This is a genomic window from Mesorhizobium sp. M1348, assembly GCF_040317925.1.
GTDB lineage: Bacteria > Pseudomonadota > Alphaproteobacteria > Rhizobiales > Rhizobiaceae > Mesorhizobium.
The window spans coordinates 113416-297847 of the sequence record NZ_JAMYLH010000007.1 but is presented as its reverse complement, the minus strand read 5'-3'; the positions used below and the strand labels follow the sequence as shown (position 1 = coordinate 297847).

The following is a 184432-nucleotide window of genomic DNA, read 5'->3' as shown; positions in this document are numbered from 1 at the left end:
GAGTAGGGGAGTAGGGGAGTAGGGGAGTAGGGGAGTAGGGGAGTAGGGGAGTAGGGGAGTAGGGGAGCTAGTCGGGTGACAGTTTGCGGATTAGAAGGCGAAGAAGCTTCCCAACGCTTTCGGTACTCGCCAACAATGAAGCCGCGGTCGCCTTCGGCGCGATGCCGGTACGCTCGGCGATCAGAAGCTGAGTTTCCAATTCCTTCAATGATCCTTGAGCGATACGCAGAAATTGTTGATAGAAACCTCGGATCTCTCTGCCATATCCCTCCGCAATGTTCGACGGCACCGAGCTTGCAGCGCGCCGCACTTGGCTGGTCAGTCTATAAAGTTCTTCCTTGGGCCATGATTTCATCGCGCCGTAAACGGCCACAGCAAGGTCCATTGCCTGCTGCCAGACTATCAAATCCTTGTAGGAACCTGTTTTCTCAGCCATTCGTCCCTACTCCCCTACTCCCCTACTCCCCTACTCCCCTACTCCCCTACTAGACATTCAGCAGCAAATACTCCCTCTCCCACGGGCTGATCACTTCCATGAAGGTTTCGAATTCCGCTCGCTTGATCGCCGCATAGGTGGCGGCAAATGACTTGCCGAGCAGCGCGCAGAGTTCCTCGTCTGCCTCGAACAGGTCGACGGCTTCGAGCAGGCTGCGCGGCAGGTCGATCTGGTCCTCGTTGGCGGTCGTCAGAACCGGCGGCTCGGCCTGGATCTTGTTGGTCATGCCGATCAGCCCGCAGGCGAGCGATGCCGCCATCGCCAGATAGGGATTGGCGTCAGAGGACGGGATGCGGTTTTCGACGCGCCGCGCCGCCGGGTCGGAGCGGGGCACGCGGAAGGCCGTGGTGCGGTTGTCGTAGCCCCATTTGTTATTGACCGGCGCCGAGGCCGACTGCGTAAGCCGCCGGTAGGAATTGACATACGGCGCAAACATCACCAGCGCGTTCGGCACATGTTTCTGCATGCCGCCGATGAAGTGGAAGAAGGCGTCGGTCTCCGAGCCGTCCTCCGCCGAAAAGACGTTCTTGCCGGTCTTCTTGTCGATGATCGACTGATGAATATGCATGGCCGAACCGGGCTGCCCCTGGATCGGCTTGGCCATGAACGTGGCGTAGATTTCGTGCTTGAGCGCCGCTTCGCGGATGGTGCGCTTGAACATGAACACCTGGTCGGCGAGCTCGATCGGATCGCCGTGACGCAGATTGATTTCGAGCTGGCCGGCGCCCTCCTCGTGGATCAGCGTGTCGATCTCCAGGCCCTGGCTTTCGGAGAAATGGTAGATGTCGTCGATCAGTTCGTCGAATTCGTTGACCCCGGCGATCGAATAGCCGGCACCGCCGCCGATCGGCCGCCCGGAGCGCCCGACAGGCGGGGTGAGCGGGTAGTCCGGATCGGGGTTCTTGCGCACCAGATAGAACTCGATCTCGGGCGCCACGACCGGTCTCAGCCCACGCTTGTCATAGGCGGCAAGCACGCGCTTCAGCACGTTGCGCGGCGTGAACTCGACCGAGCGGCCGTCCTGGTGGACGAGGTCGCAGATAACCGCCGCGGTAGGGTCCTCCTCCCACGGCACCACCGTCAGCGTCGAGAGGTCAGGCATCAGCTTGAGGTCGCCGTCGTCCTCCGGATAGTGGAAGCCGTTGCCGTCCTCCGGATAGCCGCCGGAAATCGTTGTCATGAACACCGCCGAAGGCAGCGCTAGCGAGGTGTTGGAGGTGAACTTCTTCGATGGCATCATCTTGCCGCGCGCAACCCCGGCCTGGTCGGGTGTGATGCATTCGATATCTTCGATGCCGCGCCATTCCAGCCAGGCGCTGACTTCCTTCCAGTTCTTGACGCCACGTTGGTTTTTCACGAAGGCAGGCGTGCGGGCGCGTCCTCCGCGGCTCGACGGACGGACTTCCTTTTTTGCAGGCGGCATCAATCACCAGATTTGTTGCAGATTGTGGAGTATAGCCGTTGCCGACGACGAAAGGGAAGGGGAGCCGGTTGGCGTGCGCCTCGATAACCGGGGGAACACAACGACTTCCGGATAAAAGCCTTCTGGTCTAGGGTCGGCCTCCCGCAACGCTGCAATTAATGGGCCGCATGCAACGCAGCCGCAAACTGACGACGATCGGCTTCGACGCCGATGACACGCTGTGGCAGAACGAACAGTTCTTCCGCATGACAGAGAAGCGCTTTGCCGCACTGCTCGCCGATCACGCCGAGGAGGACCGGATTTCAGCAAGATTGCTGGAGGCCGAGAAGCGCAACCTCGCGGTCTACGGCTTCGGCATCAAGGGGTTCACGCTGTCGATGATCGAGACGGCGATCGAGGTCACCAACGGCCAGGTGCTGGCCCCGACTATCGCCGAAATTCTCGCCGCGGGCCGCGAGATGCTCAGCCATCCGATCGAGCCGCTTCCGCATGCGCGCGAAACCGTGGAAAAGCTGGCCGGCGCCTACCGCCTGGTGCTGATCACCAAGGGCGACCTGTTCGACCAGGAACGCAAGCTGGCGCAATCCGGCCTGGGCGAGCTGTTTGATGCCGTCGAGATCGTCAGCGACAAGAGCGCGGCCACCTATAGGCGCATCTTCAGCCGCCACGGCGACGGCCCGGAAATGGGCATGATGGTCGGCAACTCGCTCAAATCGGACGTCGTGCCGGCCATCGAAGCCGGCAGTTGGGGCGTCCACGTTCCGCATGAGCTGACCTGGGTGCTGGAACATGTCGAGCCGCCGGTCTCGGCACCACGCTTTCGCCAGATAGCCAATCTCGGTGAACTGCCGGGCTTGATCGATCGTGTCGGCGAGATTGATTGATCAGGTCTGCAGCCGAGGCATCGCGGTAGGCGTCAATCGCGGCCAATTCCGATCAGCCGATCGATCACCGGCTGCAGCCTTTCGGTGGTGATCGGCTTGACAACCACTGCATCGATGACGCTGGACAGGCCAAGACTCTCCGGAGTGCCGGTCTTGACTGAAAGCAGGATCACCGACGGAAGCGATCTGCCTGACGCTCTTCGCAGTGCATCGATACCCGACAGCAAGGCGTCGCAGTCCCCGTTCTCCGCTCCGCCATCGAGAACGACAGTCCCGGGAATCAGCGCGTGCAAGGCTTTTGCCGCGGTTTCGGGAGTTTCCGAGATCGGTTTGAGGCCGGACCGCTCCACGATCTTTGAAACCACGACGCGGTTGATCGGTGATTTTCCGACCACCAGCACCCGCGAGAAATCCGGGAGCATCCGCGTCTCCACGTGCCGGCTAACGAAAGCCAGCTGTTTTGCAGTCTCGATATCGCGATTCGCTGGGCACATGGCGGGGTAGGCCGTTGTTCATTGTTTCAATGCAGGGTTGAAACTCGAGAGGTAATTGGCGTGAGATCACTGCTCATGTCAAGCTCAAATGGCATATCAGGAGAATATCGCAAGAAACATTAAAATTAAAATTAAGTGCTTTTCTTTGCCGCCTCTCGAGGGAGAAGTCGCCACCACAACCGGGCAGGCTTCAGCGAAAATTTGCCTTTGCAGCGCGAACGCATCAACTCGCCGCCATAGCCGGATTGACGTAAGGTTGGATGAAGGCGCGACTAGTCTGTCGCGAGCTTGTCGTATCGCCTCGCCCGACTATCCTTCCTCGTTGGCTGAGCACGTCTCTTTGAGCGACGGGAGATGATAATGGAACTCGTGACTCACAAGAAATTCAAAAACGGCCGGTTGATGCCATGGGGAAAGGGTACGGTCGTTAGCGGCGCAAAGGGGTTTGTCTACCTTTCCGGAAACACCGCGACGGCCGAGGACTACGATCCGATCGGCAAAAGCGGCGGCGGCGCCGTCGGTGATGCGGCCGCGCAGTGGCGCGCAATTCTCACCAACATCAAATCAGATCTGGAGGAGCTTGGCAGTGCGCTCGAGCATCTCATCAGGCTGACCTTCTTCGTTAAGGGGCCATTTCCCGATGGCGGGGTGCTGAGCTCGCCCAATTTTCGCCTGGACGTCTTGGACGACTTCTTTGCCGTGCACTGCCCGAAGCACTGCAGCTACAACAACCCGCCGCCCTCGGAAGTTATTGGGGTTGCAGCACTTGCGCAGCCTGATCTTGTCATTGAAATCGTTGCACTAGCAGCTCTGCCGGACTAGGCAGAGCCGCGGCCTGCGAGGTGCGATAGCATGCGTTCAAAAGCGGCGCGGTGCTATCGAGTTCATCAGTCGTGGCTCCGCTGCGTGACGATGACCGGGATCAGCAGATCGCCCCAGTTGCCGTCGCCGCCATGGTGCCGTGCCGAGCGCACCAGTTCGACCGAGACGCCGGCCTCGACCGCCTTCATCACCGACTGATTGAGCCTGTGCAGGTCGTTCGCCAGCATGCGGATGGTCGCCTGCTGGTCGACATTCATGCTGGTGGCCTGCTCTTCGGCCCGTTCCTTGACGCGGCTTATCGATGCCATTGGTCTTCTCCCTGTGTTGCCATGTCTGTTGTGTTGCCATGCCCGTTTGGGCGTTCCCTCTGTTTGTCTGCTATTCCGCCGCCGGCCTGAACTGGGCGTGCTCGGTCGATCCATGCATGGCCGTGGTCGAAGATTGGCCACCGGTGATCGCCATCGAGACGGCGTCGAAATAGCCGGTGCCGACCTCGCGCTGGTGCTTGGTGGCGGTGTAGCCATTGGCTTCCGCGGCGAATTCCGCCTCCTGCAGTTCCGAATAGGCTGCCATCTGCCGCTCCTTGTAGCCGCGGGCGAGCTCGAACATGCCGAAATTGAGCTGGTGGAAACCGGCCAGCGTAATGAACTGGAACTTGTAACCCATGGCGCCGAGTTCCTTCTGGAACTTCGCAATCGTCGCGTCGTCGAGATTCTTCTTCCAGTTGAAAGACGGCGAGCAATTATAGGCAAGCAGCTTGCCCGGATGGTGCTTGCGCACACCCTCGGCAAACGTCCTGGCCTGCGCCAGATCGGGCTTGGAAGTCTCGCACCAGATCAGGTCCGCATAGGGCGCATAGGCGACGGCGCGGGCGATGCAGGGCTCGATGCCGTTGCTGACATGGTAGAAGCCCTCCGCCGTGCGGCCGGCGCCATAATCGACGAAGGGCCGGTCGCGTTCGTCGATGTCGGAGGTCAAGAGCTTTGCCGCCTCCGCGTCGGTGCGCGCCACGACCAGCGTCGGCGTGCCCATGACGTCGGCGGCAAGCCGCGCCGCGTTGAGGTTGCGGATGTGTGCGGCGGTCGGGATCAGCACCTTGCCGCCGAGATGGCCGCATTTCTTCTCCGAAGCCAGCTGGTCCTCGTAATGTACGCCGGCCGCACCCGCCTCGATGAACGCCTTCATGATCTCGAAAGCGTTGAGCGGCCCGCCGAAGCCGGCTTCCGCATCGGCGACGATCGGCGCGAACCAGGTGTCGACCGACAGCCCCTTGCCTTCGGAAGTTTCGATCTGGTCGGCCCGCTGTAAGGTGCGGTTTATGCGCTTGACCAGTTCGGGCGCGGCATTTGCGGGATAGAGCGACTGGTCCGGGTACATGGCGGAAGCGGTATTGGCATCGGCGGCGACCTGCCATCCCGACAGATAGATCGCTTTCAGCCCGGCCCGCACCTGCTGCATCGCCTGGTTGCCCGACATGGCACCCAGCGCGTTGACGAAATCCTCTTCATGAATGAGCTGCCACAGCCGGTTCGCGCCCATTTCGGCGAGGCTCTGCCGAATCTGCACCGAGCCGCGCAGCCGTTTCACGTCCTCTGGCGAATACGGCCGTTCGATGCCATCAAAGCGACCTTGCGGCGCCGACGGGACAAGATTGTAAAAGTCGGTCATTGGTCACTCCAGGCTGGCTTTAATGCCGGTTTCGGGAACGCCGTACAGGGGAATATGTGCGCCGTATGTGTGACATCATTTACATGTCGGCACCTAGGCAAGCGAGACAAACTCCGAAATTGCTCATGAAATAAGAGAAAACCTGTGTTGTGTTTGACTGATGGGAGATGTAAATTTGTCATGATTGTAAACGCCAGCCATGCCATCAGCGAATGTAAATTCTTGTCAAGGACAGTCGATTGGCCGATCATAAAATCTTTGCCGGGCCGCGCATTCGTCGCATCCGCAACGCCAAGGGCCTGACCCAGACAGCGATGGCCGCAGGGCTCGGCATCTCGCCGTCCTATCTCAATCTCATCGAGCGCAACCAGCGGCCGCTGACGGTGCAACTGATCTTGAGGCTGGCATCCGTCTACAAGGTCGACCCACACGAATTGCAGGGCGAGGCGAGGGGGTCGGTCGCCGATTTGAAGGAAGTGTTTTCAGATCCGTTGCTGGCCGGCGAATTGCCGGGCGATCAGGAACTCATCGAGCTTGCCGAGGCGGCGCCAAACGCTTCCGCCGCTGTCATAAAGCTGTTTCGCGCCTATCGCGAGCAGGCCGAGCGATTATCGGATCTCAACGAACTGCTCGCGCGCGAGGGCAAAGCCACCGCACTCTCCGGCGCCCGGCTGCCGATCGACCAAGTGCATGAGATTTTCGAACGCCGGCCGAACCATTTTACCGCGCTCGAAGAGGAAGCCGAGGCATTCACGTCGGTGCTCGATCCCGGCGACGATCTGTTCAGTGCGTTGAAGGCCTGGCTGCGGCGTGAATTCGGCATCGTCGTCAAGGTACTGCCGGTCGCCACCATGCCCAACTGGCGCCGTCGCTATGACCGTCACTCGCAGCGCCTGTTCCTGTCCGAGCGCCTGTCGCCATTCGATCAGCTGCGCGAGGTGGCTATGGAGGCCTGCCTGATCCGCATGAGCGTCGCTGTCGCTGCCGAGATCCAGGCGCTGAAGCTGGCCACGGACGAAGCCCGCCGGCTGGCACGTTTCGAGCTCGGCCGCTATGCCGCGCACGCTCTGATGATGCCCTACCAGCCTTTTCACGCCGCCGCGGTCCGTGCCCGCTATGACATCGACATGTTGCGGTCGCGCTTCGGCGTCTCCTTCGAGCAGGCGGCGAACCGGCTGACCACGCTGCAGCGGCCAGGTGCGTCGGGCGTGCCGTTCTTCATGCTCGAGGTCGACAGTGCCGGCAATCGGTTCCGCAAGGCGGGCAGCCACGGCTTTCCGCAAAGCCGCTTCGGCGGCGGCTGTCCGAAGCTGCCGGTCCACGCCGCCTTCGCCCAGCCCGGCCAGATCCTGGTCGAGGCCGTGGAAATGCCCGATGGTGCGGCGTTTCTTTGCATCGCCCGCACGCTCGAAGGCCCGCAGGGCTCGTTTGCCGAGCGACCGCGGCGCACGGCGCTGCTGCTCAGCTGCGACATCGGCTTTCGCGACGAGGTCGTCTATGGAGCGGCATTGCCGGGGCCGGCCGCCATCGGCAAGGCCGGACAGAGCGCCGCTGTGCTGGCGACGCCGATAGGCCCTGCCTGCCGGCTGTGCGAACGCATCGGCTGCCTCGCCCGCGCCGAGCCACCCGTGACACGTCCGCTCGGCCTCGACGAAATGGTGACCGGACTGTCGGCGTTCGATTTTCAGTGACGGTGCCGAAGAAACCTGGCCGTCTTGCCACAATCACCGCCCTTTGGTGGATCACGCCCGGGCCCCGACTTTGCACTACGCGAATGGGGCACATCTTTGTCGTCCGTTGCGCATCGTGCGGCGCCGAAATGTTCGACAGTCCTAATCATGACCGACATATCATCACCGCAGATCGCCGTTTCGCCTCCGCGAAATGAGGAGCGTATCGGTTTCCTGCTGGTGTTCCTGTCGGCGCTGATGTGGAGCCTCGGCGGCACCATTGCCCGTTTCATCGATGCCACCGACAGCTGGACGGCGGTGTTCTGGCGTTCGGTCTGGGCCGCCGCCTTCCTGCTCTGTTTCATGGTCTGGCGCGACAGCTGGCATGGCACGCTGAAGCTGTTTCGCGACATGGGCCTGGCTGGCCTTGCGGTGGCATTCTGCTTCGCCACGGCCTCGACCTCTTTCGTCGTGGCGCTTGCTTATACTACCGTCGCCAACATCCTCCTGATGCAGGCCGGCGTGCCGCTTCTGGCAGCGCTGTTTGCCTGGGCGCTGTTTCGCGAACGGGTGGCCTTGGCGACCTGGCTGGCGATTGCCGCAGTCATTGCAGGCGTCGCCATCATGGTCTCGGAATCGCTCGATGGCGCTGTGTCGCCGATCGGCGACGGGCTGGCGCTGCTCATCGCCGTCATGTTCTCGATCGCCACCGTCATCACGCGCCGCTTTGCCCATGTGCGCATGACCCCGGCGACCTGCCTCGGCACGATGCTGGCCGCGGCCTTCGCGGCATCGCAGGCGTCGGCCCTCGGCGTTTCCAGCCACGATATGGGCTTCCTCTTTGCCTTTGGCGTGATCAATCTGGGGCTCGGCCTCGCCTTCTTCGCCACCGGCGCCCGGCTCGTTCCGGCGGCCGTCGCGGCGCTGCTCGGCACGTTCGAACCGATCCTTGGCCCGATCTGGGTCTGGCTCATCCATTCCGAGGTGCCGTCGGCGCGTACCATCGTCGGCGGTGCGGTCGTCGTCACCGCGCTGCTCGTCCACATCGGGCTCGAATTCAAGCGCCAGACGCGGCCCGCGCGAGCGGGCGTCACCGGTGTGCCATCGCCTAATTGATGCAGCGCACGCGTCAAAGCGAGATGAACCATTGACAATGTCGCAGCCGCACGGGCAGGCTGCGATCACGGCAACAACAAGACAGGCTTATCTTGCCAAGTCTCCATGCCGGCCGCATCGAGGCCGGACAACATCGTCGTCTCCCTGCCCGCGCCGTAGCGAAAGCTTCCGACGGCGCCGGAACACCACCAACGCCACGCCAGGTCTTCATTGTCGCCTCGTCGCTGAACAATAGTAGCGCCGGCAATTCGCGCTTGTCGCCTGCCTGCAAGCCCAATACCCTGAAGCAAATGCCCAGCCGCGCGGACGCCGCGACGTGCTGGCGATGGAACACTCATCAAAGGAGAATAGCATGATCCGCAAAGCGCTCTGGCTTTCGGCGACTTCGGCGTTTCTGGCAGCTTTTAGCTTGGGCGCGCATGCCGAGGATCGCGTCGTCAACGTGTTCAACTGGTCGGACTATATCGACAGTTCGATCATCGACGACTTCACCAAGGAAACCGGCATCAAGGTCGTCTACGACACTTTCGATTCCAACGAGATACTGGAAACGAAACTGCTCGCCGGCGGCAGCGGCTATGACGTTGTCGTGCCCAGCGGCAATTTCCTTGCACGCCAGATCCAGGCGGGTGTGTTCCAGAAGCTCGACAAATCGAAACTGCCGAATATTTCCAACATGTGGGATGTTATTTCGGAGCGGACCAAAGAATACGACCCCGGTAACGAATATTCTGTCAACTATATGTGGGGAACGGTCGGAATTGGCTACAACATCAAGAAAGTGCAGGCGGCACTTGGCTCCGACAAGATCGACAGCTGGGACGTGTTCTTCAATCCCGAAAGCCTGGCCAAATTGAAGGACTGCGGCGTCTATGTGCTGGACTCGCCGGCGGACATGATACCGGCTGCATTGAAATATCTCGGTCTTGACCCGAACAGCACGTCTGCCGACGATATTGCCAAGGCCGAGGAGGCTCTGCTCAAGGTCCGGCCCTATATCCGCAAGTTCCACTCTTCCGAATACATCAACGCCCTGGCCAACGGCGACATCTGCCTGGCGGTCGGCTTCTCGGGCGACATCTTCCAGGCGCGCGACCGCGCCGATGAAGCCAAGCAGGGTGTCGAAATCGGCTACTCCGTGCCGAAGGAAGGGGCGCAGATATGGTTTGATCAGATGGCGATACCGGCCGATGCACCGCACGTCGCCGAGGCACACGAATTCCTCAACTACATGATGAAACCGGAAGTGATCGCCAAGTCGTCGAATGCCGTTCTGTACGCCAACGGCAACAAGGCTTCGCAGCAGTTCATCGACAAGGGGATCCTGGAAGATCCGGCGATCTATCCGGACGCTGCCACCTTGCAGAAGCTCTACACCGTCTCGCCCTACGATCCCAAGACCCAGCGCATCATCACCCGCACCTGGACCAAGATCGTCACCGGCCAATAGCAATCTGACCAGGCCCCGGCAGCCATTGCCGGGGCCGCTTTCTCATGGGGCAAGCAGCAGGACGGAGTGGGACATGAAATCGCTTGGCAGCATCCGCAGGGATTTCGCGCCATGGAACGATCCGAACGCCAAGCCATACATCCAGTTCGACAACGTCACCAAGAAATTCGGTGAGTTCACTGCGGTCAACAATCTGTCGCTGACCATTTTCGAACGCGAATTCTTTGCCTTGCTCGGAGCCTCAGGCTGCGGGAAATCGACGCTGCTCAGGATGCTCGCCGGCTTCGAGGAGCCGACCGCCGGCCGCATCCTGCTCGATGGCCAGGATCTGCGCGGCATTCCGCCCTACCGGCGGCCGGTCAACATGATGTTCCAGTCCTACGCCTTGTTTCCGCATATGACGGTCGAGAACAACATCGCGTTCGGCCTCAAGCAGGAAGGCATGGCCAAGGCCGATATCGACAGGCGAGTCGCCGAGATGCTGAAACTGGTCAAGCTCGAGCAGTTCGCCAAGCGCAAGCCGCACCAATTGTCGGGCGGCCAGCGCCAGCGCGTCGCGCTCGCCCGCTCGGTCGCCAAGCGGCCGAAAGTCCTGCTGCTCGACGAGCCGCTTGGTGCGCTGGACAAGAAGCTGCGCGAGGAAACCCAGTTCGAGCTGATGGATTTGCAGCAGAACCTCGGCCTCACCTTCGTCGTCGTCACTCATGATCAGGAAGAGGCGATGACGATGGCTGACCGCATCGCCATCATCGACAAGGGCGAGGTGATGCAGGTGGCGACGCCGGCCGAGGTCTACGAGGCGCCGGGTTCCCGCTTCGTCGCCGGCTTCGTCGGCAATGTGAATATGTTCGACGGCAAAATCGCGGCTGGCGAGGCTGGCAGCGCAAGCATCGATGCCGGCAACGGCATCACCATCCGGACCGAAAATGCCGGCAGTGCGGCCGCCGGAACATCCGTCACCTTCGCCATCAGGCCGGAGAAGATCAAGGTGTCCTCCACGAAACCGGCCGGTGTCGTCAACGCCATCGAGGGCGAGGTCTACGACATAGCCTATCTCGGCGACATGACCGTCTATCACGTCAGGCTGGATGACGGTCAGGTGGTGCGGGCGAGCACCATGAATGCGGCACGCCTCACCGAGGACCCGCTGACCTGGAACGACCGCGCCTGGGTTTCTTTCCGCCCCGACGCCGGCGTCGTTCTGACACGGTAGGGACTGATCATGTCCGCTGTCACCGCCGCAACAAGCTCTCCGGCAAGCGCTGCCGGCAAATCCGCCTTGGTCAGGCTGGGAGCGGCCTTCGTTAGCCGGCTCGTCATCATCATCCCCTATCTCTGGCTGCTGTTCTTCTTTCTCGTCCCCTTCATCATCGTCTTCAAGATTTCGCTGTCGCAGACGGCGATCGCCATGCCGCCCTACACGCCGGTGCTCGATTTCAGCGGCGGCATTTCCGGGGTTATTTCGGAATTCGGCGCACTCAATTTCGACAACTATACCTGGCTGACGCAGGACGCGCTCTACTTCAACGCCTATGTGACGAGCGTCATCGTCGCCGCCGTCTCGACGGTCCTGACATTGCTGATCGGCTATCCCATAGCCTATGGCATGGCGCGCGCTCCGGCGACGATCCGCCCGACCTTGCTGATGCTGGTGATCCTGCCGTTCTGGACCTCGTTCCTGATCCGTGTCTATGCCTGGATCGGCATCCTCAAGCCCGAGGGCCTGCTCAACCAGCTGCTGCTCGCAACCGGCATCATCAGCCAGCCGCTGATCATCCTCAACACCTATACGGCGATCTTCATCGGCATCGTTTACTCCTATCTGCCGTTCATGGTGCTGCCGCTCTATTCGTCCTTGGAGAAAATGGACCATACGCTGATCGAGGCGGCCAAGGATCTCGGCTGCCCGCCGACCAGCGCCTTCTGGAAGATCACCTTTCCGCTGTCGCTGCCCGGCGTCATCGCCGGCTGCCTGCTGGTGTTCATTCCCGCCGTCGGCGAGTTCGTCATTCCCGACCTGCTCGGCGGCTCGCAGACACTGATGATCGGCAGGACGCTGTGGAACGAGTTCTTCGCCAACCGTGACTGGCCGGTGTCGTCCGCCGTCGCCGTGATCTTGCTGCTGCTGCTGATCGTGCCGATCATGCTCTTCCAGCGAGCCCAGGCGCGCGCCCAGGAGCAGGACCAATGAATGCGACCTGGAGCCGCTTCAACATCATTTCGATCGTGCTCGGCTTTGCCTTTCTTTACCTGCCGATCGTCCTGCTCGTCGTGTTCTCTTTCAACGAGTCGAAGCTGGTCACCGTCTGGGGCGGCTTCTCGACAAGATGGTACGTCTCGCTGTTCCACAACCGGGGTCTGATGGACGCCACCTGGGTGACGGCCCGGGTCGGCGTCATCTCGGCAACCGTGGCGACCGTGCTCGGCACGCTGGCGGCGCTCACCTTGACACGCTACACGCGCTTTCGCGGCCGGCTGCTGTTTTCCGGCATGGTGTTTGCGCCGCTGGTCATGCCTGAAGTCATCACCGGCCTGTCGCTGCTGCTGCTCTTCGTCGCCGTCGGCCTCGACCGCGGCTTTCTGACGGTGACGCTTGCCCACACAACGCTAACCATGTGCTTCGTTGCGGTAGTGGTTCAGTCGCGCCTGATCACTTTCGATCGTTCGCTGGAAGAGGCCGCGATGGACCTCGGTGCGCCACCGGTGAAGACCTTCTTCCAGATCACGCTGCCGGTTATCATGCCGGCTATCGTCTCCGGCTGGATGCTGGCCTTCACGCTGTCGCTCGACGATCTGGTTATTGCCAGCTTCACCTCGGGGCCTGGCGCCACGACGCTGCCGATGAAGATCTACAGCCAGGTTCGCCTTGGCGTGACGCCGGAAATCAACGCGGCCTGCACCATCTTGATCGCGGTCGTCGCAGTTGGCGTGATCATCGCTTCGCTCGCAAACAAACGGCGCGAGGTGCAGCGCCAGCGCGACGAGCGGGCCGCGCAGCGAGGTTGAAGGGCTCGCTACTCTCCCGAGACGCCGCGGCTTATCGGCGAGATGAACGGCGTGCTCCACGTGCCGCCGACGAAGAACGACGACTGCTTGGGCGCCTGGCCGTTCGTCTGCGTGGCAGCCTGGCTCGGCTGGACGATGCCGCCGGACAGTGCCAGCCCGCGTCCGGCATAGGATGCGATGCCGGAAAGCCAGATCTTGTATTGCGCGGAATTCACCTCGGCCTTGTCGATGCGCGCCACGCCGTTCGAAATGCTCGCCTTGAGCTCGGCCCCGTCGATCGGCAGCGTTCCGTCCGAGACGTCGTCCAGCGCGAAGAATCCGCCCTGTTCGGTGTGCTTGAGGAACGCCGGCAGGTTAAGCCGGCTCAGCGCACCCGCGCCGAACGTCGCGGACAGCGAGCCATTGGCGTTTTCGAAAATGGAGTCCCAGGTTCTGCCAGGCCCCTTGAGGATGACCGAAACGGTTCCAGTGCCGATCGGCACCAGCCGCGTCATCCCGGCCGCGGTGCCGAAAGCGCCGCCGTCGATATCGGAAGCGAGCAGCCGGATCTCGACTTCGGTGCCGGCGGGCTTGCGGTCGAAACGGACGCTGCTCTGGACGTTGCCGCCAAAGGCGGATGCATCCGAGATGTCGAAGACGGCAAGGCCGTTCTTGACCTGGGCGGTGGCGGCGACGTCGGCAAGCTGGATGGCGCCGGCCGTGGCATGCGCCGCCGACAGTCTGAGATCGAGATTGATCCGGTCGGCGAAGCTCGTATCGATTTCGCCCGGACCGGTGCCGCCGGCGGATGGCACCGGGGTAAAGGCGGAGAGAAACGATCTGAGGTCGAGCGTATCGAAAGCAAGTGTGCCGGAGATCACCGGCAGTGCCTCGCCGTAGGTGAAGTCCAGCGCGCCCATTCCGGGATTGTTGTCGAGGGTCAGGGCTGTGTTTTCGAATTTGATGCGCCCGGCCGTCGCCGTGATCTTGCTTGAAACCGAGATCGAGCCGATTGCGGCACCGGGCGCGATGCCGGCCTGCGACCATTCGAGCACGCGTCGGAGCGAAGGTGCGGCGAATTTTGCCTGGCCGTCGAAATAGCCGTTTTCCGACATGCTGGCGCGGCCGTCGAACGAAAAACTGGCCGGTGCCGCCTTGAAGGAAAACGTGACCGGTGCTGTGCCGCCACCAAACAGCACAAGCGGGTTCGGCGATGCGGCGTCGATGGCAACGCTTTCGCCGCGCCATATCCCGGTCGCCGACAGCGTCGCATTGCTGTTCATCGCGGCCCAGTTCGCCTGGCCGCTCAGGCTGCTCAGTATCTCCTGGTCCTTGCCGCCGATGGCAGCCACTACGCGGCCGTCCCTGAACTCGACTGTGCCGAACGGATCTGTCGGCAGGTTGCCGAGATCCGGCTTGGCGGGATTTGTGTTGATCACCGCGCGGGCAGCATCGATCGAACGCGTAATGCGCCCGCCGGTGGGAATCGCTGGCAGGAAAAACCCGCTCGCGGTACGCTGGACCCTGATCGTCGGTCGCACCAGCCGCGCTGTCGAAAACACCACGTCGCCCCGCAGCGCCGCCATGGCCGAGAGGTCGACCTCGACCCGTTCGGCCTCGACCACGGGCGGCGCATCCGTCTCCGTCCATTGCGACAGCGTCACGTCGCTCAGGATCGCCCGGAAATTCGGCCAGACCTCGATGCGCGGCGCGCCGTCGATGGTGACCCGGAAACCACTCCACGCGCTCATTTCCCACGCGATACGGTCGCGTACGATGCGAGTCGAGGCGATCAACGGCAAGGCTGCGACAACCAGCGCGATGACGATGACGGCTGCGCCGATCGCCCATATTCCGCGTCGGATCAAAGGTGATGGCATATCGCCCCGTATGCTTCCATTCCGACAAAATCGCCCGACGGGTGTAACCGACGGCTGACGCATTTCAAGTCTTTATGGCCCGGCGATGGCATTTGCGCACACCCTGACCGGCGCGGTCCAACAAAATCTTGCCCTGCTGCATCGCGATATGCATAAGCGATGCAGCCTGCGGAGGAACAATGATGGCTGACGACGCACCGCTCTGGATCCCGACGCAAGAGCAGATCGAAGCGGCGCCGATGACCGCCTTCATGAACGCCGCGGCGAGCATGGCCGGCAAGGCTTTCTCCTCCTATACCGACCTGCATCGCTGGTCGATTGATGATCGCGAGACCTTCTGGAGCCTGGTCTGGGACTTTTGTGGCATCGTCGGCGACAAGGGCGAACGCGTGCTGGTCGATGGCGACAAGATGCCCGGCGCGACCTTCTTTCCTGAGGCAAAGCTGAACTTCGCCGAGAATCTGCTGAAGAAAACCGGGCTTGGCGACGCAATCGTCTTTCGCGGCGAGGACAAGGTCGAGCGGCGGCTGTCCTGGAACGAGCTGCATGCGCTGACCTCGCGCCTGCAGCAGCTTTTCCTGTCGCTCAAGGTGAAGAAGGGCGACCGCATCGCCGCGATGATGCCCAACATGCCGGAAACGGTTGCTGCGATGCTGGCTGCCGCCTCGATCGGCGCCGTCTGGTCGTCCTGCTCCCCAGATTTCGGTGAGCAGGGTGTTCTCGACCGGTTCGGCCAGATCGAGCCTGTCATATTCATCGCGCCGGACGGCTACTGGTACAATGGCAAGGCGATCGAAGTCGCCGACAAGATCGCGGCCGTGGCGGGCAAGCTCGCCACCGTCCGCAAAGTCCTCATTGTCGACTATCTCGGCACCTCGCTCGACGTCGCGGCGACCATCGGCAAGGCGGCTTCGCTGGAAGAGGCGCTGTCACCCTTTGGCGCCAGGCCTGTCAGCTACGAGAGGCTGCCGTGTTCGCATCCGCTGTACATCCTGTTTTCGTCGGGCACGACCGGCATTCCCAAATGCATTGTCCATTCGGCCGGCGGAACGCTGATCCAGCATGTCAAGGAAGAACGGCTGCATGCCGGCCTGCTCGACGGCGACCGCTTCTTCTACTTCACCACCTGCGGCTGGATGATGTGGAACTGGCTGGTGTCGGGCCTGGTATCGGGCGCCACCTTGCTGCTCTACGACGGCTCGCCCTTCTACCCGGACGGCAATGCGCTGTTCGACTTCGCCGATGCCGAAAAGATGACGTATTTCGGCACCTCGGCCAAATTCATCGATTCCGTGCGCAAGGCCGGCCTGAAGCCGATCCGCACGCATGATCTTTCCAGCGTGCGCACCATCTCCTCGACCGGCTCGCCGCTATCGCCGGAAGATTTCCGTTTCGTCTATGAGGGCATCAAGAAAGACGTGCATCTCGCCTCGATCTCCGGCGGCACCGATATCGTCTCCTGCTTCGTGCTCGGCGTGCCGATCGAACCGGTATGGACCGGCGAGATACAGGGGCCCGGCCTCGGCCTTGCCGTCGATGTCTGGGACGATGACGGCCGGCCGCTCCGCCAGGAGAAGGGCGAGCTCGTCTGCACCAAGGCGTTTCCGGCGATGCCGATCGGCTTCTGGAACGACCCTGACGGCAGGAAATACAAAGCCGCCTATTTCGAACGTTTCGACAATGTCTGGTGCCACGGTGATTTCGCCGAATGGACTGTCCATGGTGGCCTGATCATCCATGGCCGTTCCGACGCCACACTCAATCCGGGCGGTGTCAGGATCGGCACAGCGGAGATCTACAATCAGGTCGAGCAAATGCCGGAAATCCTCGAAGCACTATGCATCGGCCAGGATTTCGACAATGACGTTCGTGTCGTGCTGTTCGTGCGGCTGGCGGCCGGCGTCGAGCTCGATGCCGAGCTGGAAAAACGCATCCGCGCGAAAATCCGCACCGGGGCGAGCCCGCGCCACGTGCCGGCCAAGATCGTCGCCGTCAGCGATATTCCGCGAACCAAATCGGGCAAGATCACCGAGCTCGCGGTACGCGACATGGTGCATGGCCGCGCCATCAAGAACAAGGAAGCGCTCGCCAATCCTGAAGCGCTCGAGCTGTTCCGCAACCTGCCGCAGCTTGCCGACTGACCCCGGGGTCCAAGGTGGAGCCCGTCTTGAGGTCTCCGGTATCGTTAACGAATTGTCTCTTCGGAATTTACCTAGATTTCATGAGTGGTACACATTGGTAAATTTTCCGGCGTGGCGGTAAGGATTTGTTAAGGCCCGGCATCGATAGTCGTGTGTAACTTGAGGGAGAAATCCCGTTCCTCTTAGCCCCGAGAGGATCTGATTCGCTCAAGCCCCGTTGTGACAGCAATTCCAATTTCTCAAGGCGTCCTGTTGGACGCCTTTTTTCTTTGCGCAACCATAGCTAACCGGCGAGCACGCGGGTCGAGGGAAAGGCGACTTCGACCAAGGTTCCCTCGCCGGGCGTCGAGTTGATGGTGAACCGGGCACGGTTCGCTTCGACCATCGCCTTGGTCAGCGGCAGCCCGAGACCGGTGCCGTCGCCGCGGCCGCGCTTCAGTGCATTGATCTGCTTGAACGGCTTCAGCGCCTGCTCGATCTCGGACTGGCTCATGCCGATGCCGGTATCGCGCACGCGCATGACGACATCGCCGGAGATCTCGTAGGCCGTCGACACGATCACTTGGCCGCCGGCCTGCGTGTAGCGGACGGCGTTCGACAGGATGTTGAGCGCGATCTGCCGCACGCTGCGCAGATCGGCCACCACTTCCGGCAGCCGCGAGGCGAAGCTGGAGCGGATGATGACGCGTTCCCGGTTGGCTTGCGGCTGCATCATCGCCACGGTTTCGGCCAGTGTGTCGTTGAGCGACACCGCCTCATAGGCCATCTCCTGCTGGCCGGCCTCGATTTTCGAAATGTCGAGCAGGTCGTTGACCAGATCGAGCACGTGGTTGCCCGAACGGTTGATGTCGCGCAGATAGTCGCGATAGCGGTCATTGGCCACCGGCCCGAATTTCTCGTCGACCATCAGCTCGGAAAAGCCGATGATGGCGTTGAGCGGTGTGCGGATCTCGTGGCTGATGCGGGCCAGAAAATCGGTCTTCTGCGACGAGGCGCGTTCGGCGACCGCGCGCGCCTGGGTCAGGTCCTCTTCGGCCCGCTTCCACTGGGTGATGTCGCGCACCACCGCGCAGAAGCCGCTGTCGTTGGGCAGCCTGCCGATGGTCATGAACAGCGGAATGAAGCGCCCCTGCGCCTCGCGTCCGATCACCTCGCGGCCATCGTTCATCACGCTTGCAACGCCGGGCTCCGACAACCCCTCGAGATAGTCGCGCGCCGCGCGCTGGCTTTCGATCGCAAACAGCGAGACGAACGGTTTGCCGGTCACCTCGTCGCTGTCGAAGCCGAACAGCGCTTCCGCCGGACCGCTAATTGAACGGATCGTTCCGTTACGGCCGATCAGCACGACGCCGTCGGTGGCGGTGTCGATGATGGTGCGCATTTCGGCAATGCGTGCCTTGAGCTCGGAAACATCCGGCTGCGTTTGGTCGTCGGCGGCGCCATGTGGAATGGCTGCTACTTCGTCGTCGCCGGAACGGCGTACGACCAGCATCAGCGCCTTGCCGTTTCCCCAGGGGACGGAGCGTAAAATCGCGTCGATCGGAAACTCCTGACCGTCGCGCGTCTTCAGCCGCAGAGCGCGGTCGCCGCCGTCGGAACTGCCGTCGTCCGCATAAGGGTCGGCAAACAGGGCGCCGAGCCCGCCGGCCTCGTCCAGGGCATTGAGCGTTGCATAGCCGGTCAAGCCGAGGAATTCGTCGTTCGCGTAATGCAGTTGGTCGCCGGAATGGATAAGCACTGGCACTGGCAGCTTGCCGAGGATCGAGGTATCGGGCCCCTTGTTGTCCTCTCCGGCAAACGCCGACGGCACGAAGCCGTCGAGTTTGAGCGGCGGTGCCTGCGGCCGCTCGATGGGCGGCACCTGGCCGGCAACGTCGGCTGCGGCTGCGCTGTCCTCGGACCAATCCTCGCTGTCCTCGGCGTCACGGAAATCTTCGGCCGTCATGCTGTCGTCGTCGCCATCCTGCGGCGTTTCGGCGACGATCGTTCGACGGTTCGTGTTGGGCTCAACGCCTTCCTGCGCTTCATCGCTGGGTTCGCGGTCGGCATAGTCGAGCAGCGATCCGGAAACAGGAAGTGTGACGGGTTCGCCGGCTTGCGCCTCTGCTACCGCATCATCGGGCTGCTCGCCGTCGAGCCGGGCAAGATCCTTCTGGTCCTCGGCATCGGCCTCGGGCGGTTCGGCGGCAGCCGCCCCGCTTTCCAGACCTTGTGCCGGCATCTCACCCTTGTCCGTCGGGCCGGCTTCTTTCAGCTTTGGCTCGTCGGCCTTGCCGGCTGCCTCCACTTTGGTCGCAACCGGCTTCGGCCTTCCGGCGCTGGGCTGTTCTTCGGCCGGGGTGTTGTCCTTCTTGAGACGCTCGCCAATCTCGCGAAACGCGCTGCGTTCCAGCGTCGACAGGCCCTTGTCGTTGGCCGGCTGCCGGTGCTCGGCCAGCCGGATCACCTTGTCGGCAAAGCGCCGCTCGGGCTTTGGCACGATGGTCAATGCCGGCACTTCGCCCCTGAACGGATCGGCGGGTTTCGGTGTCTCGGGGAGAGGTTCAACGGCTTTCGGCTCGATGGTCTCGGCAGGCTTCTCCTCGGCGACAAGGGCCTTGCCGACGGCATTGGGATCGACCACCGCATCGCCGCTCCTTGCCACGCCGAAACCGCGAAAACCTTCGAAAACGCGGCTGCGGCTGTAAACCGGGAGCGCCGCCAGATCGACGGGTATCTTCAGATCGGTGCCGGCGACCGGCCACAGCACGGAGCGGCCGGACCAAGTGTCGCGCCGTTCGAGCAGGCCGGCAATCTCGCCAGAAGCATCGAGGCCATAGGCGGCCGAAACATCCTCGAACCGGCGTCCGATCACGTCAGCGGCAGGCTTGCCGACGAGCTCGGCAAATTCCGGCGACAGGGCGCTGAACCGGCCCTCCGCGTCGGTACGCCAGACGAAACGCATGGGCGCGGCGGTGCGATCGATCACCGAAGCGCGGCGTTCGGCCGGTGAGGCGGCTTTGGTGGCTTTTGCGGCGCTTTCCGGCGAAGCATCCGCGCCGGCCTGCGAAGCGTCCGGGCTGGTCTCGACTTTGCCGGACGCAGCTGCCCCGGGCGGGACCTGCGCGTCGTCGCCGGCATTGAAGTACCAATGGTCATGCTGCGTTGGCGCTTCGCCAGCCGTGTGCTGATCGTCAGCCGCGTCGGCAGGTTCGTGCTCCGCCGATGCGGAGGTGCCTTCCATCGCTGCAAGGTTGATCTCCGCCGCGCCGGTGCTGGCGATTGGCTGCTCGTTGTCCTGATCCGTTGGCTGGGGAAGATCGCCATCGCTCGGCGCCGCTGCTGCCTCGCTGCTGCTTTCCGCGCCAACGCGCTCGGCGACAGGAGCCTCGCCCTCAAGCCGGTCCTCGTCGATCACCACCAGCAGGTGCCGCTCGTCCGTCAGCCGGGCAAGGCCCGCCGGATAGGAGCTGGATCCACCCGGAACCAGGCGCTTGACGATGCGGTCGCTCTCGTTCGCCACGTCGGCGACAAGTGCGGCCAGCGTCTCAGGCCGGATGCCGAGCGCCGAAAAGCCGTCCGATGCGGCGTCGATATTGCCCTTGGCGTCGACAAAGGCGATGTAGTGGCCATCTTCGGTAAAGCCACTGATGGCGCGATCGGCGATCTCGGCCGCACTGCGCGAGCCGGTCTGCGCCGCCGGCAGCGCCAGCATGATTGCTTCCTCGCCATCGGGCATGGTCACCGCGCTGGCCAGGAAGCCAACCGCGCGGCTGGTCAGGCCGGTCGCCAGCCGGACGGTGATGGCACGGTCGCGGCCGATCTGCGGAAAACCGCTGGTCGCCATGATCTGGCGCCTGGCGATCAGCGGCAATCCTGCCGAGGCGCCGATGATCGCGCCGATGTCGGGATAGCCGAATACCGCTGCGCCGGGACCGTTGGCCCAGATCACCTGCTCGAGATCTGCCGACAGAATGGCGATCGCGTCGCCTGCGGCGAAGCGCAGGCGGACGGCGTCGAGCACGGCGACATCGAGGAAGGAGTAGTTTTCAGCCGGCATGCGCTTGGCGACCCTCACAGAGCGGGCAATTTGCGGTTAACGCTTTGTTAATAAAAGCCGACGGCGCGAAGGTCCACAAGTCATAGCGTGCAACCAACGGAATCTCTAGGCGCGTGGTTAACGCCACGAACAAATAATTATGGTGCGATGCAACAAACATGTTGCAATGCACAAAATTTGCCTTTATATTGCCATGATAGATGAACGAGACGGCTTTCTGTCAAAGCCGCTGCGCTGAAAAGGATGGAAAATGTCCAGGACCAAGACTGACACGATCGAAAACGTTGAATTCCCGAGCTTCGACGCTTCCAAGGCCACCGACCAGATTCGCGCCTTCGCCGAAAAGGGCGTCGAGCAGTCGAAAGAGGCCTATGCCAAGCTGAAGACCGGCGCCGAGGAGACCCAGAAAGCTCTGGAGTCGACCTACGAGACCGCCAAAACCGTTTCCAGCGAGCTGTCGCTCAAGACCATCGCCGCCCTGCGCGCCAATGCCGAAGCCGGCTTCTCGCATTTCGAGGCCCTGATCGGCGCCAAGTCGCTGTCGGAAGTCGTCGAGTTGCAGACCGCTTTCCTGCGCAAGCGCGTCGAAATGACCGTCGAGCAGGCCAAGGACTTCCAGGCGGTTGCTGCCAAGGCGGCCGAGGACGTATCCAAGCCGATCAAGACCGCCTTCGAGAAGGCCGTGAAAGAAATTAAGATCGCCTAATATTTGCACACAGTTTGATGATGCATCAAAAGGTCGCATTTCGTCAGACAAATAGATGTGCGATATAGTGGTCTAAGTGAATACCCGGCGGGTGGAACCTCCTCCCTCTGCTCACCGGGATAACCAGCCAGCACCTCCTCCCGCTGGCTCGTAACAGGAAAAGGCCGGCACCTCCTCCCGCCGGCCTTTTCTTTGTCCGGCGAAAAATGACGCGATGCCGGAGCGATCTTTTGCTTTGCCAAAAGCCTTGAATTAAACTCCGATAGCCCGTATGGACGCATCGCCGAACGACAGAGCGGGAACGTTCCGTCTGGATCTCGCTCGGGCAAGCGTGCCGTTGTAGCTCAGATGGTTAGAGCGCCGGATTGTGGATCCGGAGGTCGCTGGTTCGATCCCAGCCAACGGTACCATTCAGCTTTCAGCCAGGTTTCTGACCAATAGCGCCAAGCGATCTCTACGACCCTGGCGCGGTCACCTGCGATCCCGCCTGACGCGCACCGCGCAGGTGATCCACGAGGGCTCTCAGCTTCGGCGCGATATTCCGTCGGCTGGGAAAATAAAGATAGAAGCCCGCAAACGGCGGAAAATAGCCGTCGAGGATTTGCACGAGCTCGCCGCGGTCGATCCAGGGGCGGAATGTGTCCGCCATGCCGAACGTGATCCCGGCGCCAGCAACGGCCAGCCGGATCATCAGCCACATGTCGTTGGTGGTGATCTCGGGCGCAACCGCCACGTCGAACTCGCGCCCGTCCTCGCCAAACTCCCACCGATAGGGCGAAACTCCCGGCGCCGGCCGCCAGCCGATACAGCGATGAGCCACAAGCTCGCGCGGATGGGCGGGTGCTCCGAACTTTTCGAGATAGCGCGGGGCGCAGACGGCCATCTGTCGCTGATCGCCCGATACCGGCACTGCAATCATATCCTGCTCGATCACTTCGCCGAGCCTCACTCCCGCATCATAGCCTTCGGCAACGATGTCGAATTCCTCGTCGGTGACGACAATATCCAGATGCACCTCGGGAAACCTTTCTGCAAAGGACGCCAGCAACGGTCCCGACAGAAAGGCCTCTGCGATCGACGAAACCGCGATCCGCAGGCGGCCGCGCGGGCTGTCCAGAAATTCCGTGGTGGCTTCGACTGCCGCGTTCACATCGGCTATCGCCGGTGCGACGCTCGCCAGCAGGCTCTCGCCCGCTTCGGTCAGGTTAACGCTGCGTGTCGTGCGCTGCAGCAATGCGATGCCAAGGCGCTGTTCAAGCCTGAGGATGCTCTGGCTGACCGCTGAGCGCGTCACGCCCAGCCGGTCTGCCGCAGCGCGAAAATTACGTTCCTCGGCCACGGCGACGAAGACGGCAATTGCATTGAGATCGATGTCCATTGGTTAGCCATATTTACCACGGAGGTTAACAGCGGGCGGGTTATCGCGACAATGCCATGGCTCTATCTCTGTCGCAACGGCAAGAAGGCTTGATCCTCCTGATCCAAGCCGAAGCCGGCCGACAAAGGAGATATCCCATGACATCACTCCCTTCCTCCTGGGACCTGGATGGAAAAGTCGCCCTCGTGACGGGCGCGGCACGCGGCATCGGTCGCTGCGCGGCGGAACTGCTGCGGGCGCGGGGCGCCCGGATCGTGGCAAGCGATCTCAGCGACAGCGTACGCGAATTGGAAGCCGAGGATGTGGCGACCCTGGTCGGCGATGTCGCCGACGAGGATCTGGCCAGACGCTCGGTCGAACTCGCCGCGAAGCGCTTCGGACGACTGGACATCGTCGTGAACAATGCCGGTCGCACGCTCAACAAGCGTCTGACTGAGACCTCGATCGACGACTATGACCGCATCCTGCAGATCAATGCGCGCGGCAGCTTTGTCACCGCCCGGGCAGCGGTGGAACTGATGGCTGCCGGCGGTGGCGGCGCGATCGTCAATGTCTCGTCGATCTCGGCCGTCGCGGCCTTCGAGACGCAGGCGGCCTATGCCTCCTCCAAGGCGGCTGTCGCACAACTGACCAAGGTGATCGCGATCGAATACGGGCGCATGGGCATTCGCTGCAACGCCGTTGCGCCTGGCGTGATCGAAACCGACATCATGGAAGGTGTGGTGGAGAATGGCCGGGAGATGCTGCGCAGCTTCGGCGATGCGCATCCGATCGGCCGGATCGGCCAGCCGCACGAAGTCGCCGAGGCGATCGCCTTTCTTGCCTCGCCGGCGTCCAGCTTCATCACCGGGGCCTTGCTTCTGGTCGATGGCGGCTACACCGCCCAGTGACCCCAAATAAGGCTGACGCACCGCGGGAGCTCACCAGGCGCCACCCTTCACATCGTGAAAATAATCGCAAAAACCAAAAGGATCATCTCGATGACCATGAACAAAGTTGTTCTGATCACCGGTGCCTCCAGCGGCATCGGAGCTGGCATTGCCCGCGAGCTTGGCGCGGCAGGTGCGAAGCTGATGCTCGGCGCACGCCGCACCGACCGCCTCGAAGCGCTCGCGGCCGAAATCGCGGCGGCTGGTGGAACGGTTCGCGTGCGAGCGCTCGACGTCACCAGGAGGGAGGACGTCGCAGCATTCGCCGATGCCGCCCGGGCCGAATGGGGCCAGGTCGATGTCATCGTCAACAATGCGGGCGTCATGCCGCTGTCGGCCATGGCAGCCATGAAGGTCGACGAGTGGGAGCTGATGGTGGACGTCAACGTCAAGGGCGTTCTGTACGGCATCGCGGCGGTCCTGCCTGAGATGACGGCACGTGGCTCCGGGCATATTATCAATATCGGTTCCATTGGCGCACTGGCCGTCTCGCCCACGGCTGCCGTTTATTGCGCAACGAAATACGCTGTCCGCGCGATTTCCGATGGGCTCCGCCAGGAGAGTGACGATATCCGCGTAACCTGCATTCATCCTGGCGTGGTGGAAAGCGAGCTGGCGAACACGATCTCCGACGAAGCCGCTGCTGCCGCCATGAAAACCTGGCGTGCTATTGCCCTGCAACCCGATGCCATTGCCAGGGCAGTGCGCTACGCAATCGAACAGCCCGACGACGTCGACGTCAACGAGATCGTCGTGCGTCCGACAAAGGCGGCGCATTGGTGCGATCCACTTTGACCGCAGTGCTTACGGGTATTGCCCTTGCGGTAGCTCCAACCGGCCTGCCCCTTCCCCCAAACTCCAATCCCTGCAGAGGAACCAATGACGCACCAAGATCATCCCTATGTCGGAATGTGGGTCACCGAGGATCGCCATATCAGACACGAACTCCTGCCGAACGGCCGTTATGACGAGGCGCGCGGTGACCGCGAGAGCGCCTACCGGGGACGCTATGAAGTACAGGGCAACCACATAGAATACTGGGACGATACGGGTTTTACCGCAGATGGTGAGTTCGTCGAAGGCGTCCTTTATCATGCCGGCATGATCCTTTATCGCCAGCGGTAGAGAGCCATCCTGAGACAAGCACTTCAGAGTTCCACAAGACGCTACTGCATGCCTTGCATGAGGCGCTCGGCAGTTTGCACTGCAAGGTCCGTCACACCACATATTTCCCAGCAAGCGCGGCGGAAAGAAGCAGGACCGCGAGCAGAGTCGACATTGCAAATGGTTGTCACTATACAGCGGCGGCTTTGACGGCTCGCCTTTACGTCGTGCCAGCGAGAGCGCGGTAAATATTGTGACATCTATTGTGATCTAAAACGGCTTGAAAACCGAAAAAAAGCAAATAGAAACAATAGCGCGGGTCGAACGAGTTTCCTCGAGAGAATCAGTCCTCAAGAACTAGAACGTGCTCCTTGAACCCTCCATTTCCTTCAGCTCTGTGGACCTCGGACAAGTTCGGCTTGCCGGGCGAAGCCGACTCGGCTCGAATGGCAGCACGCATCTTTTCGAAGATGCCGACGTTTATGATTACCAACCGGCATAGCCGCTAGGGAAACAGCAGTATGAGTGAACACGCGATCGAGTTCCTGCGCGGGTGGATTGGCGAAAAAGTCCACTGCCAGCCCTCGCCAGCCAGGATCGAGAAGCAGGCCGAGACCCTCGCCAGGGAATGTGCGGCCAAGGCCGCCGAAGCCGGCATACCCCTGGAGGATATTCAGGAAGAGGTCGGCGACATTCAGGAGCTCATTGCTTCGAGGCTCGAAGAGGCGGCCGAGGCCGAGCAGGACGAGCGGAACTCGAACAAGCCTGCCGGCTGACGGATCGCCCCGGCAAAACCTGCCGGGCCAACATTGCCTGTCTGATGCAGTTGCGCGGTCTCATCGCCGCGCAGCTTTGCCAAATCTCTCCTTAAGCCACCCTTTCGGCAATGCTGGCACGAAATTGCCGTCGCGCCCGGTCATGTCTTCATTGGCGACCAGAGCATTGAGGATTGCTTCCTCCACGCTCTGAACGACGGCGTCGAAGAACGGGTTGATGTCGGCATCCGGTATATAGCCGGCGCTGACCAGCTTGCCGGCCGCGCCGCGCGCGGCATCGGCATTGGCCGTGCTGAAGGCCAGAAAAATATCGCCGGATGAATCGTATCCATAGCCGCCGGTCAGCGCGACGCCGAGCGGCACGCGTTTCGCCAGCCGTTTCATCTGATGCGGCATGAACGGCGCATCGGTGGCCACGATCGCGATGATCGAGCTCTTTTCCGCTCGCGGCGTGTTGTCCCGGATCGCCGGTTCGGCGAGTTCTGCTCCGGCCCTGATGCCACGGATCACGAGGTTTCGCCGTGCACCGAAATTCGACTGGACGAAGCAGCCGATCGTGAAGCGCGCTCCGTTCCAGTCGACGCTGCGCGAGGATGTGCCGGACCCTGCCTTGAAGCCGAAGGTGATCATGCCGGTGCCGCCGCCGACGCTACCCTCTTCGATCGGCCCGGTTTCAGCCGTTTCGAGCGCGGAAAACACGTGCTCGAAGCTCACATGATGGCCGTTGATATCGTTGAGGAAGCCGTCGTAAGTCTCGCCCGCCACCGGCAGCGCCCAGGCGCTGTCGAGCGATTGCGGCAGCACCATCTGCATCCAGCGCAACGTTGCGTCGCGGCTGACGCCGCAGGAATGCGTGTTGGTGATGGTGATGGGAAGGTTGAACGCTCCGAGCTCCTCTATCAGATGCGAGCCGGTCAGTTCGCCATTGCCATTGGCGCTGAACACGCCGGCAAACGCAGGGACGGCCAACTCGTCTCTGGGCCGTGGCAGGATCGCGGTCACGCCGGTGCGTACCGGACCCTTGCCGACGACGAGCGGCCCGTCCCCTGAGATCAGCGTGGTATAGCCGACCGTCACGCCGGGCACATCGGTGATGGCATTGAAGCGGCTTGGCGTGCCATCGAATGGGATCGCGAAGGCGCGGGCGCGCAGTTTGCCCGAGGGCGTCGCAAGATGCGGGTCGGTCATTTTTTCCTCAGAAAAGCGAACCTTGGCCGCCCGGCGCCTTGAGCTTGGCCGCGGGCTTGGCAACCGTCTTCGGCCGCGCCGTGCCACTGATGGCGACTGCATCGGCGGTGCCGTCGGCGAACTCCAGCGAAAGCGCCATCCCCGACACAACTTCTGCCGCGTGCTTGACCACGGCGCCGTCCACATCCTTGACCAGCGCGAAGCCTCGCGCCAGCACGGCCTTGTGCGAGAGCGTCGCCAGCAGCCGGTCGGCCTGCGTCAGTTTTCCACGCAGGCGGTCCAGCCGTCTTGAAATCGCCTGGTCCTGCCGCCGTGTCAGTGCCAGCAGGGCATCGCCTTGCAGTTTCTGCCGTCTGGCGATCGGCGCCGGTGAGAGTCTCGCGGCCGTGCGCGAAAACCGCGCCCGACGCTCGCGCACGATGGCGAAGAATGCCGCTTGCGCACGGGCGAGGTCGCGACGGGTCAGTGTGCGCGCCTCGTTCATGCGCCGCGACAAGGTGGCCGGCGTCAGCCGCTGCCCCAGAAGCCTGCCCCGCTTGCGCTCGACGCTGACCGACAGCGCCCGGCCGAGCCGGCTCGTCGCCTCGTCGAAGCGCCGCCGCGGCAGCGCCAGCAACTGGTCGGGCGAGGGCAGTGCCCGGGCTGCCGCGCGTGCCGCCTGCCGCTTGCGTTCGAAATTGCGCGACAGTGCGGTCTTCAACCGCGCGCCAAGGCCGGCAAGCGTCGCTTCGAGGTCGACCTTGACCGGCACGGCGATCTCGGCGGCGCCTGTCGGCGTCGGCGCCCGCACATCCGCCGCCAGATCGATCAGCGTCCAGTCGGTCTCGTGGCCGACGGCGGAAATCACCGGAATGCCCGATGCGGCGACGGCCCGGGCGAGCGCTTCGTCGTTGAAGCCCCACAGGTCCTCCAGGCTCCCGCCGCCGCGCGCCACGATCAACAGATCGGGCCGCGCGATGGCGCCGTCCCATGGCAGTGCGTTGAAGCCGTTGACGGCAGCAGTCACTTCCGCACCCGCCGTCTCGCCCTGCACCCGCACCGGCCAGACGAGCACGTGCAGCGGAAACCGGTCCTTGATGCGGTGGATGATGTCGCGGATGACGGCGCCTGTCGGCGAGGTGACCACGCCGATGACGCACGGCATGAACGGCAGCCGGCGCTTGCGCGCCGCATCGAACAGGCCTTCAGCCTGCAGCCGGCGCTTGCGCTCTTCCAGCAGCGCCATCAGCGCACCGGCACCGGCCGGCTCGAGATTGTCGATAACGATCTGGTAATTGGATTTTCCGGGATAGGTGGTGAGCCTGCCGGTGGCGATCACCTCCATGCCTTCCTCTGGACGGAATTTCAGCCGGCTCATCGTGGTCTTCCACACCACGGCGTCGAGCCGCGCGCGATCGTCCTTCAGGCAGAAATAGGCATGGCCGGAGGAATGCGGTCCGCGATAGCCGGAAATCTCGCCGCGCACCCGTACATTGCCGAAGACGTCCTCGACCGTACGCTTCAGCGCGCCGGAAATCTCGCTCACCGTATATTCGGTGGCGTTGGTGCGTGATTCGGATGCTGCGTCGCTCATCGGCCGATTGGGGGACGGTTGTTGCCCGCCGTCAAGGCGGCCGTGTTCGATGTACGCCCCAATTGCGCGATCCCTCACCAGCCCGGCAGGATCTGGTTCGGCTTGGTCCGCTTCATCTTGGCGAAGGCGAGGGCGGCGAAATCGAACGTGCCGGTCTCCTCGCCGAGCGGCACGGAAATATTGTCGAGGCTCTCCGAAATGTGGCGCGCGAGCGCATCGACGATCTCCGGCCGCGAGGTCTGGCCGCGCATGATGCCGATACGGCAATCGGGCAGGGCGCCGAAACCGTCGGCCTCGCCCAGCACCCGCATGCCGGGCCGCAGCGCGCATTCCGGCAGCACCGAGATCGCCAGGCCGGAAAGCACCGCCGCGGCGATGACGGTAGCCGAGAAGCTGGTGAACAGGATGCGGTAGTCGCGGTTCTGCTGGTCGAGCACGTCGGCGGCGGCCCGCCGCCAGATGCAGTTCGGCCGGCCGAAGGCCATCGGCAGGATCGGTTGTTCATGCGTCGCATGGTTGGCCGAGGTGACCCACAGCAGCGGTTCGCGCCGCACCACTTCCGACTGGCCGCGCGCGTCGTTGTGCGTCACCAGCGCCAGGTCGAGATTGCCGCGCTTGATGTGTTCGACCAGTCCCGGCGTCGGTTCGCAGATAACGGTCAGTTCGACATGCGGGTTGGAACGGGCAAACCGCGCCATGATCTCTGGCAGGAAGCGATCGGCATAATCGTCCGGCGTGCCGATGCGGATGGTGCCTTCGAGCCGGCGGTCGTCGAAGGCGGCCAGTGTTTCCTTGTTGAGATAGAGCAGCCGCCTTGCGTAGGAGAGCAGTCTGTCGCCTTCCTCGGTCAGCCTGTTGGTGCGGCCGTCTTTTTCGAACAGCGGCTTGCCGATCCGTTCCTCCAGCCGCCGCATCTGCATCGACACCGCAGACTGGGTCCGATGCACCGCTTCCGCCGCGCGGGTAAAGCTGCCGGTGTCGACAATCGAGATGAAGGTCTGCAACTGATCGAGATCGAGCGGCGCTTTCATCGGCCTAATCCATCATTGATGCTGATGCTAAAGATTAGAAACATTCGTTGGATTAATCAATCGCGCCGTGGCAAATTCGCATTGTCCACATGAAGGCATGTGAATCGAAGCCGGAACGGCCGCTGTCGCCAGCGCCCGATCGACCGGTTTCGCCCGTTCGAATGTGAAGGAGACCGACATGGCTACGTTTGATTTCGCTACCGAGACCTCGCGCATCACCTCGCGTCCGGCCGTTGCGACGCGCGTGGCCAATGCCGCTGCCAATGTTTACCGCGCCTGGAAAAACCGCCGCGCCTTTTATCGCCTCGGCGAGATGTCGGATGCCGAGCTCGCCGACATCGGCCTGACCCGCGCCGACCTGCACGTCGCTGTCGGTGTACCCTTTGGCCGCGATCCGACCGAGAGGCTTCGCGTTATCGCGGTCGAGCGCGCCGAAACGATCGAGGATCTTGCCCGCAAGGTGGCCTGATCGCGTGGTTTCGCCGTTCGGGCGCATTGAACCCTTTTGAGGCACGACGCCACCAAGTTACGCAGGCTCCCCACTCCCTGCCGGATCCCCCCGGCCAGCCTGCGCGCTGCCCGGTCCTCCCAGGACCGGGCTTTCTTTTTGGGCGGCACTGACAGAGCCCCATCGCGATTTTTATCGGGATGGAACAGGTTCTACCGCCGGCCCATGCCCTGCTTGAACTGGTCGAAGATCGACTCCATGCCTTTCTGGTAGTCGTCGCGCTGCTGGGCGCCCGTCTCGAACATCTTGCCGAACAGGTCGTCGAACGGATTTCTCGGCCTGCCGCTCGGATTGGCCTGCGGCTGCGGCGCCTGGGGCTGCTGGGGCGCCTGACGCGGCTGCGGCTGCGGTTGTTGTGCGCCACCGCCGAACATGTCCTGCAGCACCTTGCCGAGCGGATTGTCACCATAAGGGTTCTGTGTCTGCCGAGGCTGGTTCTGCGGCTGTTGCGCACCGCCGAACATGTCCTGCAACACCTTGCCGAGCGGGTTGTCGCCGTAAGGGCTCTGCGTCTGTTGCGGCGCCTGGCTGCCGCCGCCCGCCTGCCGCATCATCTGCTCGATGAGCTCGCCGAGCGGATTGCCGCCACCGCCTGCCGCATGCATCTGCCCGCCTAGCTGGTTGGTGGTCTGCTTGAACAATCCGCCCATCATCATCGAGGCGATTGCCGGCAGCATCTGCTGCAGGACCTGCTGGCTGACGCCGCTCGCCTGCGCGGCCTGGCTGGCGACTGCGCGCGACAGGTCCTTCGAGCCGAACAAATGCCCCAGAATGCCGTTGCCTTCATCGAGGCCCTGCGGCGAGAAGGCCCGGCTTGCATCCTCGAAATATTTGGCATGCTGCCCGCTGGCCATCGCCGTCATGAAGGAGCCGAGTCCATAAGGGTCCGCCGTGTTGCGCTTCAGCCCCTGCGAAAAGGCCGGCAGAAGCGCCGCGACCGCCGCCTGCGTCTGCTGCTGCGAAAGCCCGAACTGCTGGGCCAGCGCCTGCATGCCGTTGCCGTTCTGGGCCTGCGCCAGAATATCGAACAAGGAAGGCATTGTTTTCTCCTCCGGGAAAATCCTCGTTGGAGAAGCCTAGTTCGTTTCCATCACTGATTGAAGCAAATTTGCCGGACCATCGGCCAAGCGGATAGCGAAGCGTTAATACGCGTATTCCATGAACACCGGCTCGATCGAGCCGCCCCAGCGTGTGTGGTAGGCCGAGAGCATCTCTTCGGCGCTGGTGGTGCCGCGCGCGACGACCTCGTCGAGCGTGTTGAGGAACGAGGTCTCGTCGTAGCCGTCGCGGTTCTTGCGGCCGCGGTTCTTCAGTCCCATGCGCGAGATGATGAGCACGTCGCGGGCGATCTCGCGCAACGTCGTGTTGCGGAAGGGCGCCGAAATGCCCTGTTCCGGCACTGCGTTGCGCATTGCCAGCACTTCGTCATAGCTCCAGCTCGAAGTCAGCGCCTCGGCCGCGTCGAGCGCCGCCGCGTCATAGAGCAGCCCGACCCAGAAGGCCGGCAGCGCGCAGATACGCCGCCACGGCCCGCCATCGGCGCCGCGCATTTCGAGAAAGCGCTTCAGCCGCACGTCCGGAAACAGCGTCGACAGATGGTTCGCCCAGTCGCCCATCGTCGGCAGCCCGTCCGGCAATTCGTTGCGGGCAGCACCTGCCATGAACTGGCGGAAGGTGACGTGCGTCATGTCGTGGTACTGGCCGTCGCGGATGACGAAATACATCGGCACGTCGAGCGCCCATTCGACATAATCGGCAAAGCCGAAATCGGGCGAGAAGCAGAAGTCGAGCAGGCCGGAGCGCTGATTGTCGGTGTCGCGCCAGATCTCGCCGCGCCAGCTCTGCAAGCCGTTCGGCCGGCTTTCGGTGAAGGGCGAGTTGGCAAACAGCGCCGTCGACAGTGGCTGCAGCTTCAGCGACACCTGCATCTTGCGGCGCATGTCGGCCTCGCTCTCGAAGTCGAGGTTCACCTGGATCGTGCAGGTCCGGTACATCATGTCGAGGCCTTTGGTGCCGACCTTGGGCATGTAGCGGGTCATGATCTCGTAGCGCGATTTCGGCATCTTCGGCGTCTCGGCCAGCGACCATTTCGGGCTGCCACCAAGGCCGAGAAAACGAATGCCCATCGGTTCGGCGATCTCGCGCACCTGCGCCAGATGCGCATTGCCTTCGCGGCAGGTCTGGTGGATCGTCTCCAGCGGCGCGCCGGACAGCTCGAACTGGCCGCCTGGCTCCAGCGAGATCGCGCCCTGGCCGGTCGGCTCGACCAGGCCGATGATGCGGCCGGCATCCATGATCGGGTCCCAGCCGAGTTTGTTCTGCATGCCTTCGAGGATGGCGCGGATGCCGCGCTCGCCGCCATAGGGCACCGGCGCATTGCCGTCGACATAGAATGGGAATTTCTCGTGCTCGGTGCCGATCCGCCATTTGTCGCGCGGCTTGTTGCCTTCGGCCAGGTGTTCGACAAGTTCGTCGACGCCTTCTATCGGCCGGAAATCGGTAGTATCGCGCGCCATAATAGCCCTCCGCACATGACCCCGAAAACCGGCTTCGATTTTCGGAAAGGATCAGGTGCCCAATCAATATGCTACAGCGTCCTTTGCGCGCCCGAAAGGACGCGCGCCCACCGCCGGCGCTAGATGGACGAAATGTCAGTAGCCGATCAAGCGAAAAATCCTGAGCCAGAGGGTAACTGGAATTGATCACCAATCGCCGATTGTCGCCTGGATCAGCGCCAGTGCCGCCACCGCCGCCGTATCCGCCCTCAGGATGCGCGGCCCGAGCGGAATGGCGGTAACGAAGGGCTGGGCTCTCAACATCCTGCGTTCCTCGTCGGAAAAGCCGCCCTCCGGCCCGACCAGCAGACCGAGCTTGTTCTCCCGCACCGCCTGCAATGCGGGCAGGGGATTATTGGTCGATGCGTCCTCATCGCAGAAGATCAGCCGCCGCTCTCGGTCCCAGTTGCTGAGCAGGCGCTCGAATTTTTCCGCCTCGCGCAGCTCCGGCACCGCCAATATGCCGCATTGTTCGGCCGCCTCGACGACATTGGCGCGCAGGCGCTCGATGCCGGGTTTTGCCACTTGCGTATGCTGGGTGATGACCGGCTGCAGGATGCCGGCGCCCATCTCCACCGCCTTTTGCACGAGGTAGTCGAGCCGTCCTTGCTTCAGCGGCGCGAAGCAATAGATGAGATCGGGCAGCCGCGGCTGCGGCCGCTGCAGCTCCAGCACCTTCAGGCGTACAGCTTTCTTCGACTTCGTGGCGATCGCCGCCGACCATTCGCCGTCGCGACCGTTGAAGACCAGAAGCTCGGCGCCTTCGCCGAGCCGCAGCACATGCGAGAGATAATGGCTCTGCTGCGGGCCGATGTCGAACTCGGTATCCGGTCCAAGCCCGTCTGGCACGAACAGCCGCTGCATCTTGTAATTGGCGCGCATCGTCGAGGAATGGTCGAGGCTGTCCCCGGCGTCAAGTCTCCGCTGTGGCGTGCCAGACAGGTTTGTAGCCCTGCCTTAGCACCGAAACAGTTGTCGCCGGCGTGAGCAGGCGGATTGGACTGTCGGTAAAACCGCCGAATCCCACCGGTTCGCCATAGCCGCCGAAACTCCAGGGCAGCGCGGCGCCGTCAAACAGGGCGTACGCCCTGTTTCCCGACGAGATCATCGTGCCGTCCGGCAAGTCCGCAAGCGCCTCCGGTTTCAGTCTCGGCGCCGGTCCGCCCGATGCCAGGCGCTCCTTGTGCAGGCGCTTGTCGAGTTGCGGCGCGCGTGGCTCGGCAATGCCGAAGGCGTCGCCGAAGCGCTGGACAAAATCCCTGGCCCGCTCGCGCCGGCAGAAGAAGCAGGGCCGGTGCCCGGCGGCAAGTGCCGTCACCTCGTCGAGGAAAAACAGCTCGGTCCAGCCGGCCTTGCCGCCAGCCCGGTTGCGCCCCATCGGCTCGCGCCGCACGTCGCCGTATTCGCAGACGCAGATGATCCAGGCTTGCAGCGCCCAGCGCTTCTTCAACAGCGTTCTGGTCTCGGGGTCGTGAATGATGCCGCGATTGCCCATGAACAGGCCGCGCTCCGGCACGGCATGGATGGCGCCGAACGGATCGACCCGGTTTTGTAGTGGCATAGGCATTCCCTGTTGGCTGCAATGCTGGCGCCATGATATCGCTCGCTGCATCAATTTCATGTCAGCAGGTTTCGATGCGGGTCTTGGTTGTCCAGAACTTCGACAATGAGGGCCTTGGTCAGATCGGCGCGGCGCTTGTCGAGGCGGGCGCCGATATCGACCTGCGCCGGCCCTATCGCGGCGACGCGCTGCCGCAAGATAGCGGCGAGCATCACGCCATGGTGGTGCTCGGCGGCGCCCAGAATGCGCTGGACGACGAGCTCTGCCCTTATTTCCCGGGTCTGCTCGATCTGACGCGCGACTTTGGCGAGAGGGATCGCTCGGTGCTCGGCATCTGCCTTGGCAGCCAGTTGGTAGCGCGCGCCTTTGGCGGCGAGAACCAGATAGGCGGTGCCTCGGAATTCGGCTGGCACGAGGTCGCGCTTACCGCGGCGGCGCAGGCCGATCCGGTGCTCGCCGCCTTGCCTGAAAAATTCCCGATCTTCCAATGGCACGACGACACCTTTGTCTTGCCCGAGACTGCCGTGCGGCTGGCCGGCAACGCCGTCGCCGCGAACCAGGCGTTCCGCATCGGCCGCGCCGTCTACGGCTTCCAGTTCCATTTCGAGGCCGATCGGCCGATGGTTCGCGACTGGAGCACGTCCTTCGCGCCGCTGATCGCCGAGCGGCATCCTGAATGGGCGGGCCGGCTCGACGATGAAATGGCCCGCAACGGACCGCAAGCCGATGCCGCCGGCCTGGCCATCGCCCGCGCCTGGGTGGCGATGATCGGTAGCTTCTCAGTTTGAAACTGCGTCGCCCGTCCACTCCCATGTGACAGGAGCCCAAGGTTGGGCGGCAGCCCAGTTCTTCACGTCATCGATCGAAAGATGCTCCCCAGAAAAGAAGGGAGTGCATGCGTACAGAAAGCCGTCCTTTGTCTCTGGGATTGGAATGCTCTCGTCGTACTCGCCTGTGAGTTCCCCGTCTTCAGCAAAACGAGAAGACGAGTCGCGAGCAGGAAAGGCGTAGATCTCGACGCGATAAGGGATCAGGCCGTCGTAGTACCACGTACCTCTCGCGACGATCTTAAGCTCACTCATTCGAAAGGCGCGCTTTTTGTAGGGGCACGTGGGCCGGGCTTCGACGCAACGGCGCCATCATCTCAGACCTGAGACAATACCCGGCGATCTGACGGCTGTCAGCGCCGACGTTGCATATTTGGCACGCGGCGGCAAATCCGCCGGGGAAAACGCGTTTCATCCTTGGCCTGTGTCTGTCCGCCAGCCTAAAAGGCGCCCGCTCTGCATCTTGCGTGCAACCGCGATGAACCTTGTGACCCGCGCGACACACCGCCGATACAGAACATGCCTAGAAGCGCGAAACCGTCAGACATTTGCGACGTGTTTTGCGTTTCAACGCATTCGTAACCCGCTCGTGCATAGATGCAGGAAGCTCAACAAGAGATGACGTCCGTGAAAGCAGCCTTTTTGTCCTTTGTCATGTTGTCGGCTATCGTCTTGTGCGGCCTCGGCATTTATTCCGCCGACGCGGCCAACGACCACAATGCCGTCGACGGCTACGGCGTCACCGCCGCGCTTCGCTAGGCTCCACGCCGCAGCCTCGGCTGAATATCAACAACCTCCCTAAGCCGGCTCACCCGTGACTGTCAGGATATGCTTGTCCGCGCCGTCCACCACGAGCGCGGTGAGGTTGCCCGACTGCCAGGCGAGTGTGTCGACATTGACGCGGTTGCCGGTGATCTCGGCCTTGGGCACCGGCGTATGGCCGTGCACCACGATCTTCGGATGAAGACCGGTGTGATCGTGGAAGACCTCGCGGATCCAGATCAGGTCTTGCCGGCTCTGGCTTGCCAGCGCAACGCCGGGCCGGATGCCGGCATGGCAGAAGAAGAAGTCGCCGAATGTCACTGAAAAGGTCAGCGAGCGCAGGAATTCGACATGGTTCTGCGGCACCGCCTCGACCAGTGCGGCGTGCCCTTGCCGCAGTGCCGCATCGGCGCGGCCAAACCAGGCGCTGCCCCCACCGAGTGACACGCCATAGGATAGCGCCGTCTGGATGCCGCCATAGCGCATGAACAGCCCGTCCGGGTCGGGGACATCGAGAAAATCGAGGAAGCCGAGATCATGATTTCCGGCCAGCATCAGGTGACGCGGATCGCGTCTTTGCGCGTCGATCAGGAAATCGATGACGCCCCTGGAGTCCGGGCCCCGGTCGACATAGTCGCCGAGATGGATCACGCGCCAATCGACCGACGGCCTTTGACTGAGCTCCGCCTCGATCCGCCGGTGCATGGCGGTCAGCAGGTCGAGCCGGCCGTGCACATCCCCGATCGCGTAAAGGCGCATGCCTTGCGGTCCGCGCGCCTCGTAGAAACTGATGCCGGGCTCCGTCAATGCCTGCGTCGCCTCCGTGATCATGCCGTCACGGGACTTTAGCGCCGAAGCTGATCCTTGCCCATGTCGGTGACCAGGCGCTTTCCGCACAGTGCCAGCGTTATGTCCATCTCCTTGCGGATGATTTCCAACGTCTTGGTAACCCCTTCCTTGCCGAGTGCGCCGAGGCCGTACAGGAAAGGCCGGCCGATATAGGTGCCCTTGGCGCCGAGGCACAGCGCCTTCAGCACGTCCTGGCCGGAGCGGATGCCGCCGTCCATATGCACCTCGATCGTGTCGCCGACGGCGTCGGCGATCTCTTCGAGTGCCATGATCGACGACGAGGCGCCGTCGAGCTGGCGGCCGCCATGGTTGGATACGATGATCGCGTCGGCACCCGTTCTGGCCGCCATCAGCGCATCTTCCTTGTCGAGAATGCCTTTCAGGATCAGCTTGCCGCCCCAGCGCTCCTTGATCCAGGCGACATCCTTCCACGACAGATGCGGATCGAACTGCTCCTTCGTCCACGACGACAGCGAGGCGAGGTCGCCGACGCCCTTGGCATGGCCGACGATGTTGCGGAAGCTCCGTCGCTTTGTCCCGGCCATGCCGACACACCAGCGCGGCCTTGTTGCCATCTGCCAGATGTGCTTCGGCGTCATTCGCGGCGGCGCCGAAAGCCCGTTGCGGATATCCTTGTGGCGCTGACCGAGGATCTGCAGGTCGAGCGTCAGCACCAGCGCCGAACATTTCGCCGCTTTTGCGCGGTCGATCAAATCGAAGACGAAGTCCTTGTCGCGCAGCACATAGAGCTGGAACCAGAACGGCTTCCTGGTCACCGACGCGACATCCTCGATCGAGCAGATGCTCATTGTCGACAGCGTGAACGGCACACCGAATTCTTCCGCCGCCTGCGCCGCCAGCATCTCGCCGTCCGGATGCTGCATGCCGGTCATGCCGGTCGGCGCCAGCGCCACCGGCATCGTCACCTTCTCGCCGATCATGGTTGATTCCAGCGAGCGGTTGTCCATGTCGACAAGCACGCGCTGGCGAAACTTGATCTTCTGGAAATCCTCTTCGTTGGCGCGGTAGGTGCTTTCGGTCCAGGCGCCGGAATCGGCGTAGTCGAAGAACATCTTCGGCACGCGGCGGCGCGCCAGGTCCTTGAGGTCGGCGATGGTGAGAATGCTGCTCATGGATCTTTTTCCGCTGGTTCTTCGCTGGTCGTCGTTGAATTTTCTGGCCGGTGCCTACGGCTGTTTTCTTGCCGCCTCGCCGTCACCGGACTCGGAGCGCTGCCTGAGCCTCAGCCGCGACACGCGTTGCCAGTCGCCGCTGCGCTCGGCCTCCGCCATCGACCGTTCGACATAGGAGATGTGGTCCATCGCCGCCTGCCGCGCCGCGGCCGGATCGCCGGCCTTAACCGCCGTGTAGATTGCCCGGTGCTGCGAAAGCAGCGCCTCGCGCGCGCCCGGCATGCTGAACACCAGCCGCCGGTTCTGAAACACGCCTTCCGACAGCAGCCGATAACAGGAGCGCAGCGTGTGCAGCAGGATGATGTTGTGCGCGCATTCGCAGATCGCGTGATGGAACTCGACGTCGATTTCCGCCTCGTCGTCGAAATTGCCGGTCCGGTGCGCCTCGTCCATGCGCGCCATGATGCGGTCGAGCAGCGCCAGATCGTCCGATGTGGCGCGCCGCGCCGCATACTCCGCCGCGACCGCCTCGATCTCGCGGCGGTACTCCAGATAGTCGGTCATCGCCTTGCGATGCATCGAGATCAGGTCGGTCACCGGCTTGGTGAACAGCTGGCCGATGACGTCGGCGACATGGGTGCCGCCGCCTGGCCGTGTCGTCAACAGCCCGCGCCCTTCCAAGGCCTTCAAGGCATCGCGCAGGATCGGCCGCGACACCTCGAACTGGCGCGCCAGCTCGCGCTCGCCCGGCAGCCGGTCGCCGGTGCGCAGGACGCCTTCGAGGATCAGGCTCTCGATCTGCTGCACCACCTCGTCGGCGGTGCACGAATGCTCGATCCGGGAGAAAATGTCGCTCAAACGGAATGCCTGGGGGTTGAACCGATGTCGCGCAAGATAAAGCCAGCGTCGCCAACTGGTCAAATTATTTATCCAATTCGCCCCGGGGCCGGGTCGGTTTCACAGCTGCGGCTTCATATCACCTTCAGCTAAACTGGCTGTTTGCGTCCTCTGGAGATTGCCTCTAGAGCAATTCCAGGAATAGTGTGAAACGGTTTTCCGTCCGGAATTGCGCAGAATCAAAGAGATAGAGCGGTTCGGCGTTTCCGTGAAACGATGAACCGCTCTAGAGGGACATCATTGCCAAAGGGCTCAGAGAAGCCTGGGGGACCAGCCGTGCCAGACGCCGACCCGTCCAACCTCGAATTCCAGCTGCGCGCCAAAGCCGTGGGCGGCAGCGTCATGGGCTTTCCGGCGCATGAAGGTCGCCCCGGCGCGCTTGGCGAGGTCCACGCCCGGCCGCACCCGCTGGTCGACAAGCCGCGCGTGCTGGTGCAACTTTCCTTCATGACCGAAGCTGGATCCGGCGTCGATCAGGCCGTGCTTTCCGAATTGTCGCGACGCCTCGGCATCGCCGCGCCCGACCCTCACGCCCGCCACCACGCGATGAAATGGGGCAAAGGCTCGCTGCGCTGGGAACGGCACACGGAGTTCTCGACCTATCTCTGGGAAGGCCCGCTCGCCGAAAACGGCAGGGGGCAAGAAGACACACCCTTCGGCAACGGGTTTTCGCCGCCGGGCACGGTGATTTCCGGCATCAGGCTGGAAATCCGCAAATGGACGCCGGCGAACGAAAAACTGATCGCCGGCTTCGACCCGACCAGCCTGTGCTACTCGCTGGTCGAGCGCGGCAACGCAGCCATCGTCACCGATTTCCGTCAGGATGGCGACGGCTTGACCCGCATGCTGGTGCTCGACCGCGGCCTGACGCCGGCGCGCACCGGGGCACTGTCGCAGCGGCTGATCGACATCGAAACTTACCGCACGCTGGCCATGCTCGGCCTGCCACTGGCGCTGACGCTTTCGGGGCGTGCTCGCCGCATCGAGGACAGGCTGGCCCAGACCACGCTGGAAATGAAGGTCGCCGAGACCCGGGACAGCCAGACGCTACTTGCCGACTTGACCGAACTGGCCGCCGAGCTGGAGGCCGATGCCGCCTCCAGCCTCTACCGCTTCGGCGCCAGCCGCGCCTATGACGGCATCGTCCGCGAACGGCTGGAGGCGCTCGAGGAAGAGGCGGTGCCCGGCTACGACACCTGGGGTGGTTTTCTGCAGCGCCGCGTCGCGCCGGCGATGCGTACCTGCCGTTCGGTCGAGGAGCGTCAGGCCAACCTGTCGACGAAGCTCACCCGTGCCACCACGCTGCTGCGCACCTGGGTCGACGTCGAGGTCGAGAAGCAGAACCGCGATCTTTTGGCATCGATGAACAATCGCGCCCGCCTGCAATTGCGTCTGCAGCAGACGGTGGAGGGGCTCTCGGTCGCCGCCGTTTCCTATTATGTCGTCGGCCTCATCGGCTACGTCGCCAAGGGCGCCTCGATCTTCGGCCATGCCTTCGCGCCGGAAATGGTCACCGCCGCCTCGGTGCCGCTCGCCGTCGTGCTCGTCTGGTGGGGCGTGCGCCGTGTCCGCCGCATGCACTCCGAACCCGGCAAGCAGCCGGGCGAGTAGTGTCGGGCGCAGCGGCAGATTGCCGCTGCGGAAGGCTGTGCCGGCCATAGCCTCTCATCCCGGCCAAAGCGGCATTTGCAACCGGCGGCCGTCGCTGGTAAAAGATTTTTACCAGTCGATCGAAGGAGGCTGTCGATGTCCGGCCTTGCCATGCCGAAACCAGACGACGCCACGATGCGCCGGCGCGACGAGATCGTCGCCGATATGCGCATCATCGTGCCGGGCGAGGGCGTCGTCGATGCCGCCAATGCAATGCGGGCCTTCGAGAGCGACGGGCTCACCGCCTACCGGCAATTGCCGCTGGTCGTTGTACTGCCGCAAACCGTGGCGCAGGTCTCGCGCGTGCTGAAATATTGCAGCGACCGCAATGTCCGCGTCGTGCCGCGCGGCTCCGGCACCTCGCTCTCCGGCGGCGCGCTGCCGCTGGAGGACGCGGTGCTGCTGGTGATGAGCCGCTTCAATCGCATCCTCGAGATCGATTTTCAGAACCGCATCGTCGTCGCCCAGCCCGGCGTTACCAATCTCGGCATCACCACCGCCGTCGAGCAGGAGGGCTTCTATTACGCCCCCGATCCATCCTCCCAGATCGCCTGCTCGATCGGCGGCAATGTCGCGGAAAATTCCGGCGGCGTGCACTGCCTGAAATACGGTCTCACCGCCAACAATGTGCTCGGCATCGAGATGGTGCTGATGAATGGCGAGGTGGTCCGCCTCGGCGGCAGCCATCTCGACGCGGAAGGCTACGACCTGCTCGGCGTCATGACCGGCTCCGAAGGACTGCTCGGTGTCGTCACCGAGGTCACCGTGCGCATCCTGAAGAAGCCGGAGACGGCGCGGGCGCTGCTGATCGGCTTTCCGACCAGCGAGCAGGCCGGCCAATGCGTCGCCGACATCATCGGCGCCGGCATCATCCCGGGCGGCATGGAGATGATGGACCGCCCGGCCATCCACGCCGCCGAGGATTTCGTCCAGGCCGGCTATCCCCTGGATGTCGAGGCGCTGCTGATCGTCGAACTGGATGGGCCGGGTGTCGAGGTCGACCATCTAATCGGCCTGGTCGAAGCCATTGCCTACAGGAACGGCTCGACCACATGCCGCACGTCGCAGTCGGAGCAGGAGCGGCTGAGTTTCTGGGCCGGCCGCAAGGCAGCCTTCCCGGCGGTCGGCCGCATCTCGCCCGACTATTACTGCATGGACGGCACCATACCGCGCAAGGAACTGCCGCGCGTCCTCGCCGGCATGCGCGAACTGTCGCAGAAATACGGGCTCGGCGTCGCCAATGTCTTCCACGCCGGCGACGGCAATCTGCACCCGCTGATCCTCTATGACGCCAATGTGCCGGGCGAACTCGACAAGGCGGAAAGCTTCGGCGCCGACATATTGCGGCTCTGCGTCAAGGTCGGCGGCGTGCTGACCGGCGAGCACGGGGTCGGCGTCGAGAAGCGCGACCTGATGCCGGAAATGTTCAACCAGATCGACCTCGACCAGCAGATGCGCGTCAAATGCGCCTTCGACCCCAACCACCTGCTCAACCCGGGCAAGGTATTTCCGCAGCTGAGGCGATGCGCCGAACTCGGGCGGATGCACGTGCATCGCGGGCAACTGGCGTTCCCGGACATTCCGAGGTTTTGATCGGGATGTTGGCGCTTGAACACCCCCCTCTGTCCTGCCGGACATCTCCCCCTCAAGGGGGGAGATCGGATGTCACTTCGGCTTTCGCCAATCTTCAAAAAAGAGCTCCGTCCGCAAGGCTGCCAATCTCCCCCCTAGAGGGGGAGATGTCCGGCAGGACAGAGGGGGGCGCGAAGGAACGCGGCGTATCGCCATGACCACCTTCACCCCCTCAACCGCCGCGGAAACCCTCTCCACCATCGCTTGGGCAGCCGCGGAAGACTCGCCGCTCGAAATCATCGGCCATGGTTCCAAGCGCGGCATCGGCCGGCCGCAGCAGGGCGAGCATACGCTCGACCTTTCCAAACTCTCCGGCGTCACGCTCTATGAGCCGGCCGAGCTGGTGCTGTCGGCGAAAGCCGGCACGCCGCTGGCAGAGATCGAAAGCCTGCTTGCCGAAAACGGCCAGCAACTGGCCTTCGAGCCGATGGACTACGGCCCGCTGCTCGGCGGTGAGGCAGCGCGAGGCACGATCGGCGGCGCACTCGCCGCGAACCTTTCCGGCCCGCGGCGGCTGAAGGCCGGGGCTGCGCGCGACCATATCCTCGGCATAGCGGCCGTTTCCGGGCGCGGCGAGGCCTTCAAGTCGGGCGGCCGCGTGGTCAAGAATGTCACCGGCTATGATCTCTCCAAGCTGATGGCCAACAGCTGGGGCACGCTGGCGGTGCTCACCGACGTCACCTTCAAGGTGCTGCCTTCAGCCGAGACAGAGGCCACGCTCGCAATCCGCGGCCTGCTCGACGATCATGCCGCCGCCGCCATGGCGCTGGCGCTGGGCACGAGCGCGGAAGTGTCGAGTGCGGCCCATCTTCCCGAACGGGTCGCCGCGCGCGTCGCCGGTGGCAGTCTCGGCACAGATGCGGCGACGCTGCTGCGCATCGAGGGTTTCGGCCCATCGGTCGCCTACCGCATCGCCGCGCTGAAAGACCTGCTGAAAAACGCCGGGCCGCTGCAGGAGATTTCCGGTTCGGTCTCGTATTCGGTCTGGCGCGATATCCGCGACTGCGCGCCGTTCGCCGACGGCAGCGAAAGGCCGGTGTGGCGCGTCTCGATGGCGCCGTCGCAGGGCCACCGTATGGTGCTGGCGCTGCGCATGCAGGCCGCGGTCGATGCCCTCTACGATTGGCAGGGCGGGCTGATCTGGCTGCGCATGCAGCAGGACGATCCCGAGGCCGGCCTGTTGCGCGGCTTGATCAAAAAACATGGCGGCGGCCATGCGACGCTGGTGCGTGCCGCCCCTGCGCACCGCGCTGCGATACCGGTGTTCGAACCGCAAGCGCCGCAACTGGCAGCACTGTCGGCGCGGCTGAAGGCCGAATTCGACCCGAAGAACATCCTCAATCCCGGGCGTATGGCGCCGGGCGCAGGCTCTGCTACTCTCGCCCCGGCAACCGAGGGAGAAGCACAATGAGCGATCCAGGTCAAAACGGTACGTCACGCCAGACCGACCGCTGGCTGGAGCCCGGTCCGACCAATGCGCTGGTCATCTACATCCTCTATCTCGCCGGCCTAGCCATCGGCGTCAGCGGCATTGTCGGCATCGTCCTGGCCTATATCAATCGCGGCAAGGCCGGCGGCTTCGTCGAGAGCCATTACACATTCCTGATCCGCACCTTCTGGATCGGCCTGCTCTATGCGCTGATCTCGGCGCTGCTGATGATCGTGGTCATTGGTGTCGTGCTGATGGTTGCCGTTGCCGTCTGGTTCATCGCCCGCTGCATTCTCGGCCTGCAGGCGCTGCAGCGCGGCGAGCCGGTCAAGAACCCGGAAAGCTGGTTCCTCGGGCTATGAGCATGATCCCAAAAAGTGGGTACCGGTTTTTGGAAAAGATCATGCTCAAACGGTAAGGATTCGTTTACGTGCAGACCTCCTTTTCGCTTGCCCAGCTCGCCGATCCGCATGTCGCGGAATCGGAGAAGATCCTGCGCAAATGCGTGCATTGCGGCTTCTGTACCGCCACCTGCCCGACCTATGTGACGCTCGGCAACGAACTGGATTCACCGCGCGGCCGGATCTACCTGATCAAGGACATGCTGGAAAACGGCCGTCCGGCAGACAAGGAGATCGTCACCCATATCGACCGCTGCCTGTCCTGCCTTGCCTGCATGACCACCTGCCCGTCGGGCGTCAATTACATGCATCTGGTCGACCACGCCCGCGCCCATATCGAGGAGACCTACAAGCGTCCGCTGGCCGATCGTCTGACGCGCGCCATGCTGGCCTTCGTGCTGCCTTATCCCTCGCGTTTTCGCGCGGCGCTCAAGCTGGCGAAGCTCGGCCAGCCATTCGCCGGCCTGTTTGAGAAAATCCAGGCCTTGAGGCCTCTGGGCGCCATGCTGAGGCTCGCACCGGCGTCGGTCCCGGCAGGCTCGCCGATGGCCTCGCCGGCCGTCCATGCCGGGCAGGGAGCGAAGAAAAATGGCCGCGTCGCCATCCTCACCGGCTGCGCGCAATCCGTGCTCGATCCTGGCATCAACGAAACTGCGATTTCGCTGCTGACCCGGCTTGGCGTCGAGGTCGTGGTGCCCCAGGGCGAGGGCTGCTGCGGCGCGCTGGTGCATCACATGGGACGCGAGGACGCTGCCTTGGCCTCCGCCCGGCGGAACGTCGACGCCTGGACGCGCGCGATCGAGCAAGGCGGGCTCGACGCGATAATCATTACTGCCTCCGGGTGCGGCACCACCATCAAGGATTACGGCTTCCTGCTGCGCCTCGATCCGGCCTATGTCGACAAGGCGGCGCGCGTCTCGGCGCTGGCCAGGGACATCACCGAATATCTGGCAGGCCTCGACCTGCCGGAGCCGGTGCGCAAGCCGGGCACGGTCGTCGCCTATCATTCCGCCTGCTCGATGCAGCACGGCCAGAAGATCACCCGCCAGCCGAAGGAGCTTCTGGCTAGAGCTGGCTTCGTCGTGCGCGAGCCGCGCGAAGGGCATTTGTGCTGCGGGTCCGCCGGCACCTACAACATCCTGCAGCCCGGGATTTCGGCGACGCTGCGCGACCGCAAGGTCAGGAATATCGAAGCGACCGGTGCTGAAATCGTCGCCACCGGCAATATCGGCTGCATCACCCAGATCGCCTCGGCTGCGAAGATGCCGGTGGTGCACACGATAAAACTGCTCGACTGGGCTTATGGTGGGCCGAAGCCCGAAGGCGTTCGCGAAGAGAGGGCAGTCGTCACGGCCAAGTGATCCGCCAGTCGCCTACTCTGCCGCCAGTCTGTCCGCCGTGCCGTAGGTCGCCTGGTAGCGTGCCCGCTGCCGGCTGAGCGCCACCATCGTGTTGCGCAGCAGGATCGCCACGGTGATCGGGCCGACGCCGCCCGGCACCGGCGTGATCCAAGACGCGACATGCTTGACGCTCTCGGTATCGACGTCGCCGACGATGCGGCTTTCGCCGTCCGGCCCGATCTCCGAATTGATGCCGATATCGATTACGGCGGCGCCTGGCTTGACCATGTCGGCCTTGATCAGCCGCGGCTTGCCGACGGCGACGAACAGCGCGTCGGCGCGGCGTGCGTGTGCCGCCACCGAACGCGTCATGTGGTGACAGACGGTCACCGTCGCGCCTTCGCTCATCAAAAGGAAAGCGATCGGCTTGCCGACGATCTCTGAATGGCCAACGACCACCACTTCGAGCCCCTTGAGGTCGAGGCCGGTTTCCCTGAGCAGTTCGACCGAAGCGGCCGCGGTGCAGGGCGCCAGGTCGAGCTGGTTATAGACGATGTTGCCGATCGAGGCCGGATGCATGCCCTCGACATCCTTGAGCGGATGCACCGCCGCCTGCAGCGTCTTGATCGGGATGTGCACCGGTACCGGACGCTGGATGATGATGCCGGTGACGCGCGGGTCGGCGTTCAGGCCGTGGATCGCCGCTTCGAGTTCGCCGGCGGTGATGTCGGCGCGAAAACGCCTTTCCTCGAAGCCGATGCCGGCAAGCCCCGCCTTGGCGCGCTGGTTGCGGACATAGACGTCGACCGCCGCGGTGTCGCCGACGGTGATCGACACCAGCTTGGGCGGAAAGCCTTCGGCCGTGGCGATTGCCGCGTCCTCGCGCACGCCGGCGATGATGCGTTGGGCAACCGGGCCGCCCCTGAGATAGCGGCTGTCGTCGGAGAGGGTCATCGGGATAGGGCCTTTGTCTGGAACTTTAGCCGCCACATAGCAAAGCAACCGCGAAAAGGCAGCGCGAAAAACGAACCGCTATGCCGGTCGCGCGACGTGCCGGCGAAATCTTCCCGGCAATTCTTGCTGGCGTTGGCGGAAACAAAAAGGGCAGCACGGCTTGCCGCGCTGCCCTTTCGTGACTGGCCGTATCCCCACACGGCCCGTCCCCCGTTATTCATTCATCTGGCCTCAGAAAGCCAAAGCGAATGTCTTTCTAGACCAGATGATTCGCTGCGGCAACTATATCACCACCACCGTTGTTCCGATATTCACGCGTTCGTAAAGATCGACCACGTCCTCGTTGCGCATGCGGATGCAGCCCGACGACACCGCGCCGCCGATCGTCCAGGGCTGGTTGGTGCCGTGGATGCGGTACTCGGTCGAGCCGAGATAGAGCGCGCGCGCGCCGAGCGGGTTTTCCATGCCGCCGGCGAGATAGGTCGGCAGATAACGGCCCTTGGCGGCTTCGCGGGCGATCATCACCGTCGGCGGCCGCCAGTCCGGCCAGACCCGCTTGTTGGTGATCTTGTGGGTGCCGGACCATTCGAAGCCCGGCTTGCCGGTGCCGACGCCATAGCGCCGCGCCTTGCCGTTCTTCTCGACCAGATAGAGGAAATTCTCTCGCGTATCGATGACGATCGTGCCCGGCTTCTGCGGGCCGTCATACGCGACCTCCTGCGGTAGATAGATAGGGTCGATCTGCGGCCGCATCACCATGCGCTTGGCCGGTGCCTGCAGCGCTGCGGTGCGCAGCTGATCCGGTTCCGCCAGCCGCCGGTAGCGCCGTTGCGGCTGCACTTCTTGCCGGCTCTGCCGCACGATGCCCGGCGCATGGCCGAGCTGCAGCACCCAGGGCGCCGAAAGGTCGGGGCTGACCACCACCGGCGGCCTCTCGGCATAGCGGTCGTTGGCATTGGCGGCGCCGGCCGCAAGCACGGCGGCGGCGCCGAACAGTGGGAACAAGAATATCTTCATCGCAACGCACCTTGATCGTCGAACATGCCGGGGTGCAAAGCCTCCCCGATTTCGCCGACATTGGGCGCGAAGCGGCAACCGAAACATGAATCGGAATGCGTAAAATGCCGATCTGTCAGTAAAGCTTTTGGTGTGGTTACCGCCGGGTTCAGGAATCTGGTAAAGCCGCGGTAAAGGCCGCGTCAAAACGCGTTAACGTCAAGACACGAACGGAATTCCGCCATGGACGAAAAGACAGGTCTGCTTGCCGGTGCCGACGGCATCGCCCGCTGCTTCTGGCACGGCAACCTGCCGGATTATCTGCACTACCACGATCACGAATGGGGCCGGCCGGTCGCCGACGACCGCCGGCTGTTCGAAAAGATCTGCCTCGAAGGCTTTCAGTCGGGCCTGTCCTGGCTGACCATATTGCGCAAGCGCGACAATTTCCGCGAGGCGTTTGCCGGCTTCGATGTCGACAAGATCGCCGCCTTCACCGATGAAGACGTCGAGCGCCTGGTCGGCAATGCCGGCATCATCCGCCACCGCGGCAAGATCGTCTCGACCATCAACAACGCCAAGCGCGCCCGCGAACTCATCGACGAGGCCGGCTCGCTGGCCGCCTGGTTCTGGAAGTTCGAGCCCGGACCGGACGAGCGGCCCGAGATCGTCGACCTCGCCCATCTGCGCGCCAATCCGACGACGGCGGTTTCGGTCCGCATTTCGAAGGAGCTGAAGAAGCGCGGCTGGAGCTTTGTCGGCCCGACCACCGTCTACGCCTTCATGCAGGCGATGGGGCTGGTCAACGACCATCTCGAGGGCTGCGTCTGCCGCGAGCCGGTCGAGGCGGAGCGGAAAGCGTTCAAGCGGCCGAAGTAGCGGCTCAGGCGCCGCCGGCGCCGGCCAGGAAAAATCCGGCGAGGATGGCCGCCAGCGCGGCGAACACCGGATAAATCACCAGCAGGCCGGTCATCAGCACGTCGCGCATGGTCGGCCCGCTGCGCTGTTGCGCCGCGATCTCGAACGGTCCGGCGATTTGCTTCGTCTTCGGCGCATAACCATCGGCCGGCCGCAGCCGGACCGAGACGTCGCGTGCGCCGCTATCGATGATGTCGAACTTCTGTAGCGTGGCCATAGCCCCGAACCCCGTGTTTCGGCGCGCTTATCGGCCCGGATTGTGTCGGCACGATGCCGCGCGCATGGCGCAATTGTTTCAGCTTCTTTTTCTTGCCTCCTCACGCAAGGGGAGCAGGGAGAAGCGCAAACCCTTGCCTTCTCCGGGCTGCATCGGTAGGACACGCCGACCCGAAATAAGTCACCAATTGCTTAGCAAAGTACCCATCCCATGGCCGACAAATCCGAAAAGATGAAAGCGCGGCTGCCGCGCGGCTTTGTCGACCGCGGCGCCGACGATCTGCGCGCTGTCGAGAAGATGATGGCGACGATCCGCTCGGTCTTCGAGCTCTACGGTTTCGAGCCGGTCGACCAGCCGCTGATCGAATACACCGATGCGCTGGGTAAGTTTCTGCCCGACCAGGACCGGCCGAACGAGGGCGTGTTCTCGTTCCAGGACGACGACGACCAGTGGCTGTCGCTGCGCTACGACCTGACCGCGCCGATGGCGCGCTTTGTCGCCGAGAATTTCGAGCGTCTGCCGAAACCCTATCGCAGCTATCGCTCCGGCTGGGTGTTCCGCAACGAAAAGCCCGGTCCTGGCCGCTTCCGCCAGTTCATGCAGTTCGACGCCGACACGGTCGGCACGCCGGGCGTCGCCGCCGACGCCGAGATGGCGATGATGATGGCCGATGTGATGGAGGCGCTCGGCATCAAGCGCGGCGACTACGTCGTCCGCGTCAACAACCGAAAAGTGCTCGATGGCGTGCTGGAGGCGATCGGCCTCGGCGGCGACGAGAATATCGGCCGCCGGCTGACCGTGCTGCGGGCGATCGACAAGCTGGACAAGCTTGGCGTCGCGGGCGTGCGCCTGCTTCTGGGCGCCGGGCGCAAGGACGAGAGTGGTGATTTCACCAAGGGCGCCGGGCTGGACAATACGCAAATCGACGTTGTCATCAGCTATTTCACAGTCATGGCGCAGCACGATCCCGAAAAAATTGTCCAGACACTGGGATCCATCAACCCCGGTCTCAGCAATCTTATCGAGGAAAGGAAACTCGAACATCTGGGCATCACGAACGCCTCGTTTGTCGAGGGCCTTGCAGAGTTGGAGCAGATAAGAACCATGGTCGCACAAAGCGGCTACGGTGAGGATCGCATCCGCATCGACCCCTCTGTCGTGCGTGGCCTCGAATATTACACCGGCCCGGTCTATGAGGCCGAGCTGCTGGCCGAGATCCCCAACGAGGACGGGCAGATCGTGCGCTTCGGCTCGGTTGGCGGCGGCGGTCGCTATGACGGTCTGGTCTCGCGCTTCCGTGGCGAGCCGGTGCCGGCGACCGGTTTTTCCATCGGCGTCTCCCGCCTGATGACGGCGCTGAAGAACCTCGGCAAGCTCGATACTTCCGATGTCATCGCGCCGGTCGTCGTGCTGACCATGGACAAGGACACGGAAAGCCTCGGCCGCTACCAGAAGATGGTGGCCGAGCTGCGCGCCGCCGGCATCCGCTCGGAAATGTATCTCGGCGGCGCCGGCATGAAGGCGCAGCTGAAATATGCCGACCGCCGCGGCAGCCCGGTCGCCATCATCCAGGGCGGCGACGAGCGCGCCAAGGGCGAGCTGCAGATCAAGGACCTGATCGAGGGCGCGAAGATGTCGGCCGAGATCGCCGACAACGCCGAATGGCGCGCCGCACGACCGGCGCAGGTGACGGTGGCGGAAGGCGAGCTGGTCGCCGAGGTGAAGAAGATACTGGCGGCGCAGGCGGCCGACCGGGCGAAAGGTGGCGCGTGAGCACCCCCCTCTGGCCTGCCGGCCATCTCCCCCTCAAGGGGGGAGATCAATCTCGCCGCCGCCGTCGCCAAGTTTTCAAAACAGCAAGCGATGCGCCGACCGCGAAGCTGCCAATCTCCCCCCTTGAGGGGGAGATGCCAAGTAGTGGCAAAGAGGGCAGGCCAGAGGGGGGTGCCTCGCGCCCCACATCCCCATGACCTCCCGCTATCCCGCCATCGCATCCGACATCGCGACGCTCTTCGCCGCGCGCAACACTCATGCGGTCGAAGTCGCTGTGCTGCAGCCGGCCGATCCGTTCCTCGACATGGCCGGCGAGGATTTGCGGCGCCGAATTTTTCTCACCGAAAGCGAGACCGGGCAGACGCTTTGCCTGCGGCCGGAATTCACCATTCCGGTCTGCCTCGACCACATTGCCAGCCAGGCCGGCACGCCGCGCCGCTACTCCTATCTCGGCGAGGTGTTTCGCCAGCGCCGCGAGGGCGGCAACGAGTTCTTCCAGGCCGGCATCGAGGACCTCGGCGACCGCGACACGGCCGCCGCCGACGCGCGCTCGCTGGCCGATGCGCATGCGCTGCTTTCGCTGGTGCTGCCCGGCCGGGAGCTGGCGGTGACGCTCGGCGACCAGACCATTTTCGAGGCGGTGCTGGCAGCGCTTGGCCTGCCGCGCGGCTGGCGCATGCGGCTGGCCCGCGCCTTCGGCTCGGCGCCGATGCTCGAGGCTGCCCTTGCCGACCTCGCCAATCCGCCGCGCAACAGCCAGCTCGCCGGCCCGGTCGCCGCCCTTGTCCTCGACGGCGATCTGGAAGCTCTTTCGGCGCATATCGCCGGCGGCATGGAACAGGCCGGCCTGTCGGCAACAGCCGGGCGTTCGCCGTCCGAGATTGCGCGGCGCCTGATCGAGAAGGCCGAGCTGCGCAGCGTGCGGCTGTCGAACGAGGCATTTGCGGCGCTGAAGGGGTTTCTGGCGATCGACGTGCCGCTCGATAGCGCCGCCCCGGCGCTAGAAACTTTCGCGGCCGATGCCGGGCTTTCGCTGGGGGCTGCGCTGGAGAATTTTTCTGCCCGCGCCGCGGCGATCGAAAGCCTCGGCCTGCCGATGTCTGAAATCCGCTACGACGCCGCCTTCGGCCGTCCGCTCGATTACTACACCGGCCTCGTCTTCGAGATCGCGGCGCAGGACGGCGACCGGCCGCTGGCCGGCGGTGGCCGCTACGACCGGCTGCTGACGCTGCTCGGCGCAAAAACGCCGATCCCCGGCGTCGGCTTTTCCGTCTGGCTCGACCGCATCGAGGCGCTGCGGGAGACGGCGCCATGATCACGCTGGCGATCCCGTCGAAAGGCCGGCTCAAGGAGCAGGCGCTGGAGGTGCTGGCCAAGGCGGGGCTTGCCGTCAGCCTGCCTGGCGACGAGCGCAAATACCGCGCCCGCATCGATGGCCTGGACGGCGTCGAGGTGGCGTTCCTGTCGGCCTCCGAGATTGCCGGCGAGATCGGCCAGGGCTCGGTCGATCTCGGCATCACCGGCGAGGATTTGCTGCGCGAAAACCTCGCCGATTGCGAGGCGCGCGCCGAAATCATCGCCCGCCTCGGTTTCGGCAATGCCGATGTCGTCGTCGCCGTGCCCGACATCTGGCTCGACGTCGACACGATGGCCGACCTCGACGACGTCGCCGCCGATTTTCGCCAGCGCCATGGCCGGCGACTCAGGATCGCCACCAAATACTGGCGCCTGACCCAGCAGTTCTTTTCGCAAAAGCATGGCATCCAGGTCTACCGCATCGTCGAAAGCCTCGGCGCCACCGAAGGCGCGCCGGCTGCGGGATTGGCCGACATCGTCGTCGACATCACCACGTCAGGCTCGACCCTGCGCGCCAACCATCTGAAAGTGCTGGCCGATGGGGTGATCCTGCGCTCGCAGGCCTGCCTCGTGGCGTCGCGGAAGATGCGCGCCGCGGCCGACGAGGCGGTGTTGCGGGATGTTGCGGCCAGGATGGCGTCGCGGCCAATCTCCCCCCTTGAGGGGGAGATGTCGCCGTAGGCGACAGAGGGGGTCGGTTCGCCTTGACGCGACTCCCTTAACGACAGAACAGGCTGGTGCTCCACGCGAGACGACCCCCTCTGGCCTGCCCTCTTTTGGCACCACTTGGCATCTCCCCCTCAAGGAGGGAGATGAGCAGCTTGGCCGCTGGTGCCTGAAGCGATTTCCCTATAACACAGCAATTTTGTTCTTGCTTTGTGCCGGCAGCTATGCTACTAATCCCGCTATGGTGCCAATTGGCCCCGAAGACCCGCCCGCCGAGGCGGGTTTTTTGTTTTCGGCCCTGACAGGCGAGTTCCAACCCCAGCCCTACCATCGACGGGATTTCCACCACCCCGCCGGGCTGATAGGCTCGGCCTGTCTGCGGAGGACACGGCGATGCCGATCAATCTCGACGAGTTGAAGAATGCCGCCAGCCTGCGCGGCAAGGGCGAGGGTGGCTCGTTCATTGCGCCGGTCGACGGCACCGCGCATGTCTCCGGTGACCGCAGCGTGCCGCTCCTCAACCTGACGATCCCGGCGCTGTTTGCCGACACCGTCGGCAAATACGGCACGCTCGATGCCGCCGTCTTCGTCGAGCAGGACAAGCGCTTTACCTGGGAGGAACTGTCGGACACGGTCGATGCGCTGGCCGCCGGCTTCCTGGTGCTCGGCCTCGAGAAAGGCGATCGCGTCGGCATCTGGTCGCCGAACCGCTGGGAATGGCTGGTGACGCAATTCGCCACCGCCCGCATCGGCCTGATCCTGGTCAACATCAACCCGGCCTACCGGCTGGTCGAACTGGAATATGCCTTGAACAGGGTCGGCTGCAAGGCGCTGGTCACCGCCGCCAAATTCAGGAGTTCCGACTATCTCGGCATGATCGAGACGCTGGCGCCGGAGATTGCCAAGGCCACCCCGGGCAAGCTCGAAGCCAACAGACTGCCGGCGCTGAAGATCGTCATCCGCATGGACGAGGAGAGTTCGCCGGGCATGTTCAACTTCGCCGACGTGCTGGCGATGGCCGGGCGCGACGAACATGACAGGCTCGACCGCATCACCGACGGGCTGAAACCGGACGACGCCATCAACATCCAGTTCACCAGCGGCACGACCGGCGCGCCGAAGGGCGCGACGCTGACCCACAACAACATCGTCAACAACGGCAATTTCGTCACTTCGGCAATCAGGCTCACCGTCGACGACCTGCTGTGCATCCCGGTGCCGCTCTACCATTGCTTCGGCATGTCGATGGGTACGATGGGCTGCGTCACCAAGGGCGCGACCATGGTTTTCCCGAGCGAGGGTTTCGATGCCGGCGCCACGCTGAAAGCGGTGGCAACGGAACGCTGCACCGCGCTCTACGGCGTACCGACCATGTTCGTCGGCCTGCTCGATCATCCGGAGTTCGCCTCCTTCGATCTCACCAGCCTGCGCACCGGCATTATGGCCGGCTCGCCATGCCCGATCGAGGTGATGAAAAAGGTGGTGTCGCTGATGCATATGGCCGAGGTGACCATCGCCTATGGCATGACCGAAACCAGCCCGGTGTCGTTCCAGAGCAGCGTCGACGATCCCCTGGAAAAGCGCGTTTCGACCGTCGGCCGCGTCCATCCGCATGTCGAGGTCAAGGCCATCGACGCCGAAGGCGCCACCGTCGCGGTCGGTGCGCCGGGCGAGCTCTGCACGCGCGGCTACTCCGTGATGAAGGGCTATTGGGACGACGAGCAGAAGACCCGCGAGGCCATCGACGCCGACGGCTGGATGCACACCGGCGACCTCGCCACCATCGATGCCGAGGGCTATTGCAACATCGTCGGTCGGGTCAAGGACATGGTCATCCGCGGCGGCGAGAACGTCTATCCGCGCGAGGTCGAGGAGTTCCTCTATCGCCACCCCAAGGTCAAGGAGGTGCAGGTGTTCGGCATTCCTGACCCGAAATATGGCGAGGAGCTGTGCGCCTGGATCGTGCTGAAGCCCGGCCAGATCACCACGGAGCAGGAGATCAAGGCCTTCTGCGCCGGCCAGATCGCCCATTTCAAAATCCCGCGCTACATCCGCTTCCGCACCGAATTGCCGATGACGGTGACCGGCAAGCCGCAGAAATTCCTGATGCGCCAGGCGATGATCGATGAACTGGGACTGGTGACGCAGAAGACGGCGTGAAAGACTTGCGTCTACGCGTGACGGAGGCGTTGTTTGGGCAACATATTGAGGGGGTGTTCCATGCGGATTGGGTTAAGCGTGCTTTTCCTGGCAACTCAGCTGGCAGCCACCGCGGCGCTGGCGCAGACGGCGGCCGAGCGTGAGGCCTGCCAGGCAGATTACCAAAAGTTGTGCAAGGGCGTGTTGCCGGGCGGTGGCCGCGTCGTCAAATGCCTGGCCGGTCACATGAGCGAGCTGACGCCCGAATGCAAGAAGGTCGTCAAGGCCAACACGCCCGGCTAGCGCGCGAGCTTCCCTGCGGGTGGAACGCAAAAAGGTGACAATGAGTGGTTTCGCAAGATCGGCGGTTTCCTACGGCATGCCGTTGGCCGCCCTGGCGATGGCTGTCGCGGTCAGGGCCAGCGGGGTGTCGGTGGACGAAGGGTCGCTGGGCACCAGGATATTCATCGGCGCGCTGTCGAGCGCGATCATGTTCATCACCATTTTCGTCGTGCTCGACCACGCCGAGGCGGTGGCCAGGCGGGTAGGCGAGCCGTACGGCACGCTGGTGCTGACCATCGCCGTGACGGCAATCGAAGTGTCGATCATCGTTTCCATCATGCTGCACGGCGCCAACAACCCGACGCTTGCCCGCGAATCCGTCTTCTCGACGGTGATGATCACCTCAACCGGCGTTGTCGGCATGTGTCTCACGCTTGGCGGCTGGCGTCATCGCAAGCAGGCGATCGTCCGCCAAGGAACCAGCGCCTATCTGGCGGTGCTGGTCGCGCTGAGCGTCATGACGCTCATTCTGCCGACCTACACGCGAACCACCGATCCCGGCACGTTCTCGGCGGCGCAACTCGGCTTCGTCAGCGTCCTTTCCGTGCTGCTCTATGCCGGCTTTCTGTTCGCGCAGACTGTCCGCCACCGCGACGATTTTATCGACGCACAAGCGCATGGCGCAGCAGCGCGAACCGACGCCCACGAAAGCATCGCCGCCGGCGTTGTTCTCCTGCTGATCGGGCTGATCGGCATCGTCATGCTGGCCGAGCAGGTCGCCGCCAGCGTCGAAGACGCGCTCGTCGCCTACCAGGTGCCCCAGGCCGACGCCATTGTCGGCGCAATGATCGCCGGGCTGGTCTTGATGCCGGAAGCGATTTCGGCGGTTCGCGCCGCCCTCAGCAACGAGCTGCAGCGCGGCCTGAACGTCGCGATGGGTTCGGCCTGCGCCACGATCGGCCTGACAATACCGGGCATCGCCGCCGCCAGCCTGCTGACCGGAAGAGGGCTGACCTTGGGGCTGCCGGCGACCGACACGGTGCTGTTGGTTCTGGCGCTTTTTATCTGCAATGTGAGCTTTAGTACGGAGAGAACGACGTTCCTGACCGGGCTGGTGCATCTGGTGGTGTTTTGCACGTATGTGTTTTTGATTTTTGTGCCGTGAGAGTGCTGGGTGCGAATAGGTAGGAAAACTGCTTGAACGTCTCAATAGGGCCGAAAGCGGACTTGCGGCTTCGAGGCTCGGAAGGCCAGAAGCGGACCTTCATGCCCTGCGTGCGTCGACGTGAACTGTGACCCGTCATTCGCTCGCGCCGATTGTAGCCCGAAAGTAGACCTTCCGATCACCTGTATCTCCGAGATCCTGCTTTGGCGTTCAAAAGGACATCCCGTGGGTCAAAGCGGCCGAAAACGCGCTGTCGCGGAAGGCGTCCGAGAACCGAGTCTTTCTCAGCCGCCGTAAAGATAGTTCGGAAGCCAGAGCGCCATGCCGGGCCAGATATACATGAGGATCATGCAGAGGATGACGATCAGCATGTAAGGCATCATGCCTGCGAATATCTGGTTGAGGGTGACGTGCGGTGGGGAAACGCCCTTGAGATAGAACGCCGACATCGCTACCGGGGGTGACAAGAACGCCGCTTGCAAATTCACGAAGACGAGAACCCCCCAGAGGATCGGGTCGATGTTGAAGTGCTTCAACATCGGCAGGAAGATCGGCACGAAGATGATGATGATTTCGGTCCATTCGAGCGGCCAACCGAGAATGAATATGATCGCTTGAGACAGGATCATGAACTGCACGGGCGACAAGTCGAGCGACAGCACCCATTGCTCGAGAAGTGCCTGGCCGCCGAGGATCGCAAAAACGGCGGAGAACAGCGCCGAGCCGACAAAGAGCCAGCAAACCATGGCTGTGGTCTTCGCCGTCAGGAACACTGCTTCCTTGATGCGCTTCCAGTCGAGCGTTCGGGCCTGGAACGCCAGCAGAAAGGCACCAGCGGCGCCGACTGCCGCGGACTCGGTCGCCGTCGTGATTCCGAATAGGATGACGCCGAGCACGACGACGGTAAGTATGCCCAGCGGCATGACCGACGAGACCAGGAGCTTCAGGATCTCGAGCCGTTCGGCGGTCATGTTCCGGTAGTAGCGGACGAGCACCACCGCGGCGAGTGCCGCGATGATGCCGAAGGTGACGTAGAAGCTGGTTGCCGGCCCTGCATCCACCGCGGGTGCGCCGAGTTCCTCCACCGCCGGAGCACCGAGCTGCTCCAATCCGGCTGGAGCTTCGACGTCGGCCGATGCTTGCGGATAGATGACGACATACCACCACACCAGCAAGAGGGTGAGTACTATCAAGGCGAAGGGCACCAGCGCAGCGCAGAAATTCTTGAACAGCTTCCAATATGTGAGGCGTCCGCTCTCCGTCTCGAGCGCCGTCGCCTTGGACGGCGAGAACAATGCGGAAAGAAGTCCAACAAGCATGTTGCGCGAGTAAACTGTCTGAAAGCTTCGCATCCACGCCGGCACCGGAACCCTTGTTTGATCCTCCGGCAAAGGCGGGGCGATCTTCGGATTGATTATCGCCCAGCCAAGAATGTAGACGAGATAAAGGAAAGCGAGGAAAAAACCGGGGAACATCGCCGCGGCATAGAGCTTCACGATGGACTGGCCTGCAACCGCCGCATAGACGATGATCATGACCGAGGGCGGGATCAGGATGCCCAGCGTGCCGCCCGCGGTGATCACGCCGGAAGCGAGCTTCACATCGTATCCGGCGCGCAGCATCGGATTGAAGGCAATCACCCCCATCAGGACCACAACGGCGCCGACGAGGCCACTGGCGATGCCCCAGAAGGTGCAGACGATAAGCGTAGCAATGGCCAGCGACGCCGGTACCCGTCGGAACGAAAGCTGGATGCTGTAGAACATCTTGTCGACCAGCGCCCCGCGTTCCATCACATATCCCATGAGCACGAAAAGCGGGATGGAGATCAGGACGTCATTGGTCATTGCCCCATAAGTGCGCTCGACCATCAGATCGAAGACGCGGTTGTCGATCCAGTGCTCCGCCGGGTTGTAGAACGCATAGAACCCGAAAAACATGCCAAGGCCCATCAGCGTGAAGGCTGTCGGGAAACCCATGACGATGACGACCACGATGAGCATGAGCATCGTGAGTCCGAGGGCTGGATCGCTCAACTCTGCAGGTCTCCACCCATTCCGCGCTGGCGTGCTTCCTCGTCTATCTTTTGTGCGCGCTCGATGGCGGTCTTGCGCGTCCCTTCATCCACATATTCGCTGAGCGCGAGCTGTCCCTCCACGACGTCGATCTCTGCAACGTCCTTGCGCCGGCTGGGCCATTGCCCAGTCCTGAGACAGACGATGCAGCGCACGATTTCGGCCACGCCCTGGAGCATCACCAGGGCGCCGGCCAGCGGAATGACCGATTTGAATTGGTAGATCGGCGGACCCTCCGCTGTCACGGTCGAATGCTCCCCGATCCGCCATGAAATCGCGGCATAGTCGTAGCCTGCATAGACGAGGGCCGCGATCCCCGGCAGGAAGAAAACCACGTACAGCAAAAGATCGAGCGCGGCTTGGATCCGGGGTCGCATCGAGCTGTAGAGAAAGTCGCCGCGCACATGGGCATTCTGCGCCAGCGCATAGGCTCCGGCGAGCATGAACAGCGAGCCGTACAACATGTTGCTGGCGTCGAATATCCACGCCGTGGGCATGTTCAGGATGTAGCGCTTGAAGACCTCGGCGCAGACCAGCGTCATCAGCCCGATGATCAGCCACGCCGCGGCCTTGCCGACCCACGCGCTGATTGCATCGACTGTATTCAGGAACTGCTGGACGTTCATGCGAGGCAGCCGGATGGCCAGAGTGTTGGCCAGAGTGAGTGTCGGTAAGAAGGCAAGGCACCGTTCGGTCATGGCCCCGATGGTGCCTTGCCGGCTCAAACTGTGCTTCAGATATTCTTTGCTGCCCCGCCACGTCCGAAGTAATGATCGAAGGCCAGGCGGCGGCTGACGACTACGTCCTGTTCCCATTGTGTTGTCCGCCGGGCAAAGGCGATCTGCGACTCAAGGACCTCCCTGAACAGCGGGTTTTCAGCCGCCTTCTTCTTCACGACCTCGTCATAGACCTCCAGCTGTCGCTTGAGGATTGCTTCCGGTGTCTTGTAGAATTTGACCTTGTCCTGCGTCTGCATCTCCAAATAGTCTTTCGAATAACGGTCGATCGCCTTCCAGGCCATGTCCTGCGAGGCTGCCTCGACCGCATTGGTGATGATTGCCTTCATCTGATCGGGCAGGGCGTCGTATTTCGCCTTGTTGAACAGGACCTCGAACTGCTCCGCATTCTGGTGATAGCTCTGCAGCATGCAGACCTTGGACACGTCCGGAAAACCAAGCACCCGATCGGACGAGGCGTTGTTGAACTCGGCCGCGTCGAGCAGGCCGCGATCCAATGCCGCAACGATTTCACCGCCAGGTAGCGCGTTGACGGCCGCACCCAGGCCGGTGAAGACGTCAATCGAGATGCCAACGGTACGGAACTTGAGGCCTTGGATGTCTTCGACCTTGGAAACCGGTTTCTTGAACCAGCCGAGCGGCTGTGTCGGCATCGGTCCATAGGGGAAGGAAACCACATTGGCGCCTATGGAATCATAGAGCTTTGCAAGGAGCTCCTTCCCGCCACCGTATTTGTGCCAGGCCAGCAGCATGTTGGCGTCCATGGCAAAGCCCGGGCCGGATCCCCAGAGCGCTAGCGCCGTCTGCTTTCCGTAGTGGTAGACGAGCACGCCGTGGCCGCCATCAAGCGTTCCTTGCGACACCGCGTCAAGCAGGCCGAACGCAGGCACCACGGCGCCCGCCGGCAGCACCTCGATCTTGAGGTCGCCGCCCGTCATGTCGTTGACTTTCTTGGCGAAATCAAGCGCGAATTCGTGAAAGATATCCTTGGAAGGCCATGTGCTCTGCCAGCGCATGCTGACCGGCCCTTGCGCCTTGACGACGCTTGGCGCAGCAACGATCGCCGCAGCTGCCACGGCCGCCTCGCCAAGGAACTTGCGGCGCGACCTCATATTGGTCTGGATACTTGCTTTGGTCATCGGTTCCTCCCGAAGGTGTTGGCTTTTCAAGCCCACGTCCGACAATACTTCTCAACGACGGCCCAGCAAAAATTGCAGCGCGCGTCCCATCGCCTAAACTAGTGCGGTTCTTTCTTAAGGACAGGTGGGGGTATTTTCCCAAGCAATGGGCGAGTAGCAGTTACGCATCGCGCCATTGAATGACCGCTCTTGCGAAGGATACAAAGGTCCGCATTCGGGCGCATTGCCGCCCGGCAGCATGGGGGCCGAATTCGGAAGGTCGGTTTATGGCGTCCGAAAAAAGAGAGCGGACGTTCGGCGTGGCGCGACCAAGGTCTTAAGCTAACCCAATAACAGCCAAGGGGCGCGATAGACACCACGCCTGAGGGCCCAAACAATCCGCACGATTTCCTTGCTCGTCAGCACATTGCCAATGGCCAAGAACGCTGTCAGCCTAGCCTTGCCGCCATCTCGCGGCCGATGTGGTCGGCTACTCCAGGCTCATGGATCTCGACGAGAGCGGACCCTGTCGACTTTCAAGGCGCATCGCCACGAACTGGTGTACGCCAAGATCGCTGAGCATCAGGGCAGGATAGTCAAGCTGACCGGCGACGGCTTACTGGTCGAGTTCCCGAGCGTGCTAATGCGGGGGCCTGCGCCGTCGAAATCCAGCACAAGATGCACGAGCGTAACGCAGAAGTGCCGTCCGACAGGCCCATTGAATTCCGCATCGGCATCAAGGCAGCCGATCCTGCTCTGCGGTCCAAGTGTTCTTACCCATCGTGCAGCGCGATCCCATGCGACCAGCCAAGGAAACTGGCAACAAGTTATGCGATGTCGAAACAGCGCGCCAGCATGTTTGCGCTATCTAGAAAGGGCCATTGGCTTGTCGACACTGCTGGAGCCGTAGTTAGCTTACGCCATTGCCTTTGGAAACGGCCCCCTTGCCGTGCCGCCTAGTCTGGCAAGCCCGCCCGACGCCAGCCATCGACAAAGGGCTGCGCAGCACTCATGCTCCTAAAGGGCAAGTTCGCTGTCAGTTCACCGATCGTCCAACCTGGATTGCCCGTAAGAAATAGGCGGGCTTCCTCTTGTGCCTCAGGCAAGCGGCCGGCAAGAGCAAGCGCGGCAATCAGGTTCACCCTTGAACCGGTCCCATATGTTTCCTCCAGGCTCAAGGTCGCAACAGCTTTTTCGTAGTGACCGGTGGAAATCTGCGCCATTCCCACGATCCAGAAGTACCAACCAGGTGGACGAGGATTTAGTCGGAACGCCTCTTCACAAGCTGTCAGCGCCGCTTGCGGCTTGCCCAAGTAGATTTGAAGCTCCCCAATCCATGCTACCGCATCTGCATTGTTGGGATTTATCCGTATGGCAGCATCGAATTGGAATTTTGCTTCATCCCAATTGCGCTCAAAAAGCTGAACGCAGCCCAGGATCCTGCGAACGTTGGAATCGCCGGGATCGATTTCCATGGCTCGTTGCGCGTGCATCAGAGCATTTGCGCGATCGGGTATCTGTGGTTCTCCCCAATCAACCCAGCCAAATAACAGCACAAGGGCAAGATTGCTGTGCGCTTCACAATAGTTTGGTTCAAGCGAAACGGCGCGTTCCAAAGCTGAACGCGCGTCGCTGTTGTCTGATCTGGACATGGTCCATTTCTCCCGTGACCTAACACAAAGGTCATAGGCTTCTAGATTTGATGGCCTAGAACGGGCAGAAATATTCTTCGCACCAATCTTGCCGGAGATCGCTTCAACAACGCGGCGCGTGACCTCGTCCTGAACTTCAAAGATGTCGACAATTTCGCGGTCGAAGCGCTCGGCCCACACATGATTGCCGCCTTCGGCCGCGTTGATCAGCTGCACATTGACGCGCAAACGCTTGACGGACCGCCTCGCGCTGCCCTCGAGGAGATATTTGACGCCCAGATCGCGAGCGATCTGACGGACGTCGGTGGGCTTGCCTTTGTAGGCAAAGGTGGAGTTGCGGGCGATGACGAAGAAGCCGGGCACATTCGACAGATCGGTAATGATGTCCTCCGTCAGCCCGTCAGTGAAGAACTCCTGTTCGGCGTCGCCACTCATGTTGACAAAGGGCAGCACGGCAATCGAAGGCATGTCGGGCAGCGCGAGCTGCGGCGAAGGCTTGTCCGGCACGAGGGCCTCCGCCGATGCCGCGGGTCTGGCCTTCGCGGGAATGCCGACCTGTAGCGAATAAACCCGGACCGGCTCGGCGATGTTCTTGAGCTGAACCGCACCGCGATCGTTGATCGCGATATCGAGCCTTGATTTAACCTGCCAATAGGCTTGCTCGGAAAGACAGATATTGCCAGGTTCGCAGATTCCTTCTAGGCGCGCGGCGATATTGACGCCATCGCCCATCAGGTCGCCATCGCGTTCTTGCACGACGTCGCCCAAGTGAATGCCGATCCGGAACTCGATGCGGCGATCATCCGGCACCCCGGCATTGCGCTCAAGCATGGCGTTCTGCACTTCCAGCGCGCAGCGCACTGCTTCCACAACGCTGCTGAACTCGACAAGGCTCCCGTCGCCTGTGCGCTTGACGACGCGGCCACGATGAACGGCGATGGTGGGGTCGATGAGATCGCTGCGCAGCGCCCGCAGCCGTGCCAAGATGCGATCCTCATCCGCGCCGGCTAGCCGGCTGTAGCCGACCGCATCCGAGACCAGGATCGCTGCAATTTTGCGGGTCTCACTCATGTGATGCTCCTCCCTCCAGTCTGACACTACTGCCGACCAGGCACGCTGTCTCAACATAGAGCGGTTAGGCCAAAGGAAGATAGCTCCGAGCCATTGGTCGGATGGTCTGCTTAGGATCTACTCCCGTCGTTCGAGGCAAAATGTCGGGCGCATAGCTGCCTGTGGCCTGTCCATTGGCGATGTCCGCTTTTGTTGAATGGACGGGACCGCAGGAATGACTGCCATGCGGCGCAAAGCAGCCATTCAGGATTTGCCGGATCTTGTTGCGGAGCCGCCGTGGCGCAGATCGCAGATCTCTGCCGTCAACGGAACTGACCGCCACGCAACCGGTTAATCCGCATGAAGCTCGCCACCATACCCAAGGTCACCCCATGAGCATCCTGCAAACCACCAAGAAAGCCGTCGAGCAGGTCACCGGTGTCGCCAGGCCGGGCAGGCGAGAGGTCGCCGATCTGGTCAGACCGCGCAAACCGAACGAATTTCGTTTTGGGGATGATGGCCTCGTGCCCAATCATCCGTCCTGGCCGCTTGTCGTCTATCGCGGCGCCGTCAAGCTGCCCGAGGAATTCGATCCGGCGGCGGTCATGGAGGCGCTTTTCGACGCAAATGGCTGGGGCGATAGTTGGCGCAATGGCATCTACGACTACGTCCACTACCATTCGCGGATACACGAGGTGCTGGGCGTTGCGCGCGGCACGGCCAAGGTCCGCTTTGGCGGCAGCAAGGGGCGAACGCTGTCGCTGAAGGCCGGCGACGTCGCGGTGCTTCCGGCCGGCACCGGGCACCAGCGTCTTTCCGCGTCCGACGATTTTCTGGTCGTCGGCGCCTATCCTCCTTCCGGCACCTATGACCTGTGCACGACCGCCGCCGATCATGCCAGGGCGGTGGTGACGATCCCCAGGATAGGCCGCCCGCGCAAGGACCCTGTCTATGGGAGCAAAGGCCCATTGCTCGCCGCCTGGGAAAGGGACTGAAGTCGTCCCTTTCGAAGGGGCTGCGGGTTGGCTTCGGGGCTCAAACCGAACCTTTGACCAACACCTCCGGCGCCACCGCCGAAGGAGGCCGCCTTGTAGATGGAAAAGCGGATCGTGCCGCTGTCGGTGTGCGCAGGCTGGCAAATCAGGCTTGGCGCTATATTATTGCAGTGACCCTGCCCGATGCATCGAGACGACAACTGACTTGCGCCTGCCGGACTTCGATGCCGCCTTTTCTTGCATAGTCTATTCGCACCTCGATCGGCGCCGTGAGTGCACCCCGACGTTGATCCAACGCGCCTGCGCTTGCCGCGTGGACACGGACGGCCCCAAGCGGCATCGCAGCGGCCATGATCGCCGCGCGGCAGGCTCGCACGATCACAATCGGCGTACCGGGTTTCGCTGTCAGTGGTCCCGGAGATACAAAGGGATATCCCTTGGTGGAGTCACCGTCACCGGCTTTGGAAGGCCTGAGGACGGGTGGCAGGACGATGGATTGCCCAGCGGTCTTGGCAGAGGAAGGGGCTGTCACTGCAGTCGAACTGTCGGGTGCGGTAGCCGCTTCGTTTTCGGCGGACGGATCGTCGCCCACAGTGGCACTTGTGCTTGTATCACCAACGTTGCCGCTGGCACTAACGCCTGCGTCGACTGATCCGTCATCCGCACCGACCGAAGCTCCAACATTTGCCCCGCCTACGCCGTCGACGCTCGTGCCCGCCCCCACAGATACGCCTTGCGAACCGGCGCTCACTCCAGCACCGACCCCGACACCGCCCGCCCCACCGCCCACACCTGCTTCAAGAGCTGAGGCAGGTCCAATTGTGATCCCGATTGTCAACGCGGCTGCGACATACTTCTTCATTGTCGTCTCCCTGCGGCATCCATTTCGCTCCCTAGTCTTCACTGGCGCGGCTCGAGCTTTTTGATGGCCGTGTTGGAAGCAATGCTGCAGGAAGAGGTATGGTTGCCAGCAGAGCAGTTTGCGGCGGCTTTTGGACCTTCACTTTCTGTTTTTCCGGCAAGCCCGGTTTACGGGCTGGTTGGGCGCCCGAACGCGATAACCTACTTGCAAGTGCGGGGGTACGTGCTTTCGGCGCGCGCTCCACAGCCGCAGTGCGACGCTTACCCTTGACAATATCAATTGCCTCACGCGCTGCACTGAGGCTGCGGGCTAGACCGATATCCCTTTCACGCTCTTGGTCCAGCGCGGCACTCAATTCTACCGAGTTCTGCTTTAAAGCATCGCGTTCCTGGCGAACAATATCGAGGTCACGTACAGCTGAATCTGCTCGTTCGCGTCCCCGTTCGAGTGTTTCTCGAGCCTGCTTTAGAGCGGCCTCGGCCACCTGTCGGTCCCTTATGGCGTTCGCCTGCTCGACGGCTGCCAGATTTACGCCTTTCTTAAGAGCATCGATAGTTTGGCGAGCCGTCGTAAGTTCTTGTTCCAAGAGCTCAACCTTGTGCCGCTCGTCATCAAGCGTTCGCTTCGCAGCAAGCTGAGAGGCTTCCATAGAGGGGTGCGCTCCAAGCGCGGCAGCCTTCTCGCTGTTCCAGAGACTGGCTTCGGCCCTGTAGCTTTCGATAACGCGCTGCGCCGTCTCCAGATCGAGCGCGAGCGCTTCGTCTGTTCGCTGCTGCTCATTTAGGGCTTGTGCTTGCTGAGCCACCGTGTCTGCCAGTACGTGTGCCTGGGCGCTTAGCTCACGTGCGCCGCGCTGCATAACGTCTAGCTCCGCTCGTGCTGCGGCCAATTCGCGGCGTAAAGCCTCCTCATGCTCGCCGAGCGGCGTTTGCGCGCCCTTCTTGAGTGCCTGTGTTTCGCTGAGCACCAGCTCTCTAGATTTATGGGATCCGAGCGCGTTCGGTTGTGGCTTGCCCGGTTCTTTGCCGACCTCGGTGTGTTTGGAAACCACGACCGACGAGCTGTCGTTAGCTGTGGCAACCGCTGACGCTTCGGGCGCCAACTGACCATTTGCCGGAGATGCCAACAGCAGAACGAAGCATAACGGAATGAGGGATGGCATGGCGTTGCACCTCATGCCGCGTATCTCGTGAAGTAAAATCAAGGGCCGTCGTTTAATAAAGGTGAAGTCACAGCGGAGACATTTTGACTTGGTACTCTGCGCATGATTCATCACTGAACCTCACCGATCGCGGCCCTCACCGCTATTGTATTCTCCACTTACTGCACGCCGCGGCGCCCTGGATGCCGCATCAAAAAGATCAATGCTGGTGAAGCACCCTCGGCAACGCCAAAGCACGGGAATAGCGCGCAAAGGCTGTTTCCTATTTCCTTGGTTGTCATCATTCGAACAAACGGAACTTTCGGCTTTCGGGATGACCATCTTCCCTACCCAACGGCTGTGATGCGGCGCAAAGCAGCCATTCAGGTCTGCGAAGGTCGACTTCGGGTCAACACCAAACTTCCGCTGGATGGTACGGCGTACCTCACCCAGCCAGTACCGCCGCCTCCAACCCGCGGATGATGTTCGCCGGCTCGATACATTCATCGTGCCGGACCTTGGTGTGGAGCCGCATGGCGGCTTGCTCGCAGCCTGGAGCAAGGATTGAAGCCGTTCCATTCGAAGGGGCTTGGCTTGCGGGTCCGCTTCGGGGCTAACCGACCCAACATCCGCCGCTCAAGCCGCCAGCACCGCCGCATCCAACCTGCGAATGATCTTCGCCAGTTCCACGCATTCGTCGTGGCGCACCTTGTTGCGCCGCCAGGCGAGGCAGATCGTGCGTTGCGGCATTGGTTCCTGGAACGGCACGATCTTCAAATCGGGGATAGTGCTGGCCGGCCCGGCCGCCATTTCCGGGATAAGCGTGACGCCGAGCCCATGCGCCACCATCTGTAAGAGCGTCGTCAGGCTGGTCGCGCCGTAGCTTGCCATCGCCACCGGACGCACGCTGCCGCAGACGGCGAGCGCCTGTTCGCGCAGGCAATGGCCTTCCTCCAGCAGCATCAGCCGCTCCAGCGCCGGGCTTTCCGGCGGCACCGGCGGTGAGGCGAAGGCGGGGTCGCCGGCCGGCACGGCCAGGAAGAACCGGTCGGAGAAAAGTTCCTCGGTGACCAGGCCTGGGTAATCGAGCGGCAGTGCAGCGACGAAGGCGTCGAGCTTTCCCGAACTGGTGTCCTCGACCAGCGACGCGGTCACCGCCTCGCGCAATTCGAGCTGCAAGGCCGGGAAATGCCGTTTCAGCTCCGGCAGCACATGCGGCAGCAGATAGGGCGCCACCGTCGGGATGATGCCGAGCCGGAAGCGGCCCTCCAGCGCCGGGCGGCCGCGCCGGGCGGTGGCCTCGACGTCGCGCACGTCGGCAAGAATGCGCTCGATGCGCGGCAGCAGGACCTGCGCCTCGTCGGTCATCCGCACCGCCTTGCCGCCGCGCTCGAACAACCGGCAATTGAGCCGCAGCTCCATCTCGGCGATCTGCGATGACAGCGCCGGCTGGCTGACGCCGGCGAGTTTTGCCGCGCGGCCGAAATGCAGCGTCTGCGCCAGCGCTTCGAAATAATGCATCTGCCGGACGGTCAAGCCGATCATAAGGAAAACCTATCAGAATAAACAGCAAAGGCAATTTGTCTTTATCGGCCGGGCAGGCTAGTCTGGAACCATTCCAGAATGGCGCGGCCGCTGGCCCAGCCCGGAAAATCAACAAATCGCAGAAAATCAACAAAATCGGAGGCAAAGATGGACGCGAAAACCGACGACAACAGCGCCGGCAAATGCCCGGTCCCACATGGATCGGCCAGGAGGAGCAACCGTGACTGGTGGCCGAACCAGCTTGACCTCGGTGTCCTCCACCAGCAGTCGAACCTCTCGGACCCGATGGACGAGGACTTCGACTATGCCAAGGAATTCAAGAGCCTCGATCTCGATGCGGTGATCAGGGATCTGCACCAGGTGATGACCGATTCGCAGGATTGGTGGCCGGCCGATTTCGGCCATTACGGCCCGCTCTTCATCCGCATGGCCTGGCACAGCGCCGGCACCTATCGTATCGGCGATGGCCGTGGCGGCGCCGGCGCCGGCCAGCAGCGTTTCGCGCCGCTCAACAGCTGGCCGGACAACGCCAATCTCGACAAGGCGCGCCGGCTGCTGTGGCCGATCAAGCAGAAATACGGCAGGAAAATCTCCTGGGCCGACCTGTTGATCCTCGCCGGCAACGTCGCGCTGGAATCGATGGGCTTCAAGACGTTCGGCTTCGCCGGCGGCCGCGCCGATGTCTGGGAGCCCGAGCAGGACGTCGACTGGGGGTCGGAAACCAAGTGGCTCGCCGACGAGCGCTATTCCGGCGACCGCGAACTTCACGGCCATCTCGGCGCCGTGCAGATGGGGCTGATCTACGTCAACCCGGAAGGGCCGAACGGCACGCCCGATCCATTGGCCGCGGCACGCGACATCCGCGAAACCTTCGCGCGCATGGCCATGAACGACGAGGAAACCGTGGCGCTGATCGCCGGCGGCCACACCTTCGGCAAGACCCACGGCGCTGGCGATGCATCGCTGGTCGGGGCGGAGCCGGAAGGCGCCGGCATCGAGGCGCAGGGCCTCGGCTGGTCGAGCAAATATGCCACCGGCATTGCCGGCGACGCCATCACCTCGGGCCTCGAGGTGACCTGGACCACGACGCCGACGAAATGGAGCAACAACTTCTTCGACAATCTGTTCAACTACGAATGGGAGCTGACCAAGAGCCCGGCCGGCGCCCATCAGTGGACGCCGAAGGGCGGCGCCGGTGCAGGCACCGTGCCGGACGCGCACGATCCGTCGAAGCGCCGCGCGCCGGCGATGCTGACCACCGACCTCGCGCTGCGCGTCGACCCGGCCTACGAGAAGATCTCGCGGCGGTTCCATCAGAATCCGGATCAGCTCGCGGACGCGTTTGCCCGCGCCTGGTTCAAGCTGACCCACCGCGACATGGGTCCGGCCGTCCGCTATCTCGGCCCGCTCGTGCCGAAGGAAGAGCTGATCTGGCAGGATCCGATACCGGCAGTCGACCACGAGCTGGTCAACGAGCAGGATATCGCCTCGCTGAAGGCGAAGATCCTGGCCTCCGGCCTGTCCGTGTCCGAACTGGTCTCGACCGCCTGGGCCTCGGCCTCGACTTTCCGCGGCTCCGACAAGCGCGGCGGCGCCAACGGCGCCCGCATCCGCCTGGCGCCGCAGAAGGATTGGGAGGTCAACCAGCCGGCGCAGCTGGCCAAGGTGCTAGAAAAGCTTGAAGGCATCCAGAAGGAGTTCAATGCTTCGCAGTCCGGCGGCAAGAAGGTCTCGCTTGCCGACCTCATCGTTCTCGGCGGCGTCGCCGCGGTCGAGAAGGCAGCCAAAGACGGCGGCCATGACGTCAAGGTGCCGTTCACGCCGGGCCGCATGGACGCCTCGCAGGAACAGACGGATGTCCAGTCCTTCGCCGCGCTCGAGCCGAAAGTCGATGGCTTCCGCAATTATGTCAGGGGCAAGCCGCCGATGTCGGTCGAGGCCATGCTGGTCGACCGGGCACAGCTGCTGACCTTGACGGCGCCGGAGATGACGGTGCTCGTCGGCGGCTTACGGGTGCTCGGCGCCGACACCGGCAACTCGAAGCACGGGGTGTTCACCGACAGGCCGGGCACCTTGACCAACGATTTCTTCGTCAACCTGCTCTCCATGAACACGGTCTGGGATCCGGCCGCCGGCTCCGATGAAGTCTACGAAGCACGCGACCGCAAGACCAGGGCGGTCAAGTGGACCGGCACCCGCGCGGACCTGATCTTCGGCTCGCACGCACAGTTGCGTGCGCTTGCCGAGGTCTACGGATCGGCCGACGCGGGGCAGAAGTTCGTCAGGGATTTCGTCGCCGCCTGGACCAAGGTGATGAACGCCGACCGTTTTGACCTTGCGGCCTGATCCGGGCACACGAACTTCTCGACGCAACAAAAAAGGCGCGGGCCTCGACCCGCGCCTTTTTCGTTGGGCTTCCGAAAAGTCAGTCCTTCTCGAAGATACCGGCCTTGGCGACCACGCCGGCAATGGCGCCGCCGATCAACGGCGCGACGATGAACAGCCACAGCTGGCCGATCGCCGCAGTTCCCGAAAACAGCGCCGGGCCGATCGAACGGGCCGGGTTGAGCGATGTGCCGGTCACCGGAATGATGGCGAAGTGCAGGCCGGCCAGCGTCAGGCCGATGACCAGGCCGGCAAAGGCCGTGGTGTGCTTGGCGTTGGTGACGCCGAGGATCACCGTGACGAAGGTGAAGGTTCCGATCAGCTCCCACAGGAAGGCCGAGCTGACGCCCCATTTCGTCACGTCCCAGCCATTGGCGCCGATGCCGCCGGTGTGGCCGCCGACCTGTCCGGAGACGATGATCCACAGTGCCAGCGACGCGATGATGGCGCCGATGATCTGCGCGATCCAGTAGGGAATGACGTCCCTGGCCGGCATCCGCCCGGCAAGAAACACGCCGAGCGTCACCGCCGGATTGAGGTGCGCGCCCGAAATCGGGCCGATCGCATAGGCCGCCGCAATGAGGCCGATGCCGAACGCCAGACCGATACCTTCCTGGCCAAGCGGCAGCGCGCCGCCGAAGCCGCCCGTCACCACCGAAGCCGTGCCGATGAACACCAATAGAAACGTGCCTAGAACTTCCGCCAGATAAGTCTTCATTGCCCTCTCCTCGTATCGACCCGCGGCTCCGCCTTTTTCTGCGACGCGAATCACCGCGCAAAGAGTATTCGCAACCGCAAAAGTTGCAAAGCAGAGCAGTTGCACCAGTCGGCGTGCTTGCGCGCGCCAAACAAGCACATTAGAGACTTGTTATATATTGATCGAATTATTTGGTTCCGCATGCCGACGCCCGCTTGGTGGCGGCGGCTCGCGATGCACCAACCCACATTCGTCACCCCCTTGCATGGATTGTCTCGCCGTCGGGGAAACAGAACTGTTTCAATCAGGACACGAAAAGCTCTAAGAGCAGGGCCGGAATTAGTTTGCTGAGTAATGGAAGACGACAATGAGACTGGGCGGGCGGCTGGCGGCAGCCATCGAAGTGCTTGACGACATTGGCCGGCGCCACCGGCCGGTGGCCGATGCGCTGAAGGACTGGGGCCTGTCGCACCGCTTCGCCGGTGGCGGCGACCGCGCTGCGATCGGCAACATCGTCTATGACGCGCTGCGCCGCAAGCGCTCCGCTGGCTGGCTCTTGGGCGAGGATACGCCGCGCGCCATCGGCTTCGGCGCGCTGCTGCTCGAATGGGGCCAGACGGCGCAGTCGCTGAACCAGGCGCTCGAGGGCGACAAGTTCGCGCCGCCGCTGCTTACCGCCGACGAACTGACAACGCTTGCGGCTCGCCGGCTTGCCGATGCGCCGCCGGCTGTCAGGGCAGACATCGCCGACTGGTGCATGCCGCTGTTCGAACGGGCGTTCGGCACGGCCTGGGTGGAAGAGGGTGCCGCGCTTGGCACTCGCCCGCCGCTCGACCTCAGGGTCAACACGCTGAAGGCCGATCGTGGCAAGGTGTTGGCGGAATTGGCGGAGACCGGCGCCAAGCCCGCCCGGATCGCGCCGCACGGTATCCGCATCCGGCCGATCGAAGGCGATGGCAGGCACCCGAACGTGCAGGCCGAGCCGGCCTTCCAGAAAGGCTGGTTCGAAGTTCAGGACGAGGGTTCGCAGATTGCGGCCGAACTGGCCGGCGCCGAACCTGGCATGCAGCTGCTCGACTTTTGCGCCGGCGCCGGCGGCAAGACGCTGGCGCTGTCTGCGGCGATGGACAATCGCGGCCAGATCTTCGCCCACGATGCCGAGAAGGCAAGGCTGGCGCCGATCTTCGACCGCATCCGCCGCTCGGAAAACCGCAATGTGCAGATCGTCACCAAGCCGGCGGAGCTCGCGCCGCTCGGCAAGCATATGGACATCGTCCTGATCGATGCGCCCTGCACCGGCAGCGGCACGTGGCGGCGCCGGCCGGATGCCAAATGGCGGCTGACGCAAAGGCAGCTCGACGCCCGCAAGGGCGAGCAGGAGACGATCCTCGATGCCGCCAGGGACTTCGTCAAACCCGGCGGCCTGCTGGTCTACATCACCTGTTCGGTGTTCGACGAGGAAAATGGCGACCAGGTTTCGGCGTTCCGGGACCGCCATCCCGGCTTTGTCCCGGTCGATCACCGCCAGCTTTGGGACAGCCGTTTTGCGGGCCACGAAGCGGCAGTGCGTATTGGCGCTGCGGGCGGCATTTCGCTGTCGCCGTTGCTGAGCGGCACCGACGGCTTTTACTTCTGCGCGCTGCGCCGCGCCGGCTGAACCTTTGCCATCGATACGGGGCCGGGTCGAATGCTGCAGTGCAGCATTTGCGATTGCCTGCCGCCCACCCCTCTGCGATAAATGCCTTTGCAATAAGATTTGTCGGAGAAACGAAGGTCGACGGCCATGGCAGCAAAGATCGTTCCTGCTCCCGATTATGAGGACCGCGTCAGGACGTCCTTTGCGCGCCAGAACGCGATGATGACCATTGGCGCCGAGCTGACGCTGGTGACGCCCGGCATCATCGAGATCGAAATGCCCTATTCTGCGGCACTGACCCAGCAGCACGGCTTTCTCCATGCCGGCGTCATTTCGACGGCTCTCGACTCGGCCTGCGGCTATGCAGCATTCTCGCTGATGCCGGAAAATTCCGGCGTGCTGACCATCGAGTTCAAGGTCAATCTGCTGGCGCCCGGCCGGGGCGAGCGCTTCCTGTTCCGCGGCTCGGTGACCAAGCCCGGCCGCACCATCATCGTCGCCGACGGCCAGGCCTATGCGTTCGCCACCGACGGCGAGGCCAAGCTGATCGCCACGATGACCGGAACGATGATGACGGTGCTCGGCCGCGACGGTATCGAGGGGTGAGGAGCGGTCCGCGCAGCGGACGAAAAGCCCCTAAATGGGCTTTTCGAGCGACGAACGCCCGGAGCCATAGCGAAGGGCCGGGGGCCGGTGAGGGCACGTCGCCCTTCTTACCTTCCGGCTCCGGTGGTAGGGCCAGAAAGGAGTAGATCGTCGTGACCGGTAAAATGTCTCGCCTGTCCGGCAGGTCCGTTCTTTTCGTCATGGCGGCCGAGGCCGAGTACGGTCCACACCTGCAACGGCTGTTCACGCCGCTGCTGACCGGCGTCGGGCCGGTCGAGGCCGGTGTCGTGCTCGGCGCGGAACTGTCCCGGCGGGCGGCCGAAAACGCGCTGCCGGATCTCGTCGTGTCGCTCGGTTCGGCGGGCAGCCGGACGCTGGAGCAGACGGAGATCTACCAGGCCGTTTCAGTCGCCTACCGCGATATGGACGCTTCGCCCCTGGGGTTCGAGAAAGGCGCCACGCCGTTTCTCGACCTGCCTGTCAGCGTGCCGCTGCCGTTCAGCATACCAGGCATCAGGCCGGCGACGCTGTCGACCGGGGCGGCAATAGTCACCGGCGCCGCCTACGACGCGATCGCCGCTGACATGGTCGACATGGAAACCTTCGCCTGCCTGCGCGCCTGCCAGCTGTTCGACGTGCCGCTTATCGGCCTGCGCGGCATTTCCGACGGCGCGGCCGATCTGAGACACGTTGGCGACTGGACCGAATATCTGCACGTCATCGACGAGAAGCTGGCCGGGGCGGTGCAACTGCTGGAACAGGCGATCGCCTCCGGCGCGATCGACTTCAAGGTTGTTGGGGCGGCAGGTTCTTAGCGTTGCCGAACAGCACGCCGATCATCCTGAAGCGAACGGCGTTGTCGCGATTGACGTAAGTGACTGACCCGGGCTCATGATCGAGAGTCCAGCGTCCGGTCGCGCCGGTGTCCCAGTCGGCGACATAACCGTCATCGAGCATCCGCCAGCGCCCGCTTCGCGCCTCGCCATCGTCGAGCAGCATGTGCGCGGCACCCTCTCTTTCAAAATAGACGTAAGCCTCCTTGCCGTTTCGTTCCAACACATGGGTCATGCCCGGAATGAGCATTGCAAGGGTTTCCTTCCGAAGTGCTGCCATGATTTCCTCCTGAATTGAAGTCGCCGATTGCCTTGACCGGCGTCGCCACTTAGAGTGAACTAGTAGTCAAGATGCTTGACTATCTATCGGGCGAGAAGAATTTGGTCAAGAGCCTTGACGAAAAACCCGAAGCGCTGCCGGATCACATAGGTTGGCGGCTGTGGCAGGCGAGCCGCGCCTGGCAGACCGAGTTCGCCGCGGCGATGCGCGCTGCCGGCCATCACTGGTTCACCGAAGCGCGTGCCGGCCTGCTTGGACACATCCCGCGCGGTGGCATGCGCCAGTCGGCGCTGATCGAGCGCTCGGCGATCTCAAAACAGGCGGTTCAGCAATTGCTCGATGGCTTGGAGACGGAAGGTGTGTTGCAGCGTCTCCCCGATCCGCAAGACGGCCGCGGCAAGTTTGTGCGCTACACGCGCAAGGGGCTGGACGCCCTGCGCGATGGCGATCGCATCAAGCTGCAGATCGAACGGAGCTATGTTGCCCGCCTCGGCCATGAGCGTTTCGCGGCACTGATGGGCGCCTTGCGGTCACTCGATACAACGCAAACTGATGCATTGGACAAAGCCTCTGGCGTTCAGGATGACGCACCGGAATCGAAGTGACAGCGCGACCTCGCAGCCCATTGCGCCGACTCGTTTCTTTCTCTAAACGCTCGCCATGAAAACAGCCAATCATCCCGACACCGTCCTGATTGTCGATTTCGGCAGCCAGTTCACCCAGCTGATCGCCCGCCGCATCCGCGAGGCCGGCGTCTTTTCCGAGATCGTGCCCTTCCAGTCGGCCGAGGCGGCGTTCAAGCGCATCAACCCGAAGGCGGTGATCCTGTCCGGCGGCCCGGCCTCGACCAGCGACATCGGCAGCCCGCGCGCCCCGCAGATCGTCTTCGATGCCGGCGTGCCGGTGCTCGGCATCTGCTACGGCCAGATGGCGATGTGCGTGCAGATGGGCGGCGTCGCCGAAAGCTCCGACCATCGCGAATTCGGCCGCGCCTTCGTCGAGATCGCCAAGGACAGCCCGCTGTTTGAGGGCCTGTGGGCGCCCGGCCAGCGCCACCAAGTGTGGATGAGCCATGGCGACCGCGTCATCACCCTGCCGAAGGGGTTCGAGGTGCTCGGAAAATCGGAGGGCTCGCCCTTCGCCATCTTCGGCAATGTCGAGCGCAAGATGTACGGCCTCATGTTCCACCCCGAAGTCGTGCATACGCCGGACGGCGCCAGGCTGCTCCGCAACTTCGTCCACAACATCGCCGGCATCGAAGGCGACTGGACGATGCGCGCCTACCGCGAGCACGCGGTCGAGACGATCCGCAAACAGGTCGGCAAGGGCAAGGTGATCTGCGCGCTGTCGGGCGGCGTCGATTCCTCGGTCGCGGCCCTGCTGATCCACGAGGCGGTCGGCGACCAGCTCACCTGCATCCTCGTCGACCACGGGCTGATGCGCAAGGACGAGGCGGCCGGCGTGGTTGAGATGTTTCGCCAGCACTATAATCTGCCGCTGATCCTGGTCGATGCCTCGGACCGGTTCATCTCGGCATTGGAGGGCGAGGCCGACCCCGAGAGGAAGCGCAAGACCATCGGCCGGCTGTTCATCGAAGTGTTCGAGGAGGAGGCCGAGAAGCTCGGCGGCGCCGATTTCCTGGCGCAAGGCACCCTCTATCCCGACGTCATCGAAAGCGTCTCTTTCACCGGCGGACCGTCGGTGACCATCAAGTCGCACCACAATGTCGGCGGCTTGCCCGAACGCATGAACATGCAGCTGGTCGAGCCGTTGCGCGAATTGTTCAAGGACGAGGTGAGGGCGCTCGGCAAGGAGCTCGGCCTGCCCGACAGCTTCATCGGCCGGCATCCGTTCCCCGGTCCCGGTCTCGCCATCCGCTGCCCGGGCGGCATTACCCGCGAAAAGCTGGAGATCCTGCGCGAGGCTGACGCCATCTATCTCGACGAAATCCGCAAGGCCGGCCTCTACGATGCCATCTGGCAGGCCTTCGCCGTGCTGCTGCCGGTGCAGACCGTCGGCGTGATGGGCGACGGCCGCACCTACGAATTCGTCTGCGCGCTGCGTGCCGTCACCTCGGTAGATGGCATGACCGCGGATTTCTACCACTACGACATGGCATTCCTCGGAGCAGCCGCCACCCGCATCATTAACGAGGTGCGCGGCATCAACCGCGTCGTCTACGACGTGACGAGCAAACCGCCGGGCACGATCGAGTGGGAGTGAAGGGAAGCGGCGGCAGTAGGGTGTCTCCGCAGCGATTTTCGCTGCCGCGCAGTTGCCGTTCCAGTCCGGATCTCACTCCCGGCGGGCGTATAGAACATAAGATAACGCCGTTATTCATCGAAGAGCGTCCGTTCGTTCGCCGCGTCGTATTTGCGGAGGTCGCCTCTCATCCGGTCCCGCCACCGCTCCACGAATGTCAGAGTTTCGGGCGCATGAAGATGAGCAGTGAGGGATGCTTGATCTCTCCACCGCTCTGCGACGAGCAGACGCCCGGCGGCACGACCATCCACGGCAACAGCGTAGAACAGGCCCCCGTCACGCTGCTTGGCACTGTGCGCAAGCGCCTCGATATCGGTGACGAACTCGGCCATCGCGGATGGTTCGACGTGGACATATCCGGTCACGATAAGCATCGTTTTTTCCCCTGAGCCTTCCCCATCCTTTCGATCATGCAACGGTCAGGACGATCTTGCCCTGGATGTTCCCGCGAGCGGCGCGCTCGTGTGCTCTTGCCGCCTCGGCGAGGGGGAACGTGCTGTCGATGACGATGCGGACGGTGCCATCGTCCAGCAGGCGAGAGGCTTGCGCTAGTTGTGCGCCATTCGAACGGACCTGCGTGGTCGAAACCGTGATACCACGCGTTTCGGCTTCGTCGTGGCCGGTAAAGCCAAGCGGGTACACCGGTAGCAGGGCACCACCCCGCTTCAAGGTGCGGAGGAAGCGGCCGGTGTCCGGACCGCCCACGGCATCAAGGACGAGATCAACATCGCGCACGACCTCGTCGGCCGACGTTCTGGTGTAATCGATGAATTGATCGATGCCGAGGTCGCCCATCAGACCCCGATTCTTGCCCGATGCCACGGCAATGACACGCGCACCCTTCCATTTTGCGAGTTGCACGGCCAAGTGCCCGACGCCACCTCCGGCGCCGTTGACGAGAACCGTCTTGCCCTCAAGGGGCACCGGCACATGCGTGAACGATTGGAACGGGTTGGGTTCGTCGTGACCCAACTCGATCAGGAACTGCCAGGCGGTAAGCAGCGACATGGGCGCGCCGGCCGCACGGACATGATCGATGTTGGCTGGTTTCCGCGCCAGCTGCGAAGCTGGCACGCTGACATACTCGGCATAGGCTTTGCTGCCTTCCATGACATGCTCTGGGAAACGCACCATGGCGTAGACTTCGTCGCCGACGCCAACGCCCCGCACGTCGCTGGCGACAGCCTCGACAACGCCCGACATGTCCGATCCGAGGATCAGCGGAAAGGCGGGATAAGGTTGCCACTCCGGAGGGAGCGACCGGTAGCCATCCCGCAGATACCAGTCCGGCGGATTGAGGCCGACGGCGTGGACCCGGACCAGAACCTCACCCGGCGTCGCAGCGGGGCGGGGCGCATTCTCGTAGCGCAACAAGTCTGGACCGCCGAACTCGTGCAGACGGACTGCTTTCATCACATCGCTCATCATCACTCCGTTAGGTGTGCCAAGGTTGAAACGTGATGTAGTCAAATCGTACAAGATTGATAATTATGCTCGAATTCGCTTTAGTAATTCCATGAGGGAACAAATAGCACTTGAAAGGCTAACGGGGCTGATCGCCTTTGCCCGTGTCGGGTCGATGGGCAGCTTCACCGCGGCCGCCCGATCCTTGTCGATTTCGCCCTCAGCTATCAGCAAAAGCATCCAGCGGCTGGAGCAGAACCTGGGCATATCCCTCATTACCCGCACGACCCGCTCGCTGACCCTCACACCAGAAGGGCGCGACCTGCATGAGCGCGCGCTTAGGCTGCTGCGCGAAGCAGAGGAGATCGAGCAGCTGGCGACGATGGCGCGCTCGGAACCGTCAGGCACTCTGCGGATCGCCACCTCACTGCCGATCGGCATCCATATGATCGCACCCACGCTGCCGAGTTTTCGCCGGCTGCACCCCAAGGTCGCAGTCGACCTTCGCTTGAGCGACCAGTTCGTCGATATCATTGAAGAGCGAATCGACATTGCGGTGCGGATCGGCGATCTCGCTGACTCGCGGCTGTTGTCGCGCCAGTTCGCACCGCATTGGCTCTGCTGCTTCGCGTCGCCAGCCTATCTGGCCGCACGGGGCACTCCTTCGCATCCGGACGAACTGGAAGGACACGACACTGTGACCCTGCGCTATCAAAGCAGCGGCCAAGTGTTGCGCTGGCCTTTCCGTGTCGGCGATCGCGAAATCGAAATCATGCCTCCATCCGGCATTGTCGTGGACGCCAGCGAAGCGCTGATCGCAACGCTGGTTGCAGGCGGCGGCATCGGCATCAGCGCAAACTTCATCGCGGCGCCCCATGTCGCGCGCAGCGAATTGGTGCCGGTGCTTTCCAACCATGCGGTCGAGCGGCACAATATCACGGCGGTCTGGCCGGAAAGCCGGCGCGCCAATCCCGCTGTGCGCGCCTTCCTCGACCTGTTGCAGGGTGTGTCGAGAAACAGGTGAAGGTCACGGCCAGCATTCGGCCTGAAGACGCCGGGCAGGAGAAACTCAAGGGACGCTCAGCCGCTGGTGTCGACCGTCCGCTGGTCGGCGCCATTGGCGCCATAACCGTCTCGGCAGCTACGCGACGAAGCGGACCACGCCGCCATCCACCCGCAAAGCCGCGCCGGTTGTCGCCGAAGCCTGCTCCGAGCATGCGTAGATGATCATGTTGGCCACCTCATCGGTGGTCGCGAAGCGTTGGATGAGGGTGGTCGGACGCATCGCCTTCAAGAAGCCCTGTTCGGCCTCCTGCTGAGTGATTCCGTTTGCGTCAGCCTGCTTCGCCATGAAGTCGCCCAGGATCTCAGAGCGGGTAGGTCCCGGCAGGACGGCGTTGATTGTGACACCCGTGCCCGCGACCGCCTCGGCGAGCCCGCGCGACACCGCGAGTTGAGCGGTCTTGGTCATGCCGTAGTCGAGCATTTCCTTGGGGATGTTGACTGCGGACTCGCTACTCACAAACACGACGCGGCCCCAGCCTTTCGCCACCATCCGCGGCAGGTAATGACGGGTCACGCGCACGCCACTCATTACGTTCAACTGGAAGAGGCTAAGCCAGTCCTCGTCGGGGATCTTCGCGATGTCCTCGACGCCACTGTAGCTCCGGATGTGAGCCGTACCAACATTGTTCACAAGGATATCGGCGTCCGGCGCCTGCGCGATCAAGGCCTCGGCACCCTCCGCTGTCGCAAGATCGGCGGCGATGCCCGAGATGTCGCTTCCGGGAAAGGCCTGCCGCATCTGCCGCACCGCCTCGTCGACCCGGGTATTCCCACGGCCGTTGACGACGACCGATGCACCGGCACGGGCCAACCCCTCCGCCGTCGCGCGGCCGATACCGGCGGTGGATCCGGTGACAATCGCCTTGCGGCCCCTGAGTTCAATATTCATATCATTTATCTCCAATGGTAGGTGGGTGATCATCCGCCGATCCAGGTTGGAAGCGCCCGTCGTCTGTTGAGTACAGACAATATTCGGACGAAGGCAGGCCCAGTACTGTTCGGTCGAAAGCGTTGCGGCCCAAGCAACGGGCCAGGCCTCAAGACAAGCGCATCAAGTTGCCTTGCTTACCACTTCCGCCTCCGCAGCGCGGGCGAGGCTTTCGACCCATTCCTGGTGATAGCGGTAGAGTGCACCGGGATGCTTGCGCCCGAGTTCCTCAAGGAACCAAGGGCCCTGCTGCGTTTCTTCGGTCAGCACATGGCAGCCATCGACCGTAGGAGTGATGACCCAGCCGTGGTACGCGCTCGAGCCGGTCTCGTCGCCATCGACGGTCGTCGTCCACGCGAGCCTGCGGAAGGGTTCACACTCCGTCACGACCAGACTCATCGGAAAGCCAACCGTCACCCGGCTGTATCTGGTTTCAAGCGCCAGTTCCGGCTTGCCGGTCAGGATCTTGACCTGATCTTCGGCGGGAAAGTAGCTCGACCAATTCTCGGCATCGACGAGCAGCTTCCAGACCACTTCAGGCGGCGCCTTCACGTCAATGTCGTTGAGTGCGTAGATGGCCGACGTTTTCGGATCATATCGCTCGGGCCAAATCACATGGTCATACATCGATTACTGCTCCTTCTTGAACAAATCCTGGAAGATGAGCTGGCCCCAAGCGCGGCCGCGTGCGTGCACCAGCGCGCCACCCTCGTTGAGCTTTCCCAGCTTGACGGGTGCGAACCCGAGTTGTTTGGCCAAGGCCGCCACGGGAGCGATCGCGTCCTCGTCGTCGCTCGACAGAAAAACGACCCGGTGCCCGCCCTCGACGATCGGATCGGCAGCCAGGGTGGCCGCAACCAGGTGATTGAAACCTTTCACGAATTTGGCGCCGGTGAACGCCTTCGCGACGAAGGCGGAGGACGGGAGACCATCCAGCTCTTCAGGGACTGGAAACGCGTTCATCGCGTCGATGACCGTCTTGCCTTTCCAGCTCGGCAGGACCTTCGCAACCTCGCGATGCTGCCCGAACGGGACCGCCAAGATGATTGTGTCGGCCTCGAGTGCATCCCGCAGCGACTTGGCGATGACCGTGGGTCCAATCGCCCGAGCCTGCGGCGCCAACGCCTCGGGCGGCCGGCGGCTCGCGACGGTCACGTCGATGTTTTTACGGGCGAAGGCGTGGGCGAGGGCCTGGCCTATCTTACCGAATCCTACAATAGCGTAGCTCATAAAACTTCTCCGATCCGTATTGGTCTTGATTCCCCGGCCTTCAACGGCGCTGGGTTATCCGTTCTGCTGTGTGGCGTCCTTTGCGTAGACGTCCCGTCGTGAACGACTTCAGCGCGGCCGGGCCGACCATTCAGCGGGGAAGTCGTTCCACCATGGACACGCTAGTTCCCGCCGATCAGCCGCTTCCCGCGATCCGCCGCGATTTCAGATGGCCGAGAAGCCTCCGTCGACAGACAACTCCAGCCCATTCACGAAGCTCGAATCGTCTGAAGCAAGAAACAGCGCGGCCGCCGCAATTTCCTCAGGACGACCCATCTTTCCCCGCGGGATCAGGGATTCGAACATCTGCTTCGCCTCCTCGGTGAGAACTTGGTCCTGCATCGGTGTGGCGATCGGCCCCGGGTGCAGCACGTTCACCCGGATATTCCTGCCCTTGAGTTCGTTGAGCCACCCGCGTGCGAATGCGTGCAGCGCCGCCTTGCTCGCCGCATACACGCTGTAGCCAGGAAAACCTTTGATCGAAGCAACTGACCCGGTCATGAAGATCGATCCGCCATCGTTGAACAGCGGCAACGCCTTCTGAACCGTAAACAGCGTGCCGCGCGTATTCAGGCCGAAGGTCGCATCGAAATGCTGCTCGGTAATCTCGCCCAGTGGGACGGCTTCGCCCGTGCCGGCGCTCGCGTACAGGACGTCGATCTTGCCCTTTTCGCGCTTGACTGCATCGAACAGGCGGTCGAGGTCGTCGAGATTGGACGCATCGCTGCGCACGCCGGTCACGTTCCGGCCGATCAGCTTGACGGCCTCGTCCAGCGCCTCCTGTCTCCGGCCCGTGATGAAAACATAGGCGCCTTCTTCAACGAACCGCTTGGCGCTCGCCAACGCCATGCCGCTCGATCCACCTGTGATGACTGCAACCTTACCCTCAAGCTTTCCCATAACTTCTCCTTTCGTGGTGTCGGGACAGCATCTGCCTCCGAGAACCTCGAAATGGGTCCGCCGGCGTCCGTTGTTGAGTGCGGAAGCGCGCACATCGGTGGTGCAAAATCGATCCGGCTGGACGACTGACGCCAGCCGCGACGATCGGTGTCCGCCGTTCGGAATTGGGCCGCGCTCGTCGACATAAGCTATGATGACCGCCCTTACTGCTGTACGATGCGTTAGATACGGGCTTTGGAAGGCGCACCGCGCGGTGCCGGATTGCACCATGATCGACTGGGATGACATTCGCTACTTTCTTGCGGTGGCGCGCGGAGGCTCAGTGCGGGCTGCCGCCGAGGGCCTCGGAGTGTATCACTCGACCGCGCTGCGACGCATCGCACAGCTCGAGGAACGCCTCGGGGCGCAGATGTTCGAAAAGCTGCCTTCGGGCTACCGCCTGACGGCTGCGGGCGAGGAGGTCCTCGAGCTCGCGAACCAGATGGAAGCGTCGTCGCACCAGCTGGAGACGCGCGTCTTCGGGCGCGACCAGAGCGTGCGCGGGCTTCTGCGGGTGACGCTGGCACCGCCCCTCGCGACACACCTGCTCATGCCGGACTTCGCCGATTTCGCGCGTCTGCATCCGGACATCGAGATGGAAATCTTGTCGTCCGGCGAGCTGGCAAATCTGACCAACCGAGAGGCCGACGTGGCGATCCGCGTCGTCTACGACCGCAAAACCCTGCCGCTCAATCTTCACGGCCTGAAGGGACCGGAGCTGTTCGGCGGCGTCTACATGTCTCGCGATCGACTAGCCGCGTGGCGTGCGGGTGCGCCTGATCCCATCCGGTGGATCGTCATTAGCATTCATGGAATTCCGGATTGGGCCAGCGAGGGTGAGGTTCGTACCACGGGGGTTCCGTTCAGGACCACGGACGGCGAGGCGCAGATCGTTGCAGTACGGCAAGGGCTCGGGATGACGACACTGCCGTGCTTCGTCGGAGATGCCGACCCCCTACTGGTGAGGGTGCCGGGCACCGACCTGCACATGTACGGAACGCTCTGGCTTCTCACACAGGGGGAGACACGCAAGACGAAGCGCGTGCGGCTCTTCACGGAGTTCGTATCCCGCAGGCTCGCCGCGTACGCTCCGCTTCTCGCGGGGCTGTCCATATCGCGCGACTGACGCCCGGCAGGTCGCCGGCGGCGCTTGCCGTAATCCGGTCGGAAGCCGAGCTGCGATCGCTTGAAGCGGCGTCGTTCAATCCGCGAATGTTGCGCCGTATCGCAACCGGCGCGAGGGCCACACTACTGACGGCGACGGACTTCACCATCGCTGACGGTCTTTTTGGCAGGCTGGAGACGCCGCCTTTGCGGAGAACTCCGAGGAAAATAGACCAACCGATATCGATAGTCTTTGAAACCGAGCAAATCGCGGATCGCCGAAATTCTCCTTTGAATTCAAGAGCGAGAATTTCTGACGGATCCGGGATACGGTTCTTCGTCATCAGCGGAAAGATTTTTGTCGATGGATCAATGTGTTATGATGCTTCAGAACAATCGAGTGGGAATGATTCAGGCCCGTCTGAACGTATCCGAAAATGCGTTATGGTACGCCACAATATTTTTTTCGTCTTAACGGTCGAAGATAGAAGAGTATCCCTGCCACGGGCGATGCGCGGAAAGCCGAGTTGGTGTCGCAGCTTTCCTACTCCGGTGTGCTAGCTTTTTTTCTGCGCCGAATAGTGTGCGACTGCGCGACGGCCATTTTCAACTCGGGTGTGATCTCCAACGGCGCATTCTCTGCCCCATGTGGGTTCTGTAGCCCCTGGACCTGGACCGTTGGAAATGGAAGTTCGATGCCCTGCTCCTTGAAGACTTGGCGGAGGCGTACATAGAATTTGCGTTTCATACCGAAGGCGCCTCCCGGTCTGGTTGTGGCCTTGACCCTCAATACGATGCCGTACTCGCCGAACTCCTGTACGCCCTGCATCTTGATCGGGTCGAGCACCCAGTGTTTGAACTCGGGATCTTCCGCCAGTTCTAGCCCGATCCGCTTGATCAGCTTGCGAGCGAAGTCGATATCGGTGTCATAGCCAACGGTGATGTTGAATTTGTCGATAACCCAGTCACGGCTCTGGTTCTGGACTGCCCCGAGTTCACCGAAAGGTACCGTGAACAGCGGACCACGATGGTGGCGCAGCTTCACCGAGCGCAGCGAAAAGCTTTCCACAGTACCCTTGTAATTGCCCGATGAAATGTATTCGCCAACACGAAACGCATCATCGAGCAGAAAAAACACGCCTGAAATGACGTCCTTGACGATGGTTTGTGCCCCAAAGCCCACGGCGACGCCGACGACGCCGGCGCCGGCGATCAATGGGCCGATCTGGATACCCAGCGAGGCGAGCATCATAAGCACCGCCATCACGATGATCGATGCGAGCAGAATATTCTGGAGGATCGGCAAGAGCGTGTGCAGCCGCGCCTGCTGCGGATCGAGGATCGGGACGTCCTCGTCGCTGATCACAGGGTGCGGTGTTTCGATGCCCAGCTTTCGTTCGATCAAAGCTTTGATGATCGACCAGCCGAAATCGGCTGCGAGGGCAATGACCACGACATTGATCAAGCCGCGCAATATGAACGTCGTCGTCGTATCGCTGTCCCGCATGGATTGCATGTCCAGACCCCAGACACGTGCGAGAAAGTAAGCCGCCACCAGGATGTAAATCATTCGGATTCCGCGATCGATGACAGCGATCGTCACCGCCGGGATCGTAGGCCGGCCCACATCTTCCGAACCTGGCCGCAGAACGAAATTAACCCCGCGCTGCGTCATCACGATCGCCAAAGGCAGGAAGAATGCGGCGAAGGTAAACCAGAAGTATGTATAAAGGCCGGCGATGCGCTGCAGGAACAGGACGACGAAATAAGCAGTCAATAGCCATGTCGCTTCCGTGTGACCGATGTGGCGTGCACCGTCTCGCTGCGTTCTTGGCCGAAGCCAAATGGCGAGCAGCAGGAGCAACAGCAGCACGAAATCGGCGCCCAGTGACAGGACCATCATTCCGTCCTGATCGATGCCGAGACCTGGCAAGAGGATAAACGCGGCGCCGAAGAAGGCGAAGACGCCGACGATCCGAGGTAGCCAATAGGACCAATGGTCAGCCGCTTCGTTGGTGATCGGCAAAGCACGAACCTCGACGGCGTTCTCGACGTTCATGAAGGAAGGGACGAGCATGGCCATGACGTACATGCGCACACCCCATGTAACGACCGCCGCCATCAGAAATGTCAGTACAATCTCGCGGATAAGCATTGGCCAATCGAACAACATGAACGCGCCGGCGCTGCCCAGTGCGAAAGAGACGATCAGCATGCTGGAATAAAGCGCGCGCCCCCCAATCTTCTTGGCTCGCCCAACGGGCGTATCCTTCGGTTGCGCGATAATCCAAAGACGAAATGGACGGGTGAACTTGTACGTTGCCCAAGTGAGTGCCAGGCCGGCAGCGATGAACATCGCAATCAGCACAAATACGCCGGCAGACCCCTTGCTGGACATATCCTCCATCGTCTCTGCCCGAACGCGCGCGAACTGGCTTGGCAGCAAGGGCAAAGTTCGCACGATTCTTTCGATATGATGCCTGATCCGATCGAGCGTCGAGGATGCCATCGTATTCATCTGGCCGGGTGCGGCGACGGCGTCGGACGATGCGTCGGCCGGCGAAGCTCCTGCCTCGGCAGGCGCTCCCGTTGACCCGGCGTCCTGATTTCGCTGTTCGGCCACCCAGGCCTTCACTGACGGATCGTCGAGAAGCTCGAATAGCTGTTTGACCCTTTCAGGCGGGACCGTCGCCGGCGCCTGCGCCTGTGCCGGACCGGCCAACAAGAGGGCGATACCAAAGACGAGCGGCCTGGCAATCAGGACAAACATCGCAATCAGATGTCGGAGACGTCGTGCCGGGCGCGCCAGATTCCTGGCTTCCAATCGTCGAATCATAAGTGGCATCGTGCTGTAACCTTCAGGTCAAATCGGCAAGCAACGACATCTATGTCCGCCGTTGCTCCTACCTTGGAGAAACCGATGTGGTGGTGCAAGACGTCATCGTTCCGAGCTAGACCTTGCGCCGGGTACTTGGCGGTGTTTATTCAGCCGCCGGGGGCAGGGCATTCCGACCTCGGCCCAGGCCTCCGGCCGTTCTATGAACTGGGCATCGGTCGCTCGGTGGTCGATTGCTTCGCGCACCGCTGCGGACATTCGAAACCATGATGTTGCTTGAGATGCAACGCGCTCCAGGGTCGGCACTGCCATGCGGCAAATCAGGCCGGGAGCCGCCACATTCGCACACGACCTGTACCACGCAATTCCGTTTCCGCGAGTGGATCGCAAGCAAAATTTGGTCCAAGCAGTTGATGAGTTGCATCCGAAATACGGATTTCATCGGGCTCCGCGGACGTTTGGATACGTGCGGCGAGATTAACGGTGTCACCCCATAGGTCATAGGCAAACCGCCTTTTGCCTATAACGCCCGCCACAATTGGTCCTGAGTGAATTCCAATTCTGAGTCTTATCGGTTCTCCTGCGAAGCGTTCGAGCTTAACCGCCTTCCGCAGTTCAAGTGCATAGTGCGCAAGGGCTTCCGCATGATCGGATCGCGCGGCGGGCAGGCCAGCGACCACCATCACACAATCGCCGATTGTCTTGATCTTTTCGCAGCCGTATCGCTCCGAGAGCAGATCCGCCGCCTTGAAGAAGTAATTTAAAATAGCGAGCGTCGTCACGGCTCCGACGCTCCGCGCTCTTTCCGTAAAACCGACGATGTCGGCAAAAAGCACACTCACCTCTGCGTAGTTGTCTGCAATTTCTTCGTGCGCTTTTAGCCGCTCCGCGATAGACGCCGGAAGAATGTTGAGGAGCAGGGCTTCGGCGCGCTGGTATTCACGCGACAATCCCTCTTGGCTCGCCCTCAACGCCTCGTTCATCGATTGTAATTTCTCGTTGAGTTGACGCTCCCTCTCTTGCAGGAGCGTCATTTCATAAGCCTTCTGTTGAAGTCGCTGCCTATTGTCGCGTTCGGCAGTGGCGTCAAGAAAGAGCAGCCACACGCAGGCATTGTCAGCAAAAAGATGGAGGTCCGCGACACGCCCGCTGGGCAGTTCGACCATGGCCATATGATATGGAAGCTCCGGGCAGGGCAGCAAACCTTCCATGAATTCAAGCTGCTCGGCAACAGGCTTACCAATGCGAACTGATGAGAGTCCGTAATGTTTGACGCTGCCGCCCTTCGCAGCTATGCGAAGCTGGGCGTCGATTTTCAGATATGCGACGGAGCGCTCGTTGTAGAAGAAATCGTAAATCCAGCTTCTGACTTCTCTTGGCAATTCATGCATGGTCTATTTTGCGACCATCGAAGCAAGCTGACGAAACGCATCATCAACATGTTCACCAGAAAGCGCACTCGTTAGATAGATTTGCCATCCAAGTTGCCTCAGTTCGTTAATTTCACTATCCGATATTGCCCACCGATCGGCCAGATCGGATTTATTGAGCAGCAATACAAACGGCATAGCGCCGAATTCAGCCTCGGCCCGCTCGCGCAACGTGAGCGCCACGGCAAGAGTGGCGGCGCGCGTTCCATCGACGACAAGCACGAGCCCGCTGGCACCTCGCACATAGCTGACGCGGAATGAGCCGATATCGTCTTCGCCGGCCAAATCCCACAAAATCAGATCCACGGTCTTGTCCGGGAATGCGACACTCTTCTTGTCGATTTTCACTCCCACCGTGGTCAAGTAGGTTTCTGAAAAGATGCTTTGCACAAACCTGCGAACCAGACTCGTCTTTCCGACAGCGAACCCGCCCAACATGCAGATCTTCTTTTGCAATATCCTGGGCTCCGCCCTAGTGGAAGTTTACCGTAACCGAAACTCTGCGATTGGCCGAGCTCCCGGTTCGGCTATTTTCAGTCTCCGCTGGCTCAAAGGTGCCGGCGCCGCGAACCAAGAGCAATTCCGGATCGACGCCGCGCTTCTTGAGAAGCGCACGAACTGTTTCCGCGCGCGCGGCGCTGATCGACAATTTGGCCGTTTCACGGCCCGTCTCGTCCGAATGGCCGGTCAACATGAACTGTGCTGTTACGCCTGCCTTGCGGGCGTCCTTGGCCAATTGCTTCAACTGATTCGCCAATTTGTCGAGAACCGGCAGTTGCTCTGGTCCCGGTACAGCCTTGCCAGAATCGAAGAAAATGTCGACCGCTTGAATAGCCTCCCTCAAATGAGTGAGTTCCGGAGGGGTCAACTCACGCAGCTCGGAGATTTCTAGAGAGAGTCCGTCCGCGGACAGCTGTTGGGCGGCGAGCCGCGCCCGATCTATCCAGGCGGCAGGAGCCTCACCCTGGGCAACGATGCGATCCTTGATGATCATAAGCCGAACCGATTTCGGCGGAGCCAGCGACGCCACCAGCCGCTTCAGCACGAACTTCGGATCAAGGCTCTGATAGAATTGCCACTGCGAGTGAACGCGAGCAGGATCGACCCCTGTTCCGGACAGCAGAGCCTGCGGGTCGGCGGCCTGCGGGTCTCTCAGGCCGGAAATATAGAAATGTCCGCCCCTCGCCGTTTGTTGGGCGACGATGATTCCCGCTTGGGCCTCCAGTCGCGACACATAAGTCTGCCAGTGCTCCGCCGCGCGTGCTTCGGGGCTCACATCACGAACTCTGGAGATGTCGAATTCCGGTCCGCCTGCCGAAAGCTGTCGGGCCGCTGCGCGTGCGCGATCTATCCAGGTGTCGGGAGCCTCACCCTCGGCAACGATGCGATCCTCGACGATCGAAAGTCGTACTGAATCCGGGGGAACCAGCGACACCATCAGCCGCTTCAACACGAACTTCGGATCAAGGCTCTGATAGAATTGCCACTGCGAATGAACGCGGGCGGGATCGACCTGCGTTCCGGCCAACAGCGACTGCGGGTCGGCGGCAAGCGGGTCTCTCAGGCCGGAAATATAGAAATGTCCGCTCCTCGCCGTTTGTTGGGCGACGATGATTCCCGGTTGGGCCTCCAGTCGCGACACATAAGCCTGCCAGTGCTCCGCCGCGCGTGCTTCGGGGCTCACATCACGAACCCTGGAGATATCGAATTCCGGTCCGCCTGCCGAAAGCTGTCGGGCCGCTGCGCGTGCGCGATCTATCCAGGTGTCGGGAGCCTCACCCTCGGCAACGATGCGATGATTGACGATCGAAAGTCGTACTGAATCCGGCGGAACCAGCGACGCCGTTAGCCGTTTCAACACGAACTCCGGATCAAGACTCTGATAGAATTGCCACTGCGAATGAACGCGGGCGGGATCGACCTGCATTCCGGCCAACAGCGACTGCGGGTCGGCGGCAAGCGGGTCTCTCAGGCCGGCAATATAGAATTGGCCATCGCGCACGTTTTGTTCGGCAACGATGATGCCCTGCTGGCTCCCCAGTCGCGACACATAGGCCTGCCAGCGCTCCGCCGCGCGTGCTTCGGGACTCACATCACGAACCCTGGAGATATCGAATTCCGGTCCGCCTGCCGAAAGTTGTTGGGCCGCTGCGCGCGCCCGATCTATCCAGGTGTCGGGAGCCTCCCCCTCGGCAACGATGCGATCATCGACGATCGAAAGTCGTACTGAATCCGGCGGAGCCAGCGACGCCGTTAGCCGCTTCAACACGAACTCCGGCTCAAGACTCTGATAGAATTGCCAGCGTGAATGAACGCGGGCGGGATCGACCTGCGTTCCGGCCAACAGCGACTGCGGGTCGGCGGCAAGCGGGTCTCTCAGGCCGGCAATATAGAATTGGCCATCACGCAACTTTTGTTCGGCAACGATGATGCCCGGCTGGGTCCCCAGTCGCGACACATACGCCTGCCAGCGCTGCCCGGATTGCCAGGAAAGAAAGAACCAACCGCCTGCGGGAATCAAAACCAGCAGGACTGCAGCCAAGACCAGCCAGGGAAATCCTTGGTTTGATTCCTCCTGCTTCAGTTCAACGCAGGTCTGCAACTGCGACTCTACGCCGGCCAACTGCGAACTGTCGCCGTCAAACTGCTCTAGAGCCTGTGAGTATTCATCATGGATGCGAAGCAATACATCGCGAATTATTTCATGTAATTCCTCGGGCGGATTTCCCCGGATCACCGCAACCAAGGTCGCAAACGGTCCAACTTCCGACCAGAGACGAAGCTCCCCGAAACGGATCGTGTCCAGGCCGCTCTGTTCTTTCTCGTTAAATGAGTCTTTTACAAAATCTTGAATTGCACTAAGCATAGAAGAAATGAGTTGAGGATCTTCGCTAGTTGCATTATCAGCGGTTACATGCGCTATCAAAAGCCCGGAATTGCGATTGATGAGAAAAACATGTTCTACACGATAGACAAGAGAATGCTTAAGAACAACTTCTGAGAAGCTTGCACCAGTTCTCCAAGCTTCAAGCCTCCACTTGAGCCCATGCCAGGTAAATATATGTCTTAAAGTTTCATTCAGCGATTGAAAGGTTTGGTCGATCTTTTCGCCGATCGACTTGCGAATAGCCGGCAGAAACACCGGGTACAATATATCCGTAAGCGTACGCGGGCTCTTCTGGATGGACCGTTGCACGGCCCTCTCGACAGCTGGCGCAAGGGCCTCTCCGAGTTGCGCATGAGGCGCACGTGCGGCTGCACTGGGGAGAACACCCCCAACTGCAGCCGCAAGCTGCTCGGGTTCGTCGAGCAGATGCGTAACTCGTGAAAGCTCCGAAATTTCGCGGCCGACCAGCAACTGGCGAAGCTTTTCCATGCGAGGATCGGCGGTTGGGATTCCGTCGAGACGCGCACGATAGTCCGGATCAACGTTCCGGGCAATTTCGATCAAAAGGCGAGCCAGAGCCTCGCGATCAATCTCTGTATCGTTCGAAGCTGCTCGTTGAGGAAGGCTGATTGGGTCGACAGTCGACGTCAAGTTCCGATCAACTCACTTTCCACGTACGCTCCGAGTTGTTCTTGCTGCCTGCGGGATCCTGATTTAGACATTTTGCAACCTCGACAAACAGGCCAGCCAAAAGATTTCGGTCGGTCTTGACATTGCCAAGATCGGAAAACATTTTCTCCATCAGCATCTGAATGCTTTCATTCTTTTGCTTGATTTCCTCACGCAGCAAATGATCGTTTCGATTTATCCGGTCCGCAACTTCCCGCTCAAGCTCGCTCAACTGATCCGACAACGCGCGCACCTGCTTTTCGAGCGCCTGATTTTGCTCCCGAAGATTCCGATCAATCTCCTTGTCGGCGTCGGCTCGCGCGTCTTTTTCGTTCCGCAATTGCGCCGCAAGCGAGTCGACCTGCTTCTTTGCATTTGACTCGTACATTTCAAGATTGCGCTTGGCCTCGGATTCGACATCCTTGAAGCGCTGCAAGACCCGTTCTTCAAGCTTGGAAAAGCGGCGGTCATAGTCCTGCATCTGGTTGCCGAACAGCAGATCACGTATCTTGTCGACACCTACAGCGTCGCCGGAGGCCCCGCTCTCGCGAGCCTGGCCCGCCATGAAGGTCAGCCCGCTTCCGTCTGCATTACTTATCAGATTTGCGTCCGCTTTATTTGCCGAAGAAGCGGTACTCGAAGATTCCTTGGCCATCCCATGCCCCTTCTTTTGAACATTGTCACAGCGCTAATTTAGCAACTGATAAACATGTCAGCAAAATAGCCGACCCGCAAGCCGGAATCTTCTCGGCTTAAGTCGGTTCGTGCGTCCCCATTCGGGTAGATTTCGACATGCGGCTCGATCCTGATCAGCTTGCGCTCCCGTCTTCGCCCGCGATCATCTTTTTGCAGATGAAATGCGCGAAAGGAAATGTCCCGGCGTATCGACCTCAGCTCTAAGCTGTCGGGCATGCGCGCTTGCCATTCGGCCTGTCTTCAAGTCTTTTTTGCCTGCCTCTAATTCGCCCCGATCTTGACAGGGCAGTGCTGCCAGCCGATGCCGTCATCCGGTTTTGACATTTCGCCGACTCTTGCCGAAGAAAACGAAAGCTCGATGATCCAGGATGCTACCGCAAGGCGGTGTGGTACCGATGTTCAATGCCGAGCAAACCGTCGGCGCAACGCTTGCCGGCATCCGCCGGCAGACCTACCAGATACTAGATATAGTCTTGATGGACGATGGGTCGACGGGCTGATCGGCGTCGATTGTGACGGCCTATGCCGAGAAAGATCAACGCATCTTGTTCTACCTTCGAACCGGGCGCGGGTGAGACGGCGTGGCGCATGATCCCTTGGTTTCAATCGTGGTTCCTGCGCACAACGCGGAGGTAACGCTGGCGCGCGCACTTGATTGCCTTCTCGATCAGGAAATAGTGGATTGGGAGGCGATCATCGTCGACGACGCCTCCACGGACCGCACCCCCGCGATCATCGCCGGTTATGTAGAGCACGATGCCCGATTTCGGACGTTGGGGTCTTGCGCGCATAGCCCCGCCGGCGCGCGCAATCGCGGGATTTCGACAGCGCGCGGCCGCTGGCTAATGTTTCTGGATGCGGACGATTGGGTGGACGCCAGCTTTCTTGCGAAAATGCTGGCCGCATTGAAAACCGCTCCCGATGCAGTGGCCGCCTATTGCGGTTCCCGGCGCGTGATGCCCGATGGCGAACTCACCCCGTCGAGCATCGCAACGGAGGTCGCGATCCAGCCCTTCGAAACATTCGCCCGCCGGTGTGCCATTCGCACTCACGCGATGCTGGTCGACCGGGAGACAATTGTCGAGTTGGGCGGTTTCGATGTGTCGCTGCGCACCTGCGAGGACTGGGATCTGTGGCAGCGCCTCGCACGTCTGGGCAAAAATTGGGTGATGGTCGACGAGCCGCTCGCCTTCTATCGGACCAGCCCCAACGCGCTCTCCCGCAATTCGATGCAGATGCTGGTAGATGCGGAAATCGTGATCGCCCGCGGCTTTTCTCCTGATCCCAGGGTCAAACACCCGGCATCGGCTCACGCCAATGGAGCGATCGAGGCGAACGGCGGCACCGCTTCCGAAGCACTCGCGTGGTTCGCGTTGTGGAACGCCGCATCGGATTGCGGCTGCGGCTCGCGCTCGATCAACCCGCAGTCCCTGCGCGCGCTCCCGCCAGGACGGAAGTGGGCGCGTGAGATCGCCAAGGTGGCCATCGATGGCCTTATGGCAGGAAGCCTGTCGGTGCCAGCGCAATTGGCTGCCAGGTGGGACAGGTTCGGCGGCTCCCTCACCGAGTTGATCATCGAACTCGGCAAGGTCTGGGACAATCCCGTCGCGGCTCGCCGCGTCCAGTATCACCTTGAGCAAATGCTTCTCGACGTCGACGATCTTGCCGCGCCGCGCAGGCTCGCGCGGACACTTGGAATTCGTGTCGACGCGCGAAATCCGACCTCGATCGAAGTGCCGGAAGGAATCGATCAAATCTATGCCTATCTGATGATGGATGGCCAGATCGAGGCTCTCGTGCAGTTCGGCGTACTCGGGAAAGTGACAAGGCGTCATTGGATTGAATTGATCCTGAATTTCGTGCCCCCTGAGCGGCTTATGCACAGTGCCGCGCGGCTTGCGAGGCGATCGCCTGTACATGCACCGCAAAAGGGCGCCGGTGCCGACAAGTCAAACATGTTTGCAGCCGAGGCATTGTTGTCCATAGCGGGACGCCGGTCCGATCGGGACAGCCACTTCGGCAAACTCGCGGGATTGGCCGCGGAAGCGGAGGCGCTGGTTCGGTCGAGCGCCGAAACTAAAGAGCCTTTTGCAGCGCCGCGCCGTGCACGGGCCGCGGATGGGCACGACAATGATCGCACGTCTTTCTGGAATCGCCATTTCGCGACCGAGGATCCCTGGAACTACGGTTCGCCCTATGAGCAGGAAAAATATGAGCGGCAGCTCGAAATTCTGCCTGCCGGTCCCATCGGACGGGCGCTTGAGCTGGCCTGCGCGGAGGGCCACTTCACGCGGCAGCTGGCGCCGCGCGTGGGCCATTTGACCGCAACTGACATCTCCGCCGTAGCCGTCGGGCGGGCGCGCGCGCGATGCAGCGATCAGCCGAATGTTGAGTTCGGCGTACTGGATTTTTCTGCGGACACTCTGCCGGGCGAGATGGATCTGATCGTCTGTTCGGAAGTGCTCTACTACCTGGATGATCTCGCCGAGTTGCGGCGCATCGCCAAAAAACTCGTTGAGGCGTTGGCGCCTGGCGGCAGTTTCATCAGCGCACACGCATTCGTGCTACGTGACAATGTTGAAAGGACGGGCTTCGACTGGAACACATTCGGTGCACGAGCGATCTCAGAGACGCTGGCAGCGACCGACGGCCTCGTCCTCGAGCAATCGATCCAGACCGAGCTCTACCGCATTGACCGCTTCCGCCGCCTGTCACCAGGCGACGTGGCGACGGAACCGATGATAGATCATGTGCCAATCCGCGCACCCGTCGAAATCGGGGTCGCGCGAAATATCGTCTGGGGCGGGGCGCGGGCCTTGCGCCGCGACGTCGCACGTAGCGAGCGGCGACAGCGTATCCCTGTCCTCATGTATCACAGCGTCTCCGATGAAGGTCCGGCCGCGCTCGCCCGTTTTCGGCTCACGCCCGCCGCATTCGCCAGCCAAATGGCATGGCTGCGCGCCAATGGCTTTCACGCGATTAGGTCTGAGCAGCTGGAATGGTTCATCGCCAACCGTCAGCCTTTCGTTGGCCGCCCAGTGCTCATCACGTTCGATGACGGCTTCCAGAACTTTGCCGACCATGCCTGGCCGACCTTGCGCGCGAACGACCTGACCGCGGAAGTGTTCCTGGTGACGGACTTGGTGGGTGAAAGTGCACAGTGGGACGCCTACAGCGGCCCGCCGACGCAGCTTATGGACGCCGGGACGGTGCGACGCCTCGCGGGCGAAGGTGCGTTCTTCGGAAGCCATCTGGCGACGCATCGCGCGATCGATGGTCTGTCGAGCTCTGACTTGGCCGCCGAGCTCCTGCGCTCTCGTATGTTCATCGAACGGTGGACCGGTCGGCCAACCACGGCGTTCGCGGCACCCTTCTCTGTCACCGACCGACGGCTTGGCAGGCTGGCCAAGGAGTGCGGCTATCGAATCGGCTTCGGCGGCAGACACGGGCCGGCGGACCTCGATTGCGATCCCATCGACCTTCCGCGCATCGAGATTCGCGGAGATCGCTCGCTCGATGACTTTGTTGCCATTGTCGAGGCAGTGCTCGCATGAACGGTGAACTTGTCAGTGTCTAGATTTGTAACAAATTGGTTCCGCTTTTTATTCGGTGTCCCGCCCGTTTATCTCGTTTCGCAAGTCTATTGGGCGACTTGAGATATGGCTGACATCAGCTCCTGTGGGCTTGGCGCCCCAAACATGTATCGCCCGCCCTCTGGAACCTCCGTGAAGCTCCAGCGGACGATCCCCTGCCGGTCCAGTAGGAACTGACCGACCAGTTGTCCGTGTCCCGTTGCCATCATCTGCTCGTCGGCTTCGGTCAGTTCGTAATGGTCCCTCTTGTTGAGGATTTCGCTGGCCGCAATAGGATCCATAGGACCGGGCAACTCGCCTGGTATGTCGACCCGCATATCCATTGCCGCTGCCATCGAGACCTTGTACGGCCAATTCGTCTCGTTTTGGGTGAATTCGAGATTGGGCAGTCCAAAAGCACGATGTGAAGCGCGTTCAGGGTCGGAGGCCGCAAGCAGATTCGGCATCGGATGGTAGCGGAAATAGAGACGCGCCCGCTCGATCGGCGTGTTGACCACCGTCAGGCTCCCCACGCCCTTTTCGCGCAGCTCCGGATCAAGCCGCGCCTGGGCGGCGATATGGCGCCGGCAAAACGCACAATGCAGACCTCGAAACAGGCCGACCAGCACCGGTTTTTGGCCGCGAAAGTCGTCAAGCGCGATCTTGCCTTCCTGGGTAATGGCGTCGAGTACGATGTTTGGCGCACGGTCGCCCGGTTGAAGCGGCACCAAGTCACTACGCGCGGACATTTCCAACCTCCAACCCCGGCTAGTCGAGAAAAGGCAGCACCACAAGCGCTTCCGGGTCGAGCCCGTGCTGGGCGCATATACCCTGCGCCAGGGAAAAGTAGCGTTCGGCTTCGGCCAGATTGTCGAGGTCGAGATTAAGCGTTGCAAGACCATCATAGCACGGAAACAGCAGTTGGGGTTCGCCCGTTTCGCGGGCTACGTCCAGTGCTTCGTGGAACAACCCAACCGCCAGGTCCGGACGGCCGTTGCACTGGTGGATCTGCCCAAGCACGATCAACGGCACCGGCAGGTGCTCGCGCTGGTCGAGCGCCCGGTCGATCTCGATGGCCTTCTCGGCAGCAGGCACGCCCTCCGTTGGACAGCGATCCGTGAAAGTACAACAAGCGACCGCCAGATTGGCGAGGAGGCGCGCCTGGAAACCCAAATCACCAATACGGCGCGCCACTTCAAGACCGCGCCGACAGACCTCCATCGCCTGTGCCGGATCGATGGTCGTGTAAAGCACGCCGAGATTGGTGTAGCCGCGGCAGGCCGCGCCCAGTAGACCAGCGGCTTCGGCCAATTCAATGCTACGCTCAACCTGACGCACGGCCTCACGGTTTCGCCCAAGGCGAGCCAGCGCGACAGCCTTGGTATTGAGTGCCTCGGCGGTCACAAGAGTGGCATCACGCCCTACCTCGGAGACATGCTCCGTTGTCAGAGTGCGTACGCAATCCAGCGCCGCGTCTGCCCATTTTGCCGCGAGAGCGTGATCTCCGCTACGGAACGCCTGTCGGCCACGCTCTTGCCACAGATGCGCCTGCTCGATCGGGGCATCCGCTCCATCGAGGAGCGCTGCCGCCTCAGCATAGCGGGGTTCTGCCTTGTCCCGCTTGCCGACGTCCCAGAGCAGCCGACCGATCTTACGCAAAACTCGCGCCGACGCGACGCGATTGGCTGACTCGCGGTATGCCTGCAACACCGTCTCGTAGTGGTGGTGCGCGATCTCGCGGCGGCCCGCCGGGCCGCTCAAATCGGCAATGCGCTCTGCAATTGCCAGTTTGAGCGGTGTTTGCCCGATCGCGTCCAATGCAGTCAGTGCTCGCTCGTAGAAACGAAGGGCGTCGTCGTTGGCGTATATCATGCGAGCGCGATCGCCTGCCGCCTGCAGGTAGTGCGCGCCCTTCTCCCGCTCGGCGCTCAGTGCGAAATGATGACCGAGTACGGTCAAATCCTCGAGCCGTTCCGGCTTGTCGCCGTACAGTTGCTCCAAGGCAGCACCGACCCGCCCGTGGATGTCGGTCCGGCGTTGCAGGAGCAGATTCTGGTAGATCACGTCCTGCAGCAATGTTTGCGTAAAGCGGTAGCTTTGCGACGAGACCGAGCCTGATCCGGCAACTTCCTCGATGATTTCCGCATCGCAAAGCAGTTCGCAGCCGGCTTCAAGCCGGGCGGGGTCGGCTGTCACGGTTTTCAGAAATGTGGCGTCGAAGCGCGGGCCGATTACCGCAGCTTCCTGTGCCAACCGGCGCACCTCTTGGGGCAGCCGGTCGACGCGAGCAAGCAACATTGCCTGGATAGTGGCGGGAATGCCGGTTGCGACTTCGCCTGCCACAGTCCGCCATCGCTGGCCCTCTCGCATCAATACACCGCGATCGATAAGGCCGCGAACGATCTCCTCTACAAAAAGGGGGTTGCCGCCCGCGCGCTCGAGGATCTGGTCGAGAAGCCCTCCTGCGGAGTTTACCCAGCTCTCGCCGAAAAGCGCCGCCAGCAGGCTGCGTCCGTCATCACTGTTGAGCGGCGGAAGCCTGAGCGCTGTGTGACTGACCCGACTTGAGTCGAGCTGGTCGTTGGCCGGCGCCGGACGATGCGTGACCAGCAACATCAACCGCGTGCGTTCCAACCGGTCCATCACGAAACGTAGTGCCTCAAGCGAGACGGCGTCGGCCCAGTGCAGGTCTTCGACGACAATCAACAGCGGCGACAACGCAAGCCGTCGTTCGATGATTGTGCGGACTGCGTAGAGAATTTGCCGCCGCAGCTGCTCGGGTTCGACATGCTGCAAGGTGGCATCGGGGTCGCCAAGGCCAAGCACATGGTAGAGCAAAGGCATCAGCCGCTTCGCCTCCTCGCCCTGCAGGCCGAGATCGGTAAGCAAGCCTGCGAGCTTCCCCCGCATTTCGTCCCCATTGTCGTTTTGCATCATCCCGGCAGCGCTGCGCACCACTGCGCCCAAGGCGCCAAAAGATTGTTCGCCCAGCGGTGAGCACGTGGCCTGCCGCACGGCGACGTTGCGAAAACGATCCTCGTCGCCGACGCGGGCGACGAACTCCTTCACCAGCCGCGATTTCCCGATGCCGGCTTCTCCGACGAGGCGGACAAGTTGGGCCGAGCCGCCGCACGCCTGGTCAAGGCTCGCCAGCATTCTATTGAGCTCCGCACCACGACCTATTAGCGGCGCACTGAGGCCGAGCGCCTCGAGCCCACGCGCTGCACGCGGCACCGCTAGCGGTGCGTCCAGTCGATGGACGAGCACACTGCCAGCCTTGCCGCGAAGCACGACATCACCCATCGACTCGTAAGAGAAGGCATGCCGGGTCAGCCTGTGAGTGAGCTCGCCTACCAGCACCTCACCCGGTGCGGCCAGCGATTGCAGGCGTTGCGCCGTATTCACTGTGTCGCCGGTCACCGAATAGGATTTGGCGGTGCCGATGCCCAATCCGCCAGTAACGACCGGACCAGTGTTTATGCCGATGTGGAGTAACAGAGGCGAGCCGGAGTGGGAGGTGCTTTCGCCGAGCCGCGCCGTCCGGGCGATCATGTCGAGAGCGGCGTGAAGCGCACGTTCCGGATCGTCCTCATGCGCGACCGGCGCACCGAACAAAGCCAGCAGCGCATCGCCGATGAATTTGTCGACGAAACCACCAAAGTTTCGCACGGCCGACGTCAATTCCTTGAACAGTTTGTTCTGCAGCGCTTGCATGACCTCGGGGTCGAGCTGCTCGCTGAGTGTCGTGAAGCCGCAAAGGTCGGCGAACAGCACCGTTACCGTCCGGCGATCGGCGTCAGAGACGGGATGCAGCCCTTCTTCGCTTTCGATGTTCGGAAGCAGCGACGGAGTTCGAGAAGGCGGCACAATGGTCCGGCTTGGTGTCGGAGCAGGCCGTTCGACGGCTTTTGCGGACGCACCGACGCTTGCCCCACATTTCGGACAGAACTCGAAATCAGGTGCGCAGGGATAGCCGCAACTGGCGCATGGCACGGGCTGGCGCCTGCCACACCTCGGACAGAAGGCGTAACCACCCTCAATCTCGAAACCGCAGCCCGAGCAGTCCATCGAACAAGACCTCACTAGTGGCCGTGACGGCGTGATCTCGCCCGCACTTCACGGCCAGGCTATTCACAAGGATGCACCGATAGCCGTCGACGGGCAAGCGGCAGCGCAAACGGGCATCGAGCGATTCGTGCGGGTCCTGCGGCAGAGCGCTGCGGGCAGGCATTGTTGAAGGCGCAATAGTTGTCGGATCCGCGAACGCCGCCGAGACAGCCGCGCTTGCCGATGGGGCTGTCGGCTCTGACGGGATTGGCGTAAGCTACAGTTAAGGGGGTGCACACATGCACCGCATCATTGCCATGGCGATCTTAGTTCTCGCGGCCGCGTTCAGCTCCGCGCGGGCGGAGGTGCTGATTGGGGTTTCATCTGCGATGACGGGACGGCTCGCCTGGTTCGGCGAGCAGGCGCAGCGTGGCGCCGAGATGGCCGTGGCCGACATCAATGCGACGGGTGGCGTACTCGGCCAGCAGATGAGGCTCATCACGGCCGACGACTTCTGTGATCCCGAGCAAGCGGTCGCCGCAGCCCAGAAACTGGTGGGTGATGGTGTGGTGCTCGTCGTCGGGCACTACTGCTCTGGAGCCTCGATCCCAGCATCGAAGGTGTACGAGGCGGCGGGCGTTTTGCAGATTTCACCAGGATCAACCAATCCGCTGTTGACTGAACAAGGCCGCGCCAACGTTTTTCGAGTCATTGGTCGCGACGACACGCAGGGGATCGTGGCCGGCAACTACCTGGCCGAGCATTGGAGCAACAGCAAGATTGCGATCCTTCATGACGGCACCACTTATGGAAAGGGTCTTGCTGACGAGACTCGAAAACAGCTGAACAAGCGCGGCGTAGTCGAAGCGATCTACGAGGAATACACACCCGCGAAGAACGACTATTCGGCCGAGATCGCTGCGCTAGAGGCTGCGAACATCGCCGTGGCATATGTCGGCGGATATCATGCCGAGGTCGCACTCATGGTTCGCGCTGCGCGCGACCGCGGCTACACGGTTCAGCTAGTCTCAGGCGATGGCATGGCGACCGAGGAATTTGCTTTGATCGCCGGCCCCGCGGCTGAGGGTACCCTCTTCACGTTCCCCGCGGACGCTCGCCGGAATCCCGAAGCCGCCTCGGTCGTCGAGCGGTTCCGGGCTGAAAACTTCGAGCCCGCAGGCTACACGCTGCTCAGTTACGCCGCCGTCCAGGCCTGGTCGCAGGCAGTGGACAAGGCCGGCTCACTAGAGCTCCAAGCCGTGATAGCGGCGCTGCGCGGCAATCAATTTGATACTGTGTTGGGCCGTATCGACTTTGACAACAAGGGCGATCTCACGAGCCAAAACTGGGTATGGTACGTCTGGCGAGGTGGAGAGTACGTGCCGGTCGAATAAGGACCGCCGATGCCGTCGCCGCTTGAGACAGCTGATGGAGATCGAGTTAGCTGGACCGTTCAGAGCTATGTGTCGCCGTTATGCTTGAACGCTTCGGCATACGTGGCCGTCTGTTGCTCGCTTTTTTCGGCATCAGCACCTTCGCCGTACTCGCGACAGCGGCCGCTCTCTATGCCTTCCTCCAGGTAGGAGAGGTCGTCGACCGCATCACCAAGGATCGGGTACCGTTGGCGCTCGCGTCCCTCCAGCTGTCGCGCCAGGCAGAGCGGGTAGCCGCCTCTGCGCCCGCCGTACTTACTTCGACCAGCAAAGCTCAGCACGGCGAGGTTTCCGCTGCGGTCGGGGTCGAGATGACGCGCCTCGAGGAACTGCTTGCCGCACTCAAAGGTGCCACGCTTAGCACGGCGGTGGTGGCTGAGATCGAGGCTGCAGTTCTTGGTCTGCGGCGCAACCTCAACGCCCTCGACGACCTTGTTGTCGCCCGCCTCACAGTGGTGGCGCGCAAAGAAGAACTGTTACGCCGCTTGTCGGCTACGACAAATGCAAGCCAGCGTCTTGTGGCGCCCGGTATCCTCGTGATGAATTCCAAGCTCCAGCAATGGCAGGCGGTTACAGCCGACACGTCGCTCGCGCCGGATCGCGGTGCGGCGGCGGCGGCCGACCTGGTCCAGGCAATTGCGGCCTACATTCCGCAGCAGAAAGCGCAGCAGGAGATATCGGCGGTCAATGACGTGCTGGTCAAGACGACGGACGCGCCAACGCCAGACGATCTGACGTTGATCCTGTTTCCGCTGCGCCGGTCGCTCGCCGTTCTCGACACGGTTTCCACCGAGATCGACGAGAGGCTGCGAACCCGTTTCCAACAGCGGGTCGGCGAGTTCAAGGCATTGATCGACGGCGGGAACAGCATCCCGAAGGCGCGCAAGGACGAGCTAGCAGTGCTCGCAGAGGGCGAAAAGCTTCTGGCCGAAAACAATCGGCTGTCGCGCAGTCTCACCGCTGCCGTCGATCGCCTGGTCGCCGCGGCAGACCGCGAGATCACCGCGTCCGGTCTCGAAGCCGCGACGGTCCAGCGCTACGGTACCGGAGTTGTCCTTGGCTCCGCCTTTCTCACCCTCTTGAGTTCCGTTCTGGTTGTCTGGCTCTATGTCGACCGTAGCCTTCTCGCCCGTCTGGGAGAGGTGAGCCAAAGCATGTTCGCAATCGCCGGCGGCGATCTTCGTGCGCCGCTGCCTGCCGCGGGCCGCGACGAGATCGGCCGGATGGCCGAAGCGCTTAGGCTCTTCCGGGACACCGCAGTCGAGGTCGAGGAAAAGAACCTGCGCGATGTCGCTGAGGCGCGCCAACGGCTCATCGATGCGATCGAGAGTATCTCCGAGGGATTCGCGCTGTACGACGGGGAGGACCGGCTTGTCCTCAGCAATAGCCGCTACCGCGAACTGCTCTACAGCGACCTTGCGATCGAACTGATGCCCGGCACGACATTCGAGCACATTATTCGCCGATCCGCTGAGCGCGGCTACATCAAGGATGCCGAGGGGCGGCTCGAGGAATGGGTCGCCGAGCGGCTCTCCCGGCACCGCAACCCAGGCGAACCGTGGGTGCAGCGGCGAGGCGACGGGCGATGGATCATGATAAGCGAGCGGCGGATCACCGCCGGCGGCACGGTCGCGGTCTATTCGGACATCACTGAGCTGAAGCAACGAGAGGAGAACCTCGCAGAGAAATCCACGGCTCTCGAGGCGCTTTCCAACAAGCTGGCCAAATACCTGGCGCCGCAAGTGTACAGCTCGATATTCGCCGGCCGCCAAGACGTTAGAATCGCCAGCCAGCGGAAGAAACTGACAATATGCTTCTCCGATATCGCCGGCTTTACCGAGACCACTGACAAAATGGAATCCGAGGATCTCACCCAGCTCCTCAATCACTATCTGACGGAAATGTCGAAAATTGCTTCGGATCACGGCGCGACGATCGACAAATATGTCGGCGACGCGATCCTGATGTTTTTCGGCGACCCTGAGACGCGCGGCGTCAAGGAGGACGCGCTGGCGTGTGTGCAGATGGCTCTCACCATGCAAAAGCGGATGAGCGAACTTGCCGAAATCTGGCGTGACATTGGAATTGAGACACCGCTGCGCTGCCGCATCGGCATCCATACCGACTACTGCACTGTCGGTAACTTCGGCAGCGAGGACCGGATGGATTACACGATAATCGGCGGCGCCGTGAATCTCGCCTCGCGCCTGGAACAGGAGGCGCCACCGGGGACCGTCCTCATTTCCTACGAGACGTTTGCGCAAGTGAAGAACACGATCGACTGTGAGGAGATGGGGCATGTCCAGGTCAAGGGGATCGCCTATCCCGTCGCCACCTACCGCGTCATCGATCTAAAGGCCAATCTAGCCGGCGCTTGTCGCGCCGTTCGAACCGAGCTGCCGCACTTCAGGCTGGAACTTGAACCGGAGCTGATGTCCCCTGACGAGCGTGGCGATGCCGCCACTGCACTTCGAGACGCGCTGGATCGGCTTTGTCACAAGCCCGGGTAGTAGGGCTTGGTCCACAATGACCCTCCCAATGGACGCAAGAAGTGGGATGTGGGACGCCGCTCATTGGCGCTATCGATGCGAAGGCCGCAGAACGGTCGCGGTCAGTCTTCGAACTCAGGCGGAACGTCCGCATCGGAGCCGAGACTTAACATTCACGGCATCACTGGCAAGGTCCGGATATGGCGCAAGTTGCCCGTTCTGGGGCGCCGCCTTAAACGGCAAAGTTTGACCCAGAGCGGCCGCTCGGCGCGACAGTGTCGTACGTCCGAAAGCGTGATAGAGCTGTCGTTGCCGATTTCGAACTCGTGGTGGACGGGTTCCGCAAGGCCGGTGTCGTGCAATGACAGGTGAGGCTATGTCAGGTCAGGCCTTGAACTGCAGACAGCTCGCAGGCAGGCATCAGCGTCAAGGAAGCGGCCGGATCAGACGCCAGAGGCTCACCGATAAATCGCCGTCGCTTGCGGTTGCGCACCAGAAAATCAACCTGAAGTAAGGCTCAGGTCGCCTTGATCTCTGCCCGGCCGATCTTGCGCCATCGGGCGTTTTCGCGAAGCAGTTTCAGGTCGTCGGTCGTCTCGGCAAATGTCCGCAAACGGTATTGTCGGAGCAGGTCCGGGAAGAGCGCCCCTTCCGGCAGGCTGGCAAGCTGCTCGCGGACCGAGATCTTTTCATCGATGACCCGCATGCCCCAGGCATTTTCCCGAACCTGCAGCTCCGCGGCCAGATCGCGCTCTTCCGGCGCGTTTTCGTCTAGCACAGCCAGAAGGATCGAGTGGAAAAGTGCTACATAGCCAATCTGTCTCAGGCCGCCCACAACCCGCACGCGCGGCAATATGGCAAGGACGAGGAATGTCAGGAACAAGTTCGGCAGCAGCACGCCGTCCAGCAGCGCCTGCTTGAGATGCGGCCGCTCGAACGGGATGGAAAGACCTTGCGGCCTGTCGGGCTCGATCAGGTGCCCGTTCTCGAGAACGAGCTTGCGCACGCGCTCCTCGCGGATGCCCCAGAAATAGTCCGTAGCATTGGGCAGGAATCTGCCAAATGGGCTCGATGCGGCCTCTTGCAGGGCATGTTCGAGACGCTGGCGTCTTGCGGGTTCAAGGAGCAGCCTGGAAAGAAGGCCGCCGTCATATTCTAGATGCCGCGCCATGGCAGCCGCGGCGGCCCGATCATCGATGAAAACCGGCAGGGCCATGCCGGCACGATCCCAATTGGCGACCAGATCCTCGTTGAGGGCTGTCAGCGCATCGGCGGCGGTTTCAAACACCTTGTCCTGGCTGGCAAGCAGTGTGCCCAGCCAGCGGCTGGCATCCGTTTCATCGCCCACCGCTTCGAGCGCGCGCTTGTTGAGGGAGACGGGACCGGCCACGCAGGCGCTTTTACGGCACAGTTTGTGGCGCCCCATGCCAAACAGGTTGACCTTGTCGTCGCCGACATCGAGCCATCCCGGCCCCTCCCGGCCAACTGTCTCCATGGTCATCGTCGTTCCCATGAAGCCGACGAAGGCCGACAGCCCGTTTTCGACCGCGCCGAGCCAGGCAAGCAGGAGGGCATCGAAGGTGATCCGGTCCATCAGAAGCAGGCAGTGCAGGCCGGACTGAATCACCGGTCTGTGCTCGAACTCGTCGAGGGCTTTGCCGATCTCCTCAGGCTGCATGATCCTACCGAGGCGCTGATGCAGGACTTCGCGCAGGATCGAGCGGGCAGCGATCGCCGGGCCGGATGCAGGCCTTGCCACCGGCCGCCACAGATGGCGGGCGTAGTCGGAAATCGGTGCATTCCAGTTCTGCTCGATGTCGCGCACGACCTCCGGGCAGAGCAGCGACAGCACAGCCAGAATTTCCGCCGGAGGCGTAGGGCTTGGGTCAAAGACGGCGGTCATTGGTCCCGTCTAGCCGCTTGCGGTGCAAACGCCAAGCGAGACCAGACTTGCCCGATGCGGCCGGCCCACACATAGATCGTCAACTCGATTAAGATGGTGTGAGACGAAATGGCCGTATCCTACGCAGTTCTCCATGAGCAATCACCTGTTCGCTGACCAGGCACGAATTGTCAGATTGGCTAAACAGCTAAGGCAAACAGCTGATCTTAGAACCGCAGCCGGGCCATGCTCAGGAGGTCGTGGTACTGCCCGTCGGTAAAGCCGGCCTTCACATGCCGGCCTTCGATCTCAAAGCCGTGGCTTTTGTAGAGACGGAGGGCCGGTTCGTTGTCGGCATAGACGGTCAATTCGACCCGCTTCAGGGCGCGCCAGTTGTCGGCTACGTCAAGCAGCGCGCTAAGTATGGCAGACCCGATACCTTTGCCGACAAAGGCATCGTCAAGGCCGATATTGATCTCGCCGATGTGCGAACGGCGCGGCGAACCCTGCACGACCAGGCTGCCATGGCCGACGACCTTGCCGTCCAGCTCGGCAACGATCCAGGTGGTTTCCTGGCCGGACTTGGCGATGCGCCGCGCCACCTGCTCCACCATCTCGAAAGGCATCCTGAGAGTGCCCCAGCGGAAGCCCGGCATGTTGAAGATAGCGCAAAGCGCCTCCGCATCGCTTGGCCGGACGGACCGGAGCAGCGGCTGGATTTTCTCGGAGGGTGGCGAGGTCGTGCTGGTCATGGCGTTCCCGGCGAAGGCAATCGGCCCGGTACGATGCACCGGACGTCACCTGAAAATCCAGCCGTCTCTGCAACCTATGATGCCGATTGCGAGCTAAAATACCGGGAGGCGGTGTAGAGTTTGAAGACGCCGCTGATGCCGATCCAGCCGAAAAGGGCGAGCCAGCACAATGTCCCGGTCGCCGTCCAGTCGATGCGGTGCACCGCAGCGTCGGTGATGACCACGCCGAGGATGGCAAGCAGGCCAACCAGAAACTGCGCCAACCCGAGCACCAGCAGTTCCTCGCGCGGGGCGCTTCTCCAGACGAGATATGTACCGCCCGCACCGGTGAGGAAGATGGCGCTGTAGACCTGAGCGTGGAAGGCATCGATCGGCCATGGCCAGATGCCACTGAATGTCAGGGGAAACAGCAACAGGCCGACGCCATACAGCCCAAGGATCGCGGATTCCGCCGGCATGTAGCCGCGCCATGCGGGATTCAAGGTCACGCCTTTTGCAGAAGGACGGGCCCTGGCCCGCCACAGGAACAGCCCGGATACCGCGACGGAAGCAAGATAGACCAAAAACCACAGCCAGGGCGCTTTGCGTTCGAAGTTGAAATAGCCGAGATTGATGAACGAAGCCACCGACACGATGACGGTGAAGATGAAGGCCATGACGAGCACGAGCCTGCCGGGCGACCAGCGATTCCAGACCAGCAGTGCCGCCATCACGACCATTTCGGCGGTGTAGAAGCCGCCGAGGAAGCGCGCATTGAACGGCGTGACGGCCCAAGGCCAGCCCGGTTTGACCAGAACAGGCACGAAAAACAGGCCGGCGCCTACGATCAGGACGATGATGACCACCACAGAGAAAAGGCGCAGGGCCGCGGGAAATGGCGGGTTGTCGGATGTCGGCATGGGAGAAAATCCCAAAGATGAATGCTCCATGGAGCATCATAGTGCTGCTTGCGGCCGGTTAAAATCCGCCGAATGGAATTGAACGGTCACCAGGCTTAGCCATTCGAATGGCCGTACGGTCCGTTTCGAAGTAAGATGGAGCAGTCGGACCAAAGACCGGTCGGGTCAAAACGCCTCGGGGCGCATTTTCCGGAGCCTGCACGATGAACGAAGCTCAGGATCTGTTCTCGCTTCTGCGACAATCGGCCGATGTCGATCCACAGGCGATCGACGCGATCAAGCGAACCATCGCGGAGGGCGAGGACCGCGAACTTTGCCGCATCAATGCGCCAGCCTTCGCCAGCAAGCATGGCCTCGACGAGGAACGCGCCATAAGCGCCTTTCTCCATGCGGCACGGGTGGGCATCTTCGACATTTCCTGGAATGTTCTGTGCCCCGGCTGTGGCGGCGTGCTCGACACCAACGCCACGCTGAAAACCCTGCAGAAGGACGAATACACCTGCGCGCTGTGCTCCGAGGGCTATTCGCCGACCCTCGACGAGATGGTCGAGGTGACATTCACCGTCAGTCCCCGCGTGCGCAGGATTGCCGCCCACAATCCACACGAACTGCCGTTGGTGGAATATTTCCGCCAGATCTACTGGGCGTCCGGCGTCGATCTGCCGGAAGAGGATTTCGCGAAAAAGATAGAAGCGTTCTCGCTGGAGGATATCGAGCTTGCCCCCGGTGAAAAGGCGGTTCTGCCCATACAGCTTCCGTCTGAATTCATCATCGTCTTCGAGCCGGTCACCCATTCAGCGCAGTTCATCGACGGGAAGGGCGAACCAACAAAGGAGCGCCGGAGCCTCTCTTTGGTCTTCGATCGCGACCATGTCCAGAACCAGACGCTGGAGATGCAACCCGGCCCGTTGCGCATTTCGCTGGAGAACAGGACCGACACCCGCGTGCTGCCGACGGTCTTCATCGCCGGCCAGGTATTGCATGATTTCCTGGGTAAACGCCGGCCCTTCCTGACCGCCAAGCGCCTGCTCACCAACCAGACGTTCCGCGATCTCTATCGCACGGATACGCTCGACATCAATCAGCGCCTGAAAATCACCAGCCTGACCTTCCTGTTCACCGATCTGCGCGGATCGACCGAGCTTTACGAGCGGGTGGGCGACCTTTCAGCCTTCGATCTCGTGCGCGAGCATTTCCAGGTTCTGCACGAGATCGTCGCGGCGGAGGCAGGCGCCGTGGTGAAGACGATCGGTGATGCGGTGATGGCGACCTTCGCGACGCCTGATCGTGCGATTGCTGCGGCCCTCAGGATGCGCGATGCCATGCGTACGCTCAACGACAAGAGCGGGCGCGAGGATCTGCTGCTCAAGATCGGAGTCCATGCCGGCCCCTGCATCGCCGTATCTATGAACGAGCGACAGGACTATTTCGGCCAGACGGTCAACATTGCTTCGCGGGTCCAGAACCTTGCCAACGCACAGGCGATCTTCGCCACTCGGGCGGTGGTCGACGACAATCTCACCGCCGATCTGTTGCGCAGGAACGCGCTGACGCCCGTGCCCCACGATGTCTCGCTGCGCGGCATTGAGCGGGAGATAGCAGTCTATACGATCCCCTGAAGACTTGGCCCCTGAAGATTTGGGTCGTCTCGGCCCCTCACACGCGCCTACAGATAAAATAACGATCGGCGGGCACCGAAGGGGGCAGCGGGAGGCGTTGCAACTGCGGGTGATCGAGCGGCATGCCGCTGACCGCGATGCCGCCGACGCGAAGCAGGCGCGCGGTCAGATCGGGAAGCCAGGTAAGGGTCACTGCATCGCGATCTTCATAGCCAGTGCCGATGTCGGCATGAACAAGAGCGGCGTCGATGCCAATGAACCTGCTCGCGGTCTCGCGTATTTCGCCGAGCACGAGGTTTTCAGCTTCAGGAATTGAGCTGGCGTGTGCGGCAAGTGCGCGGTCGAACGCTACGATCCGGCGCCCGGGCAGGCGCTCCCGCAGATGGTGGAACGTCCGGCCATTGCCGAGGCCGAGCTCGAGCACGGGTCCCTCCATCTTCGCCACCTCGGCGCAGACATGATCGAGTATGTCGCGCTGTGCGGTCATCCTCCGGATGAAACTGTCGAGGCGACTCATGTGCGATTGTATGTCCTGAACCAGTCCACGAAATCAAATGCCCCCGACCAGAGCGTTTCGCGGCTGAAACCGGAGGCCGACGTGTTAAACCCCGATCGAGTCTTGCCGCGTGTAGAGGCGAACGATGAACACTGCAACAAGCGAACAGGCTGCCGACAAGGATCGTACCGGGTGGAGTCGGCGGCACTGGCGCGGCGGAATAGCGATGTCACTTGTACGGGTCCGCGGCGTCCCGCAAGCCGTCGCCGAGGAAGTTGAACGCCAAGATGACGAGAACGACGGGGAGCATCGGCAAAAGCAGCCATGGATAGAACGCGATCACGCTGACGCTGCGCGCCTCGGTGAGCAGGATGCCCCAGCTGGTTATCGGTGCCCTCAGGCCGAGCCCGAGGAAGCTCAGCGCCGTCTCGCCCAGGATCATGCCGGGTATGGAGATCGTCGCCGTCGCGATCAGATGCGACATGAAGCCGGGAATGAGATGCCGCCCGATGATGCGGCTGCTTCTGGCGCCCATCAACTGCGCGGCCAGAACGTAATCCTCCTCGCGCAAGGCTAGAAGCTTTGAACGCACGGCCCGCGCCAGTCCGGTCCAGTCGAGCAGCCCGAGGATGACGGTGATGCCGAAATAGATCAGGATCGGACTCCAGGTTATCGGCATGATCGCCGCCAGAGCCAGCCATAGCGGAATGCTGGGGATCGATTGCAGAACTTCGATTATCCGTTGAACGATCAGGTCGAAGATACCGCCGTGATAGCCGGCCAGTCCGCCGATGACAATGCCGAGCAGGAAGCTGAAACTGATGCCGACGAGGCCGATTGTCAGTGAAATGCGTGCGCCATAGATGATGCGCGAGAGCACATCGCGCCCCAGCCTGTCAGTGCCGGCTAGAAAGAGCTGGCCGTTTTCGGCGGGGCAGACAAAATGCCTGTCACCTTCGATCAGGCCCCAGAACCGGTAACTGTCGCCCTTGCAGAAGAAACGGATCCGCTGAACATCATCCTGTCTCTCGATGTAGTTCCGCTTGAGCGTGTCCATATCCAGCCTCATCTGGCGGCCATAGACGAACGGCCCGACGAACTGGCCGTTGTGGAACAGGTGCACCCGCTGCGGCGGCGAATAGATGTAGTCCATGTTGCGCGTGTGCAGATCGTAGGGCGCCAGGAACTCGCAGATCAGTATCCCGAAATAGAGCGCTGCCAGGAATATGCCGGATACAAGGGCAAGCCGGTGCCGACGGAATTTCCACCACATCAGCCGCAACTGCGACGCCTGAAAGACCTTCTCCTGCTCCGGCGTCATCGCCTCGACGGACTGCAGGTCAAAGGGCTCGATGGAAACGTAGTGTTGCAGTGGGGCACCCGGAGCGGGCAGCGGCGATTGCGTGTTCATTTGGTGCTGCCGCCTTGCAAACGAATTCGCGGATCAAGTAGCGCCAGCGCCAGGTCGGAAATCAGGACGCCGATGACCGTCAGGAAGGCGAGAAACATCAGGAACGACCCTGCCAGATACATGTCCTGGCTTTGGAGCGCCTTGATCAGCATCGGCCCGGTCGTTTCCAAAGACAGCACGATCGCCGTGATTTCGGCGCCGGAGATGATGGCGGGCAGGATAGAGCCGATGTCTGAAATGAAGAAATTGAGCGCCATGCGCAGCGGATATTTGACCAGCGCCCTGAAGGGATGAAGGCCTTTGGCGCGCGCGGTCACGACATATTGCTTATGTAGCTCATCGAGCAGATTGGCGCGCAGCCGCCGGATCATGCTTGCCGTGCCCCCGGTGCCGATGATCAAGACCGGGATCCAGAGATGGGCGAGGATCGACTTCGCCTTGGCCCAGCTCATCGGCTCGCCGAGATATTGCTGGTCCATGAGATGGCCGATGGACGTGCCGAACCAGATGTTGGCGAAATACATCAGGATCAGCGCCAGCATGAAGTTCGGAATGGCAAGGCCGAGAAGGCCGAAGAAAGTCAGGCCGTAGTCGCCCCAGCTGTATTGATGCGTGGCGGAGTACATGCCGATCGGAAAGGCGATGAGCCAGGTGAAGATGATCGTGACGAAGGAAACCAGCACCGTCAGCCACATTCGGTCCCCGACGACGTCGCGAACCGGCAGCTCATATTCGAAGGAATAGCCGAAATCGCCGTGCAGCATCCCGCCGACCCAGTAGAAGTAGCGAATGACCGGTGGCTTGTCGAAACCATATTCCTTGCGCATCATCTCGATGCGATCGGAATCCACCGCTTCGCCCTGAGCCCGAAGCTCGGCAACATAGCTGTCGAAATAGTCGCCTGGGGGAAGTTCGATGATCGTGAACACCAGTGCCGATATGACCAGCAGCGTTGGAACCATCACGGCGATGCGCCAGACAAAATATCGAAGCACGCTCAGGACTCTCCAAGCCAGAATGTATCCGGCATGTAGACACCGAAATAGGCGGTCGGGTCGTAGCCGTAGAGCGCCTTGTCAGGCAGATTGCGCAGCCGCGAGGATGCCAGAATCGGCTGATGCGTCCCGTTCACCGTGCCGATCGAAAACACCTGATCGGTATAGATCGACAGCATTGAATTCCAGATTTCGGCGCGCTCCGTGGCTTCGGTCGATGCGTTCCAGCGCTTGAGCAAAGCCATCAACTCGACCACAGGCGGAAGATCGGGCGCTTCACCGACCTTGCCACGGGACAAGTAGTGAGCACCCCAGAGCGGCCATTGCAGCTGGTCGTCGACGGTGGGGGCCAGTTGGTACGGGTTCATGTCGGCGGTCGGCACACCATTGTCGATGCCCGACCACATCGACATCATGATCTGGCCACCAAGCGCGCGGCTGCGGAAGATGTCGCGCTGCGAAGTCCGGATGAACAGGGCGATGCCGATCTTGCGCCAGTGATCGGTGATGAGCTCGAGCGCGTCGGTTTCCAGCGTGCTTTCGCCGGCCGTTTCCACTACCAGCTGCGCCGAGCGTCCGTCGGGAAGTATCCGCAGGCCGTCATCGTCACGCGCCTGAAGCCCGACCTCGTCGAGCAGGGCATTGGCCTGGTCGGGATCATGGGCGACCCAGGCTTTCGCGAATTCCGGCCGGTAGAGCGGGCTCTCAGGCAGGACCGTATCGGCACTTTCCTGCGCTAATCCGTAGAACACAGCCAAATTGATCTCGCGCCTGTCCACAGCGAGCGAAAGTGCGCGGCGCACCCGCACGTCACGAAAAAGGCCACGCCACACCTGGTCGGCACAATTCAGATTGGGCAGCAGCGCCAGCCGCGAACCCTGTGTGCGTTTCCAGAGATGCATCTTCACCGGGTAGCGCTTCTCCGTATCCTTCAGGAAGGAGTAATCGCTGAAGTCAATTCCCATGGCTTGCAGGTCGCTCTCGCCCGCACCGGTCTTGGCGGAAATGATCGCCGACGAGCTGACATTCATGACAATCCGGTCAACATAGGGCAGTTGCCGGCCATTCTCGTCTATTCGATGAAAGAACGGGTTCCGCTCGAAGACGAACTGCTCAGCCGGCGGCTTGGTCCGGTTCTGCCAGGGATCGAGCGTCGGCAGTTCCGGGTTCTCCGGGCGATACTGCCGCGACATGCGGATATGCAAGAGCGTCCATTTCTGGGCCCGGTTCTCCTTCATTAGGCCGGCGAGCCGGAATGGATCCTGGTATTTCTTGTGGAACTGCTTGAGATAGGCGGCTGGCAGAACAAGCGATAGGGGCGAAGCAGCGGCGAGCTTGGGCAGGAAGTCGGGATTGGGCGCATCCCAACTATAGCGGACCGTCAACGGATCGACGATCTCGAAGCGTGGCGGCTTGCCGTCCGCCAGCAGGGCCGGGGCGAGCCCGCCTTGCGAAAGCTCATCGTTCAGCCAGACATCTTCCCAGCAATAGCGAAAATCCTCCGACGTCAGCAGGCTACCGTCAGACCATTTATGTCCTTCTCGTATCTTGAAAGTGAATACACGATCATCCGCTACATCGAAACTTTCGAGAATGTCGGCTTGCAGGTTAAGCTTTTCGTCATAGCCGACCAGGCGAGCGTACCCGTAGATCGTCATCATCCGGATATCTTTCTGGCTGCCGATGATCGTGCGCAGCGTGCCGCCATATTGGCCGGGCTGCCGGCCCATCGCAGCGAGATTCAACGCGCGCGGGCGCTTGGGCAGGCGTTCGGCGAGTGCCGGCAGCGCTCTGGCCTTCAGCTGCGGCTCAAGAAATTCCGGCTCCAAATCGCCGGCGTGCAACGTGCCCGGCAGAAATGCCGAAGCCATGAGTCCAAGGACGGTGCGCCGGCTGATCAATGGCGTAGCTCGCTGACATCGGCCGAACGTCGGGCCAGCACGAGGTGGCCGCCGCCAAGATCGAGCGGCGACAGCATATCCTCGTCGCCCTCGTCGCGGAATTGCGGCCCCCATGCGCTGGTGTCGGAAGCGCCGCTGAGTTTCAGCGTCTTGAAATCCATCGGCCTGTCGAGATCGGGGAAAGGTACTGCGGCGACCAGTGAGCGCGTGTAGGGGTGGATAGGTTTCCTAAGCAGAATTTCGCGCGGCGCGAGCTCGACGATACGCCCGCCGCACATCACCGCGATGCGGTCTGCCATGTAGTCCACCACCGCCAGGTTGTGGGATATGAACAGGTAGGTCAGGCCCAGCTCCTTCTGCAGGTCCTTCAGGAGGTTTAGGATCTGCGCCTGGACAGAGACATCGAGCGCCGAAACCGGCTCGTCGCAGATCAGGAGTTCAGGCCCCAGCGCCAACGCGCGCGCGATGCCGATACGCTGACGCTGCCCGCCGGAGAAACTGTGCGGATAACGCTTGATGAAGCGCGGATCGAGCCCGATTGCCTCCATCAGGCTCTTGACCGTGGCGAGTCGGGACGCGGCATTGCCGCGTTGATGGATTTCCAGCGGCTCGCTCAAGATGTTCTCCACCGTCATGCGAGGTGAAAGCGACGAAACCGGATCCTGAAAGACCATCTGGATTTTCGCGCGCAACAGGCGCAGCGCGTCTCCCTCGGCTTCCAAGACGTCGATCGGACCATCCCGGCCGTTGAAGATCACAGAGCCGCCGCTAGGGGTGACAGCCCGCATGAGGATCTTGCTGACGGTGGTTTTGCCGGAGCCGCTTTCGCCGACAAGACCCAGGCACTCACCCCGCCTGATATCAAAGCTCACGCCGTCCACGGCGCGAACAGAGGTTTGATGATCTCCGCCGAACCATCCGGACTTGCGGATCGTGAAGGTCTTTGTCAGATCCCTGACCGACAGCAGGAGGTCGTCCGGCCCCTTCGATGCCGGCGCCGTCTGCTTGCCGAGCAGGTTCCCGACATTCACCGGCACCTCGCGGAGCGCCTTTAGCCTTTCGCCGGGCTTCAGGTCGAAATGCGGAACGGCTGCCATCAGGCCCTTCAGGTAAGGGTGGCCTGGCCGGCGGAATATCGCCTCCACAGGTCCCGCTTCCATGATCTCGCCATGGTACATGACCACGACCTCGTCGGCGACATTGGCGACTACGCCAAGGTCGTGTGTGATCAGCAGCATCGCCATGTTCAGCTTCGTCTGAAGCTCGCGCAGCAATTGCAGGATTTGCGCCTGGATGGTGACGTCCAACGCCGTCGTCGGCTCGTCGGCGATCAACAGGGCGGGCCGGCAGATAAGCGCCATGGCGATCATTGCGCGTTGACGCAATCCTCCCGAAAGTTCAAAGGGATACATGTCATAGGCGCGCTTGGGGTTGGGAAAGCCGACAAGTCCGAGCATTTCCTCGGTCCGCGCCTTGCGCTTCACCCGAGCCATGGGCGTATGAATCTGCAGGGATTCGCTCACCTGATTGCCGATCGTATGCAGCGGCGACAGTGATGTCATCGGCTCCTGAAATATTTTGCCGATGCGGCTGCCTCTCAACGCCCGGATTTCGGGTCCGTCACGCGGCATCTGCAGGATATCCTGCGTCGTGCCGGGCTTTTCAGGATCGGAAAACAGGATACGGCCGCGAACATGGGCTGTGTTCGGCAAAATGCCCATCACTGCCTGGCTGAGAACCGATTTTCCGGAACCGGACTCGCCCACAAGCGCGGTAACCTTGCCGGGCAGGACGCGAAGATTTGCACGCCTGACGGCATGCAACGGTCCCCCTATAATGGCAAAAGAGATGCCAACATCCTCGATTCGCAGCAGATCAACGCCCAAATTCATTCTCACACCAGCCCCCACTCTGGCAGGTCCAGAAGGCGAGACTACCGCATTGCCAGCCTAGAGCAACTTGGATTCGAACAGTCGCCAGTTCCCTGGCGGAACCGGCGACCGGACTGCATACCAAACGCGTTCGGATCAGATCGTGGCGGTTACTGGAGCTTCCTCGGGTCGCCCGCCGACAGCCGCGCGGCATCGCGATGAAGCAGCATGACCTGCTCGGCGTCCGATATTCGGTCGTAAATCGGCTCCAGCGCACCGTCTTCATCGAGTGCGAGAGCACCCGACAAATCGGGTGAAAGCACCGTCAGCTTCTTCTTGGTGCCCGCCAGTTCCTCCTTGCCGAGCGTCAGCCAGCTATTGGCGCTGCAATAGCCGGCGAAATCTTCGCTGGCGAGAACGCTGTGCGAATATTTCTTGGTCAGGGTCTGAAGGCGCTGGACCTCGTTTACAGCCGAGCCGAAGGCAGAGAATGTGAGCCGGTCGGTAAGCCCGACATTGCCGAACATCACATTGCCGACATGCAGGCCGATACCGAATTTAATGTCGCCCAACCGCTGCTCCTTTCTGCGCAGATTGAGATCCATCATGCGCGCGGTGGCCTTGTGCGCTGCCGCAAGGGCAGCCCGGCAGGCGATCTCGGACTGCGCACGGTGCCTTTCGCAAGGGTAGACGGCAATGAAGCCATCCCCCAGGAAACTCATGATCTGCCCGCCTCTGCGATTGAAAGGTGCAGCAATGGCATCGAAAAACTGGTTCAGCGTATCGATATAGATTTCGCGGCCGGAGGTTTCGGCAAGCCTTGTCGACCCGCGCATATCGGCCATGACCAGTGCAGCCCGGATTGTGTCGCCCTCGCCGCGCTTGATCTGGCCGTCCAGCACCCGCCTGCCGGCGTCGCCGCCGAGATAAGTGGTCATCATGTTGTCGGCAAGCTTGGTGAGCACCGCCATCTTGGTTGCGATAGCGAGATGGTTCTGGATCCGCAGCAGCGCCGAAATCATGTTGTCGCTGAAGCCTGCAGCACTGTCGGTGGACCAAGACCCGATCATGCCCTGACTGGTGTTGCCGCTGAAGGGATGGACGAAAGCCATGTAATCGGTGACGCCCATAAGCTTGAGGTCATCGAAAACAGGAAATTCCGACGGCACCGACGGGTCGAGCCGGCGCCGCAGATGGTCGAGCTTGTGGCTGAGCAGATGGTAGTATGGGCTGGTCAGGAATCTGTCGGAAGGAACGCCGTCCTCATGGCGGAAGCCTTCCACTTCCAGGCCCTGGCCGCGGAGCCAGGTGAAGCCAAGCGCGTCATAAAGCGGATGGAGCATCGAAAAGCTCAAATGCACCCGCTTCAACGGCAGGCCGGCAGCAGCCAGCCGTTCACAAAAGCCCTTTACCAGTGTCTCCAGGTCGTCGCCGGCCAACGCCGATTGGGTCAGCCAATCGGCAACCTTGTCCATGAGAATGGCAGAAATTTCTGCTTGCGCTGTGCTCATGCTATCTCGAAATCTCCTTGATTCGCCACAAATTCGCCGGCTCGGACGCCGTCAGGCCTTCACCACCGTCTCTCGGGCTAGCCCGAGGCGGCCAAAAATATTGCGTGTGTCGACAATCAGTAGAGCGTGATCCGCGATCGCCTGATAGTCGATCGCGTCGTGGTCGGTTGCAACGACGACAGCGTCGAAATCCTTCAAGGCCACGTCGGTCAATTCGACCGAGCGACGCCCCTTGATCGCCATATGCTCCCGTGTGGTCGGGATTTCGGTAACATGCGGATCGTGGAATTCCGCCTTGCCGCCCCATTCCTCGATGAGTTCAATGAGCCGCAATGAGGGGCTTTCGCGGATGTCGGGCACATTCTTCTTATAGGCGAGCCCGATGATGAGAATGCGCGAGCGGCTGAGCGCCTTGCCGCAGCGCTGGTCCAGCGCCTTCGCCAGTTCGTCGACCACATGACGCGGCATAGCCGTGTTGATCTCTGCCGCCAGCTCGATGAAGCGGGTCGGCAGTTCGTATTCGCGCGCCTTCCACGTCAGGTAGAAGGGATCGATCGGAACGCAGTGCCCGCCAAGTCCAGGGCCAGGATAGAAAGGCATGTAGCCGAAGGGCTTGGTCTTTGCCGCCTCGATCACCTCCCAGATGTCGATTCCCATCGCACCGAGCAAGACCTTCAACTCGTTGACGAGGGCTATGTTGACCGAGCGGAAGATGTTTTCCGTCAGCTTGACCGCCTCGGCGGTCGCCGTGGTGGAAACCGGAACGACGGTCTTGACCACGCCCTGGTAGAAAGCCTGCACGAGCGTCGCCGCTTCGATGCCGTCACCTGCCACGACCTTGGGAATCGTCGCGACTTCAAAGCTGCGGTTGCCGGGATCCTCGCGTTCGGGCGAGAAGCCGAGGAAGAAGTCTATCTTCGACCGCAAGCCCGTTTTTTCCAAGATGGGCTTGATCACGTCGTCGGTGGTGCCAGGATAGGTAGTCGATTCCAGCACGATCAGCTGGCCGAGACGTAAATGCTTCGCGATGGTGCCTGCCGTGTTCCTGACAAAGGAGAGGTCCGGCTCGCGGTGTTTCGTCAGCGGTGTCGGAACGCAGATGATGATGACATCGCAGACGGCCAGTTCGGCAAAATCCGCAGTGGCGCGGAACCGTCCGCTCGCCACCTGGCCGGCAAGGGCTGTCGACGTCACCGCCTCGATATAGGATTGGCCGTTGTTCAGGCTCTCGACCTTCTGGGCTTCGACGTCGAAGCCGGAAACCGGGAAGCCGGCGCGTGCGATCGCAACCGCCAGCGGCAGCCCGACATAGCCCAGTCCGATCACGCCGACTTGCGCGGCACGCGTCGAAATCCGGTTCAGAAGACGGTCATATGTCGATCGTGAGGCGTCCAAAAATCTGCTTCCCGTCAATTCGGACAGGCTGTCCGCGCCCATGGCGAGGCTCACCGGTCCCAAGAACCCCGAGGCATATTGCGGAAAATCGATGTCCGCAAGCCGTCAGACCGGCACCTTCGCCTTCAGGCTTGCGGCAGCCATCGCATAGCCGCCGGCGGCGCCATCGATGAAATGAACGTGATCGCGCTGCAGCGGCGAGGCGACGAGGCATGTCATCAAGGCCGATTTCTGGCGGTGCAGGCCATAGTTGCAGATGCCCGCCTCTTCCGCCTGCTTCAGCCGGTTCTCGATCCGTCGCAACACATCCGCGTCAACGTCGATGGTCATCTTCAAGCCGTCGTCGAACTTCCGGAAATCCGAATTGCTGGCCACGTCGCGTTTGTAGATCTTCGGATCGAATCTGCCGATCGTCCAGCCATATCTATCGGTGACGGCCGTAAGCGTCATCAGGAACACTATCCACAGCTTCGACAGCCACCGCCGTCCTGCCGGCGCCGTGGCACGCGCCTCGATATCGAGGCCGGCGGGCAGCACACTGTAGTCCGGCCCGTTCACCGGCACCGGGTGGCCATCGCGTTCCTGCCTGCCGGCAAGGGCGATGATGTCGGAAACCAGAAACTGAAAACCGCGCAAGTCGCGCGACGCCCCCGGTATGGCTATGATCGAGACGATTTCGCCATGCCGGGCTTCGATCGGGTTCCAGCGGCACGAGAGGCCGGTCAGATCCGGCCGCGTGCCGGCCGGCGCAGGATCGATGCGGTAGCGCCCCGCTTTCATCTCGGCTTCCGCCCAACTGCCGCCACCGCCGGCGAACATGGCATAGAAGACCGCATCGGAGGCCTGGAACCTCGCCACGCGAACGTCGAGGCCTTGCGCTCTTATATCCTTTATCGGCACGATTGCGGCACGCAAGGTCAGATCCAGTTCGTCCGCCACCCATCTCTGGACAGCCGCCAGCGCGTTGCGGGTGATCTCCAGCGCCGAGCCGGGAAACGCCACGAGCGCGCCGTCGCCGCCGAAGACAAAGGGAAGATCTTGCCTACCCAGCGCATTGAGCAGCGCCGAAATGACGCTGGCGCCGGCCATATTGACGGTTTTATAGCGCCCCGCCTCGATCGCCTTGGTCGAGCCGACGATGTCGGCGGTGGCCAGCGCCCAGTTATCGGGGAGAGGCCGATAGTTATCGATATCGGCAACGCTTTCGAACTTTGCGAAGACCGGCAGGGAAGCGACAAACGGATCGGACGCGGCAACTGTTTCCATGAGCATCAGATAGCACATTCCACTGCTTGAAGGTGAAGTCGATCATGCTTCGAAATTGACTTGCGCAGGCTTTCCGATGATACGGTCCGGCGATGCGAATTGCTTTCTACGCGCCGCTAAAGTCACCCAACCATCCCGTTGCCTCCGGCGACCGCCAGATGGCACGGATGCTGGTCAAGGCGCTGGAGCATGGAGGGCATAGCGTCGAACTGGCATCCGAATTACGCTTCTATCTACGCGAACCGGATTCGAAAAGTTTCGATGCGCTCAAGATCGAGGCCCGGGAGGAAGCCGCGCGGCTGGCAAGGCTTTGGGATCGTGACGGCAAGCCCGATCTGTGGTTCACCTATCATCCCTATTACAAGGCGCCCGACCTGATCGGGCCCGAGCTGGCGTTGGCCTTTGGTGTCCCCTATGTGACAGCGGAAGCCTCATATTCGAGGCGGCGCAACACCGGTTTGTGGGCCGATACGCAAGCGTTGGTGGCGCGAGCCGTCGAACAGGCGGCGCTGAACATCTGCTTCACGCAAAGGGATCGTCAGGGACTGGCAGATGCGATACCCGACGCCGCTTTCGGCATGCTTTCGCCCTTCATCGACACATCGGTATTCCGGGAAACGCCGGCACGGGGTTGTCCGACGCGCCTCGTTACCGTCGCCATGATGCGCCCGGGCGACAAAGTCGAAAGCTATCGCATGCTGGCGCAAGCGCTCGGTTCGATCGGTCACCTGCCCTGGACCATGTCGGTCGTCGGGGACGGACCTGCCCGCGAAGAGGTCAAAGCGCAATTCGCCGGCTTGCCCGCCGACCGTATCGAATGGCTTGGCGCGATTGAGCCAGCCGCCGTGCCGGATGTCCTCTACAGTGGGGGAATTTACGTCTGGCCGGGTTTCGGCGAGGCCTTTGGCGTTGCCTATCTTGAAGCACAGGCCGCCGGCCTTCCGGTTGTGGCTCAGGACATCGCCGGCGTGCCGGAGGTCGTGCGGGATGGCCAGGCCGGGTTTCTCACCCCGCCGGGCGATGTGGCGGCGTTCGCTTCTGCCATTGAAAGGCTTCTGGCCCGTAACGACGAAAGATCCATCATGGCCACAGAAGCCAGACGTTTCATCCTCGTAGAACGTTCTCTCGGTGCTGCGGCGGCGCGTCTGGCCGAACTTCTCGCGAAGATCCCGGTTTCATGACATCCGACCAGATCTGGCAACCCTTGGTGGAGGAACTGGCGAGCCGGCAACGGGCGGACCGTAAGGCAGAGTTCTGGCTGCGCGACGATGACGCCGTGGATCCGACGCCTGCGCTTGATCGGCTGCTCGACCTCACCGGTAAATTCGCGGTTCCGGTGACTCTGGCCGTCATTCCCGCCCTGACCGACGAGAAGCTTGTCGTTCGGCTTGACGAGGCGCCGCATGCCACGGTCGCCATCCATGGCTGGGCGCACCGAAATCATGCGCCCGAGGGCCAGAAAAAGCAGGAGCTCGGCGCGCATCGGCCACGCGAGGCGGTGCTCGATGATCTGGCTCGCGGGCTGTCGCACGTAACCGGCCTGCACGGCGCACGTGCCGTGCCGATGCTGGTGCCACCCTGGAACAGGATCGACGCCGGCTTGGTATCCGACCTTGGATCGATAGGATTTGCGGCATTGTCGGTCTATGGGCCGCCGAGGCGGGCTTCACTGGCGGTCATCAACAGCAATGTCGACATCATGGATTGGCATGGCACGCGCGGCTGCCGCGATCACGGCCTATTGGTTCAGGCTATCATCGCGCAATTGCAGCATGCATTCGATGGCGGCGAACCGGTCGGCCTGCTCACCCATCATCTCGTACATGATGAATCGGCCTGGCTTTTCCTCGAACGGCTGTTCACCGTCACCGTACAGACTGAAGCCTGCGCATGGCTTCCGATCAGGACATTGATCGGGCGCAGCGCCGGTAGAGCAATTCCAGGAAAAGTGTGAACGGTTTTCCGTCCGGAATTGCGTCAAAACAAAGAGATAGAGCGCTTCGCCGTTTCTGTGAAACGGTGAAGCGCTCTAGAGGAAAATAGCTCAGCGCTTTTTGCGCAATGAGACTGGAAGTTTGAGCGTCTGGCCATCCCGCGCGGCAAAAGCGCCGGTAAACCTGTCCTTGGCCAGTTTCTCGATCTTGTCCAGTTCCTTGTCGGTGCGTGTCGGATCGTGGTGAAACAGCGCAAGCCCGCGCGCACCGGCCGCCTCACAGAGCTTGACGCCCTGTTGCCATGTCGAGTGCCCGTAACCGCGGCGGCGTTCCATTTCCTCCTCGGTGTAGGTGCAATCGTAAATGACGAGGTCGGCATCTTCGATCAGGCCGAGCACCGCCTGATCGAGTTTGTCCGGCTCGTGCTCAGTGTCTGTGATCACCGCCACGACGCGGCCGCCCCATTCGACCCGGTAGCCTATGCAACCGCCCGGATGGATAAGACTGCCGGTTCGGACCACCACCCCTTCGCGCGGGCGAAGCACGTCTCCGGATACGAAATCGCGATAGTCGAGGCTTGCCTTGCAGATCTCCAGTTTCACCGGAAACCACGGCGGCCGCATGAACTCATCGACCATCTGCCGGGTCGTCATGTGTCCTGCAAGATGCCCGGACCAAAGCGTAACCTTGACGCCCGGGTCATAGATCGGCGCAAAAGACGGCAGCCCGATGATGTGATCGTAATGGCAATGGGTGAACAGCAGGTCGAAATCGGTCACGCCCAACGCCTGAAGCGCCCCGCCGGCAGGCCGTAGGCCAGAGCCTGCGTCGAACAGAAGCGTATGCTTACCGCATCGCATCTCAATGCAGATTGAGTTGCCGCCATAGCGAGAGAATTCTGGCCCTGATACCGAAATGCTGCCGCGGACACCCCAAAACCTGACCAGGAAAACGTCGTCGACCATGCTACCCCTTCGCCCATCTTAGCCAAACAACTGCTGCTACGCGAGACAGGCTTTCTCCGGGTGACCTTCTCAGCAAGAGGACAGTGCCATCACGACGACGAGGATCGAGCGCACGTCTTCGTTATTTGGCACTTCGTGCGTCGATCAGATCCGCGGTCGTATGGCTTAGGCGATCGGCAAGAACCCGCAATATCTCGATGGTCATTTCCGGGAACTCCCTCATAAGCCTCAGGAAATGATCCTTGCGGATTCTCAAGACTTCCAGCGGACTTGCCGCTCTGACGGTGGCAGTGCGGGAGCTGTTGCACAATATGGCGATCTCGCCAACAATCGAATTTGGCTCCAGTTCGGCAACTTTTATCGGCCCGCTGTCGGAATCGACCAGAATATCCGCCCTGCCTGAAAGGATGACATAGGCGGCGTCTCCCTCATCGCCCTGCCGGAAAAGGATCTGGCCGGCGCTGTAGCTGACACGATCGGATGTGAACGCAAGCAGCTTGAGCTTTGTCGGCTCGATGGCAGAGAACAAGGGAATGCGTTGCAGCATTCCAACTTCATCCTTGAGCAGCATTGTCGCAAACCTTCCCAAAATTCGCGTTTGCCAGACTAGAGCAACGGACGCCCAGATGGAATCAATTCTCTTTTCGGGATGGCGAGACAAACCACGCGAAAGGTGGCGAGCCCGATGTCGTGCACCGGCAGAATGATCCCATCTGAATGTCCGTTGCTCTATGACAGCAGTTCCTTGAAGATACCGTTCCCTGCCAAAAGTGTCTCGTGTGTTCCGTCTTCCGCCAATTGACCCGAGTCGAAGACGATAACGCGATCGAACATCATCGCCATTGCCGGATTCGTCACGACCCACACAATTGCCGGCGAATGGCCGTCGCACCTGGCTTCCTCCAGCACATTTCGCAGCACCTTATCCTGCATGCGCTGGTCGAGCGCCGACAGCGGCCGGTTGAGAATGAGAAAATCGGGACGCTTGAGCAGGGCCCGGGCAACATCGAGCTTCTGTCGCTGTCCACCGGTCAGCCGCCTGCCGCCGGAGCCGACGTTGAAGTCCAGGCCGACATCCAGAAGTTCGGCATAAAGCCCCAGTTCGTCAAGAATGTCATAGACGATGGAGCGTATGCGGTCCGGCGCGTCGGGATGGTTGTTGCCCACACGCCCGAACAGGACGTTATCCATGACGGTGGCCGCGGCAATGTATTTGGCAGGATCATACCGTTCGACCGCATTGTGCAGTTCGGGCGGCAGGTTTTCATAGAACCGGCTGCGTGCAGCGACGATCTTGCTCATCAGCTCGTCGCTCAGCAGGCCGAAGCGGTGCCGGGGCTCGATGTAGGCAAAGCTCAAGGTGACGATCATGGCGCGATCGTTCTCCGAAACCGCCTCGTGAGGACGGTTCTTGAGCCGTTGCAGCAAGGTTTCGTAGGCGGGTATCTCCTCGGCGCTCATGAAGGCGAGCTGCTGGAAGAACTGGTGATCGGGCGGCAGGTCGGCAAACAGCTCGATCGCCTGTTTGGCGATCTCCAAGCCCATTTCGTAGAGCGTGCGGTCGAGGCCGGCTTGCCTCAGCACAGAAGCAAAATAGGGATTGGCCGCCAGGGCCCTGTCGGCCAGTTCGGGGCCGGCGGCAGCGCCGAAGAGCAGGTTTTGGCCGATCGTTGCTTCCTTGTTGTAGGCGCCCGGTTCGAAAGGAACCACCAGTCCGCTCAGCCCCTCTTGTTCCAGCCGGGTTCGCAGCGCCGCACGCAGTTCGACGATCCGCCTGGCAAGCTCCGTGTGACGCGTGAGGTCGGCCGAAGAGCGCAAGCCAAGATCCAGAATGTCGCGCGACAGAACAACCGCGTCGAGCACCCGGCGCACGGCTTCAAAGAGGTCGTGCGGGCCGGTAGCGCCAGCGGAAGCATAGTTGATCCAGTCGCTGTGGATATCAAGATCCGGATTGCCCGACCGGCGCGCCTCGTGGATGTTCCAGCGGTGCTGGTCTGCCGCAGCACCGTCATAAGGCACCGATGTCAGCGGCGCATGCTTCAACCCGTAGAGCAGGTTGTCGCGGAGGCTTGCCTGGAACAGGAAAACATCCGAAGAGGCATACGACATGCGCCGGCCGGTTACTGCTTCGGGGAGTTCAAGCAGGTCGTCGGTGCCCGAAGCGACCCTTCCGCTGTCCGGCCAGTTCAGCCGCGCGAAGGCTTCTGCAAGCGCCTCCGCTCCACCTGTTGCGGTACTGACCAGCGCCACCGTCTCACCCGGCTTGACCTGGAGGGAGATACGGTTGAGGAGCATTGCACCGCCATCGTCTGCTATGGACAGATTGATCGCCGACAGGGGGCTGGTCATCGGATCGGGATCGTCGATCGTCAATGCCCCGATTTTCGGCGCGATGAGACCCTCGACGGTGAACTGTTCAACGACCTGTTGATATTTGACCTGGACATCCTGCCGATCCTGATCCCAGTCGATCAGTTCCTTCATCGGTCCGGGCAGGTCCTTGTAGGCGCCGATCACGGCCACGAGCTGGCCGACGTCCAGCCGCCCCTGGATGACCAGATACCCGCCGATCATGTAGAACAGAAAGGGCGTGAGCTGCGCGAGAAAATTGTTGAGGAACTTCACCATGAATTTCCATTGGTAAAGATCGAAGCGGATCTTGAAGATGAGCCCGAGCCGGGCAGCTATGTCGGCGCGCTCGTAGTTTGATGTATCGTGGACGTGAACCGCGCCGATGCCGTCGACGATTTCGCCAACCCGGCCCGAAAGCGCGCGCGCCGTCAACTGCCGTTGGCGCCCGAGCACGATCAGCCGCCGCCGCATTCGCGGGATGAGCACGATCTGGATCACCACGATCACGACCGCTATCATTCCGAGCCAGACGTTCTGGATCATGATGAACAGCATGGCCGTCAGCGCCTGGCCGCCGAGCAGTACCGGCTGCAGGAAGGCGTCGCCGATGAAGCCGCCCAGCGGCTCCACCTCGTCCTTCACCATGGTCGCCACTTCGGCGGACTTCACCCGCTTGAAGTAAACCGGCGGAAAACGCAGCACACGGTCGACCAGATCGAAGCGGATACGTCGCAGCATGCGTTCGCCGAGGCGGCCCTTGTAGGTGTTGATGTAGAATTTGAACAGGCCGTTGATGACGACTAGCAAGAGGAACACGAGGCTCAGGGCAAACAGGGTCTCCGTGCGATCGAGCTGAAAACCGGAGAAGAACTGGACCTCTCCAATGAACGGCAGGTTATAGTGTAGCCTCATGAATGGCTGGGTCGCGCCCGGTTGCTCGAAGCCCCTACCTTGGATCGGGCCGTTGACGATCAGCTTCGGTAGGTCGAAGGACATGAAATACGGGATCATCGAAAGCACGACGATCATCAATATCCAGAGCTGCTGCTTCTTGGTGTGCGTCCAGATATAGCGGGCTAGGCTGGGTTCCATATGCGACTGCGGACCCTTCAGTTGAAAGGATGCAGGATGTAAAAGCACCTGCTGGCGAATGGCGTATCGGCAATTTCTTCGTCGCCAACGACAAGTTCGAAGCTGCTGTGCACGGACATTGTCCTGCGCTCAACGATGCAAGGGACCCGCGAGGCGGCGCGATCCAGTTCCGGCGCATGGTCGATGACAACGACACGGGCACTGTTGACCAGCGAAGAAAGCAGCTGGCCAAACGGTTCGCGGCTTCGGCAGGGTTTTGGCGAATAGCTGAGCAGCACGAGGCCGCAGCTGCGCGGCTGGTGCTGGTGGATGGACGCCGATGATCCGGACAGATGCAACAGGCTCTCTCCGGCACCGGGCAATAGCCAAGCGGCTTGCAGCATAATCACGTCCGCGGAATCAAACAGTCTTGCGGGAGGCAAGATTGCGTTGTGTCGCCCGAAATCCCAACATACAAGACAAATATGATGGATGTCACGCAACCACGCAATGCCGGTATGGACTGGCACGAGCAAGCCTTGGACCTCACGCGGGGAATTGCTGCTTATGTCAACTGCCCTCTCGTGGCAGGGCTGGCGCGCGTCGTCACCAAGCATCCGAAGGCCGATATCGCCAACGCCTTCAACCACAAGCAGGTCGCCTGCAAGATGTGGGCGCTCGACAGGCTGTTCGAAAGCTGCGGCGGCCGGTTCGGGCGCATATGGGTTCTGGGTGGATGGTACGGCGTATTGCCGGCAATGCTTTTCAACGACGCCCGCTTCGACATCGCGGCGATCGATAGCATCGACATCGATCCCGAAGTCGCGCCGGTCGCCCGGACCCTCAACCGGGAAGCCGGCGACCGGTTCCGGGCGCTAACGGCAGATATGTACGCACTCGACTATGCGGCCGGGCGGTCCGACCTGATGGTCAATACGAGCTGCGAACACATAGCCGATCTGCGCGCCTGGCTTGCTCTGCTTCCGCGGGGCACGAATGTACTGCTGCAATCGAACGATTATTTCAGCGAGCCGACGCACATCAACTGCGTGGCTTCACTTGCAGCCTTCGAAGCAATGGCGGCGCTACGGGAGGTGCGGTTCTCCGGCGAACTGCCGACAAAAAACTATACGCGCTTCATGCTGATTGGAACTGTTTAATGCATTTCGCCCAAAAGTGCGTAGCGGTTTTGGGACAACGACATGCATAAAAACAGGACTTGAAGCGCGTCGTACGAATCTCACCAGACGCGACGCGCGTTAGAGCAATTCCAGGAAAAGTGTGAAACGGTTTTCCGTCCGGAATTGCATCAAAACAAAGAGATACAGCGGTTCTGCGTGAAACGATGAACCGCTCTAGGATCTATCGTCTGTTTGATCATGAACTTTTCCGAAACCGGGCCCCACTTTTAGGGACCATGTTCGATATCGCTCGTGCAGGATTTGCGCGGAGCGACGCGCGCCTTCCAGATCGAGACGATGCGCAGATGGCGTCGGTCCTACAAGCGCCTGTTCGATCGCTTGCACCAAACCTTCAGGCGTTAGGTCCTTTTCCATCAGCACCGTTGCAAGACCGAGTTCTTCGAGCATCAGGGCGCGAACCGTCTGTTCGGTTTCCCCGCCGGCTGCGAATGGAACCAGCAGGGAGCGACAACCCGCGCGCAGGACATCGCAGACCGTGTTGTAACCCGCCTGCGAGACTGACAGGCACGCGCCGGTCAGCAGGCTAGCGAAATCCTCGCGGAACCGGAAGATGGACAGGCCCGGCGTGGCATCGCGTGCGATCGCGTCAAACTCGTCTTTCCGCAGGTTTGGGCCGGTGATCAAACACCATTTCCAAGCGTTGTTGGCATCCTGCGCCGCTGCGATGGCGGAGCTGACAAGGCTCTTTCCGGCAGCCCCGCCGCCAACCGACACCAGAACGTCGAAGCGCTCAGAGGCCGCGGGCGAGGGCGGCGCGGCAACGAGCCCTGTGTAGGTGACCTCGGCCCTGATCGCCCCAGCCAGTGGAAATGTCTTGTCGATGGTTGCGAAAGCCGGATCGCCGTGGACCATAACAAGGTCGAAATGCCTGTTGATGAGATCGACCGTTTCCTCGTTTCGGCCCGGCTTGACGCGCTCCTGAAGGATATCACGGACGGACGTCGCCAGCAGCGGTCTGGGCGACGTCGCGTCGATGGCCTCGATCAGCGGCAAGAGTTCGAAACGCATCTGCCGGCGTCCAAATGGAAACGCCTCGACAATGACGATATCAGGCCTGCAATCCCGGAATGCCTGCAGCAGCATCTCTGAACGCCATTTCTTGAAATCATCGTCGATGGGTTTGCCTTGCAGGTCGACAAGTCCGGAAAATCCTTCATCACCGGAGGTGACAGGTGGCAGGGTTACAGATTTTACACCGGGTCCCGGAAACCCGGCGATCGGCGCTCCGCCGGTCACGACGGTTACGTCAAACCCGTCATCGACCAGAGCCGCCGCAATGCGGCTGGCGCGCGCGAGATGGCCGATACCGAGCAGGTGCTGGACATAGAAGAAAGCGCGCAGCCGCTTCATTCGGCGGCCCGCCACTCCCGCTCGAACAGTTCCTTGAGCTGTCCAATGCTTGCCATATGATCGAAATTGCCGCGCACGCGCCGCTCTGCGGCGTCGCCGAGGCGGTCGCGCAGCACGGGATCACGGATCAGGCGCTCCAGCGCCTGTGCCAGGGCAATTGGGTTTTCCGTCGGAACCAGCAGCCCGGTTTCATCCGGCGATAAAAGCTCCGGCACGCCGGAAATATCGGTCGACACGCAGGCAAGCCGCTGGCTAGCCGCCTCCACCAGAACATTCGGCAGACCGTCCCGGTCGCCATTTGCAGTGATCCTGCAGGCCAGGGCGAAGATGTCGGCGCGGCGGTAGTGCTCAAGCACCTCCTCCTGCGCAAGCGCGCCTTTCCAAGAGACTCGACCATCCAGGCCGAGCTTTTGCGCCAGCGCCTTGAACCGTTCCAGTTCCTCGCCGCCGCCGATATGCTCGAAACGCCACGCCAAATCACCGGGCAAGAGGGCAAGGGCCTCCAGCAACGTGTCGTAACCTTTCTTTTCAACGGCGCGCCCGACACTCAGAACGATAACGGGTTCGTCCGGCGCCGAGCCGTCATGCTGCTTTCGCGCCTCGCTGAAACTGCCGAAGCGATCAAGGTCGAGCCCATGATAGCTCAGATGCACAGACGAGTTGCCGTTAGCGAGTTTTTTCAGACGGTCAAAGCCGGTTTTCGTGCAAGTGACCGTCCAGCGCGCCGAGGAAAGCTTCCCAGCCAGATCCCAGTCGGCCGAAGTCCAGATGTCCTTGGCATGGGCCGAGCAGCTCCAGGGCAGGCCACGAAGCTGGCTGGCATAGCGCGTCACCGATGCCGGTGTGTGCGCGAAATGTGCATGCAGCCAGCCCGCGTCTTCCGGCCACTCGGCCGCCAGCACGAGCGCTTGCCCGAAGCGGCGCGCGCGATTGCGCGTAAAGTCGCGGGGCATATCGGCAGCCAGCGATCCGAGCGCGCGCCAGAAGCCCGGCCGCAGCAGATAGGCAAACAGCGAGCGAAGCACGCGCAGCGGCTCTTCATGCAGATATTCTGGCAGATAATGGACGGGCGCTTTGATCTCGTCATGCACAGGGTGGCGTTTTTCATCGGTCGGCCGCCTGAGCGCGACGAGTATCAGGTCGAACCCCGCACGCTCAAGACCAAGGAGTTCCTGCGCGATGAAGGTTTCGGACAGCCGCGGATAGCCCTTCAGAACCACGACGATCTTGCGATGTTGCAACTCAGGTCATTCCTTCAATGACCGAAAGGTGATGGCCGGCCCGCCGGTCGAGCAGTTCCGCGACGATTTCGGAAATATGAGGCAGCCCTTCCAGCGTCAGATGCGGATTGCTCTGTGATGGGTGGGGCCGGTCCGGCAGCGCCACCAGTGCATCGGCAAACCGCTGGGAATCCTTGGCTTCCTCCGGCAAAAGCATCTCGATGAGGCCGAGTTCGGCTGCGCGCCGAGCGCGGATCAATTGTTCCTGGCGGGGCTCGACGCGCGGCACGATCAGCGCCGGCTTGTCGAAAGACAGTATCTCGCAATAGGTGTTGTAGCCGCCCATCGCCACTACCGCCTTGGCGCCGGCAATCAGGTCTTCCATGCGGTTGTCGAACTCGATGATCTTGATGTAGGGGATCTTGGACCCCTTCTTGAGCAGCTTGTTGCGCTTGCGCGCCGGCATGTAAGGCCCAAGCACGATCAGGGCTCTATGCTGCAATTGCGGATCCTGCTGATAGGCATCGATGACGTCGTGGATCAGTTCGGCGCCGTCACCGCCGCCACCGGTGGTAACGAGGATATAGTCGCCCTCTGGCCGGTGGCCGGGCAACTCGTTCCGCTGCAGGCTCCGTTGCAAGAAACCGACGAACCTCATCTTTGCCCTGACAGCCGGCGGCACATCCAAGCCGGTCAACGGATCGTAGAAATCCGGCGGGCCATAGGCCCAGACCTTGTCGTAGAAGAGGCCTATCTTGCGCATCACATCCTTGCGTGCCCACTCTGCTTCGAGCAGATGCGGCGCATCCATCACCTCGCGCAGGCCAAGCACCAGAGTAGTGCCCCGCGTCTTGAGGTAGGACAGCGTGTCCTCAATCTCACCGCGCAGGCCGAGCGGTTCCTTGTCGACGATGAAGATATCCGGCCGGAAGGTCTCAGCTGTATGGCGGATGATCGACTGACGCATCCTTAGCGTCTCATGCAGATCGATGTCCTTTTCCAGCGAGGTGTATTCGCCGTTGCGCAGCTTGATGACGCTGGGGATCTTCACGAAGTCGACACGGGCGCGGTAGTCGAAGGCGCCAGCGATAGTCGCACCCGAAATGATAAGCACCTGAAGTCCGCGGAAATCCTCGACCAGCGAATGCGCGATAGTCCGGCAGCGCTGCAAATGGCCGAGCCCGAACGTGTCGTGGCTGTACATGAGAATTCGAGCGTTTTCTGCGTGCTGGGTCATTGTTGAACGTCTCTTAGAATTCTCGCTTTGAGGACCGTGAGCGACCCGACGGCTTCGAAACCATCCTGGTTTTGAAACATGAGGCCGCGATTTTCAATTTGTATTACTTCTGTGGAATGCCTGTCAGATAACTTTCTGATTGCCTGAGTCCGAAACTAGATGGATTGGCGAATATCGCCTCGGCGGGAGCGGGCCGAGACTCCCTGTTGTTGTTTTGGGATGGATGGACGGGGAAAGCGGTGTCCAAAAGATCGGCAGAAGTCATCCCTCTTGATTCCAATAAGCTCCGGTCTCTCCGAACTCGATTGGTCTCGGAGCGGTGAAAGCGAATTCCGCTATCCTGCGCATATAGTCAATTGCCTGATCGGTATACGAAAGGACAGGGTCGCCGGGCGTCGCACGGCGCATGTTGTTGTAGAACTCATTTCGCGCGCCATTGCTCTCGGTCTTGGGGGACCAAAGGTGCTGCCCATCAATCTCTTGACGGGCGGTCTGATTATGATTCACCGACCAGAACTGAGCCATCTATCGCCCAAGCTAGCCGGAATTTCGGCAGGAATCGAGTGGATGCCAGCGCTCACAACACACCGCCTGCAGCAGGGTGTGTGCAACACCGGTTGCTTGTCGATCGCTATGGCCTCTGGCTAATGCCTTAGCTGGGGCGGTGACGGTACTTTTTGAGACGACCTGAGCGCGTCGCCGAACGTCGCGAGGTGCGAAAATCGCTCGATTGGTCCCGATAGTTGGCGAAACCTCAATGAGTTTGATGATTGGCCTCGTAGGTTCACAGAGGGCGGCGACGATCTCGTCGGGGTTCTCTTCCGCCTAGTTGAAGATCCAGGCGGCCGACCGGGAGATCGACGACTTCATCACCATCGCACGCTCGCGCCTAGCGTGACGAGAAGCTCGTCCAGTTGCTCGAACGTCTCGCCCATCGCATCCGCCGCCCCGGTGCCGGCAGCGTCGAGAGCTTCCTTTGAGGGATAGAGCTCGTGCATGACCAGCAGCGTCTTGCCACCTTTTTCCTCGAAGGTCACCGTGGTGATGGGTCCACCGTCACCACCTTCGTCATTGGTCCAGACGAGGCGCGAGTGCGGTGTCACTTCGATATACCTACCGAAGAACTCGTCAGGGTTTGAGGCATCGTGGCCGAACACCAAACGGTACCTGCCCCCGACACGAACATCCATCTCGCAGGAACGCAGGAACATGCCCATCGACTTCGGTGCCCACCACCGCATGAACAGCTCGGGCTTGGTCCAAGCCTCGAACACGGTGCGCGCCGGCGCGTCAAAAGTTCGCGTAACGACCAGCTCCCGGTCGGACTTCCGTTCCACTGTCGTGCGGTTCTTCATGGGGGTGGGCTCACTAGCTCTTGTTTCGTCCATCGACTTTCTCCTTCCGTTTCAATTCCTCGACAACCTTGTCCAACTCGTTGAAGCGTGCGTCCCAGAGCTGGCGGTGCCTCTCGATCCATGCCGCCTCTTCCTCCAGTGCGCGTAGGCCGAGCTTGCAGGTCCGCACGCGCCCGATCTTCTCCGTGGTGACGAGCCCCGCCTGCTCCAAGACGCCGACATGCTTCTTCATGCCCGTGAGGGTCATGTGGAACTTTTCGGCAAGGTCCGTGATCGAAGCGTCTGTACGTCCGAGCTGCTCCAGAATGCCGCGTCGGGTGGCGTCCGAGAGTGCGGCGAACGAGGCATCGAGACGGGTCTGAATATACTGAACCATATGGTTCAGTATTTACCAGACGGGTTGGCGGCGTGCAAGGGGAGGCCGAGTGGGCTGCGTTGCCGGCCGCCCCTTCTGGTAAATCGCAAGCGATTAGCGGATGTTCAAGTCGGAGCAGGGTCGGTGAGGAAGGGCATGATGTCCACGCCGTCTCCTGGGAAGACCGTGAAATGCGGGTGGTTCTCGAACAGGCGGGCGGCGGCATCGATGGTATCGGCCTCGACGACAATATAGCCGCAGAAAGGGTTCACGGCGTCGGCGATGCCGTCCCTGGTAACGCGCCTCGTCTTACCGACCATGCCGCCGCGATCGGGGAAAAATGCGGCATTTCTCTCCTCCCAGTCCGCCCACTGCTGTAGGCCGACGGCATCAATCGCATCCTGCTCGGGCTTAGGCAGGCTACGAAAGCGGGCGAGGTCTTCGGGCTTCATGGTGTAGACGGCAAGAAAACGGGGCATGCGGCGGTTTTTTCTTCATGCTGGCAGAAGCATGCTAGCTTAGTCTCCTGGAGGACCCAAGTCACTGCGCATTACCACCCTCTAAATGCCCGCCCGCTATTTGCGTCAGTCCTGTCGATGCCTATCAGTGAGCGCAGGTCCGAGTTTACGGGCCCTGCCTTGTTCACCCTCGGCGATCGCTCCGGCGCGCCGCATTGCCGTAAACACACCTCGACCAGTCTTTGCTTGAGCGGAGCAACTCCTGATTTCCCGCTTCGGCGAAGTAACCCTCGCCACACTCTCCGATCTCCCAATTGCTGCGTCGGGCCGGTCTGAAGGGGCGTTCAGGCCAACAATGACCCGAGGCTGAAGCTGGCATCCATTTGGAACGCCCGACCTGCCGGCGGGCGGAACTGCTCCACCACCAGATCAACGGGCACATCAAGCGTCATCCCTGTTCGGGGGACAGCCCGAATGCAGTCCGGCCGCCAAACGATGTGCTCACGATCATTCAGCCGAAGAATCACGGAGCAGCAGGCGCGACCCGACGTCCACAATAGACCTGATAGCGGGAAGCAGTTCCTGCCCCAGCGACGTCAGCTCATACTCCACGGTCGGCGGCGATGTCGGCATCACGTTGCGATAGAGGACGCCGCGCTCCTCGAGGTCCCGCAGTCTGCTGGTCAGTACCTTCGCCGAAACGGCTGGGGTATCGCGGCGGAGTTCCGAGAACCGACGCGGGCCTTCGCTCAGGGACCAGAGCACCTCGGGTGTCCAGCAGCCGCCAAGCAGCGCCATGCACCTCGACATGGGGCAGCCGGCGAGAGCCTTCACCTTTTTTCGCGTCTTGAGAACCATCGCCGTCCGCCATGGGGAGTTTCCAGTTGGTTACCGGAAAATGGTGGTAACCACAAGATACGTGGTTTCCAATGGTAACGATGGCCGCTATTCGAAGGCTCTCCGATCCACGAAACCACGAAATGGACTGAATGATGTACGCAATAACTGGAGCAACGGGACAGCTTGGCCGCCTGGTGATCGAGGCACTGCTGAAGACCATTCCCGCCGACCGGATCGTCGCGGCGGTTCGCAATCCGGCGAAGGCCAGCGATCTGGCAGAGCGCGGTGTCATCGTAAGGGGGGCGGACTACGACCATCCCGACACGCTCGCCGCAGCCTTCGCCGGTGTCCAGAAACTGCTGCTGATTTCGTCGACCGAGGTCAGCGGCCGCCTGCCGCGGCATCAGACGGTGATCGAGGCAGCCCAACGCGCCGGGGTTTCGCTGATCGCTTACACCAGCATGCTGCACGCCGACACGTCTCCCGCAACGCTCGCAATCGAGCATCGCCAGACGGAGGAGGTCATCGCGGCCTCGGGCCTTCCCGCCGTCATCCTGCGCAATGGCTGGTACACCGAGAACCATCTGCTGGCGCTTCCGGCGGCTCTGGAGCACGGCGCCTTCGTCGGCGCCGCGCAAGACGTGCGCTTCTCGTCCGCCGCGCGGCGGGACTATGCCGAGGCCGCAGCCGTGGTGCTGACGACCGACGGCCAGGCGAGGAAAACATACGAGCTCGCCGCAGACCAGGCCTTCACGCTCGCCGAGCTTGCGGCGGAGGTCTCGCGGCAATCGGGCAAGGTTATCGCCTACAACGATCTTTCCCAGGCCGCTTATCAGGATGTGTTGACGGGGGCCGGGCTACCGGCCGACTTCGCTGCGCTTCTGGCCGATACCGACGCTGCAGCCGCACGCGGAGCGTTGTTCGATGACGGAGGCGCCCTGGGGCGGCTGATCGGTCGTCCGACCACCTCGATGCAGAGCCTTGTCGCGGCCGCATTGCGCGGTTGAAGCCGGGGCTCAGAACTCGACGTGCATAGCGCCGCCGGTCGAAAGCGGATACGGGTCTTTAGATTTTCTCGACTGGATTGGGTTCTCCTTTCGTCGCACCGAGGCGGTTGAGCAGATTGAGCGTGATCCTGCCCGCATCGTTCATGGCGCCTGCGGCTGGCAGCGCGCCGCACCAGGCAACCGAGCTTGCCGAAAAGATCAAGCCGCCTGCTGCGAGCTTTCGCAGGGTCATTTCGGCGCAACGGCAGGCGATGCGTTGCGTATCCCCGCCCTCATACCAACGCGTCGGATCCTGGAAGAAGCTGTCGGGAAATCCCGTCGCACGCGCGATCACGACGGTGTCAGCGGAAGTGCCGAGGGCTGGATCCGTCGCATCCACTTCGTAGCCCGCGGCACCGCCCAGCACGATGCCGTCCGTGCCGAAGGTCGCATCTTCAACGCCTTCGAACAGCCATGCGCATCCTGCTTCATGGCTTTCCTCAGTGCGCGTGAAGGGACGCGCGCCTTCGAAGCCCATCAGTGAGATCGCGCCGCCGATCAGCGAGAATTCGCCTCGGCCGCGGGAGCGGAGATAGCCGCCTGGTTCGTTGGTGATCGACAGCGCCTGTGCGGCGACCGGGCCGTCCCAGGTTCGGCCGGCCTCCAGCGGCGAGCGCCGCAGCTCCATCAGATCGTCCTTGAAAGCCACAGTGGCAGCAAAGCCGTTTCCGCCGAGATAGGCGATGCTGCCGCCTTCGGCCACAAACTGCCGCAGCGCCTGCTCCATCTCGATCGACATATATTCGGGGTGACTGCCGGTGACGACGGCTTGATGTCGACGCAGACCGTCTATGCCGCATTCGTGCAAATCGTGATCGGTCATGACGTCAAACACGATTCCATTGTCGTGGCAGAAGCGGAGGAAGTGCAGATCGACCGGCAAATTATGTGGGCAGCCGCAGAGCGGATAATCGTAATCGTCCCTGAGCGTCACTTTCGGCTTTTTGTAGGAGCAGATGGAAACGCCGCTAAGGTCGGAATGGTAGTCGTAAAGAGATTTCAGATTGTTGGCGACCGCGAAGCGATGTCCCCGGTCGTCGCTTTTCCATTCATAAAGATGATCTGGGAGATATTCGTCCGCATAGGCGAGATAGGTGGCCGTCGGCACGAGATACAACAGCGGCGACGAAACCTGTGAAGAGGTGACGAAGAACACCACGCGTTCGTAGCCACCATCCCATTCGATCTGGAACGCGTAGACGCCTGGGCGTACGTTTTCAGGGATCGTCAAGCGGTGCGATGCCGGCCACTCAAGCGGGCCGATGTCGTCGTCGTGGCAATGGATAGCGTCGTAGTGCGACGGCACGAAGCGAGGCTCGAAGCTCGATCCGTCCCAGCGTGCCGAAGTCATGCAGAAGGCTGGCTGATTGATCACATCGAGGAGCAGCGGATCTGCTCCGCCCGACGACAGGATCGGCTGCGTTGGCAACAGCGTCGGGAAATCCCAGGCAACGGTCCCCTGTGGTGTGTCGAGCCGGATCGCGGCAAATTTCGCGTTGAGGGTAGGTTCGTGGTGGGTAGCACTTGCGCCGAAATGGATGCCGTGCGCCTGGAGGTTCCGCGCCGGGCTGCCAAAACCTTCATGGAGTTCGTAAGGCGCGAGAAGATCATGCGATTTGATGCGCAGGCGCGGCTGCTCCTGCCGCAGATCCAACTCGACAGTGAGCCACACACCAGTTGGCGCCTTCTTCTGGACAAAGGTTTCGTCACCGATTTCCAGGACAAATGCGCCGTCGCGGAGGCGCAGCCCGAGGACGCCTGCTTCCAGGATCGTACGCGCACCTTCGTTGCGCGTGAGGAACAGCTCAAAACGAATGCCGTGGACGGCTTGTACTTTGGCCAGCTCGCCGGGTCGGACGAACAGGAACGACCCTTGGTCGAAATACCGATGCTGTGGTTCACCTATCGTTTCGAAGGGCCAAGCGAGAAATTCCGGAGCCGGCTTGTCAAGCCGGCAAATTCGTGTGGCCTTTATCGGCCGATCGCAAGACAGGCTGAGGTTGATCTGCTGGCCTGCTTTGGCACTCCAGGGGGTGGTATAACCAACCACTCTCATCGCGTCGTGGTCTACTGCGCGCTTCATCTATCCTCCCGATGAACTCCAGATGGGCTGGGGCGAACCGCGTAGACCGGTCCGATGTCGGCCAATGCGCTGCCGCTCTGACAAGCAAAGGCCGCATGGCGCACTACCGCCATGATGTACATGCTTGTATAGATAAGCTGCATTCGGATAGTCTCGACGCGATCGGTCCAAGCGCCACATTACCAAGGAGGACGACATGCGCAACGCATCTCTCTTCGATCTGTCAGGCAGGAAGGCGCTTGTAACCGGCGCAAGCCGCGGCATCGGGCGCAGCATCGCCGAGGCGCTCAGCGCGGCCGGCGCCGACGTAGCGATCACGGCGCGCAGCGTGGCCTCGCTCGAGGAGACGATGGCCGCCCTCCGCATCGCCGGCGGGGTCGCGCATGCCGTCGCTCTGGACGTCACCGATGTCGACCGGTGCCGGGCGGCGACAGCCGAGGCCGGCAGCCTGCTCGGAGGTCTCGATATTCTCGTCAACAATGCAGGTATGGAAGAGGTCCGGCCCTCGCTCGACGTCGATGAGGCGCTGTGGGACAGGATTGTCGATACGAATCTCAAAGGCGCCTTCTTCTGCGCCCAAGCCGCCGCGCGGCAGATGAGAGACGCCGGACGGCCCGGCGTCATTATCAATCTCTGCTCGCTGACCTCCGAGGTCGGGGTTCCCACGGCGGTGCCATACGGCTCGTCGAAATCAGGCCTCCTCGGCATGACGCGGGCGCTTGCAGCGGAGTGGGCCGATCTCGGGATCCGGGTCAATGCCATCGCGCCTGGCTATTTCAGGACAGCGATGACAGACGTGTTCTACAGCAACGAGGCATGGCAACAATCGATGCTCGCCAAGATTCCGCAGCGCCGTTTTGGCGATCTCTCGGACCTGCACGGAATCGCGGTGTTCCTCGCTTCGGATGCGGCGGCCTACATAACCGGCCAGTCCATTCCCGTGGATGGAGGCTTTCTCGCATCGATTTGAAGGCTTCAGGGGCTGGAGACGTGTCCCAGAAGTGATCGACAAGCGCTAATCGTAATTGCGTCCTAAGAAAAGGAGCCGCCATGTCTGACGTCAGCTTTCACCGCCTGTCATCCCTCAGTGTCGATCAGCGGGCCAGTTTACTGAAACGTGCCGAAGGAGATCTGTCTTCCTTCATCGAAAAGGTCCGTCCGATCATCCAGGCCGTCAAGGATGAAGGTGACGCGGCCTTGCTCCGGTTTGTACGCGAGCTCGACAAAGCCGATGTTGCCGACGGTGAACTGAAAGTTTCGGAGGCGGAATTCGACGCGGCGTTCGACAAGGTCGACAAGGATGTCGTCGAGAGTATCCGGTTCGGCATCGACAACATCCGGCATTTTCACGAGGAGCAGCGTCCGGAAACAATGTGGCTCAAGGAAGTTCGGCCGGGCGCCTATGCGGGTGACCGATACACACCGATCGCTTCGGTTGCGCTTTATGTTCCGCGCGGCAAAGGCGCCTTCCCTTCGGTGACGATGATGACCTCGGTTCCGGCGGTGATTGCCGGGGTTCCCCAGATCGCGATCGTGACGCCTGCGACTTCGGATGGTTCCGTCGACGCCGCGACGCTGGTTGCTGCCCGCCTCGCCGGCGTGGAGACCGTGTACAAGTGCGGCGGCGCCCATGCGGTCGCCGCCGTCGCCTATGGAACCGAGACTGTGAAGCCCGCCGTCAAGATCGTCGGGCCGGGGAGCCCGTGGGTGGTGGCGGCAAAGAGCGTGTTGTCCCCAATCATCAACACAGGTCTCCCGGCCGGTCCGTCCGAAGCGATTATTTTTGCCGATGACAGCGTCGACGGCGGCCTGGCCGCTCTTGACCTGTTGATCGAAGCCGAGCACGGGCCGGATTCCTCGGCCTACCTGGTGACGCACAGCCGCAAGGTCGCCGAAGCCGCATTGATTGCGATACCGGAACACTGGTCGAGGATGAGCGAACAGCGTGTGGAGTTCTCACGCGCGGTGCTGACTGGGAAGCGCGGCGGCATCGTGCTGACCGAGTCGCTGGAGGACAGCTACCGGTTCATCAACGACTATGCGCCGGAGCACCTCGAGATTCTGTCAACGGAGCCATTTGCGCATCTCGGACGTATTACGGAAGCCGCCGAGATCCTCATGGGTCCGCATACGCCGGTGACCCTTGCCAACTTCGTCCTCGGGCCCAATGCGGTGCTGCCGACCAGCCGGTGGGCGCGAACCTTTGGACCGCTTTCCGTGACGGATTTCGTCAAGAGATCGTCGGTCGGCTATGTGACCTCGGCGGCCTATCCGGAACTCGCCCTGCATGCCCGCAGGCTCGCCCGCTACGAAGGATTCAGCTCGCATGAGAACGCGGTTTCGGAGATCCGCGATCGCTATCTCGCCGGCTGAGCGGAAACGATGATGATGAGGGCGGCGCGACTCCATGGACCCGGCGACTTGCGCGTCGAGGATATCGCCGCGCCAGGCGCTCCCGAGCCAGGCTGGGTGAAGCTGAGGGTCGATGCCGCAGGCATTTGCGGTTCCGATCTTCACAACTTTCGCACGGGCCAATGGATAAGCCGATCGCCTTCGACGGCTGGCCATGAGCTGACAGGCACGGTGATCGCCATCGGCGAGGGCGTGGATACCGTCGCCGTTGGCGACCGAGTGGTCGCCGATTCCCGTTTCTGGTGTGGAGAGTGCGCGCAATGCCATGCAGGCAGGCGGCATCTTTGCACGTCGCTGGGCTTCGTCGGCGAGATATGCGACGGCGGATTTGCCGAACAGGCGGTCCTGCCCGCGCGCCTCCTGCACATCATCGATGCCGCGCTGGACGAACGGATCGCGGCGATGGCCGAGCCGCTGGCTGTAGCGTTGCACGCAGTGCGGCGTCTGCCGAAAACGGCCGGCTCCGTTCTTGTCGTCGGCTGCGGGACTATCGGCGGGCTTGCCGCACTGCTGCTTTCCCGGACATTCGCAGGTACCGTGCTCGTCGCCGATCGCAATCAGGGCCGCTGCGCTCGGGTGGCGCGGGTGACCAGCGCCAGCATCGTCGATTTGAACCGGGACGCCATTGCCGCCGCCACCGCGGATGCCCCCTTGCTCGCTGCCGTCGAAGCGACCGGCAGCATCGCAGCACTCAGCCAGTTGCTCGGCGTTCTCGATGCCGGCGGCACCGTTGCGATGGTCGGCATATTCCATGGGCGCCTCGATATCGATCCCAACATCCTGGTTGAACGCGAAATCGCATTGCTGGGATGCCACGCCTTTGCCGATGAGCTTCCCGACGCCATCCGGATGCTCGGCGAGTTGACCGAGCCCATGGTCGAACTGATCGACCGCGAGATTGGCCTGGATGATGTTCCCGCAGCCTATGAGCGGTTGTTGGCGGGGCAGGGCGATGGCTTGAAAACAATCATCCAGATGCGGTCTGCCGGGCGCGTGTGATTTCCGAACGTTGCCGGAAAGGATTTTTGAAATGATCACTTTGCCCGACACCGCCAGCCCTCTTTACGAGAAGGTCAAGGACTACATCCTGACGAACATCGGAACGGGGCGATGGAGCAAGGACCGGAAGCTGCCGTCCGAAAATGAATTCGTGGCGACACTCGGCGTGTCTCGGATGACGGTCCACCGTGCCTTGCGGGAGTTGACCTCTGCGGGTTTTTTGATCCGGCTCCAGGGCGTCGGCACATTCATCGCGCCACCTCGACCGCAATCCGCACTGATCGAGATCAACAACATCGCGGCGGAAATTGTCGCGCGGGGAAACAGGCATCGCTCCGAGGTTATCGTCCTCGAAAAGATCATGCCGACAAAGGAGCTCGCGCTTTCTTTCGAGTTCGCAAGGCGCGCGTCGGTCTATCATTCCATCGTCGTCAACTTCGAGAACGACCTGCCTGTGCAACTGGAAGAGCGCTTCGTCAACCCGAGCCTGATACCCGACTATGACAAGCAGGACTTTTCCAAGACGGCGACCTACGACTATCTCATGCAAAAAACCCCGGTGACGGAGGTCGAGCACATCATCTCGGCGACTCCTGCCGATGCCGAGACGGCGCGGCATCTGGGCATCGATGTCGCAAGCTGCTGCCTGTTTCTGCATCGCCGGACATGGACGGGCGCCGTCGTTGCCACGATCAGCAAGCTGACTTACGTTGGAAGCCGCTACTCGCTTGGCAGTCGGTATTCTCCGTCCAAAAAGACCTGATCGCAGTGAAGCGAATCAGAGTTGGAAGGAGGGGTCTAACTTGTATATGCATGTATGTATTTAGCCTTGACATCCGCCGTTGCTGACGTTGAAGTGTCGTCGCACTTTCGTTGAACGGACAGCTAAGATGCCGAGGCACGGTGCTGCAAGAGCAGAAGCCCGCATTCTCACCAGGCCGGATGTTTGGTTCAAAAAAGCGGCCTGATCATCAAGGGGAACAAGATGATGCGTAACCTAGCAGGACAATTTCGGGCACTCCTTATGGCTGCTGCCGTCGGGTTTGCCCCGGCGGCCTACGCGGCCGACACGACAATTCCGGCGACGCCTGAGGCAGGAACATTCAAGATCGGCATCGAGCCATGGCTTGGCTATGGCCAGTGGCACGTCGCCGAGGCCAAGGGCCTGTTCAAGGCAAGCGGGCTGTCCGACGTGCAGATCGTGAACTTCGCCGAGGACAAGGACATCAACGCCGCCCTGGCGAGCGGCCAGCTCGATGCCGCCAACATCGCGACCCACACGGCTATGGGCATGGTTGCGGCCGGCCTGCCGGTGAAGATCGTGCTTCTGCTCGACGTCAGCATGACGGCAGACGCCATGATCGCCGGCAAGGACGTCGCCTCCGTCGCCGACCTCAAGGGCAAACAGGTCGCTTTCGAGGAAGGCACGACGAGCGACATCCTGCTCAAATACGCGCTCGCCAAGAACGGCATGTCCATCGCCGATGTCCAGCCGGTACCAATGCCGGCGGCGGATGCCGGCAGTGCGTTGATCGCCGGCCAGGTCCCGGTCGCGGTGACCTATGAGCCCTATCTCACCGCCGCCAGGGCACAGAACAAGGATGTCAAGCTACTCTTCACCGCAGGCGAAGATCCCGGCCTGATCAGCGACGTGTTCGTGGTGCGCGATGAGGTGATCAAGTCGCGTCCTGGCCAGGTGCTTGCCATGATCAAGACCTGGGATGCGGCCCTGAAGGCCTACAACGCCGACACGCCCGACGGCCGGGCGATCATCTCCAAGGCGGTTGGTTCGAGCGTCGAAGACCTCAACACCGCCTTTGATGGCGTGCGTTACTATAGTCTCGCCGAAAACAAGGATGCGCTGATGGGCGAATTCTCCACCAAGATATTCGCCGATGTCGAAGCGGCCGCCAAGAACGCCGGGCTGCTTCAGGCGGACGTGACGCCGGAGCAGATGATCGACCCGTCATTCGTCAAGGCCGCGAAATGACGAGGGCCGGCTCGCGGTGGTGACGCAAATGTCCGAGCAGCGTGCCACCAAAACGAGCCCGTCTCACGCAGTACCGAGGCCGGTGACCAAGCAACCGATGCTCCGTCGCCGATCCTCCGGGATCGGCGCGCCCATCGCACGCTCGCGCTTCCTGATGATAGCAGTGACCGTCTTTGCCGGCCTCGGCCTCGCCTGGTGGGCGGCAACGGGGCTGGGACTGGTAAAGCCAATTTTCCTGCCCTCGCCGGGAAGCGTGGTGACCCAACTCGGCAAGCTCTCGGGTGACGGCACGCTGTGGCTGGATCTCAGGACCTCGATATACCGTATTTCCATTGGCTTCCTCATCGCCTCGGCATTGGCGATTCCGATTGGCGTGCTGATCGGCAGCTTCAGGACCTGGGAAGCGGCGATCGAGCCGCTTGTGGATTTCATCCGTTACATGCCGGTGGTCGCTTTCGTGCCCCTCTCCATCCTGTGGTCGGGGACAGGCGATGCCCAGAAGTTCCTGATCATCTTCATAGGCACCTTCTTCCAGCAGGTGCTGATGATCATGGACAATGTGAAGCGGGTTCCCGCTGATTTCATTGGCCTTGGCAGGACGCTCGGGCTGCCGGATCGCAAGATCCTGACGCGCATTGTGGTTCCCAGCGCCTTGCCGGGCATCTGGGATACGTTGCGCATCAGTCTCGGCTGGGCCTGGACCTGGCTGGTATTGGCGGAACTTGTCGCGGCGACATCAGGCCTCGGCTACCGCATCACCGTGTCCCAGCGCTATTTCCAGACCAACACCATCATTGGGTACATCCTGCTGCTGGGCGTGCTTGGTCTCATCACCGACCAGGTCATGAAGGCACTGGGAAAAGTGCTGTTCCGGCAGGAAGGCCACGTGCAATGAGGCCAGGCCGATGAGTTTGCCCAAACTGCGGATCAAAGGTCTCCACAAGAGCTTCGGCACTGGCGCGCGGCGCACGGAAGTGCTGCGCGATATCAATCTCGATCTTGCCGACAACGAGTTCGTCTCGCTGGTGGGCACGTCGGGTTGCGGCAAGAGCACGCTGCTGTCGATCGTTGCCGGACTGCAGGATTTCGACGCCGGAGATCTTGCCATCGATGGCGCGCCGATCCTGCAGCCGGGCCTCGACCGCGGCGTCGTCTTCCAGTCCTACACCCTGCTTCCCTGGCTGACGGCGCAGCAGAACATCGAGTTCGCCCTCAAGGCCGCGGGTCATGATCGCGCGACCTGCCGCAGGATAGCACGCGAGCATCTCGATCTGGTCAAGCTCCCGCACAGCGCCAATCGCTATCCGTCCGAGCTTTCGGGCGGCATGAAGCAACGGGTGGCCATAGCGCGTGCTCTTTCCTATCGACCCAAAATGCTTCTGATGGACGAGCCCTTTGGCGCGCTCGATGCCTTGACCAGGCATCAGATGCAGGAACTCCTGACGCAGATCTGGGAGGAGCACAGGCTCACCGTGCTCTTCGTCACCCATGATGTGGAAGAAGCCGTCTACTTGTCGGACCGCATCATCGTGATGGGGATCGGCCCGGGACGCATCATGCAGACCTTCAATGTCGACATCGAGCGCCCGCGCCGGGAAGAGGTCATGGAAACCCCGGCCTTCATGGATTTGCAGCGCAGCGTGCACAAGGCGATCCGCGAGGCCTCAAAACGTCCCGAAATGGTTTAGGCGGGCCACTCAATTACTTACAATCGGCGACCAGCGTTGCGCCCAATCTCGATATCGCGCCATCGCAAATTCCCGACCAGGGGAGCCGCCATTGGCGTCCTGCTCCTCAACCTCGAAAAAAATTTGCAGGACAATGTCGATTTCCTAAACTCCGTTCGTCGTTTCGATGCCGGCCGGTGAGGCCGGCTCAACAAGGAGACAGACGATGCGTGTGATGGTGCTCGTGAAGGCTACCGAGGACAGCGAAAAGGGCTTTCTCCCCACGCCCGAGGCGAAGGAAGCGATGGAGGCGATGGGCAGATTTAACGACGAGCTGCGCAATGCCGGCATCTTGCTCGACGCCGACGGCCTCAAGCCCTCCTCGCAGGGCAAGCGCGTTGCGTTCGATGGTCCCCGCCGGACGGTCATCGACGGGCCTTTCGCCGAGACCCGCGAACTGGTCGCCGGCTTTTGGCTCTGGGAAGTCAAGGACATGGACGAGGCGGTCGCCTGGGTGAAGCGCTGCCCCAATCCCATGCCGGGACCGAGCGAGATTGAAATCCGGCCGCTGTACGAGATGGCTGATTGGCAATGGGAATCTGACGCCGGAGGTCACGGAAATCCATGACCGGACGCGCGAGAAGCGCAGCGGCAACTGAGACTGTCGGCCGCAACCTGCTTGCCTCCATTATGGCTTTGGCCGACAAGGCAGCATGACCGCAGGCGAGACGCAGCAGGCGATCGAGGCGATTTTTCGCATTGAACGGGCCCGGCTCATTGCGGGCCTGGTCCGCCTCGTGCGCAATGTCGACCTTGCAGAGGAACTGGTGCAGGACGCCCTCGTCATAGCCCTGTCCGAATGGTCCAGGGCCGGCGTTCCGGCCAATCCCGGCGCTTGGCTGATGACGGTCGGCAAACGCCGCGCCATCGACGCGATCCGTCGCGACAAGATGCGCGAGCGCAAGCATGAGGAGATCGCGCGGGAGCTGGACGGCGAGTGCGACGGTACGGCCGAGGGAAACGAAATGGCCATGAACGACGATCTTGGCGACGAGCTGCTGGGCCTCATCTTCACAGCCTGCCACCCCATACTTTCGGCCGACGCCCGCGCGGCGCTCACGCTGCGCGTCATCGGCGGCCTGACGACGGACGAGATCGCCCGTGCTTTCCTGTCAAGCGAGGTGACGATCGCCCAGCGCATCGTCCGCGCGAAGAGGACGATCGGAAAGGCCGGGCTCAGCTTCGAGGTGCCGCGCGGCGCCGAGCGTGCGGCGCGTCTGTCCTCGGTGCTGGAGGTCATCTATCTCATCTTCAATGAAGGCTATGCTGCCACGGCCGGCGACGACCTTGTCCGGCCGGGCCTGTGCCTGGAGGCACAACGGCTGGGCCGCATGCTGGCGGGGCTGATGGCCGAGGATGCCGAGGTGTTCGGCCTGCTGGCTCTAATGGAAATCCAGGCATCGCGCCTGCCGGCACGCATCGGGCCGGACGGCGCCCTCTTGACCCTGACCGAGCAAAACCGCGCGCGCTGGGACCAGTTGCTGATCCGCCGAGGCCTTGACGCGCTGGCCCGTGCCGAAGCCCTCGGGGGCGATGGCCCCTATGTGTTGCAGGCCGCGCTTGCAGCCTGTCACGCGCGGGCGCGCAGTCCGGCCGATACCGACTGGCCCCGCATCGCAGCGCTCTACGACCGGCTGCGTGCAGTGATGCCCTCGCCGGTGGTCGATCTCAATCGGGCGATCGCCCACAGCATGGCCTTCGGGCCCGAAGCGGGCCTGCGGCTGGTAGACGAGATTGCCGACGCCGCCGCCTTGCGCAATTATGCGCCATTGCCAGCGGCGAGGGGCGATTTTCTGTTTCGGGCCGGCCGGCTGGCCGAGGCCCGCGCCGAATTCGAGGCTGCGGCCAAGCTCACCCGCAACGTGCGCGAGGCGGCCTTTCTCCTCGCCCGCGCAGACGCTTGTGGTTGACAGCATCGCTCTCCGTGCCTGAAGCGCCGCTCGGCAACATCGAAAGCCGCCAGTTCGCTCACGGCCAGCTCCCTTCAATGAGCGCGATCAGCTCGCAACGCGAAAGGGATTAACGATGCGCAAGCCTTCGTCGAGCGCCATTGCGTGCTGCATGTCCTCTGACAAAAGTGTATCGCAGCCAGCGTGAATCGAGCCAATCGGTTTTCGCGGCTTGGGTATATTCATTTTGGAGGAGAGGGCCTCGATCATGCCAGCAACTGCGTCGGCACGCCGATAATCGGTCCTGCCTCGGCGAGCCGCTGGTCGAGGGTCCACACCGTGGCGCCATGCTCCGATGCCGCCGCGAGGTGCAGGGCGTCGCCAGCACGAAGCCCGAGCATATGTTGATCGGCGAATTTCGCGGCGACCCGAAAATGCCCGCCCGTCACCGGCAGCATGGTGAAGCTCTCAGCGACCAGCTTATTGAACATCGCGAGCGCTGCAGCGCGCTGCTCCAGGTCGATCTGTCCGGTCCGAAGCTTGGTCGCCATGGCGGAGGATATCTCGGTGATGGTCCAGTCGCTGATCACAAGTTGCGCTGGGTCCTGCTCCGCCAGCCAGCCCTGAACGCGCGCGGTGATGGCTTCGTTGGATAGCGCCGCGACGATCAGCGAAGTATCGAGATAGAACATCAATAGCGATCGCCATCTCGCATCGATCGCACCAGATCGGCGGCAACCTGGGCCTGCAGAGGCATGGTTGCGGTCAGGGATTGGAGCAGGCCGGCGTCGATCCGTTTGCGAGGGCGGGCCACGGCCGTGAGCCTGGCGACCGGCTTGCCACGCCGGGTTATGTCGATCGAGTCTCCAGCCTCGACCCGGTCGACGAGCTCACTCAGATGTGCCTTGGCGTCCGCCAAATTGACCGCGTCCATCTCAGCTCCTGACCATGTAGATGGTCATGTAGCGCATAACGCGTGACAATTCCAGTGCAGAGCACGGCGAATGAGCAACTGGCTGCGTGAGCGAAGCAGGTGATCGCTCCTGCAACGAGAATTATGCCGCTTCCCGCTTGACTCATACATATCCCGATGGTTATACATCGATCAATAGCCGAAGGGTTATCGATCCCAATGCCAAACGCTCACGATGTGCTCTTCAGAACGCTTGCCGATCCGACTCGGCGCGCTATTTTTGAGCGACTGTGTCGTGAAGGAGAGCAGACGGTCGGGGCTCTGACGGCTCAGGCCGGGATCTCGCAACCGGCCGTGTCAAAACATCTCGGCGTTTTGAGGCAAGCCGGGCTCGTGCGCGACCGCCATGCAGGACGGCAGACCCATTATAGCGCGCAGCTTGCTGCGCTTGCCCCCCTGATCGACTGGACAAGCCAGATGACCGGGTTCTGGCAGAGCCGGTTCGACGACCTCGAAGACCTGCTCAAAAGGATGGACCAGTGAACGAAATGGCGACCGAAACGCTCTCCGTCATTGTCGAACGGGAAATCGCTTATCCGCCCGAGAAGATCTGGCGCGCACTCACCCAACCACATCTGATCGAAGAGTGGCTCATGAAAAACGACTTCAAACCTGTCGCGGACCACCGTTTCAATCTTCACGCAGCCTGGGGCTCTGTCGAATGTCAGGTCCAGACGGTCGAGCCGAACAGAACGCTGACTTACACGTGGGATACCAAGGATCTCAAGAGTGTCGTCTCCTGGACCCTGACCCCCACGAGCACCGGAGCCCGCTTGCGCATGGAACAGTCGGGCTTCCGGCCGGATCAGCAGCCTTACTTCCGGGGTGCCAAAGTCGGCTGGCCGAGGTTCTTTGACGATCTGGAGCAGGTTCTGGCGCGGACGGACTGAGATCCGCGGGCGCTATTCAAGCAAGGGCTCTGTTACAGAGCGGCAGATGGCGGGGCGATAATGGAGGCAAGCCAATGAAGATCAAGTTGACCAAAGTATACGTGGACGACCAGGAAAAGGCTCTGGGTTTCTACACCGAAACGCTCGGCTTTACGAAGAAGGCCGATTTCAGCAATGGGCCGTTTCGCTGGCTGACCGTCGCATCAGCCGACGGGCCGGACGGTGCCGAGCTGCAACTCGCGCTCAATGACAACCCGGCCGCAAAGACCTATCAGAAAGCCATTTTCCAGCAGGGCCAGCCCGCGGTCATGTTCTTCACCGACGACATCAAGGGCGACTACGAGCGCATCAAAGCGCGCGGCGCCGAGTTCACCATGCCGCCGACCGAAGTAACCGGCTCGACCATCGCCCAGCTGAACGACAACTGCGGCAATCTCGTTCAAATCACCCAGCTGGCGCGCTGGTAAAGCACGCGTTCAGTGGCGTGGCTGCCCGGCGAGAGCCGCCAAACGGGCCGCCCGATCCGCTCGTTCGTCTTCAGAGGAGGTCTCAATGGATTGGAACAAATGGGTTCGGCAGATCCACCGCTGGCTGTCGATTATCTTTGCGGCGGTCGTCGCCGCTATCTTCATCAGCTTGGGAGCAGGCAAGGAACCCGCCTACTGGGTATACCTCTTGCCGCTGCTTCCGCTAGGCTTGCTCCTGCTTACCGGTCTGTACATGTTCGTGCTGCCTTACGCGCCCAAGTGGCGCAGCGCGGGGGGCACCGGCGCACTGGAGTGAATGCATGGCCAATAAGACGTCTATCGAGTCATCGGCGGTCGTGAAGAAGCCAGCCGCGAAGCCTGCAGCCGCAAAGCCGGTCCTCCTCGCAGGCGGCAACCCGCAGATCCCGAAGGGTGATGGTGACGCTCCTGTGCAGGCCTACATCGCGGCCATGCCGGGCTGGAAACGCGACGTCGGGCGCCGCCTCGACGCACTCATCGAGCACAACGTTCCCAACCTGCGCAAGGCCGTCAAATGGAACTCGCCCTTCTATGGCGTAGAGGGTCAAGGCTGGTTCCTCAACTTCCATTGCTTCACAAAGTACATCAAGCTGGCCTTCTTCCGCGGCACGTCGCTGCAGCCTGTCCCTCCAGGCGAGTCCAAGCACAAGGACGTGCGCTACCTCGACATCCGCGAGGACGACCAGCTCGACGAAGCTCAACTCACCGACTGGGTAAAGCAAGCCAGCCAGTTGCCTGGCGAGCGAATGTGAGTGGAATGCCAGTCATTCCCGCAAACCCGGTGCCGACTAGCGGTATTCATCTGACGGGCGAGCGGCAACAACCGCAGGGAAAGCGACAATGATGATGAAGAGTGGCTCTATGGAAGGAAATGCAGAGAGCTCTCCCTCTCAGCTGATCGATGCGAGGATCAGTGAGCTGGGCGATTGGCGAGGCAAGACGCTTTCCCATGTCCGCGCTCTCGTCAAGCAGGCTGACCCGGAAGTGGTCGAGGAGTGGAAGTGGCGAGGTGTTCCGGTGTGGTCGCACGCCGGAATAATCTGCACCGGCGAGACCTACAAGAACGTCGTGAAGGTGACCTTCGCAAAGGGCGCCTCCCTGCCGGATCCTTCAGGCCTGTTCAACTCCAGCCTTGAAGGCAACACCAGGCGCGCCATCGATATCCGTGAGGGCGAGGACATAGATGAGAATGCGTTCAAGGCGCTGATACGCGCTGCTGCCGCCCTGAACACGGCCCGATAGTCAGCTCCGGCCGATATGGTCGGCTAGCGGGCCGAGAGCGGCGAGCAAAACTTCGCCGGTGGCTTGCGTCGCGTTCTCATGCGGCGCGCGCAGGTTCAGCCAGCGACTGTCGCCAGACCGTACCGCCAGCACTGCCTTCATCGCGGAGATGAGGCCGGCGTCCTGGATGATTTTGCGGAACGCCTTGATGGCGGCATCCGCGTCGGTAGTGTCCTCTCCCGCCAGCGCTGCGTCGTAGAGGGCCCGGATCGCTGCGGCATTCAGATTGACTGTCGCCGAGATGCAGCCGGCAGCACCGTGGGCGAGGCCTTTGGTCAGCTGTGCTTCCGAGCTCGGGAAGACCGCGACCCTTGGTGCCGCGGCAATGACCTCGGCGGTGTTGTTCCAATCGCCGGCGCTGTCCTTGTAAGCCACCACGACATCGGGAAACGCTTCGCTCAATCGGGCGGTCAGCGCCGGGCTCACCGGTACGCCGGAATTCTGCGGGATATGGTAGAGGATCATCCTCATCGCCGGGTTCGCCACCCGTCCGATCAGCTCGCTGTAGTAGCGGGCCTGACCGTTGTCGCCGGCGGCCGTATAGAAGAACGACGGCAGCACCATCACCCCGGCACAGCCGAGACCGACCGCATGCGCGGTCAGCTCGACGGTTTCGGCAAGTGCTGTGACGCCAGTGCCGGGCATCAGACTGCCCGGCGAAATGCCAGCCTCGACCAGCCACTCCAGCGCTTGCATGCGCTCGCGCAACGAGACGGACAACGCCTCGCCCGTGGTACCGAACGGCGACAGGAAATGCGCTCCCTGATCCAGCACCCACTTGGCGTGTGATATCCAGAGGTCGCGGGCAATGCGGCCGTCGTTCTCGAACGGCGTCAGGATCGGTGCGATGGTTCCTTGCGGGCGGATCATGTGCGTCCTTCTACCGGTGAAAATCTGTGCAGTGCTCAACGCCCGGCAACAAGAGTGTCGAGCAAGCTACATGAAGCAGTGTTGCTGAGTACCGGCCGTTCGGCCTCGAAAGCAAGCGGCTCGCGCATAGACGCGCGATTGTGATCGGGCGGCGGTTCTGAGGCCCTCGAGGTATATCCTTGTCACGGGACAACGTCGTCTGGCCGAAAGGGGGGTGACAAACGAGTTCTGCTGTTTCATCAATGCCGCCTTTTGAGGAGAAGCCCATGCGGAGGATCGGTGTCGGCATTATCGGCTGCGGCAACATTTCGGATGCCTATCTGAAGGCGTCGCCACAATTTCCGGTGCTCGACATTGTCGGCGTCGCCGACATCAATCGGACGGCGGCCGAGGCCAAGGCAGCGGCCTACGGCCTGGCTGCCATGCCGGTCGACGCGCTGTTGGCCGATCCGCGCGTCGAGATCGTGGTCAATCTGACGACGCCGCAGCATCATGTGCCGGTCGGCCTGCAGGCTGTCGGGCAAGGCAAGCACGTCTATTCGGAGAAGCCGCTGGCAACGACGCTCAACGACGCCGAGCGGCTCGTTGCGGCCGCACGCGAACAGGGCGTGCGTGTCGGCTGCGCACCCGACACCTTTCTTGGCGGCTCCCACCAGACGGCGCGGCGGCTGGTCGATGAGGATACGGTTGGGACCATTGTCGCCGGCACTGCCTTCATGCAGGTGCCCGGCCACGAGCTCTGGCATCCCAATCCGGATTTCTACTATCAGCCCGGCGGTGGGCCGATGCTCGACATGGGACCGTACTATCTGACCTGCCTGGTTAACCTTCTGGGTCCGGCAAAATCGGTGATCGGGCAGGCAAAGTCATCCTATCCCACCCGCACCATCGGTTCTGGACCGCGCCAGGGCGAAACGATCCAGGTCGAGGTGCCGACCCATATTTCCGGCCTGCTCACATTCGAGAATGGCGCCGCGGTCTCGATCACCACCAGCTTCGACGTCTGGAAGCATGAACACAATCACATCGAACTTTACGGAACCACCGGCTCGATGATCGTCTCCGATCCCAATCAGTTCCAGGGCGACATCAGGACCAGCCAGCGCAAGGGCGACTGGACCGTGGCCGATCAGATCCATTCCTATGGCGACGGCAATTACCGGGGCCTCGGCCTTGCCGACATGGCGCAGGCGATCGTCTCCGGCAGACAGCACCGTGCTAGTCTCGATCTTTCCCTCCATGTCCTGGAAATCATGGAATCGATCATCTCTTCAGCAGAGATAGGGCAGCGTATCGACCTGAGATATGGCTGCGCCCGGCCGGCGCCGATGCGCGCCGACCTGCCTTTCGGAATTCTGGAATAGGGAATAATGCGATGAGCAAGACGGCACTGATTTTCTGGGGCGGCTGGGAAGGTCACACCCCGGCCCGAAGCGCCGAAATCGTCAAGGAGATGCTGGCCGGCAACGGCTTCGACGTGCAGCTGGAGCAGGGGACTTCGGCACTTGCCGATCCGCAGCTGGGCAAGCTCGATCTCATTGTCCCGGTGATCACCATGTCGACGATCGAAAAGTCGGAGCTGCAAAACCTGACCAGCGCCGTCAGGGCCGGCACCGGCCTTGCGGGTTTTCACGGCACCATGTGCGACAGCTTCCGCAACGAACCGGAATATCAGTTCATGACGGGCGGCCAGTGGGTCGCCCATCCCGGCAACATCATCGACTATCACGTCGACATCACCAGGCCAGACGATCCGATCATGCAAGGCATCGACGGCTTCGCCTACCGTTCAGAGCAGTATTACATGCATGTCGATCCGACCAACGAGGTGCTGGCGACGACTACTTTCACCGGCGAGCATCTCGATTTCATCGCTGGCGTCGTCATGCCGGTTGTCTGGAAGCGCCGCTACGGCAACGGCTGCGTCTTTTACAGCGCGCTCGGCCACACCGCCGACGAGTTCACCGTGCCGCAAATGCGCACGATGTTCGAACGCGGCGCGATTTGGGCCAGCCGAGACGCGGATCTTGCGTAGCCATTCGATCTGAACGCCACGTATCGTTGTAATCTTTCAAAGAACGGCCGTCCGAAGGCTGACACACAGGCCCGAACTGCAGCCGATTGACTGCCATGGTAGTATTCAATACATTTGCGGTCTCATAAGGAATTCCGTAGCTGGGGTCGAATGGAGCAGACGTGGCGATGGTTTGGCCCGAGCGACGCGGCTACGCTTGCCCATGCTAGGCAGGCCGGCGCGACCGGGATAGTGACGGCACTGCACGACATCCCTTACGGCGAAGTCTGGCCGATCGACGCCATCAGGCAGCGCCAGGCGCTGATCGAGGCGGATCCGGCGATGGGCCTCAAATGGAGCGTCGTCGAGAGCGTCCCCGTGCACGAGGACATCAAGCTCGGCCGCGGCGATCTCGATCGGCTCTACGACAATTTCAGGCAGACTTTACGCAATCTCGGCGCCTGCGGTGTGCGCACGGTCTGCTACAACTTCATGCTGATCCTCGACTGGACCCGCACCGACCTGGCTGCGCCGCTGCCGGGCGGCGGACGGGCGCTCCGCATGAACATGCACGAGCTTGCCGCGTTCGATTGCTACATACTGCAGCGCAAGGGATCTGAGCGCGACTATGCGTCCGATGTTCTCCAGCGGGCGAGCGAATGGTTCGAGACGACGCCGGATACGTCAAAAGAGCGTCTGCTCGCCAACATCATGGCCGGCCTGCCGGGCGCCTTCAAGCGCTACGACATAGCGGAATTGCGCGAAGTGGTTGCCGAGCAGTCGAGCCTGTCGCACGACCGGCTGCGCGAGAACCTCGTCAGTTTTCTCGAAAACGTGTTGCCGGCGGCCGAAGAGGCGGGCGTCACGCTGGCGATCCACCCGGACGATCCGCCGCGCGATCTCGTCGGCCTGTGCCGGATCGTCAAGAACGCCGACGACATCGCCTTTATCCTGGACGCCGTGCCATCGGCCCATAGCGGCCTTACCTTGTGCACGGGGTCGCTGGGCGCCAACCCGGCCAATGACGTGCCCGCCATCGCCAGACGTTTTGCGCACAAGATCAACTTCGTGCATCTGCGCAACGTCAGCAAGGACCCGGACGGCTCGTTCATGGAATCCGAGCATCTGAGCGGCGATGTCGACATGGTGTCGGTGGTCTCGATCTTGCTCGACGAGCAGCAACGCCGCCGCGACGCCGGCGAACAGGCGGCGCTGTTGCCGTTTCGTCCGGATCATGGCCACGAGCTGATCGATGATGCCACGCGGCACACCCATCCCGGCTACCCGGTGATCGGCCGTCTTCGCGGCCTTGCCGAACTGAGAGGCGTGATGACGGCGATTGCCCATCAGCGCGGCTACCGGCTGCAATGACGGCGCCCCGCCTGCTCTGCGTCGGCGCGCTCACCTACGACACGATCTTGCGCCTTGATGTCCTGCCCTCCGGCGCCGGCAAGTTCCTGCCAAGCGAGGCCGTGCAGATCGCGGCCGGCATGGCGGCAAGCGCCGCCGCGTCAGCCAGCCGCCAGGGCGGGCAGGTCTGGCTATGGGCAAGCGTCGGCGACGATGCCGTCGGCCGCGATGTCATCGGCCAGATGGAGGCGGAGCGGGTCGACTGTTCGCTCGTGCGCAGGGTTGAAGGTGGCCGCTCGGCCATTGCCACGATCCTGGTCGATGCCGCCGGCGAGCGTATGATTGTGCCGTTCTACGATGCCGTCACGCAATCCGATCCGGACCGTCTTCCGCCCGCGGATTTTTCCCGCTTCGACGCCGTGCTGGTTGATGTCCGCTGGCCCGGAGCCGCCGCCCTGGCGCTGGCGAAGGCCCGAGAATGCGGCATTCCGGCGGTCCTTGACGCCGATGTCGCGTCGCGACCGGTGCTCGACCGGCTGCTGCCGCTCGCCTCGCACGTCGTTGCATCGCTGCCGGCGGCACGCATCCTTTGCGGTCCGGAGATATCCGCCGGTTCCGCCGTCGCCATTATCGGCGAACGGACCGGCGCCTTCGTGGCCGTCACCGATGGGGCGAACGGCACCGCGTTCCGCTACTCGGGCAGCAATGATGTCCGTCATCTACCGTCGCCGCGGGTCGAAGCCGTCGACACCCTGGCGGCAGGCGACGTGTTTCACGGCACCTTCGCCCTCGGTCTGGCCGAAGGTTGGGACGAAGAGCGGGCCATAGCAGTGGCCAGCGCTGCCGCCGCCCTGAAATGCCTACGCTTTGGCGGACGTCTTGGCGCACCGACGCGCGCCGAAACACTGGCTTTCATGCAATGATCGACATGATGCCGAACACGCTTGGGCCGGCTCGGCGGAAAAGGGTACGCCATGCGTCGCTGATCGACTACCATGGCAATCGCTGCGCAACTGTTCGTGGGAGGATAAATGGCTGAGTTCAAAAAACGCGCACTGGTCACCGGGGCAGCCATGGGCATCGGCCGTGCTGTCGCCGAAAGGCTGGCCGAGCAAGGCGTCGACCTGATCCTGTTCGACTGGGCGGGCGATCAGCTGGACGAGGTCGCGGCACGGCTTTCGGCGCGCGGCGTGACCGTGCACACCGTGCTTGGCTCGACCGCCGACACTGAAGCCTGCGGCCGCGCCGTCGAGCTTGCCCGTTCCACGTTCGGCGGGCTCGACATGCTTTCCCACAATGCCGGCATCCAGCGTTACGGAACGGTGGAGACCACGGACGAGGCGCTTTGGGACGAGGTGATGAACGTCAACCTCAAAGCCGCCTACCTGCTGTCGCGCGCAGCGATGCCGCTGTTGCGCCAAAGCCGCGGCGCCATCGTCCATATGAGCTCGGTGCAAGGCCTGGCCAGCCAGGAAGGGGTTCTGGCCTACAGCACGGCCAAGCATGGCCTGATCGGCCTGGTCAAATCGATGGCCGTCGACTATGCGCCGCTCGGCGTGCGCGTCAATGCCGTCGCTCCGGGCGCGGTCGACACACCGATGCTGCGGGATGCGGTCAAGCTCAACGATAAGCCCGACGAGATCCTGCGCATCCTCGACAACATGCATCCGCTCGGCCGTACCGCCCGGCCGCAAGAGATTGCCGCAGTCGTTGCCTTCCTGCTGTCCGACGATGCCTCCTTCGTCACCGGCGAGGTCGTGCGCGTCGATGGCGGGCTGCTGGCGCGCATCGGCGGTTCTCCGCGCAAGGAGTAACGCCGGCGCTGCTGCTTGCGCAGGCATTTCATGAACGGCTTGAAACTGCAGAGCCTTTAAGGGGATTGCCGATGGCAGGGCTTTTGGGAATGCGGACCATCACCGAGGGGCGGTTGGGCGAAACCGGCCCCGGCGCATCGGTCGCGGCGAGGACGTTCGAGGTTCTGCTCGACCAGATCCTGACCTTCCGCCTGAAGCCGCACGAGCTGATTTCTGAAAAGGCGATGTCGGAAGCCCTTGGCGTGAGCCGCACGCCGGTCAGGGAGGCGCTCGCCCGGTTGGCCGGTCTTGGCCTGATCGACATCTATCCGCAGCGCGGCAGCATGGTGGCGCCGCTCCGTATTGCCGATCTCGAGAAATCGCAGTTCCTGCGCGAATCGCTCGAAGTCGGCCTGATCAAGCGCGCGGCCGAGAGCCCGCGCCGTGCCGACCTGCTTGCCGTGCTCAAAGGCGAACTGGCGGTCCAGGAGACGTTCGCCTCCATCGCGGACGACAGGCGCTTCTTCAAGTCGGACGAGCTGTTCCACCAGCACATCGCCAGCCATGCAGGGTTCCCCGGAATCTGGGCCGACATCAGCGCGGCGAAGCTGCCCATGGACCGCTTCCGCTTCCTGTCTTTCCCGCGCCTCGACACCATGTCGGTGGTCCTCGGCCAGCATCGGCGGATTGTCGATGCGCTCGAGCAGGCCGACGCGCTTGCGGCGGAAGAAGCAATGCGAACGCATCTTCGCCGCATCTTCGAGGTGCTCGAAATCGTCCAGGAGCGCTACCCCTATTATTTCGAGGCAAACGGCAGTGTGAGCCCACCGTCGGCCGGCTCAATCCAAGCCTGAGCCTTTCTTGCGCGCTTCCGAAGGCGTCTTGGTCTTGCTGCCGGATTTGTCGGAAGCTGGCTCGGCTTTGCGATCTCGACCCTCGCCGCCTTGCTCCTTGCGGAGCTGCTTTTCCACTATCGATCGCGATCCTTTCGCCGGGTCTTGTTCAGGATGAGTATCGGCTCCCGTCATGTCGGCTCCTATCCATTTTGATCAATGGCGTGCGGCGTGGGCTGACCTCCGCCGCCGGTTCTGTCGCGCCCGATCATCAGCCAGGCGGCGAACAGCACGACCAGTACGACCGCGATCCAGGCGACGAGGCGAGGCATCGGCCTCACGTCCCTCGCCGCCGCTTGCTGCCGCGTGCCTCCGGATCGGAGCCGGCCCCGACCGTTGGATCGGGCACGACCGGACCGCGCTCGGCCTCGGAACCCTCAGCTTCGATCTCCTGCACGGCCTGATCCCAATGCTCGCGCTCGCGTCCTTGCGGACGGCCTTCGCGCTCCCAGATCTCATGGGCTCGCTGCCTGATACGCTCTTCCCTGTCCATGGCCTTTGCCTCCTCATCCCCTAATCCGGCGATCGCTGGTTTGTTCCGCGCTGCCAGCGCCGTTCATTGCGGTTCAGTTGACGTGATCACCGGGCGCTCTAGATCAAACTTCACGCCGAAGTCGCTTGGTGCGGGGAGAACAATCGTGTGGCAGCAACGCTACAAGCACGTATTGTAAATGCCGTTACAGCCGTCGGTCTTCGACCGGACCGCCCGTGCTTGCTGCCGATAATATTTGTACTGACGGCATGCTCGCCTTCCGGCCAGGTTGAGCAGCAGTCGAAAACCGCCGCTTCCGCCACACAGACTGCTTCGCTGGTCCTGGAGAGCTGGATCGCTGGGGGAGCCCCGTCGAAATACACGTCGCGCACTTTGCAATCCGTCGGCAAGGCGCTCGCCGATGCCGGTGCGCAAATCCAGTCCGCCAAGTCGCCTGAGCCCAGCGAGCAAGCCGGTCTGACGATGGCGGTTGGACGGCTTTCGGCAGTGGTAATGCGCGCGGCGACGGCCGTGCAGAACGGCAACCGCTCGGAAGTGGAACACGCGCAGCAGGATCTGCGGGCCGCCGCCGCCGATCTGAGAACGTCCTACGCGAAATATTTCACGCCGAAATCATGAAGAAGCTGCTCGAAATATCGCTGGGCGTCGTCACCAGCGTTGGCGGCTTTCTCGAGGTCGGATCAATGGCGACAGCCGCTCAGGCCGGCGCGGCGTTCAGGTTCCAGCTGATATGGGCCGTCGTCCTGGGCACGATCTGCATCATCTTCCTGGTCGAGATGGCCGGCCGGTTCGCCGCCGTTAGCCATCACACCATCGCCGACGGGATTCGGGAACGGTTTGGCTTCAACGCCTTTCTGTGGCCGTTGCTTGCGACCTTGCTGGTCAACTTCCTGGTCATGGCAGCCGAAATCGGCGGTGTTGCCATTGCGCTCGAGCTCGCCACCGGCATCGGCTTTCAGTGGTGGGCGCTGCCGGTCGCGTTTCTGGCATGGCTGTTCCTTTGGAAAGGCACGTTCGGATTCATCGAAAAAGGCGTCGCGATCCTCGGGCTGGTCACGCTGTGCTTCGTGGTTGGCGCAGTCATGCTGAAGCCCGATTGGGGGCAGGTCGCGGCCGGGGCCCTGCCCACACTGCCGGATCACGACGCGGCCAACTACTGGTTCATGGCGGTCAGCATTCTTGGTGCGTCGATCTCGCCCTATCTGTTCATGTTCTATTCGTCGGGAGCGATCGAGGACAAGTGGGACAAGAGCTATCTCGGAGCCAATCGAGCCACTGCCGGCCTGGGCATGAGTTTTGGCGGCACAATCGCTATCGGTGTGCTGATTGTGGCGGCGCTCGTGCTGGCCGCGCACGGCATAGAGCAGGTCGATGACTACCACCAACTGCCGCTGATGCTGATTCCGATCTTCGGTTTCTGGGGATTTGTCCTGTTCGTTGCTTCACTGGGCATTGCCTGCTTCGGTGCCGCGCTCGAAATCGGCCTGCAGCAAGCCTACCTTGTGGCGCAGGGTTTCGGCTGGACCTGGGGCGAGAACCTGAAACCGCGCGACGACCCGGGTTTCAGCACCGTCTATACGATCTTGTTGGTTCTCGCCGCCATTCCGATCGCACTGGGCCTCGATCCGCTGAAGCTCACCATCTTTTCCATGGCGCTGACGGCCGCCAGCCTGCCGCTGACCGTGGTGCCGTTCCTCTTCCTGCTGAATGACGAGCGTTATGTCGGCGAGCACCGCAATGGCATGATAGCGAATGCCGCGGTCATCTTCATCATCGCGCTCGGTTTCGTGCTCGCGATCGTGACCATTCCTTTGCAGATATTCGGAGGCACGTGATGGAGTTGCTGCGCGACATCCTGGACAAGCAAGTGGTCGACCGCGAGCAGGTCAAGATCGGCAAGGTGGACGGGCTGGTGGCCGAGCTCAGGCCAGGCAAGCCGCCTAAAATCGTTGCGGTCGAGCTCGGCTCGATCACGCTGGCGCGTCGGCTTGGCGAGCGACCCGGGCGCTGGATGGCCCTGCTTGCGGCAAGGCTCGGCGGCAAGCGCCATGCCGAGCCGCACCGCATTGCCTGGAACAAGGTGCGCGACATCGGCGTCGACATCGAGTTCGATATCGACGTCCGCGAAACGGCGGTTTTCGACTGGCAGGACTGGCTGCGCGATCATGTCATTGGGCGTATTCCGGGAGCTGGATGATGGCCACCGTCAATCTTGAGCAATTGGCTGGCAGGACTGTGCTTTCGCAGCGCGGCAAAAGCATCGGCCGTATCGAGGAGATACGCGCCGAACCGGATGGCGACGACCTGGTAGTTACCGAGTACCATGTCGGCATCCACGCGGCCTTCGAGCGTCTGTCCGCCTCGGCCATCGGCATTGCGGTCCTCGACGCCTTTCGACTGCGCAGTCGCGACAGCATGTACCGCATTCCCTGGGACAAGCTCGACATCTCCGACCCGGCGCAGCCGCGACTGTTATGCACGAAGAAAGAACTTTCCGGTATGAAGGGGCGTATCGAGGGCGATAAACCGGAATGAACGATACTTTCCCGCCGTCGGAGAATGGGGTCCAGTGAAAGTCCTGGTTACCGGCGCCACCGGCCTGATCGGTGCCTCCGTCGTCGCACGTCTTCTTTCCGATGGGCATGAGGTGATCGGATTGGTCCGCAGCCCCGGCGCAAACCGGGCCGGCAACTATCAGTTGCTGGTGCTGGACATGGCGGTGGCGCTGCAGCCAGAAGACTGGTTGCCGCATCTCAGGGGTATCGACGCCGTCGTGAATTGCGCGGGCGTCCTGCAGGACAGCCCTCGCGAAAAGACGCGCGAAGTCCATCGCGATGCGGCGGCAGCACTCTTCCTCGCCTGTGCGCGGGCAGGGGTTGCCCGGGTGATCCACTTCTCGGCGATAGGCGTCGATCGGGCGCAGCCTTCGACGTTCTCGGCGACGAAACTGGCCGGCGATCAAGCGCTTATGGCGCTTGATCTGGATTGGGTGGTCCTGCGCCCGTCCGTGGTGCTCGGCCGGCCGGTCTTCGGAGCCAGCGCATTGTTTCGGGGTCTCGCTTCGCTGCCGGTGCTGCCGTCCATGCCCGGCACCGGCCGGCTCCAGGTGGTACTACTCGACGATGTGGTCTCAACAGTCGTCTTCCTTCTCGATCCCGACAGTCCGTCTCGCATCGTGTTGGAACTTGTCGGTCCCGAACAGCTGAGCATGGACGAGGTCGTCGGCAGCTATCGCCGATGGCTCGGCTGGGCTCCGGCAGCCAGGTTTGTCTTGCCAGTGGCTGTTGCAAGGCTTCTCTACCGCTTCGGCGACCTTGCCGCGATGTTCGGCTGGCGCCCACCGATGCGCACCAACGCGGCCAGGGAGATCGCCCGAGGAGCGGTTGGAGATCCCTCGGACTGGACCGCCGCGACCGGCATACGCCCGCAAACCCTGGCGGGCTTCCTCGCGCTCAATCCGGCAACGGTGCAGGAAAAATGGTTTGCCCGGCTGTACTTCATCAAGCCGGCGATATTCGTGGTCCTGCCCGTCTTCTGGATCGTGACGGGGATCGTGTCGCTGACCACCGGCTACGTCGGCGGCGTCGATCTGATGCAAAGCACGGGGGCCGGCATCTTGTCGGCGCCGACCGTGCTCGCCGGCGCTCTTGCCGACATCGCCGTCGGCGCGCTCATAGCTTGGCGGCCGGCGACGCGAAAAGGCCTCTATGGCGGCATCGCGCTCTCGCTCTTCTACCTGGCCGTCGGAAGTTTCCTGCGCCCAGAGCTGTGGAACGACCCGCTTGGGCCGTTCCTCAAGGTGTTACCGATCCTGGTGCTGCACTTTGTGGCCTTGGCGGTGCTGGAGGAGCGTTGATGCTCTATTTCCTGCTGAAATTTCTGCATGTCATCGGCGCATCCGTGCTGCTTGGCACCGGCGCCGGTATCGCTTTCTTCATGCTGCTCGCCCACAGGACCGGCAATGCCGCGGCGGTTGCGGCGGTGGCGCGTATCGTCGTCGTCGCCGACTTCCTTTTCACAGCGACGGCCGTGGTCGCGCAACCTTTGACGGGAGCCGCGCTCGCCTGGCAGGCAGGCTACTCGCTGTCGGAGGGCTGGATCGTACTTTCGATCGCGCTCTATATCTTCACCGGAATGTTCTGGCTCCCGGTCGTCTGGATGCAAATGGAGATGCGCAAGCTGGCATCTCAAGCCGCCGCTGCAGGCGCGCCGTTGCCGCCGCGCTATCATCGGCTCTTCTGGCTGTGGTTCGCCTTCGGCTTCCCCGCCTTCGCTGCGGTACTCGGGATTTTCTGGCTCATGATCGTTCGGCCAGCAATCGACTGGTAGGTCGCAGGCAGGTCCCACTACGATAATGCCCAGTCAAAGCACTGCGGATAAATTCCGGCCGTGCAGCGCGAATATCTGCCGGAGCGGACTTGCGCCTCGACCTGTAAGTCGCACCGAAGTCCGGGTCGCATATCATTTCCCACCGCGCGCTCACCGCCATTGGCACAGGATGAGATCCCGTCTTCAGGCTGGTTAGGCTTCGCTTACCAAAAAAGATGACGTCTGAGGGAACACGGAAAGCCACAAGCAAGTTCGGTGCGCAGTGGAGGAGATTGCGCCATGAACAATGTTATTTATCTCATCGGCCTTGTCGTCATCGTGCTTGCAATCCTCTCCTTCCTCGGATTCCACTAGGAGACACCATGCAGGACCAGGACGATCAGGGCCGTCAGACGGCCGATTTCGAGACCGCCAGAAGCGAGCTCTCGGAAAGACTACAACGGGAAAAGCAGACCGCGACGGAAGCGCTCCACGATGCGCGTGACGAGATCACCAGGAAAGCCGGAGATTACGCTTCGGAAGCAAAGCAAGCATTGTTCAACAAGGCGGAGGGAACGCAGCGCGACGTGAGCGCCAATCTCAAGGCCTTCAGCGGCGCATTGCGCGCGGCAAGCGAGCATCTTGCCAACAATGATCAACGGACCGCTTCGAAATTCGCCCTTGACGCTGCAGGCGGGCTCGAGCGGCTTTCCTCCTCCCTGAAGGATAAACCGTTCGACGAGGTGCTTGGCGAAATTCAGTCGTTCGGCCGCGAAAACTCGGGGGCGCTGATCGCCGGTTCGGTATTGGCAGGCCTGGCGTTGGGACGGTTCATCAAGAGCTCGCCACCCTCTGCCCAAACCGGAGCACCGGGCCAGTCGGGAACAGGCCGGGCGCCCGAGACGGGTCCTAGCTCGAATGAGTTCGGATGGCGATCGGCAGAGGCAGTTGAGCCGGCCCCGCTAGGATCCGATCAGTCCGGCGATGACTGGGCCAATGCAAGCCTGGAGCGAAACCCATGACTGACAATCAGGACACTCGCAGCCTGACAACCCTTGTCAGCGATCTGGCACAGCAGGTCACAACACTGCTTCAAACCGAAAGCAGGCTGTTGCGGGCTGAAATGTCGGAAAAGGTAAGCAAGGCCGGCGCCGGCGCCGTGGAGGTAATGGGAGGCGCCATTTGCCTGCTCGCCGCCCTGATGGTGCTTTTGCAGGCGCTGGTGATTGCCTTGGCGAGCGCCGGGCTGGGAGCCGGATGGTCCTCGCTGCTCGTCGGCGTCGTGGTGGCAGTACTGGGCGTCATACTCTTGCGCTCCGGCAAGGCAAGCATGGCCCCCTCAGAGTTGACCCCCGACCGGACACAAGACCAACTTAAACGCGACGCACGCGTGATCAAGGAACAGATAAGATGACCGACAAATCCGCAGCCGAGTTGGAACGCGATGCTGATATTGCTCGCGCCAGAGTGGCAGATACCGCAGACTCGATCCGCAGCAAGATGACACCGGGCCAACTGATCGACGAATTCACCGGGATGTTCAGCGGCGAGGGATCCGCCATGCTCAGCAATCTTAAGACTCAGGTCAGGGACAATCCGTTGCCGCTTACATTGGTCGGCGCGGGCCTGGCCTGGCTGATGCTTGGCAAGGGCACGTCGGTAGACAGTTCAGCAATTGGTGCCTATTCGACCGGCAGGGAACCTGACGGCACCCGAAACTTCTCTGACCAGAGGGGCTTGGGCGGGGCCTGGCAGGACTCAAGCGGCGATGAGTACGGTGCCGAGGGCGAAGGTTCCGCCGGCTCCATGCTCTCCGATGCCGCTCGTTCGGTTGCTTCCGTGGCAGGCGGTGCGACTGAGGCTGTGGCAGACGTTGCGAGCGGCGCCAAAGAAAGATTGACAAGCACGGCCGGGCAGGTCGGCTCGGCCGCCACCGATATCACGGGGCGGGTGCGTCAGTCGGCGCAGGACCTGTTCCAGCGCGAACCTCTGGCAATGGCCGCGGTGGGCCTTGCCGTGGGCACAGCCATCGGCGTAATGCTGCCTCACACCGCCGCTGAAGACGCGCAACTCGGCCCCTACCGCGACAAGCTTCGTGACAGTGCCGAGGAAGTCTTTGAAGAAGGCGTGGAGCAAGCCAAGCAGGTCGCCGCCGAAGCATATGAGACTGTAAAGGAAGAGGCTGACCGACAGGGTTCCAGCGGCGACGCCGAGACGTTGGTCGACCGCGTCGAGAAAGTCGTGAAAAAGACGGCAAGCAAAACCGAGGAAGCCATTCGCGATCGTTTGCCGGAGACCGACGAGGCTCCCAAATCGAACGAGTCTCCCGAAACGACGTGATAGCGCTGCGGTCGTTCGTGGCGATTCCGACCGCGGGTCGCCTCGCGGTTGCCTCGCCAAAGAAGCTCATATCCGAGATGCCCGCGAAACAATCCGCACAGCAGATTGCCGGGCCATAGGGGCGCTCGCGTTGCCGCGATGTCCGACGTGATCGCGCGCAGCCTCGCCGATGCGGGCCGGTTCCGAAAGGTTCGTCGGCAAGTAAGGCATCGAGCCGAAGGCGGTGACGAATGCCGGTCCCGGCAAACCGGCATCGTAGACCGCCGGCAGGGTTTGATCTCGACTAGCGAGCAACGATGTCATTTCATCGAATAGAGATAGGCCGCGATATCCCGCGCCTCCTGCTCGGAAATTCTGGTCGAAGGCATTGCCGTGTGCGGATTGATCTCCCTTGCGGCGCGTATCCAACGGACCATGTTTCGCGGGTTGTTGGACAATACGCCGCCGATATAGACCCGGGTGGCCAAGCTGGCGTCGAGGCGTGGACCGACCAACCCTTGCGCGCTGGGAACGCCGGTGATCGTGTGGCATCCAGCACAGCCATTGGCCATCATGATGGGTATGGCGCGGGCGCCAACACCGCCGGTTGCATTGTCGGCCTTCTGCTCCACTCGACGGCTTTGCTCGAAGTACAACGCGATCCCGGCCATGGCTGCAACGAGCACGACAATTGCCGCGGCGCCGAGGATGGGTCCGGACGGAGTGAAGCGCGATGTGGCGCGCACGCCGATGCTGCTGGTGGCATTGTCCGACTTATGCGCGACCCTGATGAGGCGCTCCGGCCACAACGTCAGCGCCGCCCGAGCTGCGGCCAGCACAGCAATTGCCGTCCCGGCACCAATGACCAGCTTAGACAGCGTGGAGCGCATGCGACGTCTCCCATCTTCTCCGTCCACTAGAGCGAATCCACAGACCGGCCAGCAGCAACGCGGCTCCGCCATAAATCAGGCCGGCCGGAACCCACATCACCAAGCCGGCGAGCTGCTGGTCCTCGATCGGGCTAAGGTTCCACAATTCCGCACCGGCTGCGTTTACCGGGTACCACAGCCTTGGCGAGACCAGCTGCAGCACCCCGAGCAGGCCGGTGTGCAGCGAGGTGAAGAAGAGGTGCATGACGGCGCTTCCATAGGCTTGTTCGCGGCCTGAACGCGGCAGCAGTACCCACCAGAACAGCAGCCCCGTACCGAAGAAGCTGGCATGTTGCGCATAGTGCAGGACACCCTGTGCAAGCGCCGCCTCGAACAACACCGGAACGTGCCACGCCCATATCGCGACCCCGTGCAGGAAGGTGGCGGCTAAAGGGCGGCTGATGGCGGCCCAAGCGATTCGAAGCACCTTCGCGTTCCCGGCTGCGCCAAATGCCAGCCGCAGCTTGATCGGCAATGCCCACATCATCGCCGCCGCCGGACGGGAGGCGACCAGCAGGGGTGCCGCCACCGCCATCAACAGTTCGTGCTCGATCATGTGGGCGGTGAAGACGCGCTCGCCTAATGCATGGAGCGGACTGACCAGTGCTGTCGCCAAGATGGCCCAGCCGGTCGCAAACAGCAGGGCTTGCCGCATTCGCAACGGGCGGCTGCGGGCGCTCCGCCTCCACAGCCGAAAGGCGCCTGCCGCGTAAAGCAGTGCGACCACGGTTAGCGGCAGCGTGATCGGCAACGCCAGCGTCCAGCCGGCCTGCGGAGCGCCGGCACCGTAGCAGACCGAGGTCGAGAAGAGCGCGTCGAAGCTCATCGTAGGCAGCCGTCAAGAATGAGCGAGGCGGCGCCTTGCATGACGATTACCAGCGCAAACAGCACCGCGCTGAGAATGCCGATATTGGCGACGAAATCCTCTGTGCTGCGCGTACGATCCGGTTTGAAGGCGGCGCCTCCTTGCTGTCGCGCCCGCCACGACAGCGCGCCGCCAAGCAAGGCCAGCACTGTCAGCACCAGCGCAATGGCCGGTATGACGGGAATACCGTGGGCGCACTGCCACTCCACGAACGCGTAATTCAGCTGCGTCGACACCGCCCAGGCCAAAGGCCCGGATAACAGCCCGCCCCATGATGTGCCCAAGCGAAGCGCACGCATCTCAGTCAAGCCTCGGCATCCAGTAGATCAACAGATAGATCGGGATCCAGGTCGCGACCACGAAATCCCAGTAGAAGACGTTGTCGCCAACGTCCCCGAAACGCCGGCCGCTATAGCCATGGCGCGTGAACATCAGGACCGTCAGCACCAGCGTGTCGCCGACGTCGGTGATCAGGTGTGTGGTGTGGAGGCCGAGCAGGACCCACAGCATTGAGCCGTACGCATTGGTATCCCAATAGATGTTGAGGGCCGGAAATTCGAACCACCGCACGACAAGCGGTGCGATACCGAGCAGCGACATGACGATCAGGCCGATGCGCACGGGCACCATGGCACAGGCTTCGGCGTAGCGGTTCAGTATGTGATTGGGTACCACGCTGGCGAGCAGCAACAGCGTGACGATGGTGCCCGGCCAATGGTTGGGCGGCGGCACGCCCAATGGCCATTCGGGCGACAGATAGGCGAGGTAAAGATAGGTGCCTGCGGCGAGCGCGAAGCCGGTGCCCTCCAGCGCCATGAAGGCGAGAGTGCCCCACCAGGTCGGGCTGCGCGGTCCGAGTCCGAAGGTCGGGAGTTCGGAAAGATCGGCGGCAGGACGCTGTTTCACTCCTCATCCTCCGGATCGCCTTTCGGCCAGAACCAACCGATCAAAGTGATGGCGATCGGCCCGGCTCCCCAGACCACCGCCCACGGGCTGAAGATCGAATAGAGAAAGGTGGCGCCGACGGCGAGCGCGGCGAACAATGGCCAGATCGACGGCGTCGCCGACTTCTCGCGCACATCGGGATGCGCCTCCGCCACGGTCGAAATAACAAGTTCGCGCGCGTCGACGCGAAGCCCGGTCGCGACAGGCAGCGTGTCACGTTCGGCCCAGAGCGGCTCGGCGTGGGTAACCACCGGGATCCGAGCGAAATTATAGCTCGGCGGCGGAGAGCTCGTCGCCCATTCCAGCGTGCCCGCATTCCAGGGATTGTCCCCGGCCGGGGCGCCCCTCGACGCGCTGTACACCAAGTTTATCGTGAGCAGAACGAAGCTTAGGAACAGGACGACCGCGCCGGCTGTGATGAACAGGTTGATGTTGCCCCAGCCGAGCTCCACCGGATAGGTGTAGACCCGGCGCGGCATGCCCCACAGGCCGACAATGTGCATCGGAAAGAACGCCGCATTGAAGCCTATGAAGGCAAGCCAGAAGTGCCAGCGTCCGAGACGTTCGCTCATCATCCGGCCGGTGATCTTGGGGAACCAGAAATAGGTCGCGCCGAGCAGCGGGAATACCGACCCGCCGATCAGCACGTAATGGAAATGCGCGACCACGAAATAGGTGTCGTGTACTTGCAGGTCCAATGGCACCGACGCCAGCATCACGCCAGTCAGGCCGCCCGCGACGAACGTGAAGAAGAAGCCGAACACGAACAGCAGCGGCGTCCTGAATATCGGGCGTCCGTCCCACAATGTCGCCAGCCAGCAGAAGATCTGCAGCCCGTTCGGGATGGCGATCAGCATGCTCGAGGCGGTGAAGAAGCTCGCGCCGAGCTTCGGCAGGCCGGTTGCGAACATGTGGTGAACCCACAGGCCGAACGACAGGAAGCCGACCGAAATCAGCGACAGAACCATGCCCAGATAGCCGAATACCGGACGCCGGGCGAAAGCGGCGATGATCGAGGACACCATGCCGGTGGCCGGCAGGAAAATGATGTAGACTTCGGGGTGGCCGAAGAACCAGAACAGGTGCTGGAACAGCAGTACGTCGCCACCCTCGGCGGGATTGAAGATATGGGTGCCGACCAGGCGGTCGAGGATCAGGAACGTCGACGCGATCATGACCGCCGGCATCGCGAACACGATCACGAAGGAGGTGACCAGCATCGCCCAGACGTAGAGCGGGATCTTGTCCAGCGACATGCCCGGCGCACGCTGCTTCAGCACGGTGACGATGGTGGCAACCGCGACCGCCAACGACGACACTTCGGTATAGGTGATCATCTGCGCCCACACGTCGGAACGCTTGCCTGGCCCGAATTCAGGACCGGACAGCGGCACGTAGGAGAACCAGCCGACGTCGGGCGCCATGTCGAGTGCAAACGACACCCAGGCGAAGAGGCCACCGGAGAGATAAATCCAGAAGCTGAATGCATTGAGGCGCGGAAAGGCGATGTTGCGGGTGCCGACCATCAGCGGCACGAGGTAGATGCCGGTCGCCTGAACGATCGGCACTGCAAACAGGAACATCATGGTTACGCCATGCATGGTGAACAGCTGGTTGTAGCGGTCGGGCCCGATCAGCCCACGCTCCGGCCCCGACAGTTGGATGCGCATAGCAACGGCGCTGAGGCCACCGAGGCACAGGAAGACGAAAGCGGTGATCAGGTAGCGCCGCGCGACGATCTTGTGGTCGACGCTCGAGAGCGCACCGATGATGCCCGGCGCCGTCTGCCATGTCCGCGCCAGCCAGCGGTCAAGGCTGGCGGTGTCGAGGCCGGTATCGCGAGGACCGTCGCGCTCGGGGGCCAGGTCTCCTTTGCCGGCGCCGGCGAGCCGACGCTCACGGGCCACGTCGGCGCTGCTCATTTCAGGCCCTCGAGATAGGCGACGATCGCATTCAGTTCGTCCCCGTCCAGTCGCACCACGGGCATGTGGGCGCCTGGCTTGATCCCCTGCGGATTGGCTATCCAGGCTGCGAGATTGCCGCGGCTCATTGTCAGCGTGCCGGCAGCGAGCGTTTGCCGGCTTGCGATATGGGTTAGATTGGGGGCGACCGTGCCGCCGGCGATGGTGCCGCCGATCTTGTGGCACATCACGCATGGCCGTTTGAGGAACAGATCGTGGCCGGTTTTGGCCTCGGCCGACACGGGGGCGGCCGCCGGCCGCAGCTGGTCGTTCAGCCACGCGTCGAAGACGGGCCGAGGTTCGGCGATGATGAAGGTGCTCATATTAGCATGCTGCGCGCCGCAGAACTCGGCGCACTGGCCGCGATAGACGCCGGGCTTGTCCGCCTTCAGATCGAGAACGTTCTCGTGGCCTGGCATTAGGTCCAGCTTGCCCGAGAGGTTCGGTACCCAGAAGGAATGGATAACATCGGTCGAGGTCACTACAAGCCGCACCGGCTCGCCCGCCGGGATGTGGATTTCATTGGCGGTCGTCAGGATGCGGTTCGGCTGATCGCTTTCGTAGCGCACCTCCCACCACCATTGATGCCCGGTCACCCGGATCGTCAGCGCCGCGTCCGAGCCGATAGCAGCGAGCGTCCGGTTAGCGAAGAAGCTCAGCAGCGTCAGGCCGACCAGAATCAGGGCGGTAGCGGCGAGTGCGGCGACGACAATTCGCATCTTGCTGCGCTCGGCGGCAGCGTCGAGGACAAGCGGATCGCCGACTGGCGCCGGGCGCCGGGCCAATGGCACGATCAGCACGGCCATCACTAGAAGCCAGACCACCGTGCACAGCGCGGTGAAGAACCAGATCAGCCATGCGAGTTCGCCCGCAGCCGGGCCCTTTGGGTCGAGCGCGGATTGCCAGCCGCTGCATCCTGCGAGGAGCAGGATGCAGGCCGTGCACCCGCACACCGTCCAGACACCGCGGCTCACGGCGACTTCCCCAGCGTCGCGGCGTCCGGCAGGCGATTCTCGGATGGATGAGGCATCATGTCGTCGTCGCGGCCCGGCGCGGCGGAGGACGGTGCGTTGCCGCTCAGTGCCCGGACGAAGGCAGCAAGCTCCCAGATCTGGTCATCCGGGATCGTGTCACGGAAGCTCGGCATGCCGTTTGGCCGGCCGTCCCTGATCGTGGCGTGGATGCTTTCGATCGAGCTGCCATAGAGCCACTTCTGGTCCATGAGGGCCGGGCCCATACCGCCACCGCCATTGGCATGGCAGCCGGAACAGTTGAACCAGTTGAACAGACGCTTGCCCTCGCTGAGGTGGAAGGCGTTGGCCTCGAACACGCCGGCCTTGGTGTCGGAGGAAGCCGGTCGCTCGCCGCCCGGCGCAAGGACCGTGACCGCCGTCGGTTGGTCGCCGGCACCGAGCGCGGACTGAGGACGGGTATCGCGTTCCTCGCGCTGGCACCCGACAACCGCGAGGATTGCGAACACCAGCAAGGGAAGACCGCGCTTCATTTCAAGGCGCTCCGACAGGATCGAGGCGGGGCACCTGGTAGGCCGCCAGGATCGCGTCGATCTCGGCGCGGTGTCTGGTCAGGGCGGCGTCTACCTCGCCGCGCAGCGCATCGTCGTCGTGGCGCACACCCATAGAGATGTCGTAGACCATCGGCAGGAGCGGACCGTCGATGCGCGGCGCAACCGGCGTAATCCGCAACGGTATTTTTTGCCTGGCGCCGAAGTAGCCGGCCAACGGTCCCCAGACGACGGCCATATCGATGTCGCCATTCGCGACCGCCTCAATGATGCGTGCTGGCGGGTTCGGCGCCGAATAGTCGCCATAGACGGGGAAACCGGTGAGATGGCCGACGATGCCGCGACGGCCAAGCGCCTGGACGGGCGGCGAGTTGGCGCCGTCGTCGCCGATCAGCTGGACGCCGATGTTCAGATCGCGCAGGCGAGGATCGTTGAAGGACGTGATTTCCGGCGCATCCTTGCGTGTCACGAACACATAGGAAGACCGGTAGTAGGGCGCGGTGGTGCGCAGCATCTCGAGATTGGCGGGCGTGCCGGGCACCAGATCGCACAGGCCGGCTTTCAGCGTGTTGCGGACGAAGCCGCGCCGCTGTGCCCACCATGTGTAGGAAACCGTTGCGCCAAGCTCCGTCGCGACGAGTTCGGCAATCTTGTTTTCAAAGCCCTGCCTGGCGGCATTGGAGAACGGCATGTTGTTGGGATCGGCGCAGATCCTCAGCTCGCGCGCATCGGCGACGGCGGCGACGAGCGAGAGCGCCAGTGCGCCGACCGCGGCGCCAAACCGCCGGGAAGATTTTCTCCGTGCGCGCGCAACTCGGCCGATCATCTCAAGGCAGCCGGAACACATACAGCGTACCTCCCGGCGTGGTTACATCCTTCAGATCCTTCATGACGTTGACGAAGCCGAGCGCGGCGGTGGCGTCGCGCGGATCGAGATCGCCGGATACGATCGCGCCGGCCCAGCCGCCGACGCCCGAAAGAATCGCGACATATTGGTGCCCGTCCGGGCCGCGATAGGTGATCGGCTGGCCGATGATGCCGGACGACGTCTTGAACTGCCAAAGCAGTTCGCCGGTCCTGGCGCTGACCGCCTTGAACCAGCCTTCCATCGTGCCATAGAACACGACGTTGCCGGCGGTGGCGACGGCGCCGCTCCACACCGGAAAGTTCTCCTTCAGGCTCCACGCCGGCATGGCGGCGGCGACATCCCAGGCGGTGAAAGCACCGCGATTGCCGCCCGGCCCGGGAATCATGCGCACGTTCATGCCGACATAGGGCGTGCCGGCGATGTAATTCACCTCGACGCCTTCTTCATCCATGCACATGTTGTTGTGCGGGATGTAGAGCAGGCCGGTCTTGGGCGAGAACGCCGAAGGCTGCCAGTCCTTGAGGCCGGACGCGGTCGGGCAGATGTCGCGCACGACCTTGCCGGTGCCGGTCTTCTTGTCCGGATTTACAATCAGCCGGCCGGTCTTGAGGTCGACGCCCTTGCTGGAATTGACTGGCCCGAACGGGACCGCCGACAGGACCTCGCCCGTGGTGCGATCCAAGAGATAGACATAGCCGTTGCGTTCCGGCCGCACGAGCACCTTGCGGGGCTTGCCCTGCCAGGTCATGTCGAGCAGCACCTGTTCGTTGATGCCGTCGTAGTCGTGCAAATCGTGCGGGGTCCATTGATAGAACCATTTGGCTGCGCCGGTGTCGGGATCGCGGGCAAAGATGCCGGCGGTCCATTTGTTGTCGCCAGGCCGCAGATCCGGATTCCACGGACCGGGATTTCCGGTGCCATGGAAGATCAGGTTGAGGTCCGGGTCATAGGAGATCCAGCCCCACACATTGCCGCCGCCGATCTTCCAGGCGTCGGGCGGCCACGACGTCACGCCGAGATCCTTGCCCTTGTCCATGTCGTAATGCGGCTTGAAATCGGGGCCGATCAGCACCTCGGCGTCAGGGCCGGTGTTGTAGGCTGTCCAGACGACGTGCCCGTCGCCGGCGTCGAGCGCCTTGATCCAGCCGCGCACGCCCATTTCGCCGCCGGAATTGCCGACCAGCACCTTGCCCTTCACCACCAGCGGCGCCATGGTGATGGTCTCGCCGATATTGATGTTGCCGATATGGGTGTTCCAGAGCGGTTTGCCGGTGGCCGCATCGACGGCGATGGCATGGCCGTCGAGCGTGTTGAAATAGATGCGCCCGTCGAAGAAGGCTGCACCGCGGTTGACCACGTCGCAACAGGCAACGCCCTGCGCGGCAGGCTCGGGATTGGGCTCGAATTTCCACTTCATCGGCGCGCCGGGCTTGGTAAGGTCAAGGGCGTAGAGAATGTTGGGAAACGGCGTCACGATGTACATCGTGTTGCCGACGACCAGGGGCGCAGCCTCCTGACCCTTGTTGACGCCGGTCGAGAAGGTGAAGGCCACTTGCAGGTTTTTGACGTTGTCTTCGGTGATCTCCGCAAGTTCGCTGTAGCGGGTCGAGGCGTAGTTCTTTGCCGGCATCGCCCACTGGCCGTCGTCGGGCGGAGCAGCTGCGGCCGGCGGATTTATCGGAGGGCCTGATTCGGGCTGCGCAACCGCCCCGGCGATCAGCGCAAACCCTGCCAGCAGCGTCCATCCCAGCCTCGCAGCCATTGGCCTCTTTCCCCTTTTGCCAGGCACCCTATTTTTCGCCGCCACCAGTCGCGCTTGCCTCATTTGCTGTCGAGTTGCCGACGTTGGCGGAGAGCTCCAGTAGCTGCAACTGCGCCCTGTTTGTTGAACACTCTCCAACGCGTGAGCGGCGCAGAAGTGCCAAATGCAACGAAATAAATGTCGGATTCGGTTGGCCAAGAGTCGGCGGCCGGGCGCTCGGGACAGTCGATCCGAATGTTCGCACTCAAGTCGGAAGTAAATCTATTCCCGGTGGTCCGGGCTCGGCTGGAACGGAGCGGCACCTATCGCAGTTGTGTCGAATGCTGTCTGCAGTCGAGCAACTGGCTCAATCGGTGAAAGAGCGGCGAGCGATCCTGTTCGTTGGAGCCGGGGTGTCGATGAGCGTCGGCTTGCCGTCCTGGCAAAAGCTCATCGAGCACATGCAAAACGAGCTCGGTCTCGACGAGAACATGATCGGCGCACCTGAAGCCAGTTATCAGGCCCTTGCCGAATACTACCGGCTGAAGCAGGGGAGCCTCGGCCCTTTGCGCAGTTGGATGGATCGCGAATGGAGCGTCTCACCGGAAAAAGTGCAGGGCTCGGCGATCCACAAGCTCATCGTGTCGCTCGATTTTCCGATCATCTACACCACCAACTATGATCGCAACCTCGAAGTCGCCTTCGAGATCCATGGCCGGCCCTTTGTCAAAGTCGCCAACGCGAAGGACTTGCCAAAGGCCACCGGCGAGGTGACGCAGATCATCAAATTCCACGGCGATTTCGACGACGATAAATCGTTGGTCCTGGCGGAGACCGATTATTTTGAACGGCTATCGTTCGATTCGCCGCTCGATGTGAAATTTCGAGCCGACGCGCTAGGGCGCACCATCCTGTTCATCGGCTACAGCATGTCCGACATGAACATCCGTCTGCTGCTGCATCGGCTTTGGCAGACCTGGCGCAGGTCCGGTTACGAGAAGAACCGTCCGAAGTCCTTCATCTTCATGCCGCAGCCAAGCATCGTCCAGGAGGCCGTCCTCGGACGCTGGGGCATCGATATGCTGACCGAGGATGCCGACGATCCAGAGGACGCGCTGCTCGCATTCCTGAACGAACTCAAGGATAAGGTCGGCCGACCAGACACCGACTGAAAACCTGCGGAAGTGACGACGCAGTGGGAACCGGTTGGCCCGATGTGAGTTTGGAGGAGGCTAAGTTATACGGGACCACGCCTGTATGAGCGGACGCAAACACAAGCGAAGAATGCATGCCAAACACGACCTGTCGGCCGAGCAGGTCTATGAGATCGATTTTTTTGCCCGCAGGTGCGGCCTGACGAGGGACGAAGCGCTCAAGATGATGCGAGATGCCGGCCGGTTGAAGGACGGCGCGAAGGCGTCTGGCGAATCCGGGCCGAAGTAGCCGCATGGGTTCTACATAGCGGGCGGCCGGGATGGTCATCCCGACACAGATGCTTCGTTGTCGGTCTCGGTATCCGCATGGCAGTCGGTGGTGGAGCGCACCGCTGAGGATCGAGCGATGCACCGGCCGTCACCGATGGAACATCCATCGACAATTTTCGTTGACATGCTCCACAAGGCGAGAGGTCGAACATGTCGAACTTCCAAGCCGCCACCCCGGAGCGTTTGCAGCAGCTCAGGCTTGAGGCGACGGCGCACTTTGCGCCGCTCATATTGCGAGAGGCGTTGGTGCGTCTATGCCGGGCCTGCGGAAGCGATAGCCTTGAACGTTTCGAGAAGACGATGGTGGATCAAATCGAGGCATCGCGTGACGACAAAGCCGATTTCGATGCAATGAAGGAATTTGCCATCGAACAGCTCTATGGCTGGATTCGAGACGTCAAGTCTTCACCGGATATGACACAGCCGCTGGAGAACGTAGATACCCGAAGGACCCCCGGCCGCTCTGAAGAGCCGCAAACGCTGGAAGACCAGTTGCAGGCAGGCCTGGAAGATTCCTTCCCGGCGAGCGACCCGCCGGCGGTCGTCTCCACCGCGATCCCCGGCGGATCGAAGAAGCTCGTCGGAACCGACGAGATCCTCAGGCAAAAGCGGGAGAAGGACGCCGAGGGCGCGAGCCAATCGTGATATGCCGCGTTTTGGACGCCATTGAGGTACCCCTGTTCACCCCGCGTCCGATGCGAAGGCTGCTGTCGGGGCAGGTCTAGGATGCGACTGATCTTCGACGAGGATTCTCGCCTCCCAAGCAGCATTGACGAATGCTTCGCGAGCCTCCGCCGCCGTGATTTGGCCGATCTGGGCGCCATCCAATGCTGCTGTCGCGATCAGCGACAACGGGGCGTTGCGCGCCGGCCATTTTTCGCTCTTGAGGCAGTATGCGGCTTCGAAAACCGAACTGACCGTTCGCGATCGCCCCGGCTTACCGAAGTAGATGCAAACCGGGACATCGAACTCTATCCTCAGCATGGCGGTACTCCGACTTATCAAGTAACAGTAGCCTCTATGGTTTGCAGCGCCCGGCAGGGTTCAGCCTAGATCGTGGGCTTCCCTTGGTTTAGTCCCTGCTGGCATTTCGGCTACCATATCGTGCGCCAGAATTCCGGCCTTGCGGGCAAATGCTTCGAACGCCGCTCGCACCGTCTCAGCATCGATCTCGTCAGCCAGTCCGGCGCGACAGGCGTCGAACGCTCCCTTGTGCGCCGGGCCGCGGCTCGGCCATTCGTTCAGAACGTCATAGGCCTGCCAAATATTTTCGACGTGGCGAGGGAAACCAAGGCCGACGAGAATTGGAACGGGGCGGCCAAAGGATTTTTTTGTCATCTGTATCTCCACGAAAGAGCCGCCGGGTCAACGCGCAAGGCGGACACGACGCCGATGCTCTTTAACGCGGGATTGCTGCACGAGTTGCAGCGGGTTTGTTCGATAGCGCAGCGCCCGGCCCCGGCATTATTTGTTGGTCCGTATCTTTTGCCGGGGATTGATACCGCCTTGCGGCGTGGTGTCGTTCTCGACGTCGCCTTCGAACGTGTTGTTGCCCTGATCGAGCCGGTCGCCCTCCTTGATCGTGCCCTTGGAACTGCCGATGCCGGGATCGTTGGCAAGATCGCTATCGGCCGGCGTTTTGCCTTTGGCGTGCTTGTTTCCTGTCATGAATTCCTCCTGTTTTGACGTGGCGGACTGTCCTTGAGGTGGCGGCCAAGGCTCGCTGCGAAATCGCGTTTCGACGCGCCAATGGCGGCGCCCCGGATTTCGGACGACCTCGATTCGAACTCCGCGATACCGGTGGTTGTTCCGTCAAAAATATCGCCGCCGGCCGGGTTGCCCAGCCAAGCCGCTCCGGTTCTTGGTCGGGTGATTTCGCCCACCGGAACGATCTTTCGATCAATGCATTTAACAGGTCTGCGCTCACGAACTCATTCTGGACGGGAGCTGGACCATTGCCACCCACAGCCTACGCCTTCGCGACCCGCGAAACCGAAGAAGTTTCCATCGTCCACCTCATACCCGCTTTAAGGGCTTTCGCGCGTACTTTCTGCCGCACTCCCGATGATGCCGACGACTTGGTCCAGGAGACGCTGACCAAGGGACTGGCCAACATTGACAAGTTCGAAGCTGGAACGCGCATGAAGTCATGGCTCTTCACGATCATGCGCAACACCTACTACACGCGTGTCAGGGCCGCAGTGAGGGAAGCGCCCGGCCTGCTCGACTGCGCTTCGCTGCGGCCGATCTCGGAAGCGACACAGGAATGGTCCGTACAGGGCAAGGAAGTCCACCAGGCCATCCAGAGCCTTCCCGAGCACCAGCGCGAGGTTCTGATGCTAATAGGCGTGCTGGGCGTCAGCTATGAGGAAACGGCCGAAATATGCGGTTGCGCGGTGGGAACCGTGAAGAGCCGGCTCAACAGGGCACGCGCCGGAGTGCTGCAATACCTTGGCGAAAGTTCCTCGCAAACGCTGATGGAAAGGCGCAGCTATCTGTCCGAAGGACAACTGGACTTCGAAGCCGAGAGGCGCCGCTAATACATGTCACGTTAATTACTGGTTTCGCGCAATCGTCTTTTCACAAGCGCGTTCTGCAATTCGATCGCAAGTTTGGTCAGCCGGTCAGGAACCCTTTCCTGTTCGATGGCCGCAAGCAAGGAAGCGATTTCCCGGTCTATCGTCAGATCGGCACGCGTGCTGACGGAATCTTCCCTTGAGCGAGACATCGCGTTCTCTTGGCAAATGTTGGTCCCTTCACCTCACTCTGGTGGCAACAGTGCGAGTTTGCAAGAATTTGCAGGCCATCCATGCGACCGGCTTCGGTCCTTGCACAGCTTGGTCAGCAGTTGGGCTCTCGCTGCGTTTCAATTGCTCGCCGGCTGCAAGCCACATGCTGCCGCAACGATCAGTCTTCAGGCCGCCGATCCGCTGAATGATCCTGGTACTGCTCGGATTTGACCCGATTGCCGTCGAGCCCACGCTCCTTGGTGTGCTGCTTCTTATCTCTGTTGGACAGAACGGCGTTCTCTTCGATCTTGTCCTTGGGAAGATCGGTCATCGCGCCAGCGCCAGCGCCTTTGCCGTGACCGCCGCGACCGATGTGCTTCTTGCTGCCGGACGCCATCTTGTCCTCCTTCATACTGTCGAATAGCGGCTTTTCCCGTTCGGCATCCGAACCAGCGGTGGGCCGCAATGTTCCGCCGGAAATCGTAAGCAGGAAGGCATCGCCGTCCCAGTGCCGGAACGGCTTTTCGCCGTCGACGAGGACTTGCATGCCATTTGCATTGGCGAAAGTATGAACGTCGGCGCGATCCAGCGCCGGCGATCCGCGATATGAGTAATTCAAAAGCACGGCCATGCCTGGCCTCTTCAGCACGCGTGCGATTTCCACGAAATGTCGTTCCGCGAGGCCGGCCAGCACCAGATAGGGAAAGCTGTCGACGGCCAACACGCGGTCGAAGCTGGCATCGCGAAAATCGGCAAGATCGAAACCGCGGGTAGGGCGGAATTCTACATTACCGAGCCCGGCGCATCGCCGACGGGCGATCGAGATCATCGCCGGGGATATATCGCTGCCGACGATCCGGTGCGACAGAGCGGAGAGCGCCTGTTCGAACCGACCGATACCACAGCCGATATCCAGTATGTCGCGGCTGCTGCCGGTAAAGCCCCGGCTCTCCAGCCATGCAACGATCTCAGCCGTAGCGGCAGAGAGCTTTTCCTCATTGCCCAGCGACGACAGCTGGACGCTCGCCGCCGGGGAGATCGCCGCCGCCGCGTCAAACCCGGCCGCCAGCCGCTTGACGACCGCATCGTCGGTCTCTCCCTCACCGCGTTCGTGCCGAACGGCACCACCCGTTTTGCACAGCGTGGGGAAGATCTCGGGCCTGCGCTGAAGCAGGTCCGCAATTCGTTGTAGTTTTGCCGTCTTTCGTGGGTCGGCCGAGTGCGTGTTTTGCACGATCTTCGCCAATTCTGCGGCATCAATTCCTGTCTCGAAACGGAGAGCCAGCCTGGCGATGACGGCTTCGACGCCGGCACCGTCTGCCATGCAGTCCTCCAGCACCCGCCTTGCTGATGTCGACCGCCGAGATCCCGGCTGGCTCGCGCTCATCGCCCTTTGCTCCGCGTCCAGATCTTGCGCATCGTCCACCGGTCGACGGCGCCCCAGCTGTATTTGTAGGCCTCTTGTCCGCGCAGAAAATCGAACTCTTCCGCGCCTTCGCAGATCGCCTGCCCTATCGCCCGGCCAATGAGCAGCGCGCCGGGACTTTCCTCCGCATAGCCCGGATCGAAGCCACCGAGATAAGCGTAAGCGCGGCCACGATGATGGAACCCGTAGTAGGCGCCCACGATCGCGCCACCGATGGCGACAAGCCAGCATCGAGCAAGTGCCTGAGCAGCCAGCTTCGGCAGCGCGTGACGGTGGAATTCTTCCACGCGGGTATCGGACAGAACGCCGTCGCCGTGTCCGGCCCAGCGCGCGCGGTGAAGGCGGATCAGGTGATCGAGGAATGTCTGCGGATCGGACAAAGCGGGTTCGATGGAGACCCTGCCGCGTCTCGACGCGGCCCTGTGGGCGCGGCGCAACTGGCGCCTCCGCCGCGCCGGAACACAGCCTTGAAGCGTCTGGTCGCCGGCGAGGGCGAGCACCGGGCAAGCGGCGTGATCGACGGCTTGGCACGATTCGAGCGCGGCATGCCTGATGGCAAGGCCGGCGCTGCCGGGAGGCAGGTCCTGCAAGATCCACTGTGACCAGCCGAGGGAAAGAACCGTGTCGGCGATGCCGACGGCGACCGGTTCGGCGGTTTGGGGAATACAAAGGACATCCAGATAGTCGCTCAACGAAATGCCGAGCGGAAGCAGCCGCGCCCCGGCGACCTGGCATTCCAGATAAAGTGGCGCCAGGCCGACCAGATCGTCGCCATGCCAGACGGCGACCGTCGCTAGCTCGCCGGGAGCGAATGTCCGCCACCATGGCAGCAACCATGCGGGAGACTGGAACGGCGTCGCCGAGGGACTGCGCGACCAGAGTTCCCACCAGTGCGGCTCGAGGGCTTCGAGGTCCGCCGGATCGTCGATGATCTCACTGCGGAGCATGTCCCGCTCACCTCGCCGTCGCGAACTGCCCGCTGTTTGTGCCGAGCTGTGCCAGCGCCCGATAGGCGTCCATGTAGGAGGAAACCATGCGGTCGAGTGAAAAGCGCCGCCGCGCCTCGGCCCGGCAGGTCTCGGGGTCCAGGCCGGGTGCGGCAGCGATGGCTTCGGCCATCTCGTCGACATCCCCGACCAGATACCCGGTCTTGCCGTGCTCGACCACATCCGGCAGTGCGCCATTCGGGAAGGCCACCACGGGGGTGCCGCAGGCGAGCGCCTCCATGGCGACGAGCGAACTGGTTTCCGCGGCAAGGCTCGGGATGACCAGGCAGCGGGCTGTGTTCAGCAGGCGCCGCTTGGCGACAAAGCCGAGCGGACCAAGGAAGCGGCGCCGGTCGTCCAGCCGGGGTTCGACCTCGTCGCGAAAATACGCTGTGTGCGTTTCATAGGGGTAGACCTTGCCACCGATGACCAGCGGCACGCTGGCCTTCTTGGCTGCGTCCAGCGCCAGATGGATGCCCTTTTCCGGGCAGACGCGGCTGAGCACGAGCGCAAAGTCGCGCTTGGCCTGCGGCTCGCTCAGCGCGTCGATGTCCACTCCGTTGGGAATCGGCCCGATCAGCCTGGCTCCCGGTGGCGCGGTCCTTTGCTGAGCCGCCGATACCGCATGCAGCCACAGATCCCCCCGCGCCGGATTGAGAGCGTCGGCCGGATACCAGTCGAGCGGCAAATGCAAGGTCACCAATGTCGGCCCGTCGCCCGGCAGATAGGCGTCGAAATCGATGCCGTGCAAATGAACCACGTCGATCGGCCAGCGCGCGCGCGCAGTAGCAATTGCGGCGCGATGACCACGCTGCGCCCGGCGCTTCGCCGCTTCATCGAGCACGCCCGGCTCGGCCGGCGTCTCGATGAGGACACCCGCAGCGCTCGATCCCTGGCAGCCGATCACGATCGAGCGGTGTCCGGCCTGTACGAGCGCCTGGTCGAGCATCGACAGCACCTGCTCGGCACCACCGACCGCATCCGGCCCGACGGGAGCGAGGGGATAGGCGACGTTGAGGACGGTGAGCGTCATGGCTGGAGAGCCAAAGCTCCTCACGCTGCAGAGGCGCGCAGCCTGCCGACCGAAGGGGCAGCGATGCTGCCGGCATAGCGGCGCGTCATTGCCGCGCAGAACTCGGCGAATTCCTCAGGCACCAGTGGCGGACTGCTGTGGTGCGGCATCAATCCGCGGTGTTCCGGCGTGAAGCAGAAGGTGACCGTCACGTCGAAGTCGGCCAAAGCCTCCATCTGCCGGTCGAACCAGTCAAGCGCGTTGGGCCTGAATCTGTCGGCCCAGGAAAGCCCGGTGCGCAGATTGGTGACGCCGAGCCGTTTCATCCAGGCGACGGCGTCGTCCAGCCGGTGATCTTCGAAATGGAACCACTGCACCAGTCCCATTGCCGGCGCGTGGTGCAGAAACTCCTCGAACGCGGGCTTTGGCGTGCCGTCCTGACGAAGCAGGCCCATGTAGAAATGGCGGTAATAGGAAGAGCCTTCCGACTCGCGATGGCGCGTCGTCGCTTCCCACTCGCGCGGCAGGTCGTAGAGGCTGTACCATTGGATGCGCGGTGCGTTGCCGATCAGCAATTCCGCGGTCCGGCGCAGGCCCCAGACCTGTACCTCCTCGGCGCCGAAGGTCGATACGCCGACCTCGCTGACCCATACCGGGAGATCGGTAACAGCCGAAATCTCGCCGATCTTCTGCGGCCATTCGTGGATCTGCCAGAGGTTCCAGTCGAGCGGAAAGCCGTGCACCGCGACCGCGTCGACATGATCGAGCACGCCGAATTCCTTCATCCGTGTCATGAAACCGGCATCGATCGGCGAGATGCCGCCCAGCACCTTGATCAAGGCGGGATTCTCCGACGCTATCGCGTCGGCGGCCAGGATTGCCGTAGTGGCGAAGCGGCTCCAGTCGGGGTCGAGCTCGGGATCCCAGTGGGATTTGTTGTTGGGCTCGTTCCAGATCATCGCGGCTTCAATCATTTATCTGTCCTTTCAACGGGTAGACGGCGCCGCCGCCGGCCGGCGCGTCGGCGGTACGGCAGAAATAGACCTCCTGCTCCGGTTGCAGCACAATCTCGAAGCCGGCGCTGCGCAGCATGGCTTCGGTGCAGGCGCGATTGGGAATCCACCAGTTGGTGGGGTCGTCAGCGTAACGATGCTCGATGAAATGCAGCTTTGGGAACTCCGGCCGGTCGAACAGGTCGTGGGTCCAGAAATGATAATTCTGCTCGAGCGCCGGCACGTTGGTGCTGCCGCGCTGCATCGACTGGAAGATCATCAGGTCCCGGGCGACGTGCTCCCGGATCAGATCGAGTGCGAGCAAGGGATGGCGCAAATGGTAGAGCACTCCCATGAACAGCACGATGTCGAACCGCTCATGCAGGGCGCCAACGTCGTAGACCGAGAGCTGCCGGAATTCGATGTCGCAGTCCGCTACCTCAGCGGCAAAGCGCGCCTGCGCCAGGTAAGCCTCATCGAAGTCGATGCCTAGCACGCGTCCGGCGCCGCGGCGTTTCATCTCGATCGAGTAGAAACCCGCATTGCAGCCTATGTCGAGCACCGCCTTGCCGGAAAGATCGGCGGGAATCGCGTCGGCGAATTTGCGCCATTTGATCAGCGGATAGTTGCCAAGGAAATGGTCGGGAGCGGTTTCGATGCCGGCCAGTTCCATATTGTGGAACCATGGGCCGAGCGCATCGATACGGCGGCGGATTTCGGCATCGGAATGCAGCATGGCTAGCCTCCTTCGCCTGCGAGGATAGGAACGTGCTGGTGGCCGGGCAGCGTAATGGCGGCTTGATCGTCCTTGGTCCCGGCGGCGCTTTCAAGCAGCCGAAGTGCGGTGCGGTAGCCGTTGAAGGTGCCGACGTCGACATAGGCGGTGCCAGCCTTGATGCCATAGGCTTCGCCGCCGCCGGCGAGATAGGCATTGACCAACGTGCCGATATATTCGTCGCTCCGGTCCCGTTCCCGCCACAGCGCGGCGAGCTGGTGAAGGGTGCGGCCGGGCATCTTGAACGCACCCCAAATCCAGTTCGATTGGGCATTCTGCTGCTTGACCTGGATTTGCTTCACCCGGTCGTCCTCATCGACAACGACGGCATCGAAGAATTCCGGCTGGTCCACCGGAAACAACAGGAAGGACAGGCCGTCGTCCGGAAGGGCCAGGAAGCCGTTTTCGGGAAACCAGATTGTATCGGGCAGCCCGACCAGAACGGTCTCATCGGCTGCGACGAGCGGTGCGGCGCGGAAGATGGCGTCGCAAAGGCCGACCGGAGAGGGCTGCACCACAAACAGAGCGGCCGCATCGGCATAGCCTGCAGAATAATATTCGAGGATATCCGACTTACCCGAGCCGATGACGAAGCAGATCTTGTCGGCCCCCGCGCGCACCATGCGGCGCACCAGGTATTCACTGACCGCGCAAGGCCGCTCGGTATTGCCGTCGATGCGGCTGCCGACCGGCAGAAGCTCCTTCGAAAAGCCGAGCGGCTGGATGCGGCTTCCCCGTCCGGCTGCGGGCACGATGCCCAACATCAAACTGCCTCCTTCAACGGCTCGCCATGCGTGGAGCCGTGCAGTGCATCGGACAGGATGCGGTCGAATTCCTTCGCCCGCCGCGCCGAGGTGTGTTCGTCCAGCACCCGCTCGCGCGCACGGCGGCGGATCGCGTCAAGCTCGGCGTCGGACAGGTCGAGCGCGGCGACCACGTCGTCGGTGCTGTTGGCCACGACGATCTCTTCACCGGGCCGGAAAAAGGCCTCCAGTCCGGGCCATGTGTCGCTCACCATCGCAGCACCGCAAGCGGCGGCTTCGAACAGCCGGCCGGAAGGACACCAGCCTCGTTCGGCCATCGCCTCGCGGGTCACGTTCAGGGTCAGTCGTGAAGATGAAAAGAAGGCGGGGTGGTCGGCCGGCGGCAGATGCCGGACGAAGAAGATATTGTCGCTCCACGGGAATTCTTGCGGATATTGTGCGCCGCCAATAATGAAACGGCGATCCGGCAGGCGCGCAGCCGGATTGACCAGCAGCCTTTCGACCCCGGCCTGGCGGTCTGCCGCATAGGTCCCGAGATAGGAAAGGTCGCCGGCAAACTCCGGCCTGGGCGGGGCGGGCCGGTGTCGCTCTGGATCGACATGGCCGTAGAGCGGCATGACGCGGCGTGCACCCAGCATCGACCTCAATGCGTCGATCGCGGTTCCTCCCGTGTAGCTCAGCACGAGATCGAAATCGCGAAGCCCTTCCGGCCCGAAATAAGCCGGAGGCTCACCTTGTTCGATCCGGGCCAGCGTCACCGGCGTGTCCAGATCGTAGAAGACCTTCAGCCCGCGACAGGCCTGGTGGGCAAGGCGCGACGCGCTCACGGCATCGGGGCAATAGGAGGTGACGATGACAACATCGGCCTCATTCATTGCCTGCTCGGCAACGTGCTGAATGTCCTGCCAGTCCGGATAAAGGACAATGCTGCCGCCATCCAACTGGTCGAGGTCGCGCGTCCCGGCATAATAGGGAGTGTTGCGTTCGAAGAAGGTGATGGACCAGCCCAGCCCGGCCATCGCCCGGATCAATCCGCGCCACAGCGTGGCGTGGCCGTTGCCCCACGACGATGTCACGGTAAGACCGAAAATGACCATGCGCATCCGGCAATTCCCCGTCAGGCAGCTTCGTTGAGTCTGATCAGCTTCGACCCCCAGTCCCCCCAAACAACCGTGGTGATCGACGCTGGGTCGATATCGAAGCGAAAGCAGTTTCCCAGCGACAGGCCGAGCACTTTGCACACGGCGGCCTTGATGACGTCGGCATGGCTGACCAGTGCGACGCACTGATTCTGGTATGTTCCGCGGACCTGCTCGATCAGCGAGACGACGCGTTGCTGCACGTCCAGCATGGTCTCGCCGCTCGGCGTTCTCGCCTGCTGACGCTGGTCGTTCCACGCTCGCCAGTCGGCATCCTGGTTCAGCTCCTCGAAGGTCTTTCCCGACCAGGTGCCGAAGTCGATCTCATCGAGTTCCTCGCGGATCACGATTTCACCGGCATTGCAGGCGAGCGCGATCGGATTGGCCGTCTCCTGCGTGCGTTCGCGCGGGCTACAAAAGATTGCCGCTATCGCCTCGCGTGCCATGCGGTCAGCCAGATGCGAGGCCTGTGCCCTGCCGGCTTCGCCAAGGCACACGCCGGCCATCCGTCCGGCAAGATAACAGCCGACATTGTCGTGCGCGGCGTGGCGCACCAGAAAGAACGTCGTCGTCATTCCGCGGCATCGAGCATCGGCTCGTCCTTGCCGGCGATGAAAGAGAGCGTGCGCTGGCGGGCTTCCGCGTCGGTGAACTGCTCGGGCGGCGATTTCATGAAATAGCTGCAGGGACCGGTCAGCGCGCCCGCGATACCGCGGTCGAGCGCCAGCTTGGCGCAACGCACCGCATCGATCACGACGCCGGCCGAGTTGGGCGAATCCCACACCTCCAGCTTGAGCTCGGCATTCAGCGGCACACCGCCGAAGGTCGTGCCTTCGACCCGGATATAGGCCCACTTGCGGTCGGTCAGCCATGGAACGTGGTCGCTTGGCCCGACATGAATGTTGCCGGGCTCCAGGGGAACGTCGATCTGGCTAGTGACGGATTGGGTCTTTGAGATCTTCTTCGATTCCAGCCGCTCGCGCTCAAGCATGTTGAGGAAGTCGGTGTTGCCGCCGAAATTGAGCTGGTAAGTGCGATCGATGCGCACGCCGCGCTCACGGAACAGGTTGGCGAGCAGCCGGTGGACGATCGTCGCACCGACCTGGCTCTTGATGTCGTCGCCGATCAGCGGCAGGCCGCGCTGCTCGAAGCGCCGGCGCCACTCCGGCCGCGAAGCGATGAAGACTGGTATGCAGTTGACGAAGGCGCAGCCCGCCTCGAGCGCGCACTCGGCATAAAAGCGCGTTGCCTCCTCCGAACCGACTGGCAGATAGGACACCAGGATTTCGGCGCCGCTTTCGGCGAGGATCTTGCCGACGTTGGCGACCGGCTCGTCGGCCTCCTCGATCTCGTCGCGCAGATATTTGCCGATGCCGTCCAGCGTCGGTCCGCGTTCGACGCGAGCGCCGGTAGGCGCCACATTGGCAAAGCGGAAAGTATTGTTCGGCGCGCTGTAGATCGCGTCTGCCACATCGCGTCCGACCTTGCCCTTGGCGACATCGAAAGCGCAGACCACCTTGATGTCCTTGACATGATAGCCGCCAAGATCGGCATGCATCAGCCCGGGTATGGGCTCATTGCTCCTTGCGTCGCGGTAATAGGTGATGCCCTGAACAAGGGAGGAGGCGCAGTTGCCGACGCCGACTATACCGATTCGAACTTTCTTCGATCCCACGAAACCGCTGCCTATGCTGTTGAAGGTAAGTTCTTCGTGCC

174 protein-coding genes, 1 tRNA gene and 2 pseudogenes are annotated in these 184432 nt (G+C 62.1%); 83 read left to right on the top strand and 94 right to left on the bottom strand.

What is annotated here, in order from left to right:
- Positions 1-67: 67 nt before the first annotated feature.
- Both NKH13_RS15615 and NKH13_RS15610 read right to left on the bottom strand, forming a co-directional pair.
- Complete coding sequence (locus NKH13_RS15615; protein WP_352912928.1) at positions 68-436, bottom strand: four helix bundle protein; 369 nt, start codon at positions 434-436, stop codon at positions 68-70.
- 49 nt (positions 437-485) lie between these two features.
- Positions 486-1919, bottom strand: a complete 1434-nt coding sequence (locus NKH13_RS15610) for a glutamine synthetase family protein (protein ID WP_352464968.1) — start codon at positions 1917-1919, stop codon at positions 486-488.
- A 167-nt stretch (positions 1920-2086) separates the two neighbouring features.
- Between NKH13_RS15610 and NKH13_RS15605 the strand changes: the two genes are divergently transcribed.
- Positions 2087-2803, top strand: a complete 717-nt coding sequence (locus tag NKH13_RS15605; protein WP_352912927.1) for an HAD family hydrolase — start codon at positions 2087-2089, stop codon at positions 2801-2803.
- A gap of 32 nt (positions 2804-2835) precedes the next feature.
- On the opposite strand, the gene NKH13_RS15600 is transcribed toward NKH13_RS15605, so the two are convergent.
- Positions 2836-3225 carry an ANTAR domain-containing protein gene (locus NKH13_RS15600; RefSeq protein WP_352912926.1) on the bottom strand — a complete coding sequence of 130 codons (390 nt, stop codon included), beginning with the start codon at positions 3223-3225 and terminating at the stop codon, positions 2836-2838.
- 432 nt (positions 3226-3657) lie between these two features.
- Here NKH13_RS15600 and NKH13_RS15595 point away from each other — a divergent pair, with 432 nt between their 5' ends.
- Positions 3658-4119: a RidA family protein gene (locus tag NKH13_RS15595; protein ID WP_352912925.1), complete on the top strand. Its 462-nt coding sequence runs from the start codon at positions 3658-3660 to the stop codon at positions 4117-4119.
- A gap of 65 nt (positions 4120-4184) precedes the next feature.
- Here the strand turns inward: NKH13_RS15595 and NKH13_RS15590 are convergent, their stop codons facing one another.
- A complete protein-coding gene (locus NKH13_RS15590; protein ID WP_023719402.1) occupies positions 4185-4427 on the bottom strand; it encodes an SMc00767 family acetate metabolism repressor in 243 nt (80 codons plus the stop codon).
- Between the two features lie 70 nt (positions 4428-4497).
- Positions 4498-5787 (bottom strand): isocitrate lyase, encoded by a 1290-nt coding sequence (gene aceA, locus NKH13_RS15585; protein WP_352912924.1) that lies wholly within the window; start codon positions 5785-5787, stop codon positions 4498-4500.
- A 239-nt stretch (positions 5788-6026) separates the two neighbouring features.
- Between aceA and NKH13_RS15580 the strand changes: the two genes are divergently transcribed.
- From NKH13_RS15580 to NKH13_RS15555, 6 genes are all read left to right on the top strand, one after another.
- The gene (locus tag NKH13_RS15580; RefSeq protein WP_352912923.1) at positions 6027-7478 is read left to right on the top strand and encodes a helix-turn-helix domain-containing protein; all 1452 of its coding nucleotides are present in this window, start codon (positions 6027-6029) and stop codon (positions 7476-7478) included.
- Positions 7479-7625: 147 nt separating this feature from the next.
- Complete coding sequence (locus tag NKH13_RS15575; protein ID WP_352912922.1) at positions 7626-8573, top strand: DMT family transporter; 948 nt, start codon at positions 7626-7628, stop codon at positions 8571-8573.
- 352 nt (positions 8574-8925) lie between these two features.
- Complete coding sequence (locus tag NKH13_RS15570; RefSeq protein ID WP_352912921.1) at positions 8926-10023, top strand: polyamine ABC transporter substrate-binding protein; 1098 nt, start codon at positions 8926-8928, stop codon at positions 10021-10023.
- Positions 10024-10096: 73 nt separating this feature from the next.
- Positions 10097-11236 (top strand): ABC transporter ATP-binding protein, encoded by a 1140-nt coding sequence (locus NKH13_RS15565; protein WP_352912920.1) that lies wholly within the window; start codon positions 10097-10099, stop codon positions 11234-11236.
- A 9-nt stretch (positions 11237-11245) separates the two neighbouring features.
- Positions 11246-12214, top strand: coding sequence for an ABC transporter permease subunit (locus NKH13_RS15560; RefSeq protein WP_352912919.1), 969 nt, complete (start codon positions 11246-11248; stop codon positions 12212-12214).
- Entirely contained in the window at positions 12211-13029 is an 819-nt protein-coding gene (locus NKH13_RS15555) for an ABC transporter permease (protein WP_352912918.1), read from the top strand. The genes NKH13_RS15560 and NKH13_RS15555 overlap by 4 nt, the downstream gene beginning before the upstream one ends.
- Before the next feature lie 8 nt (positions 13030-13037).
- On the opposite strand, the gene NKH13_RS15550 is transcribed toward NKH13_RS15555, so the two are convergent.
- On the bottom strand, positions 13038-14888 hold the full coding sequence (locus tag NKH13_RS15550) for an AsmA family protein (RefSeq protein WP_352715487.1): 1851 nt from the start codon (positions 14886-14888) through the stop codon (positions 13038-13040).
- A gap of 182 nt (positions 14889-15070) precedes the next feature.
- Between NKH13_RS15550 and NKH13_RS15545 the strand changes: the two genes are divergently transcribed.
- Positions 15071-17029, top strand: a complete 1959-nt coding sequence (locus NKH13_RS15545; RefSeq protein WP_352715486.1) for an acetoacetate--CoA ligase — start codon at positions 15071-15073, stop codon at positions 17027-17029.
- A 283-nt stretch (positions 17030-17312) separates the two neighbouring features.
- Here the strand turns inward: NKH13_RS15545 and NKH13_RS15540 are convergent, their stop codons facing one another.
- Complete coding sequence (locus NKH13_RS15540; RefSeq protein ID WP_352715483.1) at positions 17313-21068, bottom strand: PAS domain S-box protein; 3756 nt, start codon at positions 21066-21068, stop codon at positions 17313-17315.
- 250 nt (positions 21069-21318) lie between these two features.
- Here NKH13_RS15540 and NKH13_RS15535 point away from each other — a divergent pair, with 250 nt between their 5' ends.
- Complete coding sequence (locus NKH13_RS15535) at positions 21319-21774, top strand: phasin (RefSeq protein WP_352715481.1); 456 nt, start codon at positions 21319-21321, stop codon at positions 21772-21774.
- Between the two features lie 333 nt (positions 21775-22107).
- Positions 22108-22184 (top strand) — tRNA-His (locus NKH13_RS15530).
- Between the two features lie 44 nt (positions 22185-22228).
- On the opposite strand, the gene NKH13_RS15525 is transcribed toward NKH13_RS15530, so the two are convergent.
- A complete protein-coding gene (locus tag NKH13_RS15525) occupies positions 22229-23152 on the bottom strand; it encodes a LysR family transcriptional regulator (protein WP_352715478.1) in 924 nt (307 codons plus the stop codon).
- 137 nt (positions 23153-23289) lie between these two features.
- Here NKH13_RS15525 and NKH13_RS15520 point away from each other — a divergent pair, with 137 nt between their 5' ends.
- The 4 genes from NKH13_RS15520 (at position 23290) to NKH13_RS15505 (ending at position 25961) form a co-directional block, all read left to right on the top strand.
- The gene (locus NKH13_RS15520; protein ID WP_352912917.1) at positions 23290-24042 is read left to right on the top strand and encodes an SDR family NAD(P)-dependent oxidoreductase; all 753 of its coding nucleotides are present in this window, start codon (positions 23290-23292) and stop codon (positions 24040-24042) included.
- 90 nt (positions 24043-24132) lie between these two features.
- On the top strand, positions 24133-24876 hold the full coding sequence (locus NKH13_RS15515; RefSeq protein WP_352912916.1) for an SDR family oxidoreductase: 744 nt from the start codon (positions 24133-24135) through the stop codon (positions 24874-24876).
- 84 nt (positions 24877-24960) lie between these two features.
- Positions 24961-25206: an Atu4866 domain-containing protein gene (locus tag NKH13_RS15510; protein ID WP_352912915.1), complete on the top strand. Its 246-nt coding sequence runs from the start codon at positions 24961-24963 to the stop codon at positions 25204-25206.
- 500 nt (positions 25207-25706) lie between these two features.
- Positions 25707-25961 (top strand): hypothetical protein, encoded by a 255-nt coding sequence (locus NKH13_RS15505; RefSeq protein ID WP_352715470.1) that lies wholly within the window; start codon positions 25707-25709, stop codon positions 25959-25961.
- Positions 25962-26021: 60 nt separating this feature from the next.
- Here NKH13_RS15505 and NKH13_RS15500 read toward each other — a convergent pair whose 3' ends face one another.
- The 3 genes from NKH13_RS15500 to NKH13_RS15490 all read right to left on the bottom strand — a co-directional run bounded on the left by NKH13_RS15500 (position 26022) and on the right by NKH13_RS15490 (position 29753).
- Positions 26022-27149 (bottom strand): DmpA family aminopeptidase, encoded by a 1128-nt coding sequence (locus NKH13_RS15500; protein ID WP_352912914.1) that lies wholly within the window; start codon positions 27147-27149, stop codon positions 26022-26024.
- Positions 27150-27156: 7 nt separating this feature from the next.
- Positions 27157-28722, bottom strand: a complete 1566-nt coding sequence (gene xseA / locus NKH13_RS15495; RefSeq protein ID WP_352715465.1) for an exodeoxyribonuclease VII large subunit — start codon at positions 28720-28722, stop codon at positions 27157-27159.
- 74 nt (positions 28723-28796) lie between these two features.
- Positions 28797-29753: a LysR substrate-binding domain-containing protein gene (locus NKH13_RS15490; RefSeq protein ID WP_023716458.1), complete on the bottom strand. Its 957-nt coding sequence runs from the start codon at positions 29751-29753 to the stop codon at positions 28797-28799.
- Positions 29754-29931: 178 nt separating this feature from the next.
- Here NKH13_RS15490 and NKH13_RS15485 point away from each other — a divergent pair, with 178 nt between their 5' ends.
- Positions 29932-30222: a DUF1127 domain-containing protein gene (locus NKH13_RS15485; RefSeq protein WP_352715463.1), complete on the top strand. Its 291-nt coding sequence runs from the start codon at positions 29932-29934 to the stop codon at positions 30220-30222.
- A gap of 191 nt (positions 30223-30413) precedes the next feature.
- Here NKH13_RS15485 and NKH13_RS15480 read toward each other — a convergent pair whose 3' ends face one another.
- From NKH13_RS15480 to NKH13_RS15465, 4 genes are all read right to left on the bottom strand, one after another.
- Entirely contained in the window at positions 30414-31301 is an 888-nt protein-coding gene (locus NKH13_RS15480) for a DUF937 domain-containing protein (protein ID WP_352715460.1), read from the bottom strand.
- Between the two features lie 102 nt (positions 31302-31403).
- Positions 31404-32777 (bottom strand): glutamate--cysteine ligase, encoded by a 1374-nt coding sequence (locus NKH13_RS15475; protein WP_352715458.1) that lies wholly within the window; start codon positions 32775-32777, stop codon positions 31404-31406.
- A 186-nt stretch (positions 32778-32963) separates the two neighbouring features.
- Complete coding sequence (locus NKH13_RS15470) at positions 32964-33698, bottom strand: 16S rRNA (uracil(1498)-N(3))-methyltransferase (RefSeq protein WP_352715455.1); 735 nt, start codon at positions 33696-33698, stop codon at positions 32964-32966.
- Between the two features lie 31 nt (positions 33699-33729).
- On the bottom strand, positions 33730-34377 hold the full coding sequence (locus NKH13_RS15465) for a hypothetical protein (RefSeq protein WP_352715453.1): 648 nt from the start codon (positions 34375-34377) through the stop codon (positions 33730-33732).
- 74 nt (positions 34378-34451) lie between these two features.
- Here NKH13_RS15465 and NKH13_RS15460 point away from each other — a divergent pair, with 74 nt between their 5' ends.
- Positions 34452-35165, top strand: coding sequence for a type 1 glutamine amidotransferase (locus NKH13_RS15460; protein WP_352715451.1), 714 nt, complete (start codon positions 34452-34454; stop codon positions 35163-35165).
- Here the strand turns inward: NKH13_RS15460 and NKH13_RS15455 are convergent.
- Entirely contained in the window at positions 35157-35459 is a 303-nt protein-coding gene (locus NKH13_RS15455) for a hypothetical protein (protein WP_352715450.1), read from the bottom strand. The genes NKH13_RS15460 and NKH13_RS15455 overlap by 9 nt on opposite strands.
- 363 nt (positions 35460-35822) lie before the next feature.
- On the opposite strand from NKH13_RS15455, the gene NKH13_RS15450 reads away from it, so the two are divergent.
- Complete coding sequence (locus tag NKH13_RS15450; protein ID WP_292664785.1) at positions 35823-35963, top strand: hypothetical protein; 141 nt, start codon at positions 35823-35825, stop codon at positions 35961-35963.
- A gap of 39 nt (positions 35964-36002) precedes the next feature.
- Here the strand turns inward: NKH13_RS15450 and NKH13_RS15445 are convergent, their stop codons facing one another.
- From NKH13_RS15445 to NKH13_RS15435, 3 genes are read right to left on the bottom strand one after another with little or no spacing between them, the layout of a single operon-like run.
- Positions 36003-36773 (bottom strand): metallophosphoesterase, encoded by a 771-nt coding sequence (locus NKH13_RS15445; protein WP_352715837.1) that lies wholly within the window; start codon positions 36771-36773, stop codon positions 36003-36005.
- Between the two features lie 38 nt (positions 36774-36811).
- Positions 36812-37948 (bottom strand): alpha-hydroxy acid oxidase, encoded by a 1137-nt coding sequence (locus tag NKH13_RS15440; protein ID WP_352517917.1) that lies wholly within the window; start codon positions 37946-37948, stop codon positions 36812-36814.
- Between the two features lie 54 nt (positions 37949-38002).
- Positions 38003-38806, bottom strand: a complete 804-nt coding sequence (locus NKH13_RS15435; protein ID WP_352715447.1) for a FadR/GntR family transcriptional regulator — start codon at positions 38804-38806, stop codon at positions 38003-38005.
- Between the two features lie 315 nt (positions 38807-39121).
- Between NKH13_RS15435 and NKH13_RS15430 the strand changes: the two genes are divergently transcribed.
- From NKH13_RS15430 to glcF, 5 genes are all read left to right on the top strand, one after another.
- Positions 39122-40456 carry a DUF3422 family protein gene (locus tag NKH13_RS15430; RefSeq protein WP_352715445.1) on the top strand — a complete coding sequence of 445 codons (1335 nt, stop codon included), beginning with the start codon at positions 39122-39124 and terminating at the stop codon, positions 40454-40456.
- Positions 40457-40591: 135 nt separating this feature from the next.
- Complete coding sequence (locus NKH13_RS15425; protein ID WP_352715442.1) at positions 40592-42088, top strand: FAD-linked oxidase C-terminal domain-containing protein; 1497 nt, start codon at positions 40592-40594, stop codon at positions 42086-42088.
- 193 nt (positions 42089-42281) lie between these two features.
- Entirely contained in the window at positions 42282-43538 is a 1257-nt protein-coding gene (locus NKH13_RS15420) for an FAD-binding protein (RefSeq protein WP_352715439.1), read from the top strand.
- Positions 43535-43918, top strand: coding sequence for a DUF4870 family protein (locus NKH13_RS15415; protein WP_352715436.1), 384 nt, complete (start codon positions 43535-43537; stop codon positions 43916-43918). The genes NKH13_RS15420 and NKH13_RS15415 overlap by 4 nt, the downstream gene beginning before the upstream one ends.
- A gap of 68 nt (positions 43919-43986) precedes the next feature.
- The gene (gene glcF / locus NKH13_RS15410; RefSeq protein ID WP_352912913.1) at positions 43987-45318 is read left to right on the top strand and encodes a glycolate oxidase subunit GlcF; all 1332 of its coding nucleotides are present in this window, start codon (positions 43987-43989) and stop codon (positions 45316-45318) included.
- A gap of 12 nt (positions 45319-45330) precedes the next feature.
- On the opposite strand, the gene NKH13_RS15405 is transcribed toward glcF, so the two are convergent.
- Positions 45331-46251 (bottom strand): bifunctional 5,10-methylenetetrahydrofolate dehydrogenase/5,10-methenyltetrahydrofolate cyclohydrolase, encoded by a 921-nt coding sequence (locus NKH13_RS15405; RefSeq protein WP_352715431.1) that lies wholly within the window; start codon positions 46249-46251, stop codon positions 45331-45333.
- Between the two features lie 282 nt (positions 46252-46533).
- Positions 46534-47268 carry a L,D-transpeptidase gene (locus NKH13_RS15400; RefSeq protein ID WP_352912912.1) on the bottom strand — a complete coding sequence of 245 codons (735 nt, stop codon included), beginning with the start codon at positions 47266-47268 and terminating at the stop codon, positions 46534-46536.
- A 222-nt stretch (positions 47269-47490) separates the two neighbouring features.
- Here NKH13_RS15400 and NKH13_RS15395 point away from each other — a divergent pair, with 222 nt between their 5' ends.
- Complete coding sequence (locus NKH13_RS15395; protein WP_352715425.1) at positions 47491-48126, top strand: DNA-3-methyladenine glycosylase I; 636 nt, start codon at positions 47491-47493, stop codon at positions 48124-48126.
- Between the two features lie 4 nt (positions 48127-48130).
- Here NKH13_RS15395 and NKH13_RS15390 read toward each other — a convergent pair whose 3' ends face one another.
- Complete coding sequence (locus NKH13_RS15390; RefSeq protein WP_352715422.1) at positions 48131-48382, bottom strand: hypothetical protein; 252 nt, start codon at positions 48380-48382, stop codon at positions 48131-48133.
- Between the two features lie 210 nt (positions 48383-48592).
- Here NKH13_RS15390 and hisS point away from each other — a divergent pair, with 210 nt between their 5' ends.
- The 6 genes from hisS to NKH13_RS15360 all read left to right on the top strand — a co-directional run bounded on the left by hisS (position 48593) and on the right by NKH13_RS15360 (position 55763).
- Positions 48593-50155, top strand: coding sequence for a histidine--tRNA ligase (gene hisS / locus NKH13_RS15385; protein WP_352715419.1), 1563 nt, complete (start codon positions 48593-48595; stop codon positions 50153-50155).
- 193 nt (positions 50156-50348) lie between these two features.
- On the top strand, positions 50349-51470 hold the full coding sequence (locus NKH13_RS15380; protein WP_352715416.1) for an ATP phosphoribosyltransferase regulatory subunit: 1122 nt from the start codon (positions 50349-50351) through the stop codon (positions 51468-51470).
- Complete coding sequence (hisG, locus tag NKH13_RS15375; RefSeq protein ID WP_352912911.1) at positions 51467-52192, top strand: ATP phosphoribosyltransferase; 726 nt, start codon at positions 51467-51469, stop codon at positions 52190-52192. Before NKH13_RS15380 ends, hisG begins: the two co-directional genes overlap by 4 nt.
- 378 nt (positions 52193-52570) lie before the next feature.
- Positions 52571-54337: an AMP-binding protein gene (locus NKH13_RS15370; protein ID WP_352715411.1), complete on the top strand. Its 1767-nt coding sequence runs from the start codon at positions 52571-52573 to the stop codon at positions 54335-54337.
- A 60-nt stretch (positions 54338-54397) separates the two neighbouring features.
- Positions 54398-54619, top strand: coding sequence for a cysteine rich repeat-containing protein (locus NKH13_RS15365; RefSeq protein WP_352715409.1), 222 nt, complete (start codon positions 54398-54400; stop codon positions 54617-54619).
- Positions 54620-54659: 40 nt separating this feature from the next.
- A complete protein-coding gene (locus NKH13_RS15360; RefSeq protein WP_352715406.1) occupies positions 54660-55763 on the top strand; it encodes a calcium:cation antiporter in 1104 nt (367 codons plus the stop codon).
- 284 nt (positions 55764-56047) lie between these two features.
- On the opposite strand, the gene NKH13_RS15355 is transcribed toward NKH13_RS15360, so the two are convergent.
- The 3 genes from NKH13_RS15355 to NKH13_RS15345 form a co-directional block, all read right to left on the bottom strand.
- A complete protein-coding gene (locus NKH13_RS15355) occupies positions 56048-57799 on the bottom strand; it encodes a TRAP transporter large permease (protein WP_292663634.1) in 1752 nt (583 codons plus the stop codon).
- Complete coding sequence (locus tag NKH13_RS15350; protein ID WP_292663631.1) at positions 57796-58464, bottom strand: TRAP transporter small permease subunit; 669 nt, start codon at positions 58462-58464, stop codon at positions 57796-57798. Before NKH13_RS15350 ends, NKH13_RS15355 begins: the two co-directional genes overlap by 4 nt.
- Before the next feature lie 107 nt (positions 58465-58571).
- Positions 58572-59714, bottom strand: a complete 1143-nt coding sequence (locus NKH13_RS15345) for a TRAP transporter substrate-binding protein (RefSeq protein ID WP_292663629.1) — start codon at positions 59712-59714, stop codon at positions 58572-58574.
- 482 nt (positions 59715-60196) lie between these two features.
- Between NKH13_RS15345 and NKH13_RS15340 the strand changes: the two are divergent.
- Positions 60197-60443 (top strand): annotated as a pseudogene (locus NKH13_RS15340) (adenylate/guanylate cyclase domain-containing protein); the annotation flags it as partial.
- Between the two features lie 206 nt (positions 60444-60649).
- On the opposite strand, the gene NKH13_RS15335 reads toward NKH13_RS15340, so the two are convergent.
- The gene (locus NKH13_RS15335) at positions 60650-62416 is read right to left on the bottom strand and encodes an adenylate/guanylate cyclase domain-containing protein (protein ID WP_352912910.1); all 1767 of its coding nucleotides are present in this window, start codon (positions 62414-62416) and stop codon (positions 60650-60652) included.
- Positions 62417-62787: 371 nt separating this feature from the next.
- Between NKH13_RS15335 and NKH13_RS15330 the strand changes: the two genes are divergently transcribed.
- On the top strand, positions 62788-63390 hold the full coding sequence (locus tag NKH13_RS15330; RefSeq protein WP_352912909.1) for a cupin domain-containing protein: 603 nt from the start codon (positions 62788-62790) through the stop codon (positions 63388-63390).
- Between the two features lie 893 nt (positions 63391-64283).
- Here the strand turns inward: NKH13_RS15330 and NKH13_RS15325 are convergent.
- Entirely contained in the window at positions 64284-65525 is a 1242-nt protein-coding gene (locus NKH13_RS15325; protein WP_352715400.1) for a coiled-coil domain-containing protein, read from the bottom strand.
- Positions 65526-66029: 504 nt separating this feature from the next.
- A complete protein-coding gene (locus NKH13_RS15320; protein WP_352715397.1) occupies positions 66030-66938 on the bottom strand; it encodes a hydrogen peroxide-inducible genes activator in 909 nt (302 codons plus the stop codon).
- Positions 66939-67085: 147 nt separating this feature from the next.
- Here NKH13_RS15320 and katG point away from each other — a divergent pair, with 147 nt between their 5' ends.
- Positions 67086-69284, top strand: a complete 2199-nt coding sequence (gene katG / locus NKH13_RS15315; protein WP_352912908.1) for a catalase/peroxidase HPI — start codon at positions 67086-67088, stop codon at positions 69282-69284.
- Between the two features lie 79 nt (positions 69285-69363).
- Here the strand turns inward: katG and NKH13_RS15310 are convergent, their stop codons facing one another.
- The gene (locus NKH13_RS15310) at positions 69364-70041 is read right to left on the bottom strand and encodes an MIP/aquaporin family protein (RefSeq protein ID WP_352912907.1); all 678 of its coding nucleotides are present in this window, start codon (positions 70039-70041) and stop codon (positions 69364-69366) included.
- A gap of 346 nt (positions 70042-70387) precedes the next feature.
- Between NKH13_RS15310 and NKH13_RS15305 the strand changes: the two genes are divergently transcribed.
- The 3 genes from NKH13_RS15305 to NKH13_RS15295 all read left to right on the top strand — a co-directional run bounded on the left by NKH13_RS15305 (position 70388) and on the right by NKH13_RS15295 (position 73077).
- Entirely contained in the window at positions 70388-71677 is a 1290-nt protein-coding gene (locus NKH13_RS15305; RefSeq protein WP_352912906.1) for an RsmB/NOP family class I SAM-dependent RNA methyltransferase, read from the top strand.
- Positions 71678-71803: 126 nt separating this feature from the next.
- Positions 71804-72262: a PaaI family thioesterase gene (locus NKH13_RS15300; protein ID WP_292654248.1), complete on the top strand. Its 459-nt coding sequence runs from the start codon at positions 71804-71806 to the stop codon at positions 72260-72262.
- A gap of 164 nt (positions 72263-72426) precedes the next feature.
- Positions 72427-73077 (top strand): 5'-methylthioadenosine/S-adenosylhomocysteine nucleosidase, encoded by a 651-nt coding sequence (locus tag NKH13_RS15295; protein WP_502908319.1) that lies wholly within the window; start codon positions 72427-72429, stop codon positions 73075-73077.
- On the opposite strand, the gene NKH13_RS15290 is transcribed toward NKH13_RS15295, so the two are convergent.
- Positions 73049-73345, bottom strand: a complete 297-nt coding sequence (locus tag NKH13_RS15290; RefSeq protein ID WP_352912904.1) for a hypothetical protein — start codon at positions 73343-73345, stop codon at positions 73049-73051. The two genes, NKH13_RS15295 and NKH13_RS15290, sit on opposite strands and share 29 nt — an antisense overlap.
- Before the next feature lie 101 nt (positions 73346-73446).
- Here NKH13_RS15290 and NKH13_RS15285 point away from each other — a divergent pair, with 101 nt between their 5' ends.
- Together NKH13_RS15285 and guaA are read left to right on the top strand one after the other, a co-directional pair.
- On the top strand, positions 73447-73980 hold the full coding sequence (locus NKH13_RS15285) for a MarR family winged helix-turn-helix transcriptional regulator (protein ID WP_352912903.1): 534 nt from the start codon (positions 73447-73449) through the stop codon (positions 73978-73980).
- Positions 73981-74035: 55 nt separating this feature from the next.
- The gene (gene guaA / locus NKH13_RS15280) at positions 74036-75598 is read left to right on the top strand and encodes a glutamine-hydrolyzing GMP synthase (RefSeq protein WP_352912902.1); all 1563 of its coding nucleotides are present in this window, start codon (positions 74036-74038) and stop codon (positions 75596-75598) included.
- A 110-nt stretch (positions 75599-75708) separates the two neighbouring features.
- Here the strand turns inward: guaA and NKH13_RS15275 are convergent, their stop codons facing one another.
- Both NKH13_RS15275 and NKH13_RS15270 read right to left on the bottom strand, forming a co-directional pair.
- A complete protein-coding gene (locus tag NKH13_RS15275) occupies positions 75709-76011 on the bottom strand; it encodes a putative quinol monooxygenase (RefSeq protein WP_352912901.1) in 303 nt (100 codons plus the stop codon).
- A gap of 34 nt (positions 76012-76045) precedes the next feature.
- Positions 76046-77065: an NADP-dependent oxidoreductase gene (locus NKH13_RS15270; protein WP_352912900.1), complete on the bottom strand. Its 1020-nt coding sequence runs from the start codon at positions 77063-77065 to the stop codon at positions 76046-76048.
- Between the two features lie 88 nt (positions 77066-77153).
- Here NKH13_RS15270 and NKH13_RS15265 point away from each other — a divergent pair, with 88 nt between their 5' ends.
- Positions 77154-78065 carry a LysR family transcriptional regulator gene (locus NKH13_RS15265; protein ID WP_352912899.1) on the top strand — a complete coding sequence of 304 codons (912 nt, stop codon included), beginning with the start codon at positions 77154-77156 and terminating at the stop codon, positions 78063-78065.
- A 117-nt stretch (positions 78066-78182) separates the two neighbouring features.
- Here the strand turns inward: NKH13_RS15265 and NKH13_RS15260 are convergent, their stop codons facing one another.
- The 4 genes from NKH13_RS15260 to NKH13_RS15245 form a co-directional block, all read right to left on the bottom strand.
- A complete protein-coding gene (locus NKH13_RS15260) occupies positions 78183-78995 on the bottom strand; it encodes an SDR family NAD(P)-dependent oxidoreductase (RefSeq protein WP_352912898.1) in 813 nt (270 codons plus the stop codon).
- A gap of 162 nt (positions 78996-79157) precedes the next feature.
- Positions 79158-79661 (bottom strand): SRPBCC domain-containing protein, encoded by a 504-nt coding sequence (locus NKH13_RS15255; protein ID WP_352912897.1) that lies wholly within the window; start codon positions 79659-79661, stop codon positions 79158-79160.
- Between the two features lie 3 nt (positions 79662-79664).
- A complete protein-coding gene (locus tag NKH13_RS15250; RefSeq protein ID WP_352912896.1) occupies positions 79665-80264 on the bottom strand; it encodes an NADPH-dependent F420 reductase in 600 nt (199 codons plus the stop codon).
- Positions 80265-80468: 204 nt separating this feature from the next.
- Positions 80469-81203, bottom strand: coding sequence for an SDR family NAD(P)-dependent oxidoreductase (locus NKH13_RS15245; RefSeq protein ID WP_352912895.1), 735 nt, complete (start codon positions 81201-81203; stop codon positions 80469-80471).
- Positions 81204-81471: 268 nt separating this feature from the next.
- Here NKH13_RS15245 and NKH13_RS15240 point away from each other — a divergent pair, with 268 nt between their 5' ends.
- Positions 81472-82368 (top strand): LysR family transcriptional regulator, encoded by an 897-nt coding sequence (locus NKH13_RS15240; RefSeq protein ID WP_352912894.1) that lies wholly within the window; start codon positions 81472-81474, stop codon positions 82366-82368.
- A 522-nt stretch (positions 82369-82890) separates the two neighbouring features.
- On the opposite strand, the gene NKH13_RS15235 is transcribed toward NKH13_RS15240, so the two are convergent.
- The 5 genes from NKH13_RS15235 to NKH13_RS15215 all read right to left on the bottom strand — a co-directional run bounded on the left by NKH13_RS15235 (position 82891) and on the right by NKH13_RS15215 (position 90823).
- The gene (locus tag NKH13_RS15235) at positions 82891-85182 is read right to left on the bottom strand and encodes a mechanosensitive ion channel family protein (RefSeq protein WP_352912893.1); all 2292 of its coding nucleotides are present in this window, start codon (positions 85180-85182) and stop codon (positions 82891-82893) included.
- A gap of 320 nt (positions 85183-85502) precedes the next feature.
- Positions 85503-86573, bottom strand: coding sequence for an adenylate/guanylate cyclase domain-containing protein (locus NKH13_RS15230; RefSeq protein ID WP_352715374.1), 1071 nt, complete (start codon positions 86571-86573; stop codon positions 85503-85505).
- A gap of 3 nt (positions 86574-86576) precedes the next feature.
- Positions 86577-87068 carry a Rab family GTPase gene (locus NKH13_RS15225; protein ID WP_023716509.1) on the bottom strand — a complete coding sequence of 164 codons (492 nt, stop codon included), beginning with the start codon at positions 87066-87068 and terminating at the stop codon, positions 86577-86579.
- A 16-nt stretch (positions 87069-87084) separates the two neighbouring features.
- Complete coding sequence (locus tag NKH13_RS15220) at positions 87085-90063, bottom strand: OmpA family protein (RefSeq protein ID WP_352715372.1); 2979 nt, start codon at positions 90061-90063, stop codon at positions 87085-87087.
- Between the two features lie 94 nt (positions 90064-90157).
- Entirely contained in the window at positions 90158-90823 is a 666-nt protein-coding gene (locus NKH13_RS15215) for a DUF3450 domain-containing protein (RefSeq protein ID WP_352715370.1), read from the bottom strand.
- Positions 90824-91232: 409 nt separating this feature from the next.
- Here NKH13_RS15215 and NKH13_RS15210 point away from each other — a divergent pair, with 409 nt between their 5' ends.
- Both NKH13_RS15210 and NKH13_RS15205 read left to right on the top strand, forming a co-directional pair.
- Positions 91233-91364 carry a glycosyltransferase family A protein gene (locus NKH13_RS15210; RefSeq protein WP_352715368.1) on the top strand — a complete coding sequence of 44 codons (132 nt, stop codon included), beginning with the start codon at positions 91233-91235 and terminating at the stop codon, positions 91362-91364.
- A gap of 81 nt (positions 91365-91445) precedes the next feature.
- Positions 91446-94418, top strand: a complete 2973-nt coding sequence (locus NKH13_RS15205; RefSeq protein ID WP_352715366.1) for a trifunctional glycosyltransferase/class I SAM-dependent methyltransferase/polysaccharide deacetylase — start codon at positions 91446-91448, stop codon at positions 94416-94418.
- A gap of 86 nt (positions 94419-94504) precedes the next feature.
- On the opposite strand, the gene NKH13_RS15200 is transcribed toward NKH13_RS15205, so the two are convergent.
- Together NKH13_RS15200 and NKH13_RS15195 are read right to left on the bottom strand one after the other, a co-directional pair.
- The gene (locus NKH13_RS15200; protein WP_352715363.1) at positions 94505-95185 is read right to left on the bottom strand and encodes a redoxin domain-containing protein; all 681 of its coding nucleotides are present in this window, start codon (positions 95183-95185) and stop codon (positions 94505-94507) included.
- Positions 95186-95204: 19 nt separating this feature from the next.
- Positions 95205-98504 carry an ATP-binding protein gene (locus tag NKH13_RS15195; protein WP_352715360.1) on the bottom strand — a complete coding sequence of 1100 codons (3300 nt, stop codon included), beginning with the start codon at positions 98502-98504 and terminating at the stop codon, positions 95205-95207.
- A gap of 278 nt (positions 98505-98782) precedes the next feature.
- Here NKH13_RS15195 and NKH13_RS15190 point away from each other — a divergent pair, with 278 nt between their 5' ends.
- Both NKH13_RS15190 and NKH13_RS15185 read left to right on the top strand, forming a co-directional pair.
- Entirely contained in the window at positions 98783-99877 is a 1095-nt protein-coding gene (locus NKH13_RS15190) for a branched-chain amino acid ABC transporter substrate-binding protein (RefSeq protein ID WP_352482327.1), read from the top strand.
- A gap of 80 nt (positions 99878-99957) precedes the next feature.
- Positions 99958-102426: an adenylate/guanylate cyclase domain-containing protein gene (locus NKH13_RS15185; RefSeq protein WP_352715357.1), complete on the top strand. Its 2469-nt coding sequence runs from the start codon at positions 99958-99960 to the stop codon at positions 102424-102426.
- 496 nt (positions 102427-102922) lie between these two features.
- On the opposite strand, the gene NKH13_RS15180 is transcribed toward NKH13_RS15185, so the two are convergent.
- The 3 genes from NKH13_RS15180 to NKH13_RS15170 form a co-directional block, all read right to left on the bottom strand.
- Entirely contained in the window at positions 102923-104308 is a 1386-nt protein-coding gene (locus NKH13_RS15180) for a hypothetical protein (protein WP_352912892.1), read from the bottom strand.
- Positions 104309-104514: 206 nt separating this feature from the next.
- On the bottom strand, positions 104515-105039 hold the full coding sequence (locus tag NKH13_RS15175) for a GNAT family N-acetyltransferase (RefSeq protein ID WP_352715353.1): 525 nt from the start codon (positions 105037-105039) through the stop codon (positions 104515-104517).
- Positions 105040-105113: 74 nt separating this feature from the next.
- On the bottom strand, positions 105114-105938 hold the full coding sequence (locus NKH13_RS15170) for a hypothetical protein (protein WP_352715350.1): 825 nt from the start codon (positions 105936-105938) through the stop codon (positions 105114-105116).
- A 203-nt stretch (positions 105939-106141) separates the two neighbouring features.
- Between NKH13_RS15170 and NKH13_RS15165 the strand changes: the two genes are divergently transcribed.
- Positions 106142-107557 carry an adenylate/guanylate cyclase domain-containing protein gene (locus tag NKH13_RS15165; RefSeq protein WP_352715349.1) on the top strand — a complete coding sequence of 472 codons (1416 nt, stop codon included), beginning with the start codon at positions 106142-106144 and terminating at the stop codon, positions 107555-107557.
- A gap of 37 nt (positions 107558-107594) precedes the next feature.
- Here NKH13_RS15165 and NKH13_RS15160 read toward each other — a convergent pair whose 3' ends face one another.
- The 8 genes from NKH13_RS15160 to NKH13_RS15125 form a co-directional block, all read right to left on the bottom strand.
- The gene (locus NKH13_RS15160) at positions 107595-108074 is read right to left on the bottom strand and encodes a class I SAM-dependent methyltransferase (protein ID WP_352715347.1); all 480 of its coding nucleotides are present in this window, start codon (positions 108072-108074) and stop codon (positions 107595-107597) included.
- 208 nt (positions 108075-108282) lie between these two features.
- Positions 108283-109464, bottom strand: coding sequence for an ABC transporter permease (locus NKH13_RS15155; RefSeq protein WP_352715344.1), 1182 nt, complete (start codon positions 109462-109464; stop codon positions 108283-108285).
- Positions 109461-110459, bottom strand: a complete 999-nt coding sequence (locus tag NKH13_RS15150) for an ABC transporter permease (protein ID WP_352570080.1) — start codon at positions 110457-110459, stop codon at positions 109461-109463. Before NKH13_RS15150 ends, NKH13_RS15155 begins: the two co-directional genes overlap by 4 nt.
- Before the next feature lie 2 nt (positions 110460-110461).
- Entirely contained in the window at positions 110462-112360 is a 1899-nt protein-coding gene (locus NKH13_RS15145; RefSeq protein ID WP_352715342.1) for an ABC transporter substrate-binding protein, read from the bottom strand.
- Entirely contained in the window at positions 112357-114252 is a 1896-nt protein-coding gene (locus NKH13_RS15140) for an ABC transporter ATP-binding protein (protein ID WP_352715340.1), read from the bottom strand. The genes NKH13_RS15145 and NKH13_RS15140 overlap by 4 nt, the downstream gene beginning before the upstream one ends.
- A gap of 149 nt (positions 114253-114401) precedes the next feature.
- Positions 114402-115742, bottom strand: a complete 1341-nt coding sequence (locus tag NKH13_RS15135) for an adenylate/guanylate cyclase domain-containing protein (protein WP_352715338.1) — start codon at positions 115740-115742, stop codon at positions 114402-114404.
- A gap of 51 nt (positions 115743-115793) precedes the next feature.
- Entirely contained in the window at positions 115794-117137 is a 1344-nt protein-coding gene (locus tag NKH13_RS15130; RefSeq protein WP_352715337.1) for a nucleotide sugar dehydrogenase, read from the bottom strand.
- A 105-nt stretch (positions 117138-117242) separates the two neighbouring features.
- Positions 117243-118403, bottom strand: a complete 1161-nt coding sequence (locus tag NKH13_RS15125) for a DUF3095 domain-containing protein (RefSeq protein WP_352468858.1) — start codon at positions 118401-118403, stop codon at positions 117243-117245.
- Between the two features lie 92 nt (positions 118404-118495).
- Here NKH13_RS15125 and NKH13_RS15120 point away from each other — a divergent pair, with 92 nt between their 5' ends.
- Together NKH13_RS15120 and NKH13_RS15115 are read left to right on the top strand one after the other, a co-directional pair.
- Entirely contained in the window at positions 118496-119584 is a 1089-nt protein-coding gene (locus tag NKH13_RS15120) for a glycosyltransferase family 4 protein (protein ID WP_352715336.1), read from the top strand.
- Complete coding sequence (locus NKH13_RS15115) at positions 119581-120357, top strand: polysaccharide deacetylase family protein (RefSeq protein WP_352715334.1); 777 nt, start codon at positions 119581-119583, stop codon at positions 120355-120357. Before NKH13_RS15120 ends, NKH13_RS15115 begins: the two co-directional genes overlap by 4 nt.
- Before the next feature lie 90 nt (positions 120358-120447).
- Here NKH13_RS15115 and NKH13_RS15110 read toward each other — a convergent pair whose 3' ends face one another.
- The 4 genes from NKH13_RS15110 to NKH13_RS15095 form a co-directional block, all read right to left on the bottom strand.
- Positions 120448-121302: an MBL fold metallo-hydrolase gene (locus NKH13_RS15110; protein WP_352912891.1), complete on the bottom strand. Its 855-nt coding sequence runs from the start codon at positions 121300-121302 to the stop codon at positions 120448-120450.
- A gap of 121 nt (positions 121303-121423) precedes the next feature.
- A complete protein-coding gene (locus tag NKH13_RS15105; RefSeq protein WP_352468857.1) occupies positions 121424-121873 on the bottom strand; it encodes a cyclic nucleotide-binding domain-containing protein in 450 nt (149 codons plus the stop codon).
- Between the two features lie 158 nt (positions 121874-122031).
- On the bottom strand, positions 122032-124746 hold the full coding sequence (locus NKH13_RS15100; RefSeq protein ID WP_352715332.1) for an ABC transporter transmembrane domain-containing protein: 2715 nt from the start codon (positions 124744-124746) through the stop codon (positions 122032-122034).
- A 17-nt stretch (positions 124747-124763) separates the two neighbouring features.
- On the bottom strand, positions 124764-125261 hold the full coding sequence (locus tag NKH13_RS15095) for a hypothetical protein (protein WP_352912932.1): 498 nt from the start codon (positions 125259-125261) through the stop codon (positions 124764-124766).
- On the opposite strand from NKH13_RS15095, the gene NKH13_RS15090 reads away from it, so the two are divergent.
- Positions 125214-125885: a class I SAM-dependent methyltransferase gene (locus tag NKH13_RS15090; RefSeq protein ID WP_352715836.1), complete on the top strand. Its 672-nt coding sequence runs from the start codon at positions 125214-125216 to the stop codon at positions 125883-125885. The genes NKH13_RS15095 and NKH13_RS15090 overlap by 48 nt on opposite strands.
- Positions 125886-126080: 195 nt before the next feature.
- Here NKH13_RS15090 and NKH13_RS15085 read toward each other — a convergent pair whose 3' ends face one another.
- The 7 genes from NKH13_RS15085 to NKH13_RS15055 all read right to left on the bottom strand — a co-directional run bounded on the left by NKH13_RS15085 (position 126081) and on the right by NKH13_RS15055 (position 132760).
- Positions 126081-127277, bottom strand: coding sequence for a glycosyltransferase family protein (locus NKH13_RS15085; protein WP_352912890.1), 1197 nt, complete (start codon positions 127275-127277; stop codon positions 126081-126083).
- Entirely contained in the window at positions 127274-128518 is a 1245-nt protein-coding gene (locus tag NKH13_RS15080; RefSeq protein WP_352715326.1) for a glycosyltransferase, read from the bottom strand. Before NKH13_RS15080 ends, NKH13_RS15085 begins: the two co-directional genes overlap by 4 nt.
- Before the next feature lies 1 nt (position 128519).
- Positions 128520-129734, bottom strand: coding sequence for a glycosyltransferase family protein (locus tag NKH13_RS15075; protein WP_352468839.1), 1215 nt, complete (start codon positions 129732-129734; stop codon positions 128520-128522).
- An 869-nt stretch (positions 129735-130603) separates the two neighbouring features.
- Positions 130604-131122 (bottom strand): SRPBCC family protein, encoded by a 519-nt coding sequence (locus tag NKH13_RS15070; RefSeq protein ID WP_352715324.1) that lies wholly within the window; start codon positions 131120-131122, stop codon positions 130604-130606.
- A complete protein-coding gene (locus NKH13_RS15065) occupies positions 131103-131465 on the bottom strand; it encodes an ArsR/SmtB family transcription factor (protein ID WP_352912889.1) in 363 nt (120 codons plus the stop codon). The genes NKH13_RS15070 and NKH13_RS15065 overlap by 20 nt, the downstream gene beginning before the upstream one ends.
- A gap of 104 nt (positions 131466-131569) precedes the next feature.
- Positions 131570-131923, bottom strand: a complete 354-nt coding sequence (locus NKH13_RS15060; protein WP_352488411.1) for a hypothetical protein — start codon at positions 131921-131923, stop codon at positions 131570-131572.
- Positions 131924-132409: 486 nt separating this feature from the next.
- Entirely contained in the window at positions 132410-132760 is a 351-nt protein-coding gene (locus NKH13_RS15055) for a winged helix-turn-helix transcriptional regulator (RefSeq protein WP_352715320.1), read from the bottom strand.
- 134 nt (positions 132761-132894) lie between these two features.
- Between NKH13_RS15055 and NKH13_RS15050 the strand changes: the two genes are divergently transcribed.
- Entirely contained in the window at positions 132895-133749 is an 855-nt protein-coding gene (locus NKH13_RS15050) for an SDR family oxidoreductase (RefSeq protein WP_352715318.1), read from the top strand.
- A gap of 58 nt (positions 133750-133807) precedes the next feature.
- Here the strand turns inward: NKH13_RS15050 and NKH13_RS15045 are convergent, their stop codons facing one another.
- Positions 133808-135871, bottom strand: coding sequence for a N,N-dimethylformamidase beta subunit family domain-containing protein (locus NKH13_RS15045; protein WP_352715315.1), 2064 nt, complete (start codon positions 135869-135871; stop codon positions 133808-133810).
- Positions 135872-136067: 196 nt separating this feature from the next.
- Here NKH13_RS15045 and NKH13_RS15040 point away from each other — a divergent pair, with 196 nt between their 5' ends.
- The 9 genes from NKH13_RS15040 to NKH13_RS15000 all read left to right on the top strand — a co-directional run bounded on the left by NKH13_RS15040 (position 136068) and on the right by NKH13_RS15000 (position 144909).
- Positions 136068-136841, top strand: coding sequence for an SDR family NAD(P)-dependent oxidoreductase (locus tag NKH13_RS15040; protein WP_352715312.1), 774 nt, complete (start codon positions 136068-136070; stop codon positions 136839-136841).
- Positions 136842-136921: 80 nt separating this feature from the next.
- Entirely contained in the window at positions 136922-138244 is a 1323-nt protein-coding gene (hisD, locus tag NKH13_RS15035) for a histidinol dehydrogenase (protein WP_352715310.1), read from the top strand.
- A gap of 15 nt (positions 138245-138259) precedes the next feature.
- The gene (locus NKH13_RS15030; protein ID WP_352912888.1) at positions 138260-139282 is read left to right on the top strand and encodes a zinc-dependent alcohol dehydrogenase; all 1023 of its coding nucleotides are present in this window, start codon (positions 138260-138262) and stop codon (positions 139280-139282) included.
- A gap of 31 nt (positions 139283-139313) precedes the next feature.
- Complete coding sequence (hutC, locus tag NKH13_RS15025; RefSeq protein WP_352715306.1) at positions 139314-140045, top strand: histidine utilization transcriptional repressor HutC; 732 nt, start codon at positions 139314-139316, stop codon at positions 140043-140045.
- Between the two features lie 225 nt (positions 140046-140270).
- On the top strand, positions 140271-141272 hold the full coding sequence (locus NKH13_RS15020) for an ABC transporter substrate-binding protein (RefSeq protein ID WP_502914569.1): 1002 nt from the start codon (positions 140271-140273) through the stop codon (positions 141270-141272).
- Between the two features lie 97 nt (positions 141273-141369).
- Positions 141370-142167, top strand: coding sequence for an ABC transporter permease (locus NKH13_RS15015; protein ID WP_352912887.1), 798 nt, complete (start codon positions 141370-141372; stop codon positions 142165-142167).
- Between the two features lie 10 nt (positions 142168-142177).
- Positions 142178-142960: an ABC transporter ATP-binding protein gene (locus NKH13_RS15010; protein WP_292654399.1), complete on the top strand. Its 783-nt coding sequence runs from the start codon at positions 142178-142180 to the stop codon at positions 142958-142960.
- A gap of 166 nt (positions 142961-143126) precedes the next feature.
- A complete protein-coding gene (locus tag NKH13_RS15005; protein ID WP_352912886.1) occupies positions 143127-143567 on the top strand; it encodes a YciI family protein in 441 nt (146 codons plus the stop codon).
- An 85-nt stretch (positions 143568-143652) separates the two neighbouring features.
- Entirely contained in the window at positions 143653-144909 is a 1257-nt protein-coding gene (locus NKH13_RS15000; protein ID WP_352715301.1) for an RNA polymerase sigma factor, read from the top strand.
- A gap of 87 nt (positions 144910-144996) precedes the next feature.
- Here NKH13_RS15000 and NKH13_RS14995 read toward each other — a convergent pair whose 3' ends face one another.
- From NKH13_RS14995 to NKH13_RS14985, 3 genes are read right to left on the bottom strand one after another with little or no spacing between them, the layout of a single operon-like run.
- Positions 144997-145158 (bottom strand): hypothetical protein, encoded by a 162-nt coding sequence (locus tag NKH13_RS14995; protein ID WP_352715298.1) that lies wholly within the window; start codon positions 145156-145158, stop codon positions 144997-144999.
- On the bottom strand, positions 145155-145580 hold the full coding sequence (locus tag NKH13_RS14990; RefSeq protein ID WP_352715834.1) for a type II toxin-antitoxin system VapC family toxin: 426 nt from the start codon (positions 145578-145580) through the stop codon (positions 145155-145157). Before NKH13_RS14990 ends, NKH13_RS14995 begins: the two co-directional genes overlap by 4 nt.
- Positions 145580-145822, bottom strand: a complete 243-nt coding sequence (locus NKH13_RS14985) for a type II toxin-antitoxin system Phd/YefM family antitoxin (RefSeq protein WP_352715296.1) — start codon at positions 145820-145822, stop codon at positions 145580-145582. The genes NKH13_RS14990 and NKH13_RS14985 overlap by 1 nt, the downstream gene beginning before the upstream one ends.
- A gap of 198 nt (positions 145823-146020) precedes the next feature.
- Between NKH13_RS14985 and NKH13_RS14980 the strand changes: the two genes are divergently transcribed.
- The 6 genes from NKH13_RS14980 to NKH13_RS14955 all read left to right on the top strand — a co-directional run bounded on the left by NKH13_RS14980 (position 146021) and on the right by NKH13_RS14955 (position 148499).
- Positions 146021-146344, top strand: a complete 324-nt coding sequence (locus tag NKH13_RS14980) for an ArsR/SmtB family transcription factor (protein WP_023716560.1) — start codon at positions 146021-146023, stop codon at positions 146342-146344.
- Positions 146341-146751 (top strand): SRPBCC family protein, encoded by a 411-nt coding sequence (locus tag NKH13_RS14975; RefSeq protein WP_352912885.1) that lies wholly within the window; start codon positions 146341-146343, stop codon positions 146749-146751. The genes NKH13_RS14980 and NKH13_RS14975 overlap by 4 nt, the downstream gene beginning before the upstream one ends.
- Positions 146752-146825: 74 nt before the next feature.
- On the top strand, positions 146826-147218 hold the full coding sequence (locus NKH13_RS14970) for a VOC family protein (protein ID WP_352715291.1): 393 nt from the start codon (positions 146826-146828) through the stop codon (positions 147216-147218).
- Positions 147219-147303: 85 nt separating this feature from the next.
- A complete protein-coding gene (locus tag NKH13_RS14965) occupies positions 147304-147534 on the top strand; it encodes a hypothetical protein (protein ID WP_292654431.1) in 231 nt (76 codons plus the stop codon).
- A 4-nt stretch (positions 147535-147538) separates the two neighbouring features.
- Positions 147539-148009 (top strand): DUF1801 domain-containing protein, encoded by a 471-nt coding sequence (locus tag NKH13_RS14960; protein ID WP_352715287.1) that lies wholly within the window; start codon positions 147539-147541, stop codon positions 148007-148009.
- Between the two features lie 91 nt (positions 148010-148100).
- Positions 148101-148499, top strand: a complete 399-nt coding sequence (locus tag NKH13_RS14955) for a DUF1801 domain-containing protein (RefSeq protein WP_292654454.1) — start codon at positions 148101-148103, stop codon at positions 148497-148499.
- Here NKH13_RS14955 and NKH13_RS14950 read toward each other — a convergent pair whose 3' ends face one another.
- Positions 148500-149408 (bottom strand): dihydrodipicolinate synthase family protein, encoded by a 909-nt coding sequence (locus NKH13_RS14950; RefSeq protein ID WP_352715285.1) that lies wholly within the window; start codon positions 149406-149408, stop codon positions 148500-148502.
- A 266-nt stretch (positions 149409-149674) separates the two neighbouring features.
- Here NKH13_RS14950 and NKH13_RS14945 point away from each other — a divergent pair, with 266 nt between their 5' ends.
- From NKH13_RS14945 to NKH13_RS14920, 6 genes are all read left to right on the top strand, one after another.
- A complete protein-coding gene (locus NKH13_RS14945) occupies positions 149675-150772 on the top strand; it encodes a Gfo/Idh/MocA family protein (protein WP_352715284.1) in 1098 nt (365 codons plus the stop codon).
- An 11-nt stretch (positions 150773-150783) separates the two neighbouring features.
- Positions 150784-151443, top strand: coding sequence for a ThuA domain-containing protein (locus NKH13_RS14940; protein WP_352715282.1), 660 nt, complete (start codon positions 150784-150786; stop codon positions 151441-151443).
- A 150-nt stretch (positions 151444-151593) separates the two neighbouring features.
- Complete coding sequence (gene uxuA, locus NKH13_RS14935) at positions 151594-152793, top strand: mannonate dehydratase (RefSeq protein ID WP_352912884.1); 1200 nt, start codon at positions 151594-151596, stop codon at positions 152791-152793.
- On the top strand, positions 152790-153695 hold the full coding sequence (locus NKH13_RS14930) for a PfkB family carbohydrate kinase (RefSeq protein WP_352912883.1): 906 nt from the start codon (positions 152790-152792) through the stop codon (positions 153693-153695). Before uxuA ends, NKH13_RS14930 begins: the two co-directional genes overlap by 4 nt.
- A gap of 108 nt (positions 153696-153803) precedes the next feature.
- Positions 153804-154586: an SDR family NAD(P)-dependent oxidoreductase gene (locus tag NKH13_RS14925; RefSeq protein ID WP_352912882.1), complete on the top strand. Its 783-nt coding sequence runs from the start codon at positions 153804-153806 to the stop codon at positions 154584-154586.
- 71 nt (positions 154587-154657) lie between these two features.
- On the top strand, positions 154658-155419 hold the full coding sequence (locus tag NKH13_RS14920) for a GntR family transcriptional regulator (protein WP_352912881.1): 762 nt from the start codon (positions 154658-154660) through the stop codon (positions 155417-155419).
- A gap of 182 nt (positions 155420-155601) precedes the next feature.
- On the opposite strand, the gene NKH13_RS14915 is transcribed toward NKH13_RS14920, so the two are convergent.
- Positions 155602-155730: a hypothetical protein gene (locus NKH13_RS14915; protein WP_352715267.1), complete on the bottom strand. Its 129-nt coding sequence runs from the start codon at positions 155728-155730 to the stop codon at positions 155602-155604.
- A 5-nt stretch (positions 155731-155735) separates the two neighbouring features.
- Positions 155736-155951 (bottom strand): DUF2934 domain-containing protein, encoded by a 216-nt coding sequence (locus NKH13_RS14910; protein WP_352715265.1) that lies wholly within the window; start codon positions 155949-155951, stop codon positions 155736-155738.
- A 219-nt stretch (positions 155952-156170) separates the two neighbouring features.
- Between NKH13_RS14910 and NKH13_RS14905 the strand changes: the two genes are divergently transcribed.
- From NKH13_RS14905 to NKH13_RS14865, 9 genes are all read left to right on the top strand, one after another.
- Positions 156171-156569, top strand: coding sequence for a hypothetical protein (locus NKH13_RS14905; protein ID WP_352715263.1), 399 nt, complete (start codon positions 156171-156173; stop codon positions 156567-156569).
- Positions 156566-157786, top strand: coding sequence for an NRAMP family divalent metal transporter (locus tag NKH13_RS14900; RefSeq protein ID WP_352715260.1), 1221 nt, complete (start codon positions 156566-156568; stop codon positions 157784-157786). The genes NKH13_RS14905 and NKH13_RS14900 overlap by 4 nt, the downstream gene beginning before the upstream one ends.
- Positions 157786-158148 carry a hypothetical protein gene (locus NKH13_RS14895; protein ID WP_352715257.1) on the top strand — a complete coding sequence of 121 codons (363 nt, stop codon included), beginning with the start codon at positions 157786-157788 and terminating at the stop codon, positions 158146-158148. The genes NKH13_RS14900 and NKH13_RS14895 overlap by 1 nt, the downstream gene beginning before the upstream one ends.
- Positions 158148-158486, top strand: a complete 339-nt coding sequence (locus NKH13_RS14890) for a hypothetical protein (protein ID WP_352715255.1) — start codon at positions 158148-158150, stop codon at positions 158484-158486. Before NKH13_RS14895 ends, NKH13_RS14890 begins: the two co-directional genes overlap by 1 nt.
- A gap of 34 nt (positions 158487-158520) precedes the next feature.
- Positions 158521-159807 (top strand): SDR family oxidoreductase, encoded by a 1287-nt coding sequence (locus NKH13_RS14885; protein ID WP_352715253.1) that lies wholly within the window; start codon positions 158521-158523, stop codon positions 159805-159807.
- Positions 159807-160280 carry a DUF2269 family protein gene (locus tag NKH13_RS14880; protein WP_352912880.1) on the top strand — a complete coding sequence of 158 codons (474 nt, stop codon included), beginning with the start codon at positions 159807-159809 and terminating at the stop codon, positions 160278-160280. The genes NKH13_RS14885 and NKH13_RS14880 overlap by 1 nt, the downstream gene beginning before the upstream one ends.
- Positions 160281-160552: 272 nt before the next feature.
- Positions 160553-161281 (top strand): hypothetical protein, encoded by a 729-nt coding sequence (locus NKH13_RS14875; protein ID WP_352912879.1) that lies wholly within the window; start codon positions 160553-160555, stop codon positions 161279-161281.
- Positions 161278-161673, top strand: a complete 396-nt coding sequence (locus NKH13_RS14870; RefSeq protein ID WP_292657573.1) for a phage holin family protein — start codon at positions 161278-161280, stop codon at positions 161671-161673. The genes NKH13_RS14875 and NKH13_RS14870 overlap by 4 nt, the downstream gene beginning before the upstream one ends.
- Positions 161670-162599 (top strand): hypothetical protein, encoded by a 930-nt coding sequence (locus NKH13_RS14865; RefSeq protein WP_352912878.1) that lies wholly within the window; start codon positions 161670-161672, stop codon positions 162597-162599. Before NKH13_RS14870 ends, NKH13_RS14865 begins: the two co-directional genes overlap by 4 nt.
- 299 nt (positions 162600-162898) lie before the next feature.
- Here the strand turns inward: NKH13_RS14865 and NKH13_RS14860 are convergent, their stop codons facing one another.
- The 9 genes from NKH13_RS14860 to NKH13_RS14820 are packed head-to-tail and all read right to left on the bottom strand — an operon-like array spanning position 162899 to position 171430.
- Complete coding sequence (locus tag NKH13_RS14860; protein WP_352717687.1) at positions 162899-163468, bottom strand: c-type cytochrome; 570 nt, start codon at positions 163466-163468, stop codon at positions 162899-162901.
- The gene (locus NKH13_RS14855) at positions 163449-164333 is read right to left on the bottom strand and encodes a cytochrome c oxidase assembly protein (protein ID WP_352717689.1); all 885 of its coding nucleotides are present in this window, start codon (positions 164331-164333) and stop codon (positions 163449-163451) included. The genes NKH13_RS14860 and NKH13_RS14855 overlap by 20 nt, the downstream gene beginning before the upstream one ends.
- The gene (locus NKH13_RS14850) at positions 164330-164671 is read right to left on the bottom strand and encodes a hypothetical protein (protein WP_352717988.1); all 342 of its coding nucleotides are present in this window, start codon (positions 164669-164671) and stop codon (positions 164330-164332) included. The genes NKH13_RS14855 and NKH13_RS14850 overlap by 4 nt, the downstream gene beginning before the upstream one ends.
- A 1-nt stretch (position 164672) precedes the next feature.
- A complete protein-coding gene (locus NKH13_RS14845; protein WP_352516479.1) occupies positions 164673-165278 on the bottom strand; it encodes a cytochrome c oxidase subunit 3 in 606 nt (201 codons plus the stop codon).
- Complete coding sequence (ctaD, locus tag NKH13_RS14840) at positions 165275-167239, bottom strand: cytochrome c oxidase subunit I (protein ID WP_352717691.1); 1965 nt, start codon at positions 167237-167239, stop codon at positions 165275-165277. The genes NKH13_RS14845 and ctaD overlap by 4 nt, the downstream gene beginning before the upstream one ends.
- The gene (gene coxB, locus NKH13_RS14835; protein ID WP_352717693.1) at positions 167236-168252 is read right to left on the bottom strand and encodes a cytochrome c oxidase subunit II; all 1017 of its coding nucleotides are present in this window, start codon (positions 168250-168252) and stop codon (positions 167236-167238) included. Before coxB ends, ctaD begins: the two co-directional genes overlap by 4 nt.
- Complete coding sequence (locus NKH13_RS14830; RefSeq protein ID WP_352717695.1) at positions 168249-168782, bottom strand: c-type cytochrome; 534 nt, start codon at positions 168780-168782, stop codon at positions 168249-168251. Before NKH13_RS14830 ends, coxB begins: the two co-directional genes overlap by 4 nt.
- Position 168783: 1 nt before the next feature.
- A complete protein-coding gene (locus tag NKH13_RS14825; RefSeq protein WP_352912877.1) occupies positions 168784-169626 on the bottom strand; it encodes a substrate-binding domain-containing protein in 843 nt (280 codons plus the stop codon).
- A 1-nt stretch (position 169627) separates the two neighbouring features.
- On the bottom strand, positions 169628-171430 hold the full coding sequence (locus NKH13_RS14820; protein WP_352912876.1) for a methanol/ethanol family PQQ-dependent dehydrogenase: 1803 nt from the start codon (positions 171428-171430) through the stop codon (positions 169628-169630).
- Between the two features lie 320 nt (positions 171431-171750).
- Here NKH13_RS14820 and NKH13_RS14815 point away from each other — a divergent pair, with 320 nt between their 5' ends.
- The 3 genes from NKH13_RS14815 (at position 171751) to NKH13_RS14805 (ending at position 173538) form a co-directional block, all read left to right on the top strand.
- Positions 171751-172581: an SIR2 family NAD-dependent protein deacylase gene (locus NKH13_RS14815; protein ID WP_352912875.1), complete on the top strand. Its 831-nt coding sequence runs from the start codon at positions 171751-171753 to the stop codon at positions 172579-172581.
- Positions 172582-172666: 85 nt separating this feature from the next.
- Positions 172667-172852 (top strand): hypothetical protein, encoded by a 186-nt coding sequence (locus NKH13_RS14810; RefSeq protein WP_352912874.1) that lies wholly within the window; start codon positions 172667-172669, stop codon positions 172850-172852.
- 191 nt (positions 172853-173043) lie between these two features.
- Positions 173044-173538, top strand: coding sequence for a hypothetical protein (locus tag NKH13_RS14805; RefSeq protein ID WP_352717702.1), 495 nt, complete (start codon positions 173044-173046; stop codon positions 173536-173538).
- 36 nt (positions 173539-173574) lie between these two features.
- Here the strand turns inward: NKH13_RS14805 and NKH13_RS14800 are convergent, their stop codons facing one another.
- The 3 genes from NKH13_RS14800 to NKH13_RS14790 all read right to left on the bottom strand — a co-directional run bounded on the left by NKH13_RS14800 (position 173575) and on the right by NKH13_RS14790 (position 174561).
- Positions 173575-173877 (bottom strand): DUF982 domain-containing protein, encoded by a 303-nt coding sequence (locus NKH13_RS14800; protein ID WP_352717704.1) that lies wholly within the window; start codon positions 173875-173877, stop codon positions 173575-173577.
- 60 nt (positions 173878-173937) lie between these two features.
- Positions 173938-174231 carry a DUF982 domain-containing protein gene (locus NKH13_RS14795; protein WP_352717706.1) on the bottom strand — a complete coding sequence of 98 codons (294 nt, stop codon included), beginning with the start codon at positions 174229-174231 and terminating at the stop codon, positions 173938-173940.
- Positions 174232-174357: 126 nt separating this feature from the next.
- Entirely contained in the window at positions 174358-174561 is a 204-nt protein-coding gene (locus tag NKH13_RS14790) for a hypothetical protein (protein WP_352717708.1), read from the bottom strand.
- 287 nt (positions 174562-174848) lie between these two features.
- Between NKH13_RS14790 and NKH13_RS14785 the strand changes: the two genes are divergently transcribed.
- Positions 174849-175433, top strand: coding sequence for a sigma-70 family RNA polymerase sigma factor (locus NKH13_RS14785; RefSeq protein WP_352516484.1), 585 nt, complete (start codon positions 174849-174851; stop codon positions 175431-175433).
- A 367-nt stretch (positions 175434-175800) separates the two neighbouring features.
- On the opposite strand, the gene NKH13_RS14780 is transcribed toward NKH13_RS14785, so the two are convergent.
- The 10 genes and pseudogenes from NKH13_RS14780 to NKH13_RS14735 form a co-directional block, all read right to left on the bottom strand.
- Positions 175801-176019: a hypothetical protein gene (locus NKH13_RS14780; protein ID WP_352912931.1), complete on the bottom strand. Its 219-nt coding sequence runs from the start codon at positions 176017-176019 to the stop codon at positions 175801-175803.
- 222 nt (positions 176020-176241) lie between these two features.
- Positions 176242-176946 (bottom strand): annotated as a pseudogene (locus NKH13_RS14775) (class I SAM-dependent methyltransferase); the annotation flags it as partial.
- A 59-nt stretch (positions 176947-177005) separates the two neighbouring features.
- Positions 177006-177995 carry a GNAT family N-acetyltransferase gene (locus tag NKH13_RS14770; protein WP_352717712.1) on the bottom strand — a complete coding sequence of 330 codons (990 nt, stop codon included), beginning with the start codon at positions 177993-177995 and terminating at the stop codon, positions 177006-177008.
- Positions 177996-178002: 7 nt separating this feature from the next.
- Positions 178003-179067, bottom strand: a complete 1065-nt coding sequence (locus tag NKH13_RS14765; RefSeq protein WP_352717714.1) for a glycosyltransferase family 4 protein — start codon at positions 179065-179067, stop codon at positions 178003-178005.
- A 20-nt stretch (positions 179068-179087) separates the two neighbouring features.
- Positions 179088-180020: a glycoside hydrolase 5 family protein gene (locus NKH13_RS14760; RefSeq protein WP_352912873.1), complete on the bottom strand. Its 933-nt coding sequence runs from the start codon at positions 180018-180020 to the stop codon at positions 179088-179090.
- Positions 180013-180774: a TIGR04290 family methyltransferase gene (locus NKH13_RS14755; RefSeq protein WP_352717718.1), complete on the bottom strand. Its 762-nt coding sequence runs from the start codon at positions 180772-180774 to the stop codon at positions 180013-180015. Before NKH13_RS14755 ends, NKH13_RS14760 begins: the two co-directional genes overlap by 8 nt.
- 2 nt (positions 180775-180776) lie before the next feature.
- On the bottom strand, positions 180777-181577 hold the full coding sequence (locus NKH13_RS14750; RefSeq protein ID WP_352717720.1) for a nucleotidyltransferase family protein: 801 nt from the start codon (positions 181575-181577) through the stop codon (positions 180777-180779).
- Positions 181577-182680, bottom strand: coding sequence for a CgeB family protein (locus tag NKH13_RS14745; RefSeq protein ID WP_352717722.1), 1104 nt, complete (start codon positions 182678-182680; stop codon positions 181577-181579). The genes NKH13_RS14750 and NKH13_RS14745 overlap by 1 nt, the downstream gene beginning before the upstream one ends.
- A 14-nt stretch (positions 182681-182694) precedes the next feature.
- Entirely contained in the window at positions 182695-183291 is a 597-nt protein-coding gene (locus NKH13_RS14740) for a histidine phosphatase family protein (RefSeq protein WP_352467989.1), read from the bottom strand.
- The gene (locus NKH13_RS14735; RefSeq protein ID WP_352717725.1) at positions 183288-184391 is read right to left on the bottom strand and encodes an inositol-3-phosphate synthase; all 1104 of its coding nucleotides are present in this window, start codon (positions 184389-184391) and stop codon (positions 183288-183290) included. Before NKH13_RS14735 ends, NKH13_RS14740 begins: the two co-directional genes overlap by 4 nt.
- Between the last annotated feature and the right edge of the window lie 41 nt (positions 184392-184432).

What these genes read in the sequence shown, in the direction of transcription:
- NKH13_RS15615 (WP_352912928.1), bottom strand. Translation starts at nt 436, where the DNA reads ATGGCTGAGAAAACAGGTTCCTACAAGGATTTGATAGTCTGGCAGCAG.
- NKH13_RS15610 (WP_352464968.1), bottom strand. Translation starts at nt 1,919, where the DNA reads ATGCCGCCTGCAAAAAAGGAAGTCCGTCCGTCGAGCCGCGGAGGACGC.
- NKH13_RS15605 (WP_352912927.1), top strand. Translation starts at nt 2,087, where the DNA reads ATGCAACGCAGCCGCAAACTGACGACGATCGGCTTCGACGCCGATGAC.
- NKH13_RS15600 (WP_352912926.1), bottom strand. Translation starts at nt 3,225, where the DNA reads ATGCTCCCGGATTTCTCGCGGGTGCTGGTGGTCGGAAAATCACCGATC.
- NKH13_RS15595 (WP_352912925.1), top strand. Translation starts at nt 3,658, where the DNA reads ATGGAACTCGTGACTCACAAGAAATTCAAAAACGGCCGGTTGATGCCA.
- NKH13_RS15590 (WP_023719402.1), bottom strand. Translation starts at nt 4,427, where the DNA reads ATGGCATCGATAAGCCGCGTCAAGGAACGGGCCGAAGAGCAGGCCACC.
- aceA (WP_352912924.1), bottom strand. Translation starts at nt 5,787, where the DNA reads ATGACCGACTTTTACAATCTTGTCCCGTCGGCGCCGCAAGGTCGCTTT.
- NKH13_RS15575 (WP_352912922.1), top strand. Translation starts at nt 7,626, where the DNA reads ATGACCGACATATCATCACCGCAGATCGCCGTTTCGCCTCCGCGAAAT.
- NKH13_RS15570 (WP_352912921.1), top strand. Translation starts at nt 8,926, where the DNA reads ATGATCCGCAAAGCGCTCTGGCTTTCGGCGACTTCGGCGTTTCTGGCA.
- NKH13_RS15565 (WP_352912920.1), top strand. Translation starts at nt 10,097, where the DNA reads ATGAAATCGCTTGGCAGCATCCGCAGGGATTTCGCGCCATGGAACGAT.
- NKH13_RS15560 (WP_352912919.1), top strand. Translation starts at nt 11,246, where the DNA reads ATGTCCGCTGTCACCGCCGCAACAAGCTCTCCGGCAAGCGCTGCCGGC.
- NKH13_RS15555 (WP_352912918.1), top strand. Translation starts at nt 12,211, where the DNA reads ATGAATGCGACCTGGAGCCGCTTCAACATCATTTCGATCGTGCTCGGC.
- NKH13_RS15550 (WP_352715487.1), bottom strand. Translation starts at nt 14,888, where the DNA reads ATGCCATCACCTTTGATCCGACGCGGAATATGGGCGATCGGCGCAGCC.
- NKH13_RS15545 (WP_352715486.1), top strand. Translation starts at nt 15,071, where the DNA reads ATGGCTGACGACGCACCGCTCTGGATCCCGACGCAAGAGCAGATCGAA.
- NKH13_RS15540 (WP_352715483.1), bottom strand. Translation starts at nt 21,068, where the DNA reads ATGCCGGCTGAAAACTACTCCTTCCTCGATGTCGCCGTGCTCGACGCC.
- NKH13_RS15535 (WP_352715481.1), top strand. Translation starts at nt 21,319, where the DNA reads ATGTCCAGGACCAAGACTGACACGATCGAAAACGTTGAATTCCCGAGC.
- NKH13_RS15525 (WP_352715478.1), bottom strand. Translation starts at nt 23,152, where the DNA reads ATGGACATCGATCTCAATGCAATTGCCGTCTTCGTCGCCGTGGCCGAG.
- NKH13_RS15520 (WP_352912917.1), top strand. Translation starts at nt 23,290, where the DNA reads ATGACATCACTCCCTTCCTCCTGGGACCTGGATGGAAAAGTCGCCCTC.
- NKH13_RS15515 (WP_352912916.1), top strand. Translation starts at nt 24,133, where the DNA reads ATGACCATGAACAAAGTTGTTCTGATCACCGGTGCCTCCAGCGGCATC.
- NKH13_RS15510 (WP_352912915.1), top strand. Translation starts at nt 24,961, where the DNA reads ATGACGCACCAAGATCATCCCTATGTCGGAATGTGGGTCACCGAGGAT.
- NKH13_RS15505 (WP_352715470.1), top strand. Translation starts at nt 25,707, where the DNA reads ATGAGTGAACACGCGATCGAGTTCCTGCGCGGGTGGATTGGCGAAAAA.
- NKH13_RS15500 (WP_352912914.1), bottom strand. Translation starts at nt 27,149, where the DNA reads ATGACCGACCCGCATCTTGCGACGCCCTCGGGCAAACTGCGCGCCCGC.
- xseA (WP_352715465.1), bottom strand. Translation starts at nt 28,722, where the DNA reads ATGAGCGACGCAGCATCCGAATCACGCACCAACGCCACCGAATATACG.
- NKH13_RS15490 (WP_023716458.1), bottom strand. Translation starts at nt 29,753, where the DNA reads ATGAAAGCGCCGCTCGATCTCGATCAGTTGCAGACCTTCATCTCGATT.
- NKH13_RS15485 (WP_352715463.1), top strand. Translation starts at nt 29,932, where the DNA reads ATGGCTACGTTTGATTTCGCTACCGAGACCTCGCGCATCACCTCGCGT.
- NKH13_RS15480 (WP_352715460.1), bottom strand. Translation starts at nt 31,301, where the DNA reads ATGCCTTCCTTGTTCGATATTCTGGCGCAGGCCCAGAACGGCAACGGC.
- NKH13_RS15475 (WP_352715458.1), bottom strand. Translation starts at nt 32,777, where the DNA reads ATGGCGCGCGATACTACCGATTTCCGGCCGATAGAAGGCGTCGACGAA.
- NKH13_RS15470 (WP_352715455.1), bottom strand. Translation starts at nt 33,698, where the DNA reads ATGCGCGCCAATTACAAGATGCAGCGGCTGTTCGTGCCAGACGGGCTT.
- NKH13_RS15465 (WP_352715453.1), bottom strand. Translation starts at nt 34,377, where the DNA reads ATGCCACTACAAAACCGGGTCGATCCGTTCGGCGCCATCCATGCCGTG.
- NKH13_RS15460 (WP_352715451.1), top strand. Translation starts at nt 34,452, where the DNA reads ATGCGGGTCTTGGTTGTCCAGAACTTCGACAATGAGGGCCTTGGTCAG.
- NKH13_RS15455 (WP_352715450.1), bottom strand. Translation starts at nt 35,459, where the DNA reads ATGAGTGAGCTTAAGATCGTCGCGAGAGGTACGTGGTACTACGACGGC.
- NKH13_RS15450 (WP_292664785.1), top strand. Translation starts at nt 35,823, where the DNA reads ATGACGTCCGTGAAAGCAGCCTTTTTGTCCTTTGTCATGTTGTCGGCT.
- NKH13_RS15440 (WP_352517917.1), bottom strand. Translation starts at nt 37,948, where the DNA reads ATGAGCAGCATTCTCACCATCGCCGACCTCAAGGACCTGGCGCGCCGC.
- NKH13_RS15425 (WP_352715442.1), top strand. Translation starts at nt 40,592, where the DNA reads ATGTCCGGCCTTGCCATGCCGAAACCAGACGACGCCACGATGCGCCGG.
- NKH13_RS15420 (WP_352715439.1), top strand. Translation starts at nt 42,282, where the DNA reads ATGACCACCTTCACCCCCTCAACCGCCGCGGAAACCCTCTCCACCATC.
- NKH13_RS15415 (WP_352715436.1), top strand. Translation starts at nt 43,535, where the DNA reads ATGAGCGATCCAGGTCAAAACGGTACGTCACGCCAGACCGACCGCTGG.
- NKH13_RS15405 (WP_352715431.1), bottom strand. Translation starts at nt 46,251, where the DNA reads ATGACCCTCTCCGACGACAGCCGCTATCTCAGGGGCGGCCCGGTTGCC.
- NKH13_RS15400 (WP_352912912.1), bottom strand. Translation starts at nt 47,268, where the DNA reads ATGAAGATATTCTTGTTCCCACTGTTCGGCGCCGCCGCCGTGCTTGCG.
- NKH13_RS15395 (WP_352715425.1), top strand. Translation starts at nt 47,491, where the DNA reads ATGGACGAAAAGACAGGTCTGCTTGCCGGTGCCGACGGCATCGCCCGC.
- NKH13_RS15390 (WP_352715422.1), bottom strand. Translation starts at nt 48,382, where the DNA reads ATGGCCACGCTACAGAAGTTCGACATCATCGATAGCGGCGCACGCGAC.
- hisS (WP_352715419.1), top strand. Translation starts at nt 48,593, where the DNA reads ATGGCCGACAAATCCGAAAAGATGAAAGCGCGGCTGCCGCGCGGCTTT.
- NKH13_RS15380 (WP_352715416.1), top strand. Translation starts at nt 50,349, where the DNA reads ATGACCTCCCGCTATCCCGCCATCGCATCCGACATCGCGACGCTCTTC.
- hisG (WP_352912911.1), top strand. Translation starts at nt 51,467, where the DNA reads ATGATCACGCTGGCGATCCCGTCGAAAGGCCGGCTCAAGGAGCAGGCG.
- NKH13_RS15370 (WP_352715411.1), top strand. Translation starts at nt 52,571, where the DNA reads ATGCCGATCAATCTCGACGAGTTGAAGAATGCCGCCAGCCTGCGCGGC.
- NKH13_RS15365 (WP_352715409.1), top strand. Translation starts at nt 54,398, where the DNA reads ATGCGGATTGGGTTAAGCGTGCTTTTCCTGGCAACTCAGCTGGCAGCC.
- NKH13_RS15360 (WP_352715406.1), top strand. Translation starts at nt 54,660, where the DNA reads ATGAGTGGTTTCGCAAGATCGGCGGTTTCCTACGGCATGCCGTTGGCC.
- NKH13_RS15350 (WP_292663631.1), bottom strand. Translation starts at nt 58,464, where the DNA reads ATGAACGTCCAGCAGTTCCTGAATACAGTCGATGCAATCAGCGCGTGG.
- NKH13_RS15345 (WP_292663629.1), bottom strand. Translation starts at nt 59,714, where the DNA reads ATGACCAAAGCAAGTATCCAGACCAATATGAGGTCGCGCCGCAAGTTC.
- NKH13_RS15335 (WP_352912910.1), bottom strand. Translation starts at nt 62,416, where the DNA reads ATGAGTGAGACCCGCAAAATTGCAGCGATCCTGGTCTCGGATGCGGTC.
- NKH13_RS15330 (WP_352912909.1), top strand. Translation starts at nt 62,788, where the DNA reads ATGAGCATCCTGCAAACCACCAAGAAAGCCGTCGAGCAGGTCACCGGT.
- NKH13_RS15325 (WP_352715400.1), bottom strand. Translation starts at nt 65,525, where the DNA reads ATGAATCATGCGCAGAGTACCAAGTCAAAATGTCTCCGCTGTGACTTC.
- NKH13_RS15320 (WP_352715397.1), bottom strand. Translation starts at nt 66,938, where the DNA reads ATGATCGGCTTGACCGTCCGGCAGATGCATTATTTCGAAGCGCTGGCG.
- katG (WP_352912908.1), top strand. Translation starts at nt 67,086, where the DNA reads ATGGACGCGAAAACCGACGACAACAGCGCCGGCAAATGCCCGGTCCCA.
- NKH13_RS15310 (WP_352912907.1), bottom strand. Translation starts at nt 70,041, where the DNA reads ATGAAGACTTATCTGGCGGAAGTTCTAGGCACGTTTCTATTGGTGTTC.
- NKH13_RS15305 (WP_352912906.1), top strand. Translation starts at nt 70,388, where the DNA reads ATGAGACTGGGCGGGCGGCTGGCGGCAGCCATCGAAGTGCTTGACGAC.
- NKH13_RS15300 (WP_292654248.1), top strand. Translation starts at nt 71,804, where the DNA reads ATGGCAGCAAAGATCGTTCCTGCTCCCGATTATGAGGACCGCGTCAGG.
- NKH13_RS15295 (WP_502908319.1), top strand. Translation starts at nt 72,427, where the DNA reads ATGTCTCGCCTGTCCGGCAGGTCCGTTCTTTTCGTCATGGCGGCCGAG.
- NKH13_RS15290 (WP_352912904.1), bottom strand. Translation starts at nt 73,345, where the DNA reads ATGCTCATTCCGGGCATGACCCATGTGTTGGAACGAAACGGCAAGGAG.
- NKH13_RS15285 (WP_352912903.1), top strand. Translation starts at nt 73,447, where the DNA reads ATGCTTGACTATCTATCGGGCGAGAAGAATTTGGTCAAGAGCCTTGAC.
- guaA (WP_352912902.1), top strand. Translation starts at nt 74,036, where the DNA reads ATGAAAACAGCCAATCATCCCGACACCGTCCTGATTGTCGATTTCGGC.
- NKH13_RS15275 (WP_352912901.1), bottom strand. Translation starts at nt 76,011, where the DNA reads ATGCTTATCGTGACCGGATATGTCCACGTCGAACCATCCGCGATGGCC.
- NKH13_RS15270 (WP_352912900.1), bottom strand. Translation starts at nt 77,065, where the DNA reads ATGATGAGCGATGTGATGAAAGCAGTCCGTCTGCACGAGTTCGGCGGT.
- NKH13_RS15265 (WP_352912899.1), top strand. Translation starts at nt 77,154, where the DNA reads ATGAGGGAACAAATAGCACTTGAAAGGCTAACGGGGCTGATCGCCTTT.
- NKH13_RS15260 (WP_352912898.1), bottom strand. Translation starts at nt 78,995, where the DNA reads ATGAATATTGAACTCAGGGGCCGCAAGGCGATTGTCACCGGATCCACC.
- NKH13_RS15255 (WP_352912897.1), bottom strand. Translation starts at nt 79,661, where the DNA reads ATGTATGACCATGTGATTTGGCCCGAGCGATATGATCCGAAAACGTCG.
- NKH13_RS15250 (WP_352912896.1), bottom strand. Translation starts at nt 80,264, where the DNA reads ATGAGCTACGCTATTGTAGGATTCGGTAAGATAGGCCAGGCCCTCGCC.
- NKH13_RS15245 (WP_352912895.1), bottom strand. Translation starts at nt 81,203, where the DNA reads ATGGGAAAGCTTGAGGGTAAGGTTGCAGTCATCACAGGTGGATCGAGC.
- NKH13_RS15240 (WP_352912894.1), top strand. Translation starts at nt 81,472, where the DNA reads ATGATCGACTGGGATGACATTCGCTACTTTCTTGCGGTGGCGCGCGGA.
- NKH13_RS15235 (WP_352912893.1), bottom strand. Translation starts at nt 85,182, where the DNA reads ATGATTCGACGATTGGAAGCCAGGAATCTGGCGCGCCCGGCACGACGT.
- NKH13_RS15230 (WP_352715374.1), bottom strand. Translation starts at nt 86,573, where the DNA reads ATGCATGAATTGCCAAGAGAAGTCAGAAGCTGGATTTACGATTTCTTC.
- NKH13_RS15215 (WP_352715370.1), bottom strand. Translation starts at nt 90,823, where the DNA reads ATGGCCAAGGAATCTTCGAGTACCGCTTCTTCGGCAAATAAAGCGGAC.
- NKH13_RS15210 (WP_352715368.1), top strand. Translation starts at nt 91,233, where the DNA reads ATGCTACCGCAAGGCGGTGTGGTACCGATGTTCAATGCCGAGCAAACC.
- NKH13_RS15200 (WP_352715363.1), bottom strand. Translation starts at nt 95,185, where the DNA reads ATGTCCGCGCGTAGTGACTTGGTGCCGCTTCAACCGGGCGACCGTGCG.
- NKH13_RS15195 (WP_352715360.1), bottom strand. Translation starts at nt 98,504, where the DNA reads ATGGACTGCTCGGGCTGCGGTTTCGAGATTGAGGGTGGTTACGCCTTC.
- NKH13_RS15190 (WP_352482327.1), top strand. Translation starts at nt 98,783, where the DNA reads ATGCACCGCATCATTGCCATGGCGATCTTAGTTCTCGCGGCCGCGTTC.
- NKH13_RS15185 (WP_352715357.1), top strand. Translation starts at nt 99,958, where the DNA reads ATGCTTGAACGCTTCGGCATACGTGGCCGTCTGTTGCTCGCTTTTTTC.
- NKH13_RS15180 (WP_352912892.1), bottom strand. Translation starts at nt 104,308, where the DNA reads ATGACCGCCGTCTTTGACCCAAGCCCTACGCCTCCGGCGGAAATTCTG.
- NKH13_RS15175 (WP_352715353.1), bottom strand. Translation starts at nt 105,039, where the DNA reads ATGACCAGCACGACCTCGCCACCCTCCGAGAAAATCCAGCCGCTGCTC.
- NKH13_RS15170 (WP_352715350.1), bottom strand. Translation starts at nt 105,938, where the DNA reads ATGCCGACATCCGACAACCCGCCATTTCCCGCGGCCCTGCGCCTTTTC.
- NKH13_RS15165 (WP_352715349.1), top strand. Translation starts at nt 106,142, where the DNA reads ATGAACGAAGCTCAGGATCTGTTCTCGCTTCTGCGACAATCGGCCGAT.
- NKH13_RS15160 (WP_352715347.1), bottom strand. Translation starts at nt 108,074, where the DNA reads ATGAGTCGCCTCGACAGTTTCATCCGGAGGATGACCGCACAGCGCGAC.
- NKH13_RS15155 (WP_352715344.1), bottom strand. Translation starts at nt 109,464, where the DNA reads ATGAACACGCAATCGCCGCTGCCCGCTCCGGGTGCCCCACTGCAACAC.
- NKH13_RS15140 (WP_352715340.1), bottom strand. Translation starts at nt 114,252, where the DNA reads ATGAATTTGGGCGTTGATCTGCTGCGAATCGAGGATGTTGGCATCTCT.
- NKH13_RS15135 (WP_352715338.1), bottom strand. Translation starts at nt 115,742, where the DNA reads ATGAGCACAGCGCAAGCAGAAATTTCTGCCATTCTCATGGACAAGGTT.
- NKH13_RS15125 (WP_352468858.1), bottom strand. Translation starts at nt 118,403, where the DNA reads ATGGAAACAGTTGCCGCGTCCGATCCGTTTGTCGCTTCCCTGCCGGTC.
- NKH13_RS15120 (WP_352715336.1), top strand. Translation starts at nt 118,496, where the DNA reads ATGCGAATTGCTTTCTACGCGCCGCTAAAGTCACCCAACCATCCCGTT.
- NKH13_RS15115 (WP_352715334.1), top strand. Translation starts at nt 119,581, where the DNA reads ATGACATCCGACCAGATCTGGCAACCCTTGGTGGAGGAACTGGCGAGC.
- NKH13_RS15110 (WP_352912891.1), bottom strand. Translation starts at nt 121,302, where the DNA reads ATGGTCGACGACGTTTTCCTGGTCAGGTTTTGGGGTGTCCGCGGCAGC.
- NKH13_RS15105 (WP_352468857.1), bottom strand. Translation starts at nt 121,873, where the DNA reads ATGCTGCTCAAGGATGAAGTTGGAATGCTGCAACGCATTCCCTTGTTC.
- NKH13_RS15100 (WP_352715332.1), bottom strand. Translation starts at nt 124,746, where the DNA reads ATGGAACCCAGCCTAGCCCGCTATATCTGGACGCACACCAAGAAGCAG.
- NKH13_RS15090 (WP_352715836.1), top strand. Translation starts at nt 125,214, where the DNA reads ATGGATGTCACGCAACCACGCAATGCCGGTATGGACTGGCACGAGCAA.
- NKH13_RS15085 (WP_352912890.1), bottom strand. Translation starts at nt 127,277, where the DNA reads ATGAAGCGGCTGCGCGCTTTCTTCTATGTCCAGCACCTGCTCGGTATC.
- NKH13_RS15075 (WP_352468839.1), bottom strand. Translation starts at nt 129,734, where the DNA reads ATGACCCAGCACGCAGAAAACGCTCGAATTCTCATGTACAGCCACGAC.
- NKH13_RS15070 (WP_352715324.1), bottom strand. Translation starts at nt 131,122, where the DNA reads ATGGACGAAACAAGAGCTAGTGAGCCCACCCCCATGAAGAACCGCACG.
- NKH13_RS15065 (WP_352912889.1), bottom strand. Translation starts at nt 131,465, where the DNA reads ATGGTTCAGTATATTCAGACCCGTCTCGATGCCTCGTTCGCCGCACTC.
- NKH13_RS15060 (WP_352488411.1), bottom strand. Translation starts at nt 131,923, where the DNA reads ATGCCCCGTTTTCTTGCCGTCTACACCATGAAGCCCGAAGACCTCGCC.
- NKH13_RS15055 (WP_352715320.1), bottom strand. Translation starts at nt 132,760, where the DNA reads ATGGTTCTCAAGACGCGAAAAAAGGTGAAGGCTCTCGCCGGCTGCCCC.
- NKH13_RS15050 (WP_352715318.1), top strand. Translation starts at nt 132,895, where the DNA reads ATGTACGCAATAACTGGAGCAACGGGACAGCTTGGCCGCCTGGTGATC.
- NKH13_RS15045 (WP_352715315.1), bottom strand. Translation starts at nt 135,871, where the DNA reads ATGAAGCGCGCAGTAGACCACGACGCGATGAGAGTGGTTGGTTATACC.
- NKH13_RS15040 (WP_352715312.1), top strand. Translation starts at nt 136,068, where the DNA reads ATGCGCAACGCATCTCTCTTCGATCTGTCAGGCAGGAAGGCGCTTGTA.
- hisD (WP_352715310.1), top strand. Translation starts at nt 136,922, where the DNA reads ATGTCTGACGTCAGCTTTCACCGCCTGTCATCCCTCAGTGTCGATCAG.
- NKH13_RS15030 (WP_352912888.1), top strand. Translation starts at nt 138,260, where the DNA reads ATGAGGGCGGCGCGACTCCATGGACCCGGCGACTTGCGCGTCGAGGAT.
- hutC (WP_352715306.1), top strand. Translation starts at nt 139,314, where the DNA reads ATGATCACTTTGCCCGACACCGCCAGCCCTCTTTACGAGAAGGTCAAG.
- NKH13_RS15020 (WP_502914569.1), top strand. Translation starts at nt 140,271, where the DNA reads ATGCGTAACCTAGCAGGACAATTTCGGGCACTCCTTATGGCTGCTGCC.
- NKH13_RS15015 (WP_352912887.1), top strand. Translation starts at nt 141,370, where the DNA reads ATGCTCCGTCGCCGATCCTCCGGGATCGGCGCGCCCATCGCACGCTCG.
- NKH13_RS15010 (WP_292654399.1), top strand. Translation starts at nt 142,178, where the DNA reads ATGAGTTTGCCCAAACTGCGGATCAAAGGTCTCCACAAGAGCTTCGGC.
- NKH13_RS15005 (WP_352912886.1), top strand. Translation starts at nt 143,127, where the DNA reads ATGCCGGCCGGTGAGGCCGGCTCAACAAGGAGACAGACGATGCGTGTG.
- NKH13_RS15000 (WP_352715301.1), top strand. Translation starts at nt 143,653, where the DNA reads ATGACCGCAGGCGAGACGCAGCAGGCGATCGAGGCGATTTTTCGCATT.
- NKH13_RS14995 (WP_352715298.1), bottom strand. Translation starts at nt 145,158, where the DNA reads ATGATCGAGGCCCTCTCCTCCAAAATGAATATACCCAAGCCGCGAAAA.
- NKH13_RS14990 (WP_352715834.1), bottom strand. Translation starts at nt 145,580, where the DNA reads ATGTTCTATCTCGATACTTCGCTGATCGTCGCGGCGCTATCCAACGAA.
- NKH13_RS14985 (WP_352715296.1), bottom strand. Translation starts at nt 145,822, where the DNA reads ATGGACGCGGTCAATTTGGCGGACGCCAAGGCACATCTGAGTGAGCTC.
- NKH13_RS14980 (WP_023716560.1), top strand. Translation starts at nt 146,021, where the DNA reads ATGCCAAACGCTCACGATGTGCTCTTCAGAACGCTTGCCGATCCGACT.
- NKH13_RS14970 (WP_352715291.1), top strand. Translation starts at nt 146,826, where the DNA reads ATGAAGATCAAGTTGACCAAAGTATACGTGGACGACCAGGAAAAGGCT.
- NKH13_RS14965 (WP_292654431.1), top strand. Translation starts at nt 147,304, where the DNA reads ATGGATTGGAACAAATGGGTTCGGCAGATCCACCGCTGGCTGTCGATT.
- NKH13_RS14960 (WP_352715287.1), top strand. Translation starts at nt 147,539, where the DNA reads ATGGCCAATAAGACGTCTATCGAGTCATCGGCGGTCGTGAAGAAGCCA.
- NKH13_RS14955 (WP_292654454.1), top strand. Translation starts at nt 148,101, where the DNA reads ATGATGAAGAGTGGCTCTATGGAAGGAAATGCAGAGAGCTCTCCCTCT.
- NKH13_RS14950 (WP_352715285.1), bottom strand. Translation starts at nt 149,408, where the DNA reads ATGATCCGCCCGCAAGGAACCATCGCACCGATCCTGACGCCGTTCGAG.
- NKH13_RS14945 (WP_352715284.1), top strand. Translation starts at nt 149,675, where the DNA reads ATGCGGAGGATCGGTGTCGGCATTATCGGCTGCGGCAACATTTCGGAT.
- NKH13_RS14940 (WP_352715282.1), top strand. Translation starts at nt 150,784, where the DNA reads ATGAGCAAGACGGCACTGATTTTCTGGGGCGGCTGGGAAGGTCACACC.
- uxuA (WP_352912884.1), top strand. Translation starts at nt 151,594, where the DNA reads ATGGAGCAGACGTGGCGATGGTTTGGCCCGAGCGACGCGGCTACGCTT.
- NKH13_RS14930 (WP_352912883.1), top strand. Translation starts at nt 152,790, where the DNA reads ATGACGGCGCCCCGCCTGCTCTGCGTCGGCGCGCTCACCTACGACACG.
- NKH13_RS14925 (WP_352912882.1), top strand. Translation starts at nt 153,804, where the DNA reads ATGGCTGAGTTCAAAAAACGCGCACTGGTCACCGGGGCAGCCATGGGC.
- NKH13_RS14920 (WP_352912881.1), top strand. Translation starts at nt 154,658, where the DNA reads ATGGCAGGGCTTTTGGGAATGCGGACCATCACCGAGGGGCGGTTGGGC.
- NKH13_RS14915 (WP_352715267.1), bottom strand. Translation starts at nt 155,730, where the DNA reads ATGCCTCGCCTCGTCGCCTGGATCGCGGTCGTACTGGTCGTGCTGTTC.
- NKH13_RS14910 (WP_352715265.1), bottom strand. Translation starts at nt 155,951, where the DNA reads ATGGACAGGGAAGAGCGTATCAGGCAGCGAGCCCATGAGATCTGGGAG.
- NKH13_RS14900 (WP_352715260.1), top strand. Translation starts at nt 156,566, where the DNA reads ATGAAGAAGCTGCTCGAAATATCGCTGGGCGTCGTCACCAGCGTTGGC.
- NKH13_RS14895 (WP_352715257.1), top strand. Translation starts at nt 157,786, where the DNA reads ATGGAGTTGCTGCGCGACATCCTGGACAAGCAAGTGGTCGACCGCGAG.
- NKH13_RS14890 (WP_352715255.1), top strand. Translation starts at nt 158,148, where the DNA reads ATGGCCACCGTCAATCTTGAGCAATTGGCTGGCAGGACTGTGCTTTCG.
- NKH13_RS14880 (WP_352912880.1), top strand. Translation starts at nt 159,807, where the DNA reads ATGCTCTATTTCCTGCTGAAATTTCTGCATGTCATCGGCGCATCCGTG.
- NKH13_RS14870 (WP_292657573.1), top strand. Translation starts at nt 161,278, where the DNA reads ATGACTGACAATCAGGACACTCGCAGCCTGACAACCCTTGTCAGCGAT.
- NKH13_RS14865 (WP_352912878.1), top strand. Translation starts at nt 161,670, where the DNA reads ATGACCGACAAATCCGCAGCCGAGTTGGAACGCGATGCTGATATTGCT.
- NKH13_RS14860 (WP_352717687.1), bottom strand. Translation starts at nt 163,468, where the DNA reads ATGCGCTCCACGCTGTCTAAGCTGGTCATTGGTGCCGGGACGGCAATT.
- NKH13_RS14855 (WP_352717689.1), bottom strand. Translation starts at nt 164,333, where the DNA reads ATGAGCTTCGACGCGCTCTTCTCGACCTCGGTCTGCTACGGTGCCGGC.
- NKH13_RS14850 (WP_352717988.1), bottom strand. Translation starts at nt 164,671, where the DNA reads ATGCGTGCGCTTCGCTTGGGCACATCATGGGGCGGGCTGTTATCCGGG.
- ctaD (WP_352717691.1), bottom strand. Translation starts at nt 167,239, where the DNA reads ATGAGCAGCGCCGACGTGGCCCGTGAGCGTCGGCTCGCCGGCGCCGGC.
- NKH13_RS14830 (WP_352717695.1), bottom strand. Translation starts at nt 168,782, where the DNA reads ATGAAGCGCGGTCTTCCCTTGCTGGTGTTCGCAATCCTCGCGGTTGTC.
- NKH13_RS14825 (WP_352912877.1), bottom strand. Translation starts at nt 169,626, where the DNA reads ATGATCGGCCGAGTTGCGCGCGCACGGAGAAAATCTTCCCGGCGGTTT.
- NKH13_RS14820 (WP_352912876.1), bottom strand. Translation starts at nt 171,430, where the DNA reads ATGGCTGCGAGGCTGGGATGGACGCTGCTGGCAGGGTTTGCGCTGATC.
- NKH13_RS14815 (WP_352912875.1), top strand. Translation starts at nt 171,751, where the DNA reads ATGCTGTCTGCAGTCGAGCAACTGGCTCAATCGGTGAAAGAGCGGCGA.
- NKH13_RS14810 (WP_352912874.1), top strand. Translation starts at nt 172,667, where the DNA reads ATGAGCGGACGCAAACACAAGCGAAGAATGCATGCCAAACACGACCTG.
- NKH13_RS14805 (WP_352717702.1), top strand. Translation starts at nt 173,044, where the DNA reads ATGTCGAACTTCCAAGCCGCCACCCCGGAGCGTTTGCAGCAGCTCAGG.
- NKH13_RS14800 (WP_352717704.1), bottom strand. Translation starts at nt 173,877, where the DNA reads ATGCTGAGGATAGAGTTCGATGTCCCGGTTTGCATCTACTTCGGTAAG.
- NKH13_RS14795 (WP_352717706.1), bottom strand. Translation starts at nt 174,231, where the DNA reads ATGACAAAAAAATCCTTTGGCCGCCCCGTTCCAATTCTCGTCGGCCTT.
- NKH13_RS14790 (WP_352717708.1), bottom strand. Translation starts at nt 174,561, where the DNA reads ATGACAGGAAACAAGCACGCCAAAGGCAAAACGCCGGCCGATAGCGAT.
- NKH13_RS14780 (WP_352912931.1), bottom strand. Translation starts at nt 176,019, where the DNA reads ATGGCGTCCGGCAGCAAGAAGCACATCGGTCGCGGCGGTCACGGCAAA.
- NKH13_RS14770 (WP_352717712.1), bottom strand. Translation starts at nt 177,995, where the DNA reads ATGCTCCGCAGTGAGATCATCGACGATCCGGCGGACCTCGAAGCCCTC.
- NKH13_RS14765 (WP_352717714.1), bottom strand. Translation starts at nt 179,067, where the DNA reads ATGACGCTCACCGTCCTCAACGTCGCCTATCCCCTCGCTCCCGTCGGG.
- NKH13_RS14760 (WP_352912873.1), bottom strand. Translation starts at nt 180,020, where the DNA reads ATGATTGAAGCCGCGATGATCTGGAACGAGCCCAACAACAAATCCCAC.
- NKH13_RS14755 (WP_352717718.1), bottom strand. Translation starts at nt 180,774, where the DNA reads ATGCTGCATTCCGATGCCGAAATCCGCCGCCGTATCGATGCGCTCGGC.
- NKH13_RS14750 (WP_352717720.1), bottom strand. Translation starts at nt 181,577, where the DNA reads ATGTTGGGCATCGTGCCCGCAGCCGGACGGGGAAGCCGCATCCAGCCG.
- NKH13_RS14745 (WP_352717722.1), bottom strand. Translation starts at nt 182,680, where the DNA reads ATGCGCATGGTCATTTTCGGTCTTACCGTGACATCGTCGTGGGGCAAC.
- NKH13_RS14740 (WP_352467989.1), bottom strand. Translation starts at nt 183,291, where the DNA reads ATGACGACGACGTTCTTTCTGGTGCGCCACGCCGCGCACGACAATGTC.